General features: G+C 59.3%; 192 protein-coding genes and 11 pseudogenes (2 of these 203 only partly in view). 99 read left to right on the top strand and 104 right to left on the bottom strand.

Translation table 11 applies throughout. From position 1 onward, the window contains the following. On the top strand, positions 1 to 140 hold the 3' portion of the coding sequence (locus EM6_RS17225; protein WP_126424372.1) for an SURF1 family protein. Its footprint begins 571 nt before the window's first position; 140 of the gene's 711 nt are visible here — the last part of the coding sequence; its start codon lies off the left edge, out of view; its stop codon occupies positions 138 to 140. 244 nt (positions 141 to 384) lie between these two features. Here EM6_RS17225 and EM6_RS17220 read toward each other — a convergent pair whose 3' ends face one another. Further along, positions 385 to 816, bottom strand: coding sequence for a hypothetical protein (locus EM6_RS17220; RefSeq protein WP_126424371.1), 432 nt, complete (start codon positions 814 to 816; stop codon positions 385 to 387). A gap of 381 nt (positions 817 to 1197) precedes the next feature. Here EM6_RS17220 and cyoA point away from each other — a divergent pair, with 381 nt between their 5' ends. The 9 genes from cyoA (at position 1198) to EM6_RS17175 (ending at position 12995) form a co-directional block, all read left to right on the top strand. Then, positions 1198 to 2163, top strand: coding sequence for a ubiquinol oxidase subunit II (gene cyoA, locus EM6_RS17215; RefSeq protein WP_126424391.1), 966 nt, complete (start codon positions 1198 to 1200; stop codon positions 2161 to 2163). A 46-nt stretch (positions 2164 to 2209) separates the two neighbouring features. Further along, a complete protein-coding gene (gene cyoB / locus EM6_RS17210) occupies positions 2210 to 4240 on the top strand; it encodes a cytochrome o ubiquinol oxidase subunit I (RefSeq protein WP_126424370.1) in 2031 nt (676 codons plus the stop codon). A gap of 2 nt (positions 4241 to 4242) precedes the next feature. After that, positions 4243 to 4920 carry a cytochrome o ubiquinol oxidase subunit III gene (cyoC, locus tag EM6_RS17205; protein WP_232037204.1) on the top strand — a complete coding sequence of 226 codons (678 nt, stop codon included), beginning with the start codon at positions 4243 to 4245 and terminating at the stop codon, positions 4918 to 4920. Next, on the top strand, positions 4920 to 5357 hold the full coding sequence (gene cyoD, locus EM6_RS17200) for a cytochrome o ubiquinol oxidase subunit IV (protein WP_126424369.1): 438 nt from the start codon (positions 4920 to 4922) through the stop codon (positions 5355 to 5357). The genes cyoC and cyoD overlap by 1 nt, the downstream gene beginning before the upstream one ends. 157 nt (positions 5358 to 5514) lie before the next feature. After that, complete coding sequence (locus tag EM6_RS17195) at positions 5515 to 7014, top strand: CoA-acylating methylmalonate-semialdehyde dehydrogenase (RefSeq protein ID WP_126424368.1); 1500 nt, start codon at positions 5515 to 5517, stop codon at positions 7012 to 7014. 147 nt (positions 7015 to 7161) lie between these two features. Beyond that, on the top strand, positions 7162 to 8130 hold the full coding sequence (locus EM6_RS17190; RefSeq protein WP_126424367.1) for a substrate-binding domain-containing protein: 969 nt from the start codon (positions 7162 to 7164) through the stop codon (positions 8128 to 8130). A 7-nt stretch (positions 8131 to 8137) separates the two neighbouring features. Next, positions 8138 to 9670: a sugar ABC transporter ATP-binding protein gene (locus EM6_RS17185; protein WP_126424366.1), complete on the top strand. Its 1533-nt coding sequence runs from the start codon at positions 8138 to 8140 to the stop codon at positions 9668 to 9670. 9 nt (positions 9671 to 9679) lie between these two features. Next, entirely contained in the window at positions 9680 to 10690 is a 1011-nt protein-coding gene (locus EM6_RS17180) for an ABC transporter permease (RefSeq protein ID WP_126424365.1), read from the top strand. A gap of 4 nt (positions 10691 to 10694) precedes the next feature. Then, on the top strand, positions 10695 to 12995 hold the full coding sequence (locus EM6_RS17175) for a GH92 family glycosyl hydrolase (RefSeq protein WP_126424364.1): 2301 nt from the start codon (positions 10695 to 10697) through the stop codon (positions 12993 to 12995). Positions 12996 to 13083: 88 nt separating this feature from the next. Here the strand turns inward: EM6_RS17175 and iolG are convergent, their stop codons facing one another. Next, positions 13084 to 14067, bottom strand: coding sequence for an inositol 2-dehydrogenase (iolG, locus tag EM6_RS17170; protein ID WP_126424363.1), 984 nt, complete (start codon positions 14065 to 14067; stop codon positions 13084 to 13086). A gap of 181 nt (positions 14068 to 14248) precedes the next feature. Here iolG and EM6_RS17165 point away from each other — a divergent pair, with 181 nt between their 5' ends. The 5 genes from EM6_RS17165 (at position 14249) to iolB (ending at position 20672) form a co-directional block, all read left to right on the top strand. Further along, positions 14249 to 15127, top strand: coding sequence for a MurR/RpiR family transcriptional regulator (locus tag EM6_RS17165; protein ID WP_126424362.1), 879 nt, complete (start codon positions 14249 to 14251; stop codon positions 15125 to 15127). Positions 15128 to 15215: 88 nt separating this feature from the next. Further along, on the top strand, positions 15216 to 17132 hold the full coding sequence (locus EM6_RS17160) for a bifunctional 5-dehydro-2-deoxygluconokinase/5-dehydro-2-deoxyphosphogluconate aldolase (RefSeq protein WP_126424361.1): 1917 nt from the start codon (positions 15216 to 15218) through the stop codon (positions 17130 to 17132). A gap of 14 nt (positions 17133 to 17146) precedes the next feature. Further along, complete coding sequence (gene iolD / locus EM6_RS17155; RefSeq protein WP_126424360.1) at positions 17147 to 18973, top strand: 3D-(3,5/4)-trihydroxycyclohexane-1,2-dione acylhydrolase (decyclizing); 1827 nt, start codon at positions 17147 to 17149, stop codon at positions 18971 to 18973. Next, positions 18970 to 19872 (top strand): myo-inosose-2 dehydratase, encoded by a 903-nt coding sequence (gene iolE, locus EM6_RS17150; RefSeq protein ID WP_126424359.1) that lies wholly within the window; start codon positions 18970 to 18972, stop codon positions 19870 to 19872. The genes iolD and iolE overlap by 4 nt, the downstream gene beginning before the upstream one ends. Continuing rightward, a complete protein-coding gene (gene iolB, locus EM6_RS17145) occupies positions 19869 to 20672 on the top strand; it encodes a 5-deoxy-glucuronate isomerase (RefSeq protein ID WP_126424358.1) in 804 nt (267 codons plus the stop codon). The genes iolE and iolB overlap by 4 nt, the downstream gene beginning before the upstream one ends. Before the next feature lie 86 nt (positions 20673 to 20758). On the opposite strand, the gene EM6_RS17140 is transcribed toward iolB, so the two are convergent. The 5 genes from EM6_RS17140 to EM6_RS17120 all read right to left on the bottom strand — a co-directional run bounded on the left by EM6_RS17140 (position 20759) and on the right by EM6_RS17120 (position 27695). Further along, positions 20759 to 21850, bottom strand: coding sequence for a Fic family protein (locus EM6_RS17140; protein WP_126424357.1), 1092 nt, complete (start codon positions 21848 to 21850; stop codon positions 20759 to 20761). A gap of 448 nt (positions 21851 to 22298) precedes the next feature. Beyond that, the gene (locus EM6_RS17135) at positions 22299 to 23336 is read right to left on the bottom strand and encodes a family 43 glycosylhydrolase (protein WP_126424356.1); all 1038 of its coding nucleotides are present in this window, start codon (positions 23334 to 23336) and stop codon (positions 22299 to 22301) included. A 642-nt stretch (positions 23337 to 23978) separates the two neighbouring features. Next, complete coding sequence (locus tag EM6_RS17130) at positions 23979 to 25082, bottom strand: replication initiator protein A (protein ID WP_126424355.1); 1104 nt, start codon at positions 25080 to 25082, stop codon at positions 23979 to 23981. A 285-nt stretch (positions 25083 to 25367) separates the two neighbouring features. Further along, positions 25368 to 26450 carry a ParB/RepB/Spo0J family partition protein gene (locus EM6_RS17125; protein WP_126424354.1) on the bottom strand — a complete coding sequence of 361 codons (1083 nt, stop codon included), beginning with the start codon at positions 26448 to 26450 and terminating at the stop codon, positions 25368 to 25370. A 9-nt stretch (positions 26451 to 26459) separates the two neighbouring features. Continuing rightward, complete coding sequence (locus EM6_RS17120; RefSeq protein WP_013481011.1) at positions 26460 to 27695, bottom strand: AAA family ATPase; 1236 nt, start codon at positions 27693 to 27695, stop codon at positions 26460 to 26462. A gap of 321 nt (positions 27696 to 28016) precedes the next feature. Here EM6_RS17120 and EM6_RS17115 point away from each other — a divergent pair, with 321 nt between their 5' ends. The 5 genes from EM6_RS17115 to EM6_RS17095 all read left to right on the top strand — a co-directional run bounded on the left by EM6_RS17115 (position 28017) and on the right by EM6_RS17095 (position 33700). Further along, entirely contained in the window at positions 28017 to 29705 is a 1689-nt protein-coding gene (locus EM6_RS17115; protein ID WP_126424353.1) for a methyl-accepting chemotaxis protein, read from the top strand. Between the two features lie 207 nt (positions 29706 to 29912). Further along, positions 29913 to 30779: a LysR family transcriptional regulator gene (locus EM6_RS17110; RefSeq protein ID WP_126424387.1), complete on the top strand. Its 867-nt coding sequence runs from the start codon at positions 29913 to 29915 to the stop codon at positions 30777 to 30779. A gap of 102 nt (positions 30780 to 30881) precedes the next feature. Then, positions 30882 to 31892, top strand: coding sequence for a zinc-binding alcohol dehydrogenase family protein (locus EM6_RS17105; RefSeq protein WP_126424352.1), 1011 nt, complete (start codon positions 30882 to 30884; stop codon positions 31890 to 31892). Positions 31893 to 31941: 49 nt separating this feature from the next. Continuing rightward, positions 31942 to 32910 carry a 2-hydroxyacid dehydrogenase gene (locus EM6_RS17100; protein ID WP_126424351.1) on the top strand — a complete coding sequence of 323 codons (969 nt, stop codon included), beginning with the start codon at positions 31942 to 31944 and terminating at the stop codon, positions 32908 to 32910. After that, a complete protein-coding gene (locus tag EM6_RS17095) occupies positions 32894 to 33700 on the top strand; it encodes a kinase (protein ID WP_126424350.1) in 807 nt (268 codons plus the stop codon). Before EM6_RS17100 ends, EM6_RS17095 begins: the two co-directional genes overlap by 17 nt. Here EM6_RS17095 and EM6_RS17090 read toward each other — a convergent pair. Together EM6_RS17090 and EM6_RS17085 are read right to left on the bottom strand one after the other, a co-directional pair. After that, positions 33691 to 33897, bottom strand: a pseudogene (locus EM6_RS17090) (alpha/beta hydrolase); the annotation flags it as partial. The gene EM6_RS17095 and the pseudogene EM6_RS17090 sit on opposite strands and share 10 nt — an antisense overlap. A 61-nt stretch (positions 33898 to 33958) precedes the next feature. After that, complete coding sequence (locus EM6_RS17085; RefSeq protein ID WP_126424349.1) at positions 33959 to 34801, bottom strand: fumarylacetoacetate hydrolase family protein; 843 nt, start codon at positions 34799 to 34801, stop codon at positions 33959 to 33961. 514 nt (positions 34802 to 35315) lie between these two features. On the opposite strand from EM6_RS17085, the gene EM6_RS17080 reads away from it, so the two are divergent. The 4 genes from EM6_RS17080 to EM6_RS17065 all read left to right on the top strand — a co-directional run bounded on the left by EM6_RS17080 (position 35316) and on the right by EM6_RS17065 (position 41481). Beyond that, positions 35316 to 37478 carry a sialidase family protein gene (locus EM6_RS17080; RefSeq protein WP_232037203.1) on the top strand — a complete coding sequence of 721 codons (2163 nt, stop codon included), beginning with the start codon at positions 35316 to 35318 and terminating at the stop codon, positions 37476 to 37478. Between the two features lie 451 nt (positions 37479 to 37929). After that, positions 37930 to 38733, top strand: a complete 804-nt coding sequence (locus EM6_RS17075; protein ID WP_232037202.1) for an IclR family transcriptional regulator — start codon at positions 37930 to 37932, stop codon at positions 38731 to 38733. Between the two features lie 142 nt (positions 38734 to 38875). Beyond that, positions 38876 to 40018 (top strand): sialidase family protein, encoded by a 1143-nt coding sequence (locus EM6_RS17070; RefSeq protein ID WP_126424386.1) that lies wholly within the window; start codon positions 38876 to 38878, stop codon positions 40016 to 40018. A gap of 251 nt (positions 40019 to 40269) precedes the next feature. Further along, entirely contained in the window at positions 40270 to 41481 is a 1212-nt protein-coding gene (locus EM6_RS17065; protein WP_126424346.1) for an energy transducer TonB, read from the top strand. Positions 41482 to 41578: 97 nt separating this feature from the next. Here the strand turns inward: EM6_RS17065 and EM6_RS17060 are convergent. Both EM6_RS17060 and EM6_RS17050 read right to left on the bottom strand, forming a co-directional pair. Continuing rightward, positions 41579 to 42526 (bottom strand): annotated as a pseudogene (locus EM6_RS17060) (alginate lyase family protein). A gap of 271 nt (positions 42527 to 42797) precedes the next feature. Next, positions 42798 to 44120 (bottom strand): MFS transporter, encoded by a 1323-nt coding sequence (locus tag EM6_RS17050; RefSeq protein WP_126424343.1) that lies wholly within the window; start codon positions 44118 to 44120, stop codon positions 42798 to 42800. A 454-nt stretch (positions 44121 to 44574) separates the two neighbouring features. Between EM6_RS17050 and kduI the strand changes: the two genes are divergently transcribed. The 11 genes from kduI to EM6_RS16995 all read left to right on the top strand — a co-directional run bounded on the left by kduI (position 44575) and on the right by EM6_RS16995 (position 63102). Further along, positions 44575 to 45381, top strand: a complete 807-nt coding sequence (kduI, locus tag EM6_RS17045) for a 5-dehydro-4-deoxy-D-glucuronate isomerase (RefSeq protein ID WP_232037208.1) — start codon at positions 44575 to 44577, stop codon at positions 45379 to 45381. Between the two features lie 76 nt (positions 45382 to 45457). Next, positions 45458 to 47548: a glycoside hydrolase family 88 protein gene (locus EM6_RS17040; RefSeq protein ID WP_126424341.1), complete on the top strand. Its 2091-nt coding sequence runs from the start codon at positions 45458 to 45460 to the stop codon at positions 47546 to 47548. Positions 47549 to 47693: 145 nt separating this feature from the next. After that, the gene (locus EM6_RS17035; protein ID WP_126424340.1) at positions 47694 to 48950 is read left to right on the top strand and encodes a DUF2264 domain-containing protein; all 1257 of its coding nucleotides are present in this window, start codon (positions 47694 to 47696) and stop codon (positions 48948 to 48950) included. Positions 48951 to 49335: 385 nt separating this feature from the next. Beyond that, positions 49336 to 52194, top strand: coding sequence for a TonB-dependent receptor (locus EM6_RS17030; protein ID WP_126424339.1), 2859 nt, complete (start codon positions 49336 to 49338; stop codon positions 52192 to 52194). 90 nt (positions 52195 to 52284) lie between these two features. Beyond that, the gene (locus EM6_RS17025; RefSeq protein WP_126424338.1) at positions 52285 to 52728 is read left to right on the top strand and encodes a heme-binding protein; all 444 of its coding nucleotides are present in this window, start codon (positions 52285 to 52287) and stop codon (positions 52726 to 52728) included. Positions 52729 to 52889: 161 nt separating this feature from the next. Then, positions 52890 to 53483, top strand: coding sequence for an RNA polymerase sigma factor (locus tag EM6_RS17020; RefSeq protein ID WP_126424337.1), 594 nt, complete (start codon positions 52890 to 52892; stop codon positions 53481 to 53483). Continuing rightward, positions 53470 to 54423, top strand: coding sequence for a FecR family protein (locus EM6_RS17015; protein ID WP_232037201.1), 954 nt, complete (start codon positions 53470 to 53472; stop codon positions 54421 to 54423). Before EM6_RS17020 ends, EM6_RS17015 begins: the two co-directional genes overlap by 14 nt. An 83-nt stretch (positions 54424 to 54506) precedes the next feature. Next, entirely contained in the window at positions 54507 to 57638 is a 3132-nt protein-coding gene (locus tag EM6_RS17010; protein WP_126424335.1) for a TonB-dependent receptor, read from the top strand. Positions 57639 to 57782: 144 nt separating this feature from the next. Beyond that, entirely contained in the window at positions 57783 to 60728 is a 2946-nt protein-coding gene (locus EM6_RS17005; RefSeq protein ID WP_126424334.1) for a TonB-dependent receptor, read from the top strand. Positions 60729 to 60798: 70 nt separating this feature from the next. Further along, positions 60799 to 62115, top strand: coding sequence for a BNR repeat-containing protein (locus EM6_RS17000; RefSeq protein WP_232037200.1), 1317 nt, complete (start codon positions 60799 to 60801; stop codon positions 62113 to 62115). A gap of 156 nt (positions 62116 to 62271) precedes the next feature. Continuing rightward, positions 62272 to 63102 (top strand): DeoR/GlpR family DNA-binding transcription regulator, encoded by an 831-nt coding sequence (locus EM6_RS16995; RefSeq protein WP_126424333.1) that lies wholly within the window; start codon positions 62272 to 62274, stop codon positions 63100 to 63102. On the opposite strand, the gene EM6_RS16990 is transcribed toward EM6_RS16995, so the two are convergent. Genes EM6_RS16990 through EM6_RS16975 form a run of 4 tightly spaced genes read right to left on the bottom strand, consistent with a single transcriptional unit; the run spans position 63087 to position 67245 of the window. Continuing rightward, positions 63087 to 63530, bottom strand: coding sequence for a response regulator (locus EM6_RS16990; RefSeq protein WP_126424332.1), 444 nt, complete (start codon positions 63528 to 63530; stop codon positions 63087 to 63089). The genes EM6_RS16995 and EM6_RS16990 overlap by 16 nt on opposite strands. 10 nt (positions 63531 to 63540) lie before the next feature. Then, positions 63541 to 65475 (bottom strand): ATP-binding protein, encoded by a 1935-nt coding sequence (locus EM6_RS16985; protein ID WP_126424331.1) that lies wholly within the window; start codon positions 65473 to 65475, stop codon positions 63541 to 63543. Next, positions 65472 to 66128 carry a response regulator gene (locus EM6_RS16980; RefSeq protein ID WP_126424330.1) on the bottom strand — a complete coding sequence of 219 codons (657 nt, stop codon included), beginning with the start codon at positions 66126 to 66128 and terminating at the stop codon, positions 65472 to 65474. Before EM6_RS16980 ends, EM6_RS16985 begins: the two co-directional genes overlap by 4 nt. Positions 66129 to 66138: 10 nt before the next feature. Continuing rightward, positions 66139 to 67245 (bottom strand): sensor histidine kinase, encoded by a 1107-nt coding sequence (locus EM6_RS16975; protein WP_126424329.1) that lies wholly within the window; start codon positions 67243 to 67245, stop codon positions 66139 to 66141. A 161-nt stretch (positions 67246 to 67406) separates the two neighbouring features. On the opposite strand from EM6_RS16975, the gene EM6_RS16970 reads away from it, so the two are divergent. From EM6_RS16970 to EM6_RS16950, 5 genes and pseudogenes are all read left to right on the top strand, one after another. Beyond that, positions 67407 to 67997 (top strand): phosphoribosyl-AMP cyclohydrolase, encoded by a 591-nt coding sequence (locus EM6_RS16970; protein ID WP_126424328.1) that lies wholly within the window; start codon positions 67407 to 67409, stop codon positions 67995 to 67997. 96 nt (positions 67998 to 68093) lie between these two features. Beyond that, entirely contained in the window at positions 68094 to 68768 is a 675-nt protein-coding gene (locus EM6_RS16965; RefSeq protein ID WP_126424327.1) for a DUF2490 domain-containing protein, read from the top strand. Between the two features lie 12 nt (positions 68769 to 68780). Further along, positions 68781 to 69392, top strand: a complete 612-nt coding sequence (locus EM6_RS16960) for a hypothetical protein (RefSeq protein WP_126424326.1) — start codon at positions 68781 to 68783, stop codon at positions 69390 to 69392. A 20-nt stretch (positions 69393 to 69412) separates the two neighbouring features. Then, positions 69413 to 69610 (top strand): annotated as a pseudogene (locus EM6_RS16955) (transposase); the annotation flags it as partial. Between the two features lie 577 nt (positions 69611 to 70187). Then, positions 70188 to 70547, top strand: a complete 360-nt coding sequence (locus tag EM6_RS16950; RefSeq protein ID WP_331876942.1) for a MucR family transcriptional regulator — start codon at positions 70188 to 70190, stop codon at positions 70545 to 70547. 103 nt (positions 70548 to 70650) lie between these two features. Here EM6_RS16950 and EM6_RS16945 read toward each other — a convergent pair whose 3' ends face one another. Next, positions 70651 to 70926, bottom strand: a complete 276-nt coding sequence (locus EM6_RS16945) for an HU family DNA-binding protein (protein WP_126424324.1) — start codon at positions 70924 to 70926, stop codon at positions 70651 to 70653. Positions 70927 to 71115: 189 nt separating this feature from the next. Between EM6_RS16945 and EM6_RS17625 the strand changes: the two are divergent. Then, positions 71116 to 71283, top strand: a pseudogene (locus tag EM6_RS17625) (IS3 family transposase); the annotation flags it as partial. Between the two features lie 98 nt (positions 71284 to 71381). Here EM6_RS17625 and EM6_RS16940 read toward each other — a convergent pair. The 3 genes from EM6_RS16940 to EM6_RS16930 all read right to left on the bottom strand — a co-directional run bounded on the left by EM6_RS16940 (position 71382) and on the right by EM6_RS16930 (position 74424). Continuing rightward, a complete protein-coding gene (locus EM6_RS16940; RefSeq protein WP_232037199.1) occupies positions 71382 to 71717 on the bottom strand; it encodes a hypothetical protein in 336 nt (111 codons plus the stop codon). A gap of 158 nt (positions 71718 to 71875) precedes the next feature. Then, complete coding sequence (locus tag EM6_RS16935) at positions 71876 to 73651, bottom strand: methyl-accepting chemotaxis protein (protein WP_232037198.1); 1776 nt, start codon at positions 73649 to 73651, stop codon at positions 71876 to 71878. A gap of 407 nt (positions 73652 to 74058) precedes the next feature. Next, positions 74059 to 74424, bottom strand: a complete 366-nt coding sequence (locus EM6_RS16930) for a hypothetical protein (RefSeq protein WP_126424322.1) — start codon at positions 74422 to 74424, stop codon at positions 74059 to 74061. 232 nt (positions 74425 to 74656) lie between these two features. Between EM6_RS16930 and EM6_RS16925 the strand changes: the two genes are divergently transcribed. After that, positions 74657 to 75679: an IS110 family transposase gene (locus tag EM6_RS16925; RefSeq protein WP_126420472.1), complete on the top strand. Its 1023-nt coding sequence runs from the start codon at positions 74657 to 74659 to the stop codon at positions 75677 to 75679. Between the two features lie 654 nt (positions 75680 to 76333). On the opposite strand, the gene EM6_RS16920 is transcribed toward EM6_RS16925, so the two are convergent. Further along, complete coding sequence (locus EM6_RS16920) at positions 76334 to 77761, bottom strand: efflux transporter outer membrane subunit (protein WP_126424321.1); 1428 nt, start codon at positions 77759 to 77761, stop codon at positions 76334 to 76336. 73 nt (positions 77762 to 77834) lie between these two features. Between EM6_RS16920 and EM6_RS16915 the strand changes: the two genes are divergently transcribed. From EM6_RS16915 to EM6_RS16905, 3 genes are all read left to right on the top strand, one after another. Further along, positions 77835 to 78464, top strand: a complete 630-nt coding sequence (locus tag EM6_RS16915; protein ID WP_232037197.1) for a TetR/AcrR family transcriptional regulator — start codon at positions 77835 to 77837, stop codon at positions 78462 to 78464. 76 nt (positions 78465 to 78540) lie between these two features. Next, positions 78541 to 79644, top strand: coding sequence for an efflux RND transporter periplasmic adaptor subunit (locus EM6_RS16910; protein ID WP_126424320.1), 1104 nt, complete (start codon positions 78541 to 78543; stop codon positions 79642 to 79644). Beyond that, on the top strand, positions 79641 to 82742 hold the full coding sequence (locus tag EM6_RS16905) for an efflux RND transporter permease subunit (RefSeq protein ID WP_126424319.1): 3102 nt from the start codon (positions 79641 to 79643) through the stop codon (positions 82740 to 82742). Before EM6_RS16910 ends, EM6_RS16905 begins: the two co-directional genes overlap by 4 nt. Before the next feature lie 453 nt (positions 82743 to 83195). Here the strand turns inward: EM6_RS16905 and EM6_RS16900 are convergent, their stop codons facing one another. The 3 genes from EM6_RS16900 to EM6_RS16890 all read right to left on the bottom strand — a co-directional run bounded on the left by EM6_RS16900 (position 83196) and on the right by EM6_RS16890 (position 86287). Beyond that, positions 83196 to 83942, bottom strand: a complete 747-nt coding sequence (locus EM6_RS16900) for an SDR family oxidoreductase (protein WP_126424318.1) — start codon at positions 83940 to 83942, stop codon at positions 83196 to 83198. Positions 83943 to 84070: 128 nt separating this feature from the next. Next, complete coding sequence (locus tag EM6_RS16895) at positions 84071 to 85510, bottom strand: NAD-dependent succinate-semialdehyde dehydrogenase (protein WP_126424317.1); 1440 nt, start codon at positions 85508 to 85510, stop codon at positions 84071 to 84073. A gap of 189 nt (positions 85511 to 85699) precedes the next feature. Next, positions 85700 to 86287: a TetR/AcrR family transcriptional regulator gene (locus EM6_RS16890; RefSeq protein WP_126424316.1), complete on the bottom strand. Its 588-nt coding sequence runs from the start codon at positions 86285 to 86287 to the stop codon at positions 85700 to 85702. A 204-nt stretch (positions 86288 to 86491) separates the two neighbouring features. On the opposite strand from EM6_RS16890, the gene EM6_RS16885 reads away from it, so the two are divergent. Genes EM6_RS16885 through EM6_RS16870 form a run of 4 tightly spaced genes read left to right on the top strand, consistent with a single transcriptional unit; the run spans position 86492 to position 90018 of the window. Next, complete coding sequence (locus tag EM6_RS16885) at positions 86492 to 87325, top strand: SDR family oxidoreductase (protein WP_126424315.1); 834 nt, start codon at positions 86492 to 86494, stop codon at positions 87323 to 87325. A 45-nt stretch (positions 87326 to 87370) separates the two neighbouring features. Beyond that, positions 87371 to 88360, top strand: coding sequence for an aldo/keto reductase (locus tag EM6_RS16880; protein ID WP_126424314.1), 990 nt, complete (start codon positions 87371 to 87373; stop codon positions 88358 to 88360). A gap of 33 nt (positions 88361 to 88393) precedes the next feature. Beyond that, positions 88394 to 88990 (top strand): NAD(P)H-binding protein, encoded by a 597-nt coding sequence (locus tag EM6_RS16875; protein ID WP_126424313.1) that lies wholly within the window; start codon positions 88394 to 88396, stop codon positions 88988 to 88990. A gap of 20 nt (positions 88991 to 89010) precedes the next feature. Continuing rightward, positions 89011 to 90018, top strand: a complete 1008-nt coding sequence (locus tag EM6_RS16870) for an aldo/keto reductase (RefSeq protein ID WP_126424312.1) — start codon at positions 89011 to 89013, stop codon at positions 90016 to 90018. 200 nt (positions 90019 to 90218) lie between these two features. Here the strand turns inward: EM6_RS16870 and EM6_RS16865 are convergent, their stop codons facing one another. The 3 genes from EM6_RS16865 to EM6_RS16855 all read right to left on the bottom strand — a co-directional run bounded on the left by EM6_RS16865 (position 90219) and on the right by EM6_RS16855 (position 93399). Further along, positions 90219 to 91403 (bottom strand): thiolase family protein, encoded by a 1185-nt coding sequence (locus tag EM6_RS16865; RefSeq protein WP_126424311.1) that lies wholly within the window; start codon positions 91401 to 91403, stop codon positions 90219 to 90221. Between the two features lie 194 nt (positions 91404 to 91597). After that, a complete protein-coding gene (locus EM6_RS16860) occupies positions 91598 to 92539 on the bottom strand; it encodes an alpha/beta fold hydrolase (protein WP_126424310.1) in 942 nt (313 codons plus the stop codon). 44 nt (positions 92540 to 92583) lie between these two features. Then, on the bottom strand, positions 92584 to 93399 hold the full coding sequence (locus tag EM6_RS16855; RefSeq protein ID WP_126424309.1) for an oxidoreductase: 816 nt from the start codon (positions 93397 to 93399) through the stop codon (positions 92584 to 92586). Between the two features lie 93 nt (positions 93400 to 93492). Between EM6_RS16855 and EM6_RS16850 the strand changes: the two genes are divergently transcribed. Next, a complete protein-coding gene (locus tag EM6_RS16850) occupies positions 93493 to 93921 on the top strand; it encodes a helix-turn-helix domain-containing protein (protein ID WP_331876934.1) in 429 nt (142 codons plus the stop codon). Between the two features lie 57 nt (positions 93922 to 93978). On the opposite strand, the gene EM6_RS16845 is transcribed toward EM6_RS16850, so the two are convergent. From EM6_RS16845 to EM6_RS16830, 4 genes are all read right to left on the bottom strand, one after another. Continuing rightward, the gene (locus EM6_RS16845) at positions 93979 to 94602 is read right to left on the bottom strand and encodes a methyltransferase (protein ID WP_172961297.1); all 624 of its coding nucleotides are present in this window, start codon (positions 94600 to 94602) and stop codon (positions 93979 to 93981) included. 127 nt (positions 94603 to 94729) lie between these two features. Next, the gene (locus EM6_RS16840) at positions 94730 to 95893 is read right to left on the bottom strand and encodes an efflux RND transporter periplasmic adaptor subunit (protein ID WP_126424306.1); all 1164 of its coding nucleotides are present in this window, start codon (positions 95891 to 95893) and stop codon (positions 94730 to 94732) included. Next, on the bottom strand, positions 95886 to 99071 hold the full coding sequence (locus tag EM6_RS16835) for an efflux RND transporter permease subunit (protein WP_126424305.1): 3186 nt from the start codon (positions 99069 to 99071) through the stop codon (positions 95886 to 95888). Before EM6_RS16835 ends, EM6_RS16840 begins: the two co-directional genes overlap by 8 nt. A gap of 254 nt (positions 99072 to 99325) precedes the next feature. Then, positions 99326 to 100381 carry an NAD(P)-dependent alcohol dehydrogenase gene (locus EM6_RS16830; RefSeq protein ID WP_126424304.1) on the bottom strand — a complete coding sequence of 352 codons (1056 nt, stop codon included), beginning with the start codon at positions 100379 to 100381 and terminating at the stop codon, positions 99326 to 99328. A gap of 128 nt (positions 100382 to 100509) precedes the next feature. Here EM6_RS16830 and EM6_RS16825 point away from each other — a divergent pair, with 128 nt between their 5' ends. The 4 genes from EM6_RS16825 (at position 100510) to EM6_RS16810 (ending at position 104085) form a co-directional block, all read left to right on the top strand. After that, positions 100510 to 101403 carry a LysR family transcriptional regulator gene (locus tag EM6_RS16825; RefSeq protein WP_126424303.1) on the top strand — a complete coding sequence of 298 codons (894 nt, stop codon included), beginning with the start codon at positions 100510 to 100512 and terminating at the stop codon, positions 101401 to 101403. Positions 101404 to 101636: 233 nt separating this feature from the next. Beyond that, positions 101637 to 102659 carry an IS110 family transposase gene (locus tag EM6_RS16820; RefSeq protein ID WP_126420472.1) on the top strand — a complete coding sequence of 341 codons (1023 nt, stop codon included), beginning with the start codon at positions 101637 to 101639 and terminating at the stop codon, positions 102657 to 102659. 45 nt (positions 102660 to 102704) lie between these two features. Further along, a complete protein-coding gene (locus EM6_RS16815) occupies positions 102705 to 102956 on the top strand; it encodes a hypothetical protein (protein WP_126424302.1) in 252 nt (83 codons plus the stop codon). 29 nt (positions 102957 to 102985) lie between these two features. Next, a protein-coding gene (locus EM6_RS16810) for an IS3 family transposase (RefSeq protein ID WP_126424301.1) occupies positions 102986 to 104085 on the top strand; the annotation gives its coding sequence in 2 pieces (ribosomal slippage) (positions 102986 to 103235 and positions 103235 to 104085; 1101 coding nt in all). 206 nt (positions 104086 to 104291) lie between these two features. On the opposite strand, the gene EM6_RS16805 is transcribed toward EM6_RS16810, so the two are convergent. Beyond that, positions 104292 to 105194 (bottom strand): LysR family transcriptional regulator, encoded by a 903-nt coding sequence (locus EM6_RS16805; protein WP_126424300.1) that lies wholly within the window; start codon positions 105192 to 105194, stop codon positions 104292 to 104294. Positions 105195 to 105320: 126 nt separating this feature from the next. Between EM6_RS16805 and EM6_RS16800 the strand changes: the two genes are divergently transcribed. The 4 genes from EM6_RS16800 (at position 105321) to EM6_RS16785 (ending at position 109229) form a co-directional block, all read left to right on the top strand. Next, complete coding sequence (locus EM6_RS16800; protein ID WP_126424299.1) at positions 105321 to 106313, top strand: aldo/keto reductase; 993 nt, start codon at positions 105321 to 105323, stop codon at positions 106311 to 106313. Beyond that, on the top strand, positions 106313 to 106705 hold the full coding sequence (locus EM6_RS16795; protein WP_126424298.1) for a nuclear transport factor 2 family protein: 393 nt from the start codon (positions 106313 to 106315) through the stop codon (positions 106703 to 106705). Before EM6_RS16800 ends, EM6_RS16795 begins: the two co-directional genes overlap by 1 nt. 220 nt (positions 106706 to 106925) lie before the next feature. Beyond that, positions 106926 to 107753 (top strand): SDR family oxidoreductase, encoded by an 828-nt coding sequence (locus EM6_RS16790; protein ID WP_126424297.1) that lies wholly within the window; start codon positions 106926 to 106928, stop codon positions 107751 to 107753. Between the two features lie 174 nt (positions 107754 to 107927). Continuing rightward, on the top strand, positions 107928 to 109229 hold the full coding sequence (locus tag EM6_RS16785; RefSeq protein WP_126424296.1) for a methyl-accepting chemotaxis protein: 1302 nt from the start codon (positions 107928 to 107930) through the stop codon (positions 109227 to 109229). Between the two features lie 112 nt (positions 109230 to 109341). Here EM6_RS16785 and EM6_RS17785 read toward each other — a convergent pair. The 14 genes and pseudogenes from EM6_RS17785 to EM6_RS16715 all read right to left on the bottom strand — a co-directional run. Next, a pseudogene (locus tag EM6_RS17785) lies at positions 109342 to 109422 on the bottom strand (IS5/IS1182 family transposase); the annotation flags it as partial. A 292-nt stretch (positions 109423 to 109714) separates the two neighbouring features. After that, positions 109715 to 110737 carry an IS110 family transposase gene (locus tag EM6_RS16780; protein WP_126420472.1) on the bottom strand — a complete coding sequence of 341 codons (1023 nt, stop codon included), beginning with the start codon at positions 110735 to 110737 and terminating at the stop codon, positions 109715 to 109717. 665 nt (positions 110738 to 111402) lie between these two features. After that, a pseudogene (locus tag EM6_RS16770) lies at positions 111403 to 111694 on the bottom strand (pyocin activator PrtN family protein). A gap of 12 nt (positions 111695 to 111706) precedes the next feature. Beyond that, positions 111707 to 111937, bottom strand: coding sequence for a DUF2274 domain-containing protein (locus EM6_RS16765; protein ID WP_126424294.1), 231 nt, complete (start codon positions 111935 to 111937; stop codon positions 111707 to 111709). A 1-nt stretch (position 111938) separates the two neighbouring features. Then, entirely contained in the window at positions 111939 to 113135 is a 1197-nt protein-coding gene (locus EM6_RS16760) for a TrbI/VirB10 family protein (protein ID WP_126424293.1), read from the bottom strand. Continuing rightward, positions 113132 to 114007 carry a P-type conjugative transfer protein TrbG gene (gene trbG / locus EM6_RS16755; protein ID WP_126424292.1) on the bottom strand — a complete coding sequence of 292 codons (876 nt, stop codon included), beginning with the start codon at positions 114005 to 114007 and terminating at the stop codon, positions 113132 to 113134. Before trbG ends, EM6_RS16760 begins: the two co-directional genes overlap by 4 nt. Beyond that, complete coding sequence (gene trbF, locus EM6_RS16750) at positions 114004 to 114687, bottom strand: conjugal transfer protein TrbF (RefSeq protein WP_126424291.1); 684 nt, start codon at positions 114685 to 114687, stop codon at positions 114004 to 114006. The genes trbG and trbF overlap by 4 nt, the downstream gene beginning before the upstream one ends. A gap of 2 nt (positions 114688 to 114689) precedes the next feature. Next, positions 114690 to 116015, bottom strand: coding sequence for a P-type conjugative transfer protein TrbL (gene trbL, locus EM6_RS16745; protein WP_126424290.1), 1326 nt, complete (start codon positions 116013 to 116015; stop codon positions 114690 to 114692). A 3-nt stretch (positions 116016 to 116018) separates the two neighbouring features. After that, the gene (trbJ, locus tag EM6_RS16740; RefSeq protein ID WP_126424289.1) at positions 116019 to 116771 is read right to left on the bottom strand and encodes a P-type conjugative transfer protein TrbJ; all 753 of its coding nucleotides are present in this window, start codon (positions 116769 to 116771) and stop codon (positions 116019 to 116021) included. Then, positions 116768 to 119194 carry a conjugal transfer protein TrbE gene (gene trbE / locus EM6_RS16735; protein WP_126424288.1) on the bottom strand — a complete coding sequence of 809 codons (2427 nt, stop codon included), beginning with the start codon at positions 119192 to 119194 and terminating at the stop codon, positions 116768 to 116770. Before trbE ends, trbJ begins: the two co-directional genes overlap by 4 nt. Positions 119195 to 119197: 3 nt before the next feature. Continuing rightward, positions 119198 to 119479: a VirB3 family type IV secretion system protein gene (locus tag EM6_RS16730; protein WP_126424287.1), complete on the bottom strand. Its 282-nt coding sequence runs from the start codon at positions 119477 to 119479 to the stop codon at positions 119198 to 119200. Then, positions 119479 to 119799, bottom strand: a complete 321-nt coding sequence (locus EM6_RS16725) for a TrbC/VirB2 family protein (RefSeq protein ID WP_126424286.1) — start codon at positions 119797 to 119799, stop codon at positions 119479 to 119481. Before EM6_RS16725 ends, EM6_RS16730 begins: the two co-directional genes overlap by 1 nt. Positions 119800 to 119810: 11 nt before the next feature. After that, positions 119811 to 120731, bottom strand: a complete 921-nt coding sequence (gene trbB / locus EM6_RS16720; RefSeq protein ID WP_126424383.1) for a P-type conjugative transfer ATPase TrbB — start codon at positions 120729 to 120731, stop codon at positions 119811 to 119813. A 225-nt stretch (positions 120732 to 120956) separates the two neighbouring features. Next, complete coding sequence (locus EM6_RS16715) at positions 120957 to 121670, bottom strand: SOS response-associated peptidase (RefSeq protein WP_126424285.1); 714 nt, start codon at positions 121668 to 121670, stop codon at positions 120957 to 120959. Between the two features lie 108 nt (positions 121671 to 121778). Here EM6_RS16715 and EM6_RS16710 point away from each other — a divergent pair, with 108 nt between their 5' ends. The 4 genes from EM6_RS16710 (at position 121779) to EM6_RS16695 (ending at position 124522) form a co-directional block, all read left to right on the top strand. Beyond that, on the top strand, positions 121779 to 122141 hold the full coding sequence (locus EM6_RS16710; protein ID WP_126424284.1) for a hypothetical protein: 363 nt from the start codon (positions 121779 to 121781) through the stop codon (positions 122139 to 122141). A gap of 69 nt (positions 122142 to 122210) precedes the next feature. After that, positions 122211 to 123266, top strand: coding sequence for an endonuclease/exonuclease/phosphatase family protein (locus EM6_RS16705; protein WP_126424283.1), 1056 nt, complete (start codon positions 122211 to 122213; stop codon positions 123264 to 123266). Then, a complete protein-coding gene (locus EM6_RS16700; protein WP_126424282.1) occupies positions 123266 to 123664 on the top strand; it encodes a hypothetical protein in 399 nt (132 codons plus the stop codon). Before EM6_RS16705 ends, EM6_RS16700 begins: the two co-directional genes overlap by 1 nt. Before the next feature lie 84 nt (positions 123665 to 123748). Then, positions 123749 to 124522, top strand: a complete 774-nt coding sequence (locus EM6_RS16695; protein WP_232037194.1) for a hypothetical protein — start codon at positions 123749 to 123751, stop codon at positions 124520 to 124522. A gap of 33 nt (positions 124523 to 124555) precedes the next feature. Here the strand turns inward: EM6_RS16695 and EM6_RS16690 are convergent, their stop codons facing one another. From EM6_RS16690 to EM6_RS16675, 4 genes are all read right to left on the bottom strand, one after another. Continuing rightward, complete coding sequence (locus EM6_RS16690) at positions 124556 to 124942, bottom strand: helix-turn-helix domain-containing protein (RefSeq protein WP_126424281.1); 387 nt, start codon at positions 124940 to 124942, stop codon at positions 124556 to 124558. A gap of 80 nt (positions 124943 to 125022) precedes the next feature. Then, positions 125023 to 125457, bottom strand: coding sequence for a hypothetical protein (locus EM6_RS16685; protein ID WP_126424280.1), 435 nt, complete (start codon positions 125455 to 125457; stop codon positions 125023 to 125025). Positions 125458 to 125469: 12 nt separating this feature from the next. Next, positions 125470 to 125832: a hypothetical protein gene (locus EM6_RS16680; RefSeq protein WP_126424279.1), complete on the bottom strand. Its 363-nt coding sequence runs from the start codon at positions 125830 to 125832 to the stop codon at positions 125470 to 125472. 60 nt (positions 125833 to 125892) lie between these two features. Continuing rightward, complete coding sequence (locus EM6_RS16675; RefSeq protein WP_126424278.1) at positions 125893 to 126579, bottom strand: helix-turn-helix domain-containing protein; 687 nt, start codon at positions 126577 to 126579, stop codon at positions 125893 to 125895. A gap of 202 nt (positions 126580 to 126781) precedes the next feature. On the opposite strand from EM6_RS16675, the gene EM6_RS16670 reads away from it, so the two are divergent. The 12 genes and pseudogenes from EM6_RS16670 (at position 126782) to EM6_RS16615 (ending at position 139490) form a co-directional block, all read left to right on the top strand. Then, complete coding sequence (locus EM6_RS16670) at positions 126782 to 127291, top strand: MOSC domain-containing protein (protein WP_126424277.1); 510 nt, start codon at positions 126782 to 126784, stop codon at positions 127289 to 127291. A gap of 401 nt (positions 127292 to 127692) precedes the next feature. Beyond that, positions 127693 to 128433: an ImuA family protein gene (locus tag EM6_RS16665; protein ID WP_126424276.1), complete on the top strand. Its 741-nt coding sequence runs from the start codon at positions 127693 to 127695 to the stop codon at positions 128431 to 128433. Between the two features lie 13 nt (positions 128434 to 128446). Continuing rightward, positions 128447 to 128704, top strand: coding sequence for a hypothetical protein (locus EM6_RS16660; RefSeq protein WP_126424275.1), 258 nt, complete (start codon positions 128447 to 128449; stop codon positions 128702 to 128704). Then, positions 128701 to 129219, top strand: coding sequence for a hypothetical protein (locus EM6_RS16655; RefSeq protein WP_126424274.1), 519 nt, complete (start codon positions 128701 to 128703; stop codon positions 129217 to 129219). The genes EM6_RS16660 and EM6_RS16655 overlap by 4 nt, the downstream gene beginning before the upstream one ends. A 6-nt stretch (positions 129220 to 129225) precedes the next feature. Further along, positions 129226 to 130746: a Y-family DNA polymerase gene (locus EM6_RS16650; RefSeq protein WP_126424273.1), complete on the top strand. Its 1521-nt coding sequence runs from the start codon at positions 129226 to 129228 to the stop codon at positions 130744 to 130746. Beyond that, positions 130746 to 133973, top strand: a complete 3228-nt coding sequence (locus EM6_RS16645) for an error-prone DNA polymerase (RefSeq protein ID WP_126424272.1) — start codon at positions 130746 to 130748, stop codon at positions 133971 to 133973. Before EM6_RS16650 ends, EM6_RS16645 begins: the two co-directional genes overlap by 1 nt. Before the next feature lie 93 nt (positions 133974 to 134066). Then, positions 134067 to 134224 (top strand): annotated as a pseudogene (locus EM6_RS16640) (IS5/IS1182 family transposase); the annotation flags it as partial. A 109-nt stretch (positions 134225 to 134333) separates the two neighbouring features. Next, on the top strand, positions 134334 to 135581 hold the full coding sequence (locus tag EM6_RS16635) for an HlyD family secretion protein (RefSeq protein ID WP_126424271.1): 1248 nt from the start codon (positions 134334 to 134336) through the stop codon (positions 135579 to 135581). Continuing rightward, positions 135578 to 137728 (top strand): peptidase domain-containing ABC transporter, encoded by a 2151-nt coding sequence (locus EM6_RS16630; RefSeq protein ID WP_126424270.1) that lies wholly within the window; start codon positions 135578 to 135580, stop codon positions 137726 to 137728. Before EM6_RS16635 ends, EM6_RS16630 begins: the two co-directional genes overlap by 4 nt. Positions 137729 to 138043: 315 nt before the next feature. Then, positions 138044 to 138877, top strand: a complete 834-nt coding sequence (locus EM6_RS16625) for a hypothetical protein (RefSeq protein ID WP_126424269.1) — start codon at positions 138044 to 138046, stop codon at positions 138875 to 138877. Next, positions 138868 to 139248 (top strand): hypothetical protein, encoded by a 381-nt coding sequence (locus EM6_RS16620; RefSeq protein ID WP_126424268.1) that lies wholly within the window; start codon positions 138868 to 138870, stop codon positions 139246 to 139248. The genes EM6_RS16625 and EM6_RS16620 overlap by 10 nt, the downstream gene beginning before the upstream one ends. Positions 139249 to 139259: 11 nt before the next feature. Beyond that, entirely contained in the window at positions 139260 to 139490 is a 231-nt protein-coding gene (locus tag EM6_RS16615) for a hypothetical protein (RefSeq protein WP_126424267.1), read from the top strand. A gap of 871 nt (positions 139491 to 140361) precedes the next feature. Here EM6_RS16615 and EM6_RS16610 read toward each other — a convergent pair. The 8 genes from EM6_RS16610 to EM6_RS16575 all read right to left on the bottom strand — a co-directional run bounded on the left by EM6_RS16610 (position 140362) and on the right by EM6_RS16575 (position 145901). Next, the gene (locus EM6_RS16610) at positions 140362 to 140757 is read right to left on the bottom strand and encodes a CopG family transcriptional regulator (RefSeq protein ID WP_126424266.1); all 396 of its coding nucleotides are present in this window, start codon (positions 140755 to 140757) and stop codon (positions 140362 to 140364) included. Positions 140758 to 140767: 10 nt separating this feature from the next. Then, entirely contained in the window at positions 140768 to 142741 is a 1974-nt protein-coding gene (locus EM6_RS16605; protein ID WP_126424265.1) for a conjugal transfer protein TraG, read from the bottom strand. 125 nt (positions 142742 to 142866) lie between these two features. Further along, on the bottom strand, positions 142867 to 143094 hold the full coding sequence (locus EM6_RS16600; RefSeq protein WP_126424264.1) for a hypothetical protein: 228 nt from the start codon (positions 143092 to 143094) through the stop codon (positions 142867 to 142869). Beyond that, positions 143084 to 143719, bottom strand: coding sequence for an acyl-homoserine-lactone synthase (locus tag EM6_RS16595; protein ID WP_126424263.1), 636 nt, complete (start codon positions 143717 to 143719; stop codon positions 143084 to 143086). Before EM6_RS16595 ends, EM6_RS16600 begins: the two co-directional genes overlap by 11 nt. Before the next feature lie 70 nt (positions 143720 to 143789). Then, a complete protein-coding gene (locus tag EM6_RS16590; RefSeq protein WP_126424262.1) occupies positions 143790 to 144539 on the bottom strand; it encodes a helix-turn-helix transcriptional regulator in 750 nt (249 codons plus the stop codon). A gap of 89 nt (positions 144540 to 144628) precedes the next feature. Beyond that, positions 144629 to 145048 carry a helix-turn-helix domain-containing protein gene (locus EM6_RS16585; RefSeq protein WP_126424261.1) on the bottom strand — a complete coding sequence of 140 codons (420 nt, stop codon included), beginning with the start codon at positions 145046 to 145048 and terminating at the stop codon, positions 144629 to 144631. Positions 145049 to 145161: 113 nt separating this feature from the next. Then, on the bottom strand, positions 145162 to 145479 hold the full coding sequence (locus tag EM6_RS16580) for a helix-turn-helix domain-containing protein (protein ID WP_126424260.1): 318 nt from the start codon (positions 145477 to 145479) through the stop codon (positions 145162 to 145164). A gap of 113 nt (positions 145480 to 145592) precedes the next feature. Then, positions 145593 to 145901: a helix-turn-helix domain-containing protein gene (locus EM6_RS16575; RefSeq protein WP_126424259.1), complete on the bottom strand. Its 309-nt coding sequence runs from the start codon at positions 145899 to 145901 to the stop codon at positions 145593 to 145595. Between the two features lie 420 nt (positions 145902 to 146321). Here EM6_RS16575 and EM6_RS16570 point away from each other — a divergent pair, with 420 nt between their 5' ends. Further along, the gene (locus EM6_RS16570) at positions 146322 to 146894 is read left to right on the top strand and encodes an RNA polymerase sigma factor (protein ID WP_126424258.1); all 573 of its coding nucleotides are present in this window, start codon (positions 146322 to 146324) and stop codon (positions 146892 to 146894) included. Between the two features lie 66 nt (positions 146895 to 146960). Next, positions 146961 to 147902, top strand: coding sequence for a FecR family protein (locus EM6_RS16565; protein ID WP_126424257.1), 942 nt, complete (start codon positions 146961 to 146963; stop codon positions 147900 to 147902). 165 nt (positions 147903 to 148067) lie between these two features. On the opposite strand, the gene EM6_RS16560 is transcribed toward EM6_RS16565, so the two are convergent. Then, positions 148068 to 149639, bottom strand: coding sequence for a hypothetical protein (locus tag EM6_RS16560; protein ID WP_126424256.1), 1572 nt, complete (start codon positions 149637 to 149639; stop codon positions 148068 to 148070). Positions 149640 to 149754: 115 nt separating this feature from the next. On the opposite strand from EM6_RS16560, the gene EM6_RS16555 reads away from it, so the two are divergent. From EM6_RS16555 to EM6_RS16535, 4 genes are all read left to right on the top strand, one after another. Continuing rightward, a protein-coding gene (locus EM6_RS16555; RefSeq protein WP_420000730.1) for an IS5 family transposase occupies positions 149755 to 150509 on the top strand; the annotation gives its coding sequence in 2 pieces (ribosomal slippage) (positions 149755 to 150088 and positions 150088 to 150509; 756 coding nt in all). 1286 nt (positions 150510 to 151795) lie between these two features. Beyond that, entirely contained in the window at positions 151796 to 152362 is a 567-nt protein-coding gene (locus EM6_RS16545; RefSeq protein ID WP_126424254.1) for a hypothetical protein, read from the top strand. 275 nt (positions 152363 to 152637) lie between these two features. Then, a complete protein-coding gene (locus EM6_RS16540; protein ID WP_126424253.1) occupies positions 152638 to 155235 on the top strand; it encodes a TonB-dependent receptor plug domain-containing protein in 2598 nt (865 codons plus the stop codon). Between the two features lie 85 nt (positions 155236 to 155320). Then, the gene (locus EM6_RS16535; RefSeq protein WP_126424252.1) at positions 155321 to 157291 is read left to right on the top strand and encodes an alpha/beta hydrolase family protein; all 1971 of its coding nucleotides are present in this window, start codon (positions 155321 to 155323) and stop codon (positions 157289 to 157291) included. A gap of 81 nt (positions 157292 to 157372) precedes the next feature. Here EM6_RS16535 and EM6_RS16530 read toward each other — a convergent pair whose 3' ends face one another. The 3 genes from EM6_RS16530 to EM6_RS17450 all read right to left on the bottom strand — a co-directional run bounded on the left by EM6_RS16530 (position 157373) and on the right by EM6_RS17450 (position 159941). Further along, positions 157373 to 158941 (bottom strand): asparagine synthetase B family protein, encoded by a 1569-nt coding sequence (locus EM6_RS16530; RefSeq protein WP_172961296.1) that lies wholly within the window; start codon positions 158939 to 158941, stop codon positions 157373 to 157375. 157 nt (positions 158942 to 159098) lie between these two features. After that, the gene (locus EM6_RS16525; RefSeq protein ID WP_126424250.1) at positions 159099 to 159749 is read right to left on the bottom strand and encodes a lasso peptide biosynthesis B2 protein; all 651 of its coding nucleotides are present in this window, start codon (positions 159747 to 159749) and stop codon (positions 159099 to 159101) included. Positions 159750 to 159791: 42 nt separating this feature from the next. Then, complete coding sequence (locus EM6_RS17450) at positions 159792 to 159941, bottom strand: hypothetical protein (protein WP_172961295.1); 150 nt, start codon at positions 159939 to 159941, stop codon at positions 159792 to 159794. 11 nt (positions 159942 to 159952) lie between these two features. On the opposite strand from EM6_RS17450, the pseudogene EM6_RS17695 reads away from it, so the two are divergent. Then, a pseudogene (locus tag EM6_RS17695) lies at positions 159953 to 160612 on the top strand (IS5 family transposase). A 12-nt stretch (positions 160613 to 160624) separates the two neighbouring features. Here the strand turns inward: EM6_RS17695 and EM6_RS16510 are convergent. Further along, positions 160625 to 161914, bottom strand: coding sequence for an ATP-binding protein (locus tag EM6_RS16510; protein WP_420000746.1), 1290 nt, complete (start codon positions 161912 to 161914; stop codon positions 160625 to 160627). 376 nt (positions 161915 to 162290) lie between these two features. Between EM6_RS16510 and EM6_RS16505 the strand changes: the two genes are divergently transcribed. Further along, entirely contained in the window at positions 162291 to 163604 is a 1314-nt protein-coding gene (locus EM6_RS16505) for a tyrosine-type recombinase/integrase (RefSeq protein ID WP_126424248.1), read from the top strand. Positions 163605 to 164439: 835 nt separating this feature from the next. On the opposite strand, the gene EM6_RS16500 is transcribed toward EM6_RS16505, so the two are convergent. From EM6_RS16500 to EM6_RS16450, 11 genes are all read right to left on the bottom strand, one after another. Continuing rightward, complete coding sequence (locus tag EM6_RS16500) at positions 164440 to 164940, bottom strand: hypothetical protein (protein WP_126424247.1); 501 nt, start codon at positions 164938 to 164940, stop codon at positions 164440 to 164442. Positions 164941 to 164985: 45 nt separating this feature from the next. Continuing rightward, entirely contained in the window at positions 164986 to 167586 is a 2601-nt protein-coding gene (locus EM6_RS16495; RefSeq protein WP_126424246.1) for a hypothetical protein, read from the bottom strand. 1 nt (position 167587) lies between these two features. After that, the gene (locus tag EM6_RS16490; protein ID WP_126424245.1) at positions 167588 to 168349 is read right to left on the bottom strand and encodes a hypothetical protein; all 762 of its coding nucleotides are present in this window, start codon (positions 168347 to 168349) and stop codon (positions 167588 to 167590) included. Further along, complete coding sequence (locus EM6_RS16485) at positions 168340 to 170154, bottom strand: NAD(P)-binding protein (protein ID WP_126424244.1); 1815 nt, start codon at positions 170152 to 170154, stop codon at positions 168340 to 168342. The genes EM6_RS16490 and EM6_RS16485 overlap by 10 nt, the downstream gene beginning before the upstream one ends. Positions 170155 to 170771: 617 nt before the next feature. After that, positions 170772 to 171410, bottom strand: a complete 639-nt coding sequence (locus EM6_RS16480) for a GntR family transcriptional regulator (RefSeq protein ID WP_126424243.1) — start codon at positions 171408 to 171410, stop codon at positions 170772 to 170774. 112 nt (positions 171411 to 171522) lie between these two features. Next, positions 171523 to 173253, bottom strand: a complete 1731-nt coding sequence (locus EM6_RS16475) for a relaxase/mobilization nuclease domain-containing protein (protein WP_331876985.1) — start codon at positions 173251 to 173253, stop codon at positions 171523 to 171525. A 169-nt stretch (positions 173254 to 173422) separates the two neighbouring features. Then, positions 173423 to 174091, bottom strand: coding sequence for a lytic transglycosylase domain-containing protein (locus EM6_RS16470; RefSeq protein ID WP_126424242.1), 669 nt, complete (start codon positions 174089 to 174091; stop codon positions 173423 to 173425). Continuing rightward, positions 174088 to 174435, bottom strand: coding sequence for a DUF736 domain-containing protein (locus tag EM6_RS16465; RefSeq protein ID WP_126424241.1), 348 nt, complete (start codon positions 174433 to 174435; stop codon positions 174088 to 174090). The genes EM6_RS16470 and EM6_RS16465 overlap by 4 nt, the downstream gene beginning before the upstream one ends. A 16-nt stretch (positions 174436 to 174451) precedes the next feature. Then, positions 174452 to 175024, bottom strand: a complete 573-nt coding sequence (locus EM6_RS16460) for a S26 family signal peptidase (protein ID WP_126424240.1) — start codon at positions 175022 to 175024, stop codon at positions 174452 to 174454. After that, the gene (locus EM6_RS16455) at positions 175021 to 175299 is read right to left on the bottom strand and encodes a helix-turn-helix transcriptional regulator (RefSeq protein ID WP_126424239.1); all 279 of its coding nucleotides are present in this window, start codon (positions 175297 to 175299) and stop codon (positions 175021 to 175023) included. Before EM6_RS16455 ends, EM6_RS16460 begins: the two co-directional genes overlap by 4 nt. 224 nt (positions 175300 to 175523) lie before the next feature. Next, positions 175524 to 175847, bottom strand: a complete 324-nt coding sequence (locus EM6_RS16450; RefSeq protein ID WP_126424238.1) for a DUF736 domain-containing protein — start codon at positions 175845 to 175847, stop codon at positions 175524 to 175526. Between the two features lie 414 nt (positions 175848 to 176261). Between EM6_RS16450 and EM6_RS16445 the strand changes: the two genes are divergently transcribed. Both EM6_RS16445 and EM6_RS16440 read left to right on the top strand, forming a co-directional pair. Next, the gene (locus EM6_RS16445) at positions 176262 to 177791 is read left to right on the top strand and encodes a hypothetical protein (protein WP_126424237.1); all 1530 of its coding nucleotides are present in this window, start codon (positions 176262 to 176264) and stop codon (positions 177789 to 177791) included. A gap of 10 nt (positions 177792 to 177801) precedes the next feature. Beyond that, the gene (locus EM6_RS16440; protein WP_126424236.1) at positions 177802 to 179127 is read left to right on the top strand and encodes a putative DNA binding domain-containing protein; all 1326 of its coding nucleotides are present in this window, start codon (positions 177802 to 177804) and stop codon (positions 179125 to 179127) included. Positions 179128 to 179145: 18 nt separating this feature from the next. Here the strand turns inward: EM6_RS16440 and EM6_RS16435 are convergent, their stop codons facing one another. The 10 genes and pseudogenes from EM6_RS16435 to EM6_RS16395 all read right to left on the bottom strand — a co-directional run bounded on the left by EM6_RS16435 (position 179146) and on the right by EM6_RS16395 (position 191635). Next, positions 179146 to 180066 carry a DUF2493 domain-containing protein gene (locus EM6_RS16435; protein WP_126424235.1) on the bottom strand — a complete coding sequence of 307 codons (921 nt, stop codon included), beginning with the start codon at positions 180064 to 180066 and terminating at the stop codon, positions 179146 to 179148. Between the two features lie 280 nt (positions 180067 to 180346). Further along, positions 180347 to 181378 (bottom strand): DUF7146 domain-containing protein, encoded by a 1032-nt coding sequence (locus tag EM6_RS16430; protein WP_126424234.1) that lies wholly within the window; start codon positions 181376 to 181378, stop codon positions 180347 to 180349. After that, positions 181378 to 185694, bottom strand: coding sequence for a strawberry notch family protein (locus EM6_RS16425; protein WP_126424233.1), 4317 nt, complete (start codon positions 185692 to 185694; stop codon positions 181378 to 181380). Before EM6_RS16425 ends, EM6_RS16430 begins: the two co-directional genes overlap by 1 nt. 418 nt (positions 185695 to 186112) lie before the next feature. Further along, on the bottom strand, positions 186113 to 186757 hold the full coding sequence (locus tag EM6_RS16420; RefSeq protein WP_126424232.1) for an antitoxin of toxin-antitoxin stability system: 645 nt from the start codon (positions 186755 to 186757) through the stop codon (positions 186113 to 186115). Next, entirely contained in the window at positions 186750 to 187160 is a 411-nt protein-coding gene (locus EM6_RS16415) for a hypothetical protein (protein ID WP_126424231.1), read from the bottom strand. The genes EM6_RS16420 and EM6_RS16415 overlap by 8 nt, the downstream gene beginning before the upstream one ends. Positions 187161 to 187384: 224 nt before the next feature. Continuing rightward, positions 187385 to 189538, bottom strand: coding sequence for a ParB/RepB/Spo0J family partition protein (locus EM6_RS16410; protein WP_126424230.1), 2154 nt, complete (start codon positions 189536 to 189538; stop codon positions 187385 to 187387). Positions 189539 to 189686: 148 nt separating this feature from the next. After that, complete coding sequence (locus tag EM6_RS16405; protein ID WP_126424229.1) at positions 189687 to 189866, bottom strand: hypothetical protein; 180 nt, start codon at positions 189864 to 189866, stop codon at positions 189687 to 189689. Further along, positions 189854 to 189990, bottom strand: a pseudogene (locus EM6_RS16400) (helix-turn-helix domain-containing protein); the annotation flags it as partial. The gene EM6_RS16405 and the pseudogene EM6_RS16400, both read right to left, overlap by 13 nt. Before the next feature lie 36 nt (positions 189991 to 190026). Continuing rightward, positions 190027 to 190179: a hypothetical protein gene (locus EM6_RS17445; protein ID WP_172961293.1), complete on the bottom strand. Its 153-nt coding sequence runs from the start codon at positions 190177 to 190179 to the stop codon at positions 190027 to 190029. A gap of 169 nt (positions 190180 to 190348) precedes the next feature. After that, positions 190349 to 191635, bottom strand: coding sequence for an ABC1 kinase family protein (locus tag EM6_RS16395; RefSeq protein WP_126424228.1), 1287 nt, complete (start codon positions 191633 to 191635; stop codon positions 190349 to 190351). A gap of 209 nt (positions 191636 to 191844) precedes the next feature. Here EM6_RS16395 and EM6_RS16390 point away from each other — a divergent pair, with 209 nt between their 5' ends. Beyond that, entirely contained in the window at positions 191845 to 192897 is a 1053-nt protein-coding gene (locus EM6_RS16390) for a pyridoxine 5'-phosphate synthase (protein ID WP_232037207.1), read from the top strand. Positions 192898 to 192900: 3 nt separating this feature from the next. Here the strand turns inward: EM6_RS16390 and EM6_RS16385 are convergent, their stop codons facing one another. From EM6_RS16385 to EM6_RS16335, 11 genes are all read right to left on the bottom strand, one after another. Continuing rightward, positions 192901 to 193356, bottom strand: coding sequence for a DUF3429 domain-containing protein (locus EM6_RS16385; protein WP_126424227.1), 456 nt, complete (start codon positions 193354 to 193356; stop codon positions 192901 to 192903). A gap of 15 nt (positions 193357 to 193371) precedes the next feature. Next, positions 193372 to 194544: an FAD-binding domain-containing protein gene (locus EM6_RS16380; protein WP_126424226.1), complete on the bottom strand. Its 1173-nt coding sequence runs from the start codon at positions 194542 to 194544 to the stop codon at positions 193372 to 193374. Continuing rightward, positions 194534 to 195478 carry an NAD(P)/FAD-dependent oxidoreductase gene (locus EM6_RS16375; protein ID WP_126424225.1) on the bottom strand — a complete coding sequence of 315 codons (945 nt, stop codon included), beginning with the start codon at positions 195476 to 195478 and terminating at the stop codon, positions 194534 to 194536. The genes EM6_RS16380 and EM6_RS16375 overlap by 11 nt, the downstream gene beginning before the upstream one ends. A gap of 69 nt (positions 195479 to 195547) precedes the next feature. Then, positions 195548 to 196966: an alkaline phosphatase gene (locus EM6_RS16370; protein WP_126424224.1), complete on the bottom strand. Its 1419-nt coding sequence runs from the start codon at positions 196964 to 196966 to the stop codon at positions 195548 to 195550. Between the two features lie 323 nt (positions 196967 to 197289). Beyond that, positions 197290 to 198228: an IS110 family transposase gene (locus EM6_RS16365; protein WP_126424223.1), complete on the bottom strand. Its 939-nt coding sequence runs from the start codon at positions 198226 to 198228 to the stop codon at positions 197290 to 197292. A gap of 345 nt (positions 198229 to 198573) precedes the next feature. Next, positions 198574 to 199218 carry an NrsF family protein gene (locus EM6_RS16360; protein WP_126424222.1) on the bottom strand — a complete coding sequence of 215 codons (645 nt, stop codon included), beginning with the start codon at positions 199216 to 199218 and terminating at the stop codon, positions 198574 to 198576. Then, positions 199212 to 199880: an NrsF family protein gene (locus EM6_RS16355; RefSeq protein WP_126424221.1), complete on the bottom strand. Its 669-nt coding sequence runs from the start codon at positions 199878 to 199880 to the stop codon at positions 199212 to 199214. The genes EM6_RS16360 and EM6_RS16355 overlap by 7 nt, the downstream gene beginning before the upstream one ends. Further along, positions 199873 to 200433, bottom strand: a complete 561-nt coding sequence (locus EM6_RS16350) for a sigma-70 family RNA polymerase sigma factor (protein WP_126424220.1) — start codon at positions 200431 to 200433, stop codon at positions 199873 to 199875. The genes EM6_RS16355 and EM6_RS16350 overlap by 8 nt, the downstream gene beginning before the upstream one ends. After that, positions 200430 to 201176, bottom strand: coding sequence for a DNA-binding domain-containing protein (locus EM6_RS16345; protein WP_126424219.1), 747 nt, complete (start codon positions 201174 to 201176; stop codon positions 200430 to 200432). The genes EM6_RS16350 and EM6_RS16345 overlap by 4 nt, the downstream gene beginning before the upstream one ends. Next, entirely contained in the window at positions 201173 to 202006 is an 834-nt protein-coding gene (locus tag EM6_RS16340) for a DUF692 domain-containing protein (protein WP_126424218.1), read from the bottom strand. The genes EM6_RS16345 and EM6_RS16340 overlap by 4 nt, the downstream gene beginning before the upstream one ends. A 49-nt stretch (positions 202007 to 202055) precedes the next feature. Further along, on the bottom strand, positions 202056 to 202340 hold the full coding sequence (locus EM6_RS16335; RefSeq protein ID WP_013481134.1) for a hypothetical protein: 285 nt from the start codon (positions 202338 to 202340) through the stop codon (positions 202056 to 202058). Between the two features lie 190 nt (positions 202341 to 202530). On the opposite strand from EM6_RS16335, the gene EM6_RS16330 reads away from it, so the two are divergent. The 5 genes from EM6_RS16330 (at position 202531) to EM6_RS16310 (ending at position 207826) form a co-directional block, all read left to right on the top strand. Beyond that, a complete protein-coding gene (locus EM6_RS16330) occupies positions 202531 to 202827 on the top strand; it encodes a DUF2282 domain-containing protein (RefSeq protein ID WP_126424217.1) in 297 nt (98 codons plus the stop codon). A gap of 1 nt (position 202828) precedes the next feature. Beyond that, positions 202829 to 203659, top strand: a complete 831-nt coding sequence (locus tag EM6_RS16325; protein ID WP_126424216.1) for a DUF692 domain-containing protein — start codon at positions 202829 to 202831, stop codon at positions 203657 to 203659. Continuing rightward, positions 203656 to 204411: a DNA-binding domain-containing protein gene (locus EM6_RS16320; RefSeq protein ID WP_126424215.1), complete on the top strand. Its 756-nt coding sequence runs from the start codon at positions 203656 to 203658 to the stop codon at positions 204409 to 204411. The genes EM6_RS16325 and EM6_RS16320 overlap by 4 nt, the downstream gene beginning before the upstream one ends. Beyond that, complete coding sequence (locus EM6_RS16315; RefSeq protein WP_126424214.1) at positions 204408 to 204848, top strand: DoxX family protein; 441 nt, start codon at positions 204408 to 204410, stop codon at positions 204846 to 204848. Before EM6_RS16320 ends, EM6_RS16315 begins: the two co-directional genes overlap by 4 nt. 101 nt (positions 204849 to 204949) lie before the next feature. Continuing rightward, on the top strand, positions 204950 to 207826 hold the full coding sequence (locus EM6_RS16310; protein ID WP_126424213.1) for a TonB-dependent receptor: 2877 nt from the start codon (positions 204950 to 204952) through the stop codon (positions 207824 to 207826). A gap of 77 nt (positions 207827 to 207903) precedes the next feature. Here EM6_RS16310 and EM6_RS16305 read toward each other — a convergent pair whose 3' ends face one another. Further along, on the bottom strand, positions 207904 to 210966 hold the full coding sequence (locus tag EM6_RS16305; RefSeq protein ID WP_126424212.1) for a TonB-dependent receptor: 3063 nt from the start codon (positions 210964 to 210966) through the stop codon (positions 207904 to 207906). 225 nt (positions 210967 to 211191) lie between these two features. On the opposite strand from EM6_RS16305, the gene EM6_RS16300 reads away from it, so the two are divergent. The 9 genes from EM6_RS16300 (at position 211192) to EM6_RS16260 (ending at position 219465) form a co-directional block, all read left to right on the top strand. Next, positions 211192 to 211737 (top strand): RNA polymerase sigma factor, encoded by a 546-nt coding sequence (locus EM6_RS16300; protein WP_126424211.1) that lies wholly within the window; start codon positions 211192 to 211194, stop codon positions 211735 to 211737. Continuing rightward, positions 211722 to 212645 (top strand): FecR family protein, encoded by a 924-nt coding sequence (locus tag EM6_RS16295; protein WP_126424210.1) that lies wholly within the window; start codon positions 211722 to 211724, stop codon positions 212643 to 212645. The genes EM6_RS16300 and EM6_RS16295 overlap by 16 nt, the downstream gene beginning before the upstream one ends. A gap of 254 nt (positions 212646 to 212899) precedes the next feature. Then, the gene (locus EM6_RS16290; RefSeq protein ID WP_126424209.1) at positions 212900 to 213322 is read left to right on the top strand and encodes a DUF350 domain-containing protein; all 423 of its coding nucleotides are present in this window, start codon (positions 212900 to 212902) and stop codon (positions 213320 to 213322) included. 15 nt (positions 213323 to 213337) lie between these two features. Next, a complete protein-coding gene (locus tag EM6_RS16285) occupies positions 213338 to 214045 on the top strand; it encodes a DUF1190 domain-containing protein (RefSeq protein WP_126424208.1) in 708 nt (235 codons plus the stop codon). A gap of 12 nt (positions 214046 to 214057) precedes the next feature. Further along, entirely contained in the window at positions 214058 to 215260 is a 1203-nt protein-coding gene (locus EM6_RS16280) for a glutathionylspermidine synthase family protein (RefSeq protein ID WP_126424207.1), read from the top strand. Positions 215261 to 215387: 127 nt separating this feature from the next. After that, positions 215388 to 216827, top strand: coding sequence for a sugar porter family MFS transporter (locus EM6_RS16275; protein WP_126424206.1), 1440 nt, complete (start codon positions 215388 to 215390; stop codon positions 216825 to 216827). Between the two features lie 11 nt (positions 216828 to 216838). After that, complete coding sequence (locus tag EM6_RS16270) at positions 216839 to 217588, top strand: FadR/GntR family transcriptional regulator (RefSeq protein WP_126424205.1); 750 nt, start codon at positions 216839 to 216841, stop codon at positions 217586 to 217588. A 6-nt stretch (positions 217589 to 217594) separates the two neighbouring features. After that, positions 217595 to 218746, top strand: coding sequence for a galactonate dehydratase (gene dgoD, locus EM6_RS16265; RefSeq protein ID WP_126424204.1), 1152 nt, complete (start codon positions 217595 to 217597; stop codon positions 218744 to 218746). Continuing rightward, positions 218746 to 219465 carry an SDR family NAD(P)-dependent oxidoreductase gene (locus EM6_RS16260; protein WP_126424203.1) on the top strand — a complete coding sequence of 240 codons (720 nt, stop codon included), beginning with the start codon at positions 218746 to 218748 and terminating at the stop codon, positions 219463 to 219465. The genes dgoD and EM6_RS16260 overlap by 1 nt, the downstream gene beginning before the upstream one ends. 189 nt (positions 219466 to 219654) lie before the next feature. On the opposite strand, the gene EM6_RS16255 is transcribed toward EM6_RS16260, so the two are convergent. From EM6_RS16255 to EM6_RS16210, 9 genes and pseudogenes are all read right to left on the bottom strand, one after another. Continuing rightward, the gene (locus EM6_RS16255) at positions 219655 to 221727 is read right to left on the bottom strand and encodes a phosphocholine-specific phospholipase C (protein WP_126424202.1); all 2073 of its coding nucleotides are present in this window, start codon (positions 221725 to 221727) and stop codon (positions 219655 to 219657) included. A gap of 1 nt (position 221728) precedes the next feature. Beyond that, positions 221729 to 223252 (bottom strand): alkaline phosphatase D family protein, encoded by a 1524-nt coding sequence (locus EM6_RS16250; protein WP_126424201.1) that lies wholly within the window; start codon positions 223250 to 223252, stop codon positions 221729 to 221731. A 159-nt stretch (positions 223253 to 223411) separates the two neighbouring features. Then, positions 223412 to 225667: a TonB-dependent receptor plug domain-containing protein gene (locus EM6_RS16245; protein WP_126424200.1), complete on the bottom strand. Its 2256-nt coding sequence runs from the start codon at positions 225665 to 225667 to the stop codon at positions 223412 to 223414. A gap of 165 nt (positions 225668 to 225832) precedes the next feature. After that, positions 225833 to 226711, bottom strand: coding sequence for a MurR/RpiR family transcriptional regulator (locus EM6_RS16240; protein ID WP_126424199.1), 879 nt, complete (start codon positions 226709 to 226711; stop codon positions 225833 to 225835). 104 nt (positions 226712 to 226815) lie between these two features. After that, positions 226816 to 227286: pseudogene (locus tag EM6_RS17615) on the bottom strand (ISNCY family transposase); the annotation flags it as partial. Positions 227287 to 227408: 122 nt separating this feature from the next. Beyond that, positions 227409 to 227708 (bottom strand): annotated as a pseudogene (locus EM6_RS16230) (integrase core domain-containing protein); the annotation flags it as partial. A 220-nt stretch (positions 227709 to 227928) separates the two neighbouring features. Next, entirely contained in the window at positions 227929 to 228930 is a 1002-nt protein-coding gene (locus tag EM6_RS16225; RefSeq protein ID WP_126424198.1) for an NAD-dependent epimerase/dehydratase family protein, read from the bottom strand. A 360-nt stretch (positions 228931 to 229290) separates the two neighbouring features. After that, positions 229291 to 230100: a FadR/GntR family transcriptional regulator gene (locus tag EM6_RS16215; protein WP_126424197.1), complete on the bottom strand. Its 810-nt coding sequence runs from the start codon at positions 230098 to 230100 to the stop codon at positions 229291 to 229293. Between the two features lie 187 nt (positions 230101 to 230287). Continuing rightward, on the bottom strand, positions 230288 to 230686 hold the 3' portion of the coding sequence (locus EM6_RS16210) for a FadR/GntR family transcriptional regulator (protein WP_126424196.1). Its footprint extends 363 nt past the window's final position; the window shows 399 of its 762 coding nt (coding positions 364-762); its start codon lies beyond the right edge, outside the window; its stop codon occupies positions 230288 to 230290.

Raw genomic sequence — 230686 nt, 5'->3', positions numbered from 1 at the left:
TACCGCAGGGCGGGTTGACCGTGGTGCGCTTTACCAACAACCATCTGGTCTATGCGCTCACGTGGTTCACCCTTGCGGGGGGACTGGCCGGGGTCAGTTTATGGCTGAGCCGTCGCGGTCGGCGTAAAGACGGTAATTAGCCACGAAAAGCACGAAAAGTTGGGAAAGGCGTAAGCAACGACCCGAAGGGCCTCTGTTAGACACGTAGCGCTTCGCACCACTTTTTATCAATCGGGTGTGTCTTGCGGGTGTGTCCGGCCTATGTCGGCCACGAACTTCTTTTTCGTGTCTTTTCGGCTAACCGACTTCACGCCCAAAGCAAAAGCGCCCGTCCGATGGACGAGCGCCTTGTCTTTTTCTCGTTTCAACCCTGCGGATCAGCGATCAGGCATGGACGTTGTTGAGCCAGCGCGCCAGACGCTCCTCATTACGGTCCATAATGGCCAGATGCAGGCGGCGGAACGGCGCATTGACCAGTTCCAGCGACACGTCGAACATGCCCAGACCGCGACGCGGAGCGACGGCGGCGACGATGTGGTCGCGCGGGATGGCGATGTCGAGCAGGATGCCCTGATATTCCAGACGGTCTTCATAGACGCGCAGTTCGCAACGCCACAGGACCGGCGTCAGGAACAGGGCGATCGAAACCGGGATCATCCCCAGCACCACGCCCGAAAACTGCTGCAGGACGGTGCCGCCCGCCAGATAGGCCTGTGACATCAGTAACACGCCTGCGACAATTTGAAGCAGGGCCGCGCTGAGCAGGGCAATCTTGACGACCGGTCCGAAACGGTAGGTGTGCAGAGCATTCGTCATATCAGTTCCTCCAGACTTGACGCCAAAACTCACGACAGCGTCAATTTGTCTCAGTGTTACGCGCCGCAACGGTTTGCGCAAGCGGAATCTGCGGCAATCTGACACATATGTCATTTATTTATCCCCAGACGCGGCCCTTCTCACGCATTTTTTACATAAGTGCTGAATTTCACATAACAAAATTACCCGCAGGGTTAATGATTTGCGACCTATGCGCCTGAGACAATTTGTCCCTTGCGCTTCTCCGCAATTTCATTAGGACGCGAACGCTTTGACATTTGAAAACCTCCCGCGTGCGGGACTTACTTCGGTGAACGCGTCGTGCATCTGAATTTTTTTGAAGGCAGGAACCTGATCCGCAAGGGCCTCATCGCAGGCCTGATGGTGACCGCTGCTGTGTCCTTGAGCGGCTGTGACTGGGCGCTGATGGACCCCAAGGGTCCGGTCGGTCTGGCACAAAAGGACCTGATCATCCTCGCCACCCTGCTCATGCTGATCCCGGTCGTGCCGGTGATCGTCATGACGCTGTGGTTCGCGTGGCGTTACCGCGCCTCCAACACCAAGGCGACCTATGATCCGAACTTCGAGCACTCCAACCGCATCGAAGCCGTGGTCTGGGCCATCCCGACGCTGATCATTATCGCGCTCGGCACCGTGACGTGGATTTCGACGCATGAGCTTGACCCGCACAAAAAGGTCGAGGCCGCCGCCGACAAGGTAGGCGTGACCCCCATCGAGGTGCAGGTCGTGGCGCTCGACTGGAAATGGCTGTTCATCTATCCGCAGTACGGTATCGCCACGGTTAACGAAATGGCCATGCCAGTGGGCGTGCCGGTGCATTTTGAGATCACCTCGGCCAGCGTTATGAACTCCTTCTTCATCCCGCAGCTCGGCACGCAGATCTACGCCATGAGCGGCATGCAAACCCACCTGTCGCTGCGCGCCGACCATGCCGGTGTCTATGACGGCATTTCGGCCAACTATTCGGGCTTTGGTTTTGCCGAGATGAAGTTCAAGGCCAAGGCCGTGGACCAGAGCGGCTTCGACGCCTGGGTGGCCAGCGCCAAGGCCTCTGGTCAGACGCTTGATGCTGGTGCCTACAAGACCTTGCACCAGAAAAGCACGCTGAAGGCCCCGGCCTATTATGCGGCGGTTCAGCCCGCCCTCTTCACCAAGATCCTCAATGGCTGCGCCGACGGTGGCCTGTGTAAGGAAGACGCCTTCAACATGGCGATGATGAAGAATCTGGTGCCCGGCGCGGTCGATTGCGTCGCCCCCGAAATTCTGACGTCCAAAAACAAGACGGCCGACAAGGTGGCGCTGAACCGCGCCACTCCGGAAAGCTGAGTTCCGCGCCGCCCCCACCGTTTGACCCGTAAAAAGATTATCACCCATGTCCAGCCCTGTCGCCGAACTCCACGAAGACCCCGTTCTTCGCTTCCTCTTCGGTAAACTCGATATCAGCTCCGTACCGTGGCACGACCCCATCATCATGGGGGCCGGTGCCGGTATGGTCGGTGCCGCCGTGCTCGTGCTCGGCCTGACCACCTATTTCAAGCTCTGGCCCTATGTGTGGAAAGAGTGGCTGACCAGCGTCGACCACAAGAAGATCGGCGTGATGTACATCATCCTTGCGCTCATCATGCTGCTGCGTGGCTTTGCCGACGCCCTGATGATGCGCGCACAGCAGGCCCTGGCCTCGGCGGGCGGTGCAGGCTTCCTGCCGCCTGACCACTTTGACCAGATCTTCACCGCCCACGGCGTGATCATGATCTTCTTCGTCGCCATGCCCTTCGTCATCGGCCTGATGAACGTCATCATGCCGCTTCAGATCGGGGCGCGCGACGTGGCCTTCCCCTATCTGAATAGCTTGAGCTTCTGGTTCACAGCGGCGGGTGCGGTGCTGATCAACGTCTCGCTGGTCATCGGTGAATTCGCCCACACGGGTTGGCTCGCCTATGCGCCCCTGTCCGGGATACAGTTCTCGCCAGGTGTGGGGGTTGATTATTATCTCTGGGCCATTCAGATTTCGGGGATAGGTACGACGCTGTCCGGGGTGAACCTGATTGCGACCATCTTCAAGATGCGCGCGCCGGGCATGACCCTGATGCGTATGCCGGTCTTCACCTGGACAACGCTGGCCGCCAACATCCTGATCGTCGCCGCCTTCCCCATCCTGACCGTCACTCTGGCGCTGCTGGGCCTCGACCGTTATCTGGGGATGCATTTCTTCACCAATGACGGCGGTGGCAACGCCATGCTGTACGTCAACCTGATCTGGGCCTGGGGTCACCCGGAAGTCTACATCCTCATCCTGCCCGCTTTCGGTATCTTCTCGGAGATCGTGGCCACCTTCTGCCGCAAGCGTCTGTTTGGCTATGACGCCATGGTCTATGCGACCATGTGTATCGCCATCCTGTCCTTTATCGTGTGGCTGCACCACTTCTTCACCATGGGCGCCGGGGCGAACGTCAACGCCTTCTTTGGCATCACCACCATGATCATCTCGATCCCCACCGGGGTTAAGGTGTTCAACTGGCTGTTCACCATGTACCGCGGCCGCGTGCGCCTCGAAGTGCCGATGCTGTGGACACTGGGCTTCATCATCACCTTCGTCATCGGCGGGGCGACCGGCGTCATGCTGGCCATTCCGGGTGCCGACTTCGTGCTGCACAACTCGGTCTTCCTGATCGCCCACTTCCACAATGTGATCATCGGCGGCGTGCTGTTCGGCTGTATCGCGGGCCTCAACTACTGGTTCCCGAAGGCCTTTGGCTTCCGACTGCATTCGGGCATCGGCAAGGTCAGCTTCTGGTGCTGGCTGATCGGCTTCTACGTCGCCTTTATGCCGCTCTATGCGCTGGGCCTGATGGGTATGACGCGCCGCCTGAGCCACATGGACAACCCTATCTGGCATCAGTACCTGATCGTCGCCGCCATCGGTGCTCTGATCATCTTCGCCGGCATCCTCGCCCAGATCGTGCAGATCGTTTATTCGATCTGGAAGCGCGATGAACTGCGTGACGACAGCGGCGACCCGTGGGATGGCCGCACGCTGGAGTGGGCGACCTCTTCGCCGCCGCCCTTCTATAATTTTGCCGTCACTCCGGCCATCGGCAACCACGATGCCTTCTGGGACGCCAAGCAGACGGGTCAGGCCTATATCCAGCCCAAGTCCTATGAGCCGATCCACATGCCGCGCAACACGGCCACCGGCCTGCTGATCGGTCTGGCCAGCATTCCGTTCGGCTTCGCGCTCGTCTGGCACATCTGGTGGCTGGCTGTCGTGACCCTGATCGGCATGATCGGTCTGGCTATTCTTCACTCCTTCAATGAAGACCGCGACTATTACGTTCAGCCTGATGAGATCAAGGCTATCGAAGACGCGCGCTTCGCCAAGCTCAACACAACGACGGAGGCGTAACCATGAGCAGCACCCCCGTTCACCCGGCGGAAAACCCCGTGGGCGCCTTCAAGGACCAGTTAGCGTCCGCCTACGACCACAATCCGAACGACGTCCACGACACGCACGACCATCATCACCACGACGAAGAGGCCAAGGTAACGCTCGGCTTCTGGATCTACCTGATGAGCGACTGCCTGATCTTTGCGACCCTGTTTGCCACCTTCGCGGTGCTGAAGGACGCAACCGCCGGCGGCCCCAATGGCCGTGAGCTGTTCGATCTCGGCTTTGTCGCCATCGAAACCTCGCTGCTTCTGCTGTCGTCGCTGACCTTTGGTCTGTCGATGATCTCGATGCAGAACAACAAGCTGAACGGCGTGCTGGGCTGGCTGGCCGTGACCGGGCTTCTGGGCCTCGGCTTCATGGGCATGGAACTTTATGAGTTCAACCACCTGATCCACGAAGGTGCCGGGCCTGACCGGTCGGCCTTCCTGTCGGCCTTCTTTACGCTGGTCGGCACGCACGGCCTGCACGTCACGTCGGGTCTGATCTGGATGGGCGTTATGTTCGTCCACCTCTTCCGCCGCGGCCTCACCCCCGCCAACCGCATCCGCATGATGGAGCTAAGCCTGTTCTGGCACTTCCTCGATATCATCTGGATCGGCGTTTTCAGCATCGTCTATCTGATGGGAGCCGCCTGATGCACATCCCTGACAAGCCCACCCTGCACCCTGCCAAAGACCCGCACACAGAACTGGCCGACCACCACGCGGTGGACAAGCTAAACAATGGCCAAGGCCACGATCATGGCGCCGGCCATGCCTCGGTGAAGGATTATCTGATTGGCTTCACCCTGTCGGTCATCCTGACGGCCATTCCGTTCGCCCTGACCATGCTGAAGCTTCTGCCGACCGCGACTCTGGTGCCGGTCATCCTGATCCTCGGCGTGATTCAGATTGTGGTGCACTTGCGCTACTTCCTGCACATGAACAGCTCGTCGAGCCAGGTGTGGAACAATCTCGCCTTTATCTTTACGGCGATTATTGTCGGCATCCTGATCGTTGGCTCCTTGTGGGTGATGACGCACCTCAACCACAATATGGCCCCCGGTATGATGAGCGGCGGCGGCATGGGCTAACCCCCGCCGCCCCACAGACGACCCCGTACCGCCCGGACCTGTCCGGGCGGTTTTTTTATGCCTGATGTACCGTCTAAATAAAATGATCATTGCAAAATTTTATATTATGAAATAATTTTTCCAAAACATTAAAACTCATCCGAAACAGGCGAAACCCATGCGACACATCTCACACTTTATCGGCGGACGGGCGGTAGCGGGGGTGTCGGGCCGGGTGGGTGAGGTCTTCGATCCCAATACCGGCCGGGTGCAGGCGCAGGTCGATCTGGGCACGCCCGATGAGCTGGCGCAGGCCGTGGCGGTGGCCAAGGCCGCGCAGCCGGGCTGGGCCGCGCTCAATCCTCAGCGCCGCGCGCGGGTGATGTTTGAGTTCAAGCGCCTGCTGGAACGCGATATGGACGCGCTGGCGCATCTTCTGGCGTCTGAGCATGGCAAGGTCATTTCGGACGCCAAGGGCGATATTCAGCGCGGGCTGGAGGTGGTGGAGTTCGTTTGCGGCATCCCGCATTTGCTGAAGGGTGAATACACCGAAGGGGCGGGGCCGGGTATTGATGTCTTTTCGCTGCGGCAGCCGCTGGGGGTGGTGGCTGGCATCACGCCGTTCAACTTCCCGGCCATGATCCCCATGTGGATGTTCGCCCCGGCACTGGCCACCGGCAATGCCTTTATCCTCAAGCCGTCCGAGCGTGACCCCTCCGTGCCCGTGCGGCTGGCGGAGCTTTTGCTGGAAGCGGGGCTGCCCGAAGGCGTGCTCAATGTCGTACATGGCGACAAGGTCGTGGTTGATGCCATACTCGATCACCCCGACATCCGCGCCGTGAGCTTCGTCGGCTCGTCCGACATCGCGCAATATGTCTATGGCCGCGGGTCGCAGAATGGCAAGCGGATGCAGTGCATGGGCGGGGCCAAGAACCACGGCATTGTCCTGCCTGATGCCGATCTCGATCAGGCCGTGGCCGATATTATGGGCGCCGCCTATGGGTCTGCCGGTGAACGCTGCATGGCCCTGCCCGTGGTGGTGCCGGTGGGCGAAGAGACGGCCGAGCGTCTTAGGCCCAAACTGCTGGCCGCCGCCGAAGCCTTGCGCGTCGGTGTCTCGACCGATGCCGAGGCCCACTATGGCCCGGTCGTGTCGGCGGCGCACAAGGCGCGCATCGAACACTATATCCAGATGGGCGTCGATGAGGGGGCCGAGCTGGTGCTCGACGGGCGCGGATTCCGGCTTCAGGGCCATGAGGACGGCTTCTTCCTGGCCCCCAGCCTGTTCGACCACGTCACACCCGCCATGCAGACCTATCAGGACGAAATCTTCGGCCCGGTACTGCAAATCGTGCGGGCCAGAACGCTGGAAGAGGCCATTCGCCTGCCGTCGCAACACCCCTACGGTAATGGCGTGGCCATCTTCACGCGCAATGGCGACGCGGCGCGCGAGTTTGCCTCACAGGTCGAGGTCGGCATGGTCGGCATCAATGTGCCCATCCCGGTGCCGGTGGCCTATCACTCCTTCGGCGGCTGGAAGCGCTCCGGCTTTGGCGACCTCAACCAGTACGGCATGGACGGCGTGCGCTTCTACACCCGCACCAAGACCGTCACCCAACGATGGCCGCGCGCGGGCCAGAGTCACGATTCCAGCTTCATTATTCCGACTATGCGTTGACGTTGAAATAAAAATTCCATTTACTAAACGAACAAAAAAAGCCGACCAATCGGCACGTCCATCCGGGGCCCCCGCCAAACGCCTTCGTCCCGGAGATCGAACAAATGACACAGCCGCAAGGCGCACGGTTCCACGGGAGGAACTCTTATGTCGATTAACCGCCGCCACCTGCTGGCCGCCAGTCTGGGTATGGGCCTTGGTCTGGGCCTGACCGCCTGTCAGAAATCCGGTTCTGCCTCCGCCACCGACGGCATTGTCGTCAGTTTCAGCGACCTGTCGCAGCCCTTCTTCGTCGCCATGCGCCGCGATCTGGAGGACGAGGCCAACAAGCTGGGCGTCAAGGTTCAGGTGCTGGACGGTCAGAACAATTCCTCAAAGCAGGTCTCCGATCTGGAGGCCGCGCGCGTTCAGGGCATTTCGGCGGTGATTATCGCGCCGACCGACTCCAAGGCGCTGGCCTCGGCCACCGACGCCCTGATCGACGAAAAGACCGTCGTTGTCTCCGTCGATCGTCAGATCGGTGGCGGCAAGCACCCGGTGCCGCATTTCGGGGCCAACAATGTCGAAGGCGGGCGCGCCATGGCCGACTGGGTGGTCAAGACCTATCCCAAGGGGGCCAAGGTGGTGGTCATCACCAATGATCCGGGCAGCACCTCTTCGATTGAGCGCGTCAAGGGCGTGCATGAGGGGCTGGCGGCGGGCGGTGCCGCCTATCAGATCGTCGCCGAACAGACCGGCAATTCCAAGCGCGATCAGGCCTTAAGCGTCACCCAAAACGTGCTTACCTCGATGGGCGGCGCGCACCCGGACGTCATCCTGTGCCTCAATGACGACATGGCCATGGGCGCGCTGGAGGCCATTCGCGGCGCAGGCTTTACGACGCAGCAGATCGCCGTCCTGGGCTTCGATGCCATCCCCGAAGCGTTGAAACGCATCCGCGACGGCGAAATGGCCGCCAGCGTCGAACAGAATCCGGGCGAGCAGATCCGCTCGGCCCTGCGCGCCGTGGTGGCCAATCTGAAAGACAAGACCCCCATCGTCTCTAAAAGCCTGACGCCGGTGCTGATCACCCGCGACACGCTCGCTCAGGCGTCACGTATCGGCGAAGTGAAATAGGCCGGTCATGGCCCTGCTTGAGGCTCAAGACATCACCAAGCGTTTCCCCGGTGTCGTGGCGCTGGGCGGGGCGAGCCTGCGCGTCGAACCGGGCGAGGTTCACGCCCTGCTGGGCGAAAACGGCGCGGGCAAATCGACGCTCCTGAAAATCCTCGCCGGGGCTCAAGGTAGCGACGGCGGGCAGCTCACCTTTGACGCTAAGCCCCTGCGTCCCGACGATACGCCCAGCCAGAGGCAGAAGGCGGGCATTGTTACCATCTATCAGGAGTTCAACCTTCAGCCCTTTCTGAGCGTCGCCGAAAACCTCTACCTGGGGCGCGAGCCCCTGCGGTTCGGCCTGATTGATCATCGGCAGATGCGCGCGGATGCCCGGCGCATACTGGACGATCTGGGCCTCAGCCTCGATCCCGATCTGGAGGTCAGCCGCCTCAATGTCGCCGATCAGCAGATGGTCGAAATCGCCAGAGCCATGACGCTTCAGGCGAAGCTGATCATCATGGACGAACCCACAGCGGCGCTTAGCCCGCGTGAGGTGGACATCCTTCACCGCATTGTCGGCACGCTGAAGGCGCGCGGCATCGCGGTCATCTATGTCACCCACCGCCTGAAGGAGGTGAAGGCCATTTGCGACGCCTACACGGTGTTGCGTGACGGGCGCTTTGTGGCCAGCGGACAGGTTTCGGACGTCAGTATCGACGACATGGTGCGCCTGATGATCGGGCGCGATGTCGCCTTTCTCAAGCGCCCGCCGCGGCAGGTCGCACCGACGCCGGTGCTACGCATAGACGGGGTCAGCCGCCGACGCGGCGCGCACGAGGCGCGCGGCACCTCGCTCGACAATATCTCTTTTGAGGTGCACGCCGGGGAAATCGTCGGTCTGGCCGGGCTGGTCGGCGCGGGCCGCACCGATCTGGCGCGCGTGCTTTACGGGGCCGACCGCAAGGATAGTGGCCGCATCCATCTGTGTGGCCGCGCCCTCGACATTCAGTCACCGGCGCAGGCGCTGAGCGCCGGGATCGCGCTGGTCCCCGAAGACCGAAAACAGCAGGGCTGTTTCCTCGATCACTCCATCCGCCATAACCTGTCGCTGTCGGGCCTGAAGGCCCTGTCGCGTCCCGGTGGCTTCGTCGATGAAGGGGCCGAACGCCGCCTTGTTGAAACCTTCCGGCAGAAGCTGCGCATCCGTATGAGCAGCCCCGAAGCCGCCATCGGCACCCTGTCCGGCGGCAATCAGCAAAAGGTGCTTCTGGCGCGCTGCATGGCCCTGTCGCCCAAGGTGCTGATCGTCGATGAGCCGACGCGCGGCATTGATGTCGGTGCCAAGGCCGACGTGCATCAGGTCCTGTTCGACATGGCGGCAGACGGCATGGCGGTCATCGTCATCTCCTCCGAACTACCCGAAGTGATGGCCGTCAGCGACCGCATCATCGTCTTCCGCGAAGGCCGTATCACTGGCACGCTGGAAGCCGCCGACGCCGATGAAGAAACCCTGATGGCGCTGATGGCCACCGGCAGCGCCCCCCAAGCCCCCAACCCTTGAGTCCCCTTGATGACCGCCACCCCTGCCCCCGCCCCCGACCCGTCTGCGCCTCCGGCCAAACCGCCCTTCGACACGGTGGCCTTTTTGCGGACCTGGGGGACGACCCTGTTCCTGCTGCTGCTGATTATTGGATTTGCAGCGTGGAACCCGCGCTTTCTGTCGCTGCGCAATGCGCTCAACATCCTGACCGAGGTGTCGATCTATGGCGTCATTGCCGTCGGCATGACCTTCGTTATCCTCACCGCCGGGGTCGATCTGGCGGTAGGCTCGCTTCTGGCCTTTGCGGCGATTGCCGCCGCCTCCGTGGTGCAGCATATGGGCGGCGACCTGCCGCAATGGCTGGTAGCGCTCAGCCTTGCCTCGGCCATCGGTCTGGCAGCCGGCTATGCGCACGGCAAGACGATTACCTGGCTGAAGGTACCGGCCTTTATCGTGACGCTGGGCGGCATGACCATCTGGCGCGGCGCGACCCTGATTCTCAATGACGGCGGCCCGATTTCCGGCTTTGATGCCGGTTATCGCTGGTGGGGCACGGGGACGGTTCTGGGTGTGCCGGTGCCCGTCATCCTGTTTGCGCTGGTGGCGCTGGCCGGGCACGTGACGCTGCGCTACACGCGCTTCGGGCGGCAGGTCTATGCGGTGGGGGGCAATGCCGAGGCCGCACGGCTGGCCGGGATCAATGTCAAGGCCATACTGATCAGCGTCTATGTGATCGTCGGCTTTCTGGCCGGGCTGTCAGGGTTTCTTCTGTCGGCGCGTCTAGGCTCGGCGGAAGCTGTGGCAGGCATCAATTACGAGTTGCGCGTCATCGCCTCGGTCGTCATCGGCGGGGCCAGCCTGTCGGGCGGGGCGGGCAATATCCGCGGCACGCTGATCGGGGCCCTGCTGATCGGCGTGCTGTCGAACGGGCTCGTCATCATGCACGTGTCGTCCTATTTCCAGCAGGTGGTGATCGGCCTGATCATCGTCGCGGCCGTGGCCTTTGATGCCTACGCCAAATCGCATCGCGGAAAGGTCTGATCGCATGTCCTATGGTTTGAAACGCAGCGGTTCGGTCTGCGCTCTGGTGATGGCGGCCGCCCTCTTCACCCTTAGCGTCCCGGCACTCGCGCAGCCAACGGCCACCCCGGACTATACCGCGCTGGCTAACCCGTTCGTCGGCGTTGATGACGGCGGCAATACGGTCCCCGGCGCAGGCATCCCCTTCGGATTTATCTCCTTAAGCCCGGATACGGCCAATGGCGACACCAATGGCTACGACTCCAAAAGCGCCATTCTGGGCTTCAGCTTCACCCACGTCACCGGTACCGGCGGCACCAGCAAGTACGGCAATTTCCGCGTCACCCCGACGTCTGGGGAACTGGGCGTCAACCATCTGGTCTTCGCCAAGCACGATGAGACGGCCTCGCCCGGCTATTACGCCGTGACTCTGGCCAACGAACCGGCCAAGGCGGTGCGCGTCGAGCTGACGGCCTCGCGGCTTGTGGGCTTTCAGCGCGTGACCTTTCCCAAGGGCGCGCCGGGTCAGTTCGTGCTCGACGCCACCTCGGTCATCGGCCTGCGCGGCAGCGGTCAGCGCACCACGGCGGCTCAGGTTGAGGTGGTGGACGACCACACCCTCTCCGGCTGGGCCAGCTTTGAAGGCGGCTGGAACCCCGCCCCCTATAAGCTCTACTTCTACGCCGTCTTCGACCGTCCGGCGGTCAAATACGGGGCGTGGAAGGCCCGGCAGGGTGAGGCGCAGATTCAGGCCGGCATCGGGCGTCTGGACGGCGGCAATCAGACCAAGAGCGCGGCCAACCGCCAGGGGCTGATGATCGAATATGACACCGAGCAGGAGTTTTCGAACCGCTTGGGCGGCTTCATGACGTTCGATACGGCCAACAACTCTGTCGTGCAGATGAAGCTGGCCGTCTCCTTCATCAGCGTCGAAAAGGCCAAGGCCAATCTGGCCGCCGAACTGCCCGGCTGGGACTTCGATGCGCAGCACGCCAAGGCGCGCGACCTGTGGAACGGCGCGCTTGCCAAAATCGAGGTCGAAGGCGGCGACGATACCCAGAGACGCAACTTCTATTCGGGGCTTTACCGCAGCCACACCATGCCGCACGACCTGAGCGGCGAAAACGTGTGGTGGAACTCAACCGAGCCCCATTACGAGGATTTCTATACCCTTTGGGACACGTTCCGCACCCTGCATCCGCTGATGACCATCATCCAGCCGCAGCGTCAGCGCGACATGATCCGTTCGCTGATCGACACCTATGCCCATACGGGCTGGCTGCCGGATTCGCGCATTGCCGGGGCCAACGGCATGACCCAGGGCGGTTCAAACGGCGACGTTCTGATCGCCGATGCCGTGGTCAAAAACCTCGGTGGCTTTGATGTCAAACAAGCCTATGCCGCTTTGCGCAAGGACGGCGAGGTCGAAAGCGACAAGCCCTTCCTTCGGGGGCGCGTGCTAAAGGACTATCTGTCTCTGGGCTATGTGTCGCTGAGCCAGACGCGCTCGGCCTCGCGCACGCTGGAATACGCCTATAACGACTTCGCCATCGCCTCGGTGGCGGCGCATCTGGGTGAAAAAGCCGATCAGGCCCGCTATCTCAAGCGCGCCGAGGCGTGGAAAAAGCTGTGGGACGACGATCTGGGCTGCATCCGTCCGCGCTATGCCGACGGGCGGTGGCTTGAAAACTTCACCTGCACCTATGACTATCCGGACAAGTCCGGCCCGTGGTGGGAAGCCCCCTTCTATGAGGGCAATTCGCTGCAATATTCGACCTATGTGCCGCACGATGTCGAAGGGCTGATGGCCAAGACTGGCGGGCGCGAAGGCTTTGTGCGCTGGCTCGACCGCCTGTTTGATGAAGGCTATTACGTGCAGGGCAATGAGCCCGATATTCTGGCTCCCTGGCTCTATATCCACGCCGGGCGTCCGGACCGCACGGCCGAGCGCGTGCGGCGCATCCTGTCGGTGCACTATAAGCCGACGCGCAACGGCCTGCCCGGCAATGACGATGCGGGCACCATGTCGTCATGGTATGTGTGGGCCAGTCTGGGGCTCTACCCCAATGCGGGGCAGCCCTTCTACTACATCGGCTCGCCCCTGTTCCGGAAGACAACCATCCATCTGGAAGGCGGCAAGACGTTTCAGATCATCGCGCCCAAGACCTCAGAGGCCAATCTCTATATCGTGGGCGCGCGTCTGAACGGCAAGGCGATCGACCGTGCCTGGCTTACCCATGCCGAGCTGAGCAAGGGCGGTACGCTGGAGCTGGATATGGCGGCCCAACCCTCTGGTTGGGCCACAAGGTTTACTAGATCGAAATGACTTTAAGAGGAATCGCCATTTCGCTCTAAATTTTTGTTTTGTCGCGATGTTTTTGCGGAAAACCGCTCACACTTTTCCGCACATCGCTCTAAACCCTGACGACCTGACCGGTGGCGACCGAATAGGCCGCCGCTTCGGCCAGTTCCAGCGCGCGCACGGCGTCGTCATAGCCGACCATCGGCTTCGCCTTGCCCGCCACGATGTCGGCAAAGTGCGCGATTTCGCTGCGATAGGCCTCGGCATAGCGGTCGAGGAAGAAGTTCTGGAAGGCATCGAGCACCGGGCCTTCGGCGCCCCAGTGTGCCACCGTGCTTTCCAGCACATTGTCGGCTTTCAGAAGCCCCTTCTGTCCGTAGGCTTCGAGGCGCTGATCGTAGCCGTAGCCGGAACGGCGCGAATTACTGATGACGCAAAGACGGCCTGAGGCGGTTTTCAGTGTGGTTTTGGCGGTGTCCACATCCCCCGCCTCACCGATGGCCGGATCGACCAGACAGGCCGCCGCCGCATAGACCTCAACAATCTCTTCGCCCAGAATGAAGCGCGCCATGTCGAAATCGTGGATGGCCATGTCCTTGAACAGGCCGCCCGACACCTTGACGTAAGACACCGGCGGCGGCGCGGGATCATGGCTGACGATCAGAAGGCTTTCCAAAGCGCCGATACGCCCGGCCTCAAGCTGTTGTTTCAGTGCCCCGAAATGGCGATCGAACCGGCGATTGAAGCCCAGCAAAAGCGGCTTGTTCCCACCCAGTTGCGCCGCGGCCCCGCGCGCGGTTTCCAGATCCTGATCCAGCGGCTTTTCGCACAGGACCGCCTTGCCCGCCGCGATGCATTGAAGCGTCTGCGTCAGGTGCTGATCCGTCGGTGAGGCGATGACTACGCCCTTGACGTTCGGATCGGCCAGCACCGCCTCAAAGGTCGATACCTCCGATCCCAGCGCTTTTGCCAGTTCCGCCGCGCTGTCGCCCACCGGATCAACAATAGCCTTCAGATGTAAGGCCGGGTGCGCGGCGACATTTCTGGCGTGGATACGACCGATACGCCCGGCCCCGATAACAGCCACTTCAAACATTGCGTTTCCTTTGGTTTGGGTCTGGCGGCAGGCCTGACCCCGCTTTGAAATATTTATTCCATTTTTGAAACCCAAGCCTTACAAAAGGGCTCCACGTTTGGCTTTGTGTTTTGGAACAAATATTCCATATTGTGTCAACTTGGAAAATGCCTGATTCCCTTCTCTGCGGCGGAGCGACCCGATGAGCCCACACCCGGCGGAAACACCCGAAGATTCCTTGCCCGGCGGTGACGCCCCGCAAACGCTGGAGGCATTACGCACGGCCATCATGCGCCAGTATGACGACGCCTCACGGCGTATGAAACAGGTGGCCAGTTTCGTGCTGGACAAGCCCGAAGACGTGGCGTTTGAGACGCTGGCTGTGGTCGCCGAACGCGCCGATGTGCAGCCTTCGACGCTGGTGCGCTTTGCCAAGACGCTGGGCTATGCCGGGGCCTCTCAGATGCAGAAGGTCATCCGCGATGAGCTGTTGTCCAGCCATATCAGTCTGGCCTACGGGGAACGCGCCCGCGCCTTCGGGGCCTCTGAAGGCGTGGGAGACGAAGCGCTCAGCACCATTCTGGACGAATTTGCCGAGGCCGATATTCTGGCTCTCACCCATTTGCGGCAAAGCGTGTCTGAGGATCAGATTCGCACCAGTGTTGAGGCCATTATCGCCGCTGACAACGTCTATATTGCCGGGTTCCGTCGCGCCTTTCCGGTCGCCTCCTACCTGGCCTATGCCCTTCAGCGCGCGGGCAAGCGCGTGGTGTTTCTCGATGGAGCGGGGGGTTTGTGGGAGCAACAGGCGCGCGGCATCCGTGCCGAAGACCTTTTGATTGCCATCAGTTTCCGGCCCTATGCCGAAGAAACCGTGCGTTGCCATGCGCTGGCGCTGGAACGCGGCGCACAGGTCCTTTCGATCACCGATTCCAATGTCTCGCCCCTCGTCAAGCCGGGGCATCAGAGCCTGTTGCTGCGCGAATCCGAAGTGCGCGCCTTCCGCTCGCTGACCGCGCCCCTGTGTCTGGCGCAGTCCCTCGTCGTCGCCTACGCCTTCGCCATTACACCTGAAGGGTAAAATCGTTTTGAAATGGTAATTGCAAAATTTCAAATAAAGAAATAAACATTCCAAAAGAGGCCGCTTCACGTGCCTCGTGGGAGGTTTTATGGGCGCTCGCACCCTTGGCGGACTGGATGTCATCACGCTGGGCCGGTCCAGTGTGGACCTGTACGGGCAGCAGATCGGTGGCCGTCTCGAAGACATGGCCTCGTTTGCCAAATATGTCGGCGGCAGCCCGACCAATACGGCCATCGGTGCCGCGCGGCTGGGGCTGAAGGCCGGGCTGATCACGCGCGTCGGGGCCGACCATATGGGTCGCTTCATTCTTGAGGCGCTGCGCCGCGAAGGGGTGGATACGACCGGCGTGGTGACCGATCCGGCGCGCCTGACCGCGCTGGTGCTTCTGGGGATCGTCGATAAGGACACCTTCCCGCTTATCTTTTACCGCGAAAATTGCGCCGATATGGCCATCGACATGGCCGATATTGATACCTCATGGCTGACCTCGGCGCGTGCACTGGTCATCGACGGCACCCACCTGTCGCAGCCGGGCGTCTTTGCCGCCAGCCTGGAGGCCGTGCGGCAGGTAAAGGCCGCCGGCGGTCAGATCGCCTTTGACATCGACTACCGCCCCGTTCTGTGGGGCCTGACGACGCGCGACATGGGCGAGCAGCGCTATGTCGCCGATCCGGAAGTCACGCGGCGTCTGGCCACCGTGACGCCCTTGTGTGACCTGATTATCGGCACTGAGGAAGAGGTGCGGATTCTGGGCGGGCATGAGGATGTGATTACCGCCCTGAAGGCCATCCGCGCCCAGACGAACGCCATACTGGTGTGCAAGCTGGGGCCGGACGGCTGTGCCATCTTCCCCGGTGAAGTGCCCGACCGCATCGCTGACGGGCTGGTCGTGCCGGGCTTTGCCATTGAGGTGATGAACGTGCTGGGGGCTGGAGACGCCTTCAGCGCCGGCTTCCTGCGCGGGTGGCTGGGTGGCGAAGACCTCGCCACCTGCGGGCGCTGGGCCAATGCCTGCGGCGCGCTGGTGGTGACCCGCCATTCCTGCGCCCCGGCCATGCCGACCTTTGATGAATTGCAGGCCTTTATGGCCGCGCAACACCCTATGACGGCTGAGGCCCAAAACGCGCTCGATCACCTGCACTGGGCGCGCACCCGCCACCGCGACTATGACGCCCTGATGATCCTCGCCATGGATCACCGTTTCCAGTTCGAGGAGATGGCCAGCGATTTCGGGGCCGACCTGTCGCGCGTCTCGGCTTTCAAGCGGCTGGCGCTCAGGGCCGTGGACCGTCTGGCGCAGGGCCATGCCGATTTCGGCGTGCTACTCGATGGTCGCTATGGGGCCGAGGCGCTCAGCGAAGCCGGACATACGACCTACTGGATCGGTCGCCCGGTCGAGGTGCCAAAATCACGACCTCTGCAATTTGAAACCGGGGCCGATGTCGGGCTCGACCTGCACACCTGGCCCGTCAATCAGGTGGTCAAGTGCCTCGTCCTCTATCACCCCGACGATGAGAAAGCCCTGCGCGACGAACAGGAGCGTCAGTTGATCACCCTGTTCGATGCCTGCCGTCGCTCAGGCCATGAACTGCTGCTGGAACTGATCCTGCCTGCCGGTATGGCGTCGGACGCCATGACCCGCGCGCGGGGGATGCAGCGCCTGTACGACCTTGGTATCAAGCCCGACTGGTGGAAGCTGGAACCCGTCGCGGACGCTGACAACTGGCGACACATCGAAGCCGTCATCGCTGATAATGACCCACTGTGTCGCGGCGTGGTGGTGCTGGGCCTCTCTGCGCCCGAAAACGAGCTTCTGGAAGCCTTTGCGGTGGCTGCCCGTTTTGAGTGCGTGAAGGGTTTTGCCATCGGTCGGACCATCTTCCACGATGTGGCGGCCCAGTGGCTGCGGGGCGAAATGGATGATGACGCCGCCACCGCGGTTATGGCAGACAAGCTGTCGCGGCTGGTGGACGGGTGGCGGGCCATTCGTCAGCCCCGCCAATAACCGGGAGAGACGCCATGACCCTTATCCGACTGACCATGGCTCAGGCCCTGACGCGCTGGATGGCCGTGCAGATGATCGACTCAGAGGACGGCCCTGTGCCCTTCTTTGCCGGCGTCTGGGCCATTTTCGGGCACGGCAATGTGGCCGGTCTGGGAGAAGCCCTCTATGCGGTGCGCGATCGCCTGCCGACCTATCGCGCCCATAACGAACAGGGCATGGCGCACGCCGCCATCGCCTATGCCAAGCAGATGGCGCGGCGGCGCGCCTTTGCCTGCACTACCTCCATCGGGCCGGGGGCGACCAATATGGTCACCGCCGCCGCCGTCGCCCATGTCAACCGTCTGCCGGTCCTCTTCCTGCCCGGCGACGTCTATGCCAGCCGCCGCCCCGACCCGGTCTTGCAGCAGATCGAAGCCTTCGGCGACGCGACCGTCTCGGCCAATGACTGTTTCCGGCCCGTCTCGCGCTATTTCGACCGCATCACCCGCCCGGAACAGATACTGAAGGCCCTGCCCGCCGCCATGACCGTGCTGACGGATCCAGCCAACTGCGGCCCGGTAACGCTGGCCCTGTGTCAGGATGTGCAGGCCGAAGCCTTTGACTATCCAGACAAATTCTTTGAGCCGCGCCTGTGGCCCCTACGCCGCGCCCCGGCCGATGCCCATGATCTGGCCGCCCTGCATCAGGCGCTGACTGAGGCCAAACGCCCGCTGGTCATCGCCGGGGGCGGCGTGCGCTACAGTCAGGCCGAAAGCGCCCTGTCGGCCTTTTGTCTGAGCCACCGCATTCCCTTTTGTGAGACGCAAGCGGGCAAAGGCGCCCTGCCCTATGACCACCCGCTCAATCTGGGGGCCATCGGCGTCACCGGCACGGACGCCGCCAATCAGGCGGCGCGTGAAGCCGACCTGATTATCGCCATCGGCACACGGCTACAGGACTTCACGACCGGTTCCGCCGCCCTCTTCCCGCAAGCGCGCATCGCCTCGATCAATACGGCGGCCTTCGATGCGCACAAGTTCGACGCCCTACCCGTCATTGGCGACGCGAAGACCGTCCTGTCGCAGATCGCGAGCAACTATCAGGCCCCGCAGGACTGGGCCGAGCGTCTGAGCGCCGCCCGCTCTGTCTGGGAGGCCCGCGCTGACGCGGTGATGGCCGCTCAGGGCACGCCCACCGAGGCGCAGGTGTTGGGCGCGCTGATGCGACGGGCCCCTGAAAACGCCGTGGTCGTGGCCGCCGCCGGAGGCCTGCCCGGTGATATGCACAAGCTGTGGCGCACGCGCCAGAGCGGTGGTTATCATATGGAATATGGCTATTCCTGCATGGGCTATGAGATCGCTGGCGGGTTGGGCGTGGCCATGGCCGAGCCAGAGCGCGAGGTCTATGTGCTGGTCGGCGACGGCAGCTATATGATGATGAACTCAGAGCTGGCCACCGCCGTGATGATGGGCGTGCGCCTGACCGTTATCCTGATCGACAATCGCGGCTTTGGCTGCATCCATCGCCTGCAAAAGGTGACGGGCGGGGAGCCGTTCAACAACCGCCTCGAAGACAGTCACCACGACACCCTGCCGGATATCGACTTCGTGGCCCACGCCCGCGCCATGGGGGCCCACGCCGTGGACGCGGCCACAATCGACGCACTGGAAAGCGCTATCGAAGCCGCAAGAACCCGCGGCGGTGTCAATCTGATCCTCATCGAAACCGAGGCCACGCAGGGGCTTGGCGAAGGTGGGGCCTGGTGGGACGTGGCCGTCCCCGAAGTCTCCGACTCTGCCGCCGTGCGGGCCGCCCGCAGCGCCTATGACCAAAAACTCAAAACACTCAGGGATCCCTCATGACCATTACTTTCGGCGTCAGCCCCATTGCCTGGATCAATGACGACATGCCCGAACTGGGCGGCGATACCCCGCTTGACAGCGTTCTGAAAGACATTGCCGAGGTTGGTTTCGCCGGATCGGAGCTGGGCGGCAAATTTCCCAAAGAGCCTTCGGTGCTGAAGGCCCTGCTGGATGGCTACGGGCTGGAACTGGTCGGCGGCTGGTATAGCTGCGAGCTTCTGACGCGCGACGCCGAGGCGGAAATCGACGCCCTGCAAGGGCATCTGGCGCTTTTGAAGGCCATGGGTAGCCGCGTTTTCGTGATCGCCGAAACGAGCAATGCCATCCACGGGCAGAAGGACATCCCGCTGAAGAACCGCCCGCATCTCGATGCCGAAGGCTGGGCGCGTTTTGGGGCGCGGCTCAGTGCGGTGGCCGACTATGTCAACGGTCAGGGCCTCAAGCTCGCCTACCACTATCATCTGGGCACGGTTGTGCAGGACGAAGCGGACCTGACGGCGTTTCTGGCCCACACCACGCCCAATGTCGGGGTGACGCTTGATACAGGCCACGCGGTTCTGGGCGGTATCGACCCCTATGGCCTGATCGACAGCCATCCGGAGCGCATCGTCCACGTCCATTGCAAGGATGTGCGTCAGGCCGTGTTTGACCAGACCGCCGGGGCTGAGGCCAGCTTCCTTAACGGCGTGCTGGCCGGTATGTTCACCGTGCCAGGCGACGGCTCGATTGACTTTGACCGCATTATGCAGGGGCTAAAGCGTATCGGCTATGCCGGCTGGATCATCATCGAGGCCGAGCAGGACCCGGCTAAGGCCGATCCGCGCGCCTATGCGGAGATGGGGCTGAAAACCCTGCGCACCGCCGCTCAGGCCGCCGGTCTGTCAGAGGCCGCCCGATGAGCCATCTGCGCGTCCGCCCGGCCCCGCCCGATGCCGAAGGCCGCGTCACCGTCATCACGCCGCAGTCGGCCGGCTGGACCTATGTCGGTTTCACGCTGGTGCGGCTGGTGGCCGGTCAGACCTATCGCGGACAGGACGAGACGCGCGAAACCTGCCTCGTCATCGTCAGCGGCACCGCCGATATAGAGGCCGGAACAGAGCCCTTCGCCGCCGTGGGGGGGCGCCGCTCGCCGTTCGAGGACGCGCCGCCGGGGGCCGTCTTCGTACCGCCCGCTACCCCCTATGCCGTAACGGCTCAGGACGCCGTTGAGCTGGCCGTCTGCACGGCACCGGGTCAGGCCGGGGATGCGGTGCGCCAGATCGCGGCCTCAGACATGTCACGCGAAGTGCGCGGTCAGGGCACCAATACCCGCTATATCCGCAACATCCTGCCGCAGGACCGCCCGGCCCACAGCCTGCTGGTGGTCGAGGTCGTCACCCCCGCCGGTCACTGGTCGAGCTATCCGCCGCACAAGCACGACAGCGCTGAGCCCGAGCTGGAGACCCAGCTCGAAGAAACCTATTATCACCGCATCGACCCGCCGCAGGGCTTCGGCTTCCAGCGCGTCTATACCGACGACCGCAGCCTCGATGAAGCGGTGCTGGTCGAAGATGGCGATGTGGTGCTGGTGCCGCGTGGCTATCACCCGGTCGGCGCACCGCACGGCTATAGCCTCTACTACCTCAACGTCATGGCCGGGCCGGAACGGCGCTGGATCTTCCGCAATGACCCGCAGCACGAATGGATGCTTAAGGGCTGAGGGTGGGTTCAAGAGGCAGGGGTCACGACCCCTGCACCCCGAAACGCGGTGCGAACCGGTCTTCGGGCGGAGCCCCTTCGATCTGTTTAGCTTTCGGACACCTCAAGGAACAGCCGCACCAGCTCGCTATTAATGTAATAGTTGTTCTTGCCGGAACGGTGCTTTTCGACAAAACCCTGCTCGGCCAACGTATCGAGATAACGCGCCGCCGTCTGACGGGTCACTCCCAGATCATTCTGGACGTATTCAATGCGGGTGTAAGGGTGGCGGAACAGATTGTTCAGCAGGTCCTGACTGTAGAGTTTGGGTAAGTCCTCGCGCATCCGATGCTTTACACGGGCCATCTGTTCCCGGATGCCTTCAACCAGTCGTATCGTGGTGGCCGAGGTTTCCGCCACGGCCTCCAGCATGAAAACAACCCAGTCTTCCCACGCGCTCTCATCACGCACGGCTTGCAGCAGGCGGTAATAGTCCGCTTTGTGACGGGTTATATGGCGGGACAGGTACAGGATCGGAATGTCCAGCAAACCTGTCCGCGTCAGATACAACACATTGAGAATTCGGCCAATTCGCCCGTTCCCGTCCGGAAAAGGATGGATGCTTTCAAACTGGTGATGGATCAGTGCCATCTTGATCAAAGGGTCAAGCGCCGACAATTCATCATCATTAATGAAGCGTTCCAGCCCGGCCATGTGGCCCAGAATGGCTTGCCCGTCCTGCGGCGGGACGAACACGGTTTCGCCCGTCATCTCGTTTTTCAGCGCCGTCCCCGGCACAACCCGAAAGCCGTCATTGCGCCCCTTGAGCAATCGGAACATCTCGATGAGAGCCGCATTGGGTATCAATCCGTCTGTTTGACGTAGCCGGTCGTATCCTAACCGCAAGGCATCCCGATAGAGCGCCACCTCCTTGGCGGCAGGCGATTGCGGGTCATCCGGGAACAGGTCCGTTTGAAACAACTCGTCCTGCGTCGTAACGATATTCTCGATTTCCGAAGACGCCTTGGCCTCCTGCAAGGCAAGTGTGTCAATCAATATACCTTGATTGGGTATGGTGCGGGCCTGACCTTTCAGATCGGCCAAGGCACGGCTGGCCCGCGTCAGCGCCTTGTAAACGCGCACGGTCTCCAGTTCGACCGGCGGGGGAAGATCGGGAATGGCATAGGTCGGGACCAACATGGCAAGCGTTTTAACATGAAACCCAGAACATGTTATGAAAATCTCATTTTTCTAACATGAGAGGTTCAATATGTTCGGAAAGTCGCTTTTCGCGAACATGAAAAAGAAGGCAGGGGTCACGACCCCTGCGCCCCGAAACGCGGTGCGAACTGGTCTTCGGGCGAAGCCCCCTGCCCTATCCGCTTCCGCACTTGGCCAGCCGTTCGCGCTCCCGGTTAGGGGGTGAAGGGGCCTGCGGCCCCTTCAATGGTCTTCTAAAAAAATGCCAAAAATAACAAATCCACGTAAAAGGCCCTCAGAGGCCCGCACAGCGGATTTTTTGGTTTTGGCCACAAGGCCTCAAAAAGGTGTTCGAAGGCCGCTCACGCGCCACCTGAGCGCCTCACAACTGCCGAGGTGTCTATAAATGCTCGGCACATCACTAAGACTCTGATTTTGAATCAGAAATTCAGCGTTTGAGCGGCCCGATGGGCACGGGTTCACCGAAATCGGGGGTCCCATCCTTACGCCACTTCACATATTGCAATCGGGAGTGGCGGTTAGGATCAAAAAGCGAGTTGCCCTTGATCTCCTTGTAGTCACGGGCGTGATAGACGATGACGTCACGACCGCGTTCATCGACGGTGAAGCCATTGTGCCCCGGCCCCCAGATGTTGTTCTTTTCCGAGCTGGCGAAGACCGGCACCGGCGACTTGCTCCACGAAGCCGGGTCCATCAGGTCGGCATCGGCCTTGGCCGTCAGAAGGCCAAGACAGTAGTTGTGATCGGTCGCCGAGGCGGAGTAGGTCACGAAGACGCGGCCATTGCGGATCAGCACGGCCGGCCCTTCGGCGACCTTGTACTTCACCGTCTCCCAGTCATAGGTCGGAATGGTCAGGCGCACGGGCGTCTTTGCAAAGGTCGTCGCCGTGGCCAGAGGCGCTAGGTAAAGGTTGGAATTGGTGTCGATGCCGGGCTCCTTCTGCGCCCATATCATGTAGGTCACGCCACGATGCGCGAACAGACTGGCGTCGAGATTGAAGGTGTCCCAGGGCATCTGCACTTGCACAGGCGCGTTCCACTTGGCGGTCAGCGGATTGGATTCCGCCGTCGAGATGACATAGGTGCGCACGCGGAAGGGTTCGCCCTTGTCCCCTGCTCCGAAATAGAGGCGCCATTGGCCATCATAATGATGCAGCTCCGGCGCCCAGATATAGCCGCCCATCCTGCCCTCGGTCGGACGCCGCCACACCACCACCTCTTCGGCTGCCGACAGTCCGCCCAGCGTTTTCGCCCGGCGGATGACCAGACGATCGTACTCTGGCACCGTGGCCATGAAATAGTAATAGCCGTCGCTGTGTCGGAGGACTTGCGGATCGGCGCGCTGCTTGATGATCGGGTTGATGATCGGTGTAGTTTTGGCCTGCGCTATGACAGGTGCACTCAGGCCTGCAGCGGCTGCAGACCCGATAAACAGACGGCGCGATAAAGAGGTCGGCTTTGGCATTTCGGCATCCCATTGTGATTATGTCTTACAATTACCCTATCGCCCTCTCCGGCCCTTGTCAAAATGCCCTTTTCAACCCTTTTCCCTATCTAAACCTCTGAAGGCGTTAGAGGCGTTCAAGAGTCTTAAGTTACAGAGTTAAACGCCCCCAAAGACCTGAAATTCGCAATGGAGTCATCAGACTAGGCCTCCACAGCGTTCCCGTTGTGTCGCGTCTGCGTTCCCGAAGTGTCAAAGTCTGCGTTCCCGAAGTGTCAGGGGATTGTTCCTGATGTGCCGAAGGCCGTTCCCGATGTGTCGAAACTCCGGTGCAGGGTCGTGGTTTTTGAATCAATTTGGCTCACCCCTTCGCAAAACTCGTTCAAACCGATTCCCTTCCTGTCAACTGAGTCGCTGTTTGTAACGGTTTGTCGTCAAACGCCGCAGAGTGATTCGTCACTTCGGGAACGCTTTGGTGAGGGAATGGAAAAGAAGAGGATGAAAGACGCAGGGGCCGCAGGCCCCTGCACCCCGATACTGTCCATTTTTAATGATCTTCGGGCGAAGCCCCTCCCCCACCACGCCACACAATAATCGCTAGTCGTTCGTGGCCCGCTGTGGGGTGCAGGGGCCTGCGGCCCCTGCGTCTTCTCTTCACCAAATCTAAGCCCGCAACTGATGACGGTTCTTTTCGTGATAGCGCTTCACGAAGCCGATGAAGGCGCTCTGATAGCGGTCGGGGGCGCGGTCCGCACTTTCAGCCAGCCAGGCGCGGAAGTCGGCGTGCAGGGCGTGGAAGTCCCAGCCGCGATAGTGTTTGCGCAGGTGGTCGAGCGTGTCCTCGGTGATATAGCCGCGCGGTTCGTCATTGGCGCTGACGGGTTTGGGTTTGGCCGCCGGTTTGATCCCTTCGATGGGTGCGGGACTGACATCGCGGCGGACCATGTGCAGCAGCGGTTCACGCGAGGTGGCGGCTTCGGTCAGGCTGAGGTCGTAGCCGGGCAGGTCGTTGCGGCGCACGATGGCGGCGATTTCGAACTTGAAGCGGCGGTACTGACCTTCGGCGCCAGACTTTTCGAACAGGGTCGGCAGGGCGATGGCGAAACCGCCCTCACCTGCCCCGCCGGCATGTTTGCGCGCGACCTTGTACAGCCAGCGTTCACGCCCGCCGGTAATGTCGAAATAGGCGCGGTCGATGGACAGCACGCCCCCATTCATCAGCACGCCCTCATAGAACCAGCTTGAGAGCGAGAGACTGAGTCCGCGCGACCGATCGGTCTTTTCATCGACCAACTGGCTCCAGTTGTCGAGCCAGGAGAAGGTGGCCTCACGGCGCAGGTCCGAGCGGATATTGGTTTTGACTGTCGTCGATTGCAACCGGTCCAGCGCCTGCCCCAAAAGCTCATAGGAGCGGCCCGAAATCGGGCGACCGATGGAGCGGAGCAGGTCATAGGGCATGATTTTCAGCGTGCGCGGGATGTCATTGACACGGCGCTGTTTGAGGTCGTTCAGCACGCTGGCGCAATAGATCAGAATGTCGGCGTCCCAGATGGTCGCCATGCCATAGTCGGGATTGGCCGAGACGTGCACCCACACCTTGCCATCGGGCGAGGTGTAGTCGATGGGCTTAAGGCGTTTCGATTTGGCCAGACTGAAGAAAGGCCGCTCCATCATTTCGCGCTGATCGCGCAGGCTCAGATCGGCCAGATAAGGCAGGAAGAGATCAATCTGTTCGGACTTGTCTTCGGCCATGATCCTGTCAGCCATGTCTGCATTTTTGATGAGGAAAGATAGGTGAGACTCCGGGGCTTTCTTAGTGCGCTACCGCTTCGCTGCTTGAGCGCAAGGCCCCGGACCCCGGAAAGTTTCTTTGAGGAAACTTTTTCATACGCCGATTCTCTCCAGTCGTTATGGGGTGTGGGGCTCTTTAGTGCGCTACCGCTTCGCTGCTTGAGCGCCAAGCCCCACAATCTGAAGTGCAACCCTCAAGAAAAGGACTTGGGGCCACAGGCCCCAAACCCCAAAACCAGAAAGTTTCCTCGAAGAAACTTTTTACCTCAGCCCCTTGCCCTGCTTGTCCAGCGCCTCAAGGGCCTTACGAAACAGCTCGGTCAGCTCACGCGCCGAGGCGCCAGACCCGGCGTGCAGGCGCAGCGACACGCCGTTGCGGTTGGACGACATGACGCTGAGCGCCGGGCGGCCGGAGGGGGCGGGGAGGGTGAGCAGGCTGCGGTCTTCGGAGGGCGCCGGCGCATCGACGCTCATCAATAAACGCACCACCTCGGCGGCAGGAACGGTGGGGCCACCCCGCACGCTGGCCTGCAACTTGCCCAGTTCCTCGGCGGCGTACTTCATCAGCGGCAGAAGCTCGGTGTCATTGGCGGCTTCCAGCGACTGGATGCGTTGCGCCAGCGGGTAGCAGGTGGCGAGCTGGATATCAGCGGGGCTGGCGAAGGCCGCGACGGCCCAGTCGGGCAGGGCACCGACGCTGAGCATTTTCGACAGCCAGCCCTTCGACAGACGCAGGCGTTCGGCCATACGCACCTGCTTGCCGCCATAGTGCTGATCGAGCGCGGTCAGATAGGTGCGGGCGCGCTCGAAATCCGAGACGTCCTTGCGTGCCCGGTTTTCGATGTCAGAGATGCGGAAGGCGGACTCGTCGTCCAGCGCATAGACCTGCGCCAGGAACATCATGTCCGGATAGTTGTTGGCGCGCAGCCACGAAATGGCCCAGTGGCGACGCGAGCCCGCAATGACTTCGTAATCGTGCGCGGGGTCGTTATCGACGCGGCGGACGATGGCGGGCACCTTTTGGCCGCCTTCGGCGAGAATGGCGTCGATCAGCTCGCGGCAATTGGCCTCGGTGAGCGACTCCTGATGGCGCGGATTGCCGGTCCAGATGCGCACGCGCGCCGGGTCGAGCAGCAGTTGCGTCACCTGCTTCACCTCGCCATTGGCGACGCGGGCGAGGGCGGATTCGCGCGCCAGAAGCGTGGTGGCTGAGCGGACGCTCGCCGGGGCAGGGGCTGTTGGAACAACCGGAGCCGGACGGGTGGGGGCCACCGGTGCGGGCGTGCTTTCAGACAGGGCGTCGTTGAGCAGGGCGGACAGATAGTCGGACTGACGTTTGGACATAAGACCTCCTTACAAGGCAGCGGCCAGTGCCGCGCCCTTCTCATTATCCACCCGTCCCCAACGTAGGCGGATAAGTTTTTCTATCTGACCCATCGCTTCGTCGATATTGCTGCGGCAGCGTTTGTGCGTTTTCGGTGTCCCCACAGGCTTTTCCAGCTCATAGACGGTCATCATGCGTAGCGCCGCATGACTGATCTCAGCGGACTCTAATATGGGGATAGGTAGCAGGGCCGGACCGAAAGATTGCTCCATGATGCGCTGGATCATGGCGTGGCTGGGGTCGTTGGAATTGAACTTGGAACAGATCAGGCGGCAGAAGTCGTATTCGACCTGAATGCCGGCCTCCTGAAGCTGGGTGATGACCTGCGACATCATCGACAGGAACTGTACGGTCGAGCAGAAGTCTGGTGTCGTCGCGGCCAGCGGCACCAGAAGGGCATTGGCCGCCTGCATGACGGCCAGCGAAATGGTGCCGAGCGCCGGGGGCGGGTCGAGCAGCACCACATCATAGTCCTGCGCCAGCTCGTTCAGCCCCTGTTTCAGCTTGCGAAAGCGCGAAGCCAGCGTGCCGCCGCCGCCGGAACCGGCCGCCGCCAGCTCGTATTCGACATCGAACATCTGGAGATTGGAGGGGATCAGATCGACATTGGGCCAGATGGTCGATTTGACCGCGTAATGCAGGCTGTCCTCGGTCGGCTCGATCGACAGATAGGGGTAGAGCGTCTCTTCGCGGCGGATGGCAAAGTGCGGATTGAAGCCGAACAGGGTGGTGGTGGTCGCCTGACTGTCGCAATCGACGACCAGCACGCGATAGCCCTGAACGGCCAGATAGTGGGCCAGGTGCGTGGTGACGGTCGATTTGCCGACACCGCCCTTGAAATTCTGCACCGTGATGATGGCGGGCGGGTCTTCGGGTGAGCGCCGAGGCGATGCCCCCAGCACCTGACGCATGTTGAGGAGAGCCGGGATGTCATAGCCGAGACGTCGCCCCGTATCGCTTTCGGGCGGCGGGGGCAGGCGGCCATCCTGCTCCGCCATGCGGATGCGGTTGGTGGAACAGCCCAGCAATTCCGCCGCTTCGGCAATGCCCAGACGCACATTCAGCGCCTTGGTCGCCCCGGGCAGAAAGGCGGTGCGGCGCAACCGCTCGACCATCTGCTCACCGGCCTGCGCCAGTTGCGTGATTCGCTCCGCTTCGGCGAGGTGAGAATGAAACCCCTCATTATTCCAATGATTTGCGTTCATTTTGACATCTCCGAAAGCCGATGAATGAAATATCGAGAGAATGTACCCGTAAAGCTTCAATCGCGCCAAGCGGTAAATATTTTGTTAACCCTGCCGCGCTCTTACCCGTGTGCGTAAAGGCCATCTTCAAAAGGGAATCTCAGCCCTAATCAATTTTTGAAAAAGTTAGCCTCTTTAACCCTTCCGCAAGGTTTCAACCTCAAGTTCAAATACCAATGATATGCGCATGGTTGCCGCCCTGTTAACCACTGGCTGCCGCCATAACGCAACAGGTGTGTCCCGGACGGCCAATGAATGCCGTCGACAGTGCAGGAGAGGCGTATGAAACTGTCGGATATCAAGATCGGCACCAAGATTCTGGCCATTATCGGTGCCTTTGGCATCTCAGCCATCGGCATGACGTTGTGGCAAAACGCCAATATGGCCAGCGCGGGGAGGGCTTATCAGACCTTCATTAAATCGAACGACGCCGCCCTGCTCTCCGGGGCGCGCATGAACCAGAACGTCTATGCCATTCAGGGTGCCATCACGGGTTTGGGATTTCAGACCTGCCCCAGCCAGACCTGCGACTTTTATGTAGAGCAGATCAAACTGGCGGATGAGCGCTTTAACCAGCGCTACGAGGGACTGATCAAACTGGCTCCGCAGTACAAGGCCGATTTTGAACCGCTGAAACAACGGTTTGATGCCATATCCAATACTATCCGCACCCGTCAGGTCGACCTTGGGCTCAAGAACGACAGTGCAACGCTGGCGGTGGAACTGGTGGAGCAGGAAAAGACGGTGTCTGCCCTGATCACCGACATCCGCAACGCCATCGACGCCAAGCAGAAGTCCAATGAGGCCGAGTTGGAAGCGCTGAGTGCCAAAACCCACGCTCAGGCGACAATGGGCCTTGTCCTTTCCATCGGGGTCGTCGTCCTGATTACCGCCCTGGCCTCGTTCATTGCCTTTGGTGACATTGTGCGCTCGCTGCGCCGCATCACTGACCAGATGTCGCAGGTATCGAAGGGCGCGCTCGATCTCAGGATCGAAGGTCAGACGCGCGGCGACGAAATCGGGGCCATGGCTCAGACGCTGGAGGTCTTCCGTCAGGGGCTGTTTGAGGCGGAGGCGCTGCGCAAGGACGCCGAAGCCTTGAAGGTCCGCAACGAAGAAGACCGCCGCCGCGCCATGCTGAAACTGGCCGATGATTTCGAAGCCTCGGTCGGTCAGATCGTCGCCATGGTGTCGTCGGCCGCCACCGAAATGCAGGCCTCGGCGGCGCAACTGAGTGCCACGGCTCAGGAAACGGCGGCGCAGTCGGTGGCGGTATCTTCCGCCGCCGAGGAGGCGGGCACCAATGTGACCTCCGTGGCTTCGGCGGCCGAAGAAATGGGCGCATCGGTCAGCGAAATCGGTCGCCAAGTGGCCTCATCGGCCCAGACCTCGCGGGCGGCGGTGGCGCAGGCCGACTCGGCGGCCGAAGTGGTCAACGAACTGAGCGAAGTGGCGGCCTCGATCAACGGTATTGTCGATCTGATCGCGGGCCTGGCCGGACAAACCAATCTGCTGGCGCTCAATGCCACCATCGAGTCGGCGCGCGCCGGCGAGGCCGGCAAGGGCTTTGCCGTGGTCGCTTCCGAGGTCAAGGCGCTGGCGGGTCAGACCGCCAAGGCCACAACCGACATCTCCGCCCGTATCGGACAGATTCAGGAGGCCACGTCCAAGGCGGCGACCGCCTTCCGCACCATCACCTCGACCATCCAGAATATCGACACCACCAACGCCATGATCTCCGCCGCCGTTGAGCAGCAATCCGCCGCCACGCAGGAGATCATTCAGGCGGTCAATCAGGCCTCTCTGGGCACGCAGGAGGTGACGCTGAACATCACCGGTGTGGCCCAGGCCTCGGGTCAGACGGGCGATGCCGCGGCGCAGGTGCTGAGTTCTTCGGGGGAACTGGCGCAACAGGCCGAGCGCCTGCGTCGCGAAATGGATCAGTTCCTGAGCACGGTACGCGCGGCGTAACCCCCTCTACAGGCTTCAGTCGCGTTGCGTGAGTAGGGCGTGATTGCAGAGAGACGGCGTGGCAGGCCCCCACAGGCTGCGCCGTCTCTTTCTGTTTTTGGGTGGGCTTGTGTTCCCGGCCAATACGACTAACCTCCATTCATTATTTCAGATTTGAGGTTATCCGTGGCCGATTCTATTCAAAATCGACTGGATATGGCGCAAAACCTGTCGTGGGACGATCTGCGACTGGTGCTGGCCATCCATCGCGAAGGCACGCTGTCGGCGGCGGGTAAGTCGCTGAACCTTAGCCAGCCGACCATGGGGCGGCGTCTGGAGGCGGCGGAGACGGCCTTTGGCGAGCGCCTGTTTCAGCGGACAACGCGCGGTCTGGTGGCGACGGGACTGGGGCTGGCGGTCGCCGAGCACGCCCGCGCCATGGAGGACGAGGTGCTGGCCCTGTCGCGGCGTCTGACGGGTGCGCAACAGGCCCTGTCGGGCGTGATCCGCGTGTCGTCTTCCGAGTGGTTTTTCAATCACGTTCTGATGCCGGTGTTTGAGGGCTTCATGGCCGCCCACCCCCAGGTGGTGATCGAGGCCGTGGTGGATACACGCGCGCTGGATCTCGACCGCCGGGAGGCCGATCTGGTGTTTCGCTTTGGTGGCTTTGACGAGGGCAATGCCGTGCAGCGCAAGCTGACGCGCATCGATTATGGCCTTTATGCCTCGGCCAGCTATCTCAATCGGCATGGGTTGCCGGAAGCGGGTGAGGGGGAAAATCATCAGTTGATTTTGATGGACGAAGCGCTGGGTCATCTCAGCGATGTTGTGTGGTTACAACGGCTTTTGCCGCAGGCACGACCGGTCTTTCGCTCCAATAGCCGCGATCTTCACGCCATGGCCGCCGCCGCCGGGCGCGGTCTGGCGGTGCTGCCCACATTGATGGCGCGCCCTTTGGGACTGGTACCGGTCGATCTGGGCGAAGAGGTCCCCGGTCGCGAGGTGTTTGTGGGCTATCATGCCGATCTCAAACCCATGGCACGCCTGCGCGCCCTGATCGATCATGTGACCCAGAGCGTGCCCTCGCATATTTAAATCATTCAATTATGAATGAAAATTATGCAGAATTGGCCATTCTACATTTCTATGAATGGATTAGATAACGGTCATCATCCTTTTGCCTATAAGGAGGCTGTGATGAAGGCCATAGGCTATAATGAAACCGGACCCACCACCGTGTTGCGTGATCTGGACCTGCCCAAACCCGTTGCCGGGCCGCGCGATCTGATCGTTCGGGTCGAAGCGGTGTCGGTCAACCCCGCCGACACCAAGTTGAGGCGCTTCGCCGCCCCGTCGGACGATCAGCCGCGCGTGCTGGGATTCGATGCGGCGGGGGTCGTAGAGTCGGTGGGTTCGGAAGTGACCCTGTTCCGCCCCGGCGATGCGGTCTTTTACGCCGGCGATATCACGCGGTCGGGCACGAATGCCCAGTTTCACGCTGTCGATGACCGTCTTGTCGGCCCCAAACCGCAGACCCTGAGCTTTGCCGAAGCGGCCGCCTTGCCGCTGACCGCCATCACGGCCTGGGAGATTTTGTTTGAGCGTTTGAAGGTGTCACGCGATGCCTCGGCGGCCCCGCAAACCCTGCTGATCATCGGCGGGGCAGGCGGCGTTGGATCAATATTGATTCAATTGGCCCGACGCCTGACAAATCTGACCGTGATCGCTACCGCGTCGCGCCCTGAAACGGCCCAATGGGTTGAAAATATGGGGGCTAACGCCGTTATCAATCATGGACTCTCGTTGGCCGACGAACTGCGGCGCATAGGACTCACCGAGGTCGATTGTATCGCCAGCCTGACCGCCCGCGACCGGCATTACGAGTCCCTCAAAACCCTCATCAAACCGCAAGGCCGCATTGTGCTGATCGACGATCCGGAGCACTTCGATATCGTGCCGTTCAAGCGCAAAAGCGTGACGCTGAGCTGGGAATTTATGTTCACGCGCGCCGCTTTTCAGACGCTGGACATGATCGAACAGCACCGGCTGCTGGCCGCCGTGTCGGCTCTGGTCGATCGCGGTGAGATTCGCACCACAATGACGCAGGACGCCGGGCCGATCACGGCGGCCAACCTGATCCGCGTACACGAACAGATAGAGGCGGGGTCCAGCATCGGCAAAACCGTCCTGAGCGGTTTTCCCGATTGATTTCAGGGCAGGGGAGGGGGACAAGAGGGACTCCCGCCAAGGAGTCCTCATGTCCCGTCCCCGCATTCTGCTGACCCGTTCATGGCCCGATGGGGCTTTCGCCTATCTGAAAGACCGTTATGAGGTGGCGGTCAATGAGACGGGCGTGCCGTTGACGCAGGCGCAACTGATCGCGGCTATGGACGATTACGACGCCCTGTGCCCGACCGTGACGGATAAACTCACCAAAGAGATTTTGCGGCCTGGCACGCGGGTGCGCATGATCGCCAATTTCGGCGCGGGGTTTGAACATATCGATCTTGAAGCGGCGAAGGCGGCGGGAATCCGCGTCTCCAATACGCCCGATGTCCTGACCGAAGCGACGGCCGAGATTGCTCTGTTGCTGATGCTGATGACCAGCCGACGGGCGTCAGAGGCCGAACGCGGTTTGCGCGACGGGCGCTGGAACGGCTGGAAGCCGACGCAGTTTCTGGGGCAGGGCTTAAAGGGCAAGACGCTGGGCCTTGTCGGCTTTGGGCGGATCGGTCAGGCGACGGCCTGTAAGGCGCAAACGGCGCTGGGGATGCAGATTGCCTATCACAGCCGCCACCGTGTCGCGCCGGAGATCGAGGCGCGGCTTGGGGCGCGTTATGTGGACTCGCTCGAGACTCTGGCCGCCGAAGCCGATGTGCTGTCGTTGCATACGCCGGGCGGTGAGGCGACGCGGCATCTGGTCAATGCGCGATTGCTGGGCCTGATGAAGCCGTTGGCCATTCTGATCAATACGGCGCGCGGTTCGGTCGTGCATGAGGCCGATCTGGCGAAGGCGTTGAAGGCCGGGACGATCTGGGGCGCCGGGCTCGATGTCTATGAGCGCGAACCGCAGGTGCATCCGGACCTGCTGGCGCTCGATAATGTCGTCCTCTTGCCGCATCTGGGCTCGGCGACGCGCGAAACCCGCGACGAGATGGGCCTGCGGGCTGCCTATAATCTCGATCGCTTCTTTGCCGGGGAGCCGCTGATTGACCCCCTTGCCTGATCTCCCGGCGGCCCGTCTGGTCGTAGACGCTATCGACGGCTGGCGCAGGGAAGGGGCGCGGTTGATCGGCCTGTGCGGGGCGCAGGGCTGTGGAAAATCAACCATTGCCGAAGCCGTGCACCAAGACTTTGCCGAGCGGGGCCTGCGCGTCGCCGTCCTGTCGCTGGATGACCTGTATTTGCCGCCAGAGCGCCGGCCCGTTTCGGTCCATCCTCTGTTTGCCACGCGCGGTGTGCCGGGCACGCACGATGTCGGTCTGGGGTTGTCCGTGCTTGAGGCGCTGAAAGCCGGAGAGGGGGCCGCCTTGCCACGCTTTGACAAGGCGACGGATCACCCGGTGCCGCGTCACGACTGGCCGCATATCACCGCACCGGACCTGATCCTGTTCGAAGGCTGGTGCGTCGGGGCGCGCCCACAGCGGGAGAGCGCCTTACACACGCCGGTCAATACGCTGGAGCGCGATGAAGACCCGGACGGGGTGTGGCGGGCCTATGTGAATCAACAGTTGGGCGGAGCCTATGCCGATCTTTTTGCGCGGATAGACCGGCTGATCCTGCTGGCCGCGCCCGGTTTCGACGTGGTGCAGGGCTGGCGCTCCCAGCAGGAAGACGCCCTGCGCCACAGATTACAGGCCGAAGGCCGCGACACTTCCGGCCTGATGGACGCGGCGGCGCTGAGGCGCTTTATCGCTCACTATGAACGCCTGACGCGGCATATCCTAGAGGATATGCCGCGCCATGCAAGTCTGACGATCTGTCTGGACTTAAGTCGCCGAGTCGATCATTTTTGAATGAACGCGAGCATGTCGGCGTTCAGCAGGTCGGCATTGATGGTCAGCATACCGTGCGACAGGCCCGGATAGATTTTCAGCATGCCGTTCTTTACCAGCTTGATGGCTTCAAGCGCCAAGGCCTTGACCGGGACAATCTGGTCGTCGTCGCCGTGCAGGATCAGCACGGGCACGTCGATGGCCTTCAGGTCTTCGCTAAACAAAAGCGCCGATCTGCAGACAGGGACCGGCGTTTGTTTTGTACACACTGGCTCAGACTTAGGCTGCAATAACCGTCTGCTTTTGGGTGCCGAGGCCTTCGATGCCCAACTCCATCACGTCACCGACCTCCAGATAGACCGGCGGCTTTTGGCCCAGACCGACGCCCGGCGGCGTACCGGTCGAAATGACATCGCCCGGATGCAGGCTCATGAACTGAGACACATAAGAGACGATAAAGGCCGGCTTGAAGATCATGGTGGCGGTCGAACCGTCCTGATAGGTCTTGCCGTTGACGCTCAGCCACATTTTGAGATTGGTCGGGTCGGCGACTTCGTCGCGCGTCACCAACCACGGGCCGATGGGGCCGAAGGTGTCGCAGCCCTTGCCCTTGTCCCAGGTGCCGCCGCGTTCCAACTGAAACGCACGCTCAGAGACGTCATTGATGGTGCAGTAGCCGGCGATGCAGGCTTCGGCCTCGGCTTCGGTCGCGTAAGAAGCCGTCTTGCCGATCACGATGCCAAGTTCGACTTCCCAGTCGAGCTTGGTCGAACCGCGCGGTTTTTTCACCTCATCATTGGGGCCGATAATGCACGAGGTTGTCTTGGAAAACAGGACCGGCTCTTCAGGGATGGGCAGGTTCGATTCGGCGGCGTGGTCGGCATAGTTGAGGCCGATGCACAGGAATTTCCCCACACCCGCTACGCAAGGCCCATAGCGCACGCCTTCGGGGGCCAGCGGCAGGGTGGCCGGGTCGATGGCTTTTAGCTTGGCCAACGCCTCATCCGACAAGGTAGCACCGGTGATGTCGGCGACAACGCCGCTCAGGTCGCGGATACGGCCTTCGCCATCGAGCAGGCCGGGCTTTTCCTGACCGGGCTGACCAAAACGCAGCAGTTTCATGGGGTTTCCTTATGTAGAGCGATGTGCGGAAAAGTGTGAGCGGTTCTCCGAAAAAACATCGCGACAAAACAAAAATGTAGAGCGAAATGGCGTTCCACCTAACGTCATTTCGCTCTAGATAGGGGTAACGGGTCAGGGATAGCGGCTTTGTGCGCGACGGCAAAGAGAGGAAATGCCTTCGCCAGCAGAATCTGTTTCTTATATAAAACCGTCTTGAGACCCCTGCCGCTTATGGGAATCATTTTGAGTTTACAGTAGAAGTCCTCGACGAAGTAACGCCACTTGTAGATTTCTTTGTCGATATCCAAAGGCTTTGAACGCCGTGGATGTTGGGAGATGACGATCTTCGCTCCCCGTTCATTGAGAGTATCGAAGATCGAGTTGCTGTTAGAAGCGCTATGAAAATCTAAAGCAAAATGATCTGTGCGCCTTGCAAACTCGGTGTTCACCCCTAAGATCGAGTTGAAAAAATCGCAAAAAGCAGATCGTCGTTATGATCTTAGGGGAGTCCGCATTGAATCGTCGTGAGGTTATGCTTGCTTCTGGAGCGCTGCTCGTAAGCTCCGGGCCGGTTTGCGCGGCAGACAGCCGTACCTACAGTTGGTCGACGGTTCCGTTCGGTGGCGGAGGCTACGTGGATGGCTTTTTATATCACCCAAAGGTCCCGGACATCCTCTATGCCCGTACAGACATAGGCGGAATGTACCGCTTTGAGTTTGCCGATAAGAGCTGGATTCCGCTACTTGACCATCTGGGGCGCGAAGACGCCGACCTCATGGGCGTTCTGAGCATGGCTCTTGACCCCTCTAATCCGGACAAGGTGTATGCTGCCTGTGGGCTATACTTGGCGGAGTGGGCACGCAAGGGGGCTATTATGGCCTCATCAGACCGCGGGCGCACCTGGCGAAAGACCGAGTTGCCCATCCGTGTCGGCGGGAACGCAGACGGAAGAGGTACGGGGGATCGGCTGGTCGTTGACCCAAAAAACAGCGATGTGTTGTGGTACGGATCAAACCAGGACGGACTTTGGCAGAGCAAGGATGCGGCCGCGTCCTTTGCCAAGGTTGCCGGACCAGGTTCGCACCTGAGCCTTGTTCTGATTGACCCTTCGTCAGGCGCTCTCTATGTGGGTGCCGGGGATGCCCAGTCAGGCCTTTATGTCAGCCCTGACGATGGCGCCACGTGGCAACGTGTAGAGGCGACACCGAACCAGGTGCCTCAGCACGCCGTCTTTGCTGCCGATGGGACGCTCTACGTCACCTTCGCGCGGGCAGACACTCCCTCTCAAATGATCAACCCCAGCTTTGCGACAGGGGGAAGCGTCTGGAGACGCGATAGTAAGAGCGGTAAGTGGCGGGACGTGTCTCCGATCAAGCCGGAAGGTGGTGCCCGTTTTGGCTTCTCTGGCGTAGATGTCGGGCCTGGCGGCCGGGTCGCGGTTTCCACCTTGAACCGGTGGTGGCCAGGTGACGACATATTCGTGTCTGATGATGAAGGGCAATCCTGGGTCGCGCTGGGCGAAAGATCAAAACATGACGCCACGCCTTACCCTTGGCTTTCAAACTATTTGAGAGGCGAGGACAAGATGGGGCACTGGATTAGCGATCTTAAGATCAATCCATTCAAGCCCGACGAACTCATCTACGGGACGGGATATGGCCTTTGGATGAGCGAGAATCTCACAAAACTGGGTCAAGAACCTGTTCGCTTTGCCTTTAATGTCAAAAACCTCGAAGAGACCGCAACAATCCAGATGACGTCTCCGACGGGGGGTGCCACGCTTCTGGTGGCGATGGGCGATGTCGGAGGGGCCGCCTGGGACGACCTGACCAAAACCCCTAAGAACGGATTGTTCTTGCCCGCAAGCGAGACGAACTGGTCGGTGGATTACGCAGGGCTTGCCCCAGATGTTGTTGTGAGAACGACCAATGGCGGACACTTTGCGATGCTCTCGGAAGAGGGTGGCGCGAGTTGGTCAGCACTCCCGACTACCCCCTACAGACGGCCAGCCGAGGGGCAAGGCTGGAAAGGCCCCGGCATAATCGCCATCTCAGCCAAGGCGACCTCCCTGCTGTGGGTTCCTGAGCGCGAGGGGGCGTATGTCTCGTTCGACAGGGGGCAGAGCTGGAAAGAGAGCGAGGGCTGGCCTTCAGGTCGGGACCAGGCGCTCGTACCCATTTCGGATAAGGTGGCTGACGGGGTCTATTATGTCTTTGACCGGTTTAGCGGAAGCATTCTGATCAGCGTTGACGGAGGGGCCACATTTAAACCCATTATTCGGGGCTTGCCAAAAATTGAGAGCTGGCAAAGTGCCCAGCTTGCTGTGGTGCCTACGCGTATGCGCGATCTCTGGGTCGCCTTACCAGATGGCCTTTTGCATTCACGCGATGCCGGTAGTTCGATGGCGTCCGTCAAAGGCGTTGAAGCGGCCTGGTGTATTGGGTTTGGTGCGCCTAAGTCCCAAGGTGGTTATCCGGCTACCTATTTGTGGGGCAAGGTGAAGGGCCGCGAAGGTCTGTGGCGATCAGATGACGAGGGCCTTAATTGGACGCGAATCAATGACGATACCCATCAATTCGGCGCGTTCCGAGCTATAGCGGGTGACCCGCTGGAATGGGGCACGATTTATGTGGCGCCCCATGGCAGAGGCGTCTTGGTGGGTAAGCCCCCTGCCTGAGTAATCCCCGTACCACTAAACTGAAGCACAATTGGCTGATTATATTTATGTAATTCATAGGGTTGGCTTGGTTCCATTCCCGGAACGGTCCCGTTTTTGTGAAAAATTTCAGGGGTCTTTGTTTTGGGTTTCAAAGAATTGTTACACTTGGATTTGTTGTCATTTTCAGAGAGTTAGAGCGATGTGCGGAAAAGTGTGAGCGGTTTTCCGCAAAAACATCGCGACAATACAAAAACTTAGAGCGAAATGACGATTCCACTCAAAATCATTTCGCTCTAATGAAAATTCTTCGTTGCGGCTCCAGACCCGACGTATAATCCCGTTGCGTCCCGCTTTATGAAGCTACCGTTTCAAAAACGCTTCACAGGAACGGCAATGCCCTTTAGATTACGAAGATGTTTGTCGGTGGCCGGAGATGCCTGAGTTGGCGCGAGTAAAAGCAGTGGAAAATATGGCTTTGGTGGCCGATGTCGAAGACATGGCCGAAGCGGGCGCCGAAAAGGAAAAGGGCATCGCCGGGGCCCTGACCCTGATGCGCGGTCTGGATGTGCTGGGCCGTGTGGCCAAGGGTGACAACACCCTGCCGAAAATCTCGCGCTCTCTGGGACTCAACAAATCGACCGTACACCGTCTGGCCTCGACGCTCGTCGATTACGGCTTCCTGTCGTTTACGCAGCGCGAAGGCTACGCGCTGGGGACGCGGTTGCTGGAGCTGGGGCACGCAGCCTCGCAGCAAATCACTCTGACGCGCGTGTCGCACGATCATCTGGTCAGGCTGGCGGCCGATACGGGCGATACGGTCAATCTGGGCGTTCTCGACGGCAATCAGGTGCACTATATCGATAAAATCCCCGGCACCCGCCGCATCGAGGTGCGCTGCGTGATCGGAGAGCGGCAATATCTGCGCCCGACGGGCCTGGGTAAGGCCCTGCTGCTCGATGCCGATGAGGACAAGCTGCGCGAGGTCTATAACCGTGAGGCGCGCGAATTCCCCAACTACCGCTACGACCTCAAGGGCTGGCTCGACATCATGAAGACCTACCGCGAAGGTGGGTATGCGCTCGATATGGACGAAAACGAAGACCGCATCCGCTGCGTCTCGGCGCCTATCCGCGACCTGTCGGGCAAGATCGTCGCCGCTGTCTCCATCTCCAGTGCCGCGCAATATATGGACGATGCGCGTCTTGAGACCTTGAAGGGCTACGTCAAGGAAGTGACCCTGACCATTAGCCGAGAGCTGGGCTATAAGGGGTAGGGGCTCAGGGTAGCGACGGCCACCGTACAGGCCTACCTGAAACCCCAGTGCTAGCCTTTCGGGCTCATAACCGGAACCAACTGACCTCGATCCGAATCCGCTAGCACCGGTTTTGGTGTTGGGTAATGGAGCTATGAGTGCCATGAAAGCGCAGATCGCAGCCCTCTTTACGGCTCTGGCTCCGGTATCCGTAGTGCCTTATGAGGTGAAGCCGGACCTGTTCAACGCCTCGGAGGCCAATCTCGGACTGCGTAAGGCAGAGGGTACGCAAACGGTCACCGTATTTCGACCGCAACGTCCAGAAGACGGCGGATTTAACAACGGTGCGGTTCCGGTTGTTTTTAAGGGGCGCTTGTTCGTTCAGTGGCAATCGTCGCAACGTGATGAGGACAGCGCGGATACCCATGTCCTTTACAGCGTCTCAGACGACGGTGTGCACTGGCAGCCGCCGCAGCTTCTGGCGGGATCGGGCGAGGGGGGCGAGATGCGCTCGTCCGGTGGGTGGTGGACCGATGGCAATGTGCTGATCGCCTACATCAACGTCTGGCCTGAGGGGTTTCAGTCCGGCAAGGGGGGGTATACCACGTATCAGCGCAGTACGGATGGGGTGACCTGGGATGCGCCGCAACGTCTGATGAACCTTAAGGGTGAACCGGTTGAGGGTATCATCGAACAGGACCCGCATAGCCTGCCGGACGGGCGTATTCTGACGGCGTTTCACCTGAGGCCCGGCCTGCTTGTCTCGCCCTACTATACAGATGATCCATTGGGTATCAGCGGGTGGGTCAGGGGGCGAATGCGCAATCTGCCCAGCGACGATGCGAATGTTAGCCGCGAACTGGAACCCAGCTTGTTCCTGCGCGGTAACTGCGCCGTCATGGTGTTTCGTGATCAGATGTCCAGTTTCCGGCAACTGGCCTCGGAAAGCTGTAACCGTGGTCAGGACTGGACGCCCCCGGTCGTCACCACCATGCCGGACTCGCGATCCAAGCAAAGCGCAGGCAATCTCCCTAATGGAACGGCGTTTGTTATCAACAACCCCTCCGGAGATAAACTGCGATTGCCGCTGGCGATTACGCTGAGTCCTGATGGGCGCACCTTCGACAGGTCGTTTCTCCTGCGTGGTGCCGATGAGCTGACACCGTTGCAGTTTGAAGGACGCTATAAGCGTATTGGCTATCATTATCCCAAGAGCGTCGTCTGGAATGAGTATCTTTATGTGGTCTATAGCACGCATAAAGAGACGATAGATGTAACGCGGGTACCTCTCGATAGCCTTAAGTAGAGTGACGCACGCGTCAGGCCCTAGAGCGCATTTCGTTCATTCTGAATCGAAAATGTCGCTCTAAATTTTTGTTTTGTCGCGTTTTTTCACGCTCAACCGGTATCCACTTGAGTGAAAAACGCTCTAATGGCCCTGTCATAAGTCATCCATCAGCTACGGCTTTGCATTCTGCAATTTCACTTTGCATTCAGGCCTATTTGCCGTATCAATTGAGTGACGGGCGCAAAGCCGAACACAGATAGGGGGATTTCATGAAACACACTGTGGCTGCCATTACGGCGCTGGCGTTTTTGGCCGCGGGCGTGTCCGCGCAGGCGCAGATCACCTATCAGCCTGCGCCGATAACAAAGACGCAGGTCTTTACCCTTGAGGCGCGCGACGGGGTAACCTGCGCCAATGGCACGCTGAGCTGGCCCGCGACTTTCATCTTTCCAGCCGGTTTGATGGCGCAAATACCGGCCGTAAAGAACAGTGAGGCCATCACGTTCAATAGTTCGGACCCGGCCTCGCGCAAGGGTTACTCTCTGGCTTTCGACGTGCTGACTAATGGCCGGATGACCAATATCCGTCCGGCGGGCGGGGATTTTGGACTGACCAGAAACGTATTCCTGCCGGCCTGGGCAGCGGGCTGGAACCTGGGGCCGCAGGCAAAGCCGCTCACCGGCTGTAAGATGACGTGGGACGTAAAGACGGACTTTTCACCGGAGATGGCCAGCGCCCTGACCTATGAGGCCAGGCATTTGCGCAACTATGCCAGCGGTCTAAAGCTCTCGGATCCGCGTACGGAGGATTGCAAAGCCGCCGACCGTCGCATCCGTCTGAAAGCCTATCCGGAGGCCAGCCGTCTGAGCCGCACGCCGGGCCGTCCGCAATGGCTGGTCGCGGGATACGATATTCTGGCTAGTGGCAAGGTCAAAACCGGCCCCCGTCTGCGCGCTTCGGGCGAGACGACGAATCTTGACGCGATTGAAAAGGCCCTTGGCCAGCGCGCCTTCTATCCCGGTGAGGCGGTGGCACAGTGCCTGACCAGCTTCGCTATTCCCGCCGCCGATCTGCCTGTGGAACCGGGCATAGGCGAGCTTATGACACTCAACAACACAACGTCCGGATCGGACGGCGACTCTGACGAGCAAAAGACCTGTCCGGCGGAGGCGCGCAGCAAAGCGATGACCTTTACTTACCGTCCGGAATATTATCCAGCTCAGGCGGCACGCCTCGGGATCGAAGGCGTTGCCATGTTGAGTTTCGACGTTGCGCCGTGGGGGCAGGTGCGGCTGAAATCAAGCTGGAGCCACCCTCTGCCGGAATTTGGGCAGGCGGCTTCGCGTATGCTCACGCAATCGACCTTCAGGGCGTCTGAGCGTGGGCTGAGTGGGTGCCGTCTGCTGGTGCGTTTTGTCCGCGAAAAGGACGGTTCGGCTGAAAACGAAGTGCCCGGCAGTTTGGAAGACTCGGCGTCCTAGAGCGGATTTCGTTCAGGTTGAATCGAAATCCGCTCTAATGCTTTGTTTTGTCGCGCATTTGATTCCGAAAACCGTTGCACACTTTTCGGAATGCGCTCTAAAACGCCGGGCCATCTCTGAGCACAAAACGCTCTGAGCTGTGTTCGGCAGCGTAGGTCTGGGCCTTGGCTGCCAGTGTTGCATCCTCCGTCGCGGCGGCGGCCTTGAGCAGCATCTGATAGACCATTTCCGGTTCGGGCGAGATTTCTTTCCACGCCCACGGCTTGCCGTCGCCCGCGAAACCCGCATGGAAATCGACGGCGGTGCGCAGGGATTGCCCTTGCGGCCCCTCGTGCGCCCACAGATCGACCCCGACGCAGCGCGACAGGGCAGCGATATCGAGCATGGCCGACAGGTTGGTGTAGCTGTAGTGCTGAGAGCGCGTGCGTTCCAGCTCCTTCGGCTGGCGGCCATCGGCGGCGATCTGCGCGTCGATGCGCTTCGTAAAGGCTTCTGCCACCTGCCGCGCGAGGTCGGCGCGCCCGGCAAACAGGGCAAAGGTGATCAGCTGATGGTCATAATGGACGGCGTGGTTATTCAGCGCCGCGGCCTCTTCCTTGCCCAGTGGATCGGCGACGAACCAGTCGGCCATGTCCGAAAACCACTGTTGCAGGCCTGCCGTGTCCTTGGCCGTCAAAGCCCCCGATGGGGCCAGAAGACCGACGCCTTCGATCACCCCGATCAGGTTTTCCATGTCGATCAGGCCTTCGGCCCGGCCCTTGGTGCGGCCGGGTACGCCCTGACCGAAGTTGACATTGGGGTTCATGCGCGTGGCGGGATCGAGGAGCCACACGCGCAGGATCAGAGCCGCGCGTTCGGCATAGGCGCGCTAGCCGGTGAAATAATAGGCGAGCGACAGCGCCTCCACCGCATCGGCCATGCGGGTGATGGCTGTGCGGTCAAAGGCGTCGGTAGCGCGCTCCGGATTGACCTGCCCGTCGCGCCGGACATAGGGCTCGCCGCCCGGCACGGCCGGATCGGGCCACCAATAGGGCCCCAGACTCATATAGTCGTGTTTGTCTCCGGACGGCGGTGTGCGCGTCTTGTTCGTTACGCTCCACGGCCCGGCGGTCAGGGCCTTGTCGGCGTCTTTAATGACCTTGGCCACAGCGGGGGCCTTTGGGTCCTTGGTCCGGAAGCTCTCAAGCCGCGCCGGGGACCAGCCGAAGGTGCGCCGTCCGTCAAAGGTCGCGCTGTAACCTTTGGTGCCTTCGCATAGCGGTGCGGCTGCGACCGCAGAGGCGCCTAGCGACAGGATCAGGCTCAGCGCGATGAGATTACGCATCCGTCTTTGCCTTCAAAATCTTCTCTTCGGGGACCTTTTCGAGCTTGGGCGTCAGGGTGTGGATGACGAGGATGGCGATCAGATAGGCCGAACCCGCGACGAAGAAGATCGGCTGATAGGATTTGAACAGCTCAAGGATATAGCCGTTATAGGTGGTCATCAGCATACCGCCGATCGCCCCGGCCATGCCGCCGATGCCGATGACCGAAGCCACGGCCTGTTTGGGGAAGAGGTCCGACGGCAGGGTCATCAGATTGGCCGACCACGCCTGATGCGAGGCGGCGGCGAGGCCGATAATGGCCACGGCCCCCCACAGATTATCGACGAACTGCGCCGCGATGATGGGGGTAACGAGCAGCGCGCACATCAGCATGGTCGATTTGCGCGCCGCATTGGGGGTGCGCCCGGCCTTTAGTTGCTTGGACGAGGCCCAGCCGCCAAAGATCGACCCGAAATCGGCCAGCAGATAGATGGCGATCAGCGGCGGGCCGAAGGTCTTCAGATCAAGGCCATGCCGCTTGTGCAGGAAGTCCGGCAGCCAGAACAGATAGAGCCACCAAATGGGGTCGGTCAGGAACTTGCCCAGCGCATAGGCCCAGGTCTGACGGAAGGTCAAGAGCTTGAACCACGAGATCTTAGCCGTAGGCGCGGCGGTCTCAGTAGCGCTCGTGTCGTCGGATTGGATGTGCGCCAGCTCGGCTGCGGAGACGCGCGGGTGCTCCTGCGGGCGACGGTACATGACCACCCACGCCACCAGCCACAGGGCGGTGATGATGCCAATGGAGATGAAGGCCGCGCGCCAGCCGAAGGCCAGCGTAATGGCCGGGACGAGCAGGGGCGTGATGATCGGCCCCATGGCCGTGCCGGCGTTGAAAATGCCGACGGCCTGCGCGCGCTCCTTCTGCGGGAACCATTCCGACACGGCTTTCAGCGAAGCGGGGAAGGCCCCGGCCTCCCCAAAGCCCAGAACCGAGCGGGCAATGGCGAACTGAGTCACCGTGTGGATCAGGCCGTGGCCGATCGAGGCGATGGTCCAGATGGTAAAGGCCACGGCATAGCCGATGCGCACACCGACCGCGTCGATAACGCGCCCGAAGGTCAGAAAGCCTACGGCATAGAAGCACTGAAACCAGAACACGATGTGGGCATAGTCGATCTCGGTCCACTGAAGCTCGCCCTGAAGGGTGGGCTTCAGGATGCCGATCATCTGGCGGTCAATATAGTTGATGCCGATGGCGATAAACAACAGCGCGCAGATCACCCAGCGATAGCGGGTGACCGGGCCCGTCGCGGCCGGTGGGGCGGAGGCGGTCATGCAGAACTCCCTGTGCAGCCGTAAAAGGGCTGGAGTTTCATTTATGGAGATAATTGTTTCTTATATAGAAACAAATCTGGCTAGGTTTCAACCCGCTTTTTTGGCGATATTCGTTTATGCGGTGGGTCCAAACCGGTTGGACGAAACGGTTTGTAACCGCGAGCCCTGCGTTGCGTAGGGCTTTATTCATGGCTTGACCCGTTTGAGGGTCTGTTCATCCAGCATACGCATCCGGGCGAAGGGATCAATGCGTTTTTGAAGGCGCATCAACCAGCGGTGTCCAAGGCAGAGATTATTCGTCACGATATATGGACTGCGCCATCATAAAATGATACATGCTATTTGTAAGATAAAAATCGGGTGCAGGGCCCGAAACCGTAGTTCCAGAGACCCTATTCCCAGAGACCTTTCCGTGTACGAGCGAACCTTTTACGCCACCCATCCTGATGAACTGATGGGGGCCTCGGCGGATGATCTGCGCGAACGCTATCTTATTGATGGTCTGTTTGTCGCCGATGACATCCGCTTGAACTATGTCCATCAGGAGCGGCTGGTAATCGGTGGCGTCGTACCGGTTAACCGCGCCGTCGCGCTGCCGGTCATGTCCGAACCGGCGTCTCTGGCTGGGCAGGCCTTTCTGTCGAACCGCGAAATGGCGGCGGTAAATATCGGTCCGGGTGTGGGGACGGTCTGCGTCAACGGCGTGGATTATACCCTGGCTGTGCACGACTCCCTCTATCTGCCCAGAGGGATAGACAGCGTCGTTTTTCGTTCCCTGACGCCGCAAAACCCGGCCCGCTTTTATCTGGCCTCCACGCCAGCGCATAAGGCCTTTGAGGTCAGGCATCTGTCGATTGCAGACGCCCATCCGCTGCATCGCGGGGCGCTGGAAACCGCCAATGCCCGCACGATTTATCAGCTTGTCGTGCCGGGTGTGTGCGAATCGGCGCAGCTTCTGGTCGGACTGACCCTCCTTCAGCCGGGCAGCGTGTGGAACACCATGCCGCCGCATACCCATGACCGACGTTCGGAGGTCTATTTCTATTTTGACCTTGGCGCAGACGATGCGGTGTTTCACTTTATGGGTCGCCCGGATCAGATGCGCCATATGGTGGTGCGTAATGAACAGGCCGTCATCTGCCCGCCCTGGTCCGTACATACGGGCGCGGGCACGTCGCGCTATGCCTTTATCTGGTCGATGGGTGGCGAAAACCTCGACTATAACGATATGGTCCCGCTCGATATCTGCCAGTTGTCCTGAGGCGATGAAAAAGAGGAAGCTCACGCCCATGACCCATCCCGCAGTGTCTGAAATCAAAACTACAGAGAGAACGCCCATGAAAACGTTTCTGTTTGCCACCGTCGCCCTTGCGGCCTGTGTAACGGCGGGCCTGCCCTTAAACGCCATCTCGGCGACGCCGCAAGCCGCTCAAAAGGCAACGGCCCAGACGGAGGGTGCCATTCCGTACCGTCCGGCGGAGGTCATGGCGCTGGCCGACAAGGTGGCGGCGTACCAACTGGCCAATCTGGCGGGCGGGGCCATTCCGGCCAATGCCTCTGCCGATACGCCGCACAAGACCGGCTGGGTGCAAGGCGCCCTGTTTGTCGGCCTGACCGAGATGGCCAAACACTCCAGCAATCCGATCTATAAGCAAACCATCCTCGCCCGTGGTCAGGCCAATAAATGGCAACTGGGCCCTATGCGCTACCATGCCGATGATCATGTGATCGGTCAGTCCTATCTGTGGGCTTCGCAAAATGGGGCGGGTCCGGAGGCCATTGCGCCTTTGAAACAGCGGTTTGACACCATCCTGGCCTTTCCGCCCGAGGTGGGCCTGAAGCACCGGGAATATTCCGATCCGCGCGGCGTCGATTGCGATGAGCGCTGGTGCTGGGTCGATGCGCTGTTCATGGCTCCGCCGGCGTGGTTCGAGCTGTCGCGTGTCACGGGCGATCCGAAGTATGCTGAGTACGCCAAGAAGGAGTTTCTGGCGACGACCGACTATCTTTATGATCCGGAGGAGCGCCTGTATTTCCGCGACTCGCGCTTCTTTGATCGCCGCGGACCCAATGGGGAAAAGGTGTTCTGGAGCCGGGGCGATGGCTGGGCCTTTGCCGGTCTGGCGCGCATGATCCCGCTTCTGCCCAAGGGCGACCCCGTGCGGGGACGCATGGAGACCATCTTCAAGGAAATGGCGGGTAAGCTGAAAACGATCCAGAAGCCGGATGGCTACTGGTCGCCGTCGCTGTTGTCTGATCCCACCAAGTCGCTGCCGGAATCGAGCGGTACGGCCTTCTTCACCTATGGCTTTGCCTGGGGCATCAAGGCGGGTCTGCTGGACGCGCGTGAGTATGAGCCCACCCTGCGCAAGGGCTGGACGGCGCTTGTGCGCGCCGTGCATCCGGATGGCAAGTTTGGCTGGGTGCAACCAGTTTCCGACCGTCCGGAAAACGTCTCCTATGACGACACGCAGTTCTATGGTGTCGGGGCGTTTTTGCTGGCGGCCACGGCGGTGGCTGATCTTGATCTGAAGCCGGGTAAGGATTTGACGGTGCAAAGCGCGCCGGTTCCGGTGCAGGCGGTGTTGAACGTTCAGGACGGCGGCACGCTGATCAACAATGTGCTGAGCGGCGGTGTCTTCCATCTGCGCAAGGATTACACCGTGCCGGAGTCGCATTTCATCCACGATGGCCTGCTGGCCTTCGAGGGGATCGGCTGGGAGTCGGACCTTGCGGCCTATCGCATGTATCTTGATGAGCGTCTGGCCATCGACATCTTCGGCAAGAAGACGCCGGGCCCCATCCTGCACACGATCGGGCAGGGCGTTGACAACTATCACGCCATGGCGCCGTGGGGCATGGACATCTTCAAGGTCGGTGACACGGTCGGTATCGGCGGTGTCGGGGTGCTGCGCAACAACCGCGCGACCCAACTGGGCAAGTCGGCCATCACGGCGAAGATCATCGAAAACGGCCCGGCGGCAGCGGTCATCGAAGTGGGCAATACGGGCTTTGACGGGGCCGCGTCGCGTCTGACGACGCGGCTGGAGATCCGCAAAGGTTCGGCCCTGACCCATGTCAGCGCCAGGGGCGAAGGGGGCCAGTCCCCGCTGCTGACGGGCTTCGTCAAACATCCGGGCGTCACGCTTGTGCGGGGGGAGGCGGATGCGTCGGGCTGGGCCTATATCGCCTCGTGGGGTGTGCAGTCTCTGGCCAATGACGCGCTGGGCCTCGTAGTGTTTTACCGGCCGGAGGCCATTGATGGTGGCGTTCGCGATGACGGCAACTCCGTCTTCGTCACCTTCCGCGATGCGCAGAACGTCCGCTACGCCTTTGGCACGGCGTGGAGTCAGGATCAGCAAGGCGTGAAGAGCCTTGACGCCTTCCGGACGTGGCTGGACGCGCGTCGCGCGGAACTAGCGAAATGACTTTAGGTAGAAACGCCATTTCGCTCTAAGTTTTTGTTTTGTCGCGATGTTTTTGCGGAAAACCGCTCACACTTTTGGCTTCGCCGAACTCCGTTTCCGCACATCGCTTTAAACACATAAAGACCGCCAACAGGGAGGCGATACTATGCAAAGACGGGATTTTCTGACTGCGGCTGTGGCGGGCACGGCGGCGCTGGGGGCCGGGGCCGCGTCGGCGGCCAAACCCAAGACCGCTGCGCCTGAGACGGATCGGGCCTATATGGCCGGGCTGTTGCAAAAGATAGCCGAGCCGGTGCTGTCGAACATGGCCGAGGGCCAGTTGAAAGCCCGGTTTCAGCTGGAGGTCAGCCCCACCTGGGACGGGCGTAATCGCGACGTCGCCTATATGGAAGCCTTCGCGCGCCTGATCGCTGGGGTGGCACCGTGGCTGACCCTGCCGGAGGATGACACGGCTGAGGGCCGCGTTCGCCGCACGCTGACGCAACAGGCCTTACAGGCCTATGTCCATTCCGTTGATCCACAGAGCCCTGACTATCTGCTGTGGCGTGGTCACGGTCAGGCGCTGGTCGATTCCGCCTATTTCACCAATGCCCTGATGCGCGCGCCCAAGTCGCTCTGGGAGCCGCTTGATGCGACGACCAAATCGCGGATCGTGACCGAGATCAAACAGCTTCGCCGCGTGTCACCACCCTATACCAACTGGTTGCTATTTGCCGCCATGAACGAGGTCTTCCTGCTGATGATCGGCGAAGACTGGGACCCGATGCGCGTCGATCTGACGATCAAGAAGATGGAAGAATGGTACGCGGGCGATGGCTGGGTGGCCGATGGGACGAGGTTCCACTTCGATTACTATAATTCTTATGTCATCTATCCGATGCTGGTTGAAATCCTCGAGGTGCTGGTGCGGCTGAAGCCGCGCTTCAACAACCTCAAACCTGAGGTCGAATTGCCCAAGTGGCAGAAGCGTATGCAGCGCTATGGCGAGCACCTGGAACGCCTCATCTCATCCATGGGTACCTATCCGCCGATTGGCCGCTCATTGACCTATCGCACGGCGGCGTTTCAGCCGCTGGCGCTTCTGGCCCTGCGCAAGGCCCTGCCGGCGAAACTTTCGGAAGGGCAGGTGCGCGGGGCTCTGACCGCCGTGCATCGCGCGGTGTTCAGCGCGCCGTCGAACTTCACATCCGAGGGGTATCTGACCATTGGTTTTGTCGGCCATCATCCGGCACTAGGGGACCACTACTCTAACAATGGCAGCATGTACATCACGTCCGAGAGCTTTCTGGCGCTCGGCCTGCCCGCTAGCGACAGCTTCTGGACCGTGCCCGCCGAGGACTGGACCCAGAAGAAGGCCTTTGCCGGTCAGGGCTTCCCGAAGGATTATGCGGTCGATTACTGAGTCGGTGAGCACAGAGGACGGCCTTTTTTCAACGGTATGCCCTTCCGGCGGCGCAATATGTGTTGTTCCGATATATGAATGTATCGTCTCATATGATGCAACGACGCCACGGGGCGATCTCAAAATGTGAGATATGGGCCTTTCGTCATACAATATCGTCCCGATATATATTGCAGCGTCTCATTTTGTGTTATGACTCGGTTCAGAGTGTAGAAGCGCCAGTTAACGGGGTAGAAAACATGAAATCGACTTCAAGGTGGGAACCGGCTTCCGACTAAAGGGCCGCCACACCTCAATGATCACAACAACAAGCGACTTTGTCGCAACGCGTCGTGCCAGACGCGAAGTATTTGTGCGGCCACGCGCCGACACGGGGAGCATCGCCATGACTAAACAGTCTCTTTTATTAACGACCATCCTGACCATGGGGTTCGGCGTCACATCAGCCGTCTGGGCTCAGGAAGCGCCGTCATCGGCCACAGCCTCTAACGAGGTCACCGAGGTTATCGTTACCGGGTTTCGCTCATCGCTGCAAAAATCACTGAACCTCAAGAAGCAAGCCATTGTGACACGCGACTCGATCGTCGCAGAAGATATCGGCAAGTTTCCGGAAGCTAATGTGGCCGAAGCGCTGCAACGGATACCGGGTGTCTATCTGCAGCGCGACGGGGCGTCCAACGAAGGCCAGCGCATTTCGATCCGCGGTTTGGGTTCCGAATATGCCGTGACAACGATTAATGGCGCGCCGGTGCGCACCACCTCCTCATCGAGCGCGGGCGGTTCCTCCCGCTCTTTCAACTACGATGTGTTCGCCTCGGAACTGTTTGGCCGCGTGGATTTTTACAAGACGCCGCTGGCCGAACTGGAAGAGGGGGGGATTGGCGGTGTGGTCGATCTGCAAACGCCGCGTCCCTTCGACAATGGCGGGCGTCGTAATCTGCGTTATTCAGCTATTGCGTCGTACAACACCGCTTCGCAGCACCTCGATCCCAATGTGTTTGGCCTCTATTCGCAAACCTGGGGTGACTGGGGCTTTCTGTTGGGCGTGGCGCACTCGAACAGCGTCAATATGAAGTCGGGGTTCGAGGCCACGGGCGGCTATAACTCCAACTATCGGGCGAATAATCCGTTCAACTATGGCGGCACGCTGGGTTCGATGAACGGACCTTTCACCTTTGGTCTGGATTGGGATGACCCGCGCGCGGCGGCCATGCTTCCCAACCGCACAGTCATCGATAATGGCTATTTGCCGCGCTTTTACCGCTATTACGGCGCGCAGAATGACCGCTCGCGTACCGGCTTCGTGTCTTCGGTACAGTACAAGCGCGACAAACTGGACCTTAGCCTCGACTTCCTCTTTTCCCACCTGACGGACGAGCGCGACGAATTCACCTTCGGCCTGCCTATCCGCAATACCCGCACCACCAATATGGCGGCGCGTCCGGGAACGAGCGGGCACAACGGGCTGGTGCCGATCAATGTGACGCTCGATAAGGGCAGCAACCTGCTCGAAGGCACGTTTGGCAACACCTCCTATCTGGGGGAAAGCTATTTCTATGACTCCGAAACCAAGTTCGGCTATGTCTCGCTGAATGGGAAATACGATGTCAGCGACACCTTGAAGCTGACCGGTCAGATCGGCACGTCGCGCAGCGGTGCCCGTTACGACAACAAACGCATTGTCTCCAATATTTACGGCGTGACCACCACCATCACCTATGGCGGCGACCATGTGTATCCGGGGCTGAGTGCGCCGGGTACCGATTTTACCAACCCCGCCAATTTTGAGGACTTCTCCACCGCGCTCGACTGGAACCGCGAAGTGGACAAGGAACTGAACGGGCGTCTGATTGCGGATTGGGATTACAAGCTGCCGGCCGGCTGGACGGGTCACCTGAAGGGTGGGCTGGTCTATACGCGCACCACCAAGCAGAAAACCAAGCGCAACGGCACGGCGCTGGCGACGGCACGTCTCAATGCGGTGGGCGCGGCCGGTTTGCGCGCGGCCATGCTGCGCTCGGTGCCGCTCGACAATCTCGTCATCGGTGACAATTATCCGAACGCCTGGGCGACCTTCTCGCGCGGCTACACGGTGGGAATACTCAACCCCATCGGCGCGGCTCTGGACTCGCCGATTGATCTCTCGACCAGCTTCACGGCTGAAGAGGCGATCACCTCCGCCTTCCTGCAATCCGATTTCGAAGGACAGGTCTTTGAGCGCACGCTGCGCGTCAATGCCGGTGTGCGCTATTCGCAGACGGATACCACGATCGACAATTACAAGAAGACGGGTGCCAATAATACCTACCTGCCCAATCAGGAAACCAGCAGCTATGACAACACCACGCCCTCGGTCAGCTTCGCTTATGATCTGAGCGACAAGCTGATCTGGCGCGGCTCTTGGGGCAAGACCATCACCCGCGCCTCGCTCTCCCTGATCGCCGCGCAAACGGTCATCCCCAATATCTACAATACCTACGCCACCTCGGGGAATCCGGGCCTTAAGCCGCAGATTTCGACCAACTGGGATACGGGTCTGGAATGGTATTTTGGTCGCGGCAGCCTCGTCAGTGCGGGCTTCTTCAAAAAGAAGCTGGTGGACACCACGGTTTCGCAGACGACTCAGGTGAAGTTTGGGAGTCTGGGCCTGCCCGACACGTCGCTGGCCAATATCTACTATGACGCCAATGGCAAGGTGGACCCCAATCTGCTGATTACGCTGGCGACCTATTACAATGCGGGCACCATCGAGCTGGATGGCTATGAACTGGCCTACCAGCAAAGCTTCAACTTCCTGCCCGCCCCGTGGGACGGGTTGGGGGCGTTGGCCAGCTACACCCATGTCAATTCCAGCGGCTATGACTACCGCACGACGGATGGCCGCACGCTGAATGTCAACACCATCCCTGAATATTCCTACAGCCTCACCGGTTACTACGAAAAGGGCCCGCTGGGCATCCGCCTGACCTACAATTACAAGGACCGTAACATCATTGAAACCGGTCCGAATGGATCGGACCTCCAACGCTGGCGTGCCGGTGCAGGCTATCTTGACGGCAATATCAGCTACAAGATCAGCGAAAATCTCGAAGTGCGGCTTGATGTTCTCAACCTGTCTGACACACTTGGCTATGACTATTTCGAAGACGTGTCGGGCCGCTTCGGCGATGGCAAGGATACGCGGCTGGACTATGCCAAGTATGATGGCCGCACGGTGAAGCTCGGTATACGCGGCAAGTTTTAAGGAGAGGGGCAGGGCCCGGCGTCTTCTACGGCGGGCCCTGCCTTTTGTGTATGCTTTTGTCCCGTTGCGTCACGCCTGAGTGAGACTCTTATGATTGTTTTTGCGCTCCTGAGTTCGTCAGCGGTTGTGTCTGACCTGCCGCTGTCCCGGTCTATGGATCTGGCCAGGGCTGCCCTAGTGGCCTGCGAGTCCCGTGGGGCGGCGGTGAGCGCAGCGGTCGTCGATGCGCAGGGCGTTCCCGTTGTCATTCTGCGCGCCGACGGCTCGCCAAAGGCCCCCGTGGCGGCCCCGCGCAAGGCGGCGACAGCGGTAAAATACGCCGCCTCCGGAGCCGAACTGGAACAGCGTGAAAAGACCGATAGCGATTTTGCGACCTTTATCGCCGCCCATGCGGACCAGTATAATGCGCATGGCGGTTCCCTGCCGCTGTATAAGGGCGGTCGGCTGGTTGGCGGTCTGGCCGTTGCCGATACCGATCATGGGCTGGCCGACACCTGCGCGCGGGCCGCCGTGGCCGCGGTGCCCCTTGAATAGGCGGAGGTCTTATGTTGCCACTTCCTGTGCAGCCCCGTTTACGCTGCGGACCTACCGCATTACCCTGCGGACTGAGCAGGGCCTGAAAATAATGGGGGCGTGTGCGCATTTGACGGCGGAAATATTTACCTCGCCCGTTGTACACCACAGGAGCCACCGCTATGCGCGGGGCTGACCCGGAAATCGTCTCCTGGGTGAGTTCCGAGATTCTCCCTTATGAGGCCGAGCTGCGTACCAAGGTCCGACGCTTTTGCCGCAGTGCGGAGGATCTGGACGACCTCATTCAGGACGTCTATTTTCGTTTGCTGAAACTGACGTCAACCGACCATATCCATGACCCGCGCGGCTATCTGTTCCAGACCGCGCGCAACCTCATTATCGACCAGGTCCGCCGCGACCAGATTGTAAAGATTGGCGCGATGCCCAATATGGACGAACTGATCGCCGACACGCAGCCCGGACCCGAGCGGGTGACCGCTCTGCGGTCTGAATTGCGCTGGGCACTGGGGGTTATCGCCAGCCTGCCCGGTCGCTGTCAGGACGTATTCCGTCTGCGAAAAGTGCAGGGCCTGTCGCAGGCCGAAACGGCGGCGCGTCTGGGCCTGTCGGAGAACATCGTCGAAAAGGAAACCATGAAGGGGATGCGGATCATTTCCGCTCTGGTGGCGCAGGGGCCTGCCGCCGGCTCCGGACTGTCAGCAAGCGCCGGCGGGCAACCGTCTGGCCCTGAGACCGCCGACCATGTCCCGTATTGACGAACAGGCCCTCGACTGGGTGGTGCGACAGGCGTCAGGCCCGTTGAACGAGGAACTTCAGCAGGCGTTTAACGACTGGTACGACCGGGGTACGCGCGAACAGGGGGCGTATCTGCGCGCACAGGCCCTGTGGCAGCGACTGGATCAGGCCGCGATGGATACCGACCTCACGCCACCGATGGTTTTACCGGTCGCAGTGAAACGAAGCGGCTGGCGTCCCGATCGGCGTCTCGTCATGGGCGGGGCGATCGCCGCCTGTGCGGCGGCCGCCTTTGTCGGATTGCGGGCATTTCAGACACCGGTGGCAACGCTTGTTCTTGAGACCGGTCTGGGCGAAATCAGCAATCATCCGCTCGAAGACCGCTCGCTGGTCAGCCTGAACAGCGATAGCCGTATAGAGGTCAGGATGACGCCAGAGCGGCGTCAGGTGACGCTGGTGAAGGGCGAGGCGCTGTTTCAGGTCGCCAAAAACCCTCAACGCCCGTTTGTCGTCACTGCCGGTTCCGTCTCCGTGCGTGCGGTCGGCACAGCCTTCAGCGTCCGCTTGCGCGGCGAGGGGGCAGAGGTGCTCGTCACCGAGGGGGTGGTGGAAGTCACCGAGAACGGCACGTCCACAAGGCTTCGGGCGGGTGAGGCGGGGCACATCGCTCAGAACGCCGTGTCCGTGCGCTCAGACCCGTCCGAGGTGTCGCGTAAGCTGGCGTGGCGCGAAGGCCGCATCGTTCTGGCCAATCAGTCGCTGGCCGAGGCGGCAGAGGAATTCAATCGCTATAACCGCACCAAGATCTATATTGCCGACCCAGCGCTGTCGCGGCGCAAGCTGGTGGGTCAGTACGGGCTCAGCCAACCGGAAAAGTTTGCCGAAAACGTGCATGAGCTGATGGGGGTGCCCGTCAGCGTATCGGCGGACCGCATCGATATTGGCCGCCGTCCGGATTAGACACCTCTCCCGGATTGTGGAAAGGCGGCCGGTGCTCTATCGTTGCGGCTATAATAACAAACGACGGGTGAGGGCACCGCAGGATGGTCCCCTTTTGCAAATCGGGGTTGTCGGCCAGTCTTCTGTGGCTGGGCCTCAGCGTGTCCGCTGTGCAGGCCCAGACTCAGTCTCAGGAAAAACCTTTTGATATACCGGCGGGGCCGGCGCCTGAGTCCGTCATGCGCTTTGCGCGGCAGTCTGGCTGGCAAATTCTGGCCAATAGCAGCGACCTTGACGGGATCGACACCCCCTCTGTGCGCGGTAAAATGGCCCCCGAAACGGCGCTGGCGCGCCTGTTGGCCGGGACGCCGCTCACCCTGCGGCGCAAGGGCAGCGAGACGGCCCTGATCGTGCGGCAGGCGATTTCAGCGCCCGTGCCGGAGCCCGTTGTCGAGACGCCGCCTGCCCTGATCGTGGTCACCGGCTTCCGGCGCAGCTATGCCGATGCCGTGCAGATCAAGCGCACGGCAGTGGGTGTTTCGGATGCCATCTCTTCGGACGGTCTGGGGCGGTTTCCCGATCTCAATATTGGTGAGGCGGCGCAGAGGATCACCGGCGTGCAGATCAATCGCGAGGCCGATGCGCGATCGGCAACGGTCAATCTGCGGGGGCTGCCCGGCACCTATGCCCGCATCACCATTAACGGGCAGGCCTTTGCCGATCCTGTGCTGGACAGTTCGACCCCGCTGGGGGCCTTTCATTCCGACATCTTTACGTCGATCAGGGTCGTAAAAACCCTGGGGCCGGGCGATGCCTCCGGCGGCTTGAGCGGCAATATGGATCTGGAGATTCAGCCCGCCCTCAGCCGCAAGCCCGGCGGACAGGCCCGGCTGTCGTGGGAATATAACGATCTCGGCAAAAGCCTGACACCGGCGTTCAGTCTTGGCTACAATGCCCGCCTGAGCGAGTCTCTGGGGCTTTACGCCACTCTGGCCTATAAGCGCGAACGTTTCCGGCGCGATTCCATCGTCTTTCAGTACACGCCCTTAAGCGAAGATACCGCCGATTTTGCCAGTCTTTACGCAGACTACTACGCACCCTATGCCGCCGATGGCACCTGTCGCTCAGGACATGTGTGCAGTCAGGTCGGCACGGGGCGTCTGGGGCAATCCGGCGTGCTGTTTCCGTCGGATATCCGGCAGGTCACGCGCTATAACAGTGGCCGGCTGTTTTCGACGGCGCTGGGGGGGCAATACCGGCGCGGTCGCCTGACCTTTGGGATCAGCGGTTTTTTTACGCAGAGACGGCTTGACGAAAATCATCTGGATCTGGTCGAAATCGACCTGCGGCCCAAGGGCGGTCAGGTGGTGCCTCAGGTGGGCGTCGCGCGGTTGCCCGGCGGTACGGCCTATGTCGATCAGTTCAGCTTCGCCACACCACAGGTCAATCTTTCCTCGCGCTCCGAACCCGCCCAACAACAGGCGTGGAGCGTGGACAGCCGTGTGGCGTGGGCTTCGGAACGCACGACCCTGACGGGGACGCTGGTCACCTCACGCGGCCGCAATGTCTATGAGCAGACGCAGATTGACTGGCGCACAGCGGCGCGGCCTGACAACGGGTTGAGCGGCACGCTTCAGTCGGGGGGCCCCGATATCGCCGATTACCGCCTCTCGCTTAACAGCGCGGCGATTGTCGTAACGCCGGGTCCCTGGCAATGGCTTGGCCCCGCCAACGCCTCCTTTCACCAGAACGCGCAGGGTGATCAGATCGTGGTGTCGGGCAGCTCCGGCTATGCCGATAACCGTCTCGATGCCGCGCAGTTCGATGCGCGGCAGCGGATCGGCGTAGCCGGGCTGGAAGCCCTCAGCGGCGGCGTGCGGTTTGAACGCACGGTGTTTGCCTCCGAAGGTTACCGCACAAGCGCCAAGGGCATTCGCGTGGACGCGATTGACGACAGCTTGCTGGGCGACAGCGGCATCCGCGACTTCTTCGGTGGCGTGGCCCCTGGCCATCTCACCGGCTTTCGTCAGGCGGACTTTGCCCGCACGGCCGCGCGACTGCGGCCGCTGCAAGTGTCACCCTCGGATCAGCTCAATCCCACCGGCTGGATCAACGATCCCTACAACACCTACTACGCCTCGAACAATTTCACCGTCGCCACCGAGACGCGGGCGGTCTTTCTTCAGGGTGAGTTCCAGAGCCGCGTATCTGCCCTGCCGCTGACCCTTTTGTGGGGCACGCGCCATGAGGCAACGCAGCAGGTCATTACAACGCTCAATCGTCAGGAGCGCCGCACGGGTGAGGTGGGCTATCAGCCCGCCACCTTTACCCAGACCCACAGCCAGTGGCTGCCCTCCGTACAGATTCGCGCCGGGTTACGCGATGATCTGGTGCTGCGTCTGGCGGCCTACAAGACGTTTTCGCGGCCGCAGCCCCGAAATCTCAGCCCGGCCACCAGCGTTTCGGCGACGTCCAATGGCTATGCGATCGTCTATGGCGGCTACGATCTCAGACCCTATACGTCCAATGCGCAGGACCTGTCGCTGGAATGGTATAACAGGCCCGGCAGTCTGGTATCGCTGGCCCTGTTTCGCAAACGGATCACCAATCTGATCGCGCCGGAATGGCGGCTGGAGCGCCTGTGTCCGGCGGACGCCACCGCCTTTGGTCTGGGGCACCTGCGCATTGAAGGGGGCCAATGCCTGAGTGATCAGTTCGTAAACGGACAGCCCGCCGTCATAACCGCCAGCGGCAATTTCAATCAGGACAGTCCGCTTACCGTCGATGGACTTGAACTGAGCGTGCAGCAAACCTTCGACTTCCTGCCGGGGGCGTGGCGGTATCTGGGGGGTGTGGCCAATCTGGCCTATACGCGCGTGGCCGGTCGCGTCGCCGATGGCACCCGTTCGGTGCTGCCGGGCGTTTCCGAACGGACCTATAATCTGATCGGCTATTATGAAACGCCGCGATTTGGGGTGCGCGTCGTCTATAATTATCGCGACGAATATACCCTTGCCGGGGTCAACACCTTTTTCGGCTCGTCCAGCCGCGTCAAATCGCGCGGGCAGGTCGATGCCTCGGCCTCCTATCGCCTGAAGTCTGGTTTTACCGTCTCGCTCGATGCTTTCAATCTGAGCGATGCGCGCCGTTCACAGTTTCAGAGCGATCCGCGCCTGCCCCGCGTCAATGATTATGACGGGCGCACCCTGAGTCTGAATGTGCGCGCGCAGTTTTAAACCTTTTTAGTCAGGCCTTTTTACTTTCTGTCATTTTTGTCAAAAATTTTTGGCGGAAATTTTTAGGCCACTCGTTGGGACAGTCAGAAAGGGGACCAGTGCCTCTTTTTCAGACAATTTATAAACCCAGACGAGGAAATACTCATGAAAAAGGTCAGCCCCCGGGCGGGCGCGGCGCTGTGCGCCTCGGTCAGCCTGTTAGCCCTAGTGACAGCCCCGGCATTTGCGCAGGAGGCGACATCCCCGACGGCCTCTGCCCCCAAGGATCAAACGGAAACGGTCGTGGTCACGGGCTTTCGCAAGAGCTATGCCGACGCGCTGCGTATGAAACGCTCGGCGGTCGGGGTTTCGGACAGTATTTCGTCGGACGGTCTGGGCCGTTTCCCGGATCTCAACGTCGGTGAAGCCCTGCAACGTATCCCTGGCATTCAGGTCAATCGCGAAGAGGATTCGCGCAATGCCTCGATCAACCTGCGTGGCCTGCCGGGCAGCTATGCCAAGATTACGCTGAACGGGATGAATTTCGCTTCGCCGGTGCTGGGCGGGGCCGCGCCTCTGGGGGCGTTCAACTCGGATATTTTCAGCGCCATCTCGGTGATCAAGTCGGTGTCGGCGGCGGACCAGTCGGGCGGCATCAGCGGCAATATCGACCTTCAGATCCAACCGGCGCTCAGCCGTAAGGACGGCGCCTTTGCCAAGGTGAGCACCGAATATAATACGCTCGGCGACTATGTGACGCCTTCGGTCACGCTGGGGGGCACGCGGCATTTCCTCAATGACCGCCTCGCTGTGTTCGGTACCATCGCCTATCGCAAGGAAAACTTCCGCCGCGACTCTCTCCATTTCCCGCAATATACGACGCTTTCGGCGACCACGACGCCGGGCTTTGCCAGCCGTTTCGCCGACTACTACGCGCCGTTTGAAGCCAACGGATCGTGCGCGGCCGGTAATGTCTGTGCCGCAGGCGGCACGGGGGCCAAGTCGAAGACCGGCGTCCTTCTGCCCTCGGATGTCCGTCAAGGCGTCAAATACAACGAAGGCGAGCTTCTCACCGGCGTCATCGGCGGCGAATACAAGGTCAATGACAATCTGCGCGTCAACGGCACCTATTTCTACAGCAACCGCGACATGCCGCTGACCGGCACCGACATTCTCGATATCGACTTCCGGGACGCCAATACCATTATCGACCCGACCATCACGCCGTATAAGCAGGCGGACGGGCGCTACTATGTCGATCAGTACAAGTTTACCAATCCGCGCGTTTACGCCTCCTATCGCAAGGAATCGTTCAAGCAGATGACCAACGGGGTGCATCTGTCGGCGGAGTTCCGCAACAAGACGTGGCGCATCAACGGGGCCTTCGGCTATTCGGAGGCGGAAAACTTTGCGTACCAAAGCCAACTGGACGTGCGCAACCCGGCCAAGCCGCTGGGGACGTCAGGGGTAGGTAACGGCCTGACGGGCAACCTGTTCAGCGGTGGCTCCGACATCGAAGCCTTCCGCCTGGCTTTCAACCAGACCACCCCTCTGGTCACCGATACGTCCGGTCCGTGGGCCAGCCCCAATACGCCGCCTTCCGGTCCGGAACTGATCAACGGCAATCTGAACCGCTTCATTGTGGCCGGCAGCGATTCCGCCGCCAAGAACTCGGTCCGCACCGTTCAGGCCGATATCGAGCGCTTTGTTGAATCGTCCTGGCTGTCCAGCGTGCAGTTCGGTCTGCGCTCGGAAGCCAGCGAATACTCATCGACCGGTTACCGCGCCAGCGCCGTCGGCGTGCAGAGCCAGAATATCGACAGCCGCTTTGTGGTCCGCAGCGCCTTTGCCGATGACTTTTTCGGTGGCAAGGCCGATGGCTATCTGAAGAACTGGCAGACGGTCGATTTCGACTATGCCGTGTCGCGCCTGCAACCGGTGACCCTGCTGCCGGGTCAGCGCCTGACCAATGGTGGCTGGGTCAATGATCCGGCCGATGGCAATTTCACGGGCAATAACTTCACCAAGTCGGATGATGTCAATGTGGCCTATCTGATGGGTAAGGTCGATGCCGAGGTGCTCGGCATCCGCCTGCGCGGCCATGTGGGTGTGCGTCAGGAGAACACCAAGCAGAAGATTACCTCGCTGGATCGGACCGGCAGCGGCCTGACGGCGACCTTCAAGCTGAACGAGCGGGAAACGGAATATAGCAATACGCTGCCGTCGATGCTTCTGGCCGCCGATGTCGCTGAAAACTTTGTGGTGCGCCTGGGCGCTTACAAAACCTTTGTGCGCCCCAATCCACGCGACATTTCCCCCATTTCAACGACGGTCACGCCGACGGTCGATGGTTATAATATCGCCCTTGGGCGCGTGGAGATCGAACCCTATACCTCCAACTCCTACGATGTGTCCTTTGAATGGTATAATCGCCGCAATGGCCTGATCGGGCTCGCCCTTTACAAGAAGGAGATCAAGGGACAGATTCAGGCTGAAACCCGCGATGCCCTGCTGTGCCCGGCGGATGGCTATGGTCTGGGGTTGGGGACGTGGTCGGTGAACGGCGACCTCTGCTACAGTTCGCTGAACACCCCGGCGGGTACGCGGGCGCAGATCAATGTCGATGGGGCGATCAACTCACCGACGCCGCTGGAAGTGACCGGGGCCGAGCTGACCATTCAGCAAAATCTCGACTTCCTGCCGGCCCCGTTTGACAAGCTGGGCGGCGCGTTCAACTATTCCTACGCCGACGTCAATGGCAAGACGGTCAATGGCGCTTCGGCGGTCCTGCCGGGTGTGTCGCGAAACGCCGCCAACCTGATCGTTTTCTATGAGACAGATCAGTTTGGTGTGCGGGCCGTCTATAACTACCGCGATGTCTATGATCTGGCGGCCGGCGGCACCTTTGCCGGTGCGGCCCGCTCGGTCAAGGCGCGCGGACAGTTTGACCTGTCCGCCTCCTATAACCTCACCAGCCGTATCACCATCGGTCTGGATGCCTTCAACCTGACCGACGAAAAGCGCACAGAGTTTGAAGGCGATGAGCGTAAGGTGCGTCGCGTCGATTATGACGGGCGGACCTTCCAAGTCAGCGTACGGGCTACTTTTTAACCCAAGCTAAGGGGCCGTCTCAGGGCGGCCCCGTTCTTGGTACAGCGTTCACACACAGGACAGTTACCTTATGCGTGCCTTATCCACCCTTCTCCTGAGTGCTTTGCTCGCGACGACGGCGATCGCCCAGACGCCGCCTTCGGCCCCGCCCGAAGCGATTGATCGCGTCTGGTCAGGCCATAGCGCACGCTTTGCCATGGCGGTGTCGAAGACGCATCTGTACGTCGCCTATTACGACGCCAACCGGCAACTGACCGTGGCACAGCGCCCGCTGAACAACCCGGCGCACTGGGTCTATCATAAGGTGGATACCTGGCTTGGCTGGGACAGTCATAACTATATCGCCATGGCGCTCGACCCCGCAGGGGCGCTGCACGTGGCGGGCAATATGCACGTCGATCCCCTGACCTATTTCCGCAGCGACCCCTCTGGCGATGTGCGCACCCTGAAACGTGTGCCGGTCATGGTCGAGGCGACGCGCGAAGCCCACATGACCTATCCCATCTTCTTGAACGATGGCGACGGGCGGCTGGTTTATAAATACCGTGATGGCTCCAGTGGTCGCGGCAACGAAGTCTATAATGTCTATGATGCGGCCGCCGGGCGCTGGTCGGCCCTGACCTCGGCCCCGCTGGTCGATGGCGAAGGGCAGCGCAACGCCTATTTCGTTGGCCCGGTGTCAGGGCCCGACGGCTGGTTTCACATCACCTGGGTGTGGCGCGACTCGCCGATGGCCGAGACCAATCACGACCTGTCCTATGCGCGCAGCCGTGACCTGATCCACTGGGAAAAGGCCGATGGGTCGCCGCTGCCGCTGCCGATCCGGCTGAAGGACGCGGAAATCGTCGATCCGGTGCCGGTCAAAGGCGGCATGATCAACAACAACACCGTAATCGGCTTTGATGCCGACAAGCGCGTGACCATCACTTACCACAAATACGACGCCGCCGGGAACACGCAGATCTGGCTGGCGCGCCGCGAGGGTAAGACGTGGAACCGCCAACAGATCAGCGCCTGGACCAACTACCGTTGGGACTTCAAAGGCGGTGGCTCGCTGAACAGCGAACTGTTTGTCGAAGGCGCGCGCCCCGGCGCCAAGGGTCAGCTAATCGTGCCGGTGACGCGGCTGGGGCAGGCGCTGGCGTTTGTGGTCGATGCGGCCACCCTTAAGCTGATCGAGGAGCGCAAGGTCGAAAGCCTCAATGCCCGCGCGGCGGCGCGGATCGGGGTCACGGATGTCACCCGCGTGCAGACGGCCCAGACGACCGGCCCGGATGGGCGCGTCTATACGCTGGTCTGGCAGGCCTTGCCGCCCAATCGCGACCTGCCGCAAGCGCGTATCCCGGAGCCGTCCGACCTGATCCTGCTGACCGACACGCAGCCTTAGAGAGGAATGATTTCTTTCAAATCATTCCTCTCAAACCGCCATTGAGGCGGCGGCCAAGGTGGCGAAGCCACCGCCCGGCGAGGGGCTAAACAAAAATCTGGATCATTATGTTTCGACCAGAAATCATAATGATCCAGATTCATAAAGGGGTTGAGGATGTATGCGATTGACCGGCGGCGCGCCATTGCCGCCCTGCTGCGGCCCAGTCGTATCACTACTGTAGAGGAACTGGCGAACCATCTGGCCGTGTCCCGGACGACGATCCACCGCGACCTGATGGAGCTGCACAATGCAGGTCATCTGATGCGCGTGAAGGGAGGGGCCGTGCCCTGCCGCCTCGCTCCGGCTGCCGCGGACCCTGAGCGTCTCCCGCCGATAAACCTTACGGCGCGCCGCGCCATCGCTCAGGCGGCTCTGGGATTCATTGAACCGCATGACCGTCTTATCCTCGCCGGCGGGGCGACGGTCGCGCTTATGGCCGAACAGATGGGGGACCGGCCGTGTCAGGTGCTGACCGCTTCGATCCCGGTCCTGTTGAACCTGTTCGACAAGCCACAGGTCCGGGTGCGGCTGGTGGGCGGGGAGGTTTTCCGCGAACAACAGGTCGTGCTGACGCCGTATGAGACCGATGGCCGCACAGGCCTACCGCCTCTGGCTGCGGATGCGCCGCCGATCTCAACGCGGTTTGGCGCCCGTACGCTGTTTCTGGGGTGTCAGGCCCTGTCGCGTAAGGGCGTGATGCAGACCGATCCCTTGCGGGTGCAATCCGACCGCAGGCTTGTGGCGCAAGCTGAAACCGTCATCCTTCTGGCGGAGTCTGCCAAAATTGACCGCAGCGGCGTACTGGCGGTCTGTCCTCTGCGCGACATCGACGTCGTTATCACCGATGATCAGGTCTCTGATCAGGCCGTTGCCTGGCTCAGTGCAGAGAATATACACGTCATTCGGGCACGCGTGCCTTCTGAAACACCCTATGCGCTGTGCTGACGCAGGCGCTCGTACAAAAGCCGGGTTTCCAGAAGGTTCGAAATGCGTAAGGCCACTTCGATCACGTCGAAAGGCTTGGCCACAAAGTCCTTGGCCCCCAGCGACAGGGCGCGGCGGCGGGCCTGAAGCGTCGTATCCGCTGTCAGCACCAGAACCGGGCGGTATTCATCGGCGCGATCATGGCGACCAAAGGCTTCCAGAAGCTGAAACCCGTCCACTTCGGGCATCATCAGGTCGAGTAGCACCAGATCGGGCGCGAGGTCGATATAGGCCTGCATGGCACGGGCCGGGTCGGTAATGCCGTGCACATCATTATAGCCTTCGCGTTTCAGCAGCGCGATCAGCAGCAGCACATTGGCCTCTTCGTCGTCGATGACGAGGATGCGGCGTGACAGAAGGTCTCCCGGTGCGATCAGGTGTCCCGGCATGGTCTTGGTCTCAGGTCTCTGGTTTATCGGATGTAGGTGACGCCGCGGGCAGCGTGAACCAGAAGCGCGCCCCTTGCGCCGGGGCTTCATAGCCAATCTGGCCGCTCATGGATTCCACGAGCCGCTTGGACAGGGCCAGCCCCAGCCCCGTACCTTCGACCCGCGTCTTCGATTGCTGCCCCAACCGGTCAAATGGCGTGAACAGGCGTGAGGCCGCCGACGGGTCGATGCCCTCGCCATCGTCTTCGACCTCGATGCGAATGTCTTCGCCGTTGCGCCCATAGGCCAGACGCACGCTGGTGCCGGTACGGTTATATTTGGCCGCATTGGCAATCAGGTTCAGAAGGACCTGTATCAGCCGCCGCCGGTCCGCCTGGGCGATCAGGCCGGGCTCCGCCGCCTCAAGCTGGAAGGTCAACCCGCCGGTGGCCACAATCGGCGCAGCCAGTGCGTGCACCTCGTGCACCACGTCGTCCAGATCGACCGCTTCGATCGACATATCGGTCGCCCCGGCTTCGATGCTCGAAATATCGAGCAGGTCGTTGATCAGCGACAGAAGATGCCGTCCGGCCTTCATAATCTGCTGCACGGCGGCCCGGTGCGGCGGCGACAGCGTCTCTTCATCCAGTTCCAGCAACTGCCCAAAGCCCAGAATGGCGCTCATCGGCGTGCGCAGTTCATGGCTGGTCCGCGACAGGAATTCGCTCTTGGCCAGATTGGCGGCAATGGCGTCCTCACGCGCCATGCGTAGTGCCTCTTCGCTGCGGCGGCGTTCGGTCATGTCGCGCGTCACCTTGGCAAAGCCGCGCACCTGACCATTATCGTCGTGCAGGCTGGTGATCACCACATTGGCCCAGAAGCGCGAACCGTCCTTGCGCAGACGCCAGCCCTCGTCTTCGACCGTGCCGCGGTCGCGTGCCCGTTGTAGCATCTGGGCGGGCAGAAAGTCGCGCGTTTCGTCGGGGTAGAAGCGGCTGAAATGCTGCCCCAGAATTTCCGGTGCCGTCCAGCCCTTGATGCGTTCCGCTCCCAGATTCCAGCTCGTCACCACGCCATCGGGATCGAGTGCAAAAATGCCGTAGTCGCGTACCTCTTCGATCACGAGGCGGAAGCGCTCCTCGCTTTCGCGCAAGGCCTGTTCACGGCCACGCAGGAGCGCACTGGCGCGCGTCAGGCGCTGCGCCAGCCGCCCGATCTCATCGGCGTCCTGCGGCAGGTCGTTCAGCGCCTCGCCCTGCGCCAGCCGCTCGGCATTGTCCTCAAGGTTGCCGATGCGGCGCACAATGCCGGTTGAGAACAGATAGACGGCCGCCAGACTGCCCAGAAGGCCGACAATGGCGCTGATGGCCGTGAGGAACAGGAAGCGGTTGCGCACCTCTTCGACGCGGCGCAGCCTTTGATCGAGAAGCGCGTTTTCGCGCACCTGAATGCGGTCGATTTCCTGCCGCATGGCGTCGAGCACGATCTTGTTGGACACCAGCGCCGCCTCGATCTCAGCCGTATTGCGTCCGTTGTCGGGCCGCCCGTCGGCCAGTTCGACAATGGTGTGCAGGCCTTCGCGTTTGCGCACCGCCAGCGAGCGGATGCGCTCAAAACGCTGACGGATTTCGGCGTCGCGGATAATGCCATCCAGTCTGTCAAAGGTCGGCGGCAGATCGGCCTCCGCCTTGCGATAGGGTTCGAGAAACCGCGCCTGCCGCGTCAGCACATAACCGCGCACCCCGGCGGCGGCTTCGGCCAGAAGGGCGTGGACCTGATAGGTGTCGCGCTGCACGGCGAAGGCGCGGCGCACATCGTCTTCGGCTTCTTCCTCGGCATGGCTGGCCTGAAACAGCAGGCTCAGCGACACCAGCAGGATGGCCAGCGGCAGAGCCACCACCACCAGCCCTTTGAGCGCCAGCGGCCGGTCGGCCCAGAAGCGGGTGAGAAAGCGCGCCAGTCTCATGCCTCACGTCCCGCCGGCAGATGCCGCGATGCCAGCACCGCCGCCTGTGTGCGGTCTGTGACCCCCAGCTTGGCGATCAGGCGCTCGACATGCGCCTTGACCGTCGCCGGGCTGATGCCTAAGGACCGCCCGATCTCCTTATTGGTCATGCCTTCGGCGATCAGATGGACGATTTCACGCTCGCGCCCGGTCAGGCTGGACAGGGCGGCCGGGTCGCGTTCAACCGGTTCCGGCGCGCGCATGGCGGCGCTGACCAGATCGAGCGGCAGGGCGGTCTGCCCCTGTGCCACACGCACAATGGCCGCTTGCAGATCGTCAATGGCGGTATCTTTGAGAACATAGCCCGCTGCGCCCGCCGCCAGAGCTTCGCGCACATAGGCCGGCAGGTCGTGCAGGGTGAGCATCAGCACGCGCGCCGACAGCCCCAGGGCCACGATGCGCCGCGTGGCCTCAAGGCCGTCCATATCGCCCTTCAGGCGCACATCCATCAGCACCACGTCCGGACACAAGGCCTCGGTCAGGGCAATGGCGGCCGGGCCATCGGCGGCTTCGCCCACCACGCTGAACCCGCTGCTGGTCAGCACGGCCTTCAGCCCCTCACGCGCCAGGGCGTGGTCGTCAACAATCAGGATGCGTAAGGGATCGGCGGTCAAAAGGATGCACTCACAAGGGTTGGGGGAGGTGGGCGGTAACGCTGACGCCTTCGGGACCGGCCTCCCACAGGAGGTGTCCACCAATGGCCAGCATGCGCTCATGCATGACTTCGCGCCCCACATGCATCCCCTGCCGCGCCTCCGTGCCGGTGGGCTCCGTGTGACTCAGGCCGCGCCCGCCATCGCTTATACGCAAGGTTATGCCCGAAGGCGCATCGGCGCTTAAGCTCAGGCTGACCGGGCAGGGGCCCCCGGCGTGCTTGCGGATATTGCTGACAGCCTCCTGCGCCACACGAAACAGGGCGGTTTCGACGGCGGAGGGCAGGGGCATGGCCCCTTTGGGCACCTCAAAGGTCACGGTATAACCGTCCGTCTCCAGTGACTCGGCCAGATAACGCAGGGCGGCGCGCAGGCCCAGATCATCGAGCAGGGTCGGGCGCAGACCGCCAATAATGGCGCGGATTTCCTGCACCAGCTCGCGCGCAATCTGGGCCAGACGCGCCCGCTGCGGCCCGGCGACGGGTTCCTGCGCGCGATCCGTGCCGCCTTCAAGCAGGCGGACCAGCGCCGTCGCGGTCTGAGCCACGCCATCGTGCAGTTCGTGCGACAGGCGGCGGCGTTCGTCTTCCTGCGCTGTGAACAGGCGGCCGACGACGTATTCCAGCCGCTGTTCGCGCTCACGCAAGGCGGCGGTCAGGCGGCCGCGTTCGGCCTCACGCTCGATGCGGCTGGCCGTGGCCCCCATCAGTTCCAGAACGAGCCGCACCGCCTCGCGGTCCTCGCCATCCGGAATGTCGCTCAGATCGGTGAAGCCGTCGATAATGACGAAGGCGAAGGGAGCCGTAGCCGTGCCTTCGCTCTGACCCGGCGCGCGCAGACCCAGCCCCGGGCCCTGTGGCGCGATAGACGCCCGGCCCCGCCCCAGAAAATGCGCCAGTCGCCCGGCGCAGGTCTGAAGCACGGTCTCGACCGTGGTCATCTCGGCCAGCGCCAGCTCACCCCCGGCCTGCGACAACAGCCGCAGCCGCGCCGCCCGCGCCTCGGCCGCGCGATACAGCTCGCGTAGTTCGGCGACGGTTTCAATCTGCGCAGACAGCAGGGGGGAGGCGCTTTCCATTGCCCGTCTCTATACCGGGAAAGCTCTGTTGTGCATAGGCCATCCGGCCTAGGCCGCAAGGCGCGCCAGTCGGCGGATGCGCCGCTATCCCGTCTGCCTCTACCTTGTCATCACAAGCCGCAACGATGTTGACGGCGTTTGAAGAGGAAAGGTGCAACACGATGAAAAAGATGAATTTGAAAGCCGCCTGTCTGGCTCTGGCCCTGCCGCTGGCCTTTGCGGGTGCCCCGGCGCTGGCGGCGGGTAATGCGGCTCAGATCAGCCCAGCCGTCTATGCCCCGATCACGGTGGCCGAAGTCGAAGCCGCCCAGAAGGCCTGGGGCGAGGCTCTGGTCGCCATTTCGACCGAAAATGACAAGAATGGCTACGCCGCTGCCAAGCGTCTGGCGGAAAAGGTGCTGGATAGCGCCTATGCTTATAATTACGGCCCGGTGCTGTTCAAGCCGACCCTGACGGTCGCGCCGCAGACCTTCCGCACCACCCGTGACGGCGCGCTGGCCTATTTTGTTGGTGGCGACACCAAGTTCCCGAACGACAAGGGCTTTGCGCTCAAGAGCTGGCGCGGCTTCAAGATCGACAATGCCGGCATCGTCATCACAGGCGACAGCGCCATTTCGATGGGCAATGTCACCCTGACCGACGCCAAGGGCAATGTCACCGTGGTGGACAAGACCTGGGGCTATGTCCGTGACGGCGAAGGCAAGCTGCGTATTGTTCTGCACCACTCCTCCCTGCCCTACTCGGCTAAGTAATCCCCCCCCCTTACTTAAGCCGTGTGCAGGCGGGTCAGGCGCTGACTCCCCCGTCTTTTGACCCGCCTGCGTCTTTTTTCTTTCAAGGTCCGTTTGATGTTTCGCATAACCCGGCTGGTGCCGCTCGCTTTTGGTTGTCTTGTGCCTTTTGCCGCTCAGGCGGCGAGCGAAGACACAGCCGTGTGGGGTGGCCTGCATTCCCAGTTCAAGCTGAACGACCGGGTCTCTGCGACGGTAGAAGTGCAGAAGCGCTTTAACAATGACGCCTCGCGCCTGGGGCAGTATGTGATCCGCCCCAGCGTCAGCTACGGTTTCAGCCCCACCACCCGCGGGAGCTTGGGCTATGCCTTCGTGCAGACCAATCCGCCGGGGCCGGCCAAGACGGATGAACACCGTCTGTGGCAACAACTGACTTACCGCGTGGCGGCTTTTGACGGCGGCGCGGTTCTGAACGGGCGCACGCGTCTGGAGCAAAGGCGAATAGATGGACGCGACGATATGGGCTGGCGGCTACGTCAGCAGCTTCGCTTCAGCAAGCCGCTCACACCGAAAGTCAGCGGCGTGGTGTGGAGCGAGGCCTTCTGGGCCGCCAACACGACGGACTGGGGGCAACGCGAAGGCCTTGAGCGGTGGCGCAACAGCGTGGGCGTATCTGTGCCCCTGACGTCCCGGCTGACCCTTGAGCCGGGCTATATTCATCAGTGGGTGCGCCGTCCGGGCGAAGACGCTGTTGACCATATTCTCAGCCTCAGTCTGACCGCGCAGTTTTAAAGGACTTTTCGTATGAGTGCCGTGCATCTGGCCGTTATGGCCGCGTTTTTCTTTGCCCCATCTGACTCGACTCCGGTCGAAAACATGCGCCTGTCCAAGGGCTTGGCGAAGCTTGAACCGGCGCATTTTGCCCGCCGCGCCCTCATCAAGGGCGACCACCTCGACGACGCCATTCTTCTGTCCACCGTGAAAGCGACGCGCAAACCGGGGCCAGCCAATGGGGCCTACATCTGGGACGGCCACGTTCAGGTGCGTATAGACCGGCAGACGGGTCAGGCGCGCTGGGAGGTCTGGCACGACCTGACCTACAGCGGGGCGCGCCGCGAGATATCGGAGGTGCGCTATCAGATCGGTGAGCGCCTCGTGAAGGTCAAACCGAGCACGGTGACGCACTGGATTGACTACTGCCCGGCATTTGAAATGCCCGGCGAATGCAGCCAGTTCACCCGCGTGGTGTTCGAGGTACCCGAAGAGGATATCCGCGCCATGGCCCAGTCCTACCAGCCGCAATCACGCACGCCGTGGCTGATCCGCCTGAAAGAAGCCCGTGGTGAAGATGTGACGATCGGCGTGGCCCCCGCCGAAGTGGCCGGAGCGTGGCAGGCGCGCTATGCGTTGAATTAGGGCCGCTGCCGGCTTAGTTCTTGGCTGTCCGCGATCAGCTCCCCAAGGCCCATAAGCTGGCGACCGCTGAGCTCAATACCATCTGCTTGCGCCTTCTGAAGATCGGGGCACGGATCAAAGAGACCGCCCATAGCGTAAGGATTTTCTTTGCCGCGGCTTGCCCGGAGGCTTCGCTCTTGCGCCATATACTGGCGCCCCTCAAACCCGCGCCCGCATGAACGACGGGGCTATGCCCCCGAAACCGCCGCCATCACCATCACCCCCATCGGAGAAAAATCAAACCCAGCGCGTGGCGGAATATACGAAGCGAACACTCGCGTCTGTGAAAAAGCCGACCTAAACGGAAAGCAGATGCTGTTACGATGACTGGACCGGGCTAGATGACATCGCAGACGATTATCCCGGCAGCAGCGGACGTCTGTTTCCCAGCAAATACGCCGATCCCGGTGCCTTTCCTATTAATCTTAATGAACTGATGGGGACGTTTTTAGATGCCGGAGGCAAGGTCGTCGGGTGTCCCTTCGCCGTCGGAAAGGCGTAGAAAATCGGGTTCCCGATGGCGCGAGCTCCCTTTTACTTTGGTACAAATGACGATGTGCTCACGGATACTGAAGAGGCGTCCTATGTCGTCATCGAAGTGCTTGGACTCTTCCCTGATGCTGATCTGATCAGGGCAAAGCCAGCCGCTATACCGCCGGAGCGATCTTTCGTCCTAGAGCCGACAGGCCCGAGAACTAGACCAGTTCGCGCAAGGTCACGGCCTATGTAAGCAATAACTCCGTGCCTGCGGCCGAGTTGCCGCAGCTGATACACAGTGTCTCTGTCGCTCTAAACGGTCTGGCATCTGCTCCCGTTGCCGAACCTGAACCTAAGACGCCCGCCGTCTCCATAAAAAAGTCGATCGGCGCGGACTACATCATCTGCCTCGAAGACGGTCGTCGCTTCAAATCCCTGAAGCGCCATCTGGCCTCGAAATACAACCTTACCCCCGACGAATATCGAGCCAAGTGGAACCTTCCCAAAGACTACCCGATGGTCGCCCCAGCCTATGCCGAAGCCCGTTCCAATCTGGCCAAACAGATGGGACTCGGACGAGGGGGACGCAAGGCGGCGTCTCAGGTGGGAGCAAAGCCTGGTCGTCGGGCGAAGGCATAGGCTCAGAGCATCGTTTCGAGGGCCCGTCTTGCGGCATCCCTCGTGCCAATGCCTATGAAAAGCCCCGGGGAGATCCCGGGGCTTTTGCCGTTTGGAGGTGGGGTTACGCGTTCAGGCGATCCTTGACCGCCTTGCCCGGCTGGAAGACCAGCTTCTTTGAGGCGGCGATCTGAATGGTGGCACCCGTCGACGGGTTTCGCCCTTCGCGCGCGGGCTTATCCTGGACCTTGAACTTGCCGAAGCTCGGAAAGTTGACTTCCTGCCCCAGAACGGCCGCTTCCAGGATGCTGCCAAAGATCGTGTCAACGATGGCCTTGGCCGCCGTCTTGGTCACGCCGTGTTCGGTTGCGATTTTGTCGATGAGGTCAGAGGTATTCATAGGTCTGTCTCCGATTGAAAGTCCCTGACTTGCCTTCCCGGACAGGCATTGGCAATACCCTTGGTCAGGTATACACCGGAAGAACCAACGGACTGTTGATTATTGCCGAGAATTGACCCAACGAGGATGCGGGGGAACAGTTGGACTGCCAGGAGGTGGTTCATGTAATGCTACACAGACAGGGTTCGCATAGCTGAGCCTTATCTCAAGCTCGGCAAGCGAATAAAGGCAACCATTCGCCAGCTGGGTTATTCTACTAACAATGCGCTTGAGGCATGGCGCTGAGAGTATGAGGGGCGGTTTGATTTACGCAAGCGCTGTGCAGTTCGGGCGCCGAAATATTCCGAGGATGAGAAGCAGGCGGGCGTCATCAGGCTATGTCGTGATGAAGAAGCGGCGCAAGAGGTCGTCGACAGGCTCGGCGAATGCCGGCTACCCCCAAGCGTAAAGCCGGCTCAGCCTTTGGCGGCCGCCTTGGCCTGCGTTTTGGCCAGATCAATGTGACGACCCATGGCCTTGATGAAGGGGTGACGCGCCAGCAGGCGGCGGCCCACAATGGCCACGATAACGAATCCGGCCCATACCTCCGGGCGGTTCCATTCCGGATGCAGGTCATAGATGAAGAATTTGAAGCCAATCGACAGCACCAGATAGGGCAGCAGGATCGCGCCCCAGCGCACGCATTCGTCCTTCAGGAAACCGCGCGGTCCCTCCGGGTGATAGCGCCACGCCTTATAGCTGACGCCCCAGCGGGTGAGCACGATCGGACTGACCACAATCAGTGAGATCACGCTGGAGATCATCACCATGGTCAGCGGGTGGGCGTGCTGCCAGCCAGTGGCGGCGGTGTGCGGATCGGGCCCCTTGTTAATACCCTCGATTGTGCAATCGTTCGCAGGATTAGGCCCGATTACCGCGATCTTGTCCACTCAAACCTGAGGCGGCGGACTCAGGCCGCCAGCGCCCGCACAAAGGACTGAAATTCAGCGTCAAGCGTTTCCGCCTGTTGTGTGAGGTGCCGGGACAGGCCCAGCAACTGAACAGAGGCCGCACCGGTGGATTCAGCCGCCGTTTCTACGCCGAAGATGTTTTCCGTTACCGACAGGGTGCGTGAGGCCGCCTGATGGGTGTTCGAGGCGATTTCCTGAGTGGCCATGCCCTGCTGTTCCACCGCGGCCGCGACCGCGCCATTGCGGTCAGCGACGTCGTCAATCCGCAGCGCAATCTCGTTGATGGCGGTCAGACAGGCGTTTGTGGCCTCTTGAATCTCTTCGATGCGACGCGAGATATCATCGGTGGCCATGGCGGTCTGGTTGGCCAGCGCCTTTACCTCTGTGGCGACCACGGCGAAGCCTTTGCCCGCCTCACCGGCACGGGCGGATTCAATAGTGGCATTGAGCGCCAGAAGATTGGTTTGGCGGGCGATGCTGCTGATCAGGCTGACCACCTCGCCAATACCCGCTGCGGCGGTCGCCAGAGCGCGGATTTCGGACTGGCTTTTCTGGGCGATGGTCGCCGCATCTTTTGAGGCCGATGTGGTTTCGCGCACCTGACTGGAAATTTCCATGACGGCGGCGCTCATCTCTTCGGTGGCGGCGGCCACGGTTTGCACATTACTGGAGGCGGAACTGGCGGCCTCATTGACGGCGGAGGCCTGTCGGGTGGTTTCTTCGGCGGAAGCCGACAGGGTCTGGGCGGCGGCCGAAAGCTCCTCGGACGAGCGCACCAGATCACTGGCCATAACGGCCATTTTGGTCCGGAACCGATCAACGAGGTCGCGTTCATAATCCAGCCGGGCCTGTCGGGCGGCCCGCGTCGCCTCCTGCTCCGCCTGTAAGGCCTTTCGCTCAATGAGAACCTGCCGGAAGCCAAGGATGGCGCGTGCCATGGCCCCGATCTCATCCTTCTGAGCCGTGGCCGCGACGTCCGAGGCAAGATTGTCCTCCGCCAGTTGGCCCATAACGCGCGACAGCGCGACCAGTTGCGAAGACATCTGACGCGCAACGTAAACCGCCAGTCCTATCGATAAGGCCGCCACCAGACCGGCAAGGCTCAGCATGCTGATCAGTTCTTTCCATACAGACTGGATGCGCGCCTGAAGCAAACGGTCAAGGTCTTGGGTCGTCACCTGCCAGACCGCTACGACGGCCTCATGAAAGCGGGTCTGAGCTTCGTTGAATTGCGCCTGATCCTGCGCGTCAACCGCCTGTCCCTGCCGCAGGCGGTTCGATATCGCCTCACGCGCCTCGGTCAGGGCCTCTGTCGCCGCCTTGAGTCGCAGGCGCGGGGTTTCCAGGCTCGCTGATAGTGTTTTGCTTTTCGTACCCGAAAGGGCGGACGACAGATTGAACGCCAAAGTGTCATTGGCCGCATCCAGATTGGCGCCCGAGACTTCAAAGGCGATGAGGTCCGACGTGTTAGGGGCCGTCGTAAGGCTTTTTACTGCGCGCGAAAGGTCGTCATTCAAGGCCACGATCTGAGGCAGGGTAACGGTCACGTTCGACTGTAGATAGTAGGTGTCAACGTCTGGGTCGAGCGTCAGATTGCTCGCATCGGCTGCGCGCGTTATAAGGGTGGCCAACAGATGGGGGTCGTTCCCACCGTCTGATTTTACCGCGGTGAGGGCGCTTTGAAAATCGGCCGTAGGGGTAAAACCGGGTGTCTCATTGAGGCTCAGGACCTTACCCTCTGCCAATGCGGCCCACAGGGGGCGGATGTAGCTCACGCCTTCCCGTTCTGATTCTGTGAAAGAAATCATAGACCTTTCGCTCACTACGAAAAGGCCGGTCATCAGGGATAGGGGTACGGCCATAGCGGCCACAATCAGTATGAATTTCCCCGCCAGAGGCAGATTGGCCAGTTTCAGACGCATGTTCCCTCGGTTTTATCGCTTTCGCGTATTTGTAGAATAACACCATTCTTTGAACGAGGTTAACAAACCTATAAATTGTAGGCGTCAGCCATGTGCGATTATTCAACGGTGACGCAAATCTCTTTCAGCGTGCAAGCCCTTTAAGACCATGCACCGTCAAAGTGAACGCAATGCCCCCAGCAACCGCGCCATATCGGCTGGGGTCGAGCTATAGCCCGGCGTGACGCGCAGGCAGGCCCCGCCGTCAAGACCGGTGCGTGTCACGGTGAACAGGCCGTGCGCGTCCAGAAGGCGTTTGGCCAGTGCCGCGTGCGTGTCCGGTGATGGACTGGACGGATGCTTGCTGATTTTTCTAAAATTTCAATTTTAGTCAGTATGTTACCCAAGTGACAAATTTTGAGCTGTACTTTTTGCTGTACCGAATCGACCAGAATGGTCGTCAATGGGTGTGAAAGAAGGTAATTCGGCAAAATGGTGCGGTATTTTTTGACCGTTAGTTGCATTGGATGCCAACTGGCATGGAGATGCCGCATCCCAATGTTGAGCCCGTTGCGGTAGGCTAACCAACCGATGCGGTTGACACCGACAGCAAGGTGCGCTGGCAGTTTGGAAAGCAGATGCGCCAATTCTGGCTCTTTCTCGTTGCGGTTATAGAGCAATCAGTGAACCACATATCACGAGATTTCCGGAGTTGGTCCATTGCAGACCTAAAAGCGACAAACAGCGGCTAAGAAAGCTGACATTGAATGTGTGATAGAGTGAAAATTTGATCTGACGTGATGGGGTGGACGGCTCCCGCTCCCGGCATCTAGGTGCCATACTGTGGCTGTCAAAGGTCACAACATTGGAGAGCCATCCATGAAAGAGGTTACCACGATCGGTCTTGATATTGCCAAGCATGTTTTCCAAGCCCATGGGATAGCGGCCGATGGGGCGGTTGTTTTTCGACGAAAGTTACGTCGAAACGAGGTTGGAGCCTTTTTCGCAGGGCTTCCATCCTGCCTAATCGGTATTGAAGCGTGCGCTACAGCTCATTTCTGGGCGCGGCAACTGATTGATTTGGGCCACCAAGTCAAACTCATTCCGGCAGCTTATGTGAAGCCTTACGTGAAGCGACAAAAGAATGATGCCGCTGATGCCGAAGCCATATGCGAGGCAGTCACTCGGCCGACGATGCGCTTTGTGCCGGTGAAGACCGAGGAACAGCAAAGCGTGCTGATGCTTCACCGCGTCCGCGAACTCCTCATTCGGCAACGGACTATGCTTGTAAACGCCCTTAGGGGGCACCTTGCCGAACTTGGGCTCGTGACCCAGCTGGGTGCCCGCGGCGTTGATATGCTGTTAGCCTTAGTGGAAGACGAAGACCACGACATGATCACCACAGTCGCTCGTACAGCCTTACTCCCGATCGCCCAACAATTGCGGGACCTGGACCTGCAGGTTGGCGAGGTGGATAAGCAGATATTGGCTTGGCACCGGTCGAATGATCTCAGCCAAAGGCTTGAGACTATACCCGGGATTGGCCCGATTACGGCCAGCGCTATCGCCGCTACGGTAGCTGATGCATCTTTGTTCAAATCGGGCCGGCAGCTTGCCGCCTGGCTTGGCCTTGTGCCGCGTCAAAACTCGTCTGGAGGAAAAGAGCGGCTTGGCAAAATCACCAAGCAGGGCGATCCCTATATCCGACGATTGCTGGTCGTGGGTGCGGCGGCCGTCTTGCGATTTAGCAAAAGCGCAAAATCGACGACAGCGGCGTGGGGTGCTGGAATGTTGTCTCGAAAACCGTACACCGTAGTGGCCGTTGCTATGGCCAACAAGATGGCGCGCATTGCCTGGGCGCTCATGGTGAACGGAACACGCTTTAACGGAATGACCGCGTAGGCCACCTGCGCAGGTTCAGCGAATTGGTGAGGTGCTGATGGTGTGATGAATGCGGTCGATACCGAGATTGGAAAAACCCGTCGTTGGGAGCTGGCGCAAAAAAAGCGCGATGACGTGTCTGGGATCCAATCTGCGGAATACATCAGGGCCAGCGGCAATGAACGGCCGCATCAAAAGGCCGGACACATGCCTGCACCCGACCGATATCAATACACCAAAATCTTCTTGCCAATAGGGAGCCGTCCACACATGCTCCCCATTTCTTGGCCACCCGAACAAGATCGTGAACGACTCACGCAAAGCCATTGATGCTTTGAGGGACAACGGAGACATAGGGGACGACGTGTATCGACGGATCGAACAGGAACTGGACTGGCTGGAATTAAGCTCGCTGAGATGAGGGGCCTTAGGACATCTGCCTGTCTTTGAAGCGTCTTAAGTTCATGATGAGTTATCCCCCCAAAGGCGTCTGGTCCAGCTTACGACTTAACGCTTCGACTCTTTGTTCAAGTCTGGCGATCCGGCGCTCTAAAATATCTACCTCAGTTGTATCAAAGGCGTCCGTAAGCCGGCTGAGCCATTTTGAAAATGGCCCCTTTTGCCGATCTGGCCGCTGTGAAGATTGAAACATAACAGCTCCTGTTTTTCTCACTTTCAGATATCGCCACCCAGAGATTTGAACACAGCGACACTCGCCCGTGAGACGCCCGTCATCGACTGGATCCGGGCGTCACGGGCACGCAAGGCGGCGTCCTCGGCGCCAAGCACCTCAATTTGACTGACGGCGCCGGCTTGATAGGCAGCCTCCGTAGCCGATCGCGCACGTTCAAGATCGGCGACGCCCTGCGCGAGCACGGCGTCCTGTGTGCTTTGGTTGGCTGCGGCGGAATAGGCGTTTTCAACGTCCTCGGTGGCGCGTAATGCGGCTAGTCTATAGGCCGAAAGCGCCTGTGCTTCGTCCCCCTTCGCCTGCTTGATTTGGGCGTCGATGCGCGCGAAGTCGAACACACGCCAGCGTAGTCCCAGGGTCACGGCTGACTGTGAGGCCCGATCACTAAACAGATTGCCGCTTGAGACACTTGTGGCACCGCCCAGCAAAGCACCAAGCGAGAATTTGGGGTAGTATTCTGTCGTCGCCGCATCCTTACGTGCTATGGCGGCGGTCAGATGCCGTTCGGCAACAATGAGATCGGGCCGACGACGCAGAAGCTCACTGGGTGTGCCCGCAGGTGCGATCCGAACGACGGCAGGGAGAGATCTGTGGGGCGTCAACTCTGTTCTGTGGGTGCCCGCGGGTGTTCCCAGCAGAATGTCCAGGGCGTTCATCGCCCCATCGAGCGCAACATTGAGTGCCGGTATCCGGGCCTCGGCTTCGGAAACGGAAGCGGAGGCCTGCCTGACCTGTACTTCTGGGGTGAGCCCCTCTGCATAAAGTTTTTCGACCTTTTCCAATAGGGCGCGCCGGGTCTGGACCTGACGTTCGGCTACATCAAGGCGGGCCTGCAAGCCGCGAATAACGATGTAAGTGTCAACCACTGCCGAGGCAATGGTGAGGCGGGTCGCCGCGATCCCCGCTTCAGACGCCTCGTAGTCCGCCTTTGCCGCCTCGCGGCTGCGCTGCAGTCCGCCAGAGAGATCAATCTCCCAATTGGCAAGGAGGTTAAGCTCGTAGCTTTCGCCGTGGCGGTCGAACCCCGGACTGGCGGAAAGAACCTGACCCAGAGGGGTCTCCAGAGATTGGGTCGCCTTGGCCGCCTGACCTGAAAGGTTTGCCGAAGGCAACAAGGCTGCGGTCGCGGCGCTGAGGCCCGCACGGGCCTGCTGCGTCCGAGCCATCGCCTGCGCCAGATCCAGATTCTGCTGCAGCGCCGTCGCCACATAGCCATCCAGCTGAGAATCGCCAAAGAGAGTCCACCACGCCTGAAGGCGACGGGGTGTACTGTCGAGGTTTGATTGGCGCACGCTTTCGCCAAGAAACTGATCTGGCAAAACCACTTTTGACGTATAGCTTGGCGGAGTAGCGGCGCATCCAGAGAGTGCGCTGACGGCGAAGAGTGCGGCGATAAAGGGGCGCTGTGACATAAAGGGTGTCCGTTATTAACTTGTGACCATATTATCAAATGGTCACAAGTTGTCAAACTGGGATTGTGGGCGTATGGTCCGCCTCATGACACAGTTAAAAGACTACCCCCTGTCCTCAAGAGGGCCCGCAGGTCATGAGGTGAGAGATCAGATTGTTCTCGCCGCGACGGAACATTTCAGTCGTTACGGTTATGAAAAGACCACGGTGTCTGATCTGGCAAAAGCAATCGGCTTTTCAAAGGCCTACATCTACAAGTTTTTTGAGTCGAAGCAGGCGATCGGTGAAATGATCTGCGCCAACTGCCTGCATGAGATTGAGACCGAGGTGATCGCCAGCGTCGCGGCGGCCCCCACGCCACCAGAAAAGCTCAGACGCCTTTTCAAATCAGCGGTTGAGGCCAGTTTGCGTCTGTTTTTCGAGGATCGTAAACTTTACGAAATCGCGTCTTCGGCGGCGACGCAGCGTTGGGACTCGGTCACCACCTATGAGGAACGCATGCAGGTCCTGGTGCGTAAGGTGATTCAGGAGGGCCGGTTGTCCGGCGATTTCGAGCGCAAAACCCCTTTGGATGAAGCGACGCTTTCAATCTACCTCGTTCTCAGACCCTATCTCCACCCTCTCTTGCTCTCCTACAGTTTTGATTACACGGAAGGCGCGCCGGGCCATCTGGCCAGTCTGGCGCTGCGGAGCCTGGCGCCATAGTTTTGAAAGTGACTATTGACGAAAATGGTCACATGTTCCATATGGAGGGTCTAGTCAACTTCTGTATGGGGCTGTCATGCGCTTGCGCCGTCTTGCTACCACTTCACTTTTCTTGTTCCTGCCCCTTGCCCTCACGGCCTGCGGTGAGAAGCCTGCCGATGATCCGCGCCTTAAGTCGGTCGCGGTTCGAGCTGTAACCGCCTTGCCGTCCGAAGACGGCTCACGGGCTTTCACCGGGGTTGTTGCCGCGCGCATACAGAGTGATCTCGGTTTTCGTGTGGGGGGTAAGATCGTCGAACGTCTGGTTGACGCAGGGCAGACGGTGACACGCGGACAAGCCCTGTTTCGCATCGATCCGATCGATCTGAAATTAGCGGTCAAAGCGCAGGACGATGCCGTCCTCGCCGCCCAAGCCAGGGCCGACCAGACGGCTGCGGACGAGGCGCGCTATCGGGCGCTTCGCGGTAGCGGCGCAATCTCAGCCTCGGCCTATGATCAGGCCAAGGCGGCGGCTGATGCGGCAAAGTCTCAGTTGTCCGCGGCCAAGGCGCAGGCCGAACTGGCCCGAAACGCGAGCCAGTACAGTGTTCTTGTCGCCGATGCCGATGGCATCGTTACAGAAACGCTTGCCGAGCCGGGTCAGGTAGTGAGCGCGGGACAGACGGTCGCGCGACTGGCGCGCTCAGGCCCGCGTGAAGCCGTAATCCAGCTCCCCGAAACGGTCCGACCGCCTGTGGGTTCAAGCGCAACGGCCATCCTTTATGGGGATGCGGGACAGTCCGGCGCCGCGCAGCTTCGTCAGCTTTCGGGGGCGGCAGACCCCATCACTAGAACCTTTGAAGCGCGATTTGTCCTTGAAGGGACTCTCGCTGATACCCCGATTGGTAGCACCGTCACGATCCGTTTGCCGCAATCCGGTGGGGCTGTGTCGGGAAGCCTGAAGGTGCCGCTGTCGGCAATTCATGATGCGGGGCGCGGTCCCGGTCTGTGGGTCGTACGTGGCCGGCCAGAGAAAGTGCACTGGGTTTCGGTCACACTCGACCGTGTCAGTGATGATGTGGCCACCGTCAGTGGTGCCGTCAATTCAGGAGACAGGGTCGTCGCTCTCGGGGCTCATTTGCTTCGTGAAGGACAAGAGGTTCGCGTCCTGACGCAGGAAAGCAATGGAGCGCATCAATGAGTTCGGGTGGCTTTAACCTTTCGGCGCTTGCGGTGCGCGAGCGCGCGATTACGCTGTTCCTTATCATCCTTATATCGGTTGCGGGTATTTACTCATTTGCGCGACTAGGCCGCGCCGAAGACCCGGCGTTCACTGTGAAGGTCATGACGATCGTGTCTGTATGGCCCGGTGCCACGGCGCAGGAGATGCAGGATCAGGTCGCTGAAAAAATTGAAAAGCGACTTCAGGAACTCCGCTTTTATGATCGTACGGAGACCTATACCCGGCCAGGCCTGGCGTTCACAACGCTGTCGCTGCGTGACGATACGCCCCCAAGTGAGGTTCAGTCAGAGTTTTATCAGGCCCGCAAAAAGGTCGGTGATGAAGTGCCCAATCTGCCGCAGGGGGTTATCGGTCCGCTCGTCAACGATGAGTATGCCGATGTGACCTTCGCTCTTTATGCCTTGAAGGCGAAGGGCGAACCGCAACGGGTTCTGGTTCGCGAAGCCGAAGGGCTGAGACAACGGCTCTTGCATGTGGACGGCGTCAAGAAGGTCAATCTGATTGGCGAACAGCCTGAGCGTATTTTTGTCGAGTTTTCACAAGACCGTCTGACGACGCTGGGCATACCCCCGCAGGCGGTTTTCGGTGCACTGAGTGGTCAGAATCTTCTGACGCCCGCCGGTTCGATTGAGACGCAGGGACCGCAGGTTCAGGTCCGTCTTGATGGTGCCTTTGATGAGTTGCAGAAGATTCGTGACACGCCCATCGTCGTCGGCACGCGTACACTCAAACTTTCGGATATCGCCACGGTCAGACGCGGCTATGAGGATCCTTCGACCTTCATGATTCGCAATGCAGGCGAGCCTGCTCTTTTGCTTGGCGTCGTAATGAAAGACGGCGTCAATGGTTTGGACTTTGGTAAGTCACTCGAAAAAGAAGTTTCGGCGATCAATCAGTCATTCCCGTTGGGGATGCACCTCGACAAGGTGACGGATCAGTCGGTGAACATCGGCGCCTCTGTCGATGAATTCATGATCAAGTTCTGCGTAGCGCTTTTGGTGGTTATGCTCGTCTGCTTCCTCAGCATGGGGTGGCGCGTGGGTATCGTCGTGGCGGCTGCCGTCCCCCTGACATTGGCTATTGTCTTCGTCATCATGATGGCGACGGGCAAGAATTTCGACCGCATCACACTGGGATCGCTCATTCTGGCGCTTGGGCTGCTGGTCGATGACGCCATCATCGCGATCGAAATGATGGTTGTGAAGATGGAGGAGGGCTACAGCCGCGTCGCCGCATCGGCCTACGCCTGGAGTCATACGGCCGCCCCCATGCTTTCGGGTACGCTTGTGACGGCCGTCGGTTTTATGCCCAATGGTTTCGCGCGTTCGAGTGCGGGCGAATACACGAGCAATATGTTCTGGATCGTGGGCATCGCCCTCATTGCCTCGTGGATCGTGGCTGTCGTCTTTACGCCTTACCTCGGCGTCAAACTTTTGCCTGACCGAAAGCCGGTCGAGGGTGGTCACAAGGCGCTTTACGATACGCCTAGATATAATCAGTTTCGACGTCTTCTGAGCCGTGTCATCGCTTCGAAGTGGATAGTGGCGGGTACGGTGGTTGGTCTTTTTGTCGCCAGTATTGGTGGTATGGCCATCGTCAAAAAGCAGTTTTTCCCGGTCTCTGATCGCCCGGAAGTCCTCATCGAGGTCCAGATGCCTTATGGGAGTTCTATCGACGCCACCAGCCGGGCAACGGCAAAGGTGGAGGCCTGGCTGGCAAAGCAAAAAGAGGCGCACATTGTCACGTCCTATATAGGACAAGGGGCGCCGCGTTTCTTCCTTGCCATGGGGCCAGAGCTGCCTGACCCGTCTTTTGCGAAAATTGTCGTCCGGACGAACAATGAGCATGAACGCGAGGCTCTCAAGCATAGAGCGCGAGATGTGATTGCCAACGGTCTCGCTCCTGAGGCTCAGGTGCGTGTCACGCAACTGGTTTTCGGTCCCTATTCACCATATCCGGTGGCCTACCGCGTGTCAGGTCCGGACCCCGCTGTCCTGCGTGCTATCGCGGCCGATGTGGAAAAGACCATGAGAAGCAGTGGTATGATGCGCACGGTGAATACAGACTGGGGCACCAGAACCCCCACCTTACACTTCACCTTGCAACAGGACCGTCTTCAGGCTCTGGGCCTGACAACGAGTTCAGTGTCCCAGCAACTGCAGTTTCTTTTGAGTGGTGTACCGGTTACCGCCGTACGTGAGGATATTCGCACCGTTCAGGTCGTTGCGCGATCTGCCGGGACGACCCGCCTTGACCCTGAACGGATCGGCGAATTCAGCGTGGTCGGTGCCAACGGACAACGGGTCCCGTTATCGCAAATCGGTAAGGTAGAGGTGCGCTTTGAAGAGCCCGTTATGCGCCGGCGTGACCGTGTCCCGACTATCACGGTACGGGGCGACATCGCAGAGACGCTTCAGCCACCAGATGTTTCTTCGGCGATTACAAAGTCCCTGAAGCCTCTGGTTGCCAAGCTTCCCGATGGGTATCAGATTGTTGAAGCCGGTGCGATTGAGGAATCCGGGAAAGCGTCCGCCGCTATGCTGCCGGTCTTTCCGATTATGCTGGCGCTCACCCTGTTGATCATTATTTTGCAGGTAAGATCGATCGCCGAAATGATCATGGTCTTTCTGACCAGCCCTCTGGGCTTGATCGGGGTCGTACCTACTTTGATCCTGTTTCAGCAGCCTTTTGGTATCAATGCACTCGTTGGCCTGATCGCACTGTCCGGTATTTTGATGCGCAACACCCTGATCCTGATCGGGCAGATCAACGAAAACGCTCAGGAGGGACTTAACCCCTTCCAGTCGGTCGTCGAGGCCACAGTGCAGCGGGCCAGACCTGTGATTCTCACGGCACTTGCAGCAGTGCTGGCCTTTATTCCTCTGACCCACTCGGTTTTCTGGGGAACACTGGCCTATACGCTGATTGGCGGCACGATAGCCGGTACGGTGCTTACGCTGGTCTTCCTGCCGGCCATGTACGCCATATGGTTCAAGATTAAACCCACACCAGGAGATGCAAAACCCGAGGAGGCCAGTGCCGCTACATCATTATGATTTCTGGTAGAAACATAATGATCCAGCTTTTGTTTAGCCCCTCGCCGGGCGGTGGCTTGCGCCACCTTGGCCGCCGCCTCAATGGCGGCTTCAGCGGAATGATTCCAGTAGGAATCATTCCGCTCTAACGGTTAGTCTCGAGTTTCGGTTTGAAGCGATGGGCGGAAACGAAGTTCGGCGAAGCCAAAAGTGCGAGCGGTCTTCCGAAAAAAACATCGCTAAAAAACAAGAGTTTAGAGCGAAATGGCGATACCACTTAAAGTCATTTCGCTCTAATCTGAACGATATCCGCTAAAAAATGAGCGACCGGGTCCCTTAAGAACCGGTCGCTCATTTTTTTATGCCGCCTTGGGAAGAACCAATTTCCAGGGCGGTCCTGATCGCCTGAGTATGCTCTTCGCAGGAGGGCGGGTGGCCCTCCTGCGTTGACTTGATGTGGGGGACGGGTCTGCCTCAGCCCCCAAAAATCTGCACCATTTGCGCATTGAAACCGTTGACGAGCGCATGCTCATTCGGGCCGGCATTGTTGCGCAGCGTAGCGGCATCACCAACGACAATTTCTTCGGCTTCGGTCGCAAGCTGGCGCATCGCTTCAGAAATGAACGCGGCGAGCGGCATACCGCCCTTCGCCTCCGTCAGGTCGGTTTCGACCCAGGGCGGGGCGATTTCCTGTACGGTGACAGACGTGTTGCGCAGCATGAACCGCTGAGACAGGGCAAACGAATGAAGACCCGCCTTCGTGGCCGAGTAGACAGCGGCAGGTGCCAGCGGCGCAAACGCCAGCGCTGAGCTGTTGTAGACGATGGTGGCACGCGGCTGTGCCTTGAGATGCTCGATGAACGCCGAGGTGACCCGGATAGGCCCTAGCAGATTGGTGGTCAGTTGCGCCTTAGCCATGTCGTCGTCGATAGGATTCGCCACGTTATCGAACGGCATCATGCCTGCATTGTTAATAAGAACGTTGAGCTTTGGAAATTGCTCAATCGCTTGGGCAGCGACGCTGGCGATATGTGCGGGGTCGTTGATGTCCAGCACAAAAGAGGCCATGCCGGGGTTCGCTTGTGTGACCTCATCGAGCAGCGCTGCGCGCCTGCCGGCAATGATGACCTGGTTCCCAAGCTTATGGAATGCCTCAGCCAGCCCTCTGCCGATGCCGGAAGCGCCGCCCGTAATGAAGATGACATTGTCTGTGAGTTGCATGATATCGTCTCGCTCGTGGTTTAAGGATGAAAAGATTGATTTTGTGGTCTCGCCTTCGTGGGCTTATGCCCTTAGGCGACCTGTAAGAGACAGTTTGTCCCTTTAGGTTGGGTCAGCAGGCACGGGGCCTATGCCTGATTGGTGAACTTTGTAACCAGATAAGCGTCAATGCCTTCGGTTCCGTTTTCGCTGCCATAACCGCTTTGTTTGACGCCACCGAAGGGCGCCTCAGGCATGCCGAAATAATAGGTGTTGATGCCAACCATTCCGCTTTCGAGCGTGTCAGACAGAAGCGCCGCGCGGGCGGTTGATGTGGTAAAAGCGTAGGCAGCCAGACCGAAGGGCAGACGGTTCGCCTTTTCGATGGCGTCTTCGACCTGCGAGAAGCGCGAGATAATGGCGACCGGACCAAACGGTTCATCATTCATAATCTGCGCGGTTTCCGGCACGTCCACCAGCACGGTCGGTTCAAACAGGAATCCCTGATTTCCGATGCGCTTGCCACCCGCCGTGAGTTTGCCACCGTGCGCCAAAGCGTCGGCAATCAGACGCTCCATGGCGCTCAGCCGCCGGGCATTGGCCAGCGGACCCATTCTGGTTTCTGGGTCAAGGCCGCTGCCGACCTTGATGTCACCAGCGGCGGCACTGAACTTCGCGACAAATTCATCGTAGACGGCGTCCTGAACATAGAAGCGCGTCGGAGCAATGCAACTGGCGCCGGCATTGAAATACTTGTTCGGGACCGAGAAAGCGACGACGGTATCGATGTGGGCGTCATCACACACGATGACAGGGGCATGCCCGCCAAGTTCCATAGTCACCGGTGTGACTTGCTGGGCGGCGAGGGCGGCCAGTTGTTTGCCTACCGGCGTCGGGCCCGTGAAGGACACCTTCTTGATGATGGGCGAAGAAATCAGAGTGTGTGAAATTTCTGCCGGATCCCCCAGAACGACGTTGAGCACACCGGCTGGCAGCCCAGCGTCGGCAAAGGCTTCCGCGATGAGAAGGCAGGTCGCGGGGGTCTCTTCCGACGGTTTGATGATCATCGAACAACCCGCGGCAAGCGCAGCGGCAATCTTGCGGCCTGTCAGCAGAGCAGGTACGTTCCACGGTGCAAAGGCCGCTACAGGTCCGATGGGCTCACGTGAGATGATTGCCCGGCCGTGCGGCAGACGCGAGGCAACCGTCCGACCATAGATGCGTTTGGCTTCTTCACCGGCCCATTGCATGGACTCAATGGTCAGGCCCATTTCCATCCGGGCTTCCGCCAGAGGTTTGCCGACTTCGAGGGTCAGCATGAGTGCGAAACGCTCGAGCCGTTCACGGATAAGGTCTGTGGCCTTCAGGATAATGGCTGACCGTTCCCAGGCCGGAACCAGACGCCATAGCTTGAAAGCACGCTCTGATGACTTCAGCGCCTCGGCTAAATCGGCAGCCGTAGCGTGCGGCATCTCGGCGAGAACCGTACCATCAAACGGGTTAAGAACCTGGCTCGTGGCGCGTCCGTCGCCAGACAGTTTTTTGCCGTCAATCCACTGATAAAGAGACATATAGTTGGGGGAATGCATGGAACGCTCCATTTCAGGCGCGCGGGTGCTATCACGCCTTTAAGGGAAGGCGAGATACGCGCGTTTCATTTCGCGAGGCGGATTTTCCGGGACGCGAGAGCTTGACCTACAAGGGGGCTGCGCTCAGACATGCATTTATGTCTTTTGATGACAAATGTCAATAAGTGACATTTGAATAACTGGCCACGCTCAATTCTCGAAACTGACCAGACGACTTGCGGTATCAAAGAGCTCAGTAAGAGGGTCTTTTCCGTTTTCCGCTACCCATCGCCCGATAACCTTACGTAAGATCGAGAAGACGATGTCGGGATAGAGTTCGGCTTGCCACTGCGCAATGGGGGTAAGCCCCGCGCGAATTTTCAAAAGCGTCGTGACCTGTTCAGCCAGGCTTGCCGACATTTCCAGTTTGCGCGCCCGTATATCCGGTGACGCAGCTATAGCGCGCTCAACGGTCAGGTAAAAATCGGCTTTTGACTGATAAGTCTCGAGGATGGCCCGAGCACCCGCAAGCAGTGATAGGTGAGGGGGCTCTTCCGGTGACACCTGGGAGAAGCGATCCATAAACGCCGACATGGTTTCTTCAACGCAACTCACTACAATGTCTTCTTTGGTCGGAAAATACCGGAGCAGGGTGCGCGGTGATACCTCAACTTCCGCCGCAATCTGATTGATGGTGGTTTCGGTAAAGCCCTGGATTGCAAACAAGCGCAGGGCCGCCTCCAGCAAGGCTTGCCGTGTTTTGTCTTTTTTGCGCTCTCTTAAGCTCACTGTCTTCATCCTTGGTCCACAAGCCCGCGATGTATCGCAAATGTCAGCAAATGACAAATGCCGATTGCGCGTGGGGTGTTTTAGGTGCGTCAACTGATTTATAAGCTCGCGGTATAAGACCAAGCGAAATTGAGCGGCTAATCGGTAATAGTCTTGTCTCGTATATCTATCTCGAAATCAGCGGAAATCATCCGACCTTAAGGAGATAGGACAATGAGCAGGGACGTTATCGTCGTGATCGGTGTTGGAGGGATAGGCCAGGCGATTGCGCGCAGACAGGGTTTTGGGCGTACGCTCCTTCTGGCTGACTGGAACAACGAAACCCTTTCGAAAGCCGCAAAGGACCTCTCCGATGCCGGTTATTCCGTCGTTGCCCAGATAGTAGACGTAACAAACCGCGAGTCGGTTCAGGCGCTCGCCTCCGGGGCAGCAGACCTGGGGCCCGTTACACAGGTCATTAATACGGCAGGCCTTTCTCCCAACATGGCATCTGTCGAGAAGGTTCTGGAGGTTGATCTCTATGGGTCTGCGCTGGTTTTTGAAGTCTTCGGCGAGGTGATCGCGCCAGGAGGCTCCGGGTTGATCATCTCCAGCATGGCGGGTCACATGATGCGTCAGTTGCCCGAAGCCGATGAAAAGAGTCTCGCCGAAACGCCGGCGGATCAGTTGCTGTCATTGCCATGCCTGCAGTCCGAGGCCGTTCCGAATACCCTGGTCGCCTATATGGTGGCCAAGCGCGCCAACTTCCTGCGCGTGCAGGCGGAAGCAATCCGCTGGGGCGAACGCGGCGCGCGCGTCAATGCGATCAGTCCGGGTATCATTGTCACGCCGCTGGCAGCGCACGAACTGAATTCCGAAATTGGCGACATCTATCGGGCAATGGTTCAGGCCTCGCCATCAAAGCGTATGGCCCCGCCTGAAGAAATTGCGGTGGCCGCCAGCTTCTTACTTGGGCCGGACGCCGGCTTCATCACGGGCAGCGACCTGTTGATTGATGGTGGTGTCATCGCGGCCATGCGCGCGGGGAAACTGCCCACCCCTGGTTAAGCGGCGGATTTCGATAATGATCGCAGCTATCCAAAGGAATGGTACATGAAACAACGCATGTTGGGTGCCCTGGCCGTCAGTGAGATTGGCTACGGCACGATGAGCTTTGCCTCGACCTATGGCCCGGCACCCGAGCGGGCTGAGGCCATCCGCGTAATCCGGGGAGCCCATGAGAAGGGCGTTACCCTTTTCGATACCGCAGAGGCCTATGGTCCCTGGACAAATGAGGTGCTTGTAGGGGAAGCCTTGCGGCCCATCCGAGACGAGGTCGTGATTGCGACCAAGTTCGGGTTTAACGTCGATTCGGCAACCGGACAGCGGCTTGGCGGGGTCAATAGTCGTCCCGAGCATGTGCGCCAGGTCGTAGACGGCAGCCTGAAGCGTCTGGGTATTGAGACGATCGATCTGCTGTATCAGCACCGTGTGGACCCGGATGTGCCGATAGAAGACGTTGCCGGTCTGGTACGCGACCTTGTTTCTGAGGGAAAGGTTCGCCATTTTGGTATGTCCGAAGCTGCCGCAGCGACCATTCGCCGGGCCCACGCGGTTCAGCCGGTAACGGCCATACAGAGCGAATACTCCTTGTGGACGCGTGACCCGGAGGCCGAAGTTCTGCCCTTGTGTGATGAACTTGGTATCGGCTTCGTCCCCTGGAGCCCGCTCGGAGCCGGCTTTCTGACGGGTAAAATCGATGCCGCCACCCCACTCGAAACCGGCGATTTCAGGGCGTCATCACCCCGCTTTGCCGCAGAGGCTCGTGCTGCCAATCAGGGGCTTGTCGATCTGCTCACCCGCATTGCCAACGAGAAGCAGGCGACGCCGGCTCAGATCGCGCTCGCATGGCTTCTGACGCGTGCGCCCTTCATTGTGCCCATTTTTGGCACGCGTCGCCTTGATCGGGTCGAAGAGAATCTGGGCGCTGCTGACGTCCACCTTTCGCCGGCGGATATGCAAGAGATTGAAGCTGCCCTCGAAAAGATGGAAATCATGGGCGAGCGGCTACCGCCCGCTGTGCTCAAGCTGTCTTACCTCTAATCAAAATGGTCTGCTCCAGCTGAGAGAAATCTAATGACGAATATTCTTATCATTGGTGCCCACGGTCAAATTGCCCGTGTCGCAACGCGGCTCTTGCTGGAGCGCACTGATGCCATGCTCACCCTTTATCTGCGCCGGGCTAACCGGCTTGAGACGCTGGCCCCACATCCGCGTATCCGGCTGGTCGAAGGGGATGCTACGGACGCAGCCTCTCTCAGAGCGGCCTTGAAGGATCAGGACATTGTCTATGCAAACCTATCCGGTGACATGGCACGACAAGCGCGCACGATTGTTTCCGAGATGACGGCGGCAGGTGTCAAAAGGCTGATCTTCATCAGTTCCATGGGCATTTATGGCGAGGTGCCGGGAGAGCGTTACCGTAGCATCCTTGACCCCTATCGCGACAGCGCGGCAATTGTCGAAGAGTCAACACTCGACTTCACCGTCATTCGTCCGGCCTGGCTGAATGACAATGATGAGATTGCTTATGGGCTAACCCGAAAGGGCGAGCCCTTCGCCAATCCCTCAAAGACGGTTTCACGCAAGAGCATCAGCGATCTCATCGTGCGGCTGGTGACAGAACCCGGCTACGGCGTGGGCGAGAGCCTGGGTGTGCACGGCACCCGTTGATGACAAGGAAGGCGACAGACATGAAACAAAGGCAACTTGGAGACCTTAAGGTCAGTGAGATCGGCTTTGGATGCATGGGGCTTGATTTCAGCTACGGTCATCGCATCAGTCGCGAAGAGGGCATCACCCTGATCCGGCAGGCGGTCGATCGGGGTGTGACCTTTTTCGACACCGCCGAAATCTATGGCCCGTTTACCAACGAGGATATGGTCGGTGAGGCACTTCGTCCCGTGCGTGACACCGTGGTCATCGCGACCAAGTTTGGGTTCAATATCGACCCTCAAACCGGCGCCAACCGCGGTGTCTCCAGTCGCCCGGAGGCTATACGCGGTCACGTCGAAGGATCGCTGAAACGCCTTGGGATTGAAACGGTGGATCTGGTATACCAGCATCGGGTCGACCCGACCGTGCCTATTGAGGATGTGGCGGGAGTCGTGCGCGACCTCATTCAGGAGGGAAAAGCGAAGGCGTTCGGCCTGTCCGAACCCGGCGTAAAGACCCTTCGCCGCGCTCATGCGGTGCAGCCGGTATCTGCGGTGCAAAACGAGTATTCTCTTTGGTGGCGTGCACCAGAGGTTAACGGAATTCTCGAGGCTTGCGATGAACTGGGCATTGGCTTTGTGCCTTACAGCCCCTTGGGAAAAGGCTTCCTGACGGGTGCCATGTCCTCAGAGACCAAGCTCGATGCCAGCGATTTCCGCGCGGCCACCCCCCGTTTTCAGCCGGAAGCGCTCGCGAAAAACGAAGCCTTTGTGCAGCTTTTGCGTCGCATCGCCGTTGTCAAAGGGACAACACCCGCTCAGATTGCACTGGCCTGGTTGCTGGCACAGAGGCCTTATATCGTTCCCATTCCCGGGACCACAAAGCTTACCCGGCTGGAGGAAAACATCGGGGCTTCGGCCATCGAACTTACGTCCGGTGATGTGGCAGATATCCGAACCGCCCTCGCTGACCTGTCCGTCGAAGGCGATCGCTACACCGCGGCGGCCAAGGCCATGGTTGGTGTAGAAGCGCCTGAGAAAAAATAGCCTGCACTATACCAGAACAGATGGTTCCAGTCGCGTAGCGGCTGAGCACCGGGTCGTGTCCATTGGCTCGCTGTTTGTTCGTCCTCTCGTATGACTCAGCCATCAGCGAAGGTGGATAAATTGTGTTCCTACCCACACGCCGGACTCGGCGGCACCGATAGCGGTGGCAATAGGAAAAGCCGCCGCTATCACTACCTCGGTTAGAGCGACTCTAGTGCCAGCGCGATGCCCTGACCTCCGCCAATGCACAAGGTAACAATGCCACGGCGTATACCATCCCGGCGCATGGCGTGTAGCAAGCGCGTCACTAAGACCGCGCCAGTTGCGCCGATCGGGTGACCATGCGCCACCGCGCCGCCATCTGTGTTTATAATATCCAAGGGAAGTCCGAGCTCTTTGGCCACAGCCAGTGGTACGGCGGCAAAGGTTTCGTTGATTTCGATCCGTTCCAAATCGCCGAGGCTCCAGTCCGCGCGGGCAAGAGCTTTTTTGACGGCCGGAACCGGGCCAAGGCCAAAAAGTCCAGGTTCAACCGCAGCAACCCCATAACCTGCCAATCTGCCAATGGGATCGATTCCAGACGCATCGGCAAATGCTCTGTCGGCTACTATCATGGCAGCTGCGCCACTGTTCAGGCCCGGTGCGTTACCAGCGGTAATCGTCCCGTCGTACCTGAATGCGGGTTTGAGCTTGCCCAGGGTGTCCTCCGTTGTATCTGGTCGCGGAGCTTCATCAACATCGAAGATATCGACCCCTTTTCGTCCTTTGACCTCCACACCAACGATTTGATCCACAAAAAGGCCGGCATCACGCGCGGCAACAAAGCGCTGATGCGAGCGCGCGGCAAAGGCGTCCTGATCTCGCCTCGTAATACCCACTTTCGAGATCATATCTTCGGTATGCCAGCCGGAATGCTCTCCGGAAAAAGCATCTACCAAGCCATCAGTCAGCGCACTGTCCAGTATCTGGCCCGCCCCCATGCGATACCCCCAGCGCCCACCTTCCATAAGGTACGGCGCGCGGTCCATGTTTTCCATTCCACCTGCAATCGCCACCTCATAGTCGCCGTTTGCTATCTCCGCCGCTGCCGTTAATATGGCCTGAGCGCCCGACCCACAGACACGATTGACCGTCATCGCAGGTACGTGAACCGGTGCGCCGCCTCGGATGGCCGCCTGCCGGGCCGGGTTCATCCGGTTGCCAGCTTGGATGACATTCCCCATTACTACAGCCCCGAGATCTGCCGTGTTGACCCCGCTTCTGTGAATAACTTCGCGGACAACGGTGGCTCCGAGTTCGGTTGCCGGGATTGTTTTCAACGACCCGTTAAAATTGCCGATGGCGGTGCGTACCGGGTTGGCAATAATAATTTCGCGCAATGTCATGTGACGAGCTCCGTTTGGGTGGCGAGCATATTCGACCGGCCCTTGCTGGACTGTGTCTGTAGAGGGTGAACCTATCATCCCCGCGGCTCGGCCACAGTGGGCATCGAAGCACCTGAGTAGGTTAGCTCATTCTCGAAAGCTATGCCCCTTACGCGTCGTCAGGAGGCGCAAGGGGCATAGCTTGCTGGCTAAGGTTATCCAAACTTCAGGAAGGCAGCGATGTAAAGCGCGGCCTCTTCGGGGTACTGGTGCTGCGGACCGTGGCCTGCTTTCGGAAAAGTGATCAGGCGTGTGCTGGGCAAATGTTCATTTAGCGCATACCAGTTTTCCACCGGGAAGATGATGTCGTGGTCAGCCCCCAAATGAAGAATTGGTACGTGGGTCGATTTCAGCAGATTCAGGAGGTCATCCGAGGGCACCACAGGGTTCTGAGGTGTCATCCCGATCTGGCTGATGCCCCAGGCGGCATCGACGTCCGGGGCGCGACCCTCTTTGCGCGTTAGGATGCGCTCAAGAGAGCGCTTCGACGCGGCCCGGCTGCCCTCATCTGCGGGCTCAAAGAAAACAGTTGTGAACTGATCAAGGTCGATACCGGGTTTTGCGGCGGTGTCGTAGAAAAGCTGTTCGGCCATTTTAACGAGCTTGCCTGGCGGTGTAGTGGCAATCAGAACGACGTGCGTGATGTCCTGTCCGAACATCGCCAGATAAATCTGCGCAGCTATCCCCCCGATAGACCAGCCGCCAACGGCCACATCCTTCAGGCCCAGAGCGAGAATAAGATCCCGACCATCTTTCACAAGTGACGGCGGATTGTAGCTTTTCTCGCCGGTGGACAGGCCAAGGCCGGAGTAATCAAAGGTAATCACCTGAAAACCCTGTGCCGCAAGGCTGTCGATGAAGAGAGGGTCCCACGTATCCAGCGTCCCGCGAAACCGGTTGAACAACACAAGTGGCTTACCGGTACCCACCGAGCGATAGGCGAGGGTACGGCCCTCGACCACCGCATATCGGTTGGGTGCGCGGCTATAATCTGGTTTGGAAGAGGAGGGGGCAGCGGCAGCTTCCTGAGCCGTAAGGGCCAGGGTTGAGGCAATGCCAGCCCCGGCTTTGAAGAGGGTTCTGCGTGATGTGGTCATGATAAATATCCTTTTGATTTTGGGGTAAGGGATAAGCACAGGGTCTAGACCGGCAGGCCATTTTGCTGGCGCAGGCTCTTGTCAAAAGCGGCGGCGGGCACGAACCGGCGCAACAGGGAGACCTGTTTCGCCATCTTTCCAGCGGGATACCGCAGCTTCGGGGTGCGATCTGAGACGGCTTTCAGGACGGTTTGCGCGACGGTTTCGGGATCGTCTCCGGAGGTCATCGCTTTTTCCATGACCGCTTCTGCCCCCGCGCGGCCATCTTCATAAATGCCCAGTACCCGATCAGGCGACAGCGCATTTGCATCGAAGGATGTGCGCGTATAGGCCGGTTCGATCAGAAGGACGCGAATACCGAAACCGCGCACTTCGTGATCCAGTGACTCCGAATACCCTTCCAGGGCGTGCTTGGTGGCGGCATAATGCGCCATATAGGGGGCCGGCATGAAGCCCAGAACAGAACTCAGGTTGATAATCCGTCCGCCTTTTTGCCGCCGCATGATGGGGAGAACCTCTCCGATCATACGAAGTGCGCCGAAAACATTGACCTCGAACAGCGACTTGGCGAGGTCAACGGAGACTTCTTCTGCACCCGCAGTAATGCCAAGGCCGGCATTGTTGACGAGAATATCGATACGCCCCGTCTTTTCGACAACGTAGGTGATCAGGTCGCTTACTGACTTAGCGTCTGTCACGTCACACAGGCACATTTCGACGCCTTGCGGACCCTGTGCGGCCGGTTTGCGACTGGTGCCGAAAACCTGATAGCCCTCTTTTCGCAACGCTGCAGCGGTGGCGCGGCCGATACCGGTGGATGCCCCTGTAACGATGGCGACAGGGGAGGTTTGCTTTAACATTTCAGACTCCAGTGGGGTGGCTATCAATTTGATAGTGTGTTACTACAGGCGAGACCGTTTGTCACTATCAAAATGATACTGAGTGTAAAAAGTATGAAAACCCCTTGTCCTATCGCACGCGGAATTGCGACTTTTGGTGATGCGTGGAGCCTGCTCATCCTAAGAGACGCGCATGCCGGCGCGACACGTTTTGATGAGTTTCGCAAAAGTCTGGGCATTGCGCCGACTGTCCTGACGACGCGTTTGGCCTCGTTGACCGAAGAGGGACTGCTTGAGCGCGTGCGATATCAGGATCACCCGCCACGGGATGAGTACAGGCTCACCCAAGCGGGGCAGGATCTGTTGCCTGTCTTAATGATGATTGCCAAGTGGGCGCGCACCTATCGCTCAGACGGAGACCTTGTGCGCTATCTTGATGACACGACGGGCCTCGACCTTGAGCCCGTGGCGATTGATAGCGTTTCGGGTGCCCCTATTGGGTCGAGACCTTTTCGCATTGTCATCCCCCAACCGCCAGGCTGAAGAGACCAGCGCTGATTGGACGTACGTCAGTTCAGTCCCATGCCAGGCGATATCTCGTTAGCTGGCATGGTCATACCCAAAGACAAACAGTAGCCATTCGACGCGATTGCCCTTCGTGCCGTGTGTCGCGGAGTGCCGGCGGATTTCGGGCGTTATTCTCGCCTCCGCAAACAACCGGAGGATTCCTTCAACATCGGCGAAAGCGGCAGAGGCGAGATAAACCTGACCGCCGGGTTTGAGGACATCGCGTACCGTCTTTAGAAACTGCCGTTGAATCGCCATGAGTTCCGCGTGCTGATGACGAAACCCCCACAATTTGATCGGAAACCAGAGATTGGCAGTGATGAGGTCAAACCGTTCAGCTTCAGCGGGCACCTCTACAGCGGTGAGGAGTTCGCTTTCGATGAAATGTATGTTTGCGCTCACTCCGTTGGCTTCGGCGTTCAGCCGGGCCAGCGTCAAAGCGGCCAAGTCGTTATCGCAAGCCGTCACCGTCGCCCCCCTCAGGGCCGCAGCAATAGCCACAACACCGCAGCCGGTCCCCACATCAAGGATTTGTTGTCCCCTCAAATCGGCAGGAAGCGCTTCGATAACCATAGCCGATGAATAGGTAACATCCGGATGACTGGGATAAACCGCCGGATCAAGTGTTACGAGAAAGCCATAGGTACTATGCGTCAACGGCGTTCCGGAGGCGACGAAAGCGCGGTGCCATTTCCGTGCATAGGCGAGGTAGCGATGGTGGGCGAGAATGTTGTAAATCTTACTTCTCCGGGTAAACACCAGAGCCCCAAACGGGGGCCGCTGACTACCGAGTGTCTTTGCTCTTTGGGGGGGTAACCGGTTTTACGGGCTGCCCTTCGGCTATGGCATCCGAAGGGCTGTCAATAATCCGATCACTTGAAGAAATGCCGCTTAGGATCTCGACCTCAGTGCCATAATCACGGCCGAGGCGAACCGCTCTGATGGTAACGTGATTATCAGGTCCCACGATGGCGAGAGCGGTTCCCTCTTTTCGAAAAAGCAGGGCGCTGGAGGGGACGCGCAGGTTCGTAAGGCTGTCATCTGTGACCTCCAGCCTGACCTGTGCGAAACTGCCCGCCTTTAGGCTGCCATCGCGGTTGTCCACCAGTATCTCCGTCTGCATGGCTCCGCTTTGCGGGGCGAGCGCGTCGGCCTGGCGTGATACAGTCCCTGTGAACGACTCGCCTGGTTTTTCGGGCACGGTGAACTCTACGCGGCTCCCGGCTTTAATGGTAGCCAGGTAGGGTTGAGGGACTTGGACCATCAATCGAAGGCGCGCCGTATCGGATACCACGAACAATGGCGAACCTCCGGAGGTCCCAACCAAGGCACCTATGTCCGTTCCGCGGCTGGTGACGACGCCATCAAATGGCGCCACGACGCGTTTAAAGCCAGAAATTGCCTGTAAGCGGGAAACTTCCGCCTGCGCTTCCTGACGCATGGCTTCACGAGCGGCGAATGCACCGGCGCGTTCATCAGCCTCCTGTCGGGAAACCGCATTGTCGCGCAGCAGAAGCGCCCACCTTTCTGCTGTCGCTCTGGCCAGATCACGCTCTGCTGTTGCTGTTTTTAGTGCGGCTTTCGCGCCTGCCAGTTGCTGATCGACCTCTGGCGTTTCAATGTCCGCGAGTACCTGACCCGCGCTGACTTTTGAACCAATATCGGCGTACCAGCGCCGCAAATATCCACTGGTCCGGGCATAGACCGGGGCTTGGGCGTAAGGCTCAAGCTGACCCGGTAGTGTCAGACGTTCGGCCTCGGCACCGCGGGCCTGAACCAGTATCACGGAGGGAATAGCTGTTGCGGCCGTGTGGGTCTTGAGCGCCCTACCGTCGATGAGACGCGACAGCGTTCCGCCGGTAAGGATTATGACCGCCAACGCACCGCCGATAATTGCCATATGGCGTAGGGTCCGCGGGTTTGCGGTCGGAATATCCGGATCAGACATGGGAATCTCCTATAGGTGCGGTGACCTGCGAGACCGCTGCGTGTGGCTGGCGGCGCTGGTGGACCATCGCAAAGACCGCCGGCACAAAGAAAAGAGAGGCACAGGTGGCAAACATCAGACCTCCAATGACAGCACGGCCCAGCGGGGCATTTTGTTCTCCCCCTTCCCCCAAACCGATAGCCATTGGTGCCATCCCAATGATCATGGCGAGAGCGGTCATAATCACAGGGCGAAAGCGCGTGACGCCTGCGTCAAATGCAGCGCGAATAGGGGATGTTCCTTCACCCAGCTTCTCTCTGGCAAAACTGATAACGAGGATGGAGTTGGCAGTTGCCACCCCCATACACATGATCGCGCCCGTCAGCGCGGGTACCGACAAGGGTGTGCCGGTAACAAAAAGCATCCACGCAATACCAGCGAGGGCAGCGGGGAGAGAGGCGACGATTACGCCAGCGTCCACCCACGATTGGAAGTTAACCACGATAAGAAGATAGATTAGAAAAATGGCTCCAAGCAAACCCCACCCCATGCCTGAAAAGGCCGTGTTCATGGTCTGATACTGACCGCGCAGCGTTACACTGACGGTCTCAGGTTTCTCTTTTTCAAGCACCTTCATAGCTTTCAGAATATCTGCGGAGACTGCACCCAGGTCGCGCCCTTGCGTGTCAGCGAGAACGTTAACAAGGGGCTGGATATTGTACTGAGAGACAACGGGCAGCGTCGTGCTCCGGCTGAAGACGCCCAGCCCACCCAGGACTTGTGGTGTCGTGCCGCCCACGCCTACGGGCAAGCTTTGAAGTTTCTCAAGTGTGTCGAGACGGTATTCAGGTGTCTGCGCCACGATGGGGTATGAAACGCCGTTATCGGGGTTGAGCCAGAACACAGGTGCACTCTGGCCGCTTCCCGCGATCGCACCGGCTGTGCTTGAGGTGATGTCACGTTGCGTAATTCCCAGCGTGCTTGCACGAATGCGGTCGATGTCAATGCGTACTTCGGGTGAGAAGGCGGGTTGTTGTATTCGGGCGTCGGCAACGCCATCGATACGGCGCAGCGCGAGCAATAGCTTTTGGGCGTAGGTGCGATTGGCGGAAAGATCGCGTCCTGTGACCTGAATGTCGATGGGAGAGGGCGCACCGAAGTTCAGGATTTGACTTGTTACATCGGCCGGCAGGAACGAAAAGGTGACTTGCGGAAACGCTTCTGGGAGAGCGACGCGAAGCGCACGGATGTAATCAGCCGTCGGCTTGTGACCAGGTTTCAGACTGATAAAAATGTCACCGTCCTGGGAGCCTATAGTGCCGGAGTTATTGTAAATCATATTCAGGCTCGAAACTGGCAGACCGATATTATCGACAATCGTTTCCAGTTCCGATTCAGGAATGATGTTCCGGATTTCAGCCTGAACGCGATCCAGGACGGCGGAGGTTTCTTCAATCCGCATACCGCTTGGGGTACGTACATGGAGCGCGATTGCGCCAGCATCAATGGCTGGAAAGAAGTTGCGTCCGAGGAAGGGTACTAGCGACAAACTCAGAACAGCGAAGAGTAGGAAGCTAGCTGCAAATACCCTGCGTGCGCCAAGGGCCGAGCCTAGCAGGCCCGCATATGTCGCCCGGATCGTCGAAAAACGTCGCTCGAAACCGCGCTGAAACCGCAGTACAGAGTTCGTGGCGATAGTGGCGGAATCGCTATGTGCGTGAGGCCTCAGGAGATACATGGCCAGAGTCGGGACCAGGGTGCGCGACAGGATAAAGGAGGCGATCAATGCAAAAATGACCGAAAGTGCCATGGGCACAAAGAGAAACCCTGACACGCCGGGCAGGAAAAACATCGGGACAAAGACGATACAGATACAAAGCAGTGAGACAAACGCGGGCGCTACAATCTGACGGGCACCATCCAGAATGGAGGTTGTGACATCCTTTCCCTGTTCAAGGTGCCAGTTGATGTTCTCGATTGTAACAGTCGCATCATCCACCAGAATCCCGATCGCCAGCGCCAGCCCTCCCAAGGTCATAACATTCAGGGTCTGGCCAAAGGCGCCTAGTGCGGCGATCGCGGCCAGAACCGACAGCGGAATGGAAAGCGCAATAATGACCGTTGAGCGCCAGGATCCGAGGAACAGAAGGATCATAAGTGAGGTAAGGGCGGCAGCGAGCGCCCCCTCGTGCACAACAGCTTCCAAAGCATGCTTTACAAATACAGACTGGTCTCCGAGGGGTGTGATTTGCAGGGCGTCGGGGAGGTTGGGTTTCAACTCCGGCAGCATGCGTTTAACCCCATCGACAATATCGATTGTTGAGGCTGAGCCCGACTTGAAAACGGTGAGTAGCGCTGAGCGACGACCATCAACGTGCACCACATTCTGTTGGGGTGCTGCGCCATCTCGCACATGCGCAACATCACGCATGAGAACAATGGACCCGTCTACCACCTTGACTGGAAGGAGGTTCAACTCATCGACGCTGCCGGGCGCACTGTTTAACTTAACGTTGTACTGATATTGCCCTATCTTGACGAAACCTGAGGGTGTGATCTGCGTCTGAGCCGCCAGTGCCGCATTGACATCCTGTGGCGTCATCCCCCTGGCCGCCAGTGCCTCAGGGTCAATGTCTATCATTATCTGACGGGTCCTGCCGCCAAAAGGCAAGGGCATCGCCACACCCGGCACTGTAATCAGGCGCGTTCTGATTACATTGGTGCCGTTATCAGAAAGCTGCTGTTCTGACAGGCCATTGCCGGATAAGGCCAACTGAAGAATAGGGACGGTTGAGGCGTTGTAATTGATAATCAGCGGGGGGGTAGTGCCCGTCGGCATTTGACGTAACAGGGTCTGCGAAACCGCCGTAACCTGTGCGTTTGCAAGACGTATATCGGCTCCGGGTTGAAAGTAGATTTTGACAATCCCGATGCCGTTGTATGAATTTGCCTCAATATGTTCGATGTCGTTTACCGAAGTGGTCAGAGCGCGTTGGTAGGGCGTAAGAATACGCCCGGCCATTTCCTGCGGCGAGAGGCCACTGTAGGTGAAGTTCACAGCGACGACAGGTACCCGGATGGTCGAGAAGATGTCGACAGGCATGCGGGTGGCACTGATTACGCCCGCTACCAGTATAAGAGCAGCCATCACCAGAAATGTGTAAGGGCGTGACAGGGCTATTCGGACAATGGCGTTCATCTACAGATTTCCAATCCGAGACAATCGCGGAAAACCGCTCACGTGTTTTCCGATTTTGCTCTCAAAACAGGGACCGGCCCAGTCGCCCGACAGGCGCCAGAGCCGGTGTCGACGGCAACCACACGACCGGGGGAGGACGGTGGGTTGCCCCTGACCAGCCCTTGCCATCAGGCTTCTGGACGCCACGTAATTTGGCACCCTTCACCTGGCACACGTCAGGGCCGATCCATTTGGTCGTATAAAACGGTGCTGGGTCACGCGTTCAGTGAGGCCATCTCAATGACAAACCGATACTTCACATCGCTCTTAAGCATACGTTCGTAGGCGGCATTGATATCCTGGATGCGGATGACCTCTACGTCGGACGTGATCGCGTGCTTCCCGCAGAAATCGAGCATCTCCTGGGTTTCGGTGATGCCGCCTATGAGCGAGCCCGCAACACCTTGCCCAAACATCACCAGAGGCGCGGAGTTAAGGGGAGGGACGAGTGGGCCGAGGTATCCGACAAGCACCAAAGTCCCGTTGATGGCCAGGGTAGGGATGTACGGATTGACGTCGTGCAAGGTGGGGACGGTATCAATTATGAGGTCAAATTGACGCGTGACCGATGCCATCTGATCGGCGTCGCCTGACAGTATTATCCGATCAGCACCAAGGCGGTGTGCGTCTGCCTCCTTACCTGCGGACCGGGTAAAGAGCGTGACCTCCGCGCCGAAGGCTTTGGCAAACTTCAGTGCCATATGGCCTAGCCCTCCGAGGCCTACTACAGCAACCCGGCTATGAGGGCCGACCTTGTAATGGCGAAGGGGAGAGTAGGTCGTAATCCCGGCGCATAGCAGCGGCGCAGCACCGCTGAGCTCCAGCGAGGTTGGTACAGACAAAACGAATTTTTCCGACACGACAATTTTGCTTGAATAACCGCCAAAGGTGGGCCTTTGGTCGTGACGGTCAAAGCCGTTGTAGGTGTAAGTCGAGCCTTCATCGCAATACTGCTCAAAGCCCTTTATGCACGGCTTACAGTGCTGGCAGGAGTCTACCATACACCCTACGCCAACCGTGTCTCCGGACTGGAAGCGGGTTACGTTTGAACCCACATGGCTCACTCTCCCTATGATTTCATGTCCAGGGACCATGGGGTACATTGCACCGCCCCAGTCATTTCGAGCGTTGTGGATGTCGGAATGGCATACACCGCAATATAGGATGTCGATGACAACGTCGTCTGGGCGTGGATCCCGACGAGTAAAGGTAAACGGGCCAAGTTCGCTTGTCGCCGACTTTGCCGCGTAACCAAGCACATCGATGGGCATGTGTGCTCCTTCAGGGGAGTGGATATGGGGAAAAAGGCGCAAAAAGGAAGCGCCAGCAAATACTAACCGATGACCTCTCATGAGATTAGATGCTAAGACGTGCATGTAGTTATGAGCAGGATTCATATATGTCGCGCGAATACATGAACGATCTCGTCGCCTTCGTGACCATTGCGCGAGAGGGCAATTTTACGAGGGCGGCGGGCAAACTGGGTGTGTCGCAGTCAGCGTTGAGTCATACGCTGCGCGGTCTTGAAGCGAGGCTTGGGCTGCGGTTATTGACACGAACGACGCGCAGCGTCGCGCCTACGGAAGCTGGTGAGCGCTTGCTCAAGACGGTGGCTCCACGTTTTGAGGAAATCGAAGCCGAGCTATCGGCTCTGACCGCTTTACGCGATAAGCCATCTGGCACGGTCCGCATAACCACGGGTGAGCACGCGGCCAACACGGTTCTTTGGCCTGTCGTCGAAAGGTTACTGCCGGCCTATCCCGACATCAGGGTTGAAATCACCATAGATTACAGCCTGACCGACATTGTCTCTGAGAGATATGATGCAGGTGTTCGTCTTGGCGAGCAGGTGGCTAAAGACATGGTGGCGGTTCGCATCGGTCCCGACATGCAGATGGTACCTGTCGCAACACCGGCCTATTTCAAGACGCATGGGCGCCCAGTGATCCCGCAGGATCTCACATCACACAACTGCATTAACCTGCGCCTTCCGACGTCTGGGGCGATTTATGCGTGGGAATTTGAACGTAAAGGCCATGAACTGAGGGTTCGTGTCGACGGACAACTGGTGTTCAACAGCTTGTCGCAAGTCTTGGCAGCCGCCCTCAGTGGCGCAGGGGTTGGCTTTTTGCCTTCGGACCTGGTGCGCCCCTATCTGGAAGACGGTCGCCTTGAGGCCGTTTTGCTGGATTGGTGTGAGCCCTATCCAGGGTACCATCTCTACTACCCATCCGGCCGCCAGAACTCTGCGGCTTTTGCCGTCATCGTGGATGCCTTACGCTATCGGGGCTGAGGCACTCTGATCGCAGCCCCTCTCACAGTGAAGTGCTCGTCCGCTCACAGGCGTACAAGATCTTACGGATTGGTTTGCCACAAAAGCCCTCAAGGATGATTTAATTGCGCATCCTTAGTGTTACGTCGGCCGTTCGAGGGCTGCCTGTGACGTGATGGGGTGGACGGCTCCCGCTCCCGGCATCTAGGTGCCATACTGTGGCTGTCAAAGGTCACAACATTGGAGAGCCATCCATGAAAGAGGTTACCACGATCGGTCTTGATATTGCCAAGCATGTTTTCCAAGCCCATGGGATAGCGGCCGATGGGGCGGTTGTTTTTCGACGAAAGTTACGTCGAAACGAGGTTGGAGCCTTTTTCGCAGGGCTTCCATCCTGCCTAATCGGTATTGAAGCGTGCGCTACAGCTCATTTCTGGGCGCGGCAACTGATTGATTTGGGCCACCAAGTCAAACTCATTCCGGCAGCTTATGTGAAGCCTTACGTGAAGCGACAAAAGAATGATGCCGCTGATGCCGAAGCCATATGCGAGGCAGTCACTCGGCCGACGATGCGCTTTGTGCCGGTGAAGACCGAGGAACAGCAAAGCGTGCTGATGCTTCACCGCGTCCGCGAACTCCTCATTCGGCAACGGACTATGCTTGTAAACGCCCTTAGGGGGCACCTTGCCGAACTTGGGCTCGTGACCCAGCTGGGTGCCCGCGGCGTTGATATGCTGTTAGCCTTAGTGGAAGACGAAGACCACGACATGATCACCACAGTCGCTCGTACAGCCTTACTCCCGATCGCCCAACAATTGCGGGACCTGGACCTGCAGGTTGGCGAGGTGGATAAGCAGATATTGGCTTGGCACCGGTCGAATGATCTCAGCCAAAGGCTTGAGACTATACCCGGGATTGGCCCGATTACGGCCAGCGCTATCGCCGCTACGGTAGCTGATGCATCTTTGTTCAAATCGGGCCGGCAGCTTGCCGCCTGGCTTGGCCTTGTGCCGCGTCAAAACTCGTCTGGAGGAAAAGAGCGGCTTGGCAAAATCACCAAGCAGGGCGATCCCTATATCCGACGATTGCTGGTCGTGGGTGCGGCCGCTGTCTTGCGATTTAGCAAAAGCGCAAAATCGACGACAGCGGCGTGGGGTGCTGGAATGTTGTCTCGAAAACCGTACACCGTAGTGGCCGTTGCTATGGCCAACAAGATGGCGCGCATTGCCTGGGCGCTCATGGTGAACGGAACACGCTTTAACGGAATGACCGCGTAGGCCACCTGCGCAGGTTCAGCGAATTGGTGAGGTGCTGATGGTGTGATGAATGCGGTCGATACCGAGATTGGAAAAACCCGTCGTTGGGAGCTGGCGCAAAAAAAGCGCGATGACGTGTCTGGGATCCAATCTGCGGAATACATCAGGGCCAGCGGCAATGAACGGCCGCATCAAAAGGCCGGACACATGCCTGCACCCGACCGATATCAATACACCAAAATCTTCTTGCCAATAGGGAGCCGTCCACACATGCTCCCCAAAAATCGAGGCCATTTAAAACTGGAATTTTCCAATTAAAATCCCGGTTGCGGGATGAGGAGAATTTCATGAAGAAGTCGAAGTTCACGGAGTCGCAGATCGCGTTCATCTTGAAGCAGGCAGATGACGGCGTGGCGGTCGCCGAGGTCTGTCGCAAGGCTGGCATATCGGACGCGACGTTCTACAATTGGCGTAAAAAGTACGCTGGATTGATGCCGTCAGAGATGCGGCGCATGCGCCAACTGGAAGAGGAAAACGCGAAGCTGAAACGCATTGTCGCGGATCTGTCGCTTGATAAAGCCATGTTGCAGGATGTTCTCGCAAAAAAGCGCTGAGGCCTGCCGCCAGACGTGAGCTTGTTGACCGGGTGATTGCCACCTGGCAGGTGTCAGTCCGAAGAGCCTGTCGGGCACTTCGGATTGATCGCCCGATGTACCTCTACAAGCCGCGCACAGGTGATCAGGCCGACCTGAAAAAGCGGATTACAGAGATCGCCCAAACTCGAGTTCGGTATGGCTACAGGCGCATACATGTGCTTCTCGTACGTGAAGGCTGGGTCGTTAATCCGAAACGAATCTACAGGCTTTACAACGAATTGGGCCTTCAGCTCAGGAAGAAACCACCCAAGCGTCGCGTGAAGGCCAAACTTCGGGAGGATCGCCGTGAAGCCACGCGTCACAACGAGACCTGGGCCATGGACTTTGTCCACGATCAGCTCTGCACCGGCCGGAAATTACGCATATTGACTGTCGTGGACACGTTTTCCCGCTTTTCGCCGGCGATTGACCCCCGCTACACTTACCGCGGCGAAGACGTCGTACAGACCTTGGAAAATGTCTGTAAGCGCGTCGGCTATCCAAGGGTCATTCGGGTTGATCAGGGCTCGGAATTTATCTCTCGCGACCTTGACCTCTGGGCTTATCAGAAGGGAGTTACGCTCGACTTCTCACGGCCTGGAAAGCCGACAGATAACGTCTTTATCGAGTCTTTCAACGGCAAGTTCCGGGCGGAGTGTCTGAACGCGCACTGGTTCATGAGCCTTGACGACGCCCGGGAAAAGATGGAGTCTTGGCGTAAGGACTACAATGAAGTCCGACCCCATAGTGCCATCGGCAATAAACCCCCGATATCACTCGTGTCCGGCTCCTCGGCGCTCGCCGCACCATGAGCCCTAACCCCCGGAAATTCTAGTTTCGGGTGGCCAAGAAATGGGTAGCAGGTCACAAACCGCCAGAGCGAACTCAAACGCGGATAAAACCTGGGGGCAACGTCGGTGGACGCCTATTTAGCAGGGTGTGAAGATCAGACACCGCGCTCGCTGTGCGGAGGGCACGGCGCTGGCAAGGTAGGGTCTCGGTAGAGAAACTGCCAAACCTAGCCTTGTTTCCCGCGGAACTTTAGCTTCTCAACCAGCAAGGAAAAGGCAGGCGACATCTGACGCCGGCTTGGATAATACAAATGGTATCCGGCGAAGGGCGGGCACCAGTCCTCGAGAACGCGCATCAGCCGCCCGTCTTGCAGCATTGGTTGTGCCTGTCCCTCAAGAACGCAGGCAATCCCATAATGATTAATCGCCGCTGAGAGCACGAATGTTACATCGTTGAACACAAGTCGGCCCTCAACGCGAACGTTGATCTCGCGTCCGTCCCGACCAAACTCCCAGATATAGAGCCCCCCCTTTGTCGGCAGACGGATGTTGATACACTTGTGCCGAGTAAGATCGTGGGGCGTCAAGGGCACTTCGTGCGCACGTAAGTATTCCGGAGACGCGACAACGGCCATTCGCATCTCTGGACCGATGCGCACCGCGATCATATCTTTTTCAATCTGTTCTCCGAGTCGGACACCGGCATCAAACCTGTCGCTGACAATGTCCGTGAGCGCTGAGTCGACAGAAATTTCGGCATTTATGTCCGGGTATTGGTTCATTAGCTCCGAAATGGCTGGCCACAGAAGGGTTTCGGCCGCATGACGTCCTGCCGTAAGGCGGATCGTTCCGGCTGGTTTGTCCCTAAACCTGCCGAGGGCAACTAAAGTTGCATCAATGTCAGAGAAGGCTGGCCTTAGCGTCCCTAGGAGGTGTTCACCTGCCTCGGTTGGGGCGACATGGCGAGTGTTACGCGTCAAAAGTCGCACGCCCAGACGCTCTTCGAGCCGACGCACGGTTTGGCTCACAGCAGACTGGGAGGTCGCCAGCCGGATGGCCGCCCGGGTGAAACTGCGTTCTTCCGCCACAGCCACAAATGCCGTCAGGTCCGCCAGTTCATCACGGTCCATCTATAAGCTCCGAGTATCAGTCCATGTAGAATTTAGCGCCTAATCGGCAAAAGCGAAAGGCGTTACTGTTTTATCTTATGGTGCCGGGCGGGTGGCTCGACGGGATTTCAGGGATAAGGTGTCGCTATGAAGTACGTGAAACTGGGGAACACGGGCCTCGACGTGTCGAAGATTTGTCTGGGTATGATGAGCTTTGGCAAGCCCGGAAGTGAAAATGGGCTGTTCCCTTGGGCAAGAGATTTTGATGAGGCTAAGCCCATTTTTACGAAGGCCGTGGAGCTGGGCATCAATTACTTCGATACGGCCAATGTCTATCAGCTTGGTACCAGCGAGGAGATTACAGGCCGATTAATCCGTGCCCTGGGACTTCCCCGCGACGACGTTGTTGTCGCAACCAAGGTGCGTATGGAGATGCGGGCGGGTAAGCCTAATGGCAGCGGGCTTTCGCGAAAAGCTATTTTGTCGGAAATAGACAAGAGTCTGAAACGCTTGGGGATGGACTATGTCGATCTTTACACCATCCACCGTCTTGACCCTCACACACCGATGGAAGAGACGATGGAGGCCCTTCATGATGTCGTGAAAATGGGCAAGGTTCGCTACATCGGTGCTTCCACCATGTATGCATGGCAGTTTGAGAGGATGCAGTCGATTGCCGAGCGGCAGGGCTGGACGAAATTCTCTGTAATGCAGAACCACTATAACCTCATCTACCGAGAGGAAGAGCGTGAGATGATTCCGCTTTGCGAGGATCGCAAGGTGGGTGTTACGCCCTGGAGCCCTCTTGCCGGGGGGCGCCTTGCCCACCCCTGGGGAACGGTGACGGAGCGCGTCAAGGTCGATGAAGTTTCCAAATGGGTCTGGGACTCAACCAATGATCTCGACAAGGTGGTGGTAGCTAATCTCCAGGCGGTTGCAAAGACCCTCGGACTGTCCATGGCGCAAACCGCACTGGCGTGGATGTTGAGCAAGCCGTTTGTCACGGCGCCTATAGTGGGAACAACGGCGGTATCGCATGTAGAAGAGGCGGTAGCCGCGCTCGACATCCAACTGGCACGCGAAGACATTGAAGCTTTGGAACGTCCTTATCGAACGCATCCCGTTCTGGGGATGATGTGATGACCCTGGAAGGTTGGCCAGACAGCGAGATTACGGCTGAGGATATAGTCAAACTTTCAACGGATAAGTTTCGTTGGAAGACCGACCGCGACGTTGATCGGGTCGCAAACCTGTTCGACGACGACCTGATTTTTGTGCATTTAAACGGGCGCGTTTCTTCGAAGTCGGAGTGGATCGAGGAAATGCGGTCGGGACGCTTTGTCTATGAGCGTATCTCTCCTCGTGAGCTTACCGCTCGGGTCTATGGGGATGCGGCGGCGCTGTTTGGTAAGGCCCGTTTCGATGTTCGTTTTTCCGGTCACAGAGCCAGCTTCGATCTCGCCTTCACGGAAGTTTACGCTAGGAAATCCGGCGCCTGGCGTCTCGTCAATTTACACACCTGTAGCTACTAGCGTCGCCGCATCCGTGGCCATGCGGGTACGCTTTTGAAGCAAACACAGCGGGATGATTTTGAATGGAAGCATCATCCCGCTCTAAATCTCTGTTTTGTTGCGATATTTTTGTCGAAAACCGCTCACACTTTTCGACATATCGCTCCAGCGGCAGCGGTTAAGCGGGCTTTCGTCAAATCTCCCCAAACTGATATCAATCCAAAACAAGAAGGAGACCATTATGTCAGATGTAGTCGTGCTCATAGGGGCTGGGTCCATTGGCCAAGCCATTGCCCGTCGGGTTGGCACCGGGAAGCAAATCTTATTGGCGGACCTGCACCAGGCGAATGCGGACGCCGCAGCCGAAATATTGAAGGCGGCGGGTTACAAGACCCACACTGCGGTGGTTGATATTTCTTCGCGTGCGTCCGTTCAGTCGCTTGTCGATCGGGCGACTTCGATTGGAGAGGTGACGCAGGTGATCCATTCGGCGGGCGTGTCGCCGAGCCAGGCGCCAGTTTCGGCAATATTAAAAGTCGACTTGTATGGAACCGCGCTGCTACTGGAACTTTTCGGACACGTCGTCAGTCGGGGTGGATCGGCCGTGGTGATCGCGTCACAATCCGGGCACAGGCTGCCGGCGCTTTCGCCCGAACAGGACAGAGCTCTGGCGCTTACGCCTACAGAAGAGTTGCTTGACCTCTCGTTCTTGCAGCCAGACTCGGTCAAAGATACACTCCATGCCTATCAGCTCTCGAAGCGCGCTAACGTTTTGCGGGTGATGAGTGAAGCGGTGCGCTGGGGCAGACGTGGTGCGCGCGTCAATGCGATCAGCCCCGGCATAATCATAACCCCTTTGGCTCGTGACGAGCTTACGGGCCCGCGTGGCGAAGGGTATCGTCGAATGATAGACCTGTCGCCCTGCGGTCGTGCTGGCACACCGGACGAGGTTGCCAACCTCGCTGCTCTGTTAATGGGACCAGACGGTGCTTTTATCAGTGGCAGTGATTTCCTGATGGATGGGGGAGTGACGTCCTCGTACTTCTTTGGTGATCTGCAACCGCGATAATAAGTCCACTTAACAACATTGGCCCGGCCCGAAGCTTAATGCTTCCGGACGGGCCCTTAACGTGTAAACACCCAAAAAGGCGGCAGGGTAATGATAGAGAGAATCTCGAACAACGTTTTTTAACCAATCCTGTGGCACGCAGGATGAGGTCAGATTCGTCCTGGAGATTACGTCGTGTCTCATCCCTACAAGCAACGCTTCCCAACCTTGACCTCGGAGCAGGCCGCCATAGGACGCAAGGTAGAGGCGCGGTTATTGACGCGCTTTGAGGCCATGCTCCTCGATACCTACCGGCGAGGTCTGGGGGTCAACTGGAGCACTCTGCCGGCCGAGGTCGCTGAAACCGAGCGGTTTAAGCTCAAAAAAATCGTAAATGGCCAGTTTGACGACGAATATTTTGAGAAACAGCGCGCCATCATAGAGAACGTTTCACAGAGCCTGGATTGCTTTGGATACGTTATGGCCTACGCAAATTACGCATCTAATCTCCTCAATACGGCAATGGATACCTTGCCGAAATCTGAAATTAAAGATCGCGAGAAAGTCGTTGAGTCGGTCCTTCAGGCCGTCTTTAAAGATCTGGCGGTTGTTGTTACCTTTTATTTTGAGGTGATGGAGAAAGAGGCGGCAAACCGCCGTCAGGCCTTGGGCGATTTGTTTAACGCCGAAGTCGCACAAAACGTCAGCCTCCTAAATGCGACGATTGCAGAAATTCAGACCTATTCCGCCCGTCTGAAAGCGGAAACCGAATCCGTCCGCGCCCATGCCAAGACCAATAATTCGGCCCCAGAAAGAGCTATGGAGAACGCGCGTCAGATATCAGAAGCGACCGAGCAATTGTCTTCGTCAATTGGCGAAATATCGAGACAACTCGAGGTCAACGTCACGTCGATCAACAAGATCGCCGAGACGGTGAATGAATCGCTCAAGATCAAGGATCTTTTATTGCGTGCGACGGATCAAATCCACGGGTTTACCGGTGTCATTCAGGGGGTCGCCGAACAAACAAATCTTTTGGCGCTCAACGCGACCATTGAGGCCGCCCGTGCCGGCGAGGCGGGTAAAGGGTTTGCCGTCGTAGCCTCAGAGGTAAAACAACTGGCTAATAATTCTAAGAAAGCCACCGTCGAGATATCCAGTCATATTGGCGATCTGAAGGGTATCGCGGACCGCATATCGATGTCACTCCTCGATATTAATAATGCCATTGCGGACATCAACATGGGGTCGTCGTCTATTGCAGGGGCCGTGCGACAGCAAGAGGCATCAGCGACCGAGATCAGTCGCCGGGCCGACAGTTCAAATAATGAAATAGGTATCATCGTCAAGAGTGCTCTGATGACAGGAGACATTGCCGACAGTGCGTTTGGGCTGGCTGAGAACTCGACACAAAAGGCGGGAGAGGCAGGCGATCAAATCCGTCAGATTGAAAGCGCGATGACTGCGTTTCTAAGGAATCTCGCTAAATCGGCCTGACTCTAAGGGATGACGCGGCACGTCACGTGGCTCGCCGCGCTTTGGCGCAGGAGGGCATCAGCAGTGCGTAAGCGTCCAGAGCTGAGAATTTCCTAGGCTCAGGACTCATTGATCAGAGCCAGAAGATGACGGTAGCGGCGATGAGTATGGCAGAGAAGAAGGTGTGGGCACAGCGGTCGTATCGAGTGTGTACCCCCGGAAATTCTAGTTTCGGGTGGCCAAGAAATGGGGAGCATGTGTGGACGGCTCCCTATTGGCAAGAAGATTTTGGTGTATTGATATCGGTCGGGTGCAGGCATGTGTCCGGCCTTTTGATGCGGCCGTTCATTGCCGCTGGCCCTGATGTATTCCGCAGATTGGATCCCAGACACGTCATCGCGCTTTTTTTGCGCCAGCTCCCAACGACGGGTTTTTCCAATCTCGGTATCGACCGCATTCATCACACCATCAGCACCTCACCAATTCGCTGAACCTGCGCAGGTGGCCTACGCGGTCATTCCGTTAAAGCGTGTTCCGTTCACCATGAGCGCCCAGGCAATGCGCGCCATCTTGTTGGCCATAGCAACGGCCACTACGGTGTACGGTTTTCGAGACAACATTCCAGCACCCCACGCCGCTGTCGTCGATTTTGCGCTTTTGCTAAATCGCAAGACAGCGGCCGCACCCACGACCAGCAATCGTCGGATATAGGGATCGCCCTGCTTGGTGATTTTGCCAAGCCGCTCTTTTCCTCCAGACGAGTTTTGACGCGGCACAAGGCCAAGCCAGGCGGCAAGCTGCCGGCCCGATTTGAACAAAGATGCATCAGCTACCGTAGCGGCGATAGCGCTGGCCGTAATCGGGCCAATCCCGGGTATAGTCTCAAGCCTTTGGCTGAGATCATTCGACCGGTGCCAAGCCAATATCTGCTTATCCACCTCGCCAACCTGCAGGTCCAGGTCCCGCAATTGTTGGGCGATCGGGAGTAAGGCTGTACGAGCGACTGTGGTGATCATGTCGTGGTCTTCGTCTTCCACTAAGGCTAACAGCATATCAACGCCGCGGGCACCCAGCTGGGTCACGAGCCCAAGTTCGGCAAGGTGCCCCCTAAGGGCGTTTACAAGCATAGTCCGTTGCCGAATGAGGAGTTCGCGGACGCGGTGAAGCATCAGCACGCTTTGCTGTTCCTCGGTCTTCACCGGCACAAAGCGCATCGTCGGCCGAGTGACTGCCTCGCATATGGCTTCGGCATCAGCGGCATCATTCTTTTGTCGCTTCACGTAAGGCTTCACATAAGCTGCCGGAATGAGTTTGACTTGGTGGCCCAAATCAATCAGTTGCCGCGCCCAGAAATGAGCTGTAGCGCACGCTTCAATACCGATTAGGCAGGATGGAAGCCCTGCGAAAAAGGCTCCAACCTCGTTTCGACGTAACTTTCGTCGAAAAACAACCGCCCCATCGGCCGCTATCCCATGGGCTTGGAAAACATGCTTGGCAATATCAAGACCGATCGTGGTAACCTCTTTCATGGATGGCTCTCCAATGTTGTGACCTTTGACAGCCACAGTATGGCACCTAGATGCCGGGAGCGGGAGCCGTCCACCCCATCACGTCAGTATCGGACTATGGCCCTGAGCCGCAACGGGATGCTATGGCGATCACCATTCGTCGAAGGCTGCGGGGCAGATGTCGTGAAAAGAAGTAACTTTGCAGGAACTCCGGCAGATTATCGCTACTGGTGATGCTGGCCATTATAGCTGCGCGCATACCAGTGAGGTGGATATCAACACGTGGAGTCGACAGGCGCGCGAGCTTGAGATGTTCGCTAAGAACAGGGGTTACTGGGTGCGCTTGCATCCGTCTGCGCAAGGCAACAGCGCGCTCATTGACCTGATCGTGCTGAGGATTTGACCAAAAGCGAATTCGGTCTGCATAAACGGCCATCCCGCGAACGTGGGTTAACCACCATTTACAAGGCGCGCACCAAGGGCGTAAAGGAGGAAATCTATCGTCAGACGCTGAGCCTCCTGGTAGCGCAGATGCGGTCCCGGTGGTTGCCCGGTGCTTTAAGCAGGGCCTGCCTGTCTCCTGAGTGGTTTAAGCTGCGTACGCCGGAGTTCCATTACTCTCCGCACTCGGCCATGCCCGCGAATCGCCAGAAAATGTAATCGGTTCGCCCGATGGCTTGCAGCGTTCAGTGGTGACTTCTGGCCCGGCTATGCGAGGGGCCAATGAGTGCGGTCATCTCTTTTCTCGCCTCGGCTGTTCGTTCATCAAGGTAGCCCGCCAGGTCCTGAAGATGAACGCCTTTGGCGCATTTCTGGCTGTTTTCAATTCTCACCAGCGGGGATCGCAATATCGCCTGCGGAGATCTTGGCTATCAGCTTGATCGGGGTCAGATGAGAAAAGTAATCCCGGCAGACCCATTCAATCGGGATGACGGCGCGGCCATCATACTGAGCGAGTAATAGAAACGTCGTGTTCATGGCGGTCTCCCCCTAATTGAACACCTGTGATCGGCGCGCGGTTTGCGTAAAGGCGCGGTCAGACGCCATGAACCGTTCCAGCATGATCGGTATCAGACGGTTGGGTTCATCAATCTTCTGGCCGGTCTGCCGTGTGAGGGCGTCTGCGTAGGCGAGGAGGTCGCGATGAACGGCTGCGGGAAGGTCAATCGTCACCTTAACGGGCTTGTCGTCGGGAAGTGGCCCGAGTTTTAGCTTGGCCATGTCAGCGTCCATAGGGTTCTAAGACAAGGTCTTTCGACAGGATCACCCGCACGCGGTGTCCGGGCCTAATTGTCAGGGTGGGAGTGATGTTCAATTGACGCTCGACGATGCGTTGCCCTGTTCGGCTGATGCTGTCTCCGGCGCCCTCGCGAATAGCCCGCACGATGTCGGAATCGCTGTCGGACGACCCGGCTTGCGCGCCCACGCTTAACACGGTGGACAGGGCACCCGCGGCGAGGAGACCATCGAAATGATAATCGGTGCGATCTTCAAGACCGGCCTGCCCGCTCACATCGGCGGCGGACAGGCGCTCCAGGATGAGGGATTTTCCGTTGGGAAGGATCAGGCGTCGCCAGGCCAGAAGGACGCGGCTTTGTCCGAAGGCAATAGCGCTATCGTATTCGCCCAGGAGACGCGACCCTTTAGGTATCAGAAGGTGACCCTGCCCAAGCGTGTCGTAGACATCCTGCGTCACCTGCGCGATGACCTGACCCGGAAGGTCAGAGCGGATGCCGGTGACGAGTGCGGCGGGTAGCACGCTGCCAGCCTGAATGAGATAGGGGGAGGCTGGTGTAATCAGACGCGCGTCACTGACACTCGAACGATCAGTGTCTGCCCGAAGAAACGCTGTCTGCTTATCCGCGGCGTTGCGCGGGAGTTCCTGTTGAGGCGCCATCAAACGCGCGAGATCAGGCAGCGCCGGTAGCGGCAGGGGAGAAGGCTCGACCTGCGCTTTTGGAGCATTGCCCGGCGCAAACACGGAACTTGAGCGGGCGTTTAGCCGGGTTTGGTCATCAGGGCTAGGTGGTGCCGAAGGCGGCTCACTCGATCCCAAGGCACCCTGACCAGACACTACATTCTGCTCGCCGCCGTCGCCCGTCGCGACGAGCCCGCTATTGAGCATAGGTTTGCCCAGGTCTCCGGGCAGTGGCGGGCCGAGGACGGGCACATCGGCGTAGCTTGCCGGTAGCCTGTTGAGCGTTTCGTTGCTGCGCGGTCGCTTCTCAGGGGCGGAGACTTCAGGGCGTGGGACGGTTGGCTTGGCAGGGGGAGCCAGTGCCAGCATCAGAGCGCCGCCAATGCCTGCGCCTGCGATTATACCCGTCACCGCAAGAGCCTTGCGGGACAGTCGCAAAACGGGTTTCGGGTCTGGTCTCAGACGTAGCGCCTCTGCGAGGTTGGGATTGGTCTCACTCATGAACGTGGGCCTCCCGTAAACCGGATCCGCACGGCCTTCTGGCGTGACTTTTCACCAATGCGCATTTCTGCAGTCGAAAAGAGGCGATCGACAATTATGAAGCGGTGACTGACGCGGTAGTTCACCAGTTCCGCTTTGCCGTCGGCACCGAGCAGGAACAGAGGGGGCAAATCCGTTGCGGCGATTGCGGCGGGCAGTTCAATAAACACCTGACGGCCGTCATCAAAGGCGCGGACGGGCCGCCAGGGCACCTTGGCCCCCTCCAGACGGTATTTGAAATTCAGGGTCTCCGGGGTGAGGCCCGAGGCCACGGGCATCTGTTCGCGCACCCGTTCGGCCTTCACCTCCAGCGCCTTCATCTCATCCAGTGGATAACGCCAGGAGACGGAGGCCATATAGGTCGAGGGCAGAGCCTGAACCTCGATATGGTAGGTGCGCCGATCCGTATTGATGACGAGATTGGTGGAGAGCTGGTTGGCGGTTGGCTTGATCAGAATGTGCACCTGACGTTCGGTGCCTGTGCCGCTTTCCGTTGAGCCGATGATCCAGCGCACCGTATCCCCGGCGGCAATCGGACCAGAGCCCGTGAGTTGTTCTCCGGGCTGCAGCGCGATGTCGGTCACCTTGCCCACGGAGGTGTAGACGCGATAAAGCGCGCCGGGTGTGTAGGGGTAGACCTGAACGGCATTGGCAAAGCTATCACTCGCCGGCTCAACCCGTGCCGCTTCATTGGCTTTGCGCACCTCATCTGCGGGCCGATCCTGAGCGACGGCGGGCCTTGGCGAAAGGCGACCTTTGGGTCGGGCGTCAGCGGCGGCGGTTCCGAAGAGGGTGAGCGCCAGGGTAATTGTAAGTAAGCGGGAAGGGGTCATGGGTTTAGCTCGCGGGTCCAGGTGAGGGCGGTGACGTAAAGGCCGAGGGGGTTCTTGCGCAGGCGCTCCGGATCGCGGGGCGGTATGATCTGTACAGTCAAGATCGCCTGCCAGCGCTCGGTGGCCGCGAGTTGGCCGGAGACGTATCGGCGCTCGAGCCATGTGACGCGGAAGGATGTTGGAGAGGCGCGAAGGACGCTCGTGACCTCGATATCGACCTGTTCCGTGCCCGAGCGGGCGAACGGATCGTTGCCTTGGGCGTAACCGTTCAGGGCCTGCGCTCCGATGTCACTCGTAAAGTCATAGGCTTTCAGCCAGTTGCGACGCATCACGACGGGGTCTGCAGGGACCGAGCGCACCTGCGCAATAAACTCCGAAAGCTGAAAGGCGATTTGCGGGTCAGTCGGTGTATAGTCGCCCTGAGCGGGGGCGACCGCCTGCACCTGGCCCTGCGGGCTGATCTCTACCACCCAGGGCACGATATGGCCGCGGGCGGATTGCCAGACGAGGGCAGAGGCGAGGCCCGCACTTAAACCGAGCGCGCAAAAGGCCATCAACCGCCAATTTCTGGCCTGAACGCGCGCGGAGCCCATGCGGTCATCCCAGGCTTTGGCGGCTGCCTGGTAGGGCGTGATCGGCGCGGGGGTTTCGCTGTATCGAGATGAGGTGGACTTCAGCATGGCTATTCACCCTGATTGAGATTCACGGTATGGCCTCCACCGGCGGCATCCCCTGAGCGCACAGCATGGATGGAAGCGCTCGAGGCGGCGTGGAAGGACTGGTTACGGCGCATATCGCGCGCCCACTGCGGGGCCTCGGCGGAAGGTGTTTGAGCTCCCGAGGCAGATCTTTGGCCGACGGTGCCGCCGCTTGCCTCAAATCCGCCTTTCACCCCTTGCGCATAGCTGTCGCGAAACGCCCTCGTGGTGGCTTCAACCGAACGGGCGAGAGGGGAGGCTGCGGCACGCGCCACGCTGCTCAAACCGCCTGCCACGGCCGAGGCACCCTTTCGGCCCATGGCCCCCATTCCATAGGCGGCCTGGGCCGCGCCAGCGGCCGCCGCGCCCCCGCGTGCCAGACCCGCCGCCCCGGCGCCAAGCGCCAAAGCGCCTCGGGCCGCCATGCCAATACCGGCAACACCTGCACCAACCGCGCCTGCGGCGGCGAGGCCTGTGCCAACGGCGGAACCTGCGCCAAGTTGGGGACCGCCAGAGACCAGGCCATTGGCAATCGAGGGACCGAAAATGCCAAGCCCCAGGAGGGTGAGGGCGGCCAGCACCACAGCCATGGCGTCTTCGATGGTAGGCAAGGCGTCTCCGAAGTCCCGCACGAACGTATCGAAGAGCGTTGAGCCGATACCGGTAATAACGGCCAGTACCAAAACCTTGATGCCCGACGAGACGACGTTGCCGAGGACCTTTTCGGCCATGAAGGCGGATTTGCCAAAAAGACCAAATGGGATGAGGACAAAGCCTGCAAGCGTCGTCAGCTTGAACTCGATAAGGACGACGAACATCTGGATCGCCAGGATGAAGAAGGCGAGAACCACCAAGAGCCAGGCGAGCCCTAAACAGCCGATCTGGATCAAGTCGGGAAAGAGGGTGGAGGCCCCCATCACATCTGAGGCGGCCTCGAGAAGCGGGGCGCCGGCGTCAAGCCCCGTCTGGGCCAGCTTGCCGGGTCGCATCAGGTCGGCGACCGAGAAACCGGTGCCTGCAGCTTTGAGTCCGAGGCCTGCGAAACTGTTGAAGACGATGGCTGCTAAGTGGTTCCAGTTGCTGATGAGATAGGCAAAAGCGCCGACAAACAGCGTCTTTTTGATCAGGCGCGCCAGAATATCGTTTTCGGCGGCACCATCGAAGGTCCAGAAGAGCGCGGCCAGTGTCATATCGATGACGATCAGCGTCGTGGCCACGAAGGCCACATCGCCCTGCACAAGTCCGAAGCCGCTGTCGATGTAGCGGGTGAAGACTTCCAGAAACTGGTCGATGACGCCGGTATTGGTCATGGCTCAGTCCTCGTAGAACATCTTGGCTGAGCCGGGCGCATAGCCCTTGCGGCGCTGCAGAAAGCGTTTGCGCTTCTCCTGCGCTTCCGCCGCCGCCGCGGCGTCGTCCGCAGCCTTGATGTTTTGAGCGCGCGCATTGGCGGCCATCAGGGCGGTGAGGTCATTGAGCTGCTGGACCTGCAAGGCCAAGATCTGGTTGCCGGCCTGTGTGGCCGATAAGGCGCCGTCGGCCGACTGACTAGCGGTAACAAGGGCCGCCATCTGTGTCTGGTTGGCAGACAGGTTTCCCATGACGGTGGCCTGTAATCGCATCGCATCCTGCAGCCCGCCAACGGTCGTCTTCCAGCGTGCCTTGGCGTTCTCAACGAGGGCCCTGTCGGTGCCCGTCAGGGCCTCAAGGCTGTAGAGTTTTTTGAAGGTCTCATCGATTGAGCGGACCTCGTAGGCGATGTTCTGGGCCTGCGAGATCAGGGCGCGGGTCTTGGCCAGCGTGGCCTGTAATTCAGACAGAGCCGAGTAGGGCAGGGCCGTGAGATTGCGGGCCTGATTGATCAGAGACTGCGCCTGATTGCGCAGCGATGCGATCTGGTTATTGATCTGCTGCAGGGCGCGGGTCGCGGTCAGAACCGTTTGGGCATAGGTGCTGGGATCAAAGACCACTATCTGAGCCGATGCCAGCGACGGCAAAAGACCGCCTGTCAGCAAACCCAAAAGAGGAACGCCGAGAAGAGACCGGCGTGACGGGTGGGAGGTCATAGGGAAGGCTCCGGTTGCGCGGGGGGAGAGATGAGAGCGGCGGCCCATTCGACGCCCTTGAAGCGAAGCCACGCGGGCAAAAAGGCGTCTCGTCCGTGGTCGCGAACTATGCGGTCGATGTCGGTCTGATCGGCCTTGGACGCTGAGGCGCACAGGCTTAGAGCGACCTCGCCGAGATCGAGATCGAACAGGCGGTTTCCGAGCGGGGACTGCAGGTAGTAGTCCCGACGCGGCTGGGCGTAAGCAATGATCTCGATCTGCCGGTCGTTCAGACCAAAGCGTCGATAAAGGGGGCTAAGGCCTGGCTCGAGCGCGGCGGCGTTGGGCAGGAAGATCCTTGACGGGCAACTCTCTATAAGGGCCGCGCTAATGGCGCTACGTTCGATATCGGCGAGGCTTTGCGTGGCGAAGAGAACGCTCGCATTGGCCTTGCGGAGTGTCTTCAGCCACTCTTTCAGGCGTCCGGAAAACGTTGGGTCATCAAGGGCCAGCCAGCCTTCGTCGATCAGGATGAGGGTCGGGCGGCCATCAAGCTGGCCTTCGATCCGATGAAAGAGGTAGGCGAGGACAGAGGCCGCCGGCGGTGTGCCTATCAGACCTTGCGTTTCAAAGATCTGGATGGGCTTCAGGCTGAGGGTATCGGCGTCATTATCAAGCAACGCGCCGTTTGGGCCTTCAAGGCAATAGGGCTTTAAGGCCTGCTTTAGAGGCAATGACTGGATGAGGGCGCACATTCCTGAGAGGGTACGTTGATCAGCAGGTGCCGATGCCAGTGCGCAGAGTGCCGACCAGAGGTGGGCCTTAACGTCCGGGGTGGTTTCAATACCTTCGCGCGCGAGAAGATCACACAGCCAGTCTGAGGCCCAGGCGCATTCAGCGGTCTCATCGATGCGACGAAGGGGCTGGAGCCGGATATTCCCCTGTTCCGGTTCGCCGAGATCATGCCAGTCACCGCCCATGGCCAGCCCGGCGGCGCGCAGGGATAGGCCGAAGTCAAAGGCGAAAACCTGCGCACCCGCATAGCGTCGAAACTGCAGGGCGAGCAGGGCCAGAAGAACGGATTTGCCCGCACCTGTAGGTCCGATCACAAGGGTGTGGCCCACGTCACCGACATGCAGCGACAGACGAAACGGCGTGCTGCCCTCGGTCTTTGCGAAGCAGAGCGGGGGCCCATTCAGATGCCCGTTGTGATCGGGGCCTGCCCAGACGGCGGATACCGGCATAAGGTGGGCGAGATTTAAGGTGGAGATCGGGGGGCGGCGCACATTGGCGTAGAGATGGCCGGGCAGACTGCCCAGCCAGGCGTCGACGGCATTGAGACCTTCGTTGACGCAAACGCAGTCTCGGGCCTGGATCGTCTTTTCGAGCAGGCGAGCCTTCTCATCGGCGAGGTTTGCGTCGGCGTCTGAGACGACAAGCGTGATCGTGACATAGGCGTAGCCGGCGAGATCGGCACCTAAGTCCTGCAAGGCGGCATCGGCATCGGCGGCCTTGTTGGCCGCGTCATTGTCGACCAGTGCCGAGGCCTCATTTGTCATCACCTCCTTCAGGATGGCGCCGACGCTTTTCCTTTTGGCAAACCATTGACGCCGGATTCGGGTTAAGACCTTGCCAGCGCTGACCTTATCCATAAGGAGCGCCCGCGTTGACCAGCGATAGGCAAAGCCCAGGCGGTTAAGGTCATCAAGAAGGCCGGGCACGGTTGCGCCTGGAAAGCCTGTTATGGAGAGGATGCGCAGATGATGGTCGCCGAGCTTGGGCGACAGGCCACCCGTCAAGGGCTGGTCCGCCAGAAGGGCGTCCAGATGCATCGGAACCTCGGGTGGAGCCACCGTGTGTGAACGCGTTGAAACGGTCGAATGCAGATAGGTGAGCGTGCCGGGGTTATCGAGCCAGTCGCACTCGGGCATCAGGCCTTCGATCATCTTGCGCACGCGTTCGGTCTGATCCTGAAAGACGGACACCCGGTCCCAGACGGCGGTATCACCGCTCGCCCCACCTTCGAACAGCCAGGTCTGCCCCCTGGCCTTCAGGTCTTGGGGTGGCAGATAGACGAGGGTCAGGAAATAGCGGGATTCAAAGTGGGCCTCAAACGCTTCAAAGGACGCGCGGCGTTCGGCATCGACCAGAGCTGAGGCGGGATCATCGAACACGCTTTGGGGGTAGTCGGAGGCGGCGATACGCTGGGCTTCGATGCACAGGCTCCAGCCTTCACCCAGCCGCCGAAAGAGGCTGTTCAGTCTCTGGCTGATGGCGCTGAGTTCAACCGCGATGGCGCTATCAAGGTCCGGCCCCCGGAAACGGAGTGTCCGCTGCAGCGAGCCGTCTTTGTTGAGGACAATGCCTGACGCGACGAGCGCGGCCCAGGGCAGATAGTCGCTGAGTTGGGTCTGGCGCCTACGGTACTCTGAGAGATTGAACATGTCTCACACATCGAAGTAGGAGGGCAGTCGTATGTGGCGACGGGCGACCTCGACGAAATCGGGATCCTTGCGTGCCGCCCAGACGGCCAGTGCGTGGCCGATCAGGCCCAGAACCAGTCCTGCGACCCACAGGCGCAAACCCAGCCCCAAAGCGGCGGCCACTGTGCCGTTGACGATGGCCAGCGCCCGCGGGGCGCCGGCCATCAGGATGGGCTCTATCAGAGCCCTGTAGACCGGTGCCGCGTAGGCGGGGGGGACGCCGTTGTCTGCGGAACCGGCCGACATCAGATCAGCGCCCCGCCGCCGAAGGAGAAGAAGGTCAGAAAGAAGGAGGAGGCAGCGAAGGCGATGGAGAGTCCGAAGACGATTTGAATCAGGCGTCGGAATCCGCCGCTGCTTTCGCCGAAGGCCAGCGTCAGCCCCGTGACGATGATAATGATGACCGAGACGATCTTGGCCACGGGCCCTTCGATGGATTGCAGGATGTTTTGCAGAGGTGTCTCCCACGGCATGCCGGAACCGGCGGCGAGTGCGGGGGCGGCGAACACCGCAGAGATGGCCAGAGTCGTGGCCGCGACCGTTACGAGGTTAGAACATGAACGCATGACGTATCCTTTCAGTGCGGGTGAGGGAGGGGGAAAAGCTGATACTCGCCGCCGGGTCCAAGCCCACGGACTTCGACAAGCTCTGAGAGGCGGCGTTCAAGGCCCCGGCCTTCGAGAACCGCGATGAGGTTGATGGTCTCGGCGATCAGATGTCGGGGAACGGTGACCGTGGCTTCCTGGATCAGTTGCTCCAGACGCAGCAACGCACCCAGAGCCGAACCGGCATGCAAGGTGCCGACGCCCCCGGGATGCCCAGTGCCCCAGGCCTTGAGAAGTTCAAGGGCTTCTGCGCCGCGGACCTCGCCGATGAGTATGCGGTCGGGACGAAGCCGCAATGAGGATCGGACGAGATCAGACAGGCTGGCGGTGCCCTCGCGGGTTCTCAGGGCAACACAATTGGGAGCGGCGCACTGAAGTTCACGGGTATCTTCGATCAGGATGACACGATCATCCTGCTTGGCGACCTCTGCCAAAAGGGCATTGGTCAGCGTCGTCTTGCCCGAAGAGGTCGGGCCCACCACCAGGATGTTACGACGCCTCAGAACGGCAGAGCGCAAGAGGTCAGCCTGTAGCTCTGTCAGAATGCCTTTTCGGACATAGTCGCCAAGCGTGAAGACGACGCCCGCGGGTTTGCGAATGGCAAATGTGGGGCCGGATACCAGCGGCGGCAGGAGGCCTTCAAAACGGGCACCGCTCTCGGGCAGTTCGGCGGACAGGCGCGGTGACGCCTTGTGGACTTCAACCCCCACATGATCGGCGACAAGCCGGATGATGCGTTCACCGGCTGAAACGCCGAGACTGCAGCCCGTCTCGACAAGACCGCGTCCTAACCGGTCGACCCAAAGGCGCCCATCCGGGTTCAGCATCACCTCGACCGTTTCCGGGTCCTCCATGAAGGCGGTGATGTCAGTCCCAAGCGCGGAGCGCAGCATAAGCGTGCTGCGCGACAACGCCATGGGGATGATGTTTTGTCCGTCTGCCATGTTCGTCTCCGGGGCCAAAGGCGGCGTGTGGAGAGCTCAGTGACAGCGACAAACGGAGCAACGGCAACTGGGAAATGAAGGGCGTAGGGCGTCGGCGTAGCTTTAGATTCAGACGACGGCAAATAATCCGTATGCTGATTATTTAATTGTCATTGACATGACGGCTATTGAAACCTAGAGCAACGAATCTTGCGTGGCGGACCCACCTGAAAGGCTATTCAACTCATCCAGATGCGGCCCGTCCTTGCGCCGTCCGGTCGCCACGACGCTTAGGCTACCGTCGGGTAGGGGGCGCTGCAGCAACTGAACCTCGCTCCATGAGCCCGTCATCCACAGGTCGCACTCGGCTTCCGTCGTCAGAATAACGGGCATAGCCTTGTCATGAATCGCGCCGACTTCGGCGTTCGCCGTCGTGGTCAGGAAGGCATAGAGGTCATCCGTCGTCTCGCCGTCCCTGACCTTGCGCACGGAGGTCCACTGAGGCGTCCAGATGCCGGCAAAGAAGAGCAGGGGGCGCTCAGGGCTTTGGGCGAACCAGTGGATGACATTGCTGCCGGACACCTGATCGGGCTCCGAGAAGGACGTAAACGGCACGAGGCACCGGTTTGCCGGATCCGTCAGCCATTTGGCCCAGTAGGGCTTGTCCGTGTTGCGGATATTGGTGACACCGGCATCGTAGTTTTTGCCCTTGAGCGTGAAAGGCGGAGAGGGCATCCCCCACCGGCACATGGCCAGTTCGCGGCCCTCGCCGGTGTTGCGCACAATGGGGCCAAACCCATTGGCGCCGATGTATTCGAACAGGGGCAGATTGCCGACCGATGATTTAAGGACCCGGGCAAGGGCGCGAATGGCCGCTTTATTGCTGGTCATTGAGTAGAGATTACACATCGGTCGTTCTTCCTGTGGGCCGTTCAGTGAAACCCAATATCGGCACCTTGCCAAGGGCTATAACAGCGTGGCACCCCACCGCTCTCGCTGACAGATCGGAAGGATGATATGAGCCTCAACCCCGAAGGCTTGGGCCTCTATCATGACCGCCTGGCCGCAATGATCGCCGCCTTGCGAGACCTGCCGCAACCGCTTGTCAAAGGTCGCGCCTGTGCGGCCGGCACCCTGACGTCCATGCAGCGTCGAATTGAAAAGCTGCTTACTGACTGGGAGACGCGGGCCATGACCGAGGTCGATCGAAAGGACGTCTCGCGTGATGGCGCGACCCTGCGTATGCTGCGCGAGGACAAATGGGTCTTTGCTGATTTTGAAGGTGTCGCGTTTGACCTGCCGCAGGCAGGTAATAGCCTGAGCTTTGTTGAGGCCATGGCGACGCTCGAAGCGGCGCAGGCGACCGCCGTTTCGGGGTAGTGCACCTCAAAACCGCTGGACGGCATCGAAGCCCTGTCGGTAAATGAGCCAATATCAAAGGAGCCCGTCATGACCCTGAAAACTGCCCCCTGGCTGGTAAGCGGCCTGTTGAGCCTTGTCATTACGGGCGGCGCTGCCGCGCAGGAGGCCGCACCGCGCCTGACCGTCATGACCTATAATGTCGAAAACTTCTTTGACGCCGAAGACGACCCCCGGACGCCCAATGGCTCGAGCAACGAGGTCATCAACACCCCGGCCTGGGTGTCGGCCAAAGCCGCAAACGTCGCGCGCGTCATCCAGCGCTTTGATTTCGGACGGGGGCCGGATGTCCTCGTCCTGACCGAGGTGGAAAGCCAGGCGAGCCTTGAGGCGATCAAAGGCGCACTGAATAACGCCGGTGCCGCCTATGTGACAGCGGTGCTGCTGGACGCCGATCCCAACCGTCCGGCGCCTAAGCCCGATCAGCGTGGGATCAAGGTCGCCCTTCTGTCCAAACTGCCTCTGGCCAATGGCTTTACACCTAAATCTTTCCCGGTGGATCTGACAAAGGCCTCAGACTGCAAGAGCCGCGATGGGTCTGCCGGTACGACGCGCGACCTTTTGCAGGTCGATCTGGCTCTGCAGGACGGTAAGACGCTGACCCTCTTTGGCGGACATCTGCCGTCCGGCGGCAATCCGCGCGTGTGCCGGGAAATCGCCGCACAGACGATAGCGGCCCTGGCCGCCAAACTGCCGCAGAGCCACGTCATCCTGGCGGCGGGCGACTTCAATTTCAACTGTGCGCCGGAAGAACGTAAAGGGCTTGCGGCGGCTTTTACCGGCTGGGTCTTGCCGGCACAACTGGACAATGTCTGCCGTGGCAACGGCAGCCAGTTCTATGGTCGCGAAAAGACCTGGTCCTATCTCGATGTCATCACCCAGAAGGCCAGCGGCGCGAGCCAGGACTGGGCCATAGATCCCAAGACCTTCCGCACGGTTCTGACCGACACTGAACAATTGCAGTGGGACGATCGAGATCAGGTCATGCGTCCCAAGGCCTTCCGCTTCAACGCCGAAACCGGCGAGGGGTCTGGCACCTCCGACCATTGGCCGATCGCCATTGATCTCGTTCGGGGAGGCAAGTAATGACCTTAACGACACTGATCGCCTTTGTGACAGGGCTTATCGCGGGCGCGGCTCTGACCTATCTGATAGGCATTAGACGGGATAAGACTTCGACGGAGGCCCTGCGCAATCCCTCGAAATACAAGCGGGCCGATCCGGAGGTTGCGCGTACGCTCGATAAGCATGATCGCGACCTGGCCGCAACGGATCCGCGCTGGGTCGAAGGCGAAGAAGGTGAGTTTGCCACCTTCACCTACGCCGATCGCGATGGCGTGGTCACCGAGCGTCGCGTCTCCAACTGGCGCAGCCTCGGTGCCTATATCGAAGGGGTGTGCCTCAACCGGCAGGAGGAACGCACGTTTCGCAAGGATCGGATTACCGGGTGGTCGGTGCAGTCCCAATCTGAGGTGCAGGCGTAAGGTAAAACCGCCTCATCTCAGATGGGAATGGCTTATTTGCAAAGCACGCTTTAGGAAACCCGCAGCCGCCGAGAGGAGCGACCGATGAAGCCTATAGCCCTGAGCCCCGTTTTGATGGCGGCCTTGTGCGTCCTGAGTGCCTGCGGCGCGCGAGAGGGCGAGGCACCCGATACGGCTTCCCGGGCAGACTCGGGAAACACAGCATCGGGCGGCATAGAGATCGTCGATCCCGTGTCGGCGGCCCCGGTTTCGCGTTCGGCGCTGGAAACCCTGCCTGCGACCGAGGCGGAGGGACCCGTGGCCTGTTCGACCGAAATCGGCGCGAAGGCGGCCGAGCGTCTTGCGAAGAGCTGCCGGAATGTATCCCCGGCGACGCATCCACCCTGCAACGTCGCCAACAGTTGCGCCCTGATGTCCGATGAGATTGCCCGCAGTTGCGCGCTCTTCGACGATAAGGACGCACCGATCGCCGACTGCCAGCCCGATCCCAAAAGTGCGCAAGCGGCAGCGGCGGTCATCCGCCTCTATTATTCGGCCATCAATGCGCGGGACTACGGCACGGCTTGGTCGCAATGGGGCGAGGACGGTCCGCCCAACCAGTCCTTAGCGCGGTTCAGCGCGGGCTTTGCAGAGACCCGGTCCTCCACGGTGACGATTGGAGAATTGCCCGAGGGCGATGCCGGGGCGGGGTCGGTGTTTCAGAGCGTGCCGGTCACCATCGATGCGGTGCTGAAGACTGGAGAGCATCAGCGCTTTAAGGGGAGCTACACGCTTCGCCGCGTCAACAATGTGGACGGGGCCACACCGGCTCAGCGCCGCTGGCATATCGAGTCGGCGAAACTGGCGCCGGTCAGATAGTTCGACGAAGAAGACACCGGCCACGAAACCGTTTTACTCTTTCTGCTCGGCGAGCAGAGCCTTGACCACGGAGACAACACTGCGTCTCATGGGCGTGCTCAACTGACTGAAATACCGGGAAAGCCTTTGTCCCTCGGAGGTGCGCGTGAAGGCCCAGATACGCGCTTCTGACTCAGACAGACCTTCGGGCGCTATATCATCCTGGCCCTCAAAGAAGTCGGACACCGGCACTTTCAGGAAACACGCCGCTGCATGAAGCCTTGAGGCGCTGATGCGGTTGTGACCGCTTTCGTATTTCTGGACCTGCTGGAAGGTGATGCCCAGGGCACTGGCCAAGTCTGTTTGGGAAAGTCGATTGGCTTCGCGAAACTCGCGAAGACGTTTGCCGACCTGAACATCAATGAAATGGGGATGAGACATGGACCTGAACGCGACCCCGCATACCAAGAAGCAGAAACCCAGCTTAGTTTCATTGGTGTAAGGGTGTCAGCCCTTACACCTCAGGCGTGCATTGTGGATTTCTTTCGTAAATATTCTGCTTCCAGCGCGGCGCCTCCCAGAGTCAGCGCGACGCCATAGCCGCCAAGCAATCCCATGGCGGTCAGATATGAGAAATACCCGACATATGGGACGAGATCGGCTGCAAAATGGGCCAGGAAGCTCGCCAGAACAAACACGGTCATAAAAAGAGTCCAGATTCTCCGGGAATAACAGGAGATGCTGAATACGATCAGCACCACGATCCCGTCCATGACCGTAATCAACATGCCCGGATCGTAGTTTTGCATTTGCAGTACGGGTGTCAGAAACCACGCCACCCAAATGACAATGGCGGTGGACCGCTCAGCCCAACCGCCTCGCCAGATGGCCAAGCTACCACACAACAGGACGGTTATGTGTCCCGCCCAGACCCAGATCAGGTGCAAATACTGCATGGCGCCTTCTGTTTAATTTGCGGGCTGTGGCTGCCCCTGATCCATGGCCTCAGTAAATTGGTCCTGCCGACCGGTAATAGGCTTATCATACCCTGTCCCAATCGCGACCGTAGCACAACCCATCTGGGTTTTGACCTCATTGAGGTGACCGTGCACAGAGATGATTTCGCGTCGGGCCTGGGCCAGCGCGTTGGCGCTGCTAATGATACCTTCGACCGCTTCCTGTCCCATCACCGCAGAAAGGCCGCCAGCCATGCGCATACGCAGCAGGGCGGCAAGCATCTCGCCCGTTTCCGTAAGCGCGCGATCGACTGCCTCTTCGGTCTGAAAGAGACGTTCAGCGCCCGCCAATACCATTTCCGATCGTTTCATCATCAAGTCTCCAGTTAGGGCCGGTCTCTTACCGGCTGGGTTATGCGCCCAGCCGGATACAGGTTATCCGGTCTGGCCGCTGAGTTCGCGAATGGCCTGGAAAATTCCGATCAGGGCCCCCATCACACCGCCAATGATCAGGACGACGCACAGGGTTAGTCCCAGAGTCAGAAGTGTCCATTGAAGGAGGTTGAGTTGGGCGAGCCAGCCATGGACGCCGTCTCGTCCGTGAGCCAGGCGCAGGCTGAGATCAGGGTAAAGACGAGCTTCTCCGGCGTGGTTTGGTATTCCTGCCGGATCGCCGAAAGCGTCTCGCTGATCAGATGCGCCTTCTCTGGCACTGCCAGGTATCTGAGCGCGGTCTCGATGTGCGCCCACTGCATCGTGACCGACTGTGGGTAAGGGGGCGTCGAGGGAAGCGTGGGGATGGTCATCGGTATCTCCGATAGGGGAGGGATGACCACAGGATGACGGTTCATGGCCGGTCTGCGCTATTCCCGATGACTGATATTCCCGTTCAGGGGGGATACCCAAAACGTCTGCGTGGTCGCTAAGAAAACGGGCCGCTTCCCGCCGACTAATGCCGCCCAACTTGTCGCGCACGGCGTCGGCATGCGCGCGCGCCGTATGCTCGCTGATGTTCAAAATCCGCGCGATTTCCTTGTCACGGTAATGGCGGGCGATAAGCCGCATCACCTCTTTCTGCCGCTGCGTCAGTGACGCCAGCTTTTCCTCAATCTGATCGGTCAATGTTCGTTAGCCCCGATTGACGCGCCCACATTAGAGTTAACGGAAGAGGCGCGGGATGACCAGTTAAGATTGTGTCAGGTTGGTGGTCCACCTCTGGCGGAGATCGCGGTCAGCCTCAGTTTTGCGATCTTTAAAGCTGGAGAATGCGCCTGTACGCGACTAAGCTGACGGCCAAAATTGCTCGTGACCGATGCCCTCCACCATGGCCTTTCATCCCAAGTCCAGTCTCGCTCATCTCCTGCAGGCTCCGGTGCGTCCCGGCACGGTGCAGTGGATAGGTTTGCGGCCGGAGCGGCGAGGAGAGATTATCGCTGCGGACGAGGCCCATCTGTCACCTGAGGTTGGCTTAATCGGTGACCATTATCAGGGACGAAGTGGCAACCGGCACCTGACGCTTATCGGCCAGGAGGACATGCATGCGATCGCAAGCTTCCTCGGCGTGTCCGTGCAGGCGCACGCGCTTCGGCGCAACGTCGTCACCTCAGGGATCAATCTGCTGGCGCTGAAGGATAAGCGCTTCCGGCTGGGTGAAGCGGTGCTCGAATACACCGGCGAATGCCATCCCTGTTCGCGTATGGAAGAGACGTTTGGTGTCGGAGGCTATAATGCCGTGCGTGGACACGGCGGGATCACCGCACGGGTCATCACGGGTGGCCGTTTTCGTGTCGGTGACCGCCTGATGCCTGAAATTGACGAAATACCGCAGCCGTGAAGCGGACGCGGGGCTACGAGCGGTTTGCCGAGCGCCACAGTTTGTAACCGCTGGCATTCCAAGTCTCCCAGACCCTGCCTGTTTTGGTGAATCCCGACATGCGAGGCCGGGATGACGAAGACATGGTAGTAGCTGTTGCGTCCTTCCTGAGTCCAATGAGGGCCGAGGAAGCATTTCCTCGGGCTGGATAGGCAACAGGCAATTCACAGAAATTTGTTCTTGATTTGTTTTCCAGGAGTCCGCCGTTAAGGATTTGTGACTCCTCACGATTCCACTCCGATCTGGTGCCCTGACAGTTTCTGGCAGCACGCAGACGCCGATCTTGGCCTATTGACTCTTGTTCCAATTAAAGAACAAAAAGCGAACATAGTCTTTGGCGTTCAGAAAGGATGCTTGATGTCATGCCCGCTGCCAACCCCGCCGTCCTCAGCGCTTTGCGAGACCGGATCGACCATATCGGCGGCCACAGTGCGCCCAGACGCGTCGTTCTCCCCTTCGGCGTTCCCGACATCGACACCCGTATTCCCAAGGGGGGGCTGGCCTTTGGGGCTCTGCACGAGATCGCCGGTGGCGCCAATGGCGCGGTAGATGGGGCCGCCGCCATCGCCTTTGCCGCCGGGATCGCGGCGCGCTCTGGGGGGCGTGTTCTCTGGGCCTATACGCAGCCTGATCTGTTTGCCCCGGCACTCGCCCGTTCAGGCCTCACCGATGACAAGGTCGTCTTCTTCGAAGCCGGCGATGAGGCCGCCGTGCTGGGGGCTTGTGAGGAAGCCCTGCGCCACGGCGGCCTCACCGCGGTCGTGGGCGAACTCGCCAATCTCTCCCGTGTCGCCTCGCAACGTCTTCTGATGGCGGCGGAGGGCACAGGGACGCTCGCCCTGATCGTGCGCCGCTGGCGCCGGCAGGTCGATGCCAAAGACTTTGGCCGCCCCACAGCCGCTTTTACCCGCTGGCGCGTCACCGAACTGAACTCGGCGCCTTTGCCGGTGCGCGGCGTCGGACGCGCGCGCTGGATGCTCGAACTGATCCGGGCCCGGGGCGGCGAGTGTCATGATTTCGAGGTCGAGGCCTGTGACGGGGAGGGGCGTATCCGCCTATGCGGGGACGCCCAAATGACAAACACCCTGCGGGCCGCATCTTAAGAGGAGGGAGACTATGCAGTTATTCGAGACACCGGATGAACACACCCAATTAGCCCTGTTCGATGGGGCCGCCGTCCTGCTCACGGTCGCCCGCCATGAGCGCGACTATATGGCCTGCGTGCAGAAGATCGGTCCCAAAGGTAGTGTCTATTACGATGTGGCCGGCTACAGATACCACGCCGATGGCTCGCCCCTGCCGCAATTGCCGCGCGCCCCCCAGATCCTCGACGTCGTTGATCTCTATCAGACCGATTACGCGGATATCGCATGAGTGAACTTGTCACCTGTGCGGGGAAGGTGGTGGCGCTGGCGCCCCTCGTCGCTATCGGGCCGGTATGGGCAAACGGCCTTTATGAAGACACGCATCTGGCGTTTCCGGTCCATATCCAGGGCCTGCCTCAAACCCTGTGGTTCCAGTCGGAGGATGGCTCAGAAGCGGAAAGGGCCGCACTCAGACGCGCGCATGCGCAACTCGTCGCCGCCTGGCGGCGTTATCATCAAAGGGACGGCGTATCGCCGGGCCTGTTCGACCTGACCCATCTTCTGATCAGTCTTCAGGCCATCTCAGCCGTCAGTCCCATCTATACGAAGACGCTCACGGTGGGCGGCTGGGGCAGCGTCAGCCGTCATCAGCCGATCTACGACATCCATGTTTCCGGCCTCAGCGAGCCCATTCGTCGCTCGGCCTCCGTGGCCGTGCCACTCGACGTCCTGACGGCTGAACGTGACGCCCTGCTTGAAGCCTGGGCCGACTGGGTCGATCCTCTCACGCGACAGGCGGTGTAGGGTGTCATGGCCCGCTACCTCAGCCTCTATCTGCCATTCTGGGGGACCGATCGTCTGCGCCGCGCTGTGGGCCTAGACGCGCTACCGCTTGAGCGACCTCTGGTGCTACAGAGCAAGGTCGGCAGCCGACGCCTCGTCACGGCGGTCGATGCGCACGCTCATCAACGCGGCGTTAGACCGGGCATGGCGGTGGCCAAGGCGCAGGTGCTGATCGAGGGACTTGAGGTGCGTGACGCTGAGCTGGAGCGCGACGCCGACGCGCTGGAGACACTCGCCGTCTGGGCCTTGCGTCTCTACTCACCCGTGGTGGCCGCGGATCCGCCGGATGGTCTGATCCTTGATATCACCGGCGCGGCCCATCTCTATGGGGGAGAGGCCGCTCTGGTCTCCGATATGCTGCGGCGTCTTGAGGCCCTCCACATCACAGCCTACGCCACCGTCGCGGATAGCTGGGGGGCCGCCCATGCCCTGGTGCGCTTTGCGGGTGAGTCTTCGCTGATCATTCCAGCGTGTAAGTCCGCCGAAGCGATACTGCCCCTGCCGGTCGCGGCGCTTCGCCTGTCGGCCGAGACGGTCGAGGAGTTGCGCCTCATCGGTATCGACACGATCGGTGAACTGGCGGCCAAGCCGCGCGCCCCGCTGGCGCTGCGCTATGGTCCCGACCTGTGGCGGCGCGTCGATATGGCGTTTGGGCGACTGGCCGAGCCCATTGAGCCCGTCCACGTCCCCGAACTGATCTCGGTCGAACGCGCTTTCTTTGAGCCCATCGGGGCACCTGACACGCTTGAGAAATATACCCGCCGTTTGACTGAAGCCTTATGCCTGAAACTGGAAGAGGCGGGGCTGGGGGCGCGACGGCTCGATCTGCACTTTGTGCGCGTCGATAGCCGCATCGAGACCATATCCGTCGGTACCGCGAAGCCGGTGCGCGACGTCAAGCGCCTGTCGAAACTGCTGATCGATAAGATCGAAACCGTTGAGCCGGGCTTCGGCATCGACAAAATGACCCTGTCCGCCCCTCTGGTCGAACCGCTGTCCTTCACCCAGGTCGCCACGAGCTTTGCCGCACCCAGCCGCCCGGACGTCGAAGATCTATGGGATACGCTCAGCAATCGCTACGGCGAAGGCCGACTTTACCGCGCGGTGGAGGTGGCAAGCGACATCCCGGAGCGCTCGGTCAGACGGCTCGCGCCTTCGGCATCCGTGATTGGCTCACCTCGCAATGCCCGCTATCGCCGCCCGGCGCGCCTTTATCGCCCCGAACCGGTGCAGGCGCTCGCGGCCTTGCCCGATCATCCGCCGCGCGCCTTTACCTGGCGCGGTCAGCGCTACAGCGTCGTCTGTGCCGATGGCCCTGAACGCGTCAAGGGGGAGTGGTGGGTCAGCGAGGCCGAAACTGGCAAGGTGCGCGACTACTATATCCTTGAAGCGGCCACGGGCGAGCGCTTCTGGGTCTTCCGGGCCGGTGATGGCGAACACAGCGGCACCGGCTCTCTCAACTGGTATCTGCATGGGAAGTTCGACTGATGCAGCCACCTTATGTCGAGCTTCAGTGCGCGTCCTACTTCTCCTTCCTGCAGGGCTGTTCATCCCCAGATGAGCTGTTCGTGCGCGCACAGACGCTGGGTCTTGAGGCGCTGGCCATTGCGGATCGCAACACACTCGCCGGTATGGTGCGTGCCCATGTGGCCGCCAAAGCGACAGGCGTGCGCCTGATCGTCGGCTGTCACCTCGATCTTAGCGATGGGTCTTCGCTTCTGGTCTATCCCACTGACCGGGCCGCCTATGCGCGCCTGTCGCGGCTTTTGACGGTGGGCAAGGCGCGGGGCGGCAAGGGGCGCTGTGACCTCACCTGGCAGGATGTCGAGGACTTCAATGCAGGTCTGATCGGCATCTTCCTCCCGGACGAGGCCGACGAGGTCTGCGCCCAGCGCCTGCGTCGCTTCAAGACCATTTTTGCCGAGCGCGCCCATATGGCGCTGACGCTGCGTCGCCGGCAGGGCGATCATCTGCGTTTGCATGACCTGTCGAACCTGGCGGCCAGGGTGCGCGTGCCCACCGTCGTCACCAATGACGTCCTCTATCATGTCCATGAGCGCGACCAGTTGCACGACGTGGTCACCTGTATCCGCCACAACTGCACCATCGACACCCTGGGGGATCTGCGCCACCGCTACGCCGATCGCTATCTGAAGACGCCCGAGGAGATGTATCGCCTGCTTCCGGGCTATGAGGGTGCCTTAAGGCGCAGCGCCGAGATCGCCGATCAGTGCCGTTTCAGCCTCGACGAGCTTAAATACCAATATCCGGAAGAAAAGCTTTTACCGGGACTGTCAGCCATCGACGCCCTCAAAAAACTGACCTGGGAAGGCGCGAAGCGGCGCTACCAGGAAGGCGTGCCGCAAAAGGTCATCGACCTTCTGCGCCATGAACTGACCCTGATCGAGAAGCTCAACTACGCGCCCTATTTTTTGACGGTGAATGCCATCGTCAACTTCGCCCGCTCGCAGGACATCCTTTGTCAGGGTCGAGGCTCGGCCGCCAACTCCTGCGTCTGTTTTGTGCTGGGCATTACGAGCGTCGATCCCGATCGCAACGATCTTCTGTTCGAGCGCTTTATCTCCGAAGAGCGGGGGGAGCCGCCCGATATCGATGTGGACTTCGAACACCAGCGCCGTGAGGAGGTGCTGCAATGGGTCTATGAGACCTATGGCCGTTCGCACGCCGCCCTTACCGCCGTCGTCACGCGGTTCCGCACGCGCGGGGCCATCCGGGCCGTGCTCAAGGTGATGGGCTATCCCGAAGATACGATCAAGCTGATCTCCAAACAGGTGACCCACTGGCACCGGGGCGGCATGACTTTGACCGAGGCCGAAGGCTTAGGGCTCAACCTCAATGACCGGCGCCTGAAGCTCGCCATCGACCTGCACCTGCTCTTGATGAACGTGCCGCGGCATTTGAGCCAGCATCCGGGTGGCTTTGTCCTGACCCACGACCGGCTCGACGAACTGGTGCCGATCCAGCCCGCGCGCATGAAAGCCCGGCAGGTCATCGAATGGGACAAGGACGATATCGACGTGCTGGCCTTCATGAAGGTCGATTGCCTGGGGCTTGGCATGATGTCGTGCATGAAGCGCTCGCTCGATATGCTCGCTGAGGTCAAGGGCATAAAGCTTGATCTCGCCACCATCCCGGCCGAAGACCCGCGCACCTACGCCATGATCCGCAAGGCCGATACGGTCGGTGTCTTCCAGATCGAAAGCCGCGCCCAGCAGGCCATGCTGCCGCGCACCAGGCCGCGGACCTTCTATGACCTTGTGGTGCAGGTCGCCATCGTCCGGCCTGGCCCCATCCAGGGCGGTATGGTGCATCCCTACCTGCGACGGCGTGAGGGCACGGAAGAGGTCACCTATCCCTCAAAGGAACTGGAGGCCATTCTCTCGAAAACCCTGGGCGTGCCTTTGTTTCAGGAGCAGGCCATGTCGGTTGTCATCAAGGCGGCCGGCTTCTCGCCGGGGCGCGCCGATATGGTCCGCCGCGCCATGGCCACCTTCAAACACACCGGCGGCGTCTCAAAATTCCATGACGAGATCGTGCAGGGGATGCTCACAAACGGCTACACACGGGACTATGCCGAACAGATATTCAGCCAGCTGGAAGGGTTTGGCTCCTATGGGTTTCCGGAGTCGCACGCCTATTCCTTCGCGCTGATCGCCTATGCCTCCTCCTGGATGAAATGCCATCATCCGGACGTCTTCTGCGCCGCGCTCCTCAACTCCCAGCCCATGGGCTTCTATGCCCCGGCGCAGCTGGTGCGCAACGCTAAGGAACACGGCGTGGCGGTCCGCCCGGTCTGCGTCAATGCCTCGCGCTGGGACTGTACGCTGGAGGAGACACACCGACCGGGACGCTATGCCGTGCGCTTAGGCTTCCGGCTCGTCAAAGGGCTAAAAAGCGCGGACATTGCTAGGATGATCCTGTACCGCGGAGATCACCCCTTCACATCCATCCCCGATCTGTGGAAGCGGGCGCGTACCCCGGTGGCGACGCTGCGGCAACTGGCTAAGGCCGATGCGTTCTCTCCCGCCCTCGGTTTAAATCGCAGGGACGCCCTGTTTGCCATCCGTGCCCTGCGCGATGATCCCTTACCCTTATTTGATCATCTGGAGGCGGGGGCAGGAGAGACAACCGCTATGCCTGAACCGCAAGTGATCCTCAAACCCATGACGGCCGGGGCCAGGGTGGTCGAAGACTACAATCACCTGGGCCTCACTCTCGGGACGCACCCCGTCTCGTTCCTGCGCGAAGAGCTGCGCCAACGCGGCCTGATGACCTGCGCGGACGCCATGGCCTCAAAAGATGGGCGCAGCGTCAGCGTGGCGGGCATGGTGCTCGTCCGCCAGAAACCCGGCTCCGCCAATGGCGTGATGTTCATGACGCTTGAGGACGAGACCCGCGACGCCAATGTGGTGGTTTGGGAGAAGGTCGCGGTCGCTCATAAGGCGGCCGTCTATGGCTCGTCCTTTGTGGCCATCAACGGCTATACCCAGCGCGAAGGCGAGGTGGTGCACCTGATCGCGCGCTCCGTCTTCGATCTGTCACCGCTTCTGGCCAGTGTCGGTGAACGCGACACACCGCTCAGTGTGCCCCGTATGCCCGGCGATGAGTTCCGCAATGGTGGCCCCGGACAGGATGCACGAGTGGCCAGAGCGCAGGGTGGGGGCTGGGTGCAGAAGAGTAGGGATTTTCGGTGAAGGAGACCGGTTTTGGCCGATAGTGTTGAAAAAGTCGGAGTTGCTAACGACCTGAAGTCCTGATTCACTGCTTTTGTAGCAGGGGTTTCGGTCATGATGGGCGAGCGGACGGTGATGCAGGCGGCACTGTTTTACGAGTTCAACCTCGAACGTCATGTGCCAACCGACCATCTATCCGCTCAATCGACCGGTTCGTTGACCTCTCCCACATTCGTGAGCACCTGCGGCCGTTCTACAGCGACATGGGGCGCCAACTGCCGGAGCGAACTCAAACGGGATAAAACCAGGGTCAACGTCGTGGAGCTTGACAATCATAGATAGAAAGACTTAGTTCGCTTTGCAGCCATAGGGGGGTAGTGCTTGAGCGATCTATTTCGAAAAGAAGTGTTCAAAGCTTCCGCCAAACGGTTGGATGGGAAGGTGATACTTTCGGTAGGGGGGCGATGGACGATATTCGGTTTCTTTCTTTCAGCTACGGTGCTGTGTTCTGCCTTGTTCGGATCAATGGCGACATTTTCGCGCAAGGAATCGGTAATCGGCTGGTTGGTGCCTATCGGTGGGATAAGTCGCTTGTCCGCGGAACAAGCCGGCGTTGTTGAGGATGTCCTTGTCAATGAGGGAGATCCGGTGAGAGCTGGTGAAGCTATATTGACCGTAAAGTCTTCGACGGATAGCGACTCAGAAAATGCTCTCACACGACGAGTGTCTCTCAAGAAAATGGAAGCCGATGCCTTTGATTTTGCTGAAAAGGCCAGATATGAGCAATTGAAAGCGTTAATTGGTGGGCTCTACGCAAAGAAAGAAATGTTGGTAGAGCAGCGTAATTACGTAAAAGAGAATTTATCACTGTTTAGCCGTAAGGAGCAAATATCATTTTCAGAACTGGAAAAAAACAAAAAACTACTTGAAAAAGGTTATATTTCAAGCTCAAGGCTCAATGAGCTGGAAAACAATTATCTGAGCGCGAAGGAAAGTTACGCCTCCTATAATTCTCAATTAATGGTTTTGGAACAACAGATTCAAGCTGCTGAGTCGGAGATTGAAAGCTCGAATGCAAAATTGAAGGAACAGGGACAAGTTGCAAATATTTCCAGAATTAATAATAAGCAACAAATAAATGAAATTTTCGACAGTGGAAAGTACGTAATAAAATCTCCGATAAACGGACGAGCATCAATCATACTGGTTGAACGTGGACAGTATATGAATGAGGGAATGACTGCAGTTGTTATGGTTCCCGAGAACGGTGCTCTATTTGCTGAGATGTTTGTAACGTCAGAAGCTGCGGGATTTATAAAAGTTGGCCAGAACGTTTCGTTGAAGTACTCGGCGTTTCCGTATCAAAAATTCGGTACTGGTCATGGAACTATCATTTCCGTTTCGAATACGGTCATTGCTCCTTCAGAGATAAATGCTCCCGGAGTTAAGATAGATTCTCCTGTGTTTAAGGTTAGGGCAAAATTGAAGGATGGATTTGTGAAGGCATATAATGAAAAAATCCCACTTCAACCCGGAATGCATTTTACCGCAGAAATAATAATAGATAAGCGTAGTATTTGGGAGTGGATTATGGATCCTATATTCGCAGCCGGGCGCCTTGCGAAATGACCAATATTTGGACTGGCATTAAAAATTCTTATCGCATGCCCATGATTTATCAGGCTGAGGCATCAGAGTGTGGATTGGCGTGCCTAGCAATGGTGTCAAATTTTCACGGGCATAGGATTGACCTAAATGGAATAAGAAGACGATTTAATGTGGGTCTTAACGGGCTTAATCTGTCTACAATGATCGACCTATGCCAGCAGCTAGGCTTGTCTGCTAGAGCATTAAGATTGGAATTGCATCATTTGGGTGAGCTCAAGATGCCCGCAATCCTGCATTGGGAACTAAACCATTTCGTTGTTTTGAAAAGTGTAAAAGGTAAAAAATTTACCGTATTAGATCCAAATTTAGGGGAAATAGAATACGGCATTGAAGCTTTCTCTGAAAAATTTACTGGTGTGGCACTGGAGATAGTAAAACCGCAAAATTTTAATATTATATTTGATAAATCGAAAATTGGATTAAAAAATCTGGCGTCCGGATTTGAGGGATTGTACAAATCGTTTGTATATATTTTGTTCGTTTCGTTGTCACTTCAATTGCTGGTATTAGCAGCACCGTTCCAAGTTCAAATTGTCATTGATGAAGCAATCGGGCGAAGCGATGACAGCTTACTCATTGTCGTAGCGGCAGGTTTTTTTATACTGGCAATATTACTTGCTGTGATTAGCGGTCTTCGTGAATGGTCCATTCGGCTTTTAGGCTTTCAGCTTGTATATCAGATAGTAGGCAATTTGATGCAGCATGTAATGAAGCTTCCGATTGGGTTTTTTGAAAAACGGCATATGGGAGACATACTCTCCCGCTTTGGGTCGACTAAGACCATTCAACAAGTTCTTACTCAGGGTATTGCTTCAGTGCTAATCGATGGCACCATGGCGCTGGTATCTGCATCAATTTTAATTTTTTATTCTATGAAACTGTCTGCAATAGTTTTTGCGGGACTGTTCCTAATTGGTGCGATCAATTGGGCCTTTTATCCAATCATTCGCGATCGGTCAGAGGCACAAATTGCGAATTCAGCTAATGAGCAAACATACTTGATGGAGACTCTACGGGCGATTTCTCCGATCAAAATCATGGGTTTTGAATCTGTCCGTGAAGCTAACTGGAGGAACCTATTTAGCCTTGTCTTCGATTCCGCAGCAAAATCTGCACGCGTAGAGATTTTCTTAAATTCCATCGTCATGGCAGCGAACGGTATTCAGACGGTTGCGATACTATATTTCGGCGCAAAATCGATCTTAAATAACGAAGGATTGTCAGTCGGTATGTTGGTGGCGTTTTTGGCCTTTCGACAAATATTTGTCGACCGATCACTAGCATTGGTGCAGCAATTCACACAATTCCGCTTAATTTCACTACATATGGATCGATTGAGTGACCTAGTGCATGCCACTTCTGAAGATATGGGGGGGCAGGAGGACTTGCGAGCCGTTGAAGGTGATATCGAACTTCAAAATTTATCTTATCGTTATGGAGACGCTGACAGGTGGGTTTTTAAGGATGCAACGCTCAAGATCCAAGCTGGAGAGTATATTGCAATAACTGGCCCTTCCGGTGGTGGGAAGAGCACGTTGGTCAAGCTAATGCTCGGCTTGATGCCACCTAACGAAGGAACCATAAAGTTGGATGGCCATGAGGCAACCCCCGCTCGCTGGAGAAGCTGGAGGGCATCTGTTGGATATGTAGCTCAAAATGATAACCTCTTATCGGGGACCATTGCCGAGAATATCTCATTTTTTAGTTCGGATTTCGATACTGCTACAATTCACGAAGCCGCCAAAATCGCGCAAATTCACAATGAAATACTGAAAATGCCGATGGGCTATCATACTCTAGTGGGAGATATGGGGTCGAGTTTATCTGGAGGCCAGAAACAGAGATTGCTTTTGGCAAGAGCGCTATATCGCAAACCGAAAATATTGATTTTAGATGAGGGGACCGCCAATATAGATGAAGAAACAGAAGAAATTATATCGCAAATTATACGTGAATTAGACATTACTAGAATCGCAGTCGCTCATAGACCTTCTCTAATAAAAAAAGCCGATAGAATTGTGGATGTATATGGCGCTAAAATAACGGAAGTAAATTCATATGTAATTTCCGATGGTATTGATCTTAAATCATTTGAGATTTCTCGCTGAAATTTAAAAATTCACTTGAATCATATTATTTGACATGTATGATTGTATTTGCGGGGATTTCCCGCGATCGTATGTCATGGAGAATTTTTATGAGAGAGTTGTCTGTAGACGAGTTGAGCGAAGTTGTGGGTGGGGATCAAGTTTGTACACGCACGTGTACTTATATCTGCAATGAATCTGGTAGCTGTCTTCGGTTTTGCAAAGAAGAGTGCTCCGACAACGGTACCTGGGTTTGATTTAGAACTACCGTCGTACTGATGGACTTGGAAATGGTGCGCTCGTGATTGTCTCGAGCGCACTTCTAAGGGGGCTCCCGTGAAGCTAAAGTCGGTTTATATGTTTTGGATTGCGTGTTTTTTTGCGGCTGCGATGTCTTTCGGGTCCTCGGTTGCAGAGGTTGAGTCGCCCGGACTGCAGGCTGCAGTGGAAGCGCGGGATGCTGAGAGGGCTGTTGCGCAAGGGGCGGCCCCAATTTGCTCTCTTGAAAATGGCGGCACCTTGCTAAGGTATGTCGGCCCATCCGACGGTCCGCTGTTGAAATGTCTGGGGCGCCATATCGATCGTAAAAATTTAAAACTGAGAATAACTTCGGCAGGTGGAGAGGTTGAGAGTTCGATCGCAGCGGCAAATATAATTTATGCTAAGGGATGGCCAGTTGAAGTACTGGGACGATGCGCGTCTAGTTGTGGAAATTATGTCTCAGTGGCGGCTCGAAGACTTACTGTCCTTCCATTTTCGACTATACAACTTCACGGGGGGCCATCGAAAGTTGATGATAAACTCGAAGAAAAAATAAAAAATTCTCTTGTAAATGCTGGAGTGTCTGATCCGGACGAATTAGCTCGAGAACTTAAGCGAAACGTGGGTGTTGCTGTTCACGTTTATGAGACGCATGAAAATTTTCGCCTTGCACATAAAGTGGGTCTGTATTGGTATGATCTCTCCGATGAATTGAAATTATTAGACAGTGCAGCAAAATCTCAGACTTTGACTGTTGCAGACCCATTGATGTATAGATCATGTACAAAAAGAAAAATTGTTGATTACTGGTTTCCGAAATCAGCAAAGGAATGGTTTATAGTTCAGGAGTTATACAAAGGACGAAATTTTATTCATCGACAGATACAGGGTGCTTATGTATGCAATTAATTGATCTCCATGGCCTAACGTTTGCGCAGGTTCAAGCCGAAATAACGCAATGCGATGCCTGCTTCTTGATGGTAGGTATGGACGGATGTAAACCCTGCCACAATTTGAGTGAAACGTTATTATCTATTGTGGAAATGGAAATGGACGTTGCAGTATTCACTTGGATTACAGCAGAAGATGATGCTTTAGATAAAGTCTTGGAAATTTTTAAATTGGCTGAGTTTCCCGGCTTTCTTTTTTTTCAAAAAGGTCAATTGCGTCGGAAGTGGGCTGGGTTTTATTCAGAAGGATCTCCGCGGGAACACGCTGAAAAGCTGCATGAACTTATCTATAATTGCGTGAAGCAGAATGAGGATATGGACGCGTCATGAGAGAGGATCGAATGATCGAAGATGTACCTTCAAATTCATTTATTGCGACAGCTTCAGATGTATTGAAAACAGGGCTTGCATTTGTAGCTTCTGAAGTTTTTGACGCTAGAATTGCTCTTTGTTCGAAGTGTCCTCATCGTGACATCGCACAGGCGCGGCTCGTGTGCGGTTTCTGTGGTTGTTACATGTCGGTGAAAGCCCGTTTTGTCGCCACTCGGTGTCCGGTTCATTTGGATTGGTAACGCTGCTCTTCGCTCACGTTTTCAGCCCAATGGCCCCGTCGCTGCGAAACGACCAAGTTGAAGAACAGTTGACGAACATTTGCTTTTTTTGTGATGTCGGCGCTATGAGCGGTCACGCCGTAACCGGGAGTCGAAAACCAGGCTAGAGCGTTTCCCCTTCCGAATGAATCGGGGGGGATTCCCAAATCAGCGATGATCTGGTTCAAGTTGTCTGTCGACAGGGAGGCCTACTGGTATGGCAACTGCACTTTCGGTGGATATTCGGGAACGCGTTCTGGCTGCGGTGGCAGGTGGCGCGACGCACAGGGATGCTGGAGGACGGTATAATGTGAGCGCCGCCAGCGTAAGCCGTTGTCGCCATCAAGAGAAAGATCGGGGGCACCTGCGCCCCAGTCCCCCAAGGGGGCGATCGCCGATCTCGAAAAACCGAGGCCCACGCTGAGGCTATACTGGGCTGGCTCGCGGACACCCGCGGCAGCACACTCCACGAACTGCGCGATGCCTTGTCTTTGAAAGGCATTGTAATCAGTCAATTTGTGTTGCATCGCTTTCTGATCCGTCATGACCAGACGCGTAAAAAAGACTGGCTGTAGACCGGCGTGCAAAAAGGACTGAGCCGCCCCGGGTTTGCTGGAGGCTCCAACTTCTGAGAAGATTCAGCTACCGTACAGGTGATTGTCCCAAGGGTGCGGTTGGAGGTCCGCTATCGGACCAGACTTCTAGCGTTCCTGGAACGTCCGCAGTGGGCGCTTCTCTGACAATCGTTCCCTGGCAATAGGAAAAGGCAACCGCTTTTGAAGTTCAAAGAGAAGGGGCGATCCCTCGCAAGGACCAGGCTTGTCGCACCATCCTTTTGGAACGGTCGGATCTTTCAGGTCTCCTCCGCTGAAGCCAACCTATCGCTGCTTTTTGCACCTCTCGCGAGGCGCTGCCCCAAGGCTTCCATGTATCTATCGTATCGCTCGGTAACCGACGCGCGTGTGGCGGCGTCAGGTTCAGGGTTTGAGGGATTTGCTGCGAGCCAAAGCCAGATAAACACGAAGAACCCCTCGATTGAGATGTTCGTGTCTCTCGACAGCTTTTCGAGCTGGCGGTCCATGCGACTGAGACGACGCAGCATCTGGCTCTCTCGTGCCTCAGGATCCACGAAGGCCGCAACAGCGGCTTCGACCATGATCGAGAGCGGTTGACGACGACGCGCGGCATAATCCGCAAGGTGGGCATGCACGTCTGGTTCGAGATAGATTGTCATCCGTACCTTCTTCATGGCGCTTCTCTCACAAGCTTATTCCGTCATCTGGATCAAGCACCGCTTGCTGGGCCAGAGAGCCGCTGGAGCGTTGGGCTTCGTGAAGCTGGGCGATCTGAGATTTTCTGCGCTCTTGCGATGGCCCGTAGTCAAAAGGCAGTGATGGTTGAACCGATTTTGCAGTTTCCCCAAGTTCGTGTTGCAGACGCTTTTCCTTGCCTTTTGTCGTCGCGACGGCGGGCGGTTCCTCGATTGCCTGAGTACAGGTCACGGGTTGTCTCAGCGGCAGCCGAGTCCAGTCGTCGGGGCGGCCGGGGAGTTGTGAGGATCGCTTGGGGGGCGAAAGGACGCGCTCTCCAAACCGGCCATCCTCATAATAGCGCACCTTTTTGGCGCGAAGGGGCGCCATGCCGGAGACCATGACGATGGCGTCCGACGGGGGAAGTTGCATGACTTCGCCGGGCGTCAGGAGCGGGCGGGCGGTTTCTGAGCGCGAGACCATCAGATGGCTGAGCCAGGGGCTCAGACGGTGGCCAGCGAAGTTTTTCTGGTCGCGTTGTTCGGTCGCCGTGCCGAGGGCTTCAGATATGCGGCGGGCGGTGCGCTCATCATTAGTCGCAAAGGCCACGCGCACATGACAATTATCGAGGATCGAATTGTTGGCGCCGTAGGCTTTTTCGATCTGGTTGAGACTTTGGGCGATCAGCACGGAGCGAATGCCATAACCGGCCATGAATGCCAGGGCGCTTTCAAAGAAATCGAGGCGACCGAGCGCGGGAAACTCATCGAGCATCAACAACAGTCGCTGACGCGCGCCAGGGTTCAGTTCTTCGGTGAGGCGCCGTCCAATCTGGTTCAGGATCAGACGGATCAGGGGCTTGGTCCGGCTGATGTCAGAGGGCGGCACGACCAGATAAAGGCTTGTCGGGGTCTGCGGATCGACGAGATCGGCGATGCGCCAGTCGGACCGCCCGGTGACGGCGGCGACGACCGGATCGCGGTAGAGCCCCAGAAAGGACATGGCGGTGGAGAGGACGCCTGACCTTTCATTCTCGGATTTGTTGAGGAGTTCGCGGGCTGCCGAGGCGACAACGGGGTGCGGGCCTACATCCCCCAGATGAGGTGTCGTCATCATGGCGGACATGGTCGTGGCGAGAGAGCGCTGCGGGTCCGACAGAAAATTGGCGACCCCGGCAAGCGTTTTATCGGCTTCGGCGTAGAGGACGTGCAGGATGGCGCCGACCAGGAGACTGTGGCTCGTCTTTTCCCAATGATTGCGTCGCTCCAGACTGCCTTCGGGGTCGACCAGAACATCGGCGATGTTTTGCACATCGCGCACCTCCCACTCACCCCGGCGGATTTCCATGAGGGGGTTATAGGCGGCCGATGATAAGGCGGTCGGATCGAAGCGAAGGACGCGCCCGAAGCTTGCCCGAAACCCTGCCGTCAGCTGCCAGTTTTCGCCCTTGATGTCGTGGATGATGGCGCTGCCCGGCCATGTCAAAAGCGTGGGCACGACCAGTCCCACCCCCTTGCCAGAGCGCGTGGGCGCAAAACAAAGAACGTGTTCAGCCCCGTTGTGACGGATGTAGTCCTTGCCACATTTGCCCAGCACAATGCCATCCGGGCCCAGCAAGTGGTTTGCGCGAATGGCATCCAGATCGGCCCATTGCGCCGACCCGTAGGTGTCGGTTTTTCTTGACGCTCGGGTGCGCCAGCTTGAGAGGATGAGGGACAGGGGTACGGCCAGTAAACTGCCCCCTGAGGCAATGACCGCGCCTTCAAGAAACACCCTGGGGGCGTAGGCGTCATAGGCATACCACCACAGGAAAAACGCGTGGGGCGGATAGACAGGCACGCCCAGCCCTTGCAGCCACGCAACGCCTAGGCCGGCCTGAAACCCCAGACGCCAGGCCGTGTATTGGGTGGCCGCCCAGACGGCGATGATCACCGTCGCAATCACCGCGAAGATTTGCCCCCACATGATCCGGGATGATGGCATGTCGCCCTCCAGCTTGAACGGGAAGGATCGGCCACCAAGGCTCGGTCGGCAATGCCTACAAGCCAGCGGGCGAAGGAATAGAAAGGCGATCAGATGAGTAGAAGCCGAAGCGTAGAGGTGCGTAGTTATCGTCCGTTCCCGGAGGAATGGCCATTAGGCTGTTTGCGAAACCGCCGTCGCCGTTCTTTAACATAGGCGCTTTCGCTCGCCGTCACGCATCGCGTCAGGTGAGGGACCAGATAGGTCAGGTTTGAGGCTTGCGCGGTTTCCAGCAGAAAACGCAGGGCGGCAACGATGCGTTCGGCCACCATATCCGGGTCTTCCGCTGTGGGCAGGTCGTCATCAGGCGACATCGCGAACCTGACCCTGCGCACCGATCAAACCGAGAGGACGGTTGATCCCGGTGACAGCGCACGCGGCGAGGTAGGCGTCTTCGGTTATCTCAATGGCCGCCGCCTGAATTTTCGAGTGAATGCCTATGGCGCGGACGGGCCCAAGCGGTGTCAGGGGAATCCCGTTGCGGGCGAAGACGCTACGCAGGATCAGGGTGGGCATCAGACCGATGATGCGGTCCGCTCCCCGGCTGAGGCCAAATTCCAGATAGCCCGCGGCGAGTTGCTGGAGGATGTGTCGTCGTTTGTCGGCGGGCAGGGCGTTGTCGATGCAAAAACGCGTACCTTCCCAGGTGCGCTCGCTGCTGAAGATCGAGTGATCCTCGACGAGGTCCGGGAAGTGGTCCTTCAGCATGCACCCGTAGGCGACGGGAGTCAGCCGGCTGCAGCCCAGAGCGGTTTTTCCGTCTTCGCTGTAGACGAGATAGGCCGACACCAGAGTGTCGTATTCATCGAACTCCATATCCTCGATGATTTTGACGTCGTACTTCTGGCGCTCAATGAACTGCCTGTGACGCAGGCGGAACTGGCTCAGGTACAGAGAGGGACACTGACTAATCGTGCGGGCCGAAACGATCGATAACATCCTTCAATCCTCCGTGGACAGAGCATTGAAGATGTCAGACGCGTTTGCGATTCGGCATCACCCGTAAGGGTTAGGCGGGATTGATCAGGTTTAATCGTACCGCGCAGGAGATGGCGTGAATGCGGTTATTGACGCCGAGTTTTTCGAAGATCTTCCGGAAATGGCTGTTGACGGTGTTCTCGGTGATCGCGAGTTGCCTGCCCAGTTCGCGATCAGTGATGCCATGGGAGGCCAGTTGCAGGATATCGATTTCGCGCGGGGTGAGCCCGGCGAGGGAGCCTGGCGGCGGCCGGTGCTGGAGGGCAAGCTCTTTCAGACGCCGGTAGAGGAGCGAGGAAAAGGCCCACAGCGAATTGAGGTCCCTCAGGTGTTCATCGGTCTTTGATGAGGTCGCGAGCGCCACACCGCCGATCAGGGTCGCTGGCCCCATAAAGGGCAGGCCTATGCCATTGTTCAGTCCGGCCTCTTCGGCGAGGCTGAGAAAGCTCTTTTGCAGGGCGGAGAGAGGGGCGAGACGGTCTATCTCGCTCCAGTAGAAGGGGCTGACATAGCCCTTGGCGAGATTGGCGACCGGATCGAAGCGCACGCAGTTGCGGTCAGCGTAATATTTTTGCCAGTCCTCGGGGTAGGTGGTTTTCAGTCCGAAGCCCAGATGGCTTGCCGGGAAATCGAAATCCCGGATCAGGGAGACATTGTACATGTCAAAGCCGAGCGCCATCACGGCGCGCCCGAAGCTGTCGAGAACGTCTTCGCGGGTTTGCGCTTTGGCACTCTCCTCTACGAAGGTGAACCAGGTGGCGCTTAATAGGGTATGCGGCATTTTCCCCTCGTCATGTCACAAACCGCGGCGTCACGGGCCGACCCGCGGTTTATTGAAACGCGATGAGGTGCGCCTCTCCCGTTTCCGGGCTACACCTCCGGTACTCGGGTCTCTGGCCTCGGCGTCGCCATAGCGCGCGCCAGACCGAGGAACTGCTTACGAACGTTTGGGTCTTCGATGCGCGGAAACACGGACGCCATTTCCAGACCTTCGGGACACTCCAGAAACACCGCCACCTCAGACCGCATATCGGCCCCGCCTAACTCTGCCTCAGCGCTGAGGTCTTCGAAGAAGTAGGAGACCCGGACGCTTAAGGCCTGTGCGGCTTCAAACAGCTTGGACGCACTGATGCGGCTGCCGGCGGTCTCGTACTTCTGGACCTGCTGGGCCGTTACCCCAAGCGCTGTGGCCAGCACGTCCTGTGACATGCCAAGACTGCGCCGCCGCTTACGCAGCATCGCCCCAACGTGCAGGTCCACGGGCTCCGGTGCTTTGTGATCTGCGTCCATGGGATGCCATGCGAAAAGGATTTGCTCGCCGAATCTGAGCTAAACTTATTGTGGTTTGGATTTCTTAATTTGCAACAAAAAATTGATCCGCTGTTGTCAGGCGCCGACACCGCTCAGGGCTGGGACTTTTTTGCTGTCGTCTCGGCGAGATCAATAAGCATGTCGAGCTGCGTGTCATTTAGAAATTTGCACGTCGCAACCAGTTGAGAGACGCGGCTATTCACCGAGTCCAACTCAAAGCCTAAGAGTAGATTTGGTGATGATTTTAAAACGTTCGCTATTTTAACAACGGTAGCTAGGTCCGGTTCGCTGCGCCCTGTTACGTAATGACCATAACGACGGGGATCTAATCCTAACCTCTCTGCCACCTCGGCGTTTGACATCCCGAGTTGCTCAGCGCGCGCACGAATATTCTTTGCAAAGGCATCCATGAGAACAAAATGTTCTCAGGTCGGCCGAAATGATATGAAGTATATGTAGTTTTTGAACTACATTATGTTCCGAATCCCGCCCATATAGTCTGATTTTGGGTGCCTTTTAAAAGTCAGCGCAATTTCGCCAAAGTTTCGGCTGTCCCGATCAGCACCCTGAGTTCCTCGCCACTAAGTGCCTGACAGGCTCCGATCAACTGATCGAGTTCGGGTTTGTCTGATTGCCTGTAGCCAAGCAAGTAATTGGGAGTGGTGTGCAGAGCATCAGCGATTTTTATGAGATTTTCGTAGTTCGGTCGGCTCCGCCCGCTCACATAATGGCCGTAGTTTCTCCGATCCAATCCGGCCCTGCGCGCAGCTTCAACATGCGTGATGCCGAGAATCCGCGCTCGTTCCTTTAGTCGGGTCGCCAAGGTCTCCATAAGAACAAAATGTTCTTAAACCTCTACCTTGGATATGTACAAGTTGGACCATTCTATCTACAATTTGTTCATCGAAATGGAGGGTAGCTTTTTCGAGATCGCCCGATGCGACCGATGTGGGACCCGTTCAAAACGCAGGACCGATAGTTCCGCAAAGGTGGGAGGAGCGAATATGCAGTTTAGGTTACCTCCCTCACAGGTGGATAGGGTTATCGGACAGAACCTCGCCAGGGCCCGAACAAATCGGCGGTTGACCGTGTCCGTCCTGTCTGAACGAAGCGGCCTCGGTGCGGAAACGCTCATGAGTATGGAGGCGGGGTTCGTTCGCGCCCACCCGGCCGAACTCTTCAAACTCGGTCGACTGCTCAATGTGCCGGTCGGCGCCTTTTTTGAAACTGATCCTGTCTCGGGAGAGGTCAGATGAAATGGTTTCGTGACATTGACCGCTGGTTCGCCGACGCTGTGCTTCCCAATGAGGCCGCGCTCGTGAAACTCGCGCGCCGTCTTCTGGGGACAAATGACGCGGCCCAGGACCTCGTTCAGGATGTTCTCACCGAAGTTATCGCCGACAGGAAATGGCAGTCCATCGTAAACCCGCGGGTTTATCTGATGCGCATGGTCTACACCCGTTCCCTCAACATCCTCAAACGTCGCAAGGTGGTTCCGTTTCAGCCCTTGCCCAGCTTTGAGACGATGTACTTTGCGGACGCGTCCCCTGATGCGCATAGGGTGATAGAGAACAAAGAGCGCGTGGCACAGGTCATGGCGGCGATTGATACGTTCTCCCCGCAGTGCCGCCACGCCTTCATCCTGTGCCGGTTGCACGAGTTATCGGCTGAGGAGGCTGGCAAGGTGATGGGTATATCGGCTTCAAGCGTGCGCTCGCATCTGGCCCGCGGCATGGGCCTCCTGACCCAGAAGCTTGGGCCTGACCTGATTTCCGAGGCGCCGCCATCGGTTGACCTGCGGGTCCCCCGCGCGGATCGGGATTAGACTCCTGAGGTGCGCGGGATTACAGTCTCCAGCCATGAACGCGGATAGGTTGTCAGGACGCAAGCGGTGACTTCGGTTGATGACGTTGAACTGACGCGCCTTGAGGAGGCCGCTCACTGGCTTGAGCGGCTGGAGTCAGGCCGTGGCAGTGAAGAAGCCTTCGAGCGGTGGCGGAGCGATCCGGCCAACGCGCTGGCGTTCGTCAAGGTGTCCGCGACCTCACAATGGATATCGCAAAACCTCCCGAAAACTCTGTCCAAAGCCCCATCCCCTAAACCCAAAGGTATCACCCGGCGTTGGTGGCTTTCGGGCGCGGCCGCTGCCGTCACTATCGTCGCCGGCGGGTATCTGGCGCTGGGGCTGACTACGGACCGCGCCGAGGCGATGACCGCCGTGGGCGAGCGCAGTTCATTATCACTGCCTGACGGCGGGCGGATTGATATCAACACCGACAGCAAGGTGCGCTGGCAGTTTGGAAAACAGGTGCGCCAAATCTGGCTCGATCGCGGCGAGATATCGATCACGGTACAGGTGGATCAACGCGACTTCGTTGTGCGTGCAGGCAAGGAGGAAATCACGCTGGCGCCCGGCCAATACAATCTGCGTCTCAAAGAAACTGGCGTAGAAATGGCCGTTGAGCGCGGGGAGGGGAGGGTCTCCTCAAAAAGCACTCCTGCCCCGAACATTGTAAGAGCCGGTGAGATTTCCAGCGTGAGCGATCATCAAACCTACCGCCTCACATCCGCCAATCCAGAGACCTTTGAGGCTCTGACCGCCTGGAAGAACGACGAGATCGTGTTAGATGGCGTCACGCTGGCGGCGGCTGTGTCAGAGTACAATCGCTATCTCACTCAAAAGATCACCATCGCTGACCCACACATCGGCGCCATACGCATTGGTGGCCGCTTCACGACGAAAGACCCCGCGATCTTCGTAAACTCCCTGCGGTCTTCATTTGGCATAAGAGCCGAGCGCGGGAACGACGGCTCGATCTCGTTGCGGTTATAGAGCAATCAATGAACCACACATCGCCAGATTTCCGGAGTTGGCCCTTAGGAGACATCGGCGTCCCTAGTGCGAATGAAAAAAGCGGACATTGCCCGTGGCTCCGGAGCTGACCATGAAAACCATACCGATCTGGTCCTGCGGCATTAACGCGTTGCAATAGGGCGACTAAGATGACGCCCGCTTAGCGACCGTTCTCGCCACATCGCTCGGCATACTTACCCCTAGGTCTAGCCAGTGTATCACGTTGTAATACCTGTATTCGCCATTAACTTGGTAGCGCTCTAGGAGAGCGCTTAACCGCGTTTTCGGCAAATGCTGCACGCATTTCAATGCGACCATCCTGCGAAGGTTATCTGATTCATTCGAAAACATCTTTAAGAGGTGCTCGTCTGTTAATGACAGGAAATCTCTATTTGAAATAAATTTCAGTATTTTCGTCATGATGTATGGCGATATGCTCGAATTGAACAAATCAATGGTTCGCCTCGTGGCGAGTTTGCATACTATTTTTGCGGCAAGATCATAGTTGTCGTCATTATTTGAGAACAGCCCATAGTATCGGGGATCCGTTTTGCCCACTATCTTGACAACACGCTCAATATCCTCCCATTCGCCGAACTTTGCAAGGAAGCGGAGCAGTTCTATAGAGGAATAGGGCTCGAAACTATCCACGCATTTCCGCACGAGCGGGAGGTCGGCATTACTGCCGTGCCGGCAAAGAATGGTCAGTCCATCTGAAACCAATCCGGTGCCGATGAACGACAGCAAATTCTTGGATGTCGAGAAATGATCCAGCCCTAGATTTGAAAAAGTCTTTGTGTGGGCTTCGAATTTATTCTCTAGCGCGCCCTTGAATCCATCAGCCAAGTTTGCTCTCAATTCGGCACTGTGAGTCCGAAAATAAGCATCGTACAGTGCAAGCTCCGTTTCCCAACTGTGAAGGGAGTCAGGTTTGAGGGAGTTAATCAGGTCCGCCTCGGCGTGCATGCATAACTTCTGGTGCCGGTAGGCGTTCCACCAACGCTCTTCTTCAGGCGTCGGATTTGAGGAGGAAGACAATAGACCACTGCGCTTTGGCTCGGACTTTATGATGACTTTCTTTGCTTCGTCTTCCGAAACAATCAGTCCAAGTCGCTCAGCCTCAATTAGCGCTTCGAATCGGGTTTTAACGTTGCTGTCCTTCATGAACGTTTTGGCTGTATCGATTGTAATCGCTCGGCGCAGGATGAGTTCGTGGAGGCAACGATACCGAACCTCGGCATTGGTAAGCGCCAAACAGTTGTTCAAGGCGGCCGTGGAGAACGATTCCAATTTCGCAAACAGAGCGATGCCGGCGCTGTCTGAGAGGTGGTTTGGAATATTCTCCGGATCTTCCAAAGTGCTCGACGGGGCATTTTTCATTTTGAGTGTGAAAGCGGCTTCCTTCGCCGCCGCCTTCAGCGCTTCTGGCCAGTCGGGATGGATTGCTTCAAAGAATTTGACGTCAGAGGCCTGCCCACATTCTACAAGATGTTTTATTACCTCTATTCGAAAGTCATCGGGTTGTTTCTGATCGAGCCATACTTCAATCACGCGATCTCTATCAAAAAAATCGCTGATGCCGACGACATCCGCCGCCATTAAGCTTAGTATGCTCACGCTGCTTCGCTTTTGCGTTTCAGACTCGGTGAACGTGTTGATTATTAAGGTCTCTTTGAAATTGGCTTGGTAGCTGAAAAGCCAGTGCCAAAGGGGCACGTGTCCCGTCTTGAACCGTTCAAGTCCACCACGAACTAGGCTCAGGCCCTATTAATTAACGCGAGGGATTCCCAAGGGGGGGTTGATGTGATTCACTTTTGGAAGGAGGTGGATCATGGCTGATGTGTTTTTGCTGTCTGATGTGCAATTCAACCGGATACGCCGGTATTTTCCGTTGTCGCATGGCGTTCCTCGCGTGGATGATCTGCGCGTGGTCAGCGGGATTATTTACGTTATAAAACATGGTCTTCAGTGGAAGGATGCCCCCAAGGGCTATGGTCCGCACAAGACGCTTTATAACCGCTTCATGCGCTGGAGCCGGATGGGCGTTTTCAATCGGATTTTCAGCGCTCTGGCCTCGCAGGCCGGTGATCCGGAGCAACTGATTATCGACGCCACGCATCTCAAAGCCCACCGCACCGCAGCCAGCCTGCTAAAAAAAGGGGATTTCCCCGCCTTCTCGGACGCACCAAAGGTGGCCTGAACTCCAAACTTCATGCGGTTAGCGACCCGCACGGCAGGCCTATCTGCCTGTTGCTGACCGCTGGACACGTCAGCGACTTCAAGGGCGCAGCCTTGCTGCTGGATACACTGCCCAAAGCAAAAACTTTGCTGGGTGATCGGGGATATGACGCCAACTGGTTCCGTGATGCTCTGAAAGATAAAGGAATAAACCCCTGCATCCCTTCAAAGCGTAATCGAAAAGTCCAGATCGAGCATGACAAAATACTCTATAAGCAACGCCATAAGGTCGAAAACATGTTCGCCAAACTCAAAGACTGGCGGCGCGTACACACTCGATACGACCGCTGTGCCCACACCTTCTTCTCTGCCATACTTATCGCCGCTACCGTCATCTTCTGGCTCTGATCAATGAGTCTTGAGCCTAGATAACCAATTTCCGCTTTTGACAAATCCAGCAAGGCTTTATTTGCAAACAAAATATTGCTGTCGTGATTACCTAACACATATTCGTCGTTTCCTTGCTGGGAGACACGACCCGATATGAGGCGAAGCCGGGCAACTTCAATGGACGTTAGTTCATTCCACTGCTTGTGTTCATTGAGCACATTTCGGGCAAAATCTAATTGAGAGTTGTCAAATACTTTCGGGGAACCTTCGTCTGCGATTGCGGAAGCTTTGTGAGGAACAATGTCGGAACTGTGTTTGTTCGGTAGAAGAAGCGATTGACCGGACTGATCGGCTTCTACTTCTTTGCTTTTGACCGCAAGCAAAAATTCAGTCAGAGTTCGCCGAATGTAGCGGGCGAAATCCCCCACATCGGCGTAGTCCTGGAAGAAATGCTCATAGCCATCGATCAATGATTGTCTAAATTTGACTACCTTGAGGAGGTTCTCATTACCGTACTCGAGAACCTCATCCGGAATTTTACGGAAAAACATACTGATTTCCGGGCCTTCCCCTCCTGATTTGATTTTACAGGCCCTGTAAAATTCCTCCTCAAATCCAGACGAAAACTCGCCCATCGTGTCAGGGGCCATACCCCATTTCTTCCACATGATGCCGATAAAATAATCGCATTTGTCGACAAAGGGATTTATCTGGCTTTGAGGCCGACCAGATTTTCTGACGACGCTCTCCCAGCCTCTAACTTCCAGTAGAAAGCCAAGCCTCGGCGCAAGGACGTCGTTCAATTCTTCAACGATATCAAAGACGATCTGGCGTTCTTCCATTACATCGCCCGGCGAACCGACAAAAATCGTTAATACAGTCCGTTTTTCAATCGCCATAAGCTGGTAGCTCGCCTTGCTCTATCGGGGAACTATAGCTAGTGTTTCGATTCTGCAAAACCCGAATAAGCAAGGCGGTATGATAACGATGACGCCCGCGCTATCGCAGGCGATCTGATCTGAGAGGCATCGCCCAATCTCTAATGCACTAAATTGATGACTTCGCCGAACCGATGTCCGGTTTTGTGCCTGCCGACCTTTAGGTGTGTGAATGTCGCCTTCGGGCGCACATCAGAAGGTTCAATTTACATAACGAGCAGATTCTTTCAGGGTTCCCTATTCCGAGCTCAGTGTGCAGAATATTTTATCAATACGACAATTTTGCCCTTGCCCTTAGTGAGTTATCTTCTCGACGGTGCGAGGCAGTTTTAACGTCGATAGCATTGGCGGTGTAAGAGAACTCACATGGCGACATTTGTGCACCTGACAACTGAGTCGTCTGTGGCGTCTATCAGGCGCAATGGTCTAACGCCGTCTCGCTTCATGAGGGAGACAGGCCCAGCTAAAGGTGTCTTCTGTTTTCCGGTACTTCCTGATTTTTACGCAACCCATCAATGGTTGCACGAACTTCGCCGGCGAAGCAGAGAGAGAATTTGTGGGGTGTATTTTCGCGTTCCAGACACTCAGTCTGTTCATGTTGGCCGGTTCGATAAACAGCCTGAAGAAATGAGTGCGGTTGAAGCTGTGACGATGGCGCACGTCAAAGTTTCAATGGGTTGGGAGATCCTTATACCGCGCTCGATCAAACCATCGGAAATTATACGAATTAAAATGCTTCCTCAAATCGTAGGTTGGCGAATTTACCCAGAGTCAAAAGGTACGCGGCCAACTTGGCCGTCGCCCGGTACCTACAGGGCAGGAAAAATGCGAAATGCTATCACCGAAGCTGACCGAAAAGAAGAGGAGCGATATTTCTCGCGTTTCCCAGCTGAATGGTATTCTGATCAGAACCGGAATAAGCTTGGTGGCTGACTAAATGCACGCCGAGCGCTATTTGGTAGAACCCGTTTAGTCCGCTCATAGGCATGAATGTTTGCAGTGTAGCGAATGTCCGGATTGGGCGCAAACTGGACTTTCTTCTCAGTCAGTCATCAGGTTCGTGCGAGGCGTCTCCTGTAGTAGTGAAGCCGGATTGTCTGTCTGTCCGTCACGAAACTGAAATTTTTCCTCGCACCAGTTAGACGCAAAATGTCGTCAGATTGTCTTACTCCTGACGCCCGATAACGGGGCGAGCAAGGGGTTTTTCAATGATAGGACGCAAGTTCAACGCGCTTCGGCGTGGCGGATCGACTCTGGCCATTTCTCTGGCAATCGGTCTGGCGACAGCATCGGTTGTTTACGCAGACACGGCACCCATCGCCTTCAACATCAAAACCAAAAACACGGCCCAAGCCCTGATGGAGTTCTCTCGTCAGGCCAAGGTTCAAATCCTCTTCCCGTATGAAGAAGCGGCCCGGTTCCCGGCTCCAACGCTTAGGGGGGAACTGTCGAGAGACGAGGCTTTGGCGCGATTGCTTCAGGGCACCTCGCTTGTTGTCGCGAGCGCGTCGGATGCCGTTATCACCCTGAAGGTTCGGGACAAGGCGTCTGCCGAACGATCAAATGAAGCCTCAGAGCCCCCCACTGAGGTGGTTGTCACGGGCTCGCGTATTCGAGGCGCCGCGCCGGCGGCCCCTGTGATCGTCCTGACTGACGAAGAAATCCGCCTCGCCGGGCAGTCAGACTTGGGGGAGGCAATCAGGTCGCTAAGCCAAAACTACAATGGCGGACAAAACCCTGGTGTGGGCTTTACGCAAGGGGCTCTTGGTAACTCAAACACCACATCGGGTTCCAAGCCCAACCTCCGCGGCCTGGGGGCAGACGCCACTCTCACCCTTCTGAATGGGCACAGGCTTCCAGATGATGGGTCTGTCGCGGGCGTGGATATCTCGACCATTCCCTTGTCTGCGATCTCAAAGATTGAGGTACTGGCAGATGGCAGCTCAGCGCTCTATGGCTCCGATGCCGTTGGAGGGGTGATCAATGTCACCCTTAAGCGCAGCTTCGAGGGCGTGGCACTCAGTGGGCGACTGGGGCGGTCTACTGATGGCGGAAATGTCCAGCGGCAGATGAGCCTTGTCTCGGGATACAGAAGCGATGCTGGCGGCCTAATGGTTGCGCTCGATCTCTCCGATGTAACGCGGATACGGGCCGCTGACCGTGATTACACGGCAAATATGAATGGCGAAAACACCTTGTTCCCTGCCATCGAGAGACAAAACCTGGTCGTGTCAGGGTTCCATGATTTTTCCGACACCTTCTCCATGAAGGTGGATGCGCTCTACAGTAAGCGCACCTCGGAGGCGGTATCGGCAGCGATTAAGACCCAACCCGTAGAGTTCGAGGGGGTGCGCAATACGCCATCAACAGAGGCGTTTTCTATAGCCACGCAATTTGATACGAAATACGCCAATGGCTGGCGTTCGTCGCTCCTTCTGCAGGTCGGAAAGGACGACGCCCAACTCACCGGAAATCAGTATTATGGCGGGGTCAGGTATTTCGGGGCCCTCTGCTATTGCAACACGGCAGCCTCTGCCGAGTTCAACGGGGAAGGGGGGCTATTCACATTGCCCGGGGGCACGGCCCGACTGGCGGTGGGTGCCGGGCTGAGGGCAAACCGCATGGACTATTGGCGGGTCTTTGGCGGCAATAGCATTGGACAATTCGATGTCCGTCGGCATGCCACCTATGCTTTTGCCGAACTTTTTCTGCCGTGGATTGCACCTGAAAACAGCATTCCCGGGATTCGCAAGCTCTCCTTGACACTGGCCGGGCGCTACGAAAATTATCGCGACCTTGAAGAAGTTAGCACCCCAAAGGTTGGTCTCGTCTGGGAGCCAGTTTCAGGGCTTGCAGTCAAAGCGTCCTGGGGCGAGTCTTTTAAAGCGCCGAGCTTTGTGCAGCAGTACAGTGCTCAGACCACGACGCTGCGCCCTATAACCGGGTACGGTACGGCGTTTCCCACGGGGGCAACCTACATCACGCTCAGCGGCGGCAATCCTTCGCTTAAGCCTGAGCGTGCCGAGACGCTGACCGCCACACTCCAATACAGGCCGGAATGGGCGAGTGGCTTTTCCGCCAGCCTCAGCTATTTCGAGATCGATTACACCGACAAGATTGTGGCCTTGCTCACCTCATACACAGGGGTGCTGACGAATCCTCGATATGCAGACATGGTGACCTTTAATCCCGCGCGGTCTGATATCGATACGGCGATCGCTCAGGCCTCCCTCGGACTGACCCTATCAGGTAATCCGAGCACTGACCTAAGCCGCGTTAAGGCTATCGTTGATAACCGAAACCGCAACGCGTCATCTCAAAAGGTCGACGGTATTGATCTGTCGATGGAATATGGGTTTGAACTTGGCGCGGATCGGTCACTAGATCTCTCACTGGGAGGCAGTTACCTCAACAGTCGCCAGCAGGTGAGCCCCGGTCAGCCGTATGCTGACCTTGCCGGAACGCTTTTCAACCCGTCACATCTGCGTCTGCGAGCCGGGAGCGTTTATCGATCCGAGCGGTTCACGTTTGCGGGGTACCTCAGTCATACGGGCGCGCTGGACGATGCCCGGCGGACGCCGGTTGTAAAAATTGATAGCCGAACGATTGCCGACGTTACGGCGAGTTACCGTCTCACTGGCCTCCGGAACCAGAAAGGTATGGAGATCTCACTTGCGGTCCTGAACCTTACCAATTCCAAGCCGCCGCTCATCTATACCTCCTATGGCGGTGACACGCCGTTCGATAGCACCAACTATTCGGCCATCGGACGCTATGTCGGCGTGACGCTCAGTCAGCGTTGGTGAGGCAGTGACTGTCCGATTGTTTTGGTCGTCCGCGGTCCTGGCGATCTGGCTATTCGGCAGCCAGAGCGCTACGGCCGAGAGCGACATGCGCGAGATCATTGCGCTCCGACTGGCGCGTGAACCCTCAGCATTCCAACCGCAACAGGTCTTTCATTCACCCAAGAAATCAAGGGTCGCGATCATCACGAACTACGGTGACGTTGAGCGGAATATCCGTCGCTACGACCTGGATCTGTTTGATGTAGCTGCCTGTGAGGCGGCCTGCGACCCGCGCCGCTTGGTCTCAGTTGAGGTGTCCGGCAACGATCCGGGGATTTCCCGGGTGGTTTGGATGGACGAGGCACATCTGGTCTATCTCCGTGTTGGTGAAAGCGGCCAGAGCCAGGTGTTTGGCTTTGATCTGAACAGCGGACAGGAGGTTCAACTCAGCCACGCCCCGTACGGGGTTCGGGGGCTGGCGGTCGCGGGCGGTGCGCTTGCCTTTATCGAAGCCGGCACGGAAAGGCCGTTGTGGTCGGACGCACGCGAGGTCGAAAAAGGCATCGTCGTCAGCGATCAAAATCTAACGAGCCTTTTGAGAAACCGTTCGGGCTCGGGGGCGTCCGATGCCCCCGGAATCGGTGATCTCTTTGTCTCAAAAGGCGGCAAGATTCGGAGGTTTGAGCTGGGTGGGTCGCCCGATTGGCTTCCCGAGACGCTCTCGGTGTCCAAGCGCGGTGACGTGACACTGCTGCGGCGCGAACCGCGAAACCAGCTTCCTTGGGTGAAGGCACAGAATAACGCGCCGCCACTCTCTGGTAATGTCCTGACGCTCTGGGGAGCCGAAGAAGGTGCGCTCTCACTTCGTCGGCTGGTGGATCGCGCCGTAGGGCCGGGCGGAGGAGCCGTCGCGTGGGCGCCAGACGGACGCCAGTTCGCCCTGGCAACACTGAACCCCGAAGGTGCGCCAGAAACCGTGAGCGTTAGGCTCGAGGGCAAAACAGACGTCGAGCGTATTGACACTCGGTGTTTGCCCCTCGAATTCCAAACATCTAAGCGCATCCTTTGCCGGGATGTAGGTGGGGGTACGGACGGACTCTGGGAAAAGCGCGCGGGGCGTTGGGTGGCAGTTTCACGCGGGCCGATCTCGCAGGACTCCGTTTTCATCGACGAGGCGTTCGACCGCCCGCCGACCCTTCGAATGCGTCTACCCCTAGGCGGAACAAAAGAGCTTTGGGACCTGAACCCCGGCTTCAAAACCGGCATACATATTACCGAGGAAACGTTTAAGCTTCCGGGGAGTGGTCGCATCATCCAGGCAGGCGTTTACTGGCCGCGGGGCTACGCTGCGGGACGGCGCTATCCCGTTGTCATACAGACCCATGGCTGGGATCGTTCGACCTTCCAGCCAGAGGGGTTGTCGTCGGCGGGCTATGCCGCATTTAGCCTGGCGGAGAGAGGATTTCTGGTCGTTCAACTGCCCGATTTGCCCATGCCGCCTCGGTCGGAGGAGGGGCGTGCGTACTCTGACTACTTCGACGCGGTCATTGATCAGTTGACTGAACGGGGCGTTGCGGACGCGACCCGGATCGGGCTGCAAGGCTGGAGCCGAACAGGGTTTGCGGTGCGTGCGGCTCTGCAAAGCGGTCGGCATAAATATGGTGCGGCCGTGCTCGTTGACTCAATGTCCGGCGGCTATATGAGTTGGCTCGCGGCCGAGAACCTGTCTGCCTCCTATCAGGCCACAGTCGCTGAATTGAATGGCGGCACGACTACGGATTCACCCGCAAACTGGGTCTTGAACAGTCCGCCGATCAAAAGCGCGGGTGCCCCAACGCCGGCCCTGCTGCAGGTCTTTGGGGCGCCAAGCCTCGTCGGGGCCTGGGAAGATTTTGTGGTGAAGAGACGGGAGAAGGTGCCCGTCGAGTTACGTTACTATCCCGACGCGATGCACAATCCTCGCAAGCCGGTAGAGCGTCTGGCCGTAATGCGGACCACAGTTGACTGGTACACCCAGTGGCTTCTGACAGCCGTCCGCGAGCCGAAGACGTCCGCCACATCCGGCGATAAGCCCTGATTTTTTTACTGATAACGGCGCATCTCCGGTAGGGCGAAGGCCCGGCGCCGAACTGTGGCCCTGCCCATCGCCAAGGCAGGGCTACTTTTTTGATGGACCGACGCTGTTTGCCCAGAGTTCAGCCGCTGTGAACTCAAGAAGCCGGTGATAAAAAGCGCCTTTGGTTACCGCGTCGTCGGACAGTTCCGCCTCGATTGCGGAGACGTCGATGATGCCGTGTTTGCGCAAGCTACCATCCAGTAGAATCTCGCGGATGTCCTTTTGTCTGGTCTTGAATAGCTTGTAGGAAAAGCCGCCCGGTGAGCCCTTTGTGCGTCTGGTAAGAATATCGAGCGGGAGATCTTCGGCGAAGGCGGCTCTGACCAGGGACCGGTTCTCACCCCCTCGGCACCATTCCCACACGGGCACGGCCAGGCAATGCTCCACGATGGGCTGAAGCAAAAGCGGGGCGATCGTGGGACCAGCGGTTTTTCGGTCGAAGCCCTCCAGCCGGTTTTGGGTACGCGCGACCAGTTCCAGATGCCGATACTTGCCGGGCAGGGTTATCGAGCCCGACAGCCACGGATGGTCAAACGGCTCGCGCGCCAGGGCTTCTGAGAGGGTCAGACCGCGAGGATCTGTTGGCCACGTTCGGGGTTTACGACGCCATAAAATTTTGAGGGCGGCGCGTGCGACCGCGAGATAATTATCGCCGGTCAAGCGGGCCAGATCGTCCAGTGTACGCCACGGCTGACCCGTCAGGCCCCTTGTCAGAAGTAAGTCCGCGAGCACAGCCCCGGATGTGAGATAGCCAAAGACATTGTCCCCACCGAACCCGCTAAAAGTCGCATCCTCACCCGTAATCCCAAAATGCCGCCGCAGTGCTGTTTCCGCAGCCTGACCGCTCAGGTTCGGGCGGGGACGCGCGAGGTGTTGCAGATGGGATGCTAAAAAGCCGATATCATCGAGATCGTAATGGATTACTTCAAGCGGGTACCCAAGGTGGTCCGCTAAGAGACGCGCAAAGGGCCGCTCATCCCCGGCGGCCATTGGCGCAACCTTGGTCATCAGCTTAAGTCCTGGATGATTGCCCAATGCGGAAGCGGCGACAGATGAGTCAAGCCCGCCCGATACGCCCAGAATAATCGAGGTGTGCCGGGAGCCGATAGCCTGAGTGGTCTTCAGAACGATCTCCCTGAGTGCTCGCGCCCGGTCTGCGTAGGCCATCAAACCATCAGAGATTTCGGCGACCGGAGGTTGCCAGGCCGTGAACCTCTGGATGTCGCCCGTTGGGCCAAGTTGAACGAGTTCGGCGGGGCGAAGCTCAGAAATACCCTCAAGGCAGGTGTCGGGTCTGCACAGTTCGCTCGCGAAAAGATGGGCGTGGAGGGAGGACCAACTGACGTGAAATGGCAACAAGGTTAACGCCCGCAGGGCCGCCAGATCCGAAGCCACGTAAAGGGCTTCCGGCTTCTCTGCAATCAAGCAGGGCATTTGGCCAGAGGGGTCCCGAAAAGCAGCCGGGCCTGGCCGTCCGGTGACGGCTACGTACGTACCCCAGTAGTGCTCGGTGAGAGGTGTCGTCCAGTCGAAGCCCGTCCGCAGCAGGGTGATGTCTGGCCCCGAAACGTATGTGAAGTCAGATTTTCGAAAAACGTCGCCGATAAACACGAAGTCTCCGCTGTGAGACAGGGGCGCGTTTGCGAACACCACAACCCTATCGAGCCGTATTGAGTATCTCAGCACCGCTTCATAGGCTCGCACCTCGAGGTCTGAGGTCAAAGGCGCGTTATTGCGTAACAGGATCGCGACGTATCGAAGAGCCATTTCAGACGACCAGTATCGGCGTGTAGTCGGAGACGGTCAGGGCCTGATCCGAGATCAGGTAATCATCCGTCTGAACCCAACAGTGGGCGGCAAATGGCAGGCGGACACCTATCACAAAGGTGGGGTGCATGTCTCGTGAGGCGAGGATATCCATGAGGGCGACAGATCGGGGCAGGCATCGGTTCGCCACGGTGACGATGCGTCCCAAACGACTGTGGGCGGCAACGACCTCACCTACTGGCGTGTTGGAGACGGTTGTCTGCTTCTGTTTGCGTCGCTGTAAGCGACGGATAGTCGCTTCAAAGGGGCTAACCCTGAGTTCCGTCCGCGCCTTTACGTACGCGGTCAGGGCCAGAAGATGGTCAACTCGCCCTGATGGGAGTAGGGGGGCATCCAGAAGGCTCTGAGTCGGGCGGGGTATCTGTGGGACGCGCCGGGGTTGGTTTTCGCACGTGCGACATAAGACGCCTTGCCTAACGAGGGCTTCCGTCACGGACGGATCGGTCAACCAACTCTGGTCGTCAAGGCCATCAAGGAACGCCTTTCCGAGTTCTACAGAAAGCGCGAAATATCGGTTGGCTTTCAGGTCCAGAAAAATCGGTCGTCCCTCGCAGACAGCCACCGAAACATGAGCGGGTATGGCGTAGGTCATGGGTGCGAACGGTGGGGGCGACAAGGCGCCCCCACCCCTGCCTTAGTCGGCGGAGACGCCCAGCGGCTGGTAGAAGCTCGTCTCGTCGTCTTGCTCGACGGGCTGGCCGATGCCCCGGGTTTCGATGGAAGCGGCGCCGAGATCGATACGGTCTTCGGTGCATGCGGGCAGTTCACGGATTTGGGTACGCATATTGATCTCCTATGATGAAACAGCAGGACCATTCCTGCCTTGGTTCAGCTATCACAGGAGAAAGAGAATTGGCTGTAAGTCTCAGAACGCAGACAGACTTACGGGAACGCATCGGTTGCTGGTCCGAGCATGGCATATGGGAGGGCATTTTCTGCGCGCTTGCGGGTGCCGAGGATCCGCTGGATCAGCTGTTCATAGACAGCCGTTGCATCAAGGTTCACCGCTGCGCGGTAGGGGAAAAGGGGTCCTTGGCTCAGGGTATCGGCCGCACGAAGGGCGGACGCAACACCAAAATCCAAGCCCTCTGCGACGCGAAGGGGCGTCCTCACGTCCTGCTCCTGACGCCCGGCAACGTCCACGATTGCAAGGTGGCCAAGCTGCGCATCGAGGCCCTGCTGGCCTCCGCCGAACTTGTCGCCGACAAAGGCTATGACAGCCAAGCCCCGCGCTAATGGCTCGACGCGCGTGGTACCGAGGCCGTCATTCCGCCGCGCAAGTACCGCAAAATCCAATACGAATACGAAAAGGCTATCTACAAACAGCGCAACGTCATTGAGCGCATGTTCTGCCGACTAGAGGACTGGCGTCGCCTCGCCACACGCTTTGACCGAAACATCAAAAACTTCATGAGCGCCGTCGCAATCGCCGCCGCTGTTGTCTGGTGGCCGTAGCGAGTCCGGACCCTAAATCCCGCGGCTGTTGCGCCAGTTCTTTGCCCAGAACACCGATAACGGCAGGGCAAACAATCGGTCGCCGAGACTGAGCGGTTGAGATCCCAGGTAGATGATAATACCAGTCGCTTTCCAGCTTTTGCCGGGCCCTTCGGATGTGAACCATTTCAGGTTTTTAAGGTCCGCAGGCGTGATAGTGGTAGATGCCTTGATCTCAAAGGCGACGAGTTCTCGTCCTGTTTCAAGCAGTATATCCACTTCGCGGCCAGCGTCCCCACGCCAATGCCATGGCCGCCATTCGGAATCGGCGTAAGGAAGGTTCTTGAGTAACTCACTGAAGACCCAAGTTTCCAGGAGACCGCCCAACGCTGCCGGGTGGGCGTCAGCTGCAAAGCTTTCGGTGCCCAGGTTGCGTAGCGCTGAGGTAATCCCGGTATCTAGCATATGAATTTTCGGGTGACGGATATCGCGGCGGACCTCCCCAGATGCCCAGGCGGCTAGGCGCTTAACCAGAGATAGCCGTTCAAGGATATCACAATATTGATCCGCCGTTTGGCGCTGGATACCGACATTCGAGCAAAGCTCTTGCATGTTCAGCTCATTTGCTGTCCGCACGGCTAATTGATCGATCGTGCGTCGCAAGGCGTCTGTTTTGCGGACTTTCAGAATATCAGCGACGTCGCGATCGACGATACTGTCGATATAGGCGCGGTACCGGCGCTGCCGGGCACGCTCGCCGAGCGGACGGATTTCAGGGTATCCGCCCTTTGTCAGGAGATCGATAGCCTCAGTGCGCGTGAGTTTAGGCAGGTCTGGCAAGCTAGCGAGGTCGGCGGAATGCTGCGCCCAGTCCAAGAGAGCGGTCGGGGCTTCACGGTAGATTTCCGCAGCCGACAACGGGTGTAGCACGAGCGTTTGGACGCGTCCGGCGAGCGAATCCATGACCTCGGCACTCGAAAATATATTCGATGACCCCGTGAGCAGTATTTGGCCCATGCGGCGATGCAGATCGACATGGGCTTTGATTGCCAGGGCGAGGCGTTTTGACCGTTGCGCCTCATCGATGATCAGGGGAGTGGCGCCTTCGGCAATCAGGGCTTCGAGTTGGCCGTCCGGATCAATCTCGAATGCGGTAAGGGTCGCTTCGTGATCTAGCGTCACGAAGCGGCCACGCCCATAGAGTTCGCGCACGAGTGTGGTCTTGCCGGCCTGACGGGGGCCAATGACGTTGACGACGCGGGCCGATTGCAAAGCCTCTGTTAGTATCGACGTCATGTGCCGGGGGAAAAGATCGTTGTCCATTATCTCGCGAGGATTCATTGAAACGTGCGGTTTGTATATTCCGCTTAATGCGGAATGTACATTAGATAGTGTGCGAAACGATCATTAGGGATGGCTTCCACGTTTGAAAATAGTTCTTTGCGCACTCGCGTACAATAGCTGCCAGCGCCGACTTCGCCTTGAGACCTTTGTCCGGCTCATAACCTGAAGGTCGTCAGTTCAAATCTGGCTCCCGCACCCAAACTTCCAGTAAATACAATGTATTAAAGGCCTCCTTCGGGAGGCCTTTCTGCGTTTAGGCCTCAAATCCGCCTAGCGCGCGTCTAGCACAAAGTTTGACGAACTGACGCGAAGGTGTCACCGTCTCTCCTGTGACGCGAGTGGAGGGGTAAAGCGCATGGCCAGCCACGAGATTTTGGGCGGTAAGGTTCATCTGTATCGGCGTACCGGTCGCACCTGGCATTGCTCTGCCAGCATCAACGGCGTGCAGCATCGGTCCAGCACCAAAGAGGAGGACATTGTCCTCGCTAAGGAGATTGCCGAGGACTGGTACATTAACCTGCGCGGCATGTCCCGCGCCGGTCTGATCAGGAAGAAAGAGATCAGCTTCGATAAGGTGGCGGATCAGTTCGAGCTGGAATACGAGGTCATAACGGAAGGGCAGAGGAGCCCTCGCTGGGTTGAGGGCCACAAGCACCGTCTGAGGCTACATCTGCGCCCCTTCTTCGGTAAACTGGGTATCTCAGAGGTCACAGCCGGTAAGGTGCAGGAGTATCGCGTGCACAGGGCCGGGCAGACCGGGCGCAAGCCCCGGTCACCGAAACCCGACGCTCTGGCTTCCAATCCGGAGGCGGAGGCCCCTAAGGCCAGGCCCCCGTCTCGCAGTACCATCCATGATGAGATCGTAACCCTTCGGCAGGTCCTGAAGACGGCCCAGCGCCATGCGTGGCTGACTCATCTGCCAGACCTGTCACCGCCCTACGGGACGCGGGGCAAGATCATGCACCGGCCATGGTTCAGCCCCGCGGAATACAAGGCCCTCTATACCGCCACCCGTGAGTATGCGAAGACGGCCCCCGGTCGCCATCGCTGGAATGCCGAGCAGGTGCATGACTTCGTGCTGTTCATGGGAAACACCGGGCTACGGCCTGATGAGGCTAAAAACCTCCAGCATCGGGACGTGGCCATCGTCACCGATCCCGATACCGGCGAGCGCATTCTGGAAATCGAGGTACGCAGGAAGATCGGTGTGGGCTACTGTAAGTCTATGCCGGGCGCGGTGAACGTCTATGAGCGGCTTCTCGCCCGTCCGAAGCCTGTTACCCTCCCAAAGGTCAGCAAGCGGCAGAAGCGGGCAGTGGGGGAGGGCGTAGATATCCCGCCCCCCGTTCTCCCTCAACCGAAAGACCCCGTCTTCCCCGGCAACCATATCAAGCTCTTCAACAGCCTCTTAGAGCGCCATGGTCTCAAGGAAGACCGTGACGGCCAGTTGCGCACCGCCTACAGCCTGCGCCACACCTATATCTGTCTCCGCCTCATGGAAGGCGCCGACATCTACCAGATCGCCAAGAACTGCCGCACCAGTGTCGAGATGATCGAGAAATACTACGCCGCTCATATCAAGAACACGCTCGACGCCGGCGCTATCAACCGCCGCCGGCCACGGCGCAAGGGCGAAGCCCCTGAACCCGATCTTTATTCTGAACAGTGAGGCGCGTCACAGAGACGGAACCGGATCAGCGCCGAACCGCCAGACCGCCTGCCGGGATGGCTTTGCCAAGGCGTACGCCGACAAGGCAAACAGGCCGAACGGCCTATCTATTAGATTGTGCCGCTTCATGGAGTTAACGCCAACAGCATTTCGCATCCTCCTATCAGCGTAATAAATTCATGTGGCGCCGGCTGGCTTCGTAACGGCCTGTCGCCGCCTTGGTAGCGGTACCAACCTTTAGGCAAAACAATTTACTACATGCGCCGGACAGATGTGTAAGTCCTTTGGGGGCACAGGGGTGTTGATGGAATTGAGGATGCTTTTTAGCTGTTTGTTCGCTAAATGATATAATCGTGATAAAGGCAATATTTGGCGGCACGTTCGAGGGGGAAGCTACACTTACATCAAGGTAATCAGAATCGCGCCTTAGAAGTAGCCGAAATCGGTTTACAGCGAGATCCTGAAAGTGTCTTCTGTCAGCGGCTGATTGAAAAACTGACATAGGGTTTCTTTTTTGCTCAATGAGGCGCGGAAACTCTATCAGAGCCGGCCCAAGAGTGTAGATCGGCGCCAAAAGTGGGACCACGGCAATTTCAATAATTATCTGATTTCGATGAGATATTTGGAATGCGTGGGTCCCGATCGGCGCCGATCGGAACCCGCGCATTCCAGAGTTTACTGTTGCAAATCAGGCGGTTAAAATAGGATGAGGACGTCCCGGGGTGGACGCCGCTCAACACTCAGGTGAAACCAAAGCCAGCCGACGCCCTAACTGCACCAAAATTGAGTCAGAGCCCTTTTTGCACACCGATCTACAATCTCGCGGGACAAGTGTCTAAGAAAGAGGCGAGGTAATGGGCATCAAATTTGAAAAAAAGGCCATAACTGTGGTGTTTAGCAGCAGAAAATGGCCGCCACCAGCGTAGAAGATAATGTTGACGATCAAAGCCAAGGTCAAAGCAATGGTTGCTTTGAGCGCAAACTGATACCGCTTGCGTCGGGCCGTCGTCACCTCTACTAGTCGGGTCAGCGGATCACCGCGTGAGGCCTTGAAGGTGGAACCGTCGGAGGCCCAGATTGCTGACAGACAGAGAACACCGATCAGCAGATACCCGATGATTTCCGCAAGGACGATTACATCATAGGCACCTGATGGGGTGCGGCCAAAGGTGACCAGGAATCCCGTCGAAATGGCGACCATAATTGAAACATGGGTCAACAAGGCTGAGGCTTTTGCATTTAGGGCTTCAGCGCCCCGTATCACACTTTGGCCGTGCGCGGTGGACGCTATATCGACCGATATCTGTGTGTAACGCATGTGATCGTCGTCTGCCATTTGCTCTCTCCCATGGTGACAGGGGCGGGGGCTCACCGATGCACCTCACCCCAACGAGATTGGTAGGTCTTCCCGAACTTCGGTGAGGCTGAGATATAGGGCGCGATCGAGACGAAGGGTGAACTGGATATCGTCCGGTATTTCCGTCTTCAGATTAATGCCATGCGGAAGCTCCAGGCCACTAAACGAGGCGTAGAGGAGAAGCTCCTCGCGCAGAAGCGGGGCGGATGTCGGACCATCGGGTTTAGTAAATGCGACCAGAATTTCGGTGACAAATTTATCGACGTGGGAAGATCGGAGTGCAGGGACCAAGGGTATGTCCTGACGGCATAGCAGACGGAGACAAAAGGTGGCAGCATAGTTGACGGCGACTTGCGCCTTAACCCGCTTTAAGACTTTGAGGGTGGATTCCTGACCTTCTCCGAGAAAGGGGAAACCGGCCAGTTTCGACAGGCAGCTGTCGAGGAGTTTGTCAGCTTGGTCGAGTGCTTCGGAGACAATTTTTAACTGGTCTCCCCGCATGTCAACGTCAGGCGGACGCAGTCCGAGGGCCGCTCCGACCTTAGGAATAAGCGTAGCCGCATAGAATAGATTGAGAGCCGCCAACTCGGACTCGGCTCTGACCGTGCGTAGGGCCTCTTCAATATCCAGTGCTGCGCGCTCACTGTGAAACTCGATGCAAACCGTCAAAAGGCCCGCAGCTTCTTTGAACTGGCGTGCAATTGCCGTTTGGGTGTCGAGTCGCGCGGTTGGGCCGGTTGAGCCGATCTTAAAGCGTTTTGTGACAGCGCACAGGAAGTAGTATTCCGCCTGTTCAACGGTGTGAACACTGGTTGGGGGCATGGCATTGGCCTTGGCCCACATCAGGCATAGGTCTGCGTATTGTTCGGCTTCTGCCCATTTTTCGGAAACCAAACACAACCAACCCGCCATTGAGAAGGTTGCGGCAGGGTCTGCGCCAATAACTTCCCATTGGTCATCCGTAATGGGTAAGGCCGCGCGTGCTTGCGAAAGTGACTGATTTAATATGGCTGCCAGATTGGTTTCGGTTGACCCTGCGAGTTTTCCCATGAACACGATTGGTGCGCGCGGTCGCACATCATGCTTTTCCAGGCGCCAGTCTTTGATGAACCGCAGAGCGAGGGGAAGGGAGAAATGCCGGCTACTCTCTATGGCGGTCTGGATTTTCGCCTGGATGTATGTGCGGAAGGCTTGCTCATAGACTTCCGGATGGGGTTGGTTGATTTCGGGGAGGGCACGCTCCCATTCATCAAGTCTCGCTCGAACATATTCATCGGCCAAACCCAGAGTCGTTCGCTCAACAAGCCGTAGTTCGGCCATGATCCTGTCGAGTGCCGCCCTTTTTTGCGACGAATCTTCCTTTCGCATGACCTCAGTAAGCGCCTTGAAGGTCTCCACTTCTATCAGATTCTGAGGCTCCTTGAGATACAGAGAGGCTGCCGTCTTGCGTTGCGAGGGTGCGAGATTTTTGGCCAGCCCTAAGCCGCGATCAATGGTCAGCATTAAGGGGACCAGTGCCGTCTTCAAGAGCATACGGACTTTATAGAACAGGCCTTTGACATTGTCGCCCAGCGCGTTTGACGAGTCCGCCATGTTGTAGAGCGGGGCGTATTGTGCCAGACGTCGGACGACAAAGGGGGGACGGATCGCATCATCAAGCTTCAGGTCGGTATACCAGCGGCGATAGGCATCGAAGATTAGGTCGTCTGCGGTAATAAAAACCAGCCTTTCGTCAAGGTCTTCAGCCGCCTCGGCCGCCCATTCGACATGCGCCAGGCTCTTGGCATCGTCGGCAAGGGCCTCGGGGCGCCGGGCCTTCTTTTTATCTTTCATCCGCTCGCGTCTGAGCCGCACTTCCCAGACACTGGCATGCGCGTCAAATCTGCTCCGGTCTTGTCTGATGTGATATTTTCGCGGGAGGAGTCGAATCCGTTGGCTTATGGCGGTCTCAAGAAGCCGGTTGATCTGATCGATCTTTTCCAACTCATTATCGTGACATAAAACATTCAGAAGGAGGCGGTTTGCCACGAAAGGATTTAGTTCAGCTGGCTTCAAGAGTCCGAGATTGAGCAGATTGTCCACGTCTTGGCTCAGCAAAGCATCAAGCTCGGCCAGCTTGGAAGTCAGGTCCTCGCTCGGATTATCGAGGAAGGCTTTGGCTTCCCGGATTTGCTTGAAGCGGGTCTTAGGATCGCGTTGATCCGAAACAGAGCTCTTCCAGAGCGTCCGCGTCAATTCGGTTAGTCTGCGGGCATACTCGTAGAAGTGCCACTCGGTCATGTAGATGTAGCTGTCACCTGAGCGGGGAAAGCGGGTCGAGAAAAGGTACTCCGTTGTCAGAAGAGCGGTTTGGGGGACAATAGCCTTCAGGCGTCCCAATTCTTCGGGATCAGTGATTCCGCACATCTTCAACCAGGCCTCGGAATGGAGGCTGAGTTGTTCACCACGCTCGTCGAGGGGGTCGATAAAGAGTTCAAAGACGTTCGAGTCAAAAACGTAAACCGTTTCGGTGGGGCGTATTGCCAGTTGTGCTTCGGAATCCGCCATGTTCCGGTCGATGTCTATACTGAGGTCGACGAGTTTCAGTTGGTAACGCAAAAGGTCGGCGAGGGCGGTAGAATCCATGTCAGACCTCCTCGAGTTCATCGGAGAATTTAACTTCAGTCAGCTTGAATATCCGGTCCTTGGATTCACTTTCGATGGTTTCATTTGACCTTAGGACGTCAAGGACAAAATCCATCGTTCGCAAGGACTGCGAATTTGCGGTCGGCGCGACCGAAACCGCAGTCTCGGGGAACAGTTGGGCTTCCCATTCCGGGGGGCAGATAATTGAAAGGCCTTCGGCATTGGTAAAGTCTGCCAGTGGAATGGCGACGGCTTTGTTCCTGGATATTGCCAGTATTAGGCCCGCAACATCGAAAATCGAATCAGGTTTGTTGCGATCAATTGTCAGCACTAATCCGCCAAGCAGGGATTCGCATAGTTTGCTGAGAGGCTTCTTGGCATCTTGGTCGAAAGTGATTTCTAACAGGTTGCGTACGACATATTGCTGCTCGTCGCTTACCAGACGTATCGCGCCGCGCAGCGCCGTCACTTTGCCGGTAATTCGATGTCCGTTTGGGGTGAGCAGTTGCGCACCCTGGTTCATCACTCGGAGCACCGAGGCGCACTTCAGTCTATTGCTGCCGAAGTCACCTTCGCAGGGTGTGGCGACCAGAAGGGCTTTTGAGTCTATTGGGCTGCTGAATTCAGCGGTGCCAGTGAGAAAGTCCGAGGATGGGGCAACGCTTAATCCGACGAAAGCGTTCGACTTGTCCGCACAAATCACATGCGGCACAGGAAAGCGTGATAGCGGGGCGGTGTCCGGACGTGTTGACGTTATCGACATAGTGAGAACGTCTCAGTTTCGCTGAATCTGGCGCAGGATGAAATGCCGAACAAATCAACTGGCATGTCGATGCCGAGAGTTGCCGCGCAATGAGACGATGGCTCAGCCTGCTCGACGATCTTATGATATGCGTACGCTGAGCCATCATAATCAACGGCATATCGATCGTCGATTTCAGCAATCATACTCTGTACATATGGTAGGCGAACGTCCAGCGCCTTTGCCGTCGTCGACGCCTTTCGCAGTGTACGGGTTTCGTGGATGTTGATCCGGTCGGCGAGCATGATTTGGCGCAAGCGCAAGCTTTGCTGCTCGGTACTGTCGATGATCGTACGGTGATGCGCTTCCGGACCATGACGCGGAATAATGATTGTCTTCGGTCCGCTGTGTACTTTCTGATGATCGGTGAATTCAATCCAGCTTTTGGAATGGGTCTTGTTCGTGAAATAGGTTCCCGTTCTGTAGGTTATCCGGTTGTCTTGAAGGGCGTGGGCAATGAGCAATTTGTGGATGGGGGCCGCGTTAGGTACGAAGGGGTGGGCGACGCGAGCGGCCAGGAAAACCCGACCCGACAATGAGATTTTTTTTACAGATTTCATCAGAAGGTCGTTCGCTTCCCGATAAGCAGGCGGGTCATCCGGTTTCGGGTTCAATAGCGCTTTTGCCTGTGCCGTATATACGTCGTTTAGGTGACTGCAGACCGAGGCGTTTTCATAGGCTGAACGCATGTCTTGGGGGTTTTCCGAAAGGATCGACCGCGCCCACATCAGAGCGGTCCTTTCCGCTGCCTTGATCGCTTCGGCTATCGGCGTGTCATACAAGAGATTGGCGATGGCAATGGTAATCCATCCATTTTGAAAATCGCCGTGGACGATACGAAGCGCATCGATAAGCCCTCCATCACCGCATCCAGTTACATAGAACTCGGTCTTATCGGCTTTCTCTGGCAGGGCTTTATCGCGCTTTTCGATCAGTTCATCAGGCGTCCAGTAGGATATGCCGTCTTTTTTGGCGTCCGAATTTTCGGCACCGTACCCGGTCGTGACGAGAACAAGATCGAAATTAAGGTCCGCCATCCAGGGATAGACCTCATCTGCGGAGAGCCGACCCTCTTTTGAACCGGCGTTGCGCGTGTATCCGTTGATCTTCGCGCCGACGGTTTGTTTCAAGGGATGCTCGGGAGGATTGTCTGCCTGACAGTCGAACGGTTCAAGGGTTTCCGCCCATTCGCGCTTCAGATTGGCAATGATCCGGTCGCAACTGGCGGCGCACCAGTCGAATACCGGCAGGTTCGTGCTCAGTTGGGGTTTTTCATGTGGCCATAGAGTAATGGACGGATGAATAAGCCTATGGTCGGCGGCCTTTTGTCGATGCAGGATTTCTGCATTGGCCTCGAACAGGTGGACGTGAGCACCGTAGTGTCGCAAGACAGCGCATGCCATAAGGCCGGCTAACCCAGCTCCGACCACAGCAACGCGCATTTCGGGTTTGATTTTGTCTTCAAGGGCTAAGATGAGGTCGAGAGCGCGATATTGTTGCGAAGCGAAACTCACCCTCTGCGCATAGGTTCCCACGAAATAGCAGTCTATACGCGTGTGGAGGAATGCGGCCTCGAGCATTTGATCGCGATGCACTTGGCTGCCTTTTTCGCGCTTTGCCTGATCCATCCGTAAGCCCGCCCCCGAGATCACTCCACATCCGGTTGTGGAGCCTATCCCTGTCATTAATTTTTCACAACGGCGTTTCTTGATAGTTGAGACGGAAGAAACTCCGCACGCGGCAAATTTGCCACAGGTGGTGGTCACCCCTTTTCTCGGGACCGACGGATTGTCGCAGGCGGGCTTAGGGGCTCCCTTACTAAAAGTTTTAAGTTGCTTTTCAGCGCATCAGGGCTGAGATTCTCGCCTTAGACCAAGGACGCACTAGCTCGCTCGCACTTGAGCGGGTAAGTTTGCAACATTGTTGTCAGCCGAACCGACTTTTATAACCTGGCGCGGCCGGATGTTCCTATCGGTCGCGATTTTTATGTCGAAGTTGGCTCTGTGAGGCACCACTCAGACCGCGCTGTGGGGCGGATATGGCGACCCTATTGCGTGTGATCACGTCAAGGCAGCATTGGGCCTAGAAAACAGAAGCTGGGTGCCGAAAGATTAGAATTCTCAGCTTGACCGACGACGTGAATGATTCTGCGCCCTAGGGAAATATGTTTACACTTGATGCCTGCTTGGCTGTCTTGTTGAGTTTTCAGCTCACACAAATTTAAGCACAACAATTTTTTGAATCGAAAAATTTGAAACAAATTCAGTTGTGTAATAGAGATTCGATCAGGCTCATAACCTGAAGGTTCAAAACCACCGTATGTTCCCGCAAAGTTTGATTCGGTTGCTACCGGACCGATCGCGCGAACGGTAAAAACCAAATTTCAGGTGCTACTCATGGTGCTGTGTCGCTTGGTGCGAAGTTGCGCGGCAATTTCGGGGATATGTTGCCGCAGCGTTTGACCAAAGCTCAGGAGGTGGGCTTCAAGGCCTTGGAGGTCGCCGTTTATCCATAGAGCGGCCATCGCCTCTTGGTCGGGGCGCACATTTGGTAAAAGTCTGGTTCCGCTCTCTCTCAGGAAGGCGAGGCGGTTGCCGGCCCGCTCGATCCACTGGCTCAGTTCATCATGGCCTGAAAAGACGGCAATATCCCGGAACAGGCCATCGATGGCGGCCACGGGATTGGCCGCGTTCTGGCAAATAGCCTCACGCAGGGCGGCCGAATTACCAATCTGCGCGAAGCGAATAGCGATCAACTGGAGCGCTTCTCTGACGGCGAACAGGTCCTGCAACGTGCTTTCCGTCAACGGGCGCATAAAGAAACCCTGCCGGGGATGGCCTTCAACCAATTCCTCCCCGGCCAGCTTATAAAGGGCTAATCGGACCGTCGTGATGCTAATGGCAAGCGCGCTTGCCATGGCATTGACATCGATCCACTCCCCGGGTGCCAGTCTGCCAGAGAGCACTTCCTGTTTCACCGCCTCATAGGCTTGCATGGCCTTCAGAGGGCTCTGCTTCGCCATACGCAACCTCCTTCCCGACGCAGGCCTCTTCAACGGGGCGAGCGCATTGAATAAACAACATATAGTGTAGTGACCTGCGAGGATTTCAACAATGGGTTAAATCGCGCGGCTGTCACATTGGGATTTCGATGCCTCTTGAGCGACTGATGTCCCAGGCTATGGATCCGTTTGCCCGCTTCTGCCCCGTCACCCATTCACCGATGGAGTCCGAAAGTGCCGGCGACCACGGAACGAGCTGTAGACCCTGACCGGTATCGAGCAGAGCATATCGGCGGGCGGTCGCATCGACCGTGTCCACGAGGCGGCCGGCGACAGATGGGTTGGCTGCGTATTCAAGGACATGCCGTCCAAAGCGCTCGGAGACGTGTCTGCACACCGCCCGATAGTCCTCGTTTTCAAGGCGGTTCAGGAGGTCAGGCGGATACCGAGCCTCGCCCCCGTAGTCCTGCGCGAGGCCCCTGACTGCGAGAACGGACTGTCTTAAAGATTGCGCTTCTCGTGCCTCTGCACCGAAGCCAGCGCGGGCCCACGACGCCGAAGATCCATCCATGGTCGAATGATCAAGCCACGTCGGGCCGGTAGCATCAACCTGCGCCTTCAGGTCGAGATCGGAAGCGACCACTAACCGCGGCGGACGGTCTTCGGTTGCCCCTCGCAGTGTAACGATAGCACCTGGCCTCGCGCTGGTGGTGGCTTCCAGCGATGGAAAGGAGAGATGGTGCGTTCGGCCATCGACACCGTCGATTACCGCATAGGCGGTCCCTTTCAATTCATCGTCGAGCCCCCGGTCGAGGAGCCTCCCGGTCAGGTCAGGCACCAGGCTTTCCTGACCCCAGGCCAGCCTATCCGAAGATCGGGCGGTTTCATTCTCTTTCAGCGCGCGGTGGATGCGTTTGATGATGTCGCCGTGTTCCCCCAGGGCTCGCAGAGTCTCTTCGGTTTCTGGCGCAAGCACCCATTGGCCGGGCGCAAACTGTTCCGCCAGTCCCAAAGCCTCGAGCTTTCGGACCCGGCCGGCTTTGAGCACGTGGAAGGGGTCCGGGTCTTTAAGGGCGAGGTCCACATATCCGAAGTGATAGGCGTCGCGTAGAAGCTGACGGTCAAGCTGCGTAAACCGCTCGGATTCGATCTGGCGATGGAGACTCTTTCGAATATCAACATCCGTTCGCGGTCCCAGCTCATCGGTGAGCAGGGCCTGCGCCCGGGCCCGCATGCCCTCGCGGATGTAGTCGCGACTGATGACGAGGTCCTCGCCGAGGTCTGTTTTCCCGCGTAAAATGACATGCACGTGCGGGTGCTCGGTATTCCAGTGCGCCACGCCAACCCAGTCGAGTTTTGTGCCGAGATCGGTTTCGGCCTGGCGAATCAGGTCGCGTGTGAACTGCCGAATATCAGCGAGTTCAGTCGCGTCTTCCGGAGATATGATGAAGCGGAAATGATGACGGTCGTAGGCGCAGGTGTCAGCAAACGCGGTGCGGTCGACCTGATCGGCGTCGCGCCCGAACAGGACGGCCTTTTCTCCGTCTTGTGTGACGCCTTCGCGCTGGAGATACCTCAGATGCGCGGTGAGCGCGTTAGGGTTCCGACGATGCCGGACGACGCGCGCCTTGATGACGGCGAGACGGCTTCGCTGCGTGAGGAGTCGATTGGCAATCAGGGTCGCCCGGCGACCGCGGCCAAAGCCCTTAGCCTTTCGGGAGAGGCCCCCATTCTTCAAAGTCGCGCCTGCCTTCTGCGCCGCGGCGAGCGCCTGAGCGATGAATGGGCGTTGACGCTGGATCGAACGGGCCCGGATTCGACCGGGGCGGATTTCGAATTCGTTTTCTTCATCCATCGGGGTCATGCCTCACATTATCGTTAATTCTTTCAGAGGGTTACGCGTCGGAAGCCTCAACGTAGATCAGCGGAGCCTCACCCTGAGGCAAGGCAAGTTGTTGATTTAAAATCGAAATATGATCGCTCAAAGCCCCGCAGCCTCTCTCTTCTTTTATCCTGCCTCTCTCTTAGGCCCCTCATTGGCCTGGAACCCCCTGGGTTTCGACGTCCTCCGCCCGGCGCGAAGCGACGGGCGCGGCCGCGACGAAGGGGCTGGCCTCAGACGGAAAGAGCGACGAAGGGGTTGGGGATGGAGCGTTATCAGTTGAGGCAAACAGCGCGGCGCTACGCCAGGGCAGGGCCTGAGGTTTGGCGCAGACCGGTCCATTCTTGTGCAACTCCGCTCCCAGCCGCTGCTCGATTTTGCGTATATAGAGGACGGTTTCCGTGGGCAGAGGCTGACCGGTTTTAAGGCTCAATTCATACCGGCCGGGGCCCGCATTATAGGCTGCCAGAAAGCCGGGGGCGCCGTAACGGATGCACATATCCTTGAGGTAGGCCGTACCTGCGAGTACGTTATCGCGGACGTTATGCACGTCGGCGCCCAGGCCATATCGGACGCGCAAGTCTTCCCAGGTTTGTGGCATGAGTTGCATAAGACCCGATGCGCCTTTCGGGGAAATGGCTTTCGGGTTACCGGCGCTTTCCACCTCCAGGACGGCCCAGATCCATGCTTGCGGAACATCGAATCTATTGCTGGCATATTGTACGGCGGCGGCCACCTCACCGTCATTGAAGCGAGGCGCTTCTGTGCCAGAGACCTGTCCGATGACGGCAATAAGGCTCAGTGCCGTCGGCGCGATCATGATGCGTCCTCAGGCTTTGCTCTGCGCGTCTCTTCGCGTTTCCAGATGAGCGTCCAGACCTTCTTGTCGTCGTCTTTCTGGAAGAGGTTTGCACGCAAAGGGGCCGCCAGTGTGGGATCATCGAGGAGGAGTGACAGATACTCCCCGACGCGGTCACCGGTACGTTTCCAGGCGGCCCCGACTTCCGGTCCGTCGGCGTCTTTCAGGTGAATGGTGTAACTCGGGGATGACCCCGTGGACGGGTTGGCGACCGGCACGAGTACAATATGGCGGTCGATTAGGAGGGTGCGGATGTCTCCCGTGAAGAGGCCGCGCAGGCGCGTGAACTGACCAATTTGGGGCATGGGCGGGGTCTTTCTTTCAACGATGTGTGGGGAAGGCTGCGGGTGCCAGGGAAGGCTCTTCTGTGAGGAGGGGATGCGCCGTTCCGAGGATGTTTTGAGTGGGGATTGGGCCGAAGTATCGCCCATCGAAGCTGTCCGGGTTTTGTGAATTCATGAGGAAAACCTCGTCGTTGCGCAGACGATGACAACCCTGCCAGACGGGTAGAGGACGGCCCTTCAGATCGACGGCCTTAGCGACCCCACGCGCTTTCCCATTGACGAAAATCGTGTCGCCGTGTCGGCACACCGCCGCTTCGGGGCCAGCGGCGACCGGTTTGATCAGGGGGATGTCGGTAGGCAAATAGCCGCGTTTTGATGCCAGATGCGCCACCGGTTCTGGCAAATGGACGACGAGGAGGGTTCCAGGGTCCAGGCTGATCTCCCGGGAGACCATATAAAGTCCCCGCGGCACACTGCTGGTCGCATTCCAAAGAACCACCTTTTGACGGGAAACGGTGCTTGCCGCAATCAGTATAAGCCCAGTGGCGGTCATCAGGGCCAGGACAGGGCGTGATATCCGGCGATGGGGCGGGCAGAGGGGTCGCGTCATTTTTTTTTGCCCTTCCGCCGGTGCTTTTTCTTTTTGTGGTGAGTGGGTTTGATCGGCTTATCGACCTTGTCCGCTGTTGAGCGGCGCCCGCCACGTTTGACCCACTTGAGCAGGTCGGCGGCGGCGTAGACCACCCGACCACCGAGTTTGCTATAATAAGGACCGGTGCCGTTGCAGCGATGCTTTTCGAGGGTGCGCCCGGATAAGCCGAGCAGGCGCGCCGCCTCGGGCGTCCTGAGGAACCGTTGAAGCGGCCCGGAATGTGCCGTTGCCATTTACGCTCCTTTCATCGCGAAACGGTTCGCGATTACCGAAGAGTAGGCCTGTGGATAACCTTGAGGGAGTCGCGGCAACTTCGGATGGAATCGAGAGGCAAGCGACATAGAAAAAGCCCGAAATCTTAGAAGAATTCGGGCTTTCTCACCCGGACGGGTGAGGCATTGGGGATGACAGCAGGCAGCATTCAAGCCCCGGCCACGAGGGCCGGGGCCTGGCCTGTTTAGTCGTTGCTGCGGCGTACCGGGCGCGACCAGATCAGGCTGTAGGTATCGCTATCTTCGTCGTCAAAGAGGTTGGCGAAGATCGGACCGCTGAACGATGGGTCATCCAGCTTGAGGCTCAGATAGGCGCGGCCTTCGCTGGACTTTTTGGTCCAGGCGGCGCCGATTTCAGCGCGGCCCACCATGACGCGGTGGGTGGGGGCGTTCTCGCCGGAAGCGCGGGCGTCGGGAATGATGCGAACGCCGCGGGCTTGAACCGAGAGGGTGACGATTTCGCCATTGAACTCGTTATTGGACTTCTTGAAGGTGCCGATGGTAGCCATGTGAAACTCTCCTTTTCAGTTTCGAGCCGCACCATTGCGGCCTCGATGGGGATCGTTTGACGCAGGCGATCGGCGACGCAGCCCGATAGGGCCTTGACAGCTAAGTCGGGCTTTTTTGTCTCGCGAGGAATGGCGGCGCAGCCGGCAGGGGAAAAAAGTCCGACGCCGCTGTTGCGTCTCAGGCGATCGAGGCGCAGCCGGCCTGCGGCTAGATCAATCCATTGAGAGGCCGTTTGGAGCGCTGGATGTGATGGAGAGTTTCCTGGCAACGGTGCCTTATCTCAGGCCGACAAGTGTAAGTTGGAATGTCCAGTGAGTGGTTGAGATGCGGATGTTGACAATCGGTGCGGGAGTGGTGAACTGAACAAGGCCCTCAGACGGGGTTTCCAAGGGCGAGAGCGATGGGGAGGGAAGATGCCTGATATCCAGATTGACATGTTCGAGGTCCAGCTTGGGGCAGCGATACTGCTTCAGTTCCGCCTCGATGGCAGAACAGTTCGGGTCCTCGCGGATGCTGGGGTCAAGGCACCGAAATATCCACCGACACATGTGCGCGACAAATTGATTGCCTTACTGCCTCCCGATGACCGGCGGATCGATCTGATCATTGGCACCCATTACGACGAGGATCACCTAAACGGCTTGGCTCCTGTGATTGACGATTCGCGCTTCGAGGTCGGCGAGGCGTGGCTGCCGCCGGTAGCCAACGACACGCAGGTATTCCCACTCGACCTCGCCTTGACGGCAGCGAACCTGCTGCCCCACCAGTTTGCATCCGAAGCAGGTGAGGCGACGTTCCAGTCTTATATCGATCGAAAACGTGCTGACATCAGTGGCCTCCGCGTCGTTGGGCTGAAGGGAAATGAAGAGGCGTACAAGTTTGAAGCGCAGCATTTCGCTGACCACCATGGCGACGAGCTTGCATTTTTCAGGTTTCACGCGGGGCGCGAGGACGAGCAATGCGGTCATTGCAACAACCTAGACGCCGAACTTCCAGACGAGCTTGATGAACTCGTTGATATTCAGCTTCGTCGGATGAATAGTGTCTACCGTTTTGCTGGGGAGACAACCTTCAAGGACCTGGCGGCGAATCTCGAACACACAATGAGCCCCAACTCGGAAATCGCCGCTGCGCAGTTTCGAACGGTCGATAATATTCGAAAGGGCGTGGCTGAAGACGCAATCAACGCGAAAGCGTTATTCGACGTTGTAAAGGCGCTTCAACGACGTTCGATCCCATTTAAAACCGAGATTGTGCCTGATGGTACGCCGCGGTTCTACCGCTGGAACGCGACGACGGGGAAATTTACGCTAAGTCGGGACACTGGCGACGGGCTGGCGTTTACACTGCTCGGTCCGTCGCAGTCACTCGTCCGCAAACATCGCGACCGACTTCCGGTCGTGGAATACGCTAAGGCGGCGTTCTTCTTCCTAGGTGAAATCCGGAGCATCACGCCGAGCAACCAACTCAGCTATATCGGTTGTTTCCAGTTTGCGGGGCAGCGCATCCTCGTATCGGGCGATGCGGGATGCGTGGACTTCAAACAGGACAACAAGAGCTATTACCCGCAATTGCTGGCGCAATTAAAGCCCCTGCATGTGGTACAGGTTGCCCATCATGGTGGCAACAATGCCCATTTCTATCGGGTGCTCTCTGCCGCCGAGTACGAGAAGCAGGATGACGTCTCCTACCTACTGCTTTCGCATGCGGAGAACGACAGAACGCGACCCTCAGACGTATTTCATGACTTCCTTCTCACCGCCCGAAATGACGGTGACGACATTCGGCTTCTGTTCACGAGCCAGCCCACAAGGGACAAGGTTGTCGACTACCTGGACGCCATCCACCCGACGGTAGGTGCTGTGGCACAAAAGGGCGATGTGCAGTTAGCATTTAAAAACAGCGCCTGGCAGGTAACCCGCCATGCGATCAAGGTGATCTAAGAGCCCCTTCATGCCGACCCTAAAAGACTTAGAACCCCTGCTCACAGAGCCCTGCGAAGACCTGGCAGTCGAGTATAAAGACTGGATCAATCTCACTACCAATGAGCACAAGGCTGTGTTGGCGAAGGCCGCCATCGCCCTGGTCAATCACGGTGGTGGCTTTATCACCATAGGCTTCGCCGAAACGGCTGCCGGACTTACCTCAAATGAACGACCTGCGGCTATCCCAGAAATCACACAGGACGCGGTGAATGCTGCCATTCAGCGATACGCGACCCCAGCATTTCACTGCCGGATGTTCAATGTCACCCACCCTGTCACGGGCATCGTTCATCCGGTCATATCGGTGCCGCCAACCCTGACTGTACCCGTGATGAGCAAGAGGGACTGCAACAATGTGATCAATCAGGCCAGATGCTACATTCGTAAACCGGGTCCGAAAAGCGAGGAGGCCCATACGCCCGAAGAATGGCGCGACCTGCTGAATCGATGTCTCCGGGCCGGCCGAGATGACATGCTGGATGCGATACGCGCCATCGTATCGGGGCGGGTTGAACCGCAGGGCGTAGAGGCCGACAACCGGGCAAGGCTCATCGATTTCTGTACCCTTTCGAAGGCGCGCTGGGAAGAATTGATCGCTGACTTACCGGCCGATGCCCCTTCCCGCATGCCTCTGGGCCGGTATGAACTCGGCTTTGCTCTTTTGGGGGCTACGCCGTTGCCAGGACTCGGTGTGACGCAGGATGCCCTCGACAATGCGCGGCGGATAAAGCTCACCGGCTGGTCGCCGTTTCTACGCATGAGTACGCCTGGATGGGAGCCGTATCCGCACGACGCCTATGTGGAAGCATGGGTGGGTCGTCCTGTAGGTGACCGCATTCGGCAGCCAGCTCATGCGGACTTCTGGCGCGTTTCGCCGGAAGGCATGCTTTATACCGTGCGCGGCTATGCAGAGGACTCGCTTGAGCGCTATGCGCCGGGGGCGGTTTTTGATGTTACACTGCCGGTCTGGCGAGTGGCCGAGGCCCTTCTGTTCGCGCGCAGAATGGCGGAGGCGTTCGAAGGCGTCGACGCCATCGCAATTTGGTGCAAGTTTTCGGGGTTGGCAGGGCGTGCGCTGGTTAGTATGACCGGCGATCAGCCTGTGTTTGGGGACGATGTTTGCCGGACGCCGGAAATCGTCCTCGAAGGGCAGGCGACCCTTGTGCAGATCGATGACACCCTGGTCGAGGTGATGCAACAATTGCTTTCGCCGCTTTACGAGCGCTTCAACTTCTTTCGCCTCGAACAGCGTCTCGTCGAAGGCGAGACGGCGAAGCTCTTGCGGGGGATTTAGTCGGGCCGAAAGGCCGGGCTATGTCGCGGCCACTTTCCACACCGGGATACCCAGCTTCCGCGCCTTGTCGCCAAGGTTCTCCTGGATGCCGTTTCCGGGAAAGATGATGACGCCGATGGGAGCAACTTCCAGCATGGCGTCGTTGCGCTTGAACGGTGCGGCCCGGCGATGCTTGGCCCACTCTGGAACAAACGCCACCTGCGGCACCTTGCGGGTTTTTGCCCAGCACGAGGCAATCTTTTCGGCGCCTGTCTGACTTCCACCATGGAGCAGAACCATATCGGGATACTTCGCGTGGATTTGATCGAGCTTCGCCCAGATAGGTGCATGGTCGTCCGTCTCGCCACCCGAGAAGGCGATCTTCGGTCCTGACGGGATCATGACCTCGGTATCGGCGCGGCGCCTGGCCGCGAGGAAATCGCGGCTGTCGATCATGGCCGCGGTCTGGGTGCGATGATTGACCATAGATCCTGAGCGGGGATGCCAGACGCTTCCGGTGTGGCGCTCATAGTGCTCGGCAGCCTGGTCGCGCATCAATTCGAGTACGGAGCGACGTTCGATGAGCGTCAGGCCTTCGCGGACCAGCGTTTCAAGTTCGACCGATTTGACCTCGCTGCCATCCTGTTCCTTCTGAGCGCGGCGTTGCGCGATCTCATTGTCATCGAGATCGCGCTCGATGCGGCCCGCTGCGCGTTGGAACAGGTTGACAGTCGCCCACAGAAGGCCTTCGAGATCGGGCTCAAGGCGCGTGTCTTCTAAGGTCGAGACGAGAGCGTCGAAGATATCGACCATTGCGCCGGTGAGGTGCTCGGCATCCGGAAGCGGGCGCGGATCTGGCTCGTCAGAAAACGGGCGATAGCCGAAAAGCTGGAGTTCATCGAGTAACTGGCCGGTGGTCGATGGCGTGTGGAGGGGCGAGTAATAGGAGGACGTTTTCATGGTATGGCTCCGTCGATGGACCGCGACCGCCGCGGCCTTCATGGCGACGTAGCCGGCAAAGGCGGCGGACCTGCACCCCTTGGGGCGCGAGCTTGCGAAGCGTGGCGAGGACCGGCGATTTTGCTTCGCGATGGAACGCGGTCCCGATGGGGCCGCGACGGAAAATCGCCGGCCGCAGACATTGCAGGTACGCCGTCGCTTGTCGGCCGCTCGCCCTCCTGAAGGCCGCGTGCGCGGGGCCCTCCGGAGTCGCCGAAAGCCCCGGGGAACTCCACCACATTCACCGGCGGTTTGAGAAACGCGTAAATCGGATGAAGTCTTCCGGGCGGACCTGTTCGACCAGGGTTGCGCGGAGTTGATCGGCGTCGAACATGCAGAGATCTTCGTTGAAATCTCCAAGGCGCGGTAGGAGTGGAATAGCCTCGATGCCGACGGACATAGCGCGTTCTGTCAGTGCTCTGCGTGCGCGTTGACCGGCATGATCCCGATCAACGGCAATGTAGAGGCGGCGCAAACCCGATGGGAAAAGGAAGGCCGACAAGTGAGCGGCAGAGAGGGCTGCGGCCAGAGGCAGGGTCGGCAGGGCCTGACGAAGCGATAGAACGGTCTCGATGCCTTCGCCGACGGCCAGGACGTCATTAACCGCGCCTAAGCGAACGGCATTTCCGAGAAGATGGCCCATCGCCTTGCGCGGCGGATCGATGGGTGCCTTGTCCGCAGTGACTGGGTCAAGCCATGTACGGTGGGCACCGGTGACCTTGCCGTCAAGATCGGTTACGGCCGCAATCATGGCCGGCCATGCCGCACGGCTTGATCCGGACCGGGGGCGGACATAGCAATTCGGGTGGAAGCGCAGAGCGGTCGTATGGCTCAAGTCGATCAGTTTGCGTCGGTGAAGGTATTCCATCGCCAGGGTGTCCGCGAGGGGTTGCGAGGCGCTGATAAGGCGGCAGGCAGCGTCTGGTGATGCACCCTTTATGCGATTGGTCGGCGGGACGACCGGCTGCCGGGGCAATGCCAGGAAGGCGCGTGCCTCGTCGACAATATCGACGAACCTCGATAATCGGCACCTGAGCCGGATGATGTCCAGAAGGTCACCGTGCTCGCCCGTCGACGCGTCTGTCCATTTACCGGCGACGCCGGCACGGGTATCGACGAGGCGCACATAGAGGGAGGCGCCGGGCTGATTCTGAATATTGCCCACCTGCCAGTATTTGCCCGAGCGCTGGCCTGCAGACAGGTAGTGTCGGCAAACCGCCTCGGCCTCCCGGCCGAGACGGTACGCCAGATCAGAGATTTCGGGGGAGGGCATCAGTTTGGGCTCCGCTCCGTGATCCGTTCGATTGGATACGAAGCGATAAGCTTCGAGACGATCTCCGGTCCGTCGGATGACACGGGAACGAAGAAGCGGAGCTTCCAGGAGATGATCTCAGTGAAGAGACCGAAGGCCTTGAGCCGTTCGCGCATCGGCTCGGCGTAGCCGGTAAGTTCGATCCGGTCGGCCGCCATGACCTTGACCCGACGCAATTGCAGACCTTCGGCCAGATCGAACGACGTCTTGCCCTCGAGCAGTGCCGTATAGACCGCCTCGCCGCTCATCGTGGTTGCGATACTCGTCACGGTAGCCGTAGCTGCCCAGGCCGCGGACACCCGACGACCGATAATGCGCTCGCCGTCATCGGTCTGCAGGCGATAAACGCGCGTGGACTCGTTGGGCAGGCGCTTCCAGACGGGGAGGAGGAGCCCTGAGACGATGTGCAACGTCGTCTCCGAAAATTCAGGCACCGCGGCAGTCTCGCGCAACCAGGCTTCGGTGAACTCTGCTTCAGAGGCTTCACGCCAGTTACTATCGGCAAGCGCCTTAAGCGATGTGTGGATATGGTCCATCGGTCGCACCAGACGCACACGCCGCTCGATTTCGCCATCGTCGAGCATGATTGACGGGGCCGGTGTCTTCACCGCTGCACGACCTGATTTATCGTTGATCAATAGCGCTTCGCCATTCCCGCGCGTCATGGCGAGTGCGCCACCCAGTTGGATCGGGTGATTGCGCTTCTTTTCGGTAAGCGTCAGGAGCCGGGTCTCGGCGCCAGTGGCCGGATGGACGTAGATCGTGCTGCGGTTGGTGATGACGAAGCTCTCGGCGGTCAGGGTTTCGAGGCCGGTGTCATAGGTGCCCGCCGCAATCGCCCCGGCAACCTTGGCTTCAAGCAAGTGCTCGAACGCTGTAAACAGGATGCCTTGCAGATCTATCGTCAAGGCCAAAAGCCGATTGAGGAAGGTGTTGATCGGTGGCAACTCCTCCCTGATGCCTGTGCTATCGGTCAGCCGGAGGCCGGTTTGGCTCTCAAAACGCTGCAGCGAGCAGCCTTCCACCCGCCCCCTCACAAGGAGCAGATAGAGTTGGCGCAGCGCGTCCCGGGCATAGGTCGATTCGAGATTATCCTCTGGGCGGAAGAGGTTCTGGCCGCCGGTCTGCCGCTGGCCGCGTGTGATGGCACCCAACGTGTCGAGCCTGCGGGCTATGGTCGAGAGGAACCGTTTCTCGGCTTTGACGGTGGTGGCGATAGGGCGAAACAAAGGCGGCTGGGCCTGATTGGTGCGGTTGGTGCGGCCGAGGCCCTGAATGGCTGCGTCCGCTTTCCATCCGGGTTCCAGCAGATAGTGGACGCGCAGACGCTGGTTTCGCGCTGAGAGTTCGGCGTGGTAGGACCGGCCCGTCCCGCCGGCATCGCTGAAGATCAGGATACGCTTCTGGTCGTCCATGAAGGCCGAAGTCTCCGACAAATTGGCGGAACCGGGCCGGTTTTCGACGCACAGCCTGTCGCCCTTCCGTACGATACGGCGAGAGCGGCCGGTAACTTCGGCGACGATATCGGTGCCGAAACGCTGGACGATCTGATCGAGGGCACCGGGAACAGGTGTGAGTGCTGCCAGCCGTTCGATCATCTCGTCGCGGCGGGCCACCGCGGCCCGGCATTCAACGGGCTGCCCATCGCGATATACCGGGCGCGAGAGCACATTACCCTGTTCGTCGCTGTAGGGTTCGTAGAGTTGAGTCGGGAAACTGTGGGCCAGATAGTCGAGGACGTATTCACGCGGCGTGATATCGACGCGCACGTCGTTCCATTCTTCCGGTAGGACGTTGGCCAGACGTCGCTCCATCAACGCCTCGCCTGTGGAAACGATCTGGATGACGCTCGAATGACCCGCTTCGAGATCGCTTTCGATCTTGCGGATCAGGGTCGGGGTCTTCATCGAAGTCAGAAGATGTCCGAAGAAACGCTGTTTGGCGGATTCGAACGCCGAGCGGGCGGCCGATTTGGCCTGTCCGTTCATCGTGCCGCCTGATCCGGTGATGTTGGCGGCTTCCATTGCCGCGTCGAGATTTTGGTGAATGACGGCAAAGGCTTCGGCGTAGGCATCATAGATAGCCACCTGGTCGTCGGTCAGTTGATGTTCGAGGAGTTCGTACTCGACGCCGTCGTAGGAGAGTGATCGGGCGGTGTAGAGGCCCAAAGCGCGCAGGTCGCGGGCCAGCACTTCCATTGCGGCGACGCCACCGCCTTCGATGGCTGTAACGAACTCTGAGCGGTTTGCGAAGGGGAAGTCTTCGCCACCCCAGAGGCCCAGCCGCTGGGCGTAGGCGAGATTATGAACATGGGTGGCCCCGGTCGCCGACACATAAACCACACGGGCGTCGGGTAGCGCGTGCTGAAGGCGCAATCCGGCGCGGCCCTGCTGCGAGGCCGCGATGTCGCCGCGCTCGCCCTTGCCGCCGGCGGCGTTCTGCATGGCGTGACTCTCATCGAAGATGATAACCCCATCAAATTCAGCCCCGAGCCAGTCGATAACTTGCTGGAGGCGTGAGCATTTTTCTCCGCGTTCCTCGGACCTCAAGGTGGCATAGGTCGTAAACAGGATGCCTTCGGGGAGGTTGACGGGCTTGCCTTGGGCAAACCGCGAGAGCGGGGTGACAAGGAGGCGTTCCATCCCAAGCGCCGCCCAGTCGCGCTGGGCGTCCTCGATCAGTTTGTCGGACTTCGAAATCCAGACAGCCTTGCGCCGCCCCTGAAGCCAGTTATCGAGGATGATCCCCGCCGACTGTCGTCCTTTACCGGCTCCCGTTCCATCGCCGAGCATGAATCCACGCCGGAAGCGAACGGCATCCGGCGCGTCATCGGGTGCTGCCGAGACCTGATCGTAGGTTTTGTCGATGCGCCAGTGTCCGGCGAGGTGTTCGCTGTGCGCTTCGCCTGCGAATATGACCGTCTCCAATTGGGGAGCGGAGAGGTGTTCACGAATGTCGGTAGGCAGGGTAGGGCGATAGCTGGGTTTCGGCGGTGTGACCGACGCCATGGCTGCCGACTGGACGAGCTTGGTCGGGTGCGGCTGGGCGCCGGGAATAGTGAGGGTTTGCAGGCGATATTCTTCGTAAATCGCATCGGTGATGGCGTTGGTGTCTGGAGGCCCCTGCTCAATCACTTCATACGTCAGTACCTCGGCCACCGGGCCGTCGAGGGCGGCTCTTGCCGCAGGTCTTGGAGGCTTGCGACGCGGTATGGACGTCAGGATGCGACCTGTCGCCGGGGGCCGGGGCGGGTTTGGTTTATCGATGCCAGGGCGCGGTGGAACGTGGAGCGCAATCCAGTCGAGGAGCGTGGCGACGTCCGGGGCGATGCCAGGTAAAGCCGGCGCACTGTCAGCGTCCGTCCGACAACGCTTTTCGATGACCGTCAGTCGAGTGGCGGTGGTCGTCCCATGACGGGCATAGACGGAGCCGTTGATTGCCGCCGAGAAGACGACAGTAGCGTTCGACTGCAGCCGATCAAAGGCTTCCGCCCAGACGTGACTATCGGGTGAAAGTCCGGCGCCGGTGATGGCGACGAGGCGCCCACCGGGCTGAAGGCGAGCAAGGGCGGAGGCGATATGCCGAAGGGCGGCATCGGAGACCCGCCCAGAGACATTGGCCATCACCGAAAACGGCGGATTCATCAGTACGACTGAGGGCATAATGCTGTCATTCAGATGATCATTGATCTGAGCGGCATCATGGCGCGAGACCGGTGATGCGGGGAAAAGCGCGGTGAGCAGCTCGGCGCGTTCTTCGGCGAGTTCATTGAGTGTCAGCGCGGCACCGCAAATCTCGGCAAGAATGGCGAGAAGGCCTGTTCCGGCTGACGGTTCCAGCACGTGATCGGAGGCCGATATCTGTGCGGCCGTGACGGCGGCCAGCGCCAGAGGCAGGGGCGTGGAGAACTGCTGAAAGGCCTGCGACTCTTCGGAGCGGCGGGTGTGAGTGGGAAACAGTTCGGCAATCCGGGTGAGCGCCGTCAGGCGCGCGAGGGGTGTCGCCGCGTTCTGAAACAACTGGCGTCCGTATTTCCGAAGGAAGAGAACGCAGGCGGTTTCACCGGTCTCGTAAACTGTCTTCCAGTCCCAGGCGCCGGACGCATCGGAGGCGCCGAAGGCAGCTTCCAGAGCCTTTCGTAACTGGGCTGACGGAAGTGGCTCGCCATCGGCCATCTGCGGCAGAAGAAGCTTTGCGGCCGTAAGGATAGCCCCGGCGGAAACGCGAGCTGCGGGAATGGCCGTTGCCTGGGGCACGGGGGCAGACATCATATTCATGGATACGTCTTTCGGGAGAGCAAGTAAGGGTAAGGGCCCCGGTGCTCTCTCTCCCCGGGGGACCTCACCCAATCCCTGCCGTCTCTCCCTCTGCGGCACCTAAGAGGGGCGGGGGGCATCCCGCCGGTGTCCGCGCCGCGTGCTTGCCGGGCCTGCCTCCCCCCCCCGAATTCTTGACGGCCATCCGATACATTCGCCGTCAGCTTGCCGTGATGGTCGTTGAGAACCATGCACGTGTTGTCGTCTCCAGGAGCTTTTGGGGGGGGGGGGGCGCGTCGAATGCCTCAAGCCGGCCGGTGACGCGCTCTTGCGCGTGTACGCGTCTGCGTTGACCGACCGGCTGTGGCGTTCAGCGTATAGCTGAAACGATCCTGAGACGAAGCGAGCAATTGGCTGTGACGACTACACAGGCTTGCGGCTACCTGAAGCGTCGGCCGTCCGCGGTAAAGGTGTAATCGTTCGCGCAGATGGCCTCATCGACAAGCGCGTCGGACTGCTGGAAAGTGTATTCGGCTTCCAGTTGACGATAGAGCCACCTCGCGAGGTCGCGCATCGCTTCGGTGACACAGCTTTCAGCGTCTGAAGTCGCTTCGTATCCGAAGGGGCCGCCTCGCTTGACGTCGATGGACATGCCGTATTCGTGCGAATATCGACCTCGATGTGTGGCCACAGCCCAAAGCGCGTAGAAGTTCCGGCGCTGACATTTCTGCAGGTCGGAAGCGATACGGTCCAACTCCCGATCCTTGGGGGCATATTCGCGAACCGCGGCGGTCGCCCCGCATCGGTACGTGTAAGTCCCTTCGAAGCAGGCACCGTCTCCCTGGCTCCAGAAGCCGGAGAAATAGATGCAGGGCGCCTGCCGTGATCCACCTCCGGCAAGCCGGACAGTGCGCGTCTTAATGTCGATACCGAGGCAGTTGCAGACGATTTGAAAATCGTCGAAGACGGTTTCGTACCAGCCATCAACCGGCCCGTCTTGGCGATACCATTCCCGCGCAACGGTCTTTGCGTCGTCGTCCAGTTCGTCGATCCGGTAAACGAGGGTTTCGATGCCTTCAGGCATGTGCGGCGCCCCCGGTGTGCAGGTCCTCAAGCCATTCGTGAGTTCCGATCCATGAAACGGTCTCGCGTGTCGTCAGGTTCAACAGGTAGGCACCGCCGCCAAATCCATCGATGCGAGAATGCGAGCACATATTGGCATATTGAAAGCCCCAGAAGCCTGCCAGATCGAAGCGGCGCGCGCACATCAATACAAATTCCACTACGCCTTCGACGTCGCCTGATCCGCCATCTTCGATATAGAGGATGCCCGCCTGGTCCGGGTCGGACGTCAAAACGAACCGGTCGGACCATGGAAACGCGTGACTGGGCCCCTCGGGCTTACGATGTATGTCCGCTGCGTCGAGAGCGTTTTCGATTGTGCGCACGTCGAGCACGCAGCAAAAGCGGGAGAAGTAATCAGGCATGGTTTAGGTCTCCAGAAACGAAGAACGCCCGGCATCGGAGCCGGGCGCGAGACATTGAAAGGGGATGAGAAGCCGAATGTCCAAGCGGGCCACACCCGACCGACGTGGGCCACGACGGGACGACGTATTGAAACGTGATCCTGCGACCGGAAGGGCGTGCGGAGGCCCGCAATTTGTGTGTCTTATGTGAGGGGAGATCAGGCAAGGCGATCTCCCCGATCGATCTATTCAGCGGCCTGCGTGGCTTCAGCGCTTACGCATTCCTCCGGATCGGGCGGCCTCACCGGCGCGCCGAGGAAGGCCGGAAGATCGTTTTCTTCCTCAGTGACCGCGACGGCGTCAGCTGGATTGGCATCAGCGTCGAGATGCGCCGATCGCAAGGGCCCGGGTAGCCATCCGGAATCGGCAAGCAGCCGTTCGGCCTCTTTGGCCATGTCGCCCTTTTTCAGGTGGGCGATAAGATCGCTTGCCCGATCCCCGGCGCCTTTGCGTACCGCTTCCAGAATGTGCCCCTTCGTGACGCGGCCAAGGTAGTTCTCGACGGTCGGACGCCAGCCAGCTTCGACAAGATCGAGATCGGTCGCCTGGACCAATCGATCTGCATGGGCCATCCGCACACGAAGGCCTTGCGCCGAAATACCGGCGCCATAGGGGTTGACCTTCTCGAAGAGGGCGTTGACGCCGAAACTGACGCAGTGTGCCAGCAACTCGAACCGAGTCCCCTCGGATTGGGCGGTCAGCCAGTCCCAGAGGGCGTCGTCGTCGGCAGGGATATGATCCGCCCAGCGCGCCTGCCGATCTGTGATGGCGACGGCCGAAGGGCTATCCTTCAGATCATCTGACTGGGCGGCGAACGAAGCCTTATGCACGTTGACGTCAAGGGCCGTCCCGCCGTGCCGCAGGTTGAAGGTCAGGGAGACCAGTTGGTGGAGTAAGGCGGTCATTGCGACCTGAGGGTTTTCGGCCAGAGCGTTGCGCAACGCGACCGTCCTGAAAGCCGTCAACTCCTGAAGCAGCCGTTCGGGGATAGGCTTCAGGGCATCCTCCTCTTCGTCGCCAGCTGGCGAGACGGGTTGGCCGCCCACGGTGATGGACGTCGGTTGCGCCCGTGGCATATTTTCGTCCTGAGTGTCAGGGTCGAGCCTGTCGGCGGCCTTTTCGGCGGCGGCATCGGCAGGCGTTTCATCGCTCACCTCGTCTTCAAGGCGCACGAAGCCCCGCTCGATGACGGGCTGGCCATCCGAGTTGAGGTAGATAAAGGCGCCGGCAGTCGCGATGTCTGCGGGGTCGAAAATCAAAGGCCGGTTTGCGTAGCTGAGAAGTGTCGCCTCGATTTCACCCAGCCGCGCATCAATGGCATCGGGTAGTTCCTCGGCACCCTCGTATTCAGCCTCGATCCGATCGTATTCTTCGGTCAGTTCTCGGAAGCGCCGATCGTCGTCGTCGCTCAATTCGGCCGATACGCCCGCCAGTTTGCGCAGACCATCCTGGACGCCGTAGGGCAGGGAAATGCCCGCCTCAATCCACTTCCAGCCTTCCATCGCGACTTCTTCGGCGAGCACCTTGAGCTTTTCGGCCGCCAGCCGGTCGAGAAGGGCGACATCCTGAAACCAACCACCATTGTCGGTGTTGAAGAGGTCCCGCAGGATCACGCCATCGGCGGCTTCATACGCCTCGGCGCCCACGAAGCGCGCACGCCTGTCCGTGCCCTGCACCGTGCTTTCGGTCAGCATGCGCCGGATTTGCCAGGGTTCGCTTTGCCAGGACTTACCGACCGTCTGCCAAACCTGTTCCTGACGGGCGTGGTCGTTGGACACCGAGAAGGCCATGAGCTGTTCGAGGGTCATGCCATCTTCCGCGTAGATATCGAGGAGAACCGGAGACACCGTGACAAGACGCAGCCGTTGTTTGACGACCTGAGGTGTGACGAAGAACGCGGCGGCAATGGCGTCATCCGTCATGCCCTTGTCGCGCAACGTCCTGAAGGCGCGGTATTGATCGATTGGGTGAAGCGGAGCGCGCTCTATATTCTCGGCGAGGGATACTTCTTCGATCAGCACATCGCCGTTCGCGTCCGATACGACGCAGGGCACAGGTGCAGATTTTGCGAGGCGTTTTTGCTGTACCAACAGTTCGAGGGCGCGAAAACGCCGGCCACCGGCCGGCACTTCGTACATTCCGGTTTCCGCGCCCGCGTCATCCAGGACGGGTCGGACATGCAGGCTCTGAATAAGGCCGCGCCGGGCAATCGACTCGGCCAGGTCTTCGATGGAAAGCCCGGCCTTGACCCGGCGTATGTTAGCCTGACTCAGAACCAGTTTATTGAAAGGGATGTCTCGGGACGACGAAAGGGTGATCTTCTGGACGGTAGCATTCATGGCTCGGCTCCTCGACGGGCGGCCGGGAGCCTCTCTCTCGACCTCCAACCCGTCGCGAAGCCCCGCACCTTCTCTCGCTCTCCCGCGGTCCGGTGCCACACGCCCGGCCAGAGTTACAGGCCCTTTGGCTCGCTTGCCGAACGCCGACCTACGCGGCTACGGTCTCGCTGAACATGGCCTCGCCGCTGATGGTCTTCTCGGTAAAAATCTCTTCATGAATGACGTCCCAGTGTTCGGCCAACTTGCCGTCTTCAATGCGAAAGATATCGACGACGACCTGCGGAACCGGGCCCCAACCTAACCGCTTCCGAAGGGGCGCTTCTTCCACTTGCTCACCGTCTTTGGGTTTATCCCGTGGCGCTTGGCCAGCACCCTCACACTCTCTTGACTATGCTGTATCGCTCGACGGATTGCCTCTGTCGTTGGGGCGCCCCGTGTAAAACTTGTCCCATAGCAAACCCCTCATCAATGACGATAAAATCGTACCATCAATCACCGGGACTAAACACTTCCTGAGTCTCTTCGATAGCAGGCTGAGTCTGGGCGTGGGCCGCAACCGCCGGGGCCAGCAGGAGCGCGGCGGGCAGGAGCGGCCAAAAGGAGGCGGTGGCGCGCAGCGAACGCAGATGGAAGGCGAGCATGCCTTTGTCCCCAAAACACGAATGGAATGGGGCCTGCCCAGGGACGCAGTGCGACGCTTACGTGATGGGTGACTGAAGTTTAAATATGATATAAAATCACAAGCTGCACATCTTGGGTTGTCTCGCCAGGCGTGCGGCATTAAAATACCCGCTCAGAAGGGGGTATTTCTCAGGCTATGGCCTGCGCGACCATAGCTCGCAGAGGGATAGTCGCACGCATGCGTACCCCCAGAAGTGCCATGCCGCTGAGCTTCCTCTGGACGAACAGGGTGTCGGCGGGCGGGCTTTGCCAGGTCGTGTGATCCATGGCGATTTCGTGCGCTTTTTCACGGATCAGGGGTACGAAACGGCGATCCGCCAGATCGAGCAGCGGCCGCCGCAGGTGCTGGATCATGATGTCGAGCATGGCGTTCAGGCGCGCGCGGTGGGCGGTCAGAACGGCCTCATTGACCGCCCCGATTTCGCTTAAACCCACGATCAGTCTTTCGCGGTCTTCATTGAGGCCCGCCTGCATCAGGGTACGATAGGCCTCGACAGTAGTCTCAGGGACAGCGCGAGTGGCACCGAAATCGAGCAGCACCACCTGCCCCGTTTGCGGCCGCCATTTGAAATTGGCGAAGTTGGGGTCGGTCTGCATCAGCCTGAGGTCAAACAGCTCGCGCAGCACCAGACCAAACAGCGTCTCGATCACCTGATTACGTGTGGCGGCGGGGGCGTGCGTAAGCGTCTCGACCGCCTCGCCCTCGACGAAATCCATCGGCAGGATGTTGGGACGCAGAAGCGGCGCATGAGTACGCGGCACCACAAAGGTCTGGTCGTCGGACAGGGCGTCGGCATAGCGTGCCATGTGGGCGGCTTCGCGCAGGTAATCGGCTTCCTCGTGCAACTGTACGCGCGCCGTCTCAATCAGGTCCGGCAGGTCCTTCACCTTCTGCGCCACGCCTAGCAGTTTCAGGAGCCCGGCGATATTGGCGACGTCGGAATCTATGGTTTTCGTTACGTTCGGGAACTGCACCTTGATGGCCAGCACTTCGCCGCTTTTCAGTTGCGCGCGGTGCACCTGACCAATCGAGGCCGCCGCAAAGGGCGTCAGGTCAAAACGCACGAAATGCTGACGCCAGTCATCGCCCCACGCGCTGCGCAAGACGCGCTCCAGCTGGTCGCGCGGCATGATGTGGGCCTCCTGTTGCAGACGACTGAGCGCCTGAGTGAAGGCGGGCGGCAGGATGTCGCCGCTGTCCATAGAGAGAATCTGTCCCACCTTCATGGCCGCGCCGCGCATCCGCGCCAGTTGATCGGCCATGCGCAGGCCGTTGGTTTCATCGAACAACAGGCTGGCGAGGTCGGGCTTTTGTCCGCGCGACATTTGTCTGGCGCTTTCCTTGACGACGTGGCCAAGGCCGGACGCCGCGAGCCCCCCTAGCGCGAACAGGCGTGAGGCAGGCCCGGCCGGCATGGCAGAGGGTCTCAGGTGGGGTGGTTTTGCGGACATCAACGGGCACCGGTTTCAGGTGATTTACGTTTCACAGGTGGTGATGGATGCGCAAGGCGCGCAAGAAGGCCTTCGTGCCCTGCGACATTTTGGCCGTCATCGGACCCCTTCAGCCAGACGTAAACCAGTTAAATCGCAACGGGGTGCGTAGTGCGTGGTGTACGGAGGTTTTGATGTTGGGACCTAAGACTGGCCCCCGGCTGGCCGTCAGTCTTGAAAGTGCGGCGCTTTTACCGGGGCTCGGCATCGGCGAAACCGTTGACCTGTCGCACCTGGCGGACCGCGTAATCGAGGGCGGGGCCGAAGGGGTGATGATCCACCTGACCTCCGATCATGGTCTGATCTCGGATGAAGATCTGGCGCGCGTGGCGGCCGTTTGTAGCGAACGGCAGAGAGACTTCTGTTTGCGGGTGACGACGGCGTTCGATCATGTTGAGCGCGCGCGTCACCTTAAGGCCGATCGCATCTATCTGGGTCGTGAAGCGAAGGCCGCGCAATGGACGAGCACCAGCCTCTTCCTCAAATCCCACATAGGCCATATCCAGAAGGTCCAGAAGACGCTGAAGGACAGCGATATAGCGCTGTTTGTCACGCTGGAGCCGACGCTTGAGGCTGCGGAGCAGGCCCTGCGCTACGGCTTGTTTACCGTGGAGCTGGATATGTCGCATCTGGCGGCCAGCCTGCACAGTCCCGATATCGACCGGGCCTTTGATGCCTTATCGCACGTGCTCAGTCTGGGGCGCTATCTCAATCGTCACGGTGTTGAGGTGCATCTGGGGGGCGGGCTGCGGCCTGCTGACCTTAGGGTGCTGGCGCGATCGGGCAGTTTCCGGCAGTTCAATATCGGACGGCGGCTGATGCCTGAGGCTCTGAATGACGGGCTATCTGCGGCGGTCAAAACCTTGCGCGAATGCATGTCCAGGGCAGGCAGAGGAGATGATGCTCCGGTCGAGAGACACAAACGCCTTGCTGAGCGTGTCGCTGGTATGGGTGACACGCGGCTAAAAGAACGCCTTGAGCGGTTTTGTCGTGAGGTCCTGCCTCGCCTTGAGGACCCTCAGCTTTATGCGGCCGAACGTCTGCTGGCCGGGCCGTTGGTGCGTCTTGAGGCGCTGGTGTTCGCGGCGAACCTGCCCGCCAGTTTCGCGGGGATTACGCTCATCAAATATCTGCGTCAGACACAGTCGCCGGGCCGCTCCGGCACGCCCTTACGGCGCGCGGGCTGAAGGTCAGGCGAGGAGGGCGACCCCAATTAAACACGCAACGACCAGACAGGTGATGACCAAGCGTAGCCGGAAGAAGGCCGCCGACAGCCAACCCCGGCGCATCAAGACATGATCGACCGCCAGCAAACTTAGGAAGACGGCAGTCTGGAGGGTTAAGGCGGCCTGTGGCCACCCGGATTGGGCCAGCAGCGCACCTGCCCATGCCAAAAGGCAAAGGACGTTACTCAGGATCAGAAGCCACGTCGCCTGAGCCCGTCCCCCCAGCACAAGGCCCCAGTGCAGCCCGCAGAGAAAGGACGCAATCACCGCCCCATAGGTGATGGCGATATCCGGTCCGCCAAGGCCTAGCACGCGCAAATGAAGCGCCGTCATCAAGGCTGCGGCCATAAAAGGCAGGCCTCCGGCAAGGGTAAGCGCGATCACCCAACGGGTGTTCAGTTTCGACAGAGTCGCGTCCATAGTTCGGTCTCCCGCTTAGGGCTTATCCTGAAACCCGCCGGGGTCCGTCAGCGCCATAAGGTGCCCAATCACCGGCCGGAAGGCAAAAAAGCCTCTGGTGGCGGCGGGCCAGGCCACGGCGTCCCACAGGCGGGTGCGTTCAAAAAGGTGGATGGGTTCGCCGGTGTCGTTCAACACGGCGTTCAGCTCTGCCCGCGTCAGGCCGACCGGCAGGCGGCTGGTGAGCAGGGTGCGCGTCCCGAATGCCGTCAAAGCGCTTTCCAGTTCCGCACGCGAGCTAAAGAGGCGGATCTCGGTTCCGATCTGCCGCGCCAGTGTTTGCGCCACCGAGGCCGTAGCCGCCGCGACCGGGGCCTTGCCCGTCACCAGTGCGGCCACACCGACAACTGGCTGTTCCGCCAATCGAAACCCGTCCGCGCCGAGGTCTTCCGACGTCACCAGCAGGACCGAAGGGGCGCGCGGGACCGGTTGGGCGGCCGGCAACGCCACCACAGGGGGCGGTGGCTCCATCATGACCGGGGCTGGGTTTTGCGCCAGTCCGGTCGGTCGAAACCGCCCGGCGGAGCAGGTGGCAATCGCCTCCGTTGACGCCAGATAGACCTTGCCCGGCGTATGCAGTCCGGCGACCCAGCGCCACGACAGGGTATTGGCCGCTTCGTCGCCATCGAGCAGATGCTCAAGGAAAAAGGCCGCGCCCAGTTGCCACGGCAGGCGCAGCGTATGCACCCAGATACTGGCAAACGACATGCGGGCATGATTATGCAGATAACCGGTCGTGATCAGCTCAGAGACCCAGACGTCGAAGGCGTCGATACCTGTGCGCCCCGTAATCGCCGCGCGGTAAGTCTCCCCGCTGCGCGCGGTTTCGGCCTCATCGCTGATCAGATAGGCGACATAGCGCGCCCACAGAGCCGGACGCATTTCCAGATAGCCGAGCCAATAGGCCCGCCAGCATACTTCATCGGTAAACTTGCTGGCGGCAGCACCGTGCGCTTTTTCGGCCGCGCGGGCCAGTTCCCATTCACCGATCAGGCGATGGCGCACATAGGGAGAGAGTCGTGACACGTGCCCGGTTTCCTTGGGGCCGGGGTCAATATTGCGCTCGCGGGCGTAGGCGCCTCCGGCGCGCGGCAAGAAGGCATTCAGTCGCTCCAGCGCCTGCACGCGGGTAAGCGCTTCAGGCCGCAAGGAGGGCCTCCGCCAGTTCGAGACCGGACAGCCATGCCGCTTCGACGCGCGGCCCTTTCAGCCAGTCGCCGCAGACACCCAGACCCAGCGTTTTGTCGTAAAGTCGTCCTTTCACGCCTTCGCCCGTGCGGGCATAGCGCCACAGGTGCGCCTTGAGCAGGACCGGTTGCGGCAGCGAGTGCCCCAGAAGCGCCTGCCAGGCCGCAAACATCGGTGCTGCGGCGTCCTCGCGGCTCAGGTCAATATAGGCCGCCGTCCAGTCGGGCGTCGCCTGTAGCACCCAAGCGCTGGTTTTCGCGCGGTCGGGCTTTGAGGCATTGTTAGCGACCCACGCCAGTACCGGTCCCGGCACGCGCGTTACGGGCGGAAGGCCGGGCGGGTCTTCCGAGAAAGACACCATCGTGGTCCAGCACGGTTGCGACGAGTGAGCGCGGGCTGTCTGCGCAAAGTCCGGCACCCACGGAGAGAGCAGATCAGACGCCTGTTCAGCGGGGATGGCGACAATCACCTGCGCATAGGGGCCGAAGGTGCCGTTTTCGGTTGCGAGGTGCCACGCGCCGGGTGCGCCGGTGATGCGCTCAATGCGCGTGCCAAAGTGTACGCCAAAACGCTCACACAGATGCGCCAGCGGCGAACACATCATGGGCGTACCGACAAAGGCGTCCGGCCCGGCCTCTGGCCAGCGGGCGGCCAGCCCGTGCTGTACCCAATGCTCGACCTGAGACACAAACCGCGGATCGCGGACGGTAAAATATTGCGCACCGTGATCGAACAGGTACGCCGTATCATCGGTCTGCTCGCGTCGTGTTGACATGCGCCCGCCGGGGCCGCGCCCCTTATCGAACAGATCGACCGCATAGCCCGCGGCAATAAGGCGCTGCGCCGCCGACAGGCCGCTGATCCCGGCTCCGATGATCCCGATGCGTTGTGACATAACGTCTCTACGATCAGGCCTTTTTAGTGGATCAGCGGGCCGGGTTGCTTCACACTTGAGCGGAATAATCTAGCGCTTACCCGCGGCGTAGCGCATCACCTGATACAGGAAGGTCGATTCCACCGTCCCGGTCAGAAGGTGCGCGAACGGGCCTGAGGCATAGACGGGGACATCTTCGCCTGCGTGCTGGGCGCTGGACATCGGCGTCAGGGCCAGTTGATGGAAGTCGGGCGACAAGGCTTCCTCTTCCGTCAGCGGCGGGCTGCCTGCGGGTCGCGCGCCGGGGCCGGTCGCATAGTTCAGCGTCAGGCGCGGCTGGCCGTTCTTGTCCGGCTCATTGACGCCGTTCTTGCGTGCCAGCCCCAGGATCGGCTCATTGCGCGTCGATCCGGCGCTGAGTGTCAGGCCGTGGCTGTGGTCGGCGGTGATGATGATCAGCGTCTCGCTGGCGTCAGTCATTTCCAGCGCCGCCTTCACCGCCTTGTCCAGTTCATCGACGTCGGTCAGGGCGCGGTAGGCGTTGTTTTCGTGGTGCCATTTGTCGATGGAGGCGGATTCGACCAGCAGGAAGAAGCCGTCCTTGTTGTGCGACAAGACCGAGATGGCTTTGCGTGTCATCTCTTCCAGAGTGGGCGTCGGGCCCTGCCCCTTGTGATCGACGACTGAGGGCAGGTCGCCATCGGCAAACAGGCCGAGCAGGGTCTTAGTGGTCTTCGTGTTGACGGCGGCCAGCCCCGCCTTATCGGTGACCACCACGGCTCCGGGCAGGTTGCGCCAGTCGGCGGTCAGGTCGCGATCCTGACGCTTACCGCCCTGCGCGGTCGTTACAAACCGCGCGCGGTCGCCGCCCAGCGCCACATCGAGGCGTACCGCTTTGGGGGCTTCTATCATCTGACGGGCGAGGTCGATGCAGCCGGCCTGTTTCGCCTCGGCGGGAAGTTCGGCATCCGAGCGCCAGCCGCGCGTCGGCACGTGGCCATAGGCTCCGGCCGGCGTGGCGTCGGTGAGGCCCGCCGTGGTGACGATGCCCGTAGCCTTACCTTGCGCTTTCAGGGTTTCGGCGATCGTAGGGATGCGGCCTTTCTGTGATGAGGCGCAGTCATTGCTTTTGACCGTCGCATCGACGCCAATGGCGGCATTGATCGTCTTGACGCCCGTGGTGATGGCCGAAATGCCGTTGGCCGAGTCGGTGACAAACTTGTCCGCCGAATAGGTCTTGGACAGGCCCGTATAGGGCAGGCCTTCAAAGGTCAGGCGATAGGAAGCCCCGTCCGTGCCGCGCGTCTGCCCGGCCAGAATGCGCCCGGCGGTGACCGAGCTGATGCCCATGCCGTCGCCGATGAACAGGATGATGTTGCGCGCTTTTTTCGTATTGGGCGTGCGGGCCAGCGCGGCCCGCAGCTCCGGCGTCAGCGGGGCCGGGGCCTCGGCCATAGCCGGGGCGACGCAGAGAACGGACAGGGACAGGCAGACGAGCAGGGACTTCATGGGGAACCGGACGGGGAGGCCTGACCCGGTTGATTGGGAGTCAGGCGGGATGAATCAACCAGACACGACGCGAAAAAGGCTTAAGGATAATCAATGGGCCGCCGAATTGGTCAGACCTTTTTTGCCGTGTTTGGTCATATCTATATGACGCTTCCGAGTTCTGTCCAGTACGATATTCAAGAGGATGCAGTTAAAGGCGGGAGGTGGGCAGGGGCAAGGCTATGCGCAGGCGAACAACAGGCGTGCCTTGAAACAGGGGAATAGAGCCTTCGTCGGCTCGGTTGAGTTGCCGATTCAACGGCGGTTTAGAGTATCCGTTTTGATCAAGCGGATTTTGGTGTCCATTTTCGCTTATTCCGCAGGAGTGCGTTAGCGAGGATGATGAGCTTTCGCATGACGGCAGTGATGGCGACTTTTGGTGGTTTTCCTGCGGCTTTGAGTTGGTGGTATTTGGCCTTGAGATTTGGGTTGAAACGGCAGGCGACGAGAGCAGGCACGTAGAGGGCTTGCCGGACGATGGCCCTGCCGCCGGCGATGAAAGCGCGTCCGTTCCATCGTCCGGACTGGCGGGTCATGGGGGCCAGTCCGGAGAGTGCGGCGGCAGCCTTCTCATCGAGTTGACCGAGTTCCGGCATCTCGATAAGGAGCGTAAAGGCCGTGATCTGCGACACGCCAGGTATCGAGACGAGGATGTCGAACCTGGCGCTCAGGGAGGCATCTGCGCCGATCATTGTCATGATGGCGTGGTCCACGGCCTTGAGCTGGCGCTCGACCTGAGCGAGCCTGTCGGCATTGTGTCTCTTCAAGAGCGGGCTTGTAAGGTTATTGGCCCTGTTTTTTGTGGCGGTCCTGTCCTTGATCAGGGCCAGCCGTGCGGCGTGTAACTCTTTCAGATCATTGTGGATTTGAGGGTTGGCTTTCAGAGTGCGTGGTTCAAGCAACTGGCCGTAACGGGCCAGCAATTCAGCGTCGATCCGGTCTGTCTTGGCCAGCCTGCCTGTGGCTTCACAGAAGCGACGGGCAAGGCGCGGATTGACTTTGGAGAGCGGCAATCCTTGCGCCATCATGAACTGCTCGAAGGCTTTGTGGTAGGGGCCTGTCGGCTCATAGACAATCCGCGCCACGCCCTTTTCGGTGATCCACCTGACAATGGTGGCAAATCCCTTGCGGTCATTACTGACCCTCAGGGTTTGACCGTCTGGCAGACTGTGCAGGTCGATATGGTCTTTCGAGATGTCTGCACCGATGGTAATATCGTTTATCTTTTCTGATCTCCTATGCTTGTCATCCGAGCCAAAAGCTCCGGTATCCGTTCAGGACGATTGGAAAAGATGGGGGCGATCAAACTCTAAACCGGTCCGGCCTTCCTAAGAAGGCTGACCTGCGGAATCACGATCCGTCCCCCATCGCCGGAGACGGATGGCCGTCCTCTCCGGCGCTTCTTTATCGCACCAAGAAGCACAGAAATCATAAGACAAGCGGATTTCGTTCAGCCTGAATCGAAATTCCGCTCTAACATTTTGTTTTGTCGCGCATTTGATTCCGAAAACCGTTGCACACTTTTCGGAATGCGCTCAAAGAAGACATCCGTCCGCACGGCATTATCTCTATCTCCGCTGCGTGGCTTCGATCAGAAGCACTATGCCAATAGCAGGCATATAAACGCACAAAGTATAAAGCGGCTGATCCATGGGGCAATGCAGAGCATAGGCAGCCGCCGCAAGTCCCGCAAAGCCCAGGGCGGCGCACAGACGTAGCAGACGGGGCTGAGACGAGGCGGTGCGGCTGAGCCACAGGGGCGTGACCAGCCGCATGGCCACCCACGCGCTGAGGAGGATGGTCAGACCGCACAGGGCCGCGCCGCCAAAGCCGCCCGCTGTCGCGGCCTCCCAGCCGGCATGGCTGACCTCCCACCAGAGGGCGAGGCCGTGGCTCAACAGGATGACGGGCAGTGGGGCCAGATCGCTCCAGTGGCAGCGGCCTTCGGGGCGTGACAGGGCGTTGGCGGCGTGCAGGGCCGACAGTCCGGCCCAGCCCCACAGCGGGGGTTTGAGCAGAGCGAAACGCGCCTGTGCCAGCGCCCGTTCGGGATCGCTGAGTTCCGGGCGCATCCCGTAGAGGCCCACGACCCAGATCAGGGTCACGGCGGCGAAGACGAGGGCAAAGCCCAAAAGCCGCCCGGCGCTCAGCGGTTTGACGGGTCGCAGGTCTTCGCTCAGCCGCTCGATCAGGTCGTGCGGCGGCCTTACCATCGGAACAGCCAGCGCCCGGCGACGCTGCCGATCAGGGCCGCCACCAGATTGGGGGCCAGATAGATCAGCAGCAGATAGGCCGGGGCATCGTGGTCGCAATGCAGCGTATAGGCGACCGTCATCAGGGCCGAGGCAGCAAAGGCACTCAGCGCCCCAAAAAGCGACGGATTGCCGGGTGCGGTATGCCGCAGCCACAGGGCCCAGCCGACCCCCAGCCCGGTCATGCCGCCGATCAAAATGGTCAGGAAGCACATGCCCGCGCCGTCTGACAGGCCGGTCATCGCTGCGGGCAGACCGCTCAATGCGATATCGACCCCGGTCAGGGTGGTCAGGGCAATGACCGCCAGCCCCAAAAGCCCGGTCTGTACGCGGCTGAGCGCCCCTTCCGGACGCGCCGTGGCCTGCACCTGCCAGACGGCGAGCGCGGCTAAACTAATGAAAAAGGCCGTCTTGGCATAGGCTGACAGGTTATCCGCCACACGCCCTTCGCTGAACAGCAGGCGCATTTCGGGCCGCGCACCGTAAGTCGTCAGGACAAAGGCGGTGCCCGCCAGCAGGCTTAAGCCCACCCACAGCCACAGGCCACGGCGGCCCAGCGGGGCCACCGGGTTGACGGACTGGCTTAAGGTCTCGATCAGGTCGGGGGTGTTCTTGTTACTCATCTTCGTACACTTTCCGGGGCACGCCGACGCTGTCCCGTAACTTTTTCAATCCTCTGTGGACGATGACCTTAACGGCGGCCACCGATTTGCCGGTCAGACGCGACACGTCCTCCAGGCTCAGTTCTTCGACCTTGTGCAGGCGGATGACGCGCGCCTGATCGACGGGCAGTTGCGACAACAGCACCTGAACGTCGCGCCGCGCGATGGTGGCCGGCAGGCCCAGCGAGGCCTCATCCACCGGCTCGTTCAGTTCGTTCAGCTCAACATGTACGTAGCGGCCGTACTTTCGGACGTGGTCGATCAGCTTGTGCCGCGCCACAGCGGCGATCCATGGCATGAAGGGGGCCGTTGGATCATAGGTGTGGCGCTTTTCATGCACGGCAACGAGCGTGATCTGGGTCAGGTCTTCGGTATCGGGCGATTGCAGGCGACGGCGAAAATAGGCCGAAAGCCACGGGCGCAAGGCGGTGAGCAGGGCGCGATAGGCCTCCGCATCGCCGCGTTGGGCGGCGCGCATCTGCTGCTGCCACAGATCGGGGTGGCTGAGGCTCATGCGCTTATCTCTGTCGCGTCAAGGCCGGTGACCAGACCTTCAGCCAGCCATTGGCCCAGCCACGCGCCGATCTGTTGGGTGGCGTCGCTGTCCGCAGCCCGAAGCGTCAGCCCTTCGCAGGCGGCGGCAAAGCCCTGACCGGCGGCCAGCGCACAGATCAGGGCGTATTCGTCGGCCTCCAGCGTGCGAAAGCGCGAGGCCAGCCCCGTCTTCCACACGCACAGACCGCTCATCGCCTCGAAACAGAGCACTTCCGGCGGGGTTTCTCCTTTTGAGAGGGCGCGCCACAGGGCCGGGGCATTGGAGCGGATAGCGCGGTGACGCAGGGCCGGATTCAGGACAAAGCGCACCGTCTCCCAGTCACTGACCCGCATCAGGGCCGTCCCGTCGAGCAGGTCTGCATCTTCGGCGGCAAAGGCCTGCCGCAGAGCGGCATCCAGCCACGCCAGTTCGTTGATTTCGGGATCATCCGGAAAGCGCTGCGCTAAAAAGCCCGCAAAGTCCTGCCCATAATCGTCCAGCGACCACTGGGTGGAGGGATGGGCTTCGATGTAGGCGCGCGCCTCAGCATGAAATGTCTCATCGCCCAGCCACGTCCAGACCTGCGCATAGGTTTCGGCCATCGCGCCCGCCAGTCGCGCACGATAGGCGTGGTGATAAACGCGCATCCCTTCGCTCACCGTGGGAGCCGGAGTGGCCAGAATCTGACCCAAAAAATCCCGTTGGGTGTCGGCCAGTCTCATACGTACACCACAGGGGAGACGAGGCGGCGGGCGGTGTCGAGTTCGCTCAGAAGCTCAGGCAGGGGCGGGATTTCGTCGTCGCGCTCGATCGTCACGGCGGCGTGGCTGAGGCGCGGAGCCACCTCGGCCCACAGCGCCCACACGCCGTCGGGGACGGGGGCGTCGTGGGTATCGATCAACAGGGTTTCGCCCTCAGAATGACCGGCCAGATGCACCTGACACACGCGCTCCAGCGGCAGGCCGTTCAGATAGGTCTGGGCGGAAAAACCGTGATTGTGGGCGCTGACGAAGACATTGTTGATATCCAGCAGCAGGTAGCACCCCGTGCGACGGCATAGCTCCGACAGAAAGCCCCATTCGGTGTAGGTATCTTCGGCAAAGGTGACGTAGGTCGAGGGGTTTTCGATCAGTAACGGGCGTTGGAGGAAGGTCTGCACGCGGTCGATATGGCGGCAGACGGTCGCCATTGCCTCTTCGGTCAGGGGCAGGGGCAGAAGGTCGTGGCTGTTGTGACCATTGACGCCGGTCCAGCACAGATGATCGGAGACCCATAAGGGGTCCACGCGCGTCATCAGGGCGTGAAGCCGCCTCAGATAGTCGGGTCCCGGCCCGTCCGGTGAGCCCAGCGACATCGAGACGCCGTGCATGGCCACGGGATAGTCGGCCCTCACCTGATCAAGCACATGCAGGGGCCGCCCGCCGTCGATCATGAAGTTTTCCGAGATGATCTCGAAAAAATCCACCGGTTGCGGCGCGGCCAGTATGGCTTCGTAGTGGGGCGGTCTGAGGCCGAGGCCAAAGCCTGAGAAGGGGGCAAGGGAAGGGGGCATGGACGGGTCCGGAGAAGGGCCGGTGCGACACCGGCCCCGCAGGGCATACTTAACCGATATCGCCGATCACGCCACCCTGAGCCAGGCATTCCTTGGCCTTGACGGCCTTGAACCCATGACCCTTGCAGACGTTCTGGCCCTTGCATTCGTGCGTCGTGGTGGCGCAGTCGGCCGTGCCCTTGCAGGTATTGATGCCATAGCAGTGGACGATGTCGTCGGCGGCCACGGCGGCACCCTTGCTGCCCGCAGGCGCGGTGGCGGCGGTGGCGAAGCTGGCGGCGGCCATAAGGGCGGCGGCGGACGCGATGATGGCGCCGGTTTTCACAGTGATCATGGTGGGCTCTCTCAAAATAGGTGCGGTGCCGGTGTGGCATGGGGGAGTACGCGGCCTTGCGGGATGAGGTTACACAGCCCCTCATTTATTTCTTTCTTATATTTTGGCTGGCCGCCTCTGTAACCTTTGCACGGGGCCTTGCGTACCTCCTGCCAGACGCAATGAGGCGTCGTCTCGCAAGGAGAACCCCATGTCTGTTTCCCGTTCCGGTCTGGCTATCGCCGCCGCCCTGTCTCTGGCCTCGTCTCTGGCCGCCGGTGTCGCCGCCGCAGACACCAAAAAGCCCGCCAAGGCCCCCGCGGCCAAGGAAGCCTGCTACGGCATCGCCAAGGCGGGGCAAAACGACTGCAAGGCCGGTCCGGGCACGAGCTGCGCCGGCAGTTCCAAGGTCGATTACGATGGCAAGGCCTTCAAGCTGGTCGATAAGGGTACCTGCGTCACCATCAAGACACCCAAGGGCAATGGCTCGCTGACGCCGAAGGCCTGATATGACCATCGGGGCGGGGCTTGGCTTGAAGCCGCAACATTATGCAGAGGCGACGGGCGACCGCCGCCCCGGCCTGTGGTTTGAGGTTCACCCCGAAAACTATATGGTTGAGGGTGGTCCGCGACTGACCGCCCTTGAGCGGGTGCGCGCTGAGCATCCTCTGTCCCTGCACGGGGTGGGGCTGTCTCTGGGCGGCCCCGACCCGCTGGATCAGGCGCATCTGAAGCGCTTTCGCGCCCTGATCGACCGCTTTGCGCCCTTTGCGGTGTCCGAGCATCTGGCCTGGTCGCGTTTTGAGGGCCGCAGCGTGCCGGACCTGCTGCCGGTCTTGCGCACCTCGTCGGAATTGCAGCGGATTGCCGAGCGCATCGACGCCACGCAAACGGCTCTGGGGCGGGCTCTGCTGATCGAAAACCCCAGCCATTATCTGAACCTGCGCGGCCACGACTATGATGAGACCGATTTTTTGAGCGAACTGGTCCAGCGTACGGGCTGCGGCCTGCTGGTCGATCTCAACAATGTCTTCGTCAGCGCGCGCAATATCGGCATCGACCCACTGATCTGGCTGCACGCTATCCCCGCGCAGGCTGTGGGCGAGATTCACGTCGCCGGGCACAGCGAAGACCCGGTGCGCGGCGCGGCGCTTCTGATCGACAGCCACGACAGCCCGGTCGCAGAGGGCGTGTGGGCGTTGCTGGACGCCGCGCTCGACCTATGGGGGCCACGCCCGGTCCTGATCGAGCGCGACGGTGAGGTGCCCGCCTATGTCGAACTGACCGCTGAACGTGAGCGGGCGCAGGCGTGTTTGCAAAAGGGGAGGGTCGCCGCATGAGCGCCTTTCACCAAGCCTTTGTGGATGCTCTGACAGGCGACACGGATGCGCTTTCGGCGTGGGTGGCAACGCCCGATCGGCCGAGCGTCGCCGTCTATCGCAACACGATTATGTCGGGATTGGTCGAAGCGCTTGAAACGGCCTTTCCGGCTGTGGTGGCAGCGCTGGGGTCAGACAATTTCCATCAGGTGGCGGCGGCCTTTGCGCGCGACCATTACCCGGCCCATCCGATGCTGCACGACTATGGGGGCGGGTTTGCCGACTGGCTGGCAGGGCAGGACGCTCTGTCGGAGATGGACTGGCTGCCTGATCTGGCGCGGCTCGACCACCTGCGGCTCAGCGTCCTGAATGCCGCCGACTTGGAGGCCACGTCTGCCGAAGGGTTTGCCAGCCTGTCGCCCGAGGCCCTCAGCCACGCCCGCGCGCACCTGATCCCGTCCGCGCGGCTGATCCGCTTTGACACCACGCTTCTGAGCGTCTGGGAGGCGCTTCTGGCGGGCAAAGGCGAGGGATTGGAGCGTCGGCCTGAGCCGGAAACCCTGCTAGTGCGCCGGGTGGGCGAAGGCGTCGAAGTGCGCCGTCTTGCCCCTGATGTCGCCGTCTTTCTCAGCGTCTGTGCCGAAGGGGGCACGCTGGCCGAAGCGGCGGAGGCGGCCCTGATCTGCGACCCCACGACCGATCTTACGGCCCTGTTCAGCCATGTGCTGGGCCTCTCCTGTCTTCACCTCTCAACCGAAAGAGACCTCTTATGACCCGCAAGCTCACCGACTGGATCAATGCGCCCGCGCAACTCATGGCCAAGCTGCCGGAGGACGTCATCGCCCTGATCACCCGTTTCGGCGTGGCGGCCATCTTCTTCAGTTCGGCGCGCACCAAGGTCGATGGTCTGCTCCACATCAGCGACGGCACCTATGTGCTGTTTGAACAGGAATACGCCCTGCCGCTGATCCCGCCGCACGCCGCCGCCGTGGCGGCGACCGTCTCCGAACATCTGTTTTCGATCCTGCTGGTGCTGGGCCTGTTCACCCGCTATTCGGCGCTGGCCTTTCTGGGGATGACGGCGGTTATTGAAATCTTCGTCTATCCCGATGCCTGGCCGACGCATCTGAGTTGGGCGGGGCTTCTGATCTATCTGATCGGGCGCGGGGGCGGGGCCTACAGCCTCGATCGGCGGCTTGGGCTGATTTGATTTGTGAAGTTTTCATTAAGTTTCGGCGGGCCGCGTCAGGAACGGCGTCCCTTGGCTTGAGAGGGCGTGCTGTATGCCCTCAGCCTTTAGGGGATACTGGCATGAAACTTTCCACCCAACTTATGCTGATGGCTTCGGCCATGAGCCTGAGCCTCGGACTGGCGGCGAACGCCGTACAGGCCCAAGACACCGCAGCCACGGCTGACAGCAACATTACTGAAGTGGTCGTCGCCGGTCAGCGCCGCAGTCTGGCGCGCGCTGTTCAGGAACAGCGCGACAGCCTGACCATCGCCAATGTCGTCTCCGCCGAAGAGCTTCAGGCCCAGCCCACCGCGAACCTGGCCGATCTTCTGACCCGCATTCCAGGCCTGTCCTCGGCCGTTGATCAGTCGCGGAACCAGGCCGGTACCGGCGAAGCGCAATATGTGACCATCCGTGGCCTCGACAGCTCGTGGAACGCCTATTCGATGAATGGTGTCCGTTTGGCCCAGACGGATTCCAAGGCGCGCAGCATCTCGATGAATCTGCTGTCGCCCTTCGCCCTGTCATTCGTGCGTGTGGACAAGGCCCCGACCGCCGAGATGGATGGCGACGCCCTTGCCGGGACGGTCGATTTCCGCACGGCTTCGGGCTTCGACTTTGCGCCGAACTATAACCGTCTGCGCCTTCAGGGTCAGCTGGCTGACCGCGCGATTCAGCGCGACGTTGACGGGCTCGGCTACACGGCCCAGATCGAACTGGCCCGCACCTTCGGCGAGGCCAACCAGTTCGCGGTCTATGGTAACCTTTACTATCAGGACAAGGACAATGCTGGGGAATCTCAGGCCGTCCAGCAGGACTATGTGAAAACGGACTCAACGGCGCCGGGCCTGATCCGCGATCAGGGAACCAATCTCTATGCGCGTGGCCCGCAGTGGAACTTCTACCGCAACAGCGTCAAGCGTCAGGGCGCGACCTTGTCGCTAGACTACAAGACCGACGTCCAGAGCCTCTATGGCCGCTTCACCCACGGTGAATTTGAACTTCTGACCAGCATGGACCAGTCGTCGGCCCGTTTGGGTCTAGCAACGGCTCCCAGCGGTTCCAAAGAGTTGGTGGATTTCCTGACCTCCGTGCGCCCGTCTTCGGCCTGGCAAACCAACGGTGACAGCGACCCGAAAAACGTCAAGTTCTATGGCGCGATTCCGGGCCAGTACAGCCGCACCGAGCATTCGACCCAGACCCTGACCACGGCTCTGATCGGTGGCGAGACGAAGCGTGATGCCTTCACCTTTGACTATGCGCTGTCCTATTCCAAGGGGCGCACTGAGTATCCGTTCCGTATGCAAGCGGGCTTCTACGCTTTCCCGTGGATCGGCACCCCGGATCAGGGCGGCAAGGCCCAGGTTCCGCTAATCACTGACATCTCGGACCCGAAATCACCGCAAGCCGTGCTGACGCCGGAAGGCCTTCGTTACATTGGCCGTACCGACATCACCCGTCAGTGGTACATCACCTATGGCTATGAATATGCCGAAGAGACCAAGCTCGACCTTAAGTCGAACCTGACCTGGGATCTGAACCACCCGATCGTCAAATCCATCAAGGGTGGCGTTAAATACGAAACGGCTGACCGTGAATCCAATGATGTTGGTACAGGCGATGAAAACCGTTTCTACTTCTATAAGAAAGACGCCAACGGCAACTGGACAACGAATCCGGCACTTCTGGGCAATGGGACCAACCGCTGGGCTGCGCAAGGTGATTACCTGTTCGACCTGCCCGGTCAGACTCTGAGCAGCTTCATGGGGCGTGGGCTACAGGTTCCGATGCGTCTGGTCGATCCGGACTATCTGAAGAACCAGGCCTATAAATATGCGGCTTCCATCCCATGGTCGGATGAGGTCATGAAGCGCAACCTGCTTGAGGGCGAAGAAACCCGCACCTCTGCCTACGTGCAGACGACCCTGACCTTTGGCGACATTCTCACGATCGTGCCGGGTCTGCGATACGAAGATAACAACTTCGCCGGGGCCTACTGGCGTCCGGAAACCATCAAGGATAAGGACGGCAAGACCACCACGACGCGCGTTCGCACCACCTCTGATCGCGGCTTTGGCATTGCCCTGCCGAGCGTCGTGGCGACCTGGCGTCCGAGCGAAGAGATCGTGGTGCGTGGTGCCATTCGTCGCGCCTACACCCGTCCGGCCTTTGACCAGATGATCGGGGCCACAAGCATCTCGAAGGATGCCGACGGCAAGATCACGGCAATCAGTATTGCCAATCCTGACCTGGAGCCGGTTATCGGGATCAACTATGACGTCAGCGTGGAAAAGTACGGTGCTAACGGTCAATATCTGATGGCCTCGCTCTACTACAAAGACCTTAAGAACGTGATGTTCGTGTCGGGTTCGACCAATACCGGCACCGACTTTAACGTCTGGACTGGCGATGTGGTCAAGGACGCAGCCGGCGCGGAAATCACCACGCTCGATAATGCCAAGAGTGGTTCAGTTCTGGGTCTTGAACTGGGCCTGCGTCAGCGCTTCGTCGACCTTCCGGGATTCTGGAACGGTTTTGGTGTCAGCGGCAATGTGACGGTCCAGGAAACCAAGGCCAAGATTCGCATTGGCGGCATCGGAAATGATCTCACCCGTCGCCTGATCAACGCGCCGGACAGCATCATCAATGCCTCGCTGTTCTACAATAAGAACGGCCTGCGCGCCGAACTGGCCTACAGCCGTGTGGGCCTGATCTACAAGGATGTGCGCAATAACAATGATGACACCTGGGTGCAACCCATGCGTCGTTTGAACTTCAATGCCAACTATCAGCTCGGCAACGGCTGGCAGATCGGCGCTGCGGTCGAGAACATCCTGAATGATCAGTCCTACTGGGCCACCCAGGGCAAGGATGAGGCTCTGCTCTCGCATGACCGTAAGGGCGGTTATGTCGAAACGGGCCGGACCTTCATGGTCAACACGTCCTGGACGTTCTGATCCTGAGCTCAGGCGTTATCTTAAGCGCCTAAGTCTTGCCACCGGAGGCCATATGGCCTCCGGTGGTTTTTTTCGGGTTAGAGATCGTATCTCAGGCTGAGCGTCAGGCGCTGACCGGAGTCGATGATATCCGACAGGGCCAGACTGTCCTTGCCGACATGGGCCCAGTAGCTATAGGCCCCGGTGAGGTTGGTCGCCGATAGCGAGAGGCGCAGACGCGGCCGGACCTGCCAGTCGGCTGAGAGGTCGAGCCGGGTAGCAGGCCTGACCCATACATTGTCCCAGTCACCGGGCGCGGACAGCGCATTATAGCTTGAGAGATAGGCACCCGTATGTTGCGCGCTCAGGGTCACTGTGGCGCGTTTGTAGCGATAAGAGGTGCGGAGGTTGGCCAGCCAGTCTGGCGCGTTCTGCATGGCGATGTTGCGGCCCAGTTCGTCGCTGCCCAGATCGACGCGAGTCCATTGGCGGCTCACTGTGCCCCCCAATGATAAGGCACCGCCCTTCACGGACCAGTACTGCCGGGCCTCAGCTTCCACTCCCCATACCAGACCTCGCCCGCCATTGCGTGGGGTCAGAACCATAGGGTCGAGCGAGCGCCCGAACAGGTTACCCCCGCCGCCGCTGTCAAAAAGATAGTGATCCAGCCGTTTGGCATAGGTACCGAAGGCATAGTCGATTCCGTCCGGACTGCGCCGTTCCATCGCCAGATCGAAATTCAGAGAGGTAACCGGTTCAAGCGCCGGATTGCCCTGCCGCAGCAGGGGGGTGTCATCGTCGGCGACCTGATAACGGACACCGCTACCCAGCAGCATGAAGGCCGGGCGCGCATAGCCTCGCCACAGGGCGATGCGATAGACATGCTCATCGTCCGGGCGATAGTTGATGCGCAGGCTGGGCAGATTGAGGGAAAAAACCCTGCGGTTCTGGTCCCAATAACCCGCAACCTCCTCCACTCCCGGTGGCTGGGGCGGCAGGACCCAGAAGCGGCTGTCGATGCGCGTCCGCTCATAGCGCAGTCCCGGCGCGATCTCCAACCGCCCAACCATCAGTCGCCCACTCAGATAAGCGGCGGCCACCGTTTCACGGCCGTGCTGACGGTTGCAGTTGTCGTTGTTGACGGCCAGTGTTGCGCAGGTATCAAAGCTCTGCGGCGTCACATAGTTATGGAAATAGTCGGCCAGCCGCTCATGATCGACCTTGGGCAGGCGCCAGTCGAAACGCCCCGGAAAGGCCTGATCATAATAGCCGCGAATGAGACCCAACGCCTCCCAGGTCAGGCCGGCGCGTCCCAGAAGATCGGCGAAATGGGTATTGGTCCAGTTGCGGTCGGTGACTTCGCGCACGCTGTCGGACCATTTGACGCCAAAGGCCAGGTGCCGCAGCGCGCGGTCATAGGCGGTGTATTCGGCATCGAAGCGCGCCCCCTGCCGGTACTGACGGCTGGTCTGCACTGTGAACTGCCCGGCGCGGCGGGCCAGAAGGCGCTCACCGACCGAATCCAGATCGGCGCGCAGGTCCGGCGTCAGTTGCGGCGTCGGGACACCATCCGTATAGCCAATCAGAAGGCCAGTATAGGGACGTCTCTGGGCACTGTTGTAACGGTCCACTTGATCGACACGCGCTGAGGCTTCGATGCGATCGGGCCGGTCGCTGCGCCCCTGACTGAAGAACAAGGAAGGGGTGAGGGTCCAGGCGCCCGCCTGACGGCGCGCGCCAACACTGACCGCCGACAGGCTGGCCACATCGGGATTGGTTTCGTACCACAGGCGGGATGAAACGCTGCCGACCGACAGGTGATAACGCCCGCTGCCGTTGTCGACCCAGCTCAGATTGCGCCCGACCACCTGACCGAGGGTCGAATTCTGTTCCGTGCGGTTATGGGCGGCTGTGGCACGCAGCCAGCCGTCCCAGTGATCATTAAAACGCCCGGTCAGGGTCAGCACGTCATAGCGGGCGCGGCTCTCACCCGTCGAGGCGCCGACATTGAGCGCCGTAGCGGTCAAAAGGCTTTGCGGATCGGCGCCGGCGGGCAGGGTGCCCTTGGCTGAGTCCGACGACAGATAGGCCCAGCCCGCATCGTTTTGCGCCGACATGATGCCTGCGATTTCGGAATTGGCGTAGCGCCGGCGTTCCTCAGTATGACTGAAATAAAGGCCGAAGCGCTCATCATCCCCAAAACGGCGGGCATATTCGACGCCGACACCGCCGCCGAGGCCGGACACACTATAGGTTTCGGCGCGGCGGTTGTCGTAGGCCGAAACGCTTAGCGACAGGTGCTGACGCGCACGAAAATCGTTCGCCGTCGGGGTGCGGAAGTCGATGGCGGCACTGATGACGTCGCCGTCCATATCGGGCGTTGGCACCTTGCTCAGGACGATCGATTGAAACCCCGTCGGCGGCAGCAGGTTCAGTTGCACGCCGCGCGAATGGGGCAGGCCCTGCGCCAGCGACACGCCGTCGATCATGTTGAGATTGAATTCGGTGTTCAGGCCGCGAAAGGCGCTGAACAGCCCTTCGGCGCGTGAGGCGGAATCGACCCCGCCGCTGAACGAGCGGCCAGTATTGAGCACGGTCACACCGGGCAGTACGCCCAGCGCTTCGGTGACATTGCGCGCCACCGTGCGTTCCAGATCGCTGCGCGACAGGATCGCCGTCGCCTGCGGCGCGCTAAGGCTGCCGTCGAAGCGGTCTGTGTCCTGACGCGGGTTCAGGATCGTGCGCTGCGCCACCACCACGACCTCGCGCACGGGCTCGGCTGTGTCCACGGCGCGCGGTGTGGGTACGGGGCGCGCGACCAAACGCGGCGCAGGCGGCGAGACGACGATAAAGGTGCGCGCGTCGATCTGACGGATCGACAGGCCAGAGCGCGATAAGACGCGGCGAAAGGCGGCTTCGGCTTCGAGCTTACCGGAGACGGCGGCACCGTTGTGGGCGCGCACCTGATCGCCGGAAAAGAGGATCTGCACTTGCCCCTGCTCGGACACGCGCCGCAAGGCCTGCTCCAGCGGCAGGGCCGGCACGTCGAACCGCCGGGGGGCGGCCTGAGCCGGGTGAGCCCAGATCGTCGCGCTTATGACACTGGTGGTCATGACGGTGGCTACGCGCACATAATCGACCTTGGGCACGGGCCCGCTCATCCAAAAATGCCTTCATTCACATCCCCACGGGTTTGATAATCAGGTGGCGTGATAGATTTATGACGTTTCACCGAACGGCGGTCGGGTGTGCTCATGTCATCAGCCTGTCACCAAAAGCCTGTTTGACAGTTTTTTTGGCGGTTGTGGCGCGCCTGAGCGTTAAAAGCTTTGGGAGCGCGTGTTCACAACCGGCGGACCATGTACGGTATCTATGACAGGTGGACGATGAGGCCGGACCCCGAAGCCTTACGGGCGGGTAACGCCGCTGCGCAGGTGAGCGGGCTGATCGAGCGGCTGGATGGTCGCTTGCGCCGCTATCTGGGGCGGGCGCTGCGGCCGGACGATGCCGACGACGCCCTTCAGGATATCTATGCGCGGCTGGTGCGACTGGCGCAGCGCGAACCGCCGCCGGAGTTTAACGTCACCTACGTGTTCAAGACCGCCGACAGTGTGATCCGCGACCTCTATCGTCACCGCCGCCGACGCGAAAGCGATCAGCACGTTGAACTTACGGATAACCTGCCCGAAGACGCGCCGACGCCGTTCGATGAACTGCGCTGGCGTCAGAATGCGGACCTGTTGCGTCAGGCCATCCGCAAACTCACGGCACAGGAACGGCTGGTGCTGATGCTTCACCGGGTCGAAGGCCTGAAACTCACCGAAATTTCGCAAAAACAGGGCATCCCCCTGCGCAGCGTGCAACGCCTGCTCGCCGACGCTCTGGCCAAATGCCGACATAATCTCAAGGACAGCGGATGGTACGAACAGTAATCCCGTTTCAGGGAAAGGGGACACCGCCTCAGGACGCCGAGGCACTGCGTCTGGTCGAGGCGATGACCGATGCCGAAGAAGGCACGGGGAACGCGACCGTGACAGCGGGCGATGCATGGACGCAGCGCGAGCTGGAGGCCGTGTGGGACGCCGTGGGTCTGCTTGATGCCGCGGATTTCGCTGAACCGCGCCCGCGGCGCGCCTGGTGGCCACTGGCTGCGGGCATGGCGGCGGCGGTTGTGCTGGGGCTGGGCGTGTGGTTTGTCGCTCAGCGTCCGGTTATTTACGAAACCAGGGTGGGCCAGCGGCAGGCGGTTGTTCTGGCCGACGGCTCGCGCGTCACGCTGAATACCGGCAGCCGCATCGAGGTGCGCGGCCGCAAGGTCGATCTGATGCGCGGCGAGGCGCTGTTCGAGGTGGCGCATAAGCCTGACGCCCGTCCCTTTGACGTGCGCACCGATCTGGCGCAGGTGCGGGTGACGGGCACGCGCTTTACGGTGCGCCGCGCAGAGACCGGCACCGATGTCAATCTGATCGAGGGTCGTGTCGAGGTGCGCGGCCAGAGGTCGGACGCACAGCTTGTGAAGCTGGAGGCTGGTCAGGCGGTGGCGGTGGACCGCGCCGGTCACTTAGGCCCGGTACATCCAGCCGATACGGTGGGCGTGAGTGACTGGCTGCGAGGGCGGCTGACCTTCAGCGGCACGCCGCTCAAAGAGGCAGTGGCCGAGATGAACCGCTATAGCGACCGCAAGCTAATCGTGGCCGATGCGCGGTTGGCGGCCTTGCGCATCGACGGGGAGTTCGAGGCGGGCAATACCGAGGCCCTCGCTCAGGCCCTGCACGCCCTCTACGGCGTGGACGCGCAGGCGAGCGCGGACGGCATCCGGCTGCGTTCAGGCCGCGACTGATGGCGAGCCAAGCGCTTCGTCAGTAGGAATGCGCGTGATGGCGGGTCAGGTATCCCCCTAAATCAACTTAGAGCGAAATGGCTTGAAGTTCAATCGCCATTTCGCTCTAAATATTTGTTTTATCGAGATGTTTGTGCGGAAAACCGCTCACGCTTTCCGCCCATCGCTTTAAAATCCCTCCCGATACCAAAGACCATTTGCCATACGCCCATCTGCCCCTATGATCTGAGCTAACACTCAACAGGGGGACGCAATTGATCAACGTCGAATCACTGGAAAATCTGCCGGCCTATCTCATGTTTCTGGGCACCGGATTGCTTGTCTGGCTGGTGGGCCTGACGGTTTATCTGTGGGTGACGCCCATTCGCGAGCTGGCGGAAATCCGCAAGGGCAATGTCGCGGTAGCGATCCATTTTCTGGCGGTCAGTCTGGCGCTGGCCCTGCCGATCCAGTCGGTTGGCCATTCGACCTTCAATGCCGGCGATATGATCCTGTGGGGCGGTATTGGCATCGTGTCGCAGATCGTTTTGCACCTGCTGGTCCGCCTGTTCGGCAAGAGCTTCTACACCCGTCTGACCGAGCCGGGGAATGAGAAGGGTTGCATCGCCGCGGCTCTGGCGCTGTCGGCGCTCAGTCTGGTCGTCGGTATGCTGAACGCCTCGGCCTTGTCGTACTGAGGCAGGGGCAGAACCATGACCCGCTATAATTCCACCCGGGCCTACAGGGCCGATTATCTGGCCCGCCTCAACCGGCGCAAGGCGCGCTGGGTGGCGGCGCTGGCGACGACGGTTTCGGCGGTCGCCATGCTGACGGGCTGTGATGAGCCGCAGGCCACACAGGCCCCGCCGGTTGCCCAGACCGAGCAGATGCGCGTCTATAAGACGCTGGACGAATGCAAGGCGGCGCAGGACGATGACAAGCTGTGCGAAACCGCTTTTGCCGAAGCCTGGGAGTGGCAGAACCAGCAACCGGGCTATAGCGCCAAGCAGCAGTGCGAGGCGGAATACGGCGTAGGTAACTGCGAAAGTCGCGCAAATCCGTCTGGCGGCAACTGGTTTGTGCCGCTGATGGCGGGCATGATGATGTCCAATGCCATGAGCCGCATGTCTCAGGACCAGTATCTGCGGGAAAAAGAGCGTGAGCGCGGGGGCGGTGCCTATCCCGTCTATGTGAATAGCCGTGGGCAGGTGTCGAGCTACGGGGCCGGGGGGCTGCGCCCGATGGGATACCGGGTGACGCCCGGTGGCGCGGTGCCGACCTATATGGATGTTGAACGCGACCCCTCCGGACGTGGTTACGCGGCGCGCGGCACTTACAGCAAAACGGAAACGGGCTATCGGGCGTCATCGCGCGGCGGGTTTGGCAAATCCTCATCCTTCCGTGGCAGTTGCTGCGGTTAAAGAGATAAATGCATGGAACGCTGTCTTGTGCCGGTGCGCGACAACTGGAAGGCGCGCGTCGAAGCGGAGGGGATGCTGTGGCACAGCGCCCCCGGCCTGACCTACTGGCATGAAGGCGTGGCCTATCGCTTCACCGAAGCGGAGATCGAGGCCATCCATGACGCCACTGAGGCCTGTCATCAGATGGCCCTTGCCGCCGCCAGGGCGATTATCGAAGGCGGTGAACTGGCAAACTATGGCTATGGGGCCGACGCCATAAAGCTGATTGAGCGAAGCTGGCACACCCGTGAGCGCGACATCTATGGCCGCATTGATTTCGCCTTTGACGGGGTAAATCCACCCAAAATGCTGGAATACAATGCCGATACCCCCACCAGTCTGCTCGAAGGCGCGGTCATACAGTGGTCGTGGCTCACCGATACGTCAGGGCCTGACGCCACGAATCAGTATAACGACCTCCACCGCGCCTTGGTTGAGCGGATGCAGGCTTTGAAGGCGGAACGTGACGCGGGTTTGCTGGGCGTGCGCCAATGCGGGGCCCCGTTGCACGTGGCCTGCGTCTTTCCGCACGATGAAGACACCGGGACCGTGGCCTATATCGAAAGCGTGGCGCGTGAAGCCGGGCTTGAGGTCTGTTTCGTGCCCATGGATCAGATCGGTTTCAGCGAGGCCGAAGGCGGCACATTCCTTGACCAGAACGACGTGCCCATCCGGCTATTGTTCAAGCTCTACCCGTGGGACTGGCTGCTGGCCGATGACTATGGCCCGCTTCTGACGCAGGCCGTGTTGACACACACCATCCGCCTGTTTGAACCGGCGTGGAAGATGGTGCTGGCCAACAAGCTGCTGATGACGAAGATGTGGGAGATGCATCCGGACAGCCCCTATCTGCTGGAGACGCGCCGCAGTGATGAGGCGTTTCGCGCGGCTGGTCATGGTTTTGTGCGCAAACCGGCGCTCGGTCGTGAGGGACAGAATGTGTCGGTTTTTGGGGCCGGTGACCGTGCGCACACAGCACAAACCGACGGTAATTACGCCGACAATGACTTCGTCTATCAGGCCTTTGCCGATCTGTTCCGTGACCCGTCATCCGGAGCCTATGCCCTGATCGGAAGTTGGGTGATCGGCGGGGAGGCGGTGGGCATGGGCATCCGCGAGAGCGACCACCTGATCACCGATGATCGCTCGCGCTTTGTGCCGCACCTGTTTCGCTGAGCTCTTTGACGATTTGCCCGTGCCCCCCTGACGCCCCTACAGAGCGGCATAAGTATTATATATCTTGACGCCTTGGCAGGATGCTTCGATAAAGGCGCAAACAAGACAAGATGACAGGGCGTGGATCATGGTGGCAGGTGCAGGCGTGACAGGGGCATCGGGTGGGGGGGGCGGATCGCCCGCAAAACTCAACCTGGCTTACATCTGGATGATTTCAGCGGTGGCGGCCTTGGGCGGACTGCTCTTCGGCTACGACTGGGTCGTCGTGGGCGGGGCGAAACCCTTTTATGAGGCCTATTTCCACCTGACGTCTGAGACCCTGATCGGCTGGGCCAATAGTTGTGCGCTTCTGGGCTGTCTGGTGGGCTCGATTGTGGCGGGTCTTTTGTCGGATCGCTTTGGACGCAAGCCCCTGCTGATCCTGTCGGCGGTGCTGTTTGGTGTCTCGTCTATCCTCACCGGGTGGGCGACGTCGTTTGACCTGTTTATCGTCTGGCGCATTCTTGGCGGTGTCGCCATTGGCATGGCCTCCAATGTGTCGCCGACCTACATTGCCGAAGTCGCCCCTCCGGCGTGGCGCGGGCGTCTGGTGACGCTCAACCAACTGACTCTGGTCATTGGCATTTTGGGGGCGCAGGTCGTCAATCTGCTGATCGCCGGGTCTGGCACGGAGGCGGCGACGACCGAAGCCCTGCGCCAATCGTGGGTGGGTCAGTTCGGCTGGCGCTGGATGTTCACAGCCGTCGCCGTGCCATCGCTCATCTTTTTGGTTCTGGCCCTTCTGGTGCCGGAAAGCCCGCGCTGGCTGGTCAAGGCGGGGCGCACAGAGCAGGCCAAAGCCGTCTTTGCGCGGATCGGCGGCAGCGACTATGCCGAAGGCCAGATTGCGGATGTGGCGCAAAGCCTGAGCCACGAGGCCTCCGGTCAGGCCCACTGGCGTGAACTGTTCAGGCCCGCGGTGTTTGCGGTGCTGTTAATGGGCATCGGGCTGGCCGTGCTTCAGCAATGGAGCGGCACCAATGTCATTTTCAACTACGCCGAAGAAATCTATCGCGGTGCCGGTTATGACCTCAGCGGTATCATGTTCAACATCGTCATTACCGGGGCGATCAACCTGATCTTCACGCTGGTGGCGACGGCCTTTGTCGATCGGGCCGGGCGACGCGCCCTGATGCTGTGGGGCGCCGGGGGCATGGCGTTTATCCACGCGCTTCTGGGTGGGGCCTTCTTCATGGGTTTGACCGGGCCGCTGGTGCTGGGGCTTACCCTGGCCGTGATTGCACTCTATGCCATGTCGCTGGCGCCGATCACCTGGGTGTTGCTGTCCGAGATTTTTCCGACCCGTGTGCGAGGTCTGGCCATGTCGGTGTCTGTTTCAGCCCTGTGGATCGCCTGTTTCGGCGTGACCTTCACCTTCCCACTTCTCAACAAGGCGTTGGGGGCGGCCGGCACCTTCTGGATCTATGGCCTGTTTTGCCTGATCGGCTTTGCGCTCATCGCGCGGTTTGTGCCCGAGACCAAGGGCCGCTCGCTCGAAGAGATCGAAACCCAACTCGGTTTGCGTTGAGGGGAACGTCTATGGTGACCGCAGACACAGACTCCTTTCTCCGTATGGGGCTGGCGGTGCACTTCAATGCCACACAGTCGATCGTGCAGGCTCTCGGTGTAGCAATTGTGACCGGGCAGTACGCAGATAAGGCCTTTCCCACCGAAAAGGCGCTATGCCTGCAATTTGATGCGGCGCGCACCATCGTGCGTGAGGCGGTCAAGATGCTGGCGGCCAAGGGGCTGATCACCTCGCGCCGGCGGCAGGGTATACGCATTGCACCTGAGGATGACTGGAACCTGTTTGATCCGGATGTGCTGAACTGGCTTCTGGAGCGCAGTCAGTCGCCTGAGCTGCTGCTCGATTTTCTGGAAATGCGTCTGGCGGTCGAACCAGCGGCGGCGGCTCTGGCAGCTCGCTATGCCAGCCCGGCGCAAAAGACCGCCATTCGCAGTGCCATCGAACGGATGTACGCCGCCGAACGAGGCGAGGATGACGGTCTCACGGCTGATATTGCCTTCCATATCGCCGTACTCAACGCCAGCGGCAATCGCTTTTTCAAGCAGATGCGCGTCATGATCGCCACGGCGCTGGCCATCAGCATCCGCTACACCAACCGTATTCAGGGCCGTCAGGCCAGTGCGCCCGACCATGGCCGCGTTGCCGATGCCATATGTGACGGCGACACCGTTCGCGCACGCGAGACCATGCAATGGCTGCTCGAAGGCGCGCAGCAACTGGTCACGAGCCAAATCACCGTTCAACCCTCTGCGCCTGTCTAAATGTCCATGCTCACATCGCCTATCACCAAAATCGAAACATTTCCCGTGCCGCCGCGCTGGCTGTTTGTGCGCGTTGAAACCGAAGATGGCCGCATCGGCTGGGGCGAAGCGTCGCTGGAAGGCCATACCGAAGCGGTGGAAGGGGCCTTTGCCTCCTTGCGCGACCGCTTTATCGGTTCAGACCCTGAGCGCATCGAAGACGTCTGGCAAACCGCCTATCGGCTGGGTTTTTATCGCGGCGGACCGGTGCTGATGTCGGCCTTGTCAGGTCTCGATCAGGCACTGTGGGACCTGAAAGGTAAGGCGTTGAACGTGCCGGTCTATCAATTGTTGGGTGGCCGCGTGCGCGATTTCGTACCCGTCTATGCCTGGATCGGTGGGGATCGTCCGTCAGATGTTGTCGAAGCGGCGCGCGTGCGCAAAGCGCAGGGCTTTACCTGCGTCAAGATGAACGGCACCGAAGACATGGGCTGGCTCGATAGCCCCCGGTCACTGGATGCTACGGTTGGCCGCCTCGAAGCGGTCAAGGCTGAGGGCATGGACGCCGGGCTGGATTTCCATGGACGGGTCCACAAGCCGATGGCCAAGCAACTGGCGCGTGCGCTGGAGCCTCTGCGGCCTCTGTTTATCGAGGAGCCTTTGCTCAGTGAGCATCCGGAAGCCATCGAACAGTTGTCAAAACTGACCACCATCCCGATTGCGCTGGGGGAACGGCTGTACAGCCGCTGGGACATCAAGCCGTTTCTGCAAGCGGCGTCAGTCGATATCCTCCAGCCCGACCTCAGCCATGCCGGCGGCATTTCCGAGGTGCGGCGCATGGCGGCCATGGCCGAAGCCTACGACGTGGCCATCGCCCCGCATTGCCCGCTGGGGCCGATCGCGTTGGCCGCCTGTATGCAGGTGGCGCTATCCACGCCCAACTTTGTCATTCAGGAAATGTCGCTGGGCATCCACTACAATACCGGCGGCCACGACCTGCTGAGCTATATGAGCAACCCTGAAATCTATGACGTAAAGGATGGCATGGTCGCCGCCTTAAACGGGCCGGGTCTGGGGGTCGAGGTTAATGAAGACAAGGTCCGCCGCCTGAGCCGCGATTGCCCGCCCTGGCGTAATCCGGTGTGGCGTGGCCCGGACGGTTTTGTGAGGGAATGGTGATGCGCTTTTCGGGCAAGACCATCTTGATCACGGGGGCGGCCAGCGGTATCGGTCTGGCCACGGCGCAGTATCTGGCCGGACAGGGGGCGCACCTGGCGCTGATCGACCGTAATGCGTTTGCGCTTGAGAGCGTGGCCACAGAGTTGGGGGCGCTGGCCTTGCCGTGCGATGTGTCGGACGAAGCGGCCTTGCAGGCCGCCTATGACGCAACCTGCGGCCGGTTTGGCTATGTCGATGGCGTGGTCAATGTCGCGGGGGCGATGATCTATAAGGCGCTTGACGACCTGACCGGCGACGACTGGCAGCGACTGATGGCCATCAACTTCTTTGCTGCCGCCCATCTGACGCAGCGTGCTTTTTCGACAATGAACCGAGGGGGCGCGCTCGTTTTCGTCGGCAGTATCCACACGCATCAGACCTCGCCTCTCGTGGCACCCTATGCGGCGGCCAAAGCGGCCCTGTCGTCTCTGGCGCGCACCGCCTCTATCGAAGGCAAGCCCAAGGGTATCCGCGCCAATGCGGTCTTGCCGGGGGCGATTGACACGCCCATGCTGCGCGAAAGTCCGAATATCAAGTCCGGGGCCGAGGTCATTGATCCGGCCGACATCGGCCAGCCCGAAGACGTTGCCGCAGCGGTGGCCTTCCTGCTCAGCGATGAAGCCCGCTTTATCACCGGCACCTCCATGGTCGTGGATGGCGGCCGGCTGGCGAAGCTGTAAATCACTAGAGCGATATGTCGAAAAGCGTGAGCAGTTTTAGACAAAACATCGCGACAAAACAAAAATTTAGAGCGAAATGGCGATTCCTCTTAAAGTCATTTCGCTCTAACGCACGAGTCAGATAGTCCGTCTTTTTTTGTTGGGGCAGCATTTTACTACGCCCTGAACGCTGCGTGTCTTCAGAACCCCTTAAACCGCCGGATCGCTGATCGACGCGTGCCCGCTCTCCAGACGACCCGCGTAGCGCCGGAGGAAGCCCTCCGCTGAAACCGTGACATCGTACCAGCCGCCGCTGGCGCCTGTGTCGAGTGTGACGCTCTGTGTCTTGCCCGCATCCAGTGACACCGTCTGCACAGGTCCGCCGTAAACGCTTTGATCCATAGTGAGTTTTTGAAGTGTTTTTGCGTGATTTTTCAGCGTGAGGACAAGGGTATTTCTGCGGGTTTCAAGTGCCGTTTCGGCAGCAAAGTCCGATTGCCCGGCAAAAATGCGTAGAAAGCCGTTCGGACCTGAAACCCAGAGGTCATAGGCCTTATCCTTTACCGACCAGACGTCAGACAGGTGCTTCCCAGCTTCGATCGTGTAACGGCGCGGAATGAGGTCGAGGTTCAGCCGGTCATAGACGTGCAGGACCAGACCCCTTGTTCCGGAATTGCGCAAATCAAGCGTCAGGTCTGTGCCACCCACCCGGGCCGTGACCTCTGGCCTGTAGGGCAGTGGACGCGAGGGTCGTGCCCCCGACTCCTGTTGCAAAGGCTGGGGCACGCTCGGCGGCGTGATCGCCTTGCGATGAATTTGTCTCAAAACCTCGCGCTCAGAGTTGGAACTGTCTGGCAGAGGCGGAAAGGTCGGGTCATTGGGGGTATCGAAGTCGAAGCACGACGTCAGATCGCCACACACGGCGCGATGCCAGGGGCTGATCGCAGGCACCACGACGCCGAAACGCTTTTCGATGAACTGACCGACCGAGGTATGGTCAAAGACTTCGGAGGCGACAAACCCGCCCTTTGACCACGGCGATACTACGTACATGGGCACGCGGGGGCCAAGCCCCCAGGGCCGTAGGCTGCCGGATACCGTGTCGCGCGGATCGCGATACTTGCCATCCGGGTCCGAAAAATAGAAGCCTTCCAGCGGCAGGGTGGATTTGCCGGCCAGCGTTCCGTCAGCCCGGTACGACGGCGGAGCCGGCGGAGGGGCATGGTCAAACAGGCCGTCGTTTTCATCAAAGGTCTGAAAGAAGACCGACTGGCTCCAGGTCTCCGGATTGGCGGTCAGGGCTTTGAGAATGCCGGCGGTAAACTCCGCGCCCTGAAGCGGCGTAGAGGCTGAGGGATGCTCTGACCAGTCCTTGGGCGGTAAGATCCAGGAGACCGCCGGGAGTGTCCCTTGCCGGGCGTCTTCGGCGAATTGCTCCAGCGACCAGTGCGCCATGCCCTTTTCATAGAGGGGGTCTCCCGGCTTGCACTCGCGGAAACTGCGGAAGGCGAGGCCGCCGTGCATGGCACCGGTCCAGTTATCGTTCGGATCCTGATAGATGCGCCACGAGACCCCCGCCTGTTCAAGCACGTCCGGGATGGTAGGCCAGTCAAACGCCGTCCCCTGATAGGTATATCCAGGCTCAGGCAGCGCCCCCTTGATCCAGCAACGCAGATTGTTGGGTTCTGAATTCGCTTCTGTGGCGTTGATGCCCTTTGCCCGAAGCTGCGGGTCATGGTTGGAGCCTGACCAGAAGACGATACGATTCGGGTCCGTACCGGTTGTAATGGAGCAATGATAGGCGTCACAGATCGTAAAGGCCTCGGCCAGGGCGAACTGGAACGGTATGTCTGACCGTTTGTAGTAGCCCATGGAATAGGGGTTTTTGAACTTCGGCCAGTAACCGAAGCGGCCCTGATTCCAGGCTGCCTGTGAATCCGCAAAGGAATGCGGTGTGCCCGGCACGGCGATGGCGTTGGTCGTTTTCGTATCGAGATGGAAGGGCGCAATGAGGTTTTGTCCGTCCGATTGCTGCCATACAGGTCCGGCCGGCATGGGCACGGGGTGTCGATCACCGAAACCGCGCACGCCTTTCAGGGTGCCGAAATAGTGGTCGAAGGAGCGATTTTCCTGCATCAGGATGACGATGTGCTTCACATCCTGAAGGGTCCCCGAAACCCGCTTTGCCGGAATGTCGAGAGCGGCGGCAATTTCCGGATACAGGGCGCTTGTGGCCACGCCTGCGCCCATCAGACGCAAAAAGGAACGGCGATCAGTGGCCATTTCAGGCCTCCTTTGTATGGAAGGTGATGTCGGTTCGCACAGGGCTGGTTTCGATGCCAACGTCAGCCACTATGCGATAGTCTGCGGCCCAGTTGTCCGGCGTGACGGTGTGGCGCACATAGCCACGCTGATCGCCGTTATAGTGGTGGACATGCGGGTTATGCGACAGGGCATCCTGCATGTCTCTCGCCCACGGGCAGGCCGAGGCGATGGAGGTGCCGGCAAATTCATGACCGATGCGCGGCGTTTTGGCCTCATAAGGATCGCGGTGCAGGCTCATCACCGCTGAACAATGCCAATCGCCGGACACAACGATCGGGCGGGCCTTGCCCGCGGCCAGCGCATCGATCAGCCGCTGGCGCTGAACCGGGTAGCCATCCCACTGATCGAGATTGCGTTCAGGCGCGTCGGGGGTATGGTTATAACGGAAAGAGCCAAACCAGGTCTGCGAAGCCAGAACGGTGAACGGGGCCTCACACCGATCAATGCCCTTAAGTAGCCAGTCTTCCTGCGCCGCGCCGGTGAGGGTGCGTTTCGCATCGAGCAAGGCTGTACACGGGGGTTTGCGATTGTCGCCGCAGGCCTGATCGTCGCGAAACTGCCGGGTGTCGAGAAGGTTCACTTCGGCCGGGCCGAAGCGATAACGACCGTACATCTGAAGGGTGCTTTTTAACCCCTCAAGTACCGGTGGCTTTTCAATCGGCATGTGCTCCCAGTAGGCCTGAAACGCCGCCAGCTTACGCACGCGGAATTCAAGAGGCGTCTGGGCATAGGGGTCTTGCGGCGTGTCGCCCGCCCAGTTGTTGTCCACCTCATGATCGTCCATCGCCACGATCCACGGCGCGGCGGCATGGGCGGCCTGAAGATGGGGGTCCATCTTGTAGAGGGCGTAGCGGTTGCGATAATCCCAAAGGGTGACGATTTCGGCGCTGTTGTGCAGCCGGACGGTTTCAAACGCCTGACGACGCCCTTTTCCGATGTCCCGCATCCGGGTGCCGAGGGTGCCGATGCCGCCTTCATAGATGTAGTCGCCGACATGGATGACGCAATCTGGCATCCATTCGGCCATATCCTTGTAGGCGGTGAAGTATCCGCTCTCGTAGCTCTGGCAACTGGCGTGGGCGAGTTTCGCCGTCGGGGCCGTGCGCGAGGTCGTGCGGGTGCGGCCGATCGGGCTGTCGGCATCAGCGTAGTGAAACTGATAAAAGTAGTCGCGGCCCGATTGAAGAGCACTGAGGACGATATGGACACTGTGGCCGACGTCGTCACCGGTCATCACCACGCCCTGACGGACCACCTTCGTCATGCCTTCGTCTGCGCACAGGCGCCAGCGAACCTCAGCGGGGCCGCTCATGCCGCCGCCCTTCAACGGTTCTGGCGCAAGCCGGGTCCACAGCACCATCCCGTCTTCACGCGGTGAGCCGGAAGCCACCCCCAGAGTGAAGGGATAGGCGGAGGCCCGCGCGGAGGCAGGCACCCAGAGGGCGGCCGAAGCCGACGTCAGGAACAAACGGCGCGAAAACATGGTACGGGCTTTCGATAGGAGGCTAGAGCGTTTTTCGCTCTAAAGATGGCGTCGGGGGCGCGTCCGGATGGAAACAGGGAGGGGACCGAAGGCAGGAAGGGTCGGTCACATCTGTTCAGAAAACCCCTCCCTCCCAAAGGGAGGAAGGGGTGAGGCGCATCAGAACGAGGTGGCAAAAGTCGCGTAGAAGCTGCGCGGCTTGCCTTCAAACGGATAACCATAGAAGTAACGGTCATCGGTATTGGTGTACTCACCGCGGTTAAACGCCGAGCCGTAGAAGTTGTTGCCGTAGCCGTAGCGCTCTGCGTAATACTCATCGAACAGGTTGACGATGCGCAGTTGGAAGCGGTGCTGAAGCTGTTCACCCGCCAGGTAGGTGACGGAGGCGTTGACAACCGTGTAGTTGCCGAAGTTGTGGCTGAACTTCGGAACCCCGGTGTCCTGACCCCGGCCGTTGACGGCGGGCTTGGTTGTGCCGGCAATGGCCGGACCGCCGCGCGCCCATTCCGAACCCTGAATGCGGGCCAGTGCCAGGAATTTCCAGCGACGGTTTTGCGACGTCCAGTTCACCGATGCCGTCGAGAACCAGGACGGCGTTTCAGCCAGTTGCAGGCCTTTACGCGAACCCGACGTTTCCGATGCATCGGTGCTGGTATAGGCGAAGTTCATATCCCATTGATTGCCGACGCTCATGTCGAGCGAGGCGGTCGCCCCCTTGATTTCGGTGATGGCCGATGAGTTGAAATACACATTCGGCGTCAGACCCGAGGTCGTGGTGATGCGATTGGTGATTTCAGTATGGAACCCACCCAGTTCACCGGCAACGGAGACATCCCCGAAGGTGCGGCTATAGCCCATGGCGGCCGCAAAGGTCTTCGTCTCTTCGGGCAGGAGGTCCGGGTTACCGACGGTGAAGACCGGGCTGGTTGCGCCGGGCGGACGCGGATTGTTCTGGTAGAGCTCGTTGGTTTGCGGCAACGAGTAGGAGGTGCCGCCATTGGCCCGGATGTAGCCCGAACCGAAGACCGGCTGACGCAGACCGAACTTCCAGATGGTTTTGGAGTCAAAAGCGTCAGAGAAGTCCGTGCGCACGGCCAGCGAGAGGTTGGTATCCGGGCTGAAGGCCAGTTTCGGGTGCAGGTCCACAAAGACGCCCGTGGTCGCAAAATCATTGTTCGGGGTGGCGAACGCTTCCGAAGAGTCGTCCTTATAGGTTACGTACTGCAACCCGCCGATCACTTCGAGCAGGCGGTGCGCCTGCCAGGTGGCCCGCACAGTGGCCCCCATTTCCTTGTAACCCGATTTGAACTGGTTGGTCGTCCCGAAACCGTGAGCGAAGGCGGGTTCAACGGCACCGGTCCAGTCGCCGCGCGGTATTGTTCTTGACGGGTTGTTCGGATCAACACATCCCGCAGCGATACGGCAGATTTCGGGGTAGAGTTCCGCGTTCCACAGCTTCGGATTGGAGTAATAGGCCGAGGCCTCGAACAAAAGTTTGTCTGAAACGCGCTTGGTGAAGGCGGCGTCGAGGATCGGATAGCGCAGCGTGTTCGGAGAGTAGGACTCGCCCGACGGGAACGGGTCCTGGAACCAGCTTTCGACATAGATGGCATTGGCGCGGAATTCGGTATTGTCGTCGATCTTCCAAAGATATTTCGCGCCGATATTGTTGCGGTTATAGGGGTAGTCCTGAACCCCGCCCGACAGCTTGACGTTATCGGTGAATTTTTCAGGATCGAAGATGCGCGGGCTGTCGGTGGCCAGCATGGTGCCGTAGACCATCAGGCTGTGCTTGCCGTCTTTATCGAGCGGGAAGGCATAGTTGCCCCAGATCTCCCGCGTTTCGAACGAGCCGTAAGAGACGCCAAATTCACCTTTCTTTGACCCATCGGGCTTTTTGGTGATCACATTGACCACCCCAATGCCGCCATTGGAGCCAAAATAGAGGCTGTTGCCGCCGCGATAGACCTCGATACGGTCGATCATGTGCGGGTCGATGGCCGTCGCGCCCCAGATGTTTTCGAGGGCCGGGCCGCGGTCATAGGTGGGCACGCCGTCGATTGCGACCAGGGTATCGCGGTCGCCGCCGCCATCAAGGCGGATGGTAAATTCGCCCTCATCCGGCGAATAGCCGATGTTGACGCCCTTGACGAGGAACTGCATGGCTTCGGCGAGGTTGATCGCGCCAGAGTCCTCAATGGCCTTTGCGCCGACCACCTGAACTTCGGTGCCATAGGCCTCGGCCTCTTTGGCCAATAACGACGTGCGGTTCTTTTCACCTTTGACGGTGATTTCCTGAACGGTCTGATCAGCCGGCGCGTCTTTACCCGTATCGGCCGGGCCAGCGGCCATGGCTGTGCCAGCGGCCAGCAAGGCGAGCACGCTTGTGCCCGCGCTAAAAAAATGGCGTTTCATCGAATTGTCCCCAGTAGGTCAGGCGGTCGGGAGGCGGACCGCGTGACACAGGGAAGTATTCACTGATTGTTAATCCTCAGCGGCAAATCCGTGACGAATTGATGAAAAAAACTCAACCAAAAATTCATTAAAAATGAACTTGTCTCAAAGTGCGGACAGAGGCCGTCAGAACCGCTTGAGTGACAGGACGTCGAAGGTTTCCTGAAGCGTCTGACTGGCGCGGTTAAAATCATTCAGCGCAAGAGCAGCAATCAGCGCATCGACGACACAAAGCTGGGCTATACGACTGGTCATGGCTTCGGTTCGAAACAGGGTTTCGCGCGCCATGGTCAGAAGGCGGACATCCGCGTGCGCAAAGATGGGCGAGCGGGTGAAGTTGGTTATGACGATGGTCCTGGCCCCGGCCTCATGCGCCAGACGCGTTGAGGTCAGGGTCTCATGGGTGGCGCCCGAATGCGAGATGGTCAGAACCGCTACGTCGGGGCCGGTTCGTGACGCACTGATGGCCTGAACGTGCGAGTCGATGACCACCTTTGACTCCAGCCCGATACGTAACAGGCGATAATTGGCGTCTTCGGCCACAGGTGCCGACGAGCCGATACCATACACTTCGATGCGTTTGGCCTGCGTCATGAGGCGCACAGCCTCCGCCATGGCAACGGGGTCCAGCACCGAGAGGGTATCGCTTAGCGCCTGAGCGCCGGAATGAAAGATTTTACGGCAAGTGGTTTCGATATCATCCGTGGGCTCAAGGTCCTCGTGAATGAAATGCACCGGTTGCACCAGTTCTTGCGCCAGCGAGAGTTTGAGCTGCTGAAACCCTTTGGCCCCCAACTGCTGACACAGGTTGATCACCGTACCCTCGCTCACCCCCGTCTTTTCCGCAAGTTCCGTTACGGACATTCCCACAACGGTGCCGGCATTCTGCAGGATATAGTCAGCCACCAGCCGGGCACTGGGCCCCAGATTGCTGCGGGCGGCACTCAAGCGCGACAAAAAATTAGGTATGGGGGCGGGGGCTGACGCAGATCGGGAGGCGGGCATTCAAACGACACACAGGATTGAGTTTGGTAAAACCGCCGGTTCGCGGTCACCTTTCATATGTCAACCCGCTAACGGAAACACAAACAACTTATTGTTAAACCTTGGACGAACTGCAAATGCATCAATCGGTTGGTGGCGTCATCGATGAAGACGAGCAGGGTGCACTTCGGGCCGCGGCCCTCAAACCAGCGGTGATCCGAGCCGTCGATCTGGATCAGTTCGCCGACGCAGTCACGACGATATCGGGGTTGATGGACACGGCCGCGGCGCTTTTTGCGAGGCTACCACAGGCCATCCTCGACCATCCAGGCGCGCAGCGTCTCACGCGAAACGCTGATATCGTGCAGTTCATGTAACTTCTCAAATGCGAATGTCGGCCCAAAAACCGCATAGTTGGCCCTGACGACATCCATAACAGCCAGCCGCACATCGTGTGGCGTCTTGCGATTGCTGGGCTGACCGCGCTTCAGTCCTATAAGTTCAGCCGCTGCTGAAACCGTGAGCCGTCCAGCCGATAGATCACGCAGAACTTCGAGCCGCGAAAGTTCTTTGTCGCTCATGATATGTAGCACCATTTAGAGGGCCTCCCACAACCTTGCAGGAGGGTGCCATCTCTAACTGGCACGAGTGCGACATTACTAAATGGCGGCTACATATGAAATACGCATAATAAATATTATGGGAACGGAGATCGGATTTAGCTGTTTAGTCCCGGTGATTGATGGCTTGGGTCGAGTCTGAACGTTTCGGGTTCGATTGTCCATCGTTTGCAGATGTATTCATAGGGAGTGAGGCCTTTGAGTGTCTTGAGGCGCTTGGCGAAATTGTAGGCGTTGATGAAGTCAGTCAGGTGGGTCTTGAACTGATCGTGGCTGTCATAATGATAGCGTTTGACGGTGGCCTCCTTGATGGTGCGGTTCATGCGTTCGACCTGTCCATTCGTCCACGGGTGTTTAATCTTGGTCAGGCGGTGCGCGATGCCGTGCTCGCCGCAGACACCTAGAGCGTTATGTCGAAAAGTGTGAGCGATTTTCGACAAAAATATCACGATAAAACAAAAATTTAGAGCGGGATGATGCTTCCATTTAAAATCATCCCGCTCTAGCATGCCGCCTTTGGCACTGACAATTCTGGAGAGAGTCATGGGCTTGGCTCCGAGCTATCCACACCCTCGTCGCCCTGCCCTTCTTCTATTTACTGAAACAGCCTGTCCTTCGTTAAAGATACAAGGCCAAGGCCGCTGCCTTCACCGCCTCTGCGGCGGGACGGAGCGAAAGGCCGGTCAGCTCCGTGGTCAGGCGACTGTCGGCCACGGGATAGCGGCCCAGATCGGGCTTGAGCGTAGCGAGCGATTTGTCGAACAGTGACAAAAAGCGCGTCAGGGCAAGTGGCAATTGTTGCGTTGGGATGCGTCTGGCGTTCTGCGGCAGGATAGTGCGCAACAGATGACCCATTTCGGACAGCGAGAGCGTATCCGCCGCGGCCAGCAGACGCTGCCCGCCGACCGGCGCGGTCATGGCCTTGACGTGCAAGGCCGCGACATCACGCACATCGACGATGGGAAAGGCCACAGGCGGCACCGCCGGGTACTTACCCTGAATGAGCATCGACACAACGTCGAGCGACGTCCCCCAGTGCGCATCCAGCGGCGGGCCCAGCACGAGACCAGGATTGATGGCGGTCAGCGCCTCGCGGCGACCGATTTCGTCCATGTAAGCCCAGGCCGCCCGCTCGGCGCGCGTCTTGGCGACGACATAGGGGGTGTTCGGCGACCATTCGGGATCGGACCAGTCTTGGGGGCCGAAGGTAAAGCGGCTTTCAGCGCGCGGCGCATACATCATGGCGGCGATTGAAGAGGTCATGAGGATGCGCTCGGCCCCTGCGGCCGCCTTCAGCACGCGCAAGGCACCATCGCGCGCGGCGGGCACGAGTGCCTCACGATCAGCGGGCTGCACCAGCGGAAAGGGTGCGGCCACATGGTGCACAAAGCGGCAATCGCGAGCCGTCTCTTCCCAACCCTCGTCGCTTTCCAGATCGAGCGTGACGAAGCTCAGGCGCTCGGTCGAAAGACCGTGCGCCTGCATGGCCAGCCGCACCTCTTCGGCGCGTGACGGGCTACGCACTGTGCCACGCACAGCATAGCCCGCGGCCAGAAGCTGCGCCGTCAGATGCTTGGCGATAAAGCCACCTATACCCGTGACCAGAACGGTGTCCGTCATGGTTATGATCCTCTCCGAATGCGGTCTGAGACATGATGTATACAGCAAAACCCGCTGAAAGGTTTTCGCGAATCTCTGTTGGTAACACCCGCCTTACGTCCGATCAGATACTGACGCACCGCCGCGTCATCCGAAAGACCAGTGGTCAGATCATAGGCGCTTGCGGCCTCGATTAGACGCCCCACTTGTCTGAAAAGGTCAGCCCTTGTCGGACGGTGGCCGTCTCAGGCTCGACCAGAAACGAAGACCCATACATCTTCGGCTGACTGACGCGCAAAGGCAGGCGGATTCGACATCGCCTGTGAAAAATAATCCGAACATTGTTTTTGCCGGTCGCAAGTCCTGTTTGCAACCGAAGACTCAGCGCTGAATGGCGGGCAATGACTCGCTTAAGGTCAGGGCCGTCTTCAAATTTTCGTAGTGGTGCCACATCGAATAGAAGGCCCCGTCTCCGTCGCCGCGATGCAGGAAGTCGAGCGTGCGCTGATGGTCGGCAAATACCACGCTGCGGAAGCGGTCACCGTACAGGAGAACGCTCAGATTGCGCAGCGCCGGGCTTTGCTGACGCCGCTGCCAGGCCTGTTCCGACATGAAGACAAATTCGTAATTGTGCGTGGCCTGCGCGATCTGACGGTGGAACTGGTGGTTGCGCGGCTCGTATTCCTCATCTGCACTGGTATTGACCAGCATCTGCAAGGCCTTCTCCATGGCCGCCATGTCGTCTTCGCTGTGGCGGGCAGCCGTGATGCGCGCGATTTGACAATCCAGCCATTGATGCGCGTCAATCAGATGCTGGGGGTTAAGCTGGGCCACCGCCAGTTCGCCCGTCGCAAAACCATCGGGCGCCTCGACATTGACGCCCTGCGCATAGGCCTGCGGCATGATGTAGATGCCAGAGCCCTGACGCGATTGCACCGCGCCCTTGACTTCGAGCATAACCAGCGCATCGCGGATGACCGCGCGCCCTACCCCATAGATTTCCGCCAGATCACGTTCGGTCGGCAGTTTGCCGCTACTGCGGAATTCTCCGGAACGGATGCGCTCCAGCAGCGACTTGCCGATCACCTGATAGGCGCGAAGGTCTTTCTCGCTCCACGTCTCTTCGGCGGCCGCCGGCTCTGTGTCGGGGAGACCTTCACGGCTGTGTCGGGATGCCACTTTGGGGTTCATCTGGGCTCTCAAATTCTTGCGGTCTGCCGTGGTGAAGGTATTGCGCTCGCCACTCAGACCATACACATTTTATTGGCCAACCAATATAAAAATTTTGAGCGTTCAGACCCACAAAAGGAACAAAAAAAGGGCTGTAAGTTTTATTAGTCAACAAGGTTCATTGGCTTTGATTGACCGGCCAATTGCGTCAGCGCTGCGAACTCAGCGCGATGGTTTCGGACTTGTACAAGGTCTTCAAGTTCTCAAAGTGGTGCCACATGGCGTAATAGGCGCGGTCGCTATCGCCTTTTCTGACCGCCTCCAGCGTCCGTTTGTGGTCGCCAACGCACAGATTACGCAGGGTCACGAAAGGGGGTGAATCGTTCGCCAGATGCGCCGCTGAAGCCTGAGCCCGGCGTTCCCACATCTGTTGCGACAGCCACATCAGTTCTGTGTTGCGCGACGCCTGCGCCAGAGCGCTGTGCCACTGAACACTCAGGTGGTTCAATTCCGGCATGGAGAGCGTTAGGTGCAAACGCTCGACCATATCCTCCAGCCGCAGGCCGTCGGTGCCCGCCAGCGTCGCCTGCTTGGCAATATGGCTTTC

It is taken from the genome of Asticcacaulis excentricus, from assembly GCF_003966695.1.
GTDB lineage: Bacteria > Pseudomonadota > Alphaproteobacteria > Caulobacterales > Caulobacteraceae > Asticcacaulis > Asticcacaulis excentricus_A.
Note: the sequence above shows the minus strand (reverse complement) of the source record. Positions and strands in the feature narration are given on the sequence as shown.

Coding starts and splice junctions, on each gene's coding strand:
- EM6_RS16985 (WP_126424331.1), bottom strand. CDS start 65,475: ATGAGACTGGCGCGCTTTCTCACCCGCTTCTGGGCCGACCGGCCGCTG.
- EM6_RS16330 (WP_126424217.1), top strand. CDS start 202,531: ATGTCTGTTTCCCGTTCCGGTCTGGCTATCGCCGCCGCCCTGTCTCTG.
- EM6_RS17160 (WP_126424361.1), top strand. CDS start 15,216: ATGGGCGCTCGCACCCTTGGCGGACTGGATGTCATCACGCTGGGCCGG.
- EM6_RS16855 (WP_126424309.1), bottom strand. CDS start 93,399: ATGTTAAAGCAAACCTCCCCTGTCGCCATCGTTACAGGGGCATCCACC.
- EM6_RS16315 (WP_126424214.1), top strand. CDS start 204,408: ATGACCCGCAAGCTCACCGACTGGATCAATGCGCCCGCGCAACTCATG.
- EM6_RS16430 (WP_126424234.1), bottom strand. CDS start 181,378: ATGCCCTCCCCCGAAATCTCTGATCTGGCGTACCGTCTCGGCCGGGAG.
- EM6_RS17135 (WP_126424356.1), bottom strand. CDS start 23,336: ATGCCAAAGCCGACCTCTTTATCGCGCCGTCTGTTTATCGGGTCTGCA.
- EM6_RS16500 (WP_126424247.1), bottom strand. CDS start 164,940: ATGGCAGACGACGATCACATGCGTTACACACAGATATCGGTCGATATA.
- EM6_RS16465 (WP_126424241.1), bottom strand. CDS start 174,435: ATGCCCCAAATTGGTCAGTTCACGCGCCTGCGCGGCCTCTTCACGGGA.
- EM6_RS16245 (WP_126424200.1), bottom strand. CDS start 225,667: ATGAAACGCCATTTTTTTAGCGCGGGCACAAGCGTGCTCGCCTTGCTG.
- EM6_RS17050 (WP_126424343.1), bottom strand. CDS start 44,120: ATGACCGCCTCCGCCCCACCGGCCGCGACGGGCCCGGTCACCCGCTAT.
- EM6_RS16890 (WP_126424316.1), bottom strand. CDS start 86,287: ATGAAGACAGTGAGCTTAAGAGAGCGCAAAAAAGACAAAACACGGCAA.
- EM6_RS16345 (WP_126424219.1), bottom strand. CDS start 201,176: ATGAGACTGGCCGACACCCAACGGGATTTTTTGGGTCAGATTCTGGCC.
- EM6_RS16280 (WP_126424207.1), top strand. CDS start 214,058: ATGGAACGCTGTCTTGTGCCGGTGCGCGACAACTGGAAGGCGCGCGTC.
- EM6_RS16535 (WP_126424252.1), top strand. CDS start 155,321: ATGCGCGAGATCATTGCGCTCCGACTGGCGCGTGAACCCTCAGCATTC.
- EM6_RS16900 (WP_126424318.1), bottom strand. CDS start 83,942: ATGCAACTCACAGACAATGTCATCTTCATTACGGGCGGCGCTTCCGGC.
- EM6_RS16695 (WP_232037194.1), top strand. CDS start 123,749: ATGAAGCCTATAGCCCTGAGCCCCGTTTTGATGGCGGCCTTGTGCGTC.
- EM6_RS17185 (WP_126424366.1), top strand. CDS start 8,138: ATGGCCCTGCTTGAGGCTCAAGACATCACCAAGCGTTTCCCCGGTGTC.
- EM6_RS16850 (WP_331876934.1), top strand. CDS start 93,493: ATGAAAACCCCTTGTCCTATCGCACGCGGAATTGCGACTTTTGGTGAT.
- EM6_RS16590 (WP_126424262.1), bottom strand. CDS start 144,539: ATGCCGCATACCCTATTAAGCGCCACCTGGTTCACCTTCGTAGAGGAG.
- EM6_RS16875 (WP_126424313.1), top strand. CDS start 88,394: ATGACGAATATTCTTATCATTGGTGCCCACGGTCAAATTGCCCGTGTC.
- EM6_RS16585 (WP_126424261.1), bottom strand. CDS start 145,048: ATGGACGCAGATCACAAAGCACCGGAGCCCGTGGACCTGCACGTTGGG.
- EM6_RS17105 (WP_126424352.1), top strand. CDS start 30,882: ATGAAGGCCATAGGCTATAATGAAACCGGACCCACCACCGTGTTGCGT.
- EM6_RS16445 (WP_126424237.1), top strand. CDS start 176,262: ATGCCTGATATCCAGATTGACATGTTCGAGGTCCAGCTTGGGGCAGCG.
- EM6_RS16285 (WP_126424208.1), top strand. CDS start 213,338: ATGACCCGCTATAATTCCACCCGGGCCTACAGGGCCGATTATCTGGCC.
- EM6_RS17010 (WP_126424335.1), top strand. CDS start 54,507: ATGGTCCCCTTTTGCAAATCGGGGTTGTCGGCCAGTCTTCTGTGGCTG.
- EM6_RS16970 (WP_126424328.1), top strand. CDS start 67,407: ATGAAAAAGATGAATTTGAAAGCCGCCTGTCTGGCTCTGGCCCTGCCG.
- EM6_RS16415 (WP_126424231.1), bottom strand. CDS start 187,160: ATGCCTGATTACTTCTCCCGCTTTTGCTGCGTGCTCGACGTGCGCACA.
- EM6_RS16495 (WP_126424246.1), bottom strand. CDS start 167,586: ATGGATTCTACCGCCCTCGCCGACCTTTTGCGTTACCAACTGAAACTC.
- EM6_RS16725 (WP_126424286.1), bottom strand. CDS start 119,799: ATGCGTTCATGTTCTAACCTCGTAACGGTCGCGGCCACGACTCTGGCC.
- EM6_RS16455 (WP_126424239.1), bottom strand. CDS start 175,299: ATGGCAACGGCACATTCCGGGCCGCTTCAACGGTTCCTCAGGACGCCC.
- EM6_RS16870 (WP_126424312.1), top strand. CDS start 89,011: ATGAAACAAAGGCAACTTGGAGACCTTAAGGTCAGTGAGATCGGCTTT.
- EM6_RS17085 (WP_126424349.1), bottom strand. CDS start 34,801: ATGAAACTGCTGCGTTTTGGTCAGCCCGGTCAGGAAAAGCCCGGCCTG.
- trbF (WP_126424291.1), bottom strand. CDS start 114,687: ATGCTGAAGTCCACCTCATCTCGATACAGCGAAACCCCCGCGCCGATC.
- EM6_RS16995 (WP_126424333.1), top strand. CDS start 62,272: ATGTATGCGATTGACCGGCGGCGCGCCATTGCCGCCCTGCTGCGGCCC.
- iolB (WP_126424358.1), top strand. CDS start 19,869: ATGAGCCATCTGCGCGTCCGCCCGGCCCCGCCCGATGCCGAAGGCCGC.
- EM6_RS16340 (WP_126424218.1), bottom strand. CDS start 202,006: ATGCCCCCTTCCCTTGCCCCCTTCTCAGGCTTTGGCCTCGGCCTCAGA.
- EM6_RS17020 (WP_126424337.1), top strand. CDS start 52,890: ATGCGCGGGGCTGACCCGGAAATCGTCTCCTGGGTGAGTTCCGAGATT.
- EM6_RS16600 (WP_126424264.1), bottom strand. CDS start 143,094: ATGTCGCCTGATGACGACCTGCCCACAGCGGAAGACCCGGATATGGTG.
- EM6_RS17450 (WP_172961295.1), bottom strand. CDS start 159,941: ATGCGTACCCAAATCCGTGAACTGCCCGCATGCACCGAAGACCGTATC.
- EM6_RS16410 (WP_126424230.1), bottom strand. CDS start 189,538: ATGAATGCTACCGTCCAGAAGATCACCCTTTCGTCGTCCCGAGACATC.
- trbE (WP_126424288.1), bottom strand. CDS start 119,194: ATGTTCAATCTCTCAGAGTACCGTAGGCGCCAGACCCAACTCAGCGAC.
- EM6_RS16420 (WP_126424232.1), bottom strand. CDS start 186,757: ATGCCTGAAGGCATCGAAACCCTCGTTTACCGGATCGACGAACTGGAC.
- EM6_RS17445 (WP_172961293.1), bottom strand. CDS start 190,179: ATGCTCGCCTTCCATCTGCGTTCGCTGCGCGCCACCGCCTCCTTTTGG.
- EM6_RS16645 (WP_126424272.1), top strand. CDS start 130,746: ATGCAGCCACCTTATGTCGAGCTTCAGTGCGCGTCCTACTTCTCCTTC.
- EM6_RS16915 (WP_232037197.1), top strand. CDS start 77,835: ATGGTCCGCCTCATGACACAGTTAAAAGACTACCCCCTGTCCTCAAGA.
- EM6_RS16335 (WP_013481134.1), bottom strand. CDS start 202,340: ATGATCACTGTGAAAACCGGCGCCATCATCGCGTCCGCCGCCGCCCTT.
- EM6_RS16665 (WP_126424276.1), top strand. CDS start 127,693: ATGCCCGCTGCCAACCCCGCCGTCCTCAGCGCTTTGCGAGACCGGATC.
- EM6_RS16450 (WP_126424238.1), bottom strand. CDS start 175,847: ATGGCTACCATCGGCACCTTCAAGAAGTCCAATAACGAGTTCAATGGC.
- EM6_RS16925 (WP_126420472.1), top strand. CDS start 74,657: ATGAAAGAGGTTACCACGATCGGTCTTGATATTGCCAAGCATGTTTTC.
- EM6_RS16385 (WP_126424227.1), bottom strand. CDS start 193,356: ATGGACGCGACTCTGTCGAAACTGAACACCCGTTGGGTGATCGCGCTT.
- EM6_RS16865 (WP_126424311.1), bottom strand. CDS start 91,403: ATGACATTGCGCGAAATTATTATTGCCAACCCGGTACGCACCGCCATC.
- EM6_RS16260 (WP_126424203.1), top strand. CDS start 218,746: ATGCGCTTTTCGGGCAAGACCATCTTGATCACGGGGGCGGCCAGCGGT.
- EM6_RS17000 (WP_232037200.1), top strand. CDS start 60,799: ATGCGTGCCTTATCCACCCTTCTCCTGAGTGCTTTGCTCGCGACGACG.
- EM6_RS16525 (WP_126424250.1), bottom strand. CDS start 159,749: ATGACCTACGCCATACCCGCTCATGTTTCGGTGGCTGTCTGCGAGGGA.
- EM6_RS16470 (WP_126424242.1), bottom strand. CDS start 174,091: ATGATCGCGCCGACGGCACTGAGCCTTATTGCCGTCATCGGACAGGTC.
- dgoD (WP_126424204.1), top strand. CDS start 217,595: ATGCTCACATCGCCTATCACCAAAATCGAAACATTTCCCGTGCCGCCG.
- EM6_RS16305 (WP_126424212.1), bottom strand. CDS start 210,966: ATGAGCGGGCCCGTGCCCAAGGTCGATTATGTGCGCGTAGCCACCGTC.
- trbG (WP_126424292.1), bottom strand. CDS start 114,007: ATGACCCCTTCCCGCTTACTTACAATTACCCTGGCGCTCACCCTCTTC.
- EM6_RS17065 (WP_126424346.1), top strand. CDS start 40,270: ATGAAACACACTGTGGCTGCCATTACGGCGCTGGCGTTTTTGGCCGCG.
- EM6_RS17070 (WP_126424386.1), top strand. CDS start 38,876: ATGAAAGCGCAGATCGCAGCCCTCTTTACGGCTCTGGCTCCGGTATCC.
- EM6_RS16860 (WP_126424310.1), bottom strand. CDS start 92,539: ATGACCACATCACGCAGAACCCTCTTCAAAGCCGGGGCTGGCATTGCC.
- EM6_RS17165 (WP_126424362.1), top strand. CDS start 14,249: ATGAGCCCACACCCGGCGGAAACACCCGAAGATTCCTTGCCCGGCGGT.
- EM6_RS16225 (WP_126424198.1), bottom strand. CDS start 228,930: ATGACGGACACCGTTCTGGTCACGGGTATAGGTGGCTTTATCGCCAAG.
- EM6_RS17195 (WP_126424368.1), top strand. CDS start 5,515: ATGCGACACATCTCACACTTTATCGGCGGACGGGCGGTAGCGGGGGTG.
- trbB (WP_126424383.1), bottom strand. CDS start 120,731: ATGCTGCGCTCCGCGCTTGGGACTGACATCACCGCCTTCATGGAGGAC.
- EM6_RS17100 (WP_126424351.1), top strand. CDS start 31,942: ATGTCCCGTCCCCGCATTCTGCTGACCCGTTCATGGCCCGATGGGGCT.
- trbJ (WP_126424289.1), bottom strand. CDS start 116,771: ATGACCTCCCACCCGTCACGCCGGTCTCTTCTCGGCGTTCCTCTTTTG.
- EM6_RS16880 (WP_126424314.1), top strand. CDS start 87,371: ATGAAACAACGCATGTTGGGTGCCCTGGCCGTCAGTGAGATTGGCTAC.
- EM6_RS16790 (WP_126424297.1), top strand. CDS start 106,926: ATGTCAGATGTAGTCGTGCTCATAGGGGCTGGGTCCATTGGCCAAGCC.
- EM6_RS16460 (WP_126424240.1), bottom strand. CDS start 175,024: ATGACGCGACCCCTCTGCCCGCCCCATCGCCGGATATCACGCCCTGTC.
- EM6_RS17075 (WP_232037202.1), top strand. CDS start 37,930: ATGGCTTTGGTGGCCGATGTCGAAGACATGGCCGAAGCGGGCGCCGAA.
- EM6_RS17030 (WP_126424339.1), top strand. CDS start 49,336: ATGACTAAACAGTCTCTTTTATTAACGACCATCCTGACCATGGGGTTC.
- iolD (WP_126424360.1), top strand. CDS start 17,147: ATGACCCTTATCCGACTGACCATGGCTCAGGCCCTGACGCGCTGGATG.
- EM6_RS16700 (WP_126424282.1), top strand. CDS start 123,266: ATGACCTTAACGACACTGATCGCCTTTGTGACAGGGCTTATCGCGGGC.
- EM6_RS16945 (WP_126424324.1), bottom strand. CDS start 70,926: ATGAATACCTCTGACCTCATCGACAAAATCGCAACCGAACACGGCGTG.
- EM6_RS16480 (WP_126424243.1), bottom strand. CDS start 171,410: ATGGCGAAGCAGAGCCCTCTGAAGGCCATGCAAGCCTATGAGGCGGTG.
- EM6_RS17035 (WP_126424340.1), top strand. CDS start 47,694: ATGCAAAGACGGGATTTTCTGACTGCGGCTGTGGCGGGCACGGCGGCG.
- EM6_RS16575 (WP_126424259.1), bottom strand. CDS start 145,901: ATGGAGACCTTGGCGACCCGACTAAAGGAACGAGCGCGGATTCTCGGC.
- EM6_RS16370 (WP_126424224.1), bottom strand. CDS start 196,966: ATGAAGTCCCTGCTCGTCTGCCTGTCCCTGTCCGTTCTCTGCGTCGCC.
- EM6_RS16545 (WP_126424254.1), top strand. CDS start 151,796: ATGGCGACATTTGTGCACCTGACAACTGAGTCGTCTGTGGCGTCTATC.
- EM6_RS16815 (WP_126424302.1), top strand. CDS start 102,705: ATGAATGCGGTCGATACCGAGATTGGAAAAACCCGTCGTTGGGAGCTG.
- EM6_RS16320 (WP_126424215.1), top strand. CDS start 203,656: ATGAGCGCCTTTCACCAAGCCTTTGTGGATGCTCTGACAGGCGACACG.
- EM6_RS16435 (WP_126424235.1), bottom strand. CDS start 180,066: ATGAAAACGTCCTCCTATTACTCGCCCCTCCACACGCCATCGACCACC.
- EM6_RS16685 (WP_126424280.1), bottom strand. CDS start 125,457: ATGCAGTATTTGCACCTGATCTGGGTCTGGGCGGGACACATAACCGTC.
- EM6_RS16215 (WP_126424197.1), bottom strand. CDS start 230,100: ATGAACCCCAAAGTGGCATCCCGACACAGCCGTGAAGGTCTCCCCGAC.
- EM6_RS16595 (WP_126424263.1), bottom strand. CDS start 143,719: ATGTTATCGATCGTTTCGGCCCGCACGATTAGTCAGTGTCCCTCTCTG.
- EM6_RS16680 (WP_126424279.1), bottom strand. CDS start 125,832: ATGATGAAACGATCGGAAATGGTATTGGCGGGCGCTGAACGTCTCTTT.
- EM6_RS16300 (WP_126424211.1), top strand. CDS start 211,192: ATGAGGCCGGACCCCGAAGCCTTACGGGCGGGTAACGCCGCTGCGCAG.
- EM6_RS16965 (WP_126424327.1), top strand. CDS start 68,094: ATGTTTCGCATAACCCGGCTGGTGCCGCTCGCTTTTGGTTGTCTTGTG.
- EM6_RS16475 (WP_331876985.1), bottom strand. CDS start 173,253: ATGACCCCGATGGATGAAGAAAACGAATTCGAAATCCGCCCCGGTCGA.
- EM6_RS16610 (WP_126424266.1), bottom strand. CDS start 140,757: ATGAAGAAGGTACGGATGACAATCTATCTCGAACCAGACGTGCATGCC.
- EM6_RS16240 (WP_126424199.1), bottom strand. CDS start 226,711: ATGCCCGCCTCCCGATCTGCGTCAGCCCCCGCCCCCATACCTAATTTT.
- EM6_RS16620 (WP_126424268.1), top strand. CDS start 138,868: ATGCAATTAATTGATCTCCATGGCCTAACGTTTGCGCAGGTTCAAGCC.
- EM6_RS16715 (WP_126424285.1), bottom strand. CDS start 121,670: ATGTGTAATCTCTACTCAATGACCAGCAATAAAGCGGCCATTCGCGCC.
- EM6_RS17190 (WP_126424367.1), top strand. CDS start 7,162: ATGTCGATTAACCGCCGCCACCTGCTGGCCGCCAGTCTGGGTATGGGC.
- EM6_RS17140 (WP_126424357.1), bottom strand. CDS start 21,850: ATGTTGGTCCCGACCTATGCCATTCCCGATCTTCCCCCGCCGGTCGAA.
- EM6_RS16540 (WP_126424253.1), top strand. CDS start 152,638: ATGATAGGACGCAAGTTCAACGCGCTTCGGCGTGGCGGATCGACTCTG.
- cyoD (WP_126424369.1), top strand. CDS start 4,920: ATGCACATCCCTGACAAGCCCACCCTGCACCCTGCCAAAGACCCGCAC.
- EM6_RS17015 (WP_232037201.1), top strand. CDS start 53,470: ATGTCCCGTATTGACGAACAGGCCCTCGACTGGGTGGTGCGACAGGCG.
- EM6_RS16975 (WP_126424329.1), bottom strand. CDS start 67,245: ATGGAAAGCGCCTCCCCCCTGCTGTCTGCGCAGATTGAAACCGTCGCC.
- EM6_RS16650 (WP_126424273.1), top strand. CDS start 129,226: ATGGCCCGCTACCTCAGCCTCTATCTGCCATTCTGGGGGACCGATCGT.
- trbL (WP_126424290.1), bottom strand. CDS start 116,015: ATGACCAATACCGGCGTCATCGACCAGTTTCTGGAAGTCTTCACCCGC.
- EM6_RS16835 (WP_126424305.1), bottom strand. CDS start 99,071: ATGAACGCCATTGTCCGAATAGCCCTGTCACGCCCTTACACATTTCTG.
- EM6_RS16630 (WP_126424270.1), top strand. CDS start 135,578: ATGACCAATATTTGGACTGGCATTAAAAATTCTTATCGCATGCCCATG.
- EM6_RS17120 (WP_013481011.1), bottom strand. CDS start 27,695: ATGAACGCAAATCATTGGAATAATGAGGGGTTTCATTCTCACCTCGCC.
- EM6_RS16360 (WP_126424222.1), bottom strand. CDS start 199,218: ATGGTAAGGCCGCCGCACGACCTGATCGAGCGGCTGAGCGAAGACCTG.
- EM6_RS16800 (WP_126424299.1), top strand. CDS start 105,321: ATGAAGTACGTGAAACTGGGGAACACGGGCCTCGACGTGTCGAAGATT.
- EM6_RS16270 (WP_126424205.1), top strand. CDS start 216,839: ATGGTGACCGCAGACACAGACTCCTTTCTCCGTATGGGGCTGGCGGTG.
- EM6_RS16920 (WP_126424321.1), bottom strand. CDS start 77,761: ATGTCACAGCGCCCCTTTATCGCCGCACTCTTCGCCGTCAGCGCACTC.
- cyoC (WP_232037204.1), top strand. CDS start 4,243: ATGAGCAGCACCCCCGTTCACCCGGCGGAAAACCCCGTGGGCGCCTTC.
- EM6_RS16275 (WP_126424206.1), top strand. CDS start 215,388: ATGGTGGCAGGTGCAGGCGTGACAGGGGCATCGGGTGGGGGGGGCGGA.
- EM6_RS16570 (WP_126424258.1), top strand. CDS start 146,322: ATGAAATGGTTTCGTGACATTGACCGCTGGTTCGCCGACGCTGTGCTT.
- cyoB (WP_126424370.1), top strand. CDS start 2,210: ATGTCCAGCCCTGTCGCCGAACTCCACGAAGACCCCGTTCTTCGCTTC.
- EM6_RS16605 (WP_126424265.1), bottom strand. CDS start 142,741: ATGCCATCATCCCGGATCATGTGGGGGCAAATCTTCGCGGTGATTGCG.
- EM6_RS16765 (WP_126424294.1), bottom strand. CDS start 111,937: ATGGCCAAGCTAAAACTCGGGCCACTTCCCGACGACAAGCCCGTTAAG.
- EM6_RS16580 (WP_126424260.1), bottom strand. CDS start 145,479: ATGGATGCCTTTGCAAAGAATATTCGTGCGCGCGCTGAGCAACTCGGG.
- EM6_RS17040 (WP_126424341.1), top strand. CDS start 45,458: ATGAAAACGTTTCTGTTTGCCACCGTCGCCCTTGCGGCCTGTGTAACG.
- EM6_RS16655 (WP_126424274.1), top strand. CDS start 128,701: ATGAGTGAACTTGTCACCTGTGCGGGGAAGGTGGTGGCGCTGGCGCCC.
- EM6_RS16990 (WP_126424332.1), bottom strand. CDS start 63,530: ATGCCGGGACACCTGATCGCACCGGGAGACCTTCTGTCACGCCGCATC.
- EM6_RS16490 (WP_126424245.1), bottom strand. CDS start 168,349: ATGTCGATAACGTCAACACGTCCGGACACCGCCCCGCTATCACGCTTT.
- EM6_RS16820 (WP_126420472.1), top strand. CDS start 101,637: ATGAAAGAGGTTACCACGATCGGTCTTGATATTGCCAAGCATGTTTTC.
- EM6_RS16690 (WP_126424281.1), bottom strand. CDS start 124,942: ATGTCTCATCCCCATTTCATTGATGTTCAGGTCGGCAAACGTCTTCGC.
- EM6_RS16910 (WP_126424320.1), top strand. CDS start 78,541: ATGCGCTTGCGCCGTCTTGCTACCACTTCACTTTTCTTGTTCCTGCCC.
- EM6_RS16255 (WP_126424202.1), bottom strand. CDS start 221,727: ATGGCCACTGATCGCCGTTCCTTTTTGCGTCTGATGGGCGCAGGCGTG.
- EM6_RS16375 (WP_126424225.1), bottom strand. CDS start 195,478: ATGTCACAACGCATCGGGATCATCGGAGCCGGGATCAGCGGCCTGTCG.
- EM6_RS16350 (WP_126424220.1), bottom strand. CDS start 200,433: ATGAGCCTCAGCCACCCCGATCTGTGGCAGCAGCAGATGCGCGCCGCC.
- iolE (WP_126424359.1), top strand. CDS start 18,970: ATGACCATTACTTTCGGCGTCAGCCCCATTGCCTGGATCAATGACGAC.
- EM6_RS16615 (WP_126424267.1), top strand. CDS start 139,260: ATGATCGAAGATGTACCTTCAAATTCATTTATTGCGACAGCTTCAGAT.
- EM6_RS16730 (WP_126424287.1), bottom strand. CDS start 119,479: ATGTCGGCCGGTTCCGCAGACAACGGCGTCCCCCCCGCCTACGCGGCA.
- EM6_RS17025 (WP_126424338.1), top strand. CDS start 52,285: ATGATTGTTTTTGCGCTCCTGAGTTCGTCAGCGGTTGTGTCTGACCTG.
- cyoA (WP_126424391.1), top strand. CDS start 1,198: ATGGTGACCGCTGCTGTGTCCTTGAGCGGCTGTGACTGGGCGCTGATG.
- EM6_RS16670 (WP_126424277.1), top strand. CDS start 126,782: ATGGCCTTTCATCCCAAGTCCAGTCTCGCTCATCTCCTGCAGGCTCCG.
- EM6_RS17125 (WP_126424354.1), bottom strand. CDS start 26,450: ATGTCCAAACGTCAGTCCGACTATCTGTCCGCCCTGCTCAACGACGCC.
- EM6_RS16510 (WP_420000746.1), bottom strand. CDS start 161,914: ATGGACAACGATCTTTTCCCCCGGCACATGACGTCGATACTAACAGAG.
- EM6_RS16505 (WP_126424248.1), top strand. CDS start 162,291: ATGGCCAGCCACGAGATTTTGGGCGGTAAGGTTCATCTGTATCGGCGT.
- EM6_RS16840 (WP_126424306.1), bottom strand. CDS start 95,893: ATGTCTGATCCGGATATTCCGACCGCAAACCCGCGGACCCTACGCCAT.
- EM6_RS17180 (WP_126424365.1), top strand. CDS start 9,680: ATGACCGCCACCCCTGCCCCCGCCCCCGACCCGTCTGCGCCTCCGGCC.
- EM6_RS16780 (WP_126420472.1), bottom strand. CDS start 110,737: ATGAAAGAGGTTACCACGATCGGTCTTGATATTGCCAAGCATGTTTTC.
- EM6_RS17115 (WP_126424353.1), top strand. CDS start 28,017: ATGAAACTGTCGGATATCAAGATCGGCACCAAGATTCTGGCCATTATC.
- EM6_RS16705 (WP_126424283.1), top strand. CDS start 122,211: ATGACCCTGAAAACTGCCCCCTGGCTGGTAAGCGGCCTGTTGAGCCTT.
- EM6_RS16425 (WP_126424233.1), bottom strand. CDS start 185,694: ATGAATATGATGTCTGCCCCCGTGCCCCAGGCAACGGCCATTCCCGCA.
- EM6_RS16795 (WP_126424298.1), top strand. CDS start 106,313: ATGACCCTGGAAGGTTGGCCAGACAGCGAGATTACGGCTGAGGATATA.
- iolG (WP_126424363.1), bottom strand. CDS start 14,067: ATGTTTGAAGTGGCTGTTATCGGGGCCGGGCGTATCGGTCGTATCCAC.
- EM6_RS16310 (WP_126424213.1), top strand. CDS start 204,950: ATGAAACTTTCCACCCAACTTATGCTGATGGCTTCGGCCATGAGCCTG.
- EM6_RS16825 (WP_126424303.1), top strand. CDS start 100,510: ATGTCGCGCGAATACATGAACGATCTCGTCGCCTTCGTGACCATTGCG.
- EM6_RS16895 (WP_126424317.1), bottom strand. CDS start 85,510: ATGCATTCCCCCAACTATATGTCTCTTTATCAGTGGATTGACGGCAAA.
- EM6_RS16295 (WP_126424210.1), top strand. CDS start 211,722: ATGGTACGAACAGTAATCCCGTTTCAGGGAAAGGGGACACCGCCTCAG.
- EM6_RS16710 (WP_126424284.1), top strand. CDS start 121,779: ATGAGCCTCAACCCCGAAGGCTTGGGCCTCTATCATGACCGCCTGGCC.
- EM6_RS16395 (WP_126424228.1), bottom strand. CDS start 191,635: ATGCCGGCCGGGCCTGCCTCACGCCTGTTCGCGCTAGGGGGGCTCGCG.
- EM6_RS16390 (WP_232037207.1), top strand. CDS start 191,845: ATGTTGGGACCTAAGACTGGCCCCCGGCTGGCCGTCAGTCTTGAAAGT.
- EM6_RS16660 (WP_126424275.1), top strand. CDS start 128,447: ATGCAGTTATTCGAGACACCGGATGAACACACCCAATTAGCCCTGTTC.
- EM6_RS17220 (WP_126424371.1), bottom strand. CDS start 816: ATGACGAATGCTCTGCACACCTACCGTTTCGGACCGGTCGTCAAGATT.
- EM6_RS16355 (WP_126424221.1), bottom strand. CDS start 199,880: ATGAGTAACAAGAACACCCCCGACCTGATCGAGACCTTAAGCCAGTCC.
- EM6_RS17175 (WP_126424364.1), top strand. CDS start 10,695: ATGTCCTATGGTTTGAAACGCAGCGGTTCGGTCTGCGCTCTGGTGATG.
- EM6_RS16885 (WP_126424315.1), top strand. CDS start 86,492: ATGAGCAGGGACGTTATCGTCGTGATCGGTGTTGGAGGGATAGGCCAG.
- EM6_RS16805 (WP_126424300.1), bottom strand. CDS start 105,194: ATGGACCGTGATGAACTGGCGGACCTGACGGCATTTGTGGCTGTGGCG.
- EM6_RS16905 (WP_126424319.1), top strand. CDS start 79,641: ATGAGTTCGGGTGGCTTTAACCTTTCGGCGCTTGCGGTGCGCGAGCGC.
- EM6_RS16325 (WP_126424216.1), top strand. CDS start 202,829: ATGACCATCGGGGCGGGGCTTGGCTTGAAGCCGCAACATTATGCAGAG.
- EM6_RS17005 (WP_126424334.1), top strand. CDS start 57,783: ATGAAAAAGGTCAGCCCCCGGGCGGGCGCGGCGCTGTGCGCCTCGGTC.
- EM6_RS16760 (WP_126424293.1), bottom strand. CDS start 113,135: ATGAGTGAGACCAATCCCAACCTCGCAGAGGCGCTACGTCTGAGACCA.
- kduI (WP_232037208.1), top strand. CDS start 44,575: ATGGGGGCCTCGGCGGATGATCTGCGCGAACGCTATCTTATTGATGGT.
- EM6_RS16250 (WP_126424201.1), bottom strand. CDS start 223,252: ATGTTTTCGCGCCGTTTGTTCCTGACGTCGGCTTCGGCCGCCCTCTGG.
- EM6_RS16830 (WP_126424304.1), bottom strand. CDS start 100,381: ATGCCCATCGATGTGCTTGGTTACGCGGCAAAGTCGGCGACAAGCGAA.
- EM6_RS17130 (WP_126424355.1), bottom strand. CDS start 25,082: ATGGCTGACAGGATCATGGCCGAAGACAAGTCCGAACAGATTGATCTC.
- EM6_RS16440 (WP_126424236.1), top strand. CDS start 177,802: ATGCCGACCCTAAAAGACTTAGAACCCCTGCTCACAGAGCCCTGCGAA.
- EM6_RS16960 (WP_126424326.1), top strand. CDS start 68,781: ATGAGTGCCGTGCATCTGGCCGTTATGGCCGCGTTTTTCTTTGCCCCA.